The organism is Kitasatospora sp. NPDC114501, from assembly GCF_055633695.1.
Genome location: NZ_JBVKDS010000009.1, coordinates 176,343 through 374,650 on the forward strand (window position 1 = coordinate 176,343; position 198,308 = coordinate 374,650).

Below are 198,308 nucleotides of genomic sequence, written 5' to 3' on the forward strand. Positions count from 1 at the left end.
GTCCTGACGTAGACCGTGCCCTGCTCGCCCGCACGGCCCCGGGGTCGGTCAACCCTTCGCCACCGTAACGGAGTTGAAGGTGACGTCGGCCATCGGGTGGCCGTCCGGCGAGCCCTCCAGGGTGCCCGCGGCGGCGATCTTCTGGACCGCGTCCAGGCCGCCGGTGACCTTCCCGAACGGGGTGTAGTTCGGCGGCAGCTTGGTGTCCTTGTAGACCAGGAAGAACTGGCTGCCGTTGGTGCCCGGGCCGGAGTTGGCCATCGCCACGGTGCCGGCCGGGTAGGTCGCGCCGGTCAGGTTCTCGTCCGCGAACTTGTAGCCGGGGCCGCCGGTGCCGCCGGGAACGGTCGCGCTGGCGGTCGGGTCGCCGCACTGGAGCACGAAGATGCCGTCGGTGGTGAGGCGGTGGCACTTGGTGTGGTCGAAGTACTGCTCGCCGGCCAGGAACGCGAAGGAGTTCACGGTGTGCGGGGCCTTGGCGGCGTCCAGCGCGACCGTCACCTTGCCGCAGTTGCTGTCCAGCGTCATCGTGTACGAGCCGCTCGGGTCGATCGTCATGGGCGGCTCGGCCTGCCACTGCTTGCCGTTGGGCGCGCCCGGCGCCGGGGCCGCGCAGCCCTCGACCGGCTTGCGGGTCGGGGTGGTCGGCTCGTCGGTACCGGTCGGCGCGGCCTGGGGCCGGTCCGCGGCCGAGGTCTTCTTGTCGCCCTTGTCGTCCGAGCTGAACGCGCCGGTGGCGATCAGGGTGCCACCGCCGGCCAGCACCACGACGGCGAGCGAGGCGCCCAGGATCGTGTTGCGCCGCCTGCGCGCGGCCGCCGCCGCGACCCGGCGCTCCAACTGGCGCTCGTACTTCTCTCGGGCGAGCTGCCGCCGCCGCTGTTCGCTGCTGACCACCGGCCGTGTCTCCTACGGATGTGCGGGAAAAGTGGATGGATTCCGGAGCGGATCATCGCATCCCTCGGCGGCCAAGTGTAGGGACCCGGCCCGTAAGAACGCGGTGAACCTGTCAGGCCGCCGCGCCCCGTCACCCCTATCTGGTTCGCAACCGGACCCGCGGCGCCGGTAGGCTGCACCTACATCATCACTGGCTGCATCAAGACTGGTAGGTGCCGCAGCCGACCGCCGCACACACCCGAAGGACGCGCGTGTTCATCGCCGGATTCCCCGCAGGAGCCTGGGGCACCAACTGCTACCTGGTCGCTCCGGCGGCGGGCGAGGAGTGCGTCATCGTCGATCCCGGCCACCAGGCGGCCCGCGGCGTCGAGGAGATGGTCCGCGAGCACCGGCTGAAGCCCGTCGCCGTGCTGCTCACCCACGGCCACATCGACCACGTGGCCTCGGTGGTCCCGGTCTGCGGCGCCCGCGGCGTCCCGGCCTGGATCCACCCCGAGGACCGGTACATGATGTCCGACCCGGAGAAGGCGCTCGGCCGCTCCCTGGGCACCCAGCTGATGGGCGAGCTCACCGTCGGCGAGCCCGACGACGTGCGCGAGCTCACCGACGGCGGCGTGCTGGAGCTGGCCGGCCTGAAGCTCACCGTGGACCACGCCCCGGGCCATACCGGGGGGTCGGTGACCTTCCGGACGCCCGGTGCCGAGGACCTCCCCCCGGTGCTGTTCTCGGGCGACCTGCTGTTCGCCGGCTCCATCGGGCGTACCGACCTCCCGGGCGGGGACAGCGAGGCGATCATGGACTCGCTGGCCCGGGTGTGCCTGCCCCTCGACGACTCCACCGTGGTCCTCTCCGGCCACGGCGGTCAGACCACCATCGGCCGCGAGCGCGCCACCAACCCCTACCTCCGACAGGCAGCGGGGGCGGCCGGCGCCCCGGCTTTCCCGCGACGAGGAATGTGACGGAAGAGAAGTTGAGCACCTTCACCGCCCCCAAGGGCACCTACGACCTGCTGCCCCCCAGCTCCGCGACGTTCCTGGCGATCCGCGAGCGCATCGCCGCGCCCGCCCGCCGGGCCGGCTACGGCTACGTCGAGACCCCGGTCTTCGAGGACGTGAAGCTGTTCTCCCGCGGTGTCGGCGAGTCCACCGACATCGTCACCAAGGAGATGTACACCCTCACCACCAAGGGCGGCGACGAGCTTGCGCTGCGCCCCGAGGGCACCGCGTCGGTGCTGCGCGCCGCGCTCCAGGCCAACCTGCACAAGCAGGGCAACCTGCCGGTCAAGCTCTGGTACTCCGGCTCGTACTACCGCTACGAGCGCGCCCAGAAGGGCCGCTACCGCCAGTTCTCCCAGGTCGGCGCCGAGGCGATCGGCGCCGAGGACCCGGCGCTGGACGCCGAGCTGATCATCCTGGCCGACGACGCCTTCCGCTCGCTGGGCCTGCGCGACTACTCGCTGCTGCTCAACAGCCTCGGCGACAAGGAGTGCCGCCCGGTCTACCGCGCCGCGCTGATCGAGTTCCTCTCCGGGCTGGACCTGGACGAGGACACCCGCCGCCGCGCCGAGATCAACCCGCTGCGCGTCCTCGACGACAAGCGCGAGTCGGTGCAGGCCCAGCTGGCCGACGCGCCGATGCTGCGCGACTACCTGTGCGAGGCCTGCAAGGCGTACGACGAGAAGGTCCGCGAGCTGCTCACCGCGGCGGGCGTGGCCTTCGTGGACGACCCCAAGCTGGTGCGCGGCCTGGACTACTACACCCGCACCACCTTCGAGTTCGTGCACAACGGCCTCGGCGCGCAGTCCGCGATCGGCGGCGGCGGCCGCTACGACGGCCTGTCCGAGATGATCGGCGGCCCGGCGCTGCCGTCCGTCGGCTGGGCGCTCGGTGTCGACCGCAGCTACCTCGCGCTGGAGGCCGAGGGCGTCACCCTCGACCTGCCGGCCGCCACCTCCGTCTACGCCGTCGCGCTCGGCGAGGAGGCCAAGAACGTCCTGTTCGCCAAGGTGGTCGAGCTGCGCCGGGCCGGCGTCGCCACCGACCTCGCCTTCGGCGTCAAGAGCATCAAGAACGCCATGAAGTCCGCCGACCGGTCCGGCGCCCGCTTCGCCCTGATCGCCGGGGACCGGGACCTCGCCGAGGGTGTCGTCCAGCTCAAGGACCTCACCACCGGCGAGCAGACCCCCGTCGCCCTCGACGCACTCGTCACCACCCTGAAGGAGAAGCAGCTGTGATCCGCACGCACGACGCGGGCACGCTCCGCCCGGAGCACGCAGGCACCACCGTCACCCTGGCCGGCTGGGTCGCCCGCCGCCGCGACCACGGCGGCGTCGCCTTCATCGACCTGCGCGACGCCTCCGGCACCGTGCAGATCGTGGTCCGCGACCTCGACTCGGTGCACGGCCTGCGCGCCGAGTACTGCGTCAAGGTCGTCGGCGACGTCCGGGTCCGCCCCGAGGGCAACGAGAACCCGGACATCCCGACCGGCGCCGTCGAGGTCGTCGTCAGCGGGATCGAGGTGCTCTCCGAGGCCGCCCCGCTGCCGTTCCCGGTCGCCGAGTACGAGCCCGGCACGGTCAACGAGGAGGTCCGGCTGCGCTACCGCTACCTGGACCTGCGCCGTGAGGGCCCGGCCAAGGGCCTGCGCCTGCGCTCCAAGGTCAACAACATCATCCGCCGGGTGATGGAGGAGAACGACTACCTCGACATCGAGACGCCGTACCTCACCCGCTCCACCCCCGAGGGCGCCCGCGACTTCCTGGTCCCGGTCCGCCTCCAGCCCGGCCACTGGTACGCCCTGCCGCAGTCGCCCCAGCTGTTCAAGCAGCTGCTGATGGTGGCCGGCATGGAGCGCTACTACCAGATCGCCCGCTGCTTCCGCGACGAGGACTTCCGCGCCGACCGGCAGCCGGAGTTCACCCAGCTGGACATCGAGGCCTCGTTCGTCGACCAGGAGGACATCCTGGCCCTCGGCGAGAAGATCATCGGTGCCGTCTGGCGCGAGGTGCACGGCTACGAGATCCCCAACCCGCTGCCGCGGATGACCTACGCGGACGCCATGGGCCGCTACGGCTCGGACAAGCCGGACGTCCGCTTCGGCCAGGAACTCACCGACCTGACCGAGTACTTCAAGGGCACCGACTTCCGCGTCTTCCAGGCCCCGTACGTCGGTGCCGTGGTCATGCCCGGCGGCGCCTCGCAGCCGCGCAAGCAGCTGGACGCCTGGCAGGACTGGGCCAAGGCGCGCGGCGCCCGCGGCCTGGCGTACGTCCTCATCGACGCCGAGACCGGCGAGCTGCGCGGCCCGGTCGCCAAGAACCTCTCCGAGGAGCACCTGGCCGGTCTCGCCGCCGCCGCGGGCGCCAAGAACGGTGACGCGATCTTCTTCGCGGCCGGCAAGGAGCGCGCCTCGCAGGAGCTGCTGGGCGCCGCCCGTCTGGAGATCGGCCGCCGCTGCGGGCTGATCGACGAGTCCCAGTGGGCCTTCCTCTGGGTCGTCGACTTCCCGATGTTCGAGCCGATCGAGGACGACAAGGGCCAGTTCCAGGGCTGGCACGCGGTGCACCACCCGTTCACCGCCCCGACCGCGGAGTCGCTGGCCACCTTCGACACCGACCCGGGCTCGGCGCTCTCCAACGCCTACGACCTGGTCCTCAACGGCTCGGAGCTGGGCGGCGGTTCGATCCGTATCCACCAGCGCGACGTGCAGAAGCGGGCGTTCGACGCGATCGGCCTCTCCGAGGAGGAGGCGGCCTCGCAGTTCGGCTTCCTGCTGGACGCCTTCAACTACGGCCCGCCGCCGCACGGTGGTGTCGCCTTCGGCCTGGACCGCATCGTCACGCTGCTGGGCGGGTACGACACCATCCGCGACGTCATCGCCTTCCCGAAGACGTCCACCGGCGGCGACCCGCTGACCGGCGCCCCGACCCCGATCACCCCGGCGCAGCGCCGCGAGGCCGGCGTGGACGCCCAGCCGAAGGTCCGCGAGGACGCCAAGGGCGAGGCCCAGCCCAAGGCCTGACGTCGCGTCATCCGCTAACCTGCAACGGCCCCGGACGGCCCAGCCGCCGTCCGGGGCCGGTCCACAACGGTGTGTGACACAGGGAGGGTTGACCCGATGCAGGTCACAACGAGAGTCGAATGTCCGGAGGACGCCCCGGCCACCAGACGCGTCCACATGGCCGCGTTCCCCGGCCCGGACGAGGCGGACCTGGTGGACGCGCTGCGCCGCGACCCGGCCTGGCTGCCCGGGCTGTCCGTGGTGGCGGTCGACGAGACCGGGCTGGTGATCGGGCACGCGCTGCTGACCCGGCTGCGGGTCGGCGACGGCAGGGCACTGGCGCTCGCGCCGGTCGCGGTGGCGCCCGAGTGGCAGCGCCGGGGCGTCGGCGAGCTGGTCGTCCGGGCCGCGCTGACGGCGGCCGAGAAGGCGGGCGAGAAGCTCGTGGTCGTCCTCGGCGATCCGGGGTACTACGGGCGGTTCGGCTTCGCGCCGGCCGGCCGGCACCAGGTCACCGGCCCGTTCGAGGTGCCGGAGGCGTACTTCCAGGCGCTGCCGCTGGCGGCGTACGACGGCGGCCCGCGCGGGCTCTGCCGCTACCCCGAGCCGTTCGTCGCGGTCTGAGCCGTCCTGCGGAACCCACGGGCGCCGCTCCCTCGGGCCCCTCTCCCCAGGGCCGGTCCACGAGACCGGCCCCGGCCGCCACGGCCCCGCCGACCTGCGGATACGGCCGTCAGCGCCTACGGTGAGTGCGCATCAGCGTTCAGCCGGACGGAGGACCCGAGGGTGGCCGAGCAGCAGCGGACCGGGAAGCCGGGGAAACTGGCCAGGAAGCCGTACGAGCGGGAGCTGCTGCGGCTCCAGGAGGAGCTGGTGAAGCTCCAGGAGTGGGTGCGGGTCGAGGGCGCCCGGCTGGTGGTGGTCTTCGAGGGCCGCGACGCCGCCGGCAAGGGCGGAGCGATCAAGCGGGTGACGGAGTACCTGAACCCCCGCATCGCCCGGGTCGCGGCGCTGCCCACGCCGACCGAGCGGCAGAGGACCCAGTGGTACTTCCAGCGCTACGTCGAGCACCTCCCGGCCGCCGGGGAGATCGTGCTGTTCGACCGCAGCTGGTACAACCGCGCGGGCGTCGAGCGGGTGATGGGCTTCTGCACCGACGAGGAGTACTGGCAGTTCCTGCACCAGTGCCCGACCTTCGAGCGGATGCTGACCGAGTCGGGGATCCTGCTGCGCAAGTACTGGTTCTCGGTGAGCGACACCGAGCAGGAACGGCGCTTCCGGGACCGGCTGGAGGACCCGATGAAGCGCTGGAAGCTCTCCCCGATGGACGTCGAGTCGATCACCCGCTGGGAGGACTACTCGCGGGCCAAGGACGAGATGTTCATCCACACCGACACCCCGGACTCGCCCTGGCACGTGGTGGCGAGCGACGACAAGCGCCGGGCCCGGATCAACATGATCGCCCACCTGCTGTCCACCGTGCCGTACCGCGAGATCCGGGCGCCGAAGGTCGAGCTGCCGCCCCGCCCCGCGTCGCGCGGCTACGAACGGCCCCCGCGGGACCTCCAGAGGTACGTCCCGGACCACGCCGCCGGGCTCGACTAGCGGGCGCGTCGGGTCGTCCGAACGGACGCGTGGCGTTGCCGGTGCCCGGGCCGGGCCGTGCGATGGACGTGCCCACCACGGCGCGGGCGCCCGACGCGGCGCCCGCCGGACGTCAGGAGACCCGCCCATGTTCGTGCGCACCGGCTACTTCACCGGCGACCCGGCCCGCCTCGGCCGGACCCTCGACGGCTTCACCGCGGAGGCCGTCGGCCTGCTCTCCGCCGAGCACGGCTACCGGGGCTACGGGCTCTTCGCCAACCGCGAGCTGGGGGTCTTCACCATGGGCTCCTGGTGGGACACCGCGCAGGCCGAGCGGGACAGCGACGCGAAGCTGGGCGCGCGCCGAGGCGAGCTGCTGACCCCGTTCGCCGGTACGGCGGCCGTCGACGTCTGGGAGGCGGCGGCCTTCGCGCCGCCCGGGGAGGGCGGGCCGGGGGCCCGGTTCCGGCTGGTCCGGGTCGACTTCGACCCCGCCTCGGCGGACCGGCTGGTCGAGGCGTTCCGGGAGCAGGCCCTGCCCGGCCTGGAGCGGATGGACGGCTTCGTCGGCGGCGCCCTGCTGATCCAGCGGGACCGCGGCCGGGCCTCGGTCGGCACGATCTTCCAGGACCAGGCCACCTTCGCGGCCTCGCGCAGCCCGCAGGCCGAGGCGCGGTCCAGGGTCACCGCCGCGGTCGGCGTGACGGTGCGCTCGCTGGAGGAGTTCGAGGTCGTCCTGCTGGACCGCCGTCCGCCGCGGTAGCCGTGGACGGCGGCGGCCGTTCCGCGTCGCGGCGGCCGTCCGCCGCGGGACGGGCTCTGTCCGTGGGCTCGCATAGGCTTCCGGTGTGGACGAACCGGACCTCTTCACCGCCGCAGCCGAGGAACGCCAGACCAGGGAGCCCGGCCGGGCGCCGCTGGCCGTACGGATGCGTCCGCGCACCCTGGACGAGGTGGCCGGGCAGCGGCAGCTGCTGAAGCCCGGCTCGCCGCTGCGCCGGCTGGTCGCGGGCTCCCGCGGCCCGGCGGCGACCAGCTCGGTGATCCTCTGGGGCCCGCCCGGCACCGGCAAGACCACCCTGGCGCACGTGATCAGCCAGGCCGTCGAGGGCCGCTTCGTGGAGCTGTCCGCGATCACCGCCGGGGTCAAGGAGGTCCGGGCCGTCATCGACGGCGCCCGTCGGGCGGTCGGGATGTCCGGCCGGGAGACGGTGCTCTTCCTGGACGAGATCCACCGCTTCTCCAAGGCCCAGCAGGACTCGCTGCTGCCGGCCGTGGAGAACCGCTGGGTGACCCTGATCGCGGCGACGACGGAGAACCCGTACTTCTCGGTGATCTCCCCGCTGCTGTCCCGCTCGCTGCTGCTCACCCTGGAGTCGCTGACCGACGAGGACGTCCGGGCGCTGCTGCGCCGCGCGGTGGCCGACGAGCGCGGCCTGGAGGGCGCGCTGGAGCTGAGCGCGGAGGCCGAGGACCACCTGGTGCGGCTGGCCGGCGGGGACGCCCGGCGGGCGCTCACCACGCTGGAGGCGGCGGCCGGGGCGGCGCTGGAGAAGGGCGAGTCGAGCATCACCCTGGCCACCACCGAGACGGCGGTCAACCAGGCGGCGGTGCGCTACGACAAGGACGGCGACCAGCACTACGACGTGGCGAGCGCGCTGATCAAGTCGATCCGCGGCAGCGACGTGGACGCCACCCTGCACTACCTGGCCCGGATGATCGAAGCGGGGGAGGACCCGCGGTTCATCGCCCGCCGGCTGATGATCTCGGCCAGCGAGGACGTCGGCCTGGCGGACCCGACGGCCTTGCAGACGGCGGTGGCGGCGGCCCAGGCGGTGGCCCTGATCGGCTTCCCGGAGGCCCGGATCATCCTCTCCCAGGCGGCCATCGCGCTGGCCCTGGCGCCCAAGTCCAACGCCGCCTACCTGGCGATCGACGCGGCGCTGGCGGACGTCCGGCAGGGCCTGGCGAGCGCCGTCCCGTCCCACCTGCGGGACGCCCACTACGGTGGCGCGGGCAAGCTCGGCCACGGCAAGGGCTACCGGTACCCGCACGACCTGCCGGAGGGCATCGCGGCCCAGCAGTACGCGCCGGACGCGGTGCACGGCAAGGAGTACTACCAGCCGACCAGGCGCGGCGGCGAGGCCCGCTACGCGGACGTGGTGGAGTGGACGCGCGGGCGGCTGCGGGGGGAGCGCAGGGTGGAGAAGAAGGCCGGGAAGCCGGCCGGGAAGGCGCCGGAGCAGCCGGAGCGGAAGGCCGAGGAGCAGCCCGGGGAAAAGGGCGAGTGATCGACCGGTATACTTCGTCGGAGTGCCATGTCCCGGGACGGCGGCGGGGGAGACCCCACCGACCGGCCGCACCAGCGGGACATCGGCGGTAGGCCTCCTCCGGGAGGCCCGCACCAGGAGCGTCGCGCACCGTCATCGGTGTCGCGGGCGGCCCAGGATTCTGGGCCGGTCCGTGTGACCAGCACTTTCGTGCCCGGCTCCGGAGAGCGGCTGATCCCATCGCGCAGGCGGCGGGGTTTTCTCCGGGTCGCGACATGCGACCTCCGTCAACACCTGGTGAAGCCGTATTCGTAAGCAAGGAAGGTTTGGTTCATGGCGAACCAGAAGCGCCCCAAGGTCAAGATCGCGCGCGCCCTCGGTGTGCCGCTGACCCCGAAGTCCGTCAAGTACTTCGAGGCCCGCCCGTACCCGCCCGGCCAGCACGGCCGTGGTCGCAAGCAGAACTCGGACTACAAGGTCCGTCTGCTCGAGAAGCAGCGTCTGCGCGCCCAGTACGACCTGAGCGAGAAGCAGATGGCCCGCGCGTTCGACCGCGCGAAGAAGGCCGAGGGCAAGACCGGTGAGGCGCTCGTCGCCGACCTGGAGACCCGTCTGGACTCCCTGGTTCTGCGTTCGGGCATCGCCCGCACCATCTACCAGGCCCGCCAGATGGTCGTCCACGGCCACATCGAGGTCAACGGCGGCAAGGTCAACAAGCCGTCGTTCCAGATGAAGCCGGGCTACGTGGTGACCGTCCGCGAGCGCAGCAAGGAGAAGGTCCCCTTCCAGGTCGCCCGTGAGGGTGGCTACGCGGGTGAGGGCCAGACCCCGAAGTACCTCGAGGTCAACCTGAAGGCCCTGGCCTTCCGCCTGGACCGTGCGCCGCAGCGCAAGGAGGTCCCGGTGATCTGTGACGAGCAGCTGGTCGTCGAGTACTACTCGCGCTGACCCGGTTCCGCTCTTCGCGACACCGCGAGCGAGCCCCCGTCGCCTTTCGAGGCGGCGGGGGCTCGCCCCGTTTCGGCTGCCGTGTCAGATGTCCTCGCCGGTCATCGCGGCGGCCAGCCGCAGGTGCGGGCGGGCCTCCGCGGCGCGGCCCTGGCGCTCCAGGGTGCGGCCGAGCATCAGCCGGGCGTAGTCCTCGGCCGGGTCGGCCTCCAGGATCCGCAGCAGCTCGGCCTCGGCGCGGCGGAGCTGGGCGGAGTGGAAGTAGCTGCGGGCCAGCAGCATCCGGACGGAGAGGTTGGCGGGCTCCTCGGCCAGCACGCCTTCGAGCATGCGGGCCGCATCGGTGTACGCCTTGGAATCGAAGTAGAACTTCGCCATGCGGTACTCGTCGGCGGTGTTGTGGAGGGCCATGGTGTTCCTTCCGGACAGTTACTTGCCTCCTCAAGCAATCGGCAAGTTTCAACTATTCCGCACCGGCGAGGCGGCCGGTGCGGGCGGCACCGCGCGGGGGCCCGGCGCCGGTTCCGGGCCCTCCGCCCGACCCCCGCCGCCGAGCGCCCGGGTGACCGCCGCGTCCAGGTCCAGCAGGGCGCCGGCCTGGTAGCAGTCCTCGTACTCCTGGGCGGTCAGCCCGGCCAGGGCCCGCTCGGCGCACTCCTGGTGCGGGCCGAAGAAGTTCCGCGAGCCCAGGAACGGGTTGCCGACCGTGCGCCAGATCCGGTGCGCCGCCCCCTGGAGCACCCGGGCCTCGCGCAGGTCGCCCACCGTGCCCGGGCCGGTCGGCTCGGTCTCCAGCAGCGCCAGCAGGTCGATGCCCAGCACGATGCCCAGCAGGTCGTGGAAGAGGTGGTTCAGCCGCACGCACTCCCGGGCCAGCGCGCGGGCGGGCTGCACCGCGCCGTCCAGCCAGTGCGAGTACGCCATCGCGTAGAGCACGTACGCGTAGGCCCACTGCTCGCCGTGCTCCTCGCACAGCTCGCGGGCCTGGCCGAACCAGAGCTCGCCGCTGTCGAGGTCGCCCTGGAAGAGGTGGGCCAGGCCCAGCTCCAGCATGGCCATCACCACGTTGCTGTTGAGCTCGCCGATCGTCCGGTAGTGCCAGAGCGCCTCCTCGAACAGCTCGGCGGCCCGGTCGGGGTCGTCGCCGACCAGGGCGACGCAGCCCTGGCGGTGGACGGCGTAGGCCAGCGCCCGGTCGTCGCCGGTGTTCAGGGCCTGGCGGCGGCACTCCTCCAACGCCGGGCGGGCGGTGCCGAGGTCGCCCTGGAGGGTGGCCATGTAGCCGGTCACCCAGAGCGCCTTGGCCCGGGCCTCGGTGGGTTCGCGGTCCAGAGCGAGCGCGCGGTCCAGCCAGTGCCGGCCCTCGCCGAGGTGGCCGCAGCCGACCCAGTAGAACCAGAGCGCCCCGGCCAGCAGCAGGGCGATCTGCTCCTCGCCGGGCTCGGCGAGGCAGAACTCCAGCGCGGCGCGGAGGTTGCTGTGGGCGAGCTCCGTGCGCTCGGCGGTCTCCGCCTGCCGGGGGCCGAACCACTCGACCTCGCCCCAGGTGGCGACGCCGAGGTACCAGTCCCGGTGGCGGCGCAGCAGCCGGGGCTCCTCGCCGGCGGCGCGCAGCCACTGGCCGCCGTACTCGCGCAGGGTGTCCAGCAGCCGGAAGCGCACGCCGAAGGGGCTGTCCTCGCGCAGCACCACGGACTTGGCGACCAGCTCGTCGAGCAGGTCGAGTGCCTCCTCGGGCTCGATGCCCTCGCCGGCGCAGACGTACTCGGCGGCCTCCAGGTCGAAGCCGCCGGCGAAGACCGACAGGCGGGCCCAGAGTAAACGTTCCTGCACGGTGCAGAGCTCATGGCTCCAGCCGATCGTCGTGCGCAGCGTCCGGTGCCGGGGCAGGGCCGTCCGGGAGCCGCCGGTCAGCAGCCGGAAGCGGTCGTCCAGCCGGGCGGTGACCTGCTCCACCGACAGCGCGCGCAGCCGGCCGGCGGCCAGTTCCACGGCCAGCGGGAGGCCGTCCAGCCGACGGCAGAGCAGCGCGACCGCCTCCGCATTGGCCTCCGTCACCTCGAAGGACGGCAGCACCGCCCGGGCCCGGTCGGCGAACAGCCGTACGGCGTCCGGCAGCGCGCCCGAGCGCAGCGGCCCGGTGGGAAGCGGGGCGAGGGTCAGCAGGTGCTCGCCCGAGGCCCGCAGGGCCGTGCGGCTGGTGGCCAGCAGCCGCAGGCCGGGCAGCGCCCGCAGCAGCGCGTCGGCCAGCTCGGCGCAGGCCTCCACCAGGTGCTCGCAGCCGTCCAGCACCAGCAGCGGGCGCAGGCCGTCCAGCCGCTCGATCAGGACGTCCAGCGGCGGACGGGCGGTGCCGTCCGAGAGCCGCAGCGCCTCCAGGACGGCGTGGCCGAGCAGCAGCGGATCCTGCACCGGGGCCACGTCCACCAGCCAGGTGCCGTCCGGGAACGCGCCGGCCGCCCGGGCCGCCGCGCGCAGGGCCAGCCGGCTCTTGCCCACGCCGCCCGGCCCGGTGACGGTCACCAGCCGGGCCGAGGCCAGCAGGTCCGCCAGTTCGGCCAGTTCGGCCTGCCGCCCGACGAAGCCGGTCACCTCGGCCGGCAGCCGGCCGGGCTCCGGCTCCCACGGCCCCGCCCCGGGCTCCCCGGGCTGTGCTCTCCAGTCCCCGGCCAAAGGCTGCTCCCCGTGCTCCAGGCCGGACCGTCGCGGTCCGGACGTGCGTCGGGCCGTACGGGCGACGGCCTGCCAGGCAGAACGAGGTGACCAGCCGGTAGGTTACGCGCGCGGATCGCACACCCGACCGGATCGCCGGGCGGACAACCCGGTCCGGAAACCGGGTGCGGGCGCGATAGGGTTCCGTTGGGTGTGACCGACGATCCGCGTCGGGCCAGGGCCGCGAAGCCGGCGGGAACCGTCGGACACACCCCGAGAAGAACCGCAAGGCGAGGGAGCGCGCAAAGGTGTCCGTGGGAGAGCTGGCCGGCTTGCTCGTCGCCGTGTTCTGGGCGGTCCTGGTCACCCTGCTCGCCGTGGTGCTGGTCCGCCTCTCGCGGGTGCTCAAGGAGGCTGCCGTCCTGGTCTCCGCGGTCACCGAGCAGGCCGTTCCGCTGCTGACCGACGCGGGCGCCGCCGTGCGCAGCGCCAACGAGCAGCTGGAGCGGGTGGACGAGATCACCGCCAACGTGCAGGACGCCGCCGCCAACGCCAACGCGCTCTCCTCCACCGTGGCCGCCACCCTGGGCGGACCGCTAGTGAAGGTCGCGGCGTTCAGCTACGGCGTGCGCAAGGCCGTCGCCCGGCAGCAGGGCGGCCTGCCGCCGGTGCCGGCCCAGGCGGGCGAGCGCGAGGAGCTGGCCCGGCTGATCCGGGCCGAGGTGCGCGCCGCGACGGCGCCCAGGAACGGCTTGTTCTCCCGGGTCCGGCGCGCGGTGAGGGGCTGACGGCATGGTGCGACGCATCTTCTGGATGGCGGTCGGCGCCGGCGCCACCGTCTGGGCCATGAACAAGGCCAACGAGGCCGTGCACCGGCTCACCCCGGACAGCCTCTCCGGCACCGCCGCCCGTGGCGCCCTGCACCTGGGCGACCTGGCCAAGCAGTTCGCCCAGGACGTGAAGGCCGGCATGGCCGAGCGCGAGGAGCAGCTGAAGGACGACCTCGGACTGCACGGCACCGCCGTGCTGGAGCCCCGCAGCGCCCGCCGGGTGCCGCGCGGCGAGCCGCAGTACCGAGCTATCTCGGCGGCGCCCGGTAGCCCGGCCGCCGCCCTGCCTCCGTCCCGCACCCGCTCGGTACCCGACGGTGCCAGCACCACCCCCCAGACCACTGAAGAAACGCCCCGCCGCGCTCTGCCGCCGCGGGGCGGCACCCCGAACCGGAAGGACCACTAATGGAGTCGGCTGAGATCCGCCGCCGCTGGCTGCGCTTCTTCGAGGAGCGCGGCCACACCGTCGTTCCGTCGGCGTCCCTGGTCGCCGACGACCCCACCCTGCTGCTCGTCAACGCCGGCATGGTGCCGTTCAAGCCCTACTTCCTGGGCGAGGTCAAGCCGCAGTTCTCGCGCGCCACCAGCGTCCAGAAGTGCGTGCGCACCCTGGACATCGAGGAGGTCGGGAAGACCACCCGGCACGGCTCCTTCTTCCAGATGTGCGGCAACTTCTCCTTCGGCGACTACTTCAAGGAAGGAGCCATCAAGTTCGCGTGGGAGCTGCTCACCACCCCCGTCGCGGACGGCGGCTACGGCCTGGAGAAGGAGAAGCTCTGGATCACCGTCTACAAGGACGACGACGAGGCCGAGCAGATCTGGCGTGACGTCATCGGCGTGCCCTCGGAGCGCATCCAGCGCCTGGGCATGAAGGACAACTTCTGGTCGATGGGCGTCCCCGGCCCGTGCGGCCCGTGCTCGGAGATCAACTACGACCGCGGCCCCGCGTACGGCGAGGAGGGCGGCCCGGCCGTCAACGGCGAGCGCTACCTGGAGATCTGGAACCTGGTCTTCATGCAGTACGAGCGCGGCCACGGCGACGGGAAGGACGGCTTCGAGATCCTCGGCGACCTGCCGAGCAAGAACATCGACACCGGCCTCGGCCTGGAGCGCCTCGCCGCCATCCTGCAGGGCGTCGACAACCTCTTCGAGATCGACACCAGCCGGATGATCCTCGACCGCGCCGCCGAGCTCACCGGCCACACCTACGGCGCCGACCACAAGTCGGACGTGTCGCTGCGCGTGGTCACCGACCACATCCGCACCGCGCTGATGCTGATCGGCGACGGCGTCACCCCGGGCAACGAGGGCCGCGGCTACGTGCTGCGCCGCATCCTGCGCCGCGCCATCCGCAACATGCGCCTGCTGGGCGCCACCGGCGTGGTCGCCAAGGACCTCACGGACATCGCGATCAAGGCGATGGCCCCGCAGTACCCGGAGCTGGAGACCGACCGCAAGCGCATCGAGACGGTCGTCGTCGGCGAGGAGGCGGCCTTCCTCCAGACGCTGAAGGCCGGCACCAGCCTGCTGGACGCCGCGGTCACCGAGACCAAGCAGGCCGGCGGCGCCGTCCTCTCCGGCGACCAGGCCTTCAAGCTGCACGACACGTACGGCTTCCCGATCGACCTCACCCTGGAGATGGCCGAGGAGCAGGGCCTCCAGGTCGACGAGGCCGGCTTCCGCCGCCTGATGCAGGAGCAGCGCGACCGCGCCAAGGCGGACGCCAAGGCCAAGAAGATGGGCCACGCCGACGTCGCCGCGTACCGCGAGGTCGCCGACAAGTCCGGCGCCAGCGTCTTCACCGGCTACAGCCTCACCGAGGGCGAGGCCACCGTGGTCGGCCTGCTGGTGGACGGCGTCCCGGCGCCGGCCGCCTCCGAGGGCGACGAGGTCGAGCTCATCCTCGACCGCACCCCGTTCTACGCCGAGGGCGGCGGCCAGCTCGCCGACCAGGGCCGGATCCGGCTGGAGTCCGGCGCGGTGGTGGAGATCCGCGACGTGCAGCAGCCCGTCCCGGGCGTCATCGTGCACTCCGGCGGGGTGCTGTTCGGCGAGGTCGTGCTGGGCGCCTCGGCGTACGCCACGATCGACACCGAGCGCCGCCGGGCGATCGCCCGCGCCCACTCGGCCACCCACCTGACCCACCAGGCGCTGCGCGACGCGCTCGGCCCGACGGCCGCCCAGGCCGGCTCCGAGAACGCCCCCGGCCGCTTCCGCTTCGACTTCGGCTCGCCCGCCGCCGTCCCCGGCACCGTGCTGGTCGACGTCGAGCAGAAGATCAACGACGTGCTGGGCCGCGAGCTGGAGGTCAGCGCCGAGGTCATGACGATGGACCAGGCCCGCAAGGCCGGCGCCATCGCGATGTTCGGCGAGAAGTACGGCGACGAGGTCCGGGTCGTCACCATCGGCGACTTCTCCAAGGAGCTGTGCGGTGGCACCCACGTCGGCAACACCGCCCAGCTGGGCCTGGTGAAGCTGCTCGGCGAGTCCTCGATCGGCTCCGGCGTGCGCCGCGTCGAGGCGCTGGTCGGCACCGACGCGTACCGCTTCCTGGCCCGTGAGCACACCGTGGTCTCCCAGCTGACCGAGCTGGTCAAGGGCCGCCCGGAGGAGCTGCCGGAGAAGATCTCGGGCATGCTCGCCAAGCTCAAGGACGCCGAGAAGGAGATCGAGCGCTTCCGCGTCGAGAAGGTGCTGGCCGCCGCGGCGGGCCTGGCCGACTCGGCCGAGGACGTGCACGGCATCGCCGTGGTCGCCGCGCAGGTCGCCGACGGCGTGGGCGCGGACGAGCTGCGCAAGCTGGTCCTGGACGTGCGCGGCCGCCTCGGCTCGCGCCCGGCCGTGGTCGCCGCCTTCACCGTGGCCAACGACCGTCCGCTGACCGTGATCGCCACCAACGAGGACGCCCGCGGCCGCGGCATCAAGGCCGGCGAGCTGGTCCGGACCGCCGCCAAGACCCTCGGCGGCGGCGGTGGCGGCAAGGACGACGTCGCCCAGGGCGGCGGCTCCAACCCGGCCGCGGTCGGCGAGGCCATCGCCGCGGTGCGCGGCCTGGTCGCGGAGCGCGCCAGCTGATGGAGCAGGAGGAGAGGCCCTTCCGGCGGGGGCGGCGGATCGCCGTCGACGTCGGGGACGCCCGGATCGGGGTCGCGTCCTGCGACCCCGACGGGGTGCTCGCCACGCCCGTGGAGACCGTCCCGGCCGGGGCGAAGTCGCAGGCCAGGATCGCCGCCATCGTCGACGAGTACGGCGCGATGGAGGTGATCGTCGGGCTGCCGCGCTCGCTCAGCGGCAAGGAGGGCCCGGCGGCGGAGAAGGTCCGGGCGTACGCGGCCCGGCTGGCCAACCGGCTCTACCCGGTGCCGGTGCGGCTGGTGGACGAGCGGATGTCGACCGTCACCGCGACCCACGGGCTGCGCGCCTCGGGGGTCAAGGCGAAGAAGGGCCGCTCGGTGGTCGACCAGGCCGCCGCGGTGGTGATCCTCCAGACCGCCCTTGAGTCCGAACGGGTGAGCGGACGGCCGCCCGGTGAGAGCGTCGAGGCGACCGGCTGACCGGTCTGATCTAACGTCCCGTTGAGGGGTCCGTGCGGACGCGTCCGCACGGACCCCTTCTTCGTTCGTTTCCATGTCCGTTTTGGATCGATTCGCGTCGGTCCAGGCTGATCCGGAAACGAACCGGACCGATCCGGGACCGCCGAGGGGGCGCGAGCCATGACCGACCAGGACTTCCACCCGGGGCTCACCCCCGGACACCTGGGTGCGCCGGTGCTGGAGCCGGAGGGCCGTCCGCCGTCCGCGCCCCGTCCGCGCCCCGATGCGCCGGATCCGCACCGACGGCGCAACGGACTGGCCTGCGGGCTCACCGCCTTCGCCCTGGTCGCGGTGTTCGGCGGGATCGGGCTGACCGGGTACACCTGGTTCCAGTCGCAGCGCAAACCCCCGGCCGCCGCCGACTTCGCGGGGCAGGGCACCGGCAGCGTGCAGGTCTCGGTGCCGGAGGGCGCCGGCCTCTCCCAGATCGCGTCGGCGCTGGTCCGCAACGGGGTGGTGGCCAGCTCGCTCGCCTTCACCCGGGCCGCGAAGGGCAGCGCGGCGGCGGCCGGGCGGATCCAGCCCGGGACGTACACGCTGAAGCAGAAGATGTCGGCCGTGGCGGCGCTGGCGATCCTGATCGACCCGGCCAACGCCAACGGCCTGACCATCCCCGAGGGCTGGCGCGGCTACCAGATCTACGCGGCCATCGACAAGAAGCTGAACCTGCCCGAGGGCACCACCCAGAAGACCGCCCAGGAGCAGGGCGCCGAGCTCGGCCTGCCGGACTTCACCAACGGCAGCCCGGAGGGCTACCTGTTCCCGGCGACGTACAGCGTCACCGACGGCACCACCGCCTTCGACCTGCTGAAGCAGATGGTGGACCGGGCGGGCAAGGAGTTCGGCCGGGACGACGCCAACGTCGTCGCGCAGAACCTCGGGCAGACCCTGTACGGGCTGGTCACCGTGGCCAGCATGGTCCAGGGCGAGGCCGACAACACCGCGGACATGGGCAAGGTGGCCCGGGTGATCTACAACCGGCTGGCCAAGGGCATGCCCCTGCAGCTGGACTCCACCATCAACTACGCGCTCGGCCGGTCGACCCTGAACACCTCGGTGACCGACACCCGGCTGGACTCCCCGTACAACACCTACCTGCACCCCGGGCTGCCGCCGAGCCCGATCTCCAACCCCGGGCGGCAGGCGATCATGGCGGCGCTGGACCCGACGCCGGGCGACTGGCTGTACTTCGTCACCGTGAAGCCCGGGGACACCCGGTTCACCGACAGCTTCGACGTGCAGCAACGCAACGTGGCGGAGTTCAACGCCAACCGGGCGGCGGCCAAGCAGAGCGCCCCGGCGTCCGGCCCGAGCTCCGGCCCGGCGGCCCCCGGGGCGGGGGCCGGTGCGCCTTCCGGCGCCGGTGGGGGGACGCCGTAGCGGTGTCGTGTGCCGTCGGTGAGATCGCTCACCGACGGTGCGTCCGCCCGGCCGGGGGTAAGGCTGCGGTACGGTAACGTCTCCCTCCAGGCGCTGCGCTAGCACGCCGGTTCGAGATTCAGCCGGGACCGCGTCGTCCCGGGGCGGCCGGTTCGATCCTCCGGTCGTCACCGTCGGTTAAGGGGATCGATGACCGATCTGGGTGGGGGCTACGGCCCCCAGGGCGAGCCGTGGCACCCCGGTGATCCCGGGTACGACGGCCGGCAGCCGGTCCCCGGCCAGCAGGACGGCCAGTGGCAGCAGCAGTACCCGCAGCAGGGCCAGCCGGCCCAGCAGCCGTACGGGGACGGGCAGCAGGGGTACGCGCAGCAGCAGATGACGCCGCAGATGCAGCAGCAGATGATGGCGCAGCAGCAGGGCTACCAACAGCAGGCCCCCCAGCAGCAGGGTTACGTCCAGCAGGGCTACCCGCAGCAGATGGCACAGCAGGGCTACTCCCAGCAGGGGTACGCGCAGCCGCAGCAGCAGGCTCAGCAGCCGATGCAGCAGGGCTACCCGCAGCAGCAGATGCCCCAGCAGCAGGCGCCGATGCAGCAACAGGGCTACCAGCAGCAGGGTTTCCCCGGGGACCAGCAGCAGGTCCAGCCGCAGCAGCAGGTTCAGGCCCCCCAGCAGCAGGCCCACCAGCAGCAGGCGCCGATGCAGCAGCAGGTGCCCCAGCAGCAGGAACCCCAGCCGCAGGCCCCGGGCCCGCGGAGCCGGCGCCGGAGGCCGGCCCCGGAGCCGCTGCCGGCCTCCGGCCCCGGCCCGGACGGGATCGACTGGGAGGCCGAGGCCGCCGCGCTGGAGGCCGGGGCCGACCCGGTCGGTGCCGCCCGCGAGGGCGCGAGGGACGAGTGGGACGGCCACGGGGACGGCCGCCACGAGGACGACGGCTACCACGACGAGCACGCCGAGGCCGGGGACGCCGGCTTCCTCGGGGAGCAGGACGACTCCCGCGAGGCGCAGAAGAAGCGCAAGGAGAAGGGCAAGAAGTCGGGCCGCCGCAACGGCGGTGCCTGCCTGCTGGTCGCGCTGGTGCTGCTCGGCGCCATGGGCGGGGCCGGCTGGTGGGGCTACGGCTTCTACCAGGATCACTTCGGCCCGGCGCCGGACTTCACCGGCGAGGGCACCGGCTCCGTCCAGGTCGAGGTCAAGAAGGGCGCGGTCGGCGGGCAGATCGGCCTGGCGCTGAAGACCGCCGGCGTGGTCAAGAGCGTCGACGCGTTCTCCGAGGCCTGCAAGGCCGAGCCCAAGTGCGGCACCATCCAGTACGGCTACTACGGGCTGAAGAAGGAGATGCCGGCCGCCGCCGCGCTCAAGGAGCTGCTCGCCCAGGCGGGCGGCGCCGCGATCGTGGTCCCGGAGGGCAAGAACTCCACCGAGATCTACACCCTGATCGACACCAAGCTGAAGCTGCAGCCGGGCACCACGGCGGGCGTCGCCAAGGCCCAGGTCAACGAGCTCGGCCTGCCGCCGTACGCGAACGGGAACGTCGAGGGCTTCCTCTGGCCGACCCGCTACAACATCGCCGAGGGCATGAAGCCCGAGGACCTGCTCAAGCAGATGGTCAAGAACGCCACCGAGAAGTACGCCGGCCTGGACTCCCAGGCCGCCTCGGTGGGGCTGAAGACCGGCTACGAGGTGCTCATCGAGGCGAGCATCCTCCAGCGCGAGGGCAACAACGCCGGCGACTTCGCCAAGATGGCCAAGACCATCCAGAACCGGCTGGCCGCCGGCGGCGAGATCAACCACCGGCTCGGCATGGACACCACGCTCCAGTACTCGTTGGGCCGCAAGGAGCTCAACAAGAAGGACATGGACGACGCGTCCAACAAGTACAACACCTACGTCAACCAGGGCCTGCCGCCCGGTCCGATCTCCAACCCCGGTGACGACGCGCTGAACGCGGTGCTGCACCCGGCGGACGGCAAGTGGCTGTACTTCATCGCGATGTCCCCGACGAACACCCGGTTCGCCGAGACGAGCAAGGAGCACTACGCCAACGTCAAGGAGTACTGCCAGTCGGCCGGGCAGGGCTTCGACGAGGCGCGCGGCCACTGCACCACCAAGTAGCCACGGCCGGAAGACAGTTCGCGGAGAGGCAGCGTTGACCAGCAAGCACCGGGCGGCCGTTCTCGGCTCGCCGATCGCCCACTCGCTCTCGCCGGACCTGCACCGGGCCGCCTTCGCGGCGCTCGGCCTGGACGGCTGGCGCTACGACCGCTTCGAGGTGGACGAGGCCGGGCTGCCCGGGTTCGTCGCCGCCCTGGACGAGGCCGAGTGGGCCGGGCTGTCGCTCACCATGCCGCTGAAGCGGGCGGTCATCCCGCTGCTCGACGAGGTCAGTGCGACGGCCCGCTCGGTGGACGCGGTGAACACCGTGGTGTTCACCGCCGACGGCCGGCGCACCGGGGACAACACCGACGTCCCCGGGCTGGTCAACGCGCTGCGCGAGCGCGGCATCACCGAGGTGCCCGAGGCGGCCGTGCTGGGCGCCGGGGCCACCGCCTCCTCGGCGCTGGCCGCGCTGGCCCAGGTCTGCACCGGTGAGGTGACGGTCTACGTCCGCAGCGCCGAGCGGGCCCGGGAGATGGCCGAGTTGGGCGACCGGCTGGGCGTGGCCGTCCGCACCGCGGACTGGGAGCGCGGTGCCGAGGCGCTGGCCCGGCCGCTGACCGTCTCCACCACGCCGGTCGGCGCGACCGACGGCTTCGCCGACGCGCTGCCCGCCGAGCCGGGCGCGCTGTTCGACGTGCTCTACCACCCGTGGCCGACGGCGCTGGCCGCCGCCTGCGCCGGGCGCGGGGCGACCGTCCTGGGCGGGCTGGACCTGCTGGTGCACCAGGCGGTGCTGCAGAGCGAGGCCTTCACCGGGCGCACGCCCGGGCCGCTGGCGGCGATGCGCGAGGCGGGGGAGAAGGCGCTCGCCGGGCACTGAGCCCCGGCACCCGGCCCGTCCTCCGGCTCCTCCCCGGCAGGTACCCGGCAGCTTCCCGGCCGGATCGTGGCCGGTTGCCGTCCGGCACGCGGACTGTGCCCCCAGGTGCCGCTGGGGCATGAAAGGATTCAGGCACAAGGCACGCCCGGGCGGGCCCCGGCGGTGCCGAGGTCCGGTCCGCTGATGAAGGAGCTCCGTTGGGTACGTTGCGCTGGCTGACGGCGGGGGAGTCGCACGGCCCCGCACTCGTCGCGACGCTGGAAGGCCTGCCCGCCGGTGTACCGGTCACCACCGACGTGGTGGCCGACGCGCTGGCGCGCCGCCGGCTCGGCTACGGCCGCGGGGCGCGGATGAAGTTCGAGCAGGACGAGGTGACCTTCCTCGGCGGCGTCCGGCACGGTCTGACCATGGGCAGCCCGGTCGCGATCATGGTCGGCAACACCGAGTGGCCGAAGTGGGAGCAGGTCATGTCGGCCGACCCGGTCGACGCCGAGGTGCTGGCGGGCCTGGCCCGCAACGAGGCGCTCACCCGCCCCCGGCCCGGCCACGCCGACCTGGCCGGCATGCAGAAGTACTCGATCGAGGAGGCCCGGCCGATCCTGGAGCGCGCCAGCGCCCGCGAGACGGCCGCCCGGGTCGCGCTGGGCGCCGTCGCCCGCGCGTACCTGCGCGAGGTGGCCGGGATCGAGATCGTCAGCCACGTGGTCGAGCTGGCCGCCGCCAAGGCACCGGCCGGCGTGCTGCCGCTGCCCTCGGACGAGGCCCGGCTGGACGAGGACCCGGTGCGCTGCCTGGACGCCGACGCCTCGAAGGCGATGGTCGCCGAGATCGACCAGGCCCACAAGGACGGCGACACCCTGGGCGGGGTGGTCGAGGTGCTGGCGTACGGCGTGCCGGTGGGCCTCGGCTCGCACGTGCACTGGGACCGCCGGCTGGACGCGCGGCTGGCCGCCGCGCTGATGGGCATCCAGGCGATCAAGGGCGTCGAGGTCGGCGACGGCTTCGACCTGGCCCGGGTGCCGGGCTCCAAGGCGCACGACGAGATCGTCCCGACCCCCGAGGGCGTCAAGCGCACCTCCGGCCGCTCCGGCGGCACCGAGGGCGGCCTGTCCACCGGCGAGGTGCTGCGGGTGCGCGCCGCGATGAAGCCGATCGCCACCGTGCCGCGGGCGCTCCAGACCCTGGACGTGCGCACCGGCGAGCCGGCCAAGGCGCACCACCAGCGCTCGGACGTCTGCGCGGTGCCGGCCGCCGGCATCGTCGCCGAGGCGATGGTCGCGCTGGTGCTGGCGGACGCGGTGACCGAGAAGTTCGGCGGGGACCACGTCTCCGAGACCCGCCGCAACGTGCAGGGCTACCTCGACCACCTGATCATCCGATGACGACCCCCGTCGTGGTGCTGGTCGGCCCGCCCGGCAGTGGCAAGTCCACCGTCGGGCGGGTCCTGGCCGAGCGCCTGGGCGTCGGCTTCCGGGACACCGATGCCGACGTCGAGGCGACGGCCGGCAAGCCCATCCCGGACATCTTCGTCGACGAGGGCGAGCCGCACTTCCGCGCGCTGGAGGCGGCGGCCGTCCGCGCGGCCGCCGAGGGGCACGACGGGGTGCTGGCGCTCGGCGGCGGCGCGGTGATGGCCGAGGCCACCCGCGCGCTGCTGCGCGAGCTGCCGGTGGTCCTCCTGGAGGTCCCGCTCGCCGACGCGGTCAAGCGGGTCGGCCTGGACGCCCCGCGCCCGCTGCTGGCCGTCAATCCGCGGGCCCGCTGGCGCGAGCTGATGGAGGCCCGCCGCCCCCTCTACCTGGAGGTGGCCACCGCCGTGGTCGACACCGCCGGGCGCAGCCCGGAGCAGGTCGCGGACGCCGTACTGGAAGCACTGGAGCTGAAGACCCCCCATGACTGACACCACCGTCAGGATCCACGTCGGCGGCAGCGCCGGCCACGACCCGTACGACGTGCTGATCGGGCACCAGCTGCTCGGTGAGCTGGCGCCGCTGATCGGCGGCCGGGCCAAGCGGGTCGCGATCATCCACCCGGAGGCGCTGGCCGCCACCGCCGACGCGATCCGCGAGGACCTGCTCGGCGAGGGCTACGAGGCCGTCGTGCTCCAGGTGCCCAACGCCGAGGACGCCAAGAGCGTCGAGGTCGCCGCGTACTGCTGGTCGGTGCTCGGGCAGACCGGCTTCACCCGCAGCGACGTCGTCGTCGGCCTCGGCGGCGGCGCCACCACCGACCTGGCCGGCTTCGTCGCCGCCACCTGGCTGCGCGGGGTCCGCTGGATCTCCATGCCCACCACGCTGCTCGGCATGGTGGACGCGGCCGTCGGCGGCAAGACCGGCATCAACATCGCCGAGGGCAAGAACATGGTCGGCGCCTTCCACCCGCCGGTGGGCGTGCTGGCCGACCTGGACACCCTGGAGACGGTGCCCCGGCACGACTACGTCTCCGGCCTGGCCGAGGTCGTCAAGTGCGGCTTCATCGCCGACCCGGCCATCCTCGACCTGATCGAGGCCGACCCGGAGGGCGCGAAGACGCCGGCCGGCCCGCACACCGTCGAGCTGATCCGCCGGGCCATCCAGGTCAAGGCCGACGTGGTCTCCGGGGACCTCAAGGAGTCCGGGCGGCGCGAGATCCTCAACTACGGCCACACCCTCGGCCACGCCATCGAGCGCAACGAGCGGTACAAGTGGCGGCACGGCGCCGCGATCTCCATCGGCATGGTCTTCGCCGCCGAACTCGGCCGCCTGGCCGGGCGGTTGGACGACGAGACGGCCGACCGGCACCGCACCGTGCTGGCCTCGGTCGGCCTGCCGCTGAGCTACCGGGCGGACGCCTGGCCGAAGCTGCTGGACGCGATGAAGATCGACAAGAAGTCGCGCGGCGACCTGCTCCGCTTCATCGTGCTGGACGGCCTCGGCAGGACCTCCGTACTGGAGGGCCCCGACCCGTCGCTGCTGGTCGCCGCGTACGCGGAGGTCTCGGCGTGACCAGGGTGATGGTGCTCAACGGCCCCAACCTGGGCCGGCTGGGCAGCCGCGAGCCGGACGTCTACGGCGCCACCTCGTACGCCGGACTGGTCGAGCGCTGCACCGCGCTGGGCCGGGAGTTCGGCTTCGAGGTGGAGGTGCACGAGACCAACTCCGAGCAGCGGATGGTGGAGTGGCTGCACGAGGCGGCCGACGGGCGGGTGCCGGTGGTGATCAACCCCGGTGCGTTCACGCACTACTCGTACGCGATGCGGGACGCGGCGGCCCAGCGCACCGCGCCGCTGATCGAGGTGCACATCTCCAACCCGTACGCCCGGGAGACCTTCCGGCACACCTCGGTGATCGCCGCGGTGGCCTCCGGCACCATCGCCGGTTTCGGGCTCGGCTCCTACGAGCTGGCGCTGCGCGCGCTGGCCGAGCAGCTCACCAGCCGCTGAGCGTACGGGCGGTGGCCCGGCGGCGGACTGTGCCCGCTGCCGGGCCGCCGTGTAGTGTCCCCGCTGAGAGGTGTCGGGAGGTGTCGTGACGCAGTACGCCGGAGGTGGGCAGGTCCCGCCGCGTCCTGTCGCCCCGCCGGTGCCGCCGGTGGGCGGTACCCGGGGGACGTCGTCGGGGGCGCCGGTCTCCCCGCCGTCTCCGCCGCCGGTCCGCCCGGCGCCCACCGCCCCCGCCGCTCCCGGGCCGGCCGCCCGTCCGGCTCCGGCGCCCGCGGTCGCTCCGGCCGGTCCGGTGCCGAGCGCACCGGTGCCCGCCGGGGGCACCGGGCACTTCGTGCTGCCGTCCGGCGCGCCCGTCCAGCTGCCCACCCACCCGCCGCAGCACCACGCGCCCGCCGGGCCGATCGCCGTCCTGCTGATCGGACCGGCCGGGGCGGGCAAGACCACCGTCGCCCGCCACTGGGCCGAGCGGCGGCCCGGCCCGACCGCGCACATCAGCCTGGACGACGTCCGCGAGTGGGTGCAGTCCGGCTTCGCCAACCCGCAGTCCGGCTGGAACAACGCCTCCGAGGCGCAGTACCGGCTGGCCCGCCGCACCTGCGGCTTCGCCTGCCGCAACTACCTGGCCAACGGCATCTCCTGCATCATCGACGACGCCGTCTTCCCGGACCGCCCGGCGATCGGCCTCGGCGGCTGGAAGCGCCACATCGGGCCCGGCATGATCCCGGTCGTGCTGCTGCCCAGCCTGGACTCGGTGCTGCGCCGCAACGCCCGGCGCAGCGGCAACCGCCGCCTCGGGGACGAGGAGGTGGCCCGGATCCACGGGCGGATGGCCGGCTGGTACAACTCCGGGCTGCCGATCATCGACAACTCCTACCTGGACGTCGCCGGGACGGCCGCCGAGCTGGACCGGGTCATCCTGGCCCGGCTGATGGGCGTCCCGGTCCGCTGACCTGCGGCGTCGCGGGGCTGTCGGTGCCGGCTGCGATGATGGACGGGTCCCTGTCGCCGCGTCCGGAGGAGCCGACGCCCGTGCCCGAAGGCCACATCATCCACCGCCTCGCCATCGAGAACCGGACGGCCTTCGGCGGCCGCCCGGTGCGGGTCTCCAGCCCGCAGGGCCGGTTCGCCGACGAGGCCAAGGTGATCGACGGGCAGCTGCTCACCGGTGCGGAGGCCGTCGGCAAGCACCTCTTCCTCGGCTTCGAGGAGGGCGGCTGGGTGCACATCCACCTCGGCCTCTACGGCGGGTTCACCTTCGGCACCGGTCCGGCGCCCGAGCCGGTCGGGCTGGTCCGGCTGCGGCTGGAGAACGAGGACGGCTACGCCGACCTGCGCGGTCCCAACACCTGCGCGCTCGTCACCGGGGAGCAGAAGGCCGCCGTCGCCGCCCGGCTGGGCCCCGACCCGCTGCGCGCCGACGCCGACCCGGACACCGCCTGGCGCCGGATATCGGGCAGCCGGACGACCGTCGCGGCGCTGCTGATGGACCAGAAGGTGCTGGCCGGGGTGGGCAACGTCTACCGGGCCGAGGTGCTGTTCCGGCACGGCATCGACCCGCACCGGGCCGGGCGCGACCTCACCCGCCGCGAGTGGGACGCGATCTGGGCCGACCTGGTCGCCCTGATGCGCGAGGGCGTCACGGCCGGCCGGATCGACACCGTCCGTCCCGAGCACACGCCCGAGGCGATGGGCCGCCCGCCGCGGGTGGACGACCACGGCGGCGAGGTGTACGTCTACCGGCGGGCCGCGATGCCCTGTCTGGTCTGCGGCACCGACGTGCGGACGGAGGAGCACGCCGCCCGCAACCTCTTCTGGTGCCCGGCCTGCCAGGCGGCCTGAGCGGGCCCGGCCGTGCAGTGGGGGCCCGTGTCGTGCGCGGACCCGTGTCGCACACGACCTTTCTGACCTGCGACGATGGTCGGCGTGCTCGCCGAGCAGCCTGCCCCTGACCGCACCACCACGTGTGAACGTGCAGCGAAAGGAAGTCCCATGATCTTCATCACCGTCAAGTTCCCGGTCCGCCCCGAGCGCGTCGACGGCTGGCTCGACCTGGTCGAGGAGTTCACCCGGGCCACCCGCGAGGAGCCGGGCAACATCTTCTTCGAGTGGTCCCGCAGCGTCGAAGACCCCAACGAGTTCGTCCTGGTCGAGGCCTTCCGCGACGGTGACGCGGGCAGGGAGCACGTGGAGTCCGCGCACTTCGCCAAGGCCATGGAGGACCTGTCCTACGCGGTGGCCGCCAAGCCGCGGATCGTGTCGACCGAGATCCCCGGCATGGACGGCTGGGCGGAGATGGGCGAGATCACCCCCCGGTGACATCCGAGTGCCCCTCCGGTGCGGCGCCCAGCCCGTAGGCTGGGGCCGACCGGCCGGAGGGAGCAGGCGGATGGAGCGGCACGAGGTGGCCAACACCGTGTCAGGCGCCACGGTGGGCGGCCACCTGGTGCAGGCCGGGACCATCGGAGCGGTGCACCTCCACCCGGCGCGGGAAGTGCCGAGGCCCCGTCAGGTGCGCGCACCGCACGGCCCGTTCGTCAACCGTGAGCCGGAGATCGCCGCACTGGCCGCCGCGCTGCGCCGGGTCGAGGAGGACGGCCTCGGGGTCGTGGTGTTCACCGGTCTCGGCGGGGTCGGGAAGACCGAACTGATCGCCAAGTTCACCAAGGACCACCGGGAGCACTTCCCGGGCGGGGACCTCTACGCCGACCTGAAGGCCTACCGGCACCAGGGCGGGGTGGACCTCCCCGAGCTGCTGGCCGGCTTCCTGCGCGCCCTCGGCACCGAGCCACCGGCCGTGGAGGCCGAGCGGTTCACGGCGTTCCGCACCGCCACCGCCGAGCGCCGGTGCCTGTTCTTCCTGGACAACGTCGAGCACGCCGCGGAGGTCCGCGCGCTGCTCCCGTCCGGCGGGCTGGTGGTGGTCGCGAGCCGGCGGCGGCTGCCCGCGCTGCGGGTGGACGGCGCCGAGGTGCGCCGGCTCGGGCCGCTGAGCGCGACGGCGGGCGCCGAGCTGGTGCGCGGCTGGGTCGGCTCCGGGCGGGGCACCGACGGGGAGCTGGCGGAACTGGTCGAGCTGTGCGGCGGGCTGCCGCTCGCGCTGAACGCGGTCGGCAGCCAGCTGCTGGACCGGGACAACCTGCCGGTCGGCCGGGTGGTGGCCGAACTGCACGGCCGGGAGGGCAGGTTGGCGATGCTGGAGGACGGGGAGAGCGATCTCGGCGCGACCTACGACCTGGTGTACGAGCGGCTGTCGGCGGAGGGCCGGGCGCTCTACCACCTGGTCGGCGTGCACCCCGGACCCTTCGTGTCCGCCGAACTGGCGCGGGCGGTCGGCGTCGAGCGGGCCGAGCGGGCGATCGGGGAGCTGCGCGGTGTCCACCTGCTGGACGAGGTGGTGGACGACGACCGCGAGGACCGCTTCCGGGCCCACGACGTGGTGCGGCTGCACGCCTACGGCCGGACCCGGGAGCTGCCGGACCGCGGGCCGCTCCTCGCCGGGGTCGTGGCGTACTACCGGGGCCGGGCGTCGGCTGCCGACCGCGCGACGGCCGGGAACCGGCTCCGCCTCCAGGACCCGAGCGGTGACGAGCTGCCCCGCTTCGCCTCCGGGGCCGCGGCCCTGGAGTGGCTGTACGCCGAACGGGCCAACTTCCGCGCGGTGGTGGAGGAGGCGGCCGAGCAGGGCTGGCACGGCGAGGTGTGGCGGCTCTGCGAGTCGCTCTGGCCGCTCTACCACGGCCGCAAGCTCTACCAGGACTGGATCGCCACCCACCGGCTCGGCGTCGAGTCGGCCCAGTGGGACAACCAGCCGGCCGCCGTGGTGCGGATGCGCAACCAGCTCGCCCGTGCCCACGTCGACCGCGGGGAGTACCGGCTCGCCGCCGAGCAGTTGGCGCTCGCCACGGAGCAGGTGCCGCTGGTGACCGAACGCCAGGTGGTGGGGGTGCTCTACGAGACGGACGGTCTGCTCTGCCTGGCCGACGGCCGCCCGGCCGACGCGGTGGAGCGGTTCACCCTGGCCCTGGCGGAGAACCGGGGCGACGACCACGGCGAGATCGTCCAGAACTACAACCTGGCGCAGGCGCTGATCGCCGACGGCCGTCCGGAGCAGGCGCTGGCCCTGCTGTCCGAAGCCACGGCTCACGCCGGGCGGACGGGGGACGACGACATGCTGATGAAGCTGCCGCTGGTCCGCGCCCGGGCCCACCGGGCGCTCGGGCAGCTGGACCTCGCCGTGGCCCACGCGGACGACTGCGCCCGGCAGGCCAGGCAGCGCAGCCAGTACGCCAAGGAGGCGCAGGCCCACACCCTGCTGGTCTCCCTCGCCGAGGAACTGGACGACGCGGAGCTGGCCGAGCGCAGCCGGGTGCGGCTGAGGGAGCTGTCGGACTAAGGCGTGTCTGACAATTCCCGCCGGGTGCGCGACGCCGGGGCACGCACCTCGCCGCGTTGTCGTCGGTCACCAATGGCCCCCAGCCTTCGGCCGGGAGGTGCCCCCACCGCAGTGGCTCCCTCCTCCGCCTTGCGATGCACGCACCCCAACGCCGCGCCCTGATCCGACGCGAATTGTCAGACACGCCTTAGGAGCCGGTGCGGAACGACACCCGGGTGCGGTGCTCGCCGGTGCGGACGGTGAGCCCGTGTGCGGGGAGCCCGGCCGGCTCGCCGCCGTCGGCGAGCCAGGAGGCGACGGCGGCGCCGAGCAGCAGCGGGTCGATGCCGGGGTCGGGGCTGTCCCAGTCCGGCTCGGCGCGGGCCTCCAGCAGCTGGCCGGTGCGCAGCCGCAGCAGGTGGCGGGCCGGGCCGAGGGCGGCCACCGCGACGGCCAGGCCGGGGAGTTCGGCGGCGGTGTCGGCGAGCCAGCGGGTGGCCGGGCGTTCGGCGTGGGCCTCGGTGCGGGCGAGGACCTCGGCGGTGTAGCGCAGGGCGTCGCCCGGGTGTTCGTCGGTGAGGGCGTGGAAGCCGCGCGGGGTGTGGCCGTCCGAGGCGATGGGGTAGCGCCGGAGGCTGACCTCGGTGCCCGCGCCGCTGCCCTCGACATCGTACGCGGTGGGCCCCTCGGTGGTCGTGGGGAGCGGCCTGGGGTAGGGCGGCAGGGCCGGCTCGTCGCCGGGTTCGTCCAGCCCGTCCAGGAAGGAGTAGAGCAGCGGGCGCAGCAGCCGGGCGGACTCGCCGCGGTGGGCGAGCGACCGGCCGGTGATGCCGCTCAGGCCGGCCGGGTCCTGGGCCAGGGCCAGTTCGAGCTGGGCGGCGAGGTCCCCGTCCGGGTCGAGGACGGGCGCGGCCTGGCCGAAGGCGTAGCCGGGGGAGCGCGGGTCGAGTTCGGCGGCGCCGGTGGCGACGAGCACGGTGGGGCGTTCCAGGGCGGCGCCGTAGACGGTGACCGAGCCGTGGTCGCCGATCACGCAGTCGGCGGCGACGAGAGCGGCCTGCCAGCCCTGGTGGGGCGGGATCAGGCGCAGGCCCATCCGGCGGGCGTCGTCGAGCAGCGCCTCGGGGTCGTGGCGGCTCCAGACGTTGGGGTGCAGCACGACGGCGACCGTGTACTCGTCGGCGGGGAGCCGGCGGACCAGCCGCTGGGGGAGGTCGGGGTGGCGGCCGAATAACGAGTGCTCGCTCCAGGTGGAGCTGACGACGACGAGCCGTCGGCCGCCGGTGGCGCCGAGCGCGGCGCGGTAGCCGTCGCGGGAGCGCCGGCTGCCGAGCATCCGGTCGAAGCACGGGTCGCCGACCACCCGGGCGACGTCCAGCGCCTCGGGGCAGGAGTCCCGCAGCCGGTCCAGCTGCTCGGGGTGGGAGAGGCCGAGGACGTCCACGAACACCCGTCCGCGGTGGGTGAGTTCGTTGCGGGACAGGCCGGCGGCGGTGACCGTGTCGCCGGTCGACTCGGTGACCAGGCGGTTGTAGCCGGCGCCGTGCGGGAGGACGACGAGGCGGGCGTCCAGGCGGTGCATGGAGGAGTGGACGGCGCAGGCGACGGCCAGGTCGAAGCGGCGGCGGACGGCGTCCTCCCAGTCCAGCACGGTGAAGCCGGGCAGGCCGTGCAGGTACTCGTCCAGGGCGCGGTCGGCGAAGGCGGAGCCGGGGTTGACGGTGAAGTACCGCTCGATGCCGTCCGGGCTCAGCAGGGTGAGGACGTCCAGGACCCGGGTGGCCGAGGTGAGGGTGCGGGCGACCGCCAGCACACGGGCCCTGACCGGTCGGGTGTTCCAGCGGTCGGCGGGCCAGGCGTGGGGGTGGGACGGCACATCATGATCGTACTGGTCGGGGCCGGTCCCGGCGGGGGTTTCCGGGTGTCAGCCCGCGGCCGCGGTGGGCTCGTGGTGCTCGGCGGCGGTGCACTCGTCGAGGAGGGGGCGCATGGCCTCGTCCACGAGCCGGTAGCGCACCACTCGTCCGTCCCGGTCGCCGGTCACCACGCCGGCGGTGCGGAGCAGCCGCAGGGCCTGGGAGACGGCGGGGTCGCGCATGCCGGTGGCGACCGCCAGGTCGGTGACGGCGAGCGGGCCGGCCCGGTGGAGCGCGAGCAGCAGGGCGAGCCGCCCGGGGTCGGCGAGCAGCGAGAACCGCTCGGCCCAGGACCGGACGTGCGCGGGCTCGCCGATCGCGGCGATGGCCTCGCAGACCCGGTGCCCGTCGATGGTGCGGTGGCCCGCGCGGTCGGCCGGTACGAGATGCATGCGGACATTCTTGCAGGCGGCGTCCTGTGATCCTGGACACCTGCGCAGGTGCGCAGCCTTGCACCCGTGGGGCCCGGCCCCTACGGTGTTCCCCGCCGTGGTGCTCGGGAAGACCGGTGACGGATCCTCAGGGATCCCAGCCCGGAGCGGCCCTCGCCACTGTGATCGGGTCGTTCCTCCGTCCACGGAGGAGCGTCGTCCGTACCCATGAAGCCACTGGGCGCCCCGCGCGCCTGGGAAGGCGGGTGCGGGCGTGTCCCGTCAGCCAGGAGACCGGCCACGGCATCTCACGAGGTTTTCCACGAGGTGCTGGAGCGTGATCCGCAGATGACCCTGCCCGAAACCGTCGCCCCCGGGGCGAAGGCGACCCCCTCCGCGCTGCCCGCCTTCAAGTGGCGGCGCGAGGACACCGTCCGTACGGCCGGGCTGATGGGGGTGATCCTGGCCATGCACGTGGTGGCCTTCGGGACGCTCGTCTTCCTGGTCGCACCCGAGCGGTACGCGGTCGGTACCCAGGTCTTCGGGGTGGGCCTGGGTATCACCGCGTACACCCTCGGCATGCGGCACGCCTTCGACGCCGACCACATCGCGGTGATCGACAACACCACCCGCAAGCTGATGGCGGACGGCAAGCGGCCGGTCTCGGTGGGCTTCTGGTTCGCCCTCGGGCACTCCTCGATGGTGGTCCTGATGGCCGCCCTGGTGGCGGGCGGCGCGCAGCTGGCGAACACGCTGATGGACGACGAGTCGACCACCCACCAGTGGCTCGGCATGATCGGGACGACCACCTCGGGCGTCTTCCTCTACCTGATCGGCGCGCTCAACCTGGCGGCACTGCTCGGCATCCTCAAGGTGTTCCGGGCGATGCGGGCGGGGCAGTTCGACGAGCGGGAGCTGGAGGCGCACCTCGACTCGCGCGGCTTCATGGCCCGGGTGCTGAACCGGGCGACCCGGTCGATCACCCGGCCGGGGCAGATGTTCCCGGTGGGCTTGGTGCTGGGACTGGGCTTCGACACCGCGACCGAGGTCACCCTGATGGTGATGGCCGGCTCGGGCGCGGCCTCCGGGCTGCCCTGGTACGCGATCGCCTGCCTGCCGCTGCTGTTCGCCGCCGGGATGAGCCTGTTCGACACCCTGGACGGGACGTTCATGAACTTCGCGTACCAGTGGGCCTTCGCCAACCCGGTCCGGAAGGTGTACTACAACCTGACCATCACCGGGCTGTCGATCGCGGTGGCCTTCGTCATCGGCACCATCGAGCTGGTCGGGGTGCTGCACGAGAAGCTCGACCTGACCGACCCGGTCTCCGGATTCGTCGCGGACATCTCGCTGGACAACGTCGGCTACGCCATCGCCGGGCTGTTCGTGGTGGTCTGGGCGATCGCGATCGGGTACTGGAAGCTCGCCCGGGTCGAGCAGCGCTGGACGCCTGGCCAGGACGCCTGAGCGCCCGTCCCGCCGGTCGCTCCGGGGCCGCGGCGCGACGCCGGCGGGGGCGGGGCGCACGGCGCGCGCCCGGGGGTGACGGCGCGGTGGCGCGGGGGGCGCGCAAGGGGCACCGGGGGTTCTGTCGGGGGTGCTCGGCGGGCGCTCCGGGCCGGGGGTTCGTAGGCTCGACGCATGGCGGATGCGTACGCGGGGCGGCGGGAGCGGGTGAGGGAGCACTGCGGTGCGGCCGGGGCCGATGCGGCGCTGATCACCCGGGCGGCGAACGTGCGGTACCTGACGGGCTGCGCGCCCTGCGGGGCGAGCCTGCTCCTGACCAGGGAGCGGGCCCTGCTCGCGCTGCCGGACGACCTGCCGCCGGACGACTCCGGGGAGCACCTGATCGCCCCGGACGTCACCCGGCTGCCGGTGGCGGCCGGTTCGGACACCGCGCTGGCGGCCGCGACCGCCGCCGCGCGGTCCGGGGTGTCGGGCCTGGCGGTGGAGGAGCACGACCTGACCGTCACCCGGCACCGGGCGGTGGCCGGCCTGACCGAGGGGGCCCGGCTGGTGGACCTCGGCCAGACGGTCGAGCGGCTGCGGGTGGTCAAGGACGAGCACGAGATCGCCGACCTGCGGATCGCCGCGGAGATCGCCGACCAGGCGCTGGGCGAGCTGCTGGAGTCGATCCTGGTCGGCCGCACCGAGCGGCACCTGGCGATGGAGCTGGAGCGCCGGATGATCGACCACGGCGCCGACCGGGCGGCCTTCCCGGTCTCGGTCGGCACCGGAAGCCACTCCGGCCAGGCCGCCCACCAGCCGACCGACCGCCGGGTGGAGGAGGGCGACTTCCTGACCGTGGTGATGGGCGCCCAGTACCGCGGCTACGGCGTCTCGACCGCCCGCACCTTCGTGATCGGCGCGGCCCCCGCGCCCTGGCAGGTGGAGCTGCACCGGCTGGTCTTCCGGGCCCAGCGGGCCGGGCGGGAGGCGCTCGGACCGGGGGTGGAGCAGTGCGTGCCCGACCGGGCGGCGCGGCAGGTCCTGGAGGCGGCCGGCCACACCGAGGCCTCCCCGCACCCGGTGGGCCACGGCATCGGGCTGGAGATGCGGGAGGCGCCGCGCCTCGGCCCGGCGGACATGGGTAAACTGGACAGCCGCGTGCCGGTCACCGTCGGCCCAGGGGTCCACCTCCCGGGCAAGGGCGGCGTCCGGATCGAGGACACGCTCGTCGTGCGCCCCCTCGAGGAGGGCGGGCCCGAGCTGCTCACCATCACCACCAAGGAGCTCCTCGCCCTGTGACCGCGGCCCCCGGGCTGTGGGCGGCAGGACGCAATCCCTTGGTTCCTTGACAGCTATACAGGAGTTAGTGCGCCCGTGGCTTCCACGAACGATCTCAAGAACGGCATGGTCCTCAAGCTGGAGGGCGGCAAGCTCTGGTCCGTCGTCGAGTTCCAGCACGTCAAGCCCGGCAAGGGCCCGGCCTTCGTGCGTACCAAGCTCAAGGAGGTCCTGACCGGCAAGGTCGTCGACAAGACCTTCAACGCGGGCACCAAGGTCGAGACCGCCAACGTCGACAAGCGCGGCATGCAGTTCTCGTACAAGGACGGCGAGAACTTCGTGTTCATGGACATGGACACCTACGACCAGCTGACCATCGAGCCGGCCGTCGTCGGCGACGCCGCCAAGTACCTGCTGGAGGGCTTCGAGGCCCTGGTCGCGCAGAACGAGGGCTCGGTGCTGTACATCGAGCTCCCGGCCGCCGTCGAGCTGACCATCGCCGAGACCGAGCCGGGCGTCCAGGGCGACCGCTCCACCGGTGGCACCAAGCCGGCCACCCTGGAGACCGGCGCCGAGATCCAGGTGCCGCTCTTCATCACCACCGGTGAGAAGGTCAAGGTCGACACCCGCGACGGCAGCTACCTCGGCCGGGTGAAGTAAGTCCGTGTCGGCCGCACGCAGCAAGGCCCGTACCCGGGCCTTCCAGATCCTCTTCGAGGCCGACCACCGCGGGGTCGACCCGCAGCAGGTCCTCGCCGACTGGGTGGCCCGCGCCCGCGAGCCCAAGCCCGACGAGGGCACCCCGCAGGTCGGTGAGTACACCATGGAGCTCATCGAGGGGTACGTCCAGCACGCTCGTCGCATCGACGACCTGATCGAGCAGTACTCCGTGGGCTGGTCGCTCGACCGGATGCCGATCGTGGACCGCAACGTCCTGCGGCTCGGTGCGTACGAGCTGATCTGGGAGGACGGCGTCCCGGACGCCGTCGTCCTGGACGAGGCCGTCGAGATCGCCAAGGAGTTCTCCACGGACGACTCCCCGGCCTTCGTCAACGGCATGCTCGCCCGCTTCCTGGAGCTGAAGCCGGGCATCCGCCGGTAGGCGGATCGACCTCGTGGACGGCCGTCGGACCCGAACAGGTGTCCGGCGGCCGTTCCGCGTTTCACCCGGTCGGCGTAGGGTGGGGCCTACTCGTCAGTAACTTGACGTCCGGAAGCACGCGCGAAGGGCAGGTCCCCCCACATGGCCACGGCGATCCGCAGCGAGTTCGACCAGGGCATCGCCCTGACCAGGCACCCCGAGGAGGCCGGCCGCTACGAGGCCGAGCTCGGCGCCGGCTGGCAGATCGGCGGCGGGGTGAACGGCGGACTGCTGCTCGCCGTGGCCGGACACGCGCTGTCGCTGGAGCACGGCACCCACCCGGACCCGGTGTCGATCAGTGGTTACTACCTGTCCGCCTCCACCCCCGGCCCGGCCACCGTCCGCACCGAGGTGCTGCGCACCGGCCGCGGCCTGTCCACCGGCACCGCCTCGCTCAGCCAGGACGGCGTCGAGCGGCTGCGTGTGGTCGCCAGCCACGGCGACCTCGCCGCCGCCGACGGCGAGGTGCGCACCAGCGCGCGGCCGCCGCAGCTGCCGCCGCCGGACCAGTGTGTCGGCGTCGAACACGCGCCCAAGGAGCTGATCGCCCAGGCCGCCCTGCTGGAGCGGTTCGACCTCCGGCTGGACCCGGCCACCATCGGCTGGGCGCTCGGGCAGCCCTCCGGCAACGGGCGGATCCAGGGCTGGTTCCGGCTCGCCGACGGCCGCGAGCCCGACCCGCTGCTGCTCCTGCTGGTCGCCGACGCGCTGCCGCCGGTCACCTTCGACCTCGGCCTGCCGGGTTGGGCCCCCACCGTCGAGCTGACCGTCCACCTGCGCGCCAGGCCGGTGCCCGGCTGGCTGCGGGTCACCCACGCGACCCGCAACCTGGCCGGCGGCTACTTCGAGGAGGACGCGGAGGTCTGGGACGAGTCCGGCCGCCTGGTCGCGCAGTCCCGTCAGCTGGCCCGGGCGCCCCGGCCGGCCTGACCCGGGGGCTCCGCATTACCGGTGGTTACATTCCTGTGACACGCCGTACGTGTGCGGCGCGCGCGGATGGGGAGGAAGACGGTCAGCGGCGATCCCGTCGCCGACCGTCAACCGTCACCCGACCGCCGAAGCCAGGAGCCACCGATGAGTCAAAAGGGTCGCGCCCGCCGTAACTCCGACTGCACCGCCGGCGGCTCGCGGCCCGTGGTGCGCGCGTCGCACCGGCCGCGGCGGGTGGAGGCCACCGAGCAGGCGTTCGTCATCGGGGTGCTCACCAACGCGGCGGACTTCGCCCGGGCCCGCGCCTGGGGGGTCACCGACGCCCCCGACCACGAGCGCTACCTGGCCGACACCGCCGAGCTGCTGGCCGAGGCGCTGGAGCGGTTCGACAGCGTCCGGGCCCGGATGTTCCACCCGCAGGACTTCGAGGAGTTCTGCGTGCTGCACGGGCTGGACCCGGCCGAGCCCGCCGCCCGTGACCGCTACCTGGCCAACCCGGCCCTGCAGACCCAGCTGCTCGCCTATCAGGGCGAGGAACTGGCCGGGGACTTCGTGCCCCGCCTGGTGCGCGCCCGGGAGAACGGGCTGACGCTCTGCCACGCCGACCTGCTGCTCGACGGGGGCCTGTACGGGGGCGCGGGCGCGCCCGACGAGGAGCACACCGCCTGGGTGCGCGCCGCCTACCAGCGCGGGGGCGAGGTGTTCCGGCGGATGCTGGTCGGTGCGGGCGCCGGCGTGTACGAGCTGCGCCTGCGGGTCGACGCGCCCGGCGGGACGCTGACCGCCGCGGCCCGGGTGCTCCAGTGGGAGGACGGAGTGGTCCGGATCAACGACGAGGACCTGGAGCTGGTCTGCGCGGTGCTCTGCACCGGGCTGGCCCTGGAGCTGCCGGGCGTCGCGGTGCTGCACGGCTCACAGGGCTCGGCGGCGTCCTGCGGGGAGTACCTCCAGGCCTCCTGGGCCTGGTCGAGCGGCGGGCAGGACTGGGCTCCGGCGGACCGCCCGGTCCGGCTGGACGGCGTGGCGGCGCGGCCCGGCTACAGCCTGGGCACGGTCTGCTGAGGCCGCCGCCCGGGACGGGCCGCCCGAACACCGCGGCGCGGCCCCCGGGACCGGGGGCCGCGCCGTGACGTTTCTGCTTGCCGGCACTACTGGAACGAGTGCTGGATCGTGCCTGGATCCGCTGGTGGGAGCCGGTGCGGGGAGCCTCAGCTCGCGTCCTCCTCGCGCACCGCACGGCGCGCGTCGGGGTTCAGCACGCCCCAGGAGATCAGCTGCTCGGTGAGGATCGACGGCGACTGGTCGTAGATGACGGCCAGGGTGCGCAGGTCGTCCTGACGGATCGACAGCACCTTTCCGTTGTAGTCACCGCGCTGGCTCTGGATGGTCGCCGCGTAGCGCTGCAACGGGCCGGCCTTCTCGGAAGGGACCTGGGTCAGTCTCTCCAGGTCGAGGACCAGGCGCGGCGGCGGCTCGGCCGCACCGCCCGGCGTGCCGCCGGGCAGCAGCTCCTGCACCGGGACGCCGTAGAACTCCGCCAGCTCGGCCAGACGCTGCACGGTGACCGCACGGTCACCACGCTCGTACGAGCCGACGACGACTGCCTTCCAGCGGCCCTGGGACTTCTCCTCGACACCGTGCAGGGAGAGACCCTGCTGGGTGCGGATCGCTCGGAGCTTGCCTCCGAGTTGCTTCGCGTAGTCGCTGGACATTGATCTCCCCGGACGAGATTGCTTCGCGTTCAGTGGTGGGTCACGGGCGATTGCCGACGCCGTTACCGGTGGGTCCGACGTCCGTCTCGTAACTCACTGTGAGGTTACGTAGAGTAAGGTAGTTGCGTCAAGCCGAATGGGGCAGTCGTGCGAATGGCCCGCATCGTCGGCGCGTCCGGAGTGTTAACCCCGGGAAGCGGAATGGTGGACGTCCGTTTGCGATCCGGCGCGCTGGTAGGATTGCCCGAAGCCCGCGCCAGGTCGGCGGGGGCTGTCCCAGACATCCTTTAAGACCCGTCCCGTGAGGCGGGGAAGGAGGTCCGCTTCGGCATGACCACACACCATGAACCGACGCCCAGGCCGCCGCACCAGGTGCTGGACGGCACGGACATCGCCCGGGTCGTCACCCGGATAGCGCACGAGATCGTCGAGCGCGCCAAGGGCGCCGAGGACGTCGTGCTGCTCGGCATCCACACCAGGGGCGTCCACCTCGCCCGCCGCCTGCACGGCCGGCTGGCCCAGATCACCGGACGCGGTATCCCGCTGGGCACCCTGGACATCACCATGTACCGGGACGACCTGCGGCTGAAGCCCGCCCGCGCCCTGGAGCACACCGAGATCCCGCCCGGCGGCATCGACGGCAAGCTCGTCATCCTGGTCGACGACGTGCTCTTCTCCGGCCGCACCATCCGCGCCGCGCTCGACGCCCTGAACGACATCGGCCGCCCGCGCGCCGTCCAGCTCGCCGTCCTGGTCGACCGCGGCCACCGCGAGCTGCCGATCCGCGCCGACTACGTGGGCAAGAACCTCCCCACCTCGCTGCGCGAGGCCGTGCAGGTGCGCCTGTCCGACAGCGACGGCGTGGACGCCGTCCTGGTCGGCGACCGCGACTTCACCGCGCGCTCGACCCAGGCCCTGGCCCCCCAGCCGTCCGAACCGCACCTCCCGGAGTAGCCGCGTGAAGCGCCACCTCGTCTCCGCCGCCGACCTCAGCCGCGACGACGCGCTGCTGATCCTGGACACCGCCGAGGAGCTGGCCCAGCTCTCCGGCCGGGCCGTCAAGAAGCTGCCCACGCTGCGCGGCCGTACCGTCGTCAACCTCTTCTTCGAGGACTCCACCCGGACGAAGACCTCCTTCGAGGTCGCCGAGAAGCGCCTCTCGGCCGACGTCATCAACTTCTCCGCCAAGGGCTCCTCGGTCTCCAAGGGCGAGAGCCTCAAGGACACCGCGCTGACCCTCCAGGCGATGGGCGCCGACGCGGTGGTCATCCGCCACCACGCCTCCGGCGCCCCGGCCCGGCTGGCCCAGTCCGACTGGCTGCACGGCAGTGTGATCAACGCCGGTGACGGCACCCACGAGCACCCCACCCAGGCGCTGCTCGACGCCTTCACCATGCGCCGCCACCTCAACCCGGGCGGCGGCAACGACCTGGCCGGACGCCGGGTGACCATCGTCGGCGACGTCCTGCACAGCCGGGTCGCCCGCTCCAACGTCCACCTGCTGAACACCCTCGGCGCGCAGGTCACCTTCGTCGCCCCGCCCACGCTGCTGCCGATCGGGGTCGAGAACTGGCCCTGCGAGATCAGCTACGACCTGGACCGGGTGCTGCCCAAGACGGACGCGCTGATGATGCTGCGGGTGCAGCGCGAGCGGATGAACGCCGCGTTCTTCCCGACCGAGCGCGAGTACAGCCGCCGCTACGGCATGAACGGCCGCCGGATGGCCCAGCTGCCGGACCACGCGATCGTGATGCACCCCGGCCCGATGGTCCGCGGCATGGAGATCACCGCCGAGGTCGCCGACTCGCCGCGCTGCACCGCGGTCGAGCAGGTCGCCAACGGCGTCTCCGTCCGGATGGCCGTCCTCTACCTGCTCCTCGGCGGCGCCGTCTTCGCCGACACCGCCGCCGACACCCCCCGTACCGACTCCGTGGAGACCGCCCAGTGAACGAGCGCAGCGAGCGAACCAGCGACACGGTCAGCTACCTGATCCGCAACGCCGGCATCCTGGGCGGCGACCCGCAGGACCTCCACCTCGCCGACGGCGTGATCAAGGAGATCGGCACCGGTCTGACGGTCGAGGCGGACATCGAGATCGACGCCACCGGCCTGATCGTCCTGCCCGGCCTGGTCGACCTGCACACCCACCTGCGCGAGCCCGGCCGCGAGGACGCCGAGACCGTGCTCACCGGCACCCAGGCCGCCGCGATGGGCGGCTTCACCGCCGTCCACGCGATGGCCAACACCACCCCGGTGGCCGACACCGCCGGCGTGGTCGAGCAGGTCTGGCGGCTCGGCCAGGAGGCCGGCTACTGCGACGTTCAGCCGGTCGGCGCCGTCACCGTCGGCCTGGAGGGCAAGAAGCTCGCCGAGCTCGGCGCGATGCACGAGTCCGCCGCCGGCGTCCGGGTCTTCTCCGACGACGGCAAGTGCGTGGACGACGCGGTGCTGATGCGCCGCGCCCTGGAGTACGTCAAGGCCTTCGACGGCGTCGTCGCCCAGCACGCCCAGGAGCCGCGGCTGACCGAGGGCGCCCAGATGAACGAGGGCCAGGTCTCCGGCGAGCTCGGGCTCGGCGGCTGGCCGGCCGTGGCCGAGGAGTCGATCATCGCCCGCGACGTGCTGCTCGCCGCGCACGTCGGCTCCCGGCTGCACGTCTGCCACCTCTCCACGGCCGGCTCGGTCGAGATCGTCCGCTGGGCCAAGTCCAAGGGCTGGGACGTCACCGCCGAGGTGACCCCGCACCACCTGCTGCTCACCGACGAGATGGTCCGCAGCTACGACCCGGTGTACAAGGTGAACCCGCCGCTGCGCACCGCCGAGGACGTCCGGGCGCTGCGCGAGGCGCTGGCCGACGGCACCATCGACGCCGTCGCCACCGACCACGCGCCGCACCCGGCCGAGGACAAGGACTGCGAGTGGGCCGTGGCCGCGATGGGCATGGTCGGCCTGGAGACCGCGCTGTCCGTCGTGCAGCAGACCATGGTGGACACCGGCCTGCTGAACTGGGAGGGCGTCGCGGACCGGATGTCGCACCGCCCGGCCCGGATCGGCCGTCTCACCGGCCAGGGCAGGCCGATCTCGGTGGGTGAGCCCGCCAACCTGGTGCTGTTCGATCCCGCGTACCGTGGTGCCGTGAACCCGGACAGCTTCGCCACCCGCAGCCGCAACACCCCCTACAAGGGCCTGGACCTGCCCGGACGGGTGCACGCCACCTTCCTGCGGGGCCGCGCCACCGTGCTGGCCGGTGAGCTCGCCGAGCAGGACGGCACGCGGTGATGGACCACGCCGTGCTCGCCCAGGAGCAGGCGAGGGTCACCAACTGGCCCGGTTACGTCGGCTGGTCCGTCGGCCTGCTGATCGTGATCGGCCTCGTCTACTGGCTGATGCGCCAGGGCTGGAACTGGCGGCGCACCCTGCAGTCCGGCATCCCGCCGCTGCCGGCCGTGCCGGCCCGTGCCGGGCGCACCCTCCTGGAGACCAGCGGCCGGTACCACGGCACGACCACCGCCGGGAACTGGCTCGACCGGGTCGTCGCCCACGGCCTGGGCACCCGCAGCCGCGCCGACCTCACCCTCGGCGAGGACGGCCTGCTGGTGCAGCGGCCCGGCGCCGACGACTTCTGGATCCCGGCCGGGCACCTGACCGGTGCCCGCACCGACTCCGGGATCGCCGGCAAGGTCGTCCCCTCCGGGCTGCTCGTCGTCACCTGGACGCACGAGGGCACCGAGCTGGACTCCGGGTTCCGGGCCGACCACCCCGATGAGCACGCCGCCTGGGTCGAGGCGGTCGCCCAACTCGCAACACGTACGAAGACGAAGACGGAAGAGGCCGCGCAATGACCGCACCTGCCCCCACCACGCAGCGCCAAAGGCGGGAACGAGTGCCTGCCGTGCTCGTCCTGGAGGACGGCCGGACCTTCCGCGGACAGGCCTACGGCGCCCTCGGCGAGACCTTCGGCGAGGCGGTCTTCAACACCGGCATGTCCGGCTACCAGGAGACCCTCACCGACCCGTCGTACCACCGCCAGGTGGTCGTGATGACCGCCCCGCAGATCGGCAACACCGGCTGGAACGACGAGGACGACGAGTCCAAGCGGATCTGGGTCGCCGGCTACGTGGTGCGCGACCCCGCCCGGGTCGCCTCCAACTGGCGCTCCCGCCGCTCGCTCGACGAGGAGCTGGTCGAGCAGGGCGTCGTCGGCATCAGCGGCATCGACACCCGCGCGCTGACCCGCCACCTGCGCGAGCGCGGCGCGATGCGCTGCGGCATCTTCTCCGGCGAGGCGCTGGCCGACCAGGCCGCCCTGCTCGCCCGGGTGCAGCAGTCGCCCGAGATGAAGGGCGCCGACCTGTGCGCCGAGGTCGCCACCACCGAGCCGTACGTGGTGCCGGCGATCGGTGAGAAGAGGTTCACCGTCGCGGCGCTCGACCTCGGCATCAAGGCGATGACCCCGCAGCGGATGGCCGAGCGCGGCATCGAGGTGCACGTGCTGCCGGCCGACGCCACCCTGGAGGACGTCTACGCCGTCGCCCCGGACGGCGTCTTCTTCTCCAACGGCCCGGGCGACCCGGCCACCGCCGACCACCAGGTCGCCGTCGCGCAGGGCGTGCTGGAGCGCGGGACCCCGTTCTTCGGGATCTGCTTCGGCAACCAGATCCTCGGCCGGGCCCTGGGCTTCGGCACCTACAAGCTCAAGTACGGCCACCGCGGCATCAACCAGCCGGTGCAGGACCGCACCACCGGCAAGGTCGAGGTGACCGCCCACAACCACGGCTTCGCCGTGGACGCCCCGCTGGACAAGGTGAGCGACACCCCCTACGGGCGGGTCGAGGTCTCCCACGTCTGCCTCAACGACGACGTGGTCGAGGGCCTCCAGGCGCTCGACGTCCCGGCCTTCAGCGTGCAGTACCACCCCGAAGCGGCCGCCGGTCCGCACGACGCCGCCTACCTGTTCGACCGCTTCGTGAAGCTCATGGAGGGCCAGCGTGCCTAAGCGCACTGACATCAAGTCCGTCCTGGTGATCGGCTCCGGCCCGATCGTGATCGGCCAGGCCGCCGAGTTCGACTACTCGGGTACGCAGGCCTGCCGGGTCCTCAAGGCCGAGGGTCTGCGGGTCGTGCTGGTCAACTCCAACCCGGCCACGATCATGACCGACCCGGAGATCGCCGACGCCACCTACGTCGAGCCGATCACCCCGGAGTTCGTCGAGAAGATCATCGCCAAGGAGCGCCCCGACGCGCTGCTGCCGACCCTGGGCGGCCAGACCGCGCTCAACACGGCGATCTCGCTGCACGCGGCGGGCACGCTGGAGAAGTACGGCGTCGAGCTGATCGGCGCCGACGTCGAGGCGATCAACAAGGGCGAGGACCGCGAACTGTTCAAGGGCGTGGTCGAGGCCGTCAACGCCAAGATCGGCCACGGCGAGTCCGCCCGCTCGGTCATCTGCCACACCATGGACGAGGTGCTGGCCGGCGTCGACACGCTCGGCGGCTACCCGGTCGTCGTGCGCCCCTCCTTCACCATGGGCGGCGCCGGCTCCGGCTTCGCCCACAACGAGGAGGACCTGCGCCGCATCGCCGGCCAGGGCCTGACCCTCTCGCCGACCACCGAGGTGCTCCTGGAGGAGTCCATCCTCGGCTGGAAGGAGTACGAGCTGGAGCTGATGCGCGACAAGCACGACAACGTCGTGGTCGTCTGCTCGATCGAGAACTTCGACCCGATGGGCGTGCACACCGGTGACTCGATCACCGTCGCGCCGGCGATGACCCTCACCGACCGCGAGTACCAGATCCTGCGCGACATCGGCATCGCCGTGATCCGCGAGGTCGGCGTCGACACCGGCGGCTGCAACATCCAGTTCGCGGTCAACCCCGAGGACGGCCGGGTCATCGTCATCGAGATGAACCCGCGCGTCTCCCGCTCCTCGGCGCTCGCCTCCAAGGCCACCGGCTTCCCGATCGCCAAGATCGCCGCCAAGCTGGCCGTCGGCTACACCCTGGACGAGATCCCCAACGACATCACCGAGGAGACCCCGGCCTCCTTCGAGCCGAGCCTCGACTACGTCGTGGTGAAGGTCCCGCGGTTCGCGTTCGAGAAGTTCCCGAGCGCCGACGCCACGCTGACCACCACCATGAAGTCGGTCGGCGAGGCGATGGCCCTCGGCCGCAACTTCCCCGAGGCGCTCCAGAAGGCCCTGCGCTCGCTGGAGAAGAAGGGCTCCCAGTTCTCCTGGAGCGGCCCGGTGGGCGACAAGGCCGAGCTGCTGGCCAAGGCGGTCGTGCCGACCGACGGCCGGATCAACACCGTGATGGAGGCCATCCGGGCCGGCGCCACCCCGGAGGAGGTGTTCGAGGCCACCAAGATCGACCCGTGGTTCGTCGACCAGCTCTTCCTGCTGGACGAGATCGCCGCCGAGCTGGTCGAGGCCGCCGAGCTCACCCCCGAGCTGCTGCGCCACGCCAAGCGGCACGGCTTCTCCGACCAGCAGATCGGTGAGATCCGCGGCCTGAGGCCGGACGTGGTCCGCGAGGTGCGCCACGCCCTCGGCATCCGCCCGGTGTTCAAGACCGTCGACACCTGCGCCGCCGAGTTCGCCGCCAAGACCCCGTACTTCTACTCGTCCTACGACGAGGAGAACGAGGTCGCCCCGCGCACCAAGCCCGCCGTGATCATCCTGGGCTCCGGCCCGAACCGCATCGGCCAGGGCATCGAGTTCGACTACTCCTGCGTGCACGCCTCCTTCGCGCTCGCCGACGCCGGGTACGAGACCGTCATGGTCAACTGCAACCCGGAGACCGTCTCCACCGACTACGACACCTCCGACCGGCTCTACTTCGAGCCGCTCACCCTGGAGGACGTGCTGGAGATCGTCCACGCCGAGCAGCAGGCCGGCCCGCTGGCCGGCGTGATCGTCCAGCTCGGCGGCCAGACGCCGCTGGGCCTGGCCCAGGCGCTCAAGGACAACGGGGTGCCGATCGTCGGCACCCAGCCCGAGGCGATCGACCTCGCCGAGGAGCGCGGCGCCTTCGGCCGCGTCCTGCGCGACGCCGGCCTGCCCGCGCCCAAGCACGGCACCGCCTTCTCCTTCGCGGAGGCCAAGGCGATCGCCGACGAGATCGGCTACCCGGTGCTCGCCCGCCCGTCCTACGTGCTCGGCGGCCGCGGCATGGAGATCGTCTACGACGAGGCCTCGCTCGCCTCCTACCTGGAGCGGCACGCCGGTCTGATCTCCGAGCACCCGGTGCTCATCGACCGCTTCCTGGACGACGCGGTGGAGATCGACGTCGACGCGCTCTACGACGGCACCGAGCTCTACCTCGGCGGCGTCATGGAGCACATCGAGGAGGCCGGCATCCACTCCGGCGACTCCGCCTGCGCGCTGCCCCCGATCACCCTCGGCGGCTTCGACATCAAGCGCCTGCGCACCTCCACCGAGGCCATCGCGCGCGGTGTCGGCGTCCGCGGTCTGATCAACATCCAGTTCGCGCTGGCCGGGGACATCCTCTACGTCCTGGAGGCCAACCCGCGCGCCTCCCGGACCGTCCCGTTCACCTCCAAGGCGACCGCCGTGCCGCTGGCCAAGGCCGCCGCCCGGATCTCGCTCGGCGCCACCATCGCCGAGCTGCGCGCCGAGGGCCTGCTCCCGGCCGAGGGCGACGGCGGCACGCTGCCCGCCGACGCGCCGATCGCGGTCAAGGAGGCCGTGATGCCGTGGAGCCGCTTCCGCGACATCCACGGCCGCGGGGTGGACACCGTGCTCGGCCCGGAGATGCGCTCGACCGGTGAGGTCATGGGCATCGACAAGGTCTTCGGCACCGCGTACGCGAAGGCGCAGACCGGTGCCTACGGCGCGCTGCCGACCAAGGGCAAGGTCTTCGTCTCGGTCGCCAACCGGGACAAGCGCAACCTGGTCTTCCCGGCCCGGGCGCTGGTCGGCCTCGGCTTCGAGCTGCTCGCCACCGCCGGCACCGCCGAGGTGCTCCAGCGCGGCGGCATCCCGTCCACGCTGGTGCGCAAGCACAGCGAGGGCGAGGGCCCGAACGGCGAGCGGACCATCGTCCAGCTGATCCACGACGGTGAGGTCGACCTCATCATCAACACGCCCTACGGCACCGGCGGCCGCCTCGACGGCTACGAGATCCGCACCGCGGCCGTGGCCCGCGCGGTGCCCTGCCTGACCACCGTCCAGGCGATGGGCGCGGCCGTCCAGGGCATCGACCGGCTGCTGCGCGACGAGGTCGGGGTGATGTCGCTCCAGGAGCACGCCGAGCGGATCAACGCCGGCCGCAAGTAGCACCACCGCAGTGGGGGGGCACCGAAGCCAGTCGGGTGCCCCCCACTTCCATGCCCCCGTACGTACGGTCTCCGCTCCGGGAGTTGAACCACCCTTGTACAAGCTTCTGTTCGACCTGGTCCTCAAGAAGATGGACCCCGAGAAGGCCCACCACCTCGCCTTCTTCTGGATCCGCCTGGCCTCCTCGGTGCCCGGCCTGCGCACCCTGGTGCGGCTGGTGCTCGCCCCGCGCGACCGGGCCCTGCGCACCCGCGCCCTGGGCCTCGACCTGCCCGGCCCGTTCGGCCTGGCGGCCGGCTTCGACAAGAACGGCGTCGGCATCGACGGCTTGTCGATGCTCGGCTTCGACTACGTCGAGATCGGCACCATCACCGGCGAGCCCCAGCCCGGCAACCCGGCGCCCCGGCTGTTCCGCCTGGTCGAGGACCGCGCGCTGATCAACCGGATGGGCTTCAACAACCAGGGCTCGGCCCGGGTCGCCGCCCGGCTGGCGGCCCGCCCGCACACCAGCTCCACCCCGGTGGTCGGCGTCAACATCGGCAAGACCAAGGTGGTCGAGGAGGCCGACGCCGTCGCCGACTACGTGAAGTCCACCGAGCGGCTGGCCAGGTACGCCGACTACCTGGTGGTCAACGTCAGCTCGCCGAACACCCCCGGGCTGCGCAACCTCCAGGCCGTGGACCACCTGCGGCCGCTGCTCGCCGCCGTCCGCGAGGCCGCCGACCGCGCCACCGCGCACCACGTGCCGCTACTGGTCAAGATCGCCCCCGACCTGGCCGACGAGGACGTCGACGCGGTCGCCGACCTCGCCCTGGAGCTGGGCCTGGACGGCATCATCGCCACCAACACCACGATCGGCCGCGAGGGCCTGCGCACCGACGCCGGGCGGGTCGAGGAGATCGGCATGGGCGGCCTGTCCGGTGCCCCGCTCAAGGCCCGCGCCCTGGAGGTGCTCCAGCGGCTGCGCGCCCGCACCGAGGGCCGGCTGACCCTGGTCTCGGTCGGCGGGATCGAGACCGCCGAGGACGCCTGGCAGCGGATCGTCCACGGCGCCGACCTGGTCCAGGGCTACAGCGCCTTCATCTACGAGGGACCGTTCTGGTGCCGGCGGATCCACCGGGGCCTGTCCGCCCGGGTCCGCGCGGGCGGCTTCCGCGGCCTCGCCGACGCCGTCGGCAGCGCCGTGCGCAGCTCGTGAACACCCTCATCGGTTCTGGAATCGGTTCTGGAAAGGACGACATGACTCTCGCCCCGTTCGGCGCCCGGCTGCGCCAGGCCCTCGACACCCGCGGCCAGCTCTGCGTCGGCATCGACCCGCACGCCTCCCTGCTCGCCGCCTGGGGGCTCGGCGACGACCTCGCCGGGCTGGAGGCCTTCAGCCGCACCGTGGTCGAGGCGCTGGCCGACCGGGTGGCCGTGCTCAAGCCGCAGGCCGCCTTCTTCGAGCGCTTCGGGAGCAAGGGCGTCGCGGTCCTGGAGCGGACCGTCGAGGAGGCCCGGGCGGCCGGTGCGCTGGTCCTGATGGACGCCAAGCGCGGGGACATCGGCTCCACCATGGCCGCGTACGCCGAGGCCTTCCTGTCGCCGGGCAGCCCGCTGTTCTCGGACGCGCTGACGGTCAGCCCGTACCTGGGCTTCGGCTCGCTGCGCCCGGCCCTGGACCTCGCGCGGGAGCAGGGCTGCGGCGTGTTCGCGCTGGCGCTCACCTCCAACCCGGAGGGCGCCGAGGTGCAGCGCGCGGTGGGCGCGGACGGCGAGCCGGTCGCGGCCTCGGTGCTGCGACAGCTGGCGGCGGAGAACGAGGGCGCGGCGCCGCTCGGCTCCTTCGGCGCGGTGGTCGGCGCGACGCTGGCCGACGCGGGCGTGGAGCTGGCCATCAACGGCCCGCTGCTGGCCCCCGGGATCGGCGCCCAGGGCGCGACCATGGCGGACCTGCCGCGGGTGTTCGGCGCCTCGGTGATCAACGTGGTGCCGAGCGTCAGCCGGGACGTGCTCAGGCACGGCCCCTCGGTGCCGGCGCTGCGGGCGGCGGCTGAGCGTTTCGTCGGGGAGTTCGCGGACGCCGTCAAGTAAGCGGAACCCGTCCTTCAGGTAGCCGGGCGGTGACCCTGCGGAGTGTCCGCAGCACCGCGCGGTGGCCGCGGAGCGGACGTGAGCGCCGTCACACCGGCCCCGCCAAAGTCTCGCAATCGCGGTCATTTTGCCCTGGAAAGTCCTGGTCGGCCTTGGCTGACCAGGACTTTTCGTGTTCTTTTCCTGACGTGGCGCCGCAATCCGGGTAGTGTCCGGCGATAGGTCATCGGCGAGCCGCGATTTCCGTGGCTCCCGCAGGTCAGGGCCTTGTGGTTCCCCCTTGCGGACGGTGTCCTCGGTACCGAACCAGTCCTAGCTCAATCCATCCATCCACACCCTGAGGTGAACGGCGTGGCTCTTCCGCCCCTTACCCCTGAACAGCGCACCGCCGCGCTCGCCAAGGCCGCCGAGGCTCGCCGGGAGCGCGCCGAGGTGAAGAACCGGCTCAAGCACTCCGGCGCCTCCCTGCACGAGGTGATCAAGGCCGGCAAGGCCGACAACGACGTCATCGGCAAGATGAAGGTCTCGGCACTGCTGGAGTCCCTTCCGGGCGTCGGCAAGGTCCGTGCCAAGCAGATCATGGAGCGCCTCGGCATCAGCGAGAGCCGGCGTGTCCGCGGCCTCGGTACGAACCAGATCGCTTCCCTGGAGCGGGAGTTCGGCGGTGGCGCCGCCTGACCGTGCCCCCGTGGTCCCAGGATCCCCCGCGATCCGGGATAATCGGTGCATGAGTGAGCGTCCGCGGCTGACCGTGCTCTCCGGCCCTTCGGGGGTCGGCAAGAGCACGGTCGTCGCTCATATGAGGAAGATGTACCCCGAGGTCTGGCTCTCGGTGTCGGCGACGACCCGCCACCCGAGGCCCGGCGAGAAGAACGGGGTCCAGTACCACTTCGTCGACAACGACGAGTTCGACAAGCTGGTCGCCAACGGCGAGCTGCTGGAGTGGGCCGAGTTCGCCGGGAACCGTTACGGGACCCCGCGCGCGGCCGTGCTGGAGAAGCTGGAGCGCGGCGAGCCGGTGCTGCTGGAGATCGACCTCCAGGGTGCTCGGCAGGTGCGCGAGTCGATGCCCGAGGCGCAGCTGGTCTTCCTGGCCCCGCCGAGCTGGGACGAGCTGGTCCGCCGGCTGACCGGCCGGGGCACCGAGTCGCCGGACGTGATCGAGAAGCGGCTGGAGGCGGCCAGGGTCGAGCTCGCGGCCGAGCCGGAGTTCGACGCGACCCTTGTCAATACCTCCGTCGAGCAGGTAGCGGCCGAACTGCTAGCCTTGCTCGGTGTAGCCTGACCTGTCTGTCTTTTCCATCCTTTCGGAAGGTTTTAGCGTGTCCTCTTCCATGACCGCGCCCGAGGGCATCATCAACCCGCCGATCGACGAGCTGCTCGAGGCCACCGACTCCAAGTACAGCCTCGTGATCTACGCCGCCAAGCGCGCGCGTCAGATCAACGCGTACTACTCCCAGCTCGGCGAGGGCCTGCTGGAGTACGTCGGCCCGCTGGTCGACACCCACGTGCACGAGAAGCCGCTGTCGATCGCGCTGCGCGAGATCAACGCGGGCATGCTGACCGCCGAGGCGATCGAGGCCGCCTGAGGCGGTTGCCAGTCTTCGGAAGGGCCCGGCGGAATCGTTTCCGCCGGGCCCTTCGGCTTTCTCGTCGCGGGACCGGTCGCGGGGCCCCTCGTGGGCGTGGGGGAGGGCGCCGCGCGGGTGGCGGCCGGGGGGCCGTAGGGTGGGCGCGTTCCCGATGCGGACACCCGATGCGGAGAAAGGCCGGTTGATGGCTGTGAGTGCGGACGCCCCCCGCGTGGTCCTCGGCGTGAGCGGCGGGATCGCCGCGTACAAGGCGTGCGAGCTGCTGCGCCGCTTCACCGAGTCCGGCCACCAGGTCACCGTGGTGCCCACCGCGGCCGCGCTGCACTTCGTCGGCGAGGCGACCTGGGCGGCGCTGTCCGGGCGCCCGGCCGCCACCGAGACCTGGGAGCGCGTGCACGAGGTGCCGCACGTGCGGATCGGGCAGCAGGCCGACCTGGTCGTGGTCGCCCCGGCCACCGCCGACCTGATCGCCAAGGCCGCCCACGGCCTCGCCGACGACCTGCTGACGAACACCCTGCTCACCGCCCGCTGCCCGGTCGTGGTGGCGCCCGCGATGCACACCGAGATGTGGGAGCACCCGGCCACCCGGGACAACGTGGCCACGCTGCGCCGCCGGGGCGTCATCGTGCTGGAGCCGGCCGTCGGACGGCTGACCGGCAAGGACACCGGCAAGGGCCGGCTGCCCGAGCCCTCGGCCGTCTTCGACGCCTGCCGGGCCGTGCTGCGCCGCGGCGGGGCGGTGCCGACCGACCTGGCCGGCCGGCACGTGGTGGTCTCGGCCGGCGGCACCCGGGAGCCGCTGGACCCGGTGCGCTACCTGGGCAACCGCTCCTCCGGCAAGCAGGGCTACGCGCTCGCCGTGACGGCCGCCGCGCGCGGGGCCCGGGTGACGTTGCTCTCGGCCAACGCCGAGCTGCCGGACCCGGCCGGGGTGGACGTGGTGCACGTCTCGACCGCGCTGGAGCTGCGCGAGGCGGCACTGAAGGCGGTCCGGGACGCGGACGCCGTGGTGATGGCCGCGGCGGTGGCGGACTTCCGGCCCGCCGAGTACGCCACCGGCAAGATCAAGAAGGTCGAGGGGGTCGAGCAGGCGCCGGTCGCCCTGGTCCGCAATCCCGACATCCTGGCCGAACTGGCGGCCCACCGGGCCCGTTCGGGTCAACTCGTGGTGGGTTTCGCGGCGGAGACCGACGACGTGCTCGCCAACGGCCGCGCCAAGCTCGCCCGCAAGGGCTGCGACCTGCTCGTCGTGAACGAGGTGGGCAACGGCAAGGCCTTCGGCACGGACGTCAACGAGGCCGTGGTTCTGGGCTCGGACGGCAGTGAGACGGCCGTTCCGGTGGGCCCGAAGGAGGCACTCGCGGACGTGGTCTGGGACCTGGTCGCAAAGCGGCTGGAAACGGGCGGCAACTGATCGGAACCGCTCACGCGGCGATCGGGAATTCCTGAAGCGGGTGACGTTCGGCGGAACCAGACCGTTAGACTCCAGGAATCAAGTCTTTCCGGAGTTCCCCGGTTCACCCGGGGACCTTCAGTCAGCAGCCGCTGCAACCCCAGGGAGCGCTGTGTCTCGCCGCCTGTTCACCTCGGAGTCCGTCACCGAGGGACACCCCGACAAGATCGCTGACCAGATCAGCGACACCATCCTTGACGCTCTCCTGCGGGAGGACCCGACGTCCCGGGTCGCCGTGGAGACGCTCATCACCACCGGCCAGGTGCACGTGGCCGGCGAGGTGACCACCAAGGCGTACGCGCCGATCGCCCAGCTCGTCCGGGACAAGATCCTGGAGATCGGGTACGACAGCTCCAAGAAGGGCTTCGACGGCGCCTCCTGCGGCGTGTCGGTGTCCATCGGGGCCCAGTCGCCCGACATCGCGCAGGGTGTCGACACCGCGTACGAGGCCCGTGTCGAGGGCGACGAGGACGACCTGGACAAGCAGGGCGCCGGTGACCAGGGCCTGATGTTCGGCTACGCGTCCGACGAGACGCCCGAGCTCATGCCGCTGCCGATCACCCTGGCGCACCGCCTCTCCCGCCGCCTGACCGAGGTGCGCAAGAACGGGACCATCCCCTACCTGCGCCCCGACGGCAAGACCCAGGTCACCATCGAGTACGACGGCGACAAGGCCGTCCGCCTCGACACCGTGGTCGTCTCCACCCAGCACGCCAGCGACATCGACCTGGAGTCGCTGCTCACCCCGGACATCCGCGAGTTCGTGGTCGAGCCGGAGCTGAAGGCGCTGGCCGAGCAGGGCATCAAGCTGACCACCGAGGGCTACCGCCTGCTGGTCAACCCGACCGGCCGCTTCGAGATCGGCGGCCCGATGGGCGACGCCGGCCTCACCGGCCGCAAGATCATCATCGACACCTACGGCGGCATGGCCCGCCACGGCGGCGGCGCCTTCTCCGGCAAGGACCCGTCCAAGGTGGACCGCTCGGCCGCGTACGCGATGCGCTGGGTGGCGAAGAACATCGTCGCCGCCGGCCTCGCCCGCCGCGCCGAGGTGCAGGTCGCGTACGCGATCGGCAAGGCCGAGCCGGTCGGCCTGTTCGTGGAGACCTTCGGCACCGAGACCGTGCCGGTCCTCAGCATCCAGAAGGCCGTCTCCGAGGTCTTCGACCTGCGTCCGGCCGCGATCATCCGCGACCTGGACCTGCTGCGCCCGATCTACTCCCAGACCGCCGCGTACGGCCACTTCGGCCGTGAGCTGCCGGACTTCACCTGGGAGCGCACCGACCGGGTCGAGCAGCTGAAGGCCGCCGTCCAGGACTGACGTCCCGAAGCGCCCCGAGCGGCGCCCGCCTCCGTACGGGGGCGGGCGCCGCTTCGTGCATTGTCGGTGTGACCTGGTAGTACTTGGTGGCGATGAGCAGCACAGGGGAGAACGGGGCCGCCGAGCCGGAGCAGCTGGCGTTCATCCGGGAGACGGTCAAGCGGGCCAAGCCGCGCACCTGGCACGGGGCCAAGCGGGCCGAGCACCTGCCGGTGGCCCGGGTCGTGGTGGACAAGGGCGTGCTCACCATCGACAAGTTCTTCGACTACGAGGTGCCGGCCGGCATGGCCGAGGAGGCCCAGCCCGGCGTCCGGGTCCGGGTGCGGTTCGGGGCGCGGGTGGTCAGGGGCCAGCGCGAGGGCGGGGAACTGCACGACGGGTTCATCGTCGCCCGGCTGGAGAAGAGCGACTTCGCCGGACCGCTCGCCCCGCTGGCCCAGGTGCTGTCGCCCGAGCCGGTGCTCAGCCCGCAGCTGCTGCGGCTGTGCCGGACCGTCGCCGACCGCTACGCCGGGACGCTCGCCGACGTGCTCCAGCTGGCCGTCCCGCCCCGGCACGCCAAGGCCGAGGCCGAACCCTCCCCGCCGCCGCTGCCGCGCCCGGCCGCCCCGGCCCCCGGCGGCTGGCAGCGCTACCCGGCCGGGCCCGACTTCCTCGCCTCGCTCGCCGGGGGCGGCTCGCCGCGCGCCGTCTGGGCGGCGCTGCCCGGTCCCGGCTGGCCGTACGAGATCGCGCGGGCGGTGGCCGCGACGCTGGCGAGCGGGCGCGGGGCGCTGGTCGTGCTCCCGGAGGGGCGCTCGGTGGCCCGGGTCGACCAGGCGCTGACCGAACTGCTCGGCGCCGGGATGCACGTGGCGCTGGAGGCCGACCTCGGCCCGCGCGAGCGCTACCGGCGCTGGCTCGCGGTGAGCCGGGGCTCGGTGCACGCCGTGATCGGGACCAGGGCCACCATGTTCGCGCCGGTCCGGGACCTCGGGCTGGTCGTCGTCTGGTCGGACGGGGACGGCAGCCACAGCGACCCGCGCGCCCCGCACCCGCACGTGCGCGAGGTGGCGCTGCTGCGCGCCGCCGAGGAGGGCGCGGCGGTGCTGCTCGGCGGGCACGCGGTGACAGTGGAGGGCGCGCAGCTGGTCAGCACCGGCTGGGCGCGCCCGCTGGTCGCGGACCGCGAGACGGTGCGGCAGGTCGCGCCCAGGGTGCGCACCGTCACCGACCAGGACCAGCACCGGGACGCCGCCGCCCATGCCGCCCGGCTGCCCTCGGTGGCCTGGGAGGCCGCCAGGGAGTCGCTGGCCGCCGGGCACCCGGTGCTCATCCAGGTGCCCCGGCGCGGCTACGTGCCCCGGCTGGCCTGCGGGCGCTGCCGCACCCCCGCCCGCTGCCGGCGCTGCGAGGGGCCGCTGGAGGCGCCCTCGGCGGGCGGCTCGCTCTGCTGCGGCTGGTGCGGGGAGCCGGAGAACGACTGGCACTGCCCCGAGTGCGGGTCCTTCCGGCTGCGGGCCCAGGTGGTCGGGGCCCGGCGGACGGCGGAGGAGCTGGGCAAGGCGTTCCCGCGCATCCCGGTGCGGACCTCGGGCCGGGATGCGGTGCTCACCACCGTGCCGGACGAGCCCTCCCTGGTGATCTCCACACCCGGTGCGGAGCCGGTGGTCGAGGGGGGCGGCGGGTACGGGGCCGCGCTGCTGCTGGACGGCTGGGCGCTGCTCAGCCGGCCCGACCTGCGGGCGGGGGAGGAGACGCTGCGGCTCTGGCTCGCGGCGGCCGCGCTGGTGCGGCCCTCGACGGAGGGCGGGACGGTGGTCGTGGTCGCCGAGCCCTCGGCCCGCCCGGTGCAGGCGCTGGTGCGCTGGGACCCGCTGGGGCACGCCGGGACGGAGCGGGACGAACGGGCGCAGCTGCACTTCCCGCCGGTGTCCCGGATGGCCTCGGTGAGCGGGAGCCCGGCGGCGGTCGCGGACCTGCTGAACCTGATCCGGCTGCCGGAGGGGGCGGACGTGCTCGGACCGGTGCCGGTGCCGGCGTTGCGGGGGGAGGAGCAGGAGCGCGCGCTGCTGCGGGTGGCGCCCGGGCAGGGGGCCGCGCTGGCGGCGGCGCTCAAGGCGGCGCAGATCGCGCGGATCGCGCTGCGGACGCCGGAGGCGGTGCGGGTGAGGATGGATCCGACGGACATCGGATAGAGCCGGGGCCTGGTGGGGTGGCGGCCCGGAAGCCTGCTGGCCCAGCGGCCTGGGCCCCGGGGGCCGGTGGGGCGGGGTGAGTGGGCCACCCCGCCCCGGACGGCCCGGCTGCGGCGGCTCGGTCAGCCGCGCAGCGGGATGCCGGGTCGGTCCGCCTGGGGGCGGTCGGCGGTCGTGCCGCGGTCGGTCGTGGGGTGGTCGACGGAGGTGCGGTCCAGGGGGGTGCGGTCGATCGTCGTGCGGTCCATCGCGGTGCGGTCCATCACGGTGCGGTCCAGCGTGGTCCGGTCCATCGTGGTGCGCTCCAGGGCGCTGCGGTCCAGGCCGCCCTGGCGGGCCGCCGGGACGGTCGTGGCCAGACCGGTGCGCTCGGAGCCGGGGAGCAGCTCCTCGGAGCGGTCCGGGCGGCTCTGGCCCGGGACGGCACCGCTCGCGGCGAGGAGCTCGCTGGTCGGGCGGCGCATGCCGTAGCGCCGGTGCACCGCCTGCTTGGTGACCCCGAGGGCGGAGCCCACCGAGTCCCAGGAGAAGCCCAGCGCCCGGTCGAACTCGACCGCCGCCGCCACCAGCGTCTCCACGCTCTCCCGCAGCTCCTGCGCCAGGCGCACGGTCGGCGCAGGCGCCCGCCCGTACACCACGAAGCCGGCCGAGGTGCTCGGTCGGCGCGGACGGTAGACGTTGCCCAGTTGGGCGGTGAGCGTCCGCAGCGCGTCGACCTGCCGCCTCACCCGCTCGATGTCCCGCACCAGCAGGTGCAGGCTCGCCCGCGCCCGGGCGTCGTGGTTGATCTGCTCGGCCATGGCCTACGTGCCACCTTCCGTACGGTTCAGCTCGGCCGGGACTCGGTGTCCCGTGCGCCCGGCCCCGGTCAATCTCTCTTGACCAACGCCGAAGCGGGGGCCGGGGTAACGCGGCTCGGCACAGTCGGGCCGTACCGGCCGCGGATCCGGGCCCCGGGAAGCCCTCGGCGGGCGGCCGCGCGGGTTGCATAGACTGGCGGGTGAACCAGCGGCCGACCGCAGCCCGCGCCCCTACGGACAGGAGCCCGTACCCCGTGGCGATCCAGCCGATCCGTCTCTTCGGAGACCCCGTCCTGCGGTCCACCGCCAAGCCGGTGACCACCTTCGACAAGGAACTGCGCAGGCTGGTCGCCGACCTCACCGACACCATGCTGGACGCCCCCGGCGCAGGCCTCGCCGCGCCCCAACTCGGCGTTTCCCTGCGGGTGTTCACGTACCACGTGGACGGCGTCACCGGGCACCTGATCAATCCGGACCTGTCGCTGAGCGAGGAGGAGCAGGACGGCCCCGAGGGCTGCCTGTCGCTGCCCGGCCTGCGTTACGACACCAGGCGCGCGTACGGCGTGGTGGCCAAGGGCTTCAACATGTACGGCGATCCGGTGACCCTGGAGGGCACCCAGCTGCTCGCCCGGTGCATCCAGCACGAGACCGACCACCTGGACGGCATCATCTTCATCGACCGGCTCGACCGCGAGCAGCGCAAGGCCGCGCTGAAGGCGATCCGGGACACGGACTGGGGCGGCGGACCGGCCCCGGTGGTCAAGGTCTCGCCGCACAGCACCTTCGGCTCCGCCCGCTGACTCCCGCTGGTTTCCTGAACTCACGTCTGTAGAAAGGCACTTGATGCGTCTCGTCTTCGCCGGCACCCCCGAGGTCGCCGTTCCCGCCCTGGACGCCCTGCTCGCCTCGGACCGGCACGAGGTCGTCGCGGTGGTCACCCGCCCCGACGCCCCGGCCGGGCGCGGGCGCAAGCTGGTCGCCAGCCCCGTCGCCCAGCGCGCCGAGGAGGCCGGGATCGAGGTCCTCAAGCCGGCGAAGCCCAGTGACCCGGACTTCGTCGCCCGGCTCACCGAACTCGCCCCCGACTGCTGCCCGGTGGTCGCCTACGGTGCCCTGCTGCGCCCCGGCGCCCTGGAGATCCCCAAGCACGGCTGGGTCAACCTGCACTTCTCGCTGCTGCCCGCCTGGCGCGGCGCGGCCCCGGTCCAGCACGCGGTGCTGGCCGGCGACGAGGTCACCGGCGCGTCCACCTTCCTGATCGAGCAGGGCCTGGACTCCGGCCCGGTCTACGGCGTGATCACCGAGGAGATCCGCCCGACCGACACCAGCGGCGAGCTGCTCACCAGGCTCTCGGTCTCCGGTGCCCGGCTGCTCGCGGCCACCATGGACGGCATCGAGGACGGCTCGCTGCACGCCGTGCCGCAGCCGGCCGAGGGCGTCACGCTCGCCCCGAAGATCACCGTCGAGGACGCGCGGATCGACTGGAGCCACCCCGCGCTGCGGATCGACCGGGTGGTGCGCGGCTGCGCGCCGGCCCCGGGGGCCTGGACGGAGTTCCGGGGCGAGCGGCTGAAGGTCACCGGGCCGGTCAAGCTGCTGCCGGACTCCGCCGAGCTGGCGCCCGGCGAGGTCGCGATGGTGGGCAAGAACAGCGTCCGGGTCGGCACCGGCAGCCACGACGTCGAGCTGGGGGAGGTGCGTCCGCAGGGGAAGAAGGAGATGCGGGCCGCCGACTGGGCCCGGGGCGCGCGGCTGGAGGCGGGGGAGCGCCTCGGGGGCTGACGCTCCGGTTTGGCGCTACTGTTCGTTTGAGATCGTTCGAGATCGTCAGTGTTCGTTGATAACCACCGCAGCACCTTGAGGCACCTGTGACCACCCCCGGCAGTACCCCCGGCGCCAAGCGCGCTCCCCGCCCGCACCGCCGCCCGAAGAAGGACCCGGCCCGGATCGTCGCGTTCCGCGCGCTGCGCGCCGTCGACGAGCGCGACGCGTACGCCAACCTGATCCTGCCCTCCCTGCTCCGCGAGGCCGAGCAGAAGGGCATGGACCGGCGCGACGCCGCCCTCGCCACCGAGCTGGTCTACGGCACCCTGCGCCTGCAGGGCACCTACGACGCGATCATCGCCGCCTGCATCGACCGGCCGCTCGGCAAGGTCGACCCGCCGGTGTTGGACGTGCTCTCGCTCGGCGCGCACCAGCTGCTCACCACCCGCATCCCCAGCCACGCCGCCGTCTCGGCGACCGTCGAACTGGCCCGGGTGGTGCTCGGCGACGGCAAGGCCAAGTTCGTCAACGCCGTGCTGCGCCGGATCAGCGCCCACGACCTGGACGCCTGGATCGAGAAGGTCGCCCCGCCGTACGACAAGGACGCCGAGGACCACCTGGCGGTCGTGCACTCGCACCCGCGCTGGGTGGTCTCCGCGCTCTGGGACTCGCTCGGCCGCTGGCAGCCGGACGCCTCCGGGCGCACCGCGGTGGAGGAACTGCTGCGGGCCGACAACGAGCGGCCCGAGGTGACCCTGGTCGCCCGGCCCGGCCGGGTCACCGTCGGCGAGCTGGCCGAAGCGCTGCCGGAAGCCGAACCGGGCCGCTGGTCCCCGTTCGCGCTGCGGCTCGCCGAGGGCGGCGATCCGGGCTCGGTCGCGGCGGTGCGGGAGAACCGGGCGGGCGTGCAGGACGAGGGCAGCCAGCTGGTCGCGCTGGCGCTGGCCGCGGCGCCGCTGGACGGGCCGGACCGGCTCTGGCTGGACGGCTGCGCCGGCCCGGGCGGCAAGGCCGCGCTGCTCGGCGCGCTGGCCGCCGAGCGGGGCGCGGCGCTGGTCGCGAGCGAGAAGCAGCCGCACCGGGCCCGGCTGGTGGCGCGGGCGCTGGAGGGCAATCCAGGCCCGTACACCGTCATCGCGGCCGACGGGACGCGCCCGGCCTGGCGCTCCGGCGGCTTCGACCGGGTGCTGGTCGACGTGCCGTGCTCCGGCCTCGGCGCGCTGCGCCGCCGCCCGGAGGCGCGCTGGCGGCGCCGGCCGGCCGACGTGGCGGCCTTCGGCCCGCTCCAGCGGGACCTGCTGCGCTCGGCGGTCGAGGCCACCCGGATCGGCGGCGTGGTCGGCTACGCGACCTGCTCTCCGCACCTCGCGGAGACCCGCGCGGTGGTGGACGACGTGCTGCGCGGCGAGGGCGGCCGGGTCGAGTGGATCGACGCCCGGCCGCTGCTGCCCGGCGTCCCGGCGCTCGGCGACGGGCCGGACGTGCAGCTCTGGCCGCACCTGCACGGGACGGACGCGATGTACCTGGCGCTGCTGCGGCGTACCGCCTGACCCGGGGCGTCGCTCTGTCGTCGCTTCCCCCGGCCGGTGACGCCGTCCCGGCCGGGGGACCGCGGCCTGTCCGGGCGGTGTTGACGCCGCGCCAGGAGTCGGTTTCCATGGTTGTCGTGTAGCCGCTCGGCTGCATGATCTTTGGGGGGCAGGTCCTCGCCGCGTCCAGCGGCGGGGGCGGGGAAGCAACCCCACAAGACATGCGGCGCGACGCGGCTGTTTCGTTGTGCGGGATGCGATCCCGGGCGGCTGCCCCTCCCGACCGTGGGAGACGAGCAGTGTCATCGGAGATTCGACGATCGCAGGACGACCCCGCCGGTTCGCCGGGTGCCGCACCCGCCGGTTCGCGGGGCGCCGCGCCGGAGCCCCGGGCCCGAGGGGCCGAGGCGGACGGCCGCCGGCTCGACCTGATCGCCCTGATGGCGATCCTGGCGGTGTGCGCCCTGGTCTGTCTGCTGGCCGGTACGGGGGCGCTGCAGGCGGTCATCGGTGCGGCGGGCGTCCTGTTCGCCGCCTGGCGGACGCCGCGGCGGTCCGAGCGGGAGGAGCGCCGACGGCGCGGGCCCCGGGGATGAGGCGGTCGCGGCCGCGACCGGGGCTTGCATCTCCCGTAGGGGGAGGTAGCAGGGTGGTGGCCATGAACGGCGACACGACGTACACCATCGGTGAGCTGGCCCGGCGGACGGGGCTGACGGTCAAGACCGTCCGCTTCTACTCGGACCAGGGGATCGTGTCGCCGGCCGACCGCAACCCGGCCGGCCACCGGCGGTACGGTGCCGACGCCGTCGCGCGCCTGGAACTGGTCCGCACCCTGCGGGAGCTCGGGCTCGGACTGCCCGCGATCCGGCGGGTGGTGGAGCGTGAGCTGACGCCGGCCGACGTCGCCGCCGCGCAGGCGGAGGCGATCGACGTCCGGATCCGGGTGCTGCGGCTGCGGCGTGCGGTGCTCGGGATGGTGGCCAGGCTCGGGTCGACGCCTGAGGAGTTGACGCTCGTGCACCAGTTGGCCCGGCTCACGGAGGACGAACGGGGGCGCCTGATCGGGGAGTTCCTGGCGGGGGTGTTCGACGGGATCGCCGGTGGCGGGCGGTTCGCCGCCGCGGCGCGCTCGTTGACGCCGGAGCTGCCGGAGGAACCGTCGGCCGAACAGGTCGAGGCCTGGGTGGAGTTGGCGCGGCTGACGGGGGACGCCGGGTTCCGGGCGCTGTTGCGGGGGCTCGTGGCGGCGGAGGCCACGGAGGCGGTGGGCGTGGAGACGGCGGATGCGGAAGTGGATCCGGAGGCCGGGGCGGTGCGGGCCGGGGTGGGTCTGCCGAGGCCCGGACTGGCGGTGGCGGTGCGGGAGTTGGCCGGACCGGCGGTCGCGGCCGGGGTGGAGCCGGGGTCGGCGGAGGGGGCGGCCGTCGTCGCGGCGCTGGTGGAGCGGTACGGGCGGTGGTGCGTGGGGGCGGTGCCGGGGGATGCCGGGGCGGTGCGGGACCGGTTGGCGGAGCGGCTGGGGGCGATGGCCGATCCGCGGCGGGAGCGGTACCTGGAGCTGTTGGCGGTGGTCAACGGTTGGGCCGCGCCGGAGAGTTGGGCGGCGGAGGTGGAGTGGGCGGTGCGCGCCGTGGCGTGAGCGTGAGCGTGAGCAGGGGCAGGGGCAGTGGGTGTGACGGTGGGCGGTGCCGGGCGGGCGGCTACCGGCGGGTGGCTACCGGCGGGCGGAGCCGGGGAAGGTGGTGAGGAAGGCGTGGGCCTGGGCGCGGAGGTGGTCGACCGGCGGGTCCTCGCAGATCACCTCCAGGCCGAGTCCGGTCGCCTGGCCCAGGTCGTAGTAGGACTGGTAGGCGAGGTACGGGCGGTGGTCGTCGGTGGGGTCGAGGCCGACGGCGAAGGTCGCGAAGTGGGGCTGGGGCTCGTCGTCGTCCTGGTCCGGGGCCGGGTCGTCCGGGGCCGAGGTGGCCGAGTCGGGTCCTGCCGAGGGCGAGCCGGGCGAGCCGGGCGATCCGGCCGGACCGGTGCGGGAGAGCTGCCATTCGAACTCGTAGGGCTCGGGTTCGGCGGGAAGGTCCAGCAGGGCCTGGGCGAGCCGGCGGACCTCGTCCGGGTTCGCGAAGGGGATCGACTCCGACCAGTACGGGGTCGAGGCGAGCAGTTCCCAGTCGTCGCCGCTGTGGCCGACGGTCAGGGCCCACTCGCCGGTCCGGTCCTGCCAGCGGCAGCTGATGATCGGGTTCACGGTGGTCAACCTCCGTGTGGCGCTGGGGCGTTCGTACCTCCTCATCGTGGCACACCGGGCGGGCCGGGGGCGTCGGCCGTGAGCTGTCCTCGGGCCCGCCGCCAGGCTTCCTGGAGCGTGCGGTAGCCGAGGACGGTGATGCCGTGCTCGGTGAGGAGCCGACGGGCCTCGGGGGAGACGAGGAACGCGTGGTCGGTGAGACGGACACGCCAACCGTCGTCCGGGTCAGGGGGGTTCGAGTCGCTGGTGTTCGGGCCGCTGGTGTTTGGGCCGCTGGTGTTCGGGCCGGCCAGGGCGGGATGCAGCGCCCACTCGGTGAGGCCCGGTGGGAGGGCGGCGAGCAGGCGGGTGTAGTGGGCGGGCTTGTCGTCCAGGGGGACGGTGAAGCTGTCGAGGAAGCCGTGGTCCACCACCGGCAGGCCGCGCTCGCGCATCCGGGTCAGCGCGGGCGGCAGCCAGACCCGGACCGCCAGGCCGTACTCGGCGCCGAGGGCGAGGGTGAGGTCGAGGATGTCCTCGCGGCCGCCGTCGGCCAGGCAGTGGAAGTCGAGGTGGGTTGGGGCGAGACCGGCCGCCGCCACCGCGTCGATCTGGGCGCGGAACTCGCGCTCGACCTCGTCGAGTCGGGCCCGGGCGAGTAGTTCGGCACGTCCTGCCGGGGTGGGGGCGAAGAGCTCTCCGGAGGCGTCGAGGAGGGAGGGCACCCGGTCGCGGCTGCTGAGCGGGCCCCAGCGGCGGACCGGGGACTCGCAGACCAGCGTGAGGTGGACGCCGAACGGGACCTCCGGGTGCCGGCGCAGCAGCCGGAGCGCGTGCGGCGCGGCGGCGCAGGGCGTCATCAGGCTGCAGGAGGCGGCGATGCCGTTCCGGACGGCGTCGATGACGGCGAGGTTGACGGCCTCGTCCAGGCCGAGGTCGTCGCAGTTGAGCAGCAGGAGGCGGGCGTCGGGCGGGTGGCCGAGGAGGTGGTTGGCGGTGGGGGGTGGGGGCGGCTCGGTGGGCGGGCTCGTGCACGGGGCGTCGGCTGCGGGCATGGACGCAGTCTGGCCCGGCGGTGGGGGCGGGCGCGCGGGGATTTCCGGGGCTGTGGGTCCCGAGCGAGCGGCGGCCTGGGAGGACGGTCAGTCGGTGTCGGTGCCGGTGCCGGTCTGGGTGTCGGTTTCGGGGGCCGGGTGCCAGGGGCGGTCGGGGCGGGTCGGGACCGGGGCGGAGGTGAGGCGCAGCGCGTACACCTCGCGGTCGGTGGCCTCGTACGGGACCTGGCCGAGGTACTCGTGGCCGGTCAGGTGGCACCACGCGGGGAGGTCGAGCGGGGCGGCGGGGTCTGTGGTGTGGATGTGGACCACCGCTCCGGCGGGGAGGTGGGCGATCCGGGCGCGCAGCTTGAGCAGGAGCTGGACGCAGAGCAGACCGGTGCCGTCGATGGTGAGGTCGGCGGACGCCGCCCTGGCGGTGCCGGGGGTGGCGGCCTTGGAGGTGGCGGTCCTGGGGGTGGCGGTCCTGGGGGTGGTGGCGTCGGGTGCGGTCATCGAGGTGTCTCCTGGATGGTGCGCCAGGGGCGGCGGGGCAGTTCGCCCTGGAGGGGCAGCGGCTCGCGGACGTCGTGGGCGAGGACCGGGAGCCGGTCGGCCGGGCCCTGCTCCGTGGCGGCGGCGCCCAACCGGTGCAGGCCGGTCGGAGGGAAGTCGGCGGCCAGCAGGCGGAAGCCGGCCCGGGCGAAGTGCAGGGCGTCCCGGCCGTGGCCGGTGCCGGGTTCCAGCACGTCCCGGGCTCCGGCGGCGGCGAACGCCTCGGCGGCGTACTCGGCGGGAGCGGAGGGCCGCTCGCCGTACATCCCCGGGTTGGCTGTGTTGGTCCGCTGCCAGCGCGCACGTTGGACGTCGGTGAGGGTGCGCCGCAGGCCGGGCCCGGTGCCGGGGGTGTCGGTCATGGTGCTGCCCTTCGCGGGGTTGTGCGTGGTGCGGTGGTGCCAGTGGTGCGGGATCAGCCTAGGACGTGGGGCCGGGCGGCAGGTGTGGCGGGGGTGGTGGGGTGGGCGCGGGGAGAACGGCGCGGGGAGAACGGCGCGGGGAGGGCGGCGCGGGGCCGGCGGATCAGCCGAGGCGCTGACCGGGGGCGGTGCCGCCGAGGCGGGTGAGGAGGGTGGACAGCAGCCCGAGGTCCTCGGTGCTCCACCGCTCGGCCGCGAAGTGGTCGGCGGCGACCTGGCGGGCGGTGTGCAGCATCTCGGCGAGCCGCTCGTGGCCGGTCGGGGTGAGGGCGGCGTAGGCGACCCGGGCGTCGCGGGCCGCGGCCTCGCGGGCGACCAGGCCGATCCGCTCCAGCGGCGCGAGGCCGCGGGTCACGCCGGAGGCGGTCAGCCCGAGGGCTTCGGCGAGGTCGACCCGGCGCATCCGGGCTCCGGGGGCCTGGGAGAGGTGGAGCAGCATGGTGAAGTCGGCCAGGCTGACGCCGTGCAGGCCGCTGAGGCTCGCGTCGAAGCGCTTGACCACGGCGGTCTGGGCGCGGACCAGCCGCAGGGCGGTGTCCAGTGGGTCGGGGCTCGGGCCCGTGGCGGTCGGCGCGAATCCGGGCCGCTCGTCCTGCGCCTCCGGTGCCGGCTGCGTGGGCTGTGTCTGCTGGTCTGTCATTGCCACCTCCTTGACTGCTCAAGTGTATCCGAACGGGGAGCCGTCAAGGAGGTGGCGGAGGGGAGGGGGTCGGGTCAGTGCGCGGCGTTGGCGGCGCGGCGCTGACGCTTGCCGAGCGGCGCCTGCGAGAGGTCCTCGGCCTGGGAACGGAGGTTCTTGTAGCCGTAGCCGCGATCGGCGAGCCAGTTCCGCGCCGACTGCTCGGCCCGTTCGGTGGCCTCCAGGATGTCCTCCTCGGCCTCGCCCTCGTCGAGGAAGCGGAAGGTGAAGGCGGCCCGCGCGGAGAGGTCGTAGCTGAGGTGGCCCTCGCGGGTGAAGGCGGCGTGCAGCACGTCGTGCTCGGGTGCGGTGGCGAGCAGGTCGGCACGCTGATCGGCGGTCAGGCCGTCGAAGACGCCGCGCACCATGATGCGGAAGGTTCGAGTGGTCATCCCCCGACCATAGGCAGCACGGGCCGCCGACCGCCAACGCGATTTCGGTGCCGCGGTGCGGTGGTACGACTGCGGTGGTGTCGGATCGTGCTCCTTTCGCGACGGGGCGGGTGTGTCTCGGCGCCCGTAGGCGATCGGGTGCGCCGGTCAGGCGGGGGTGAGTGCTTCGGCGAGCCCGTCCGTGTAGCGGGTGAGCCGGTCGAGTTCGGGGCCTCCTCGGGCGCGCCGGAAGCCGTGCCGTCGTCCCCAGAAGGCGGCCTGGACGGCGTGGAGTCGGGCCCAGCGACGGATGCCGTCCGCGGTCCAGCTCGGCGGCCTCGGTGAAGACGTCGAGCGCGCGGAGGAGGGCGCGGCGCACGTCCGTTGCGCCGAGCAGGGCCCCGCGGGGCTGCGGTGCGGAGGTGGAGGGCTTGGTCACGGAGCACGGTGGAGACTCCCTTCCACGGCGGCCCGGGTGGCCGCCGTCGCGGTGACTCCAAGACTGATCGCCAGGACCCTGTTCGCGCATGTGCCGATCGGCAGGAATCCCACGGGAAAGCGGCCGGGCCTCCCCTGCCGATCGGCAGGGGAGGCCCGGGGGGCGGGAGGCGCGGCGGGGGCGGCTACACCCGCGCCGGGAGCCGGGTGCAGACCGCCCCCGCCACCAGCGGAGCGGGTTCGGCGCCCAGGGCTGCCAGGGTGAAGGCCGTGGTCAGCGCGCTGATGTCGCGGGACTCGCGGATCAGGAGGTGGTTGGCGCCCGGGGCCTCGTAGCGCGCGAGGTCCGGGACGACCCGCCGGGCGCGCAGCGCGTACTCCAGGGACTGGGTGGCACTGGCCGAGCTGTGGTCCCCGGTGCCGTGCACGATCAGGACCCGCCGCCCCGCCAACTGGTCGACCGGGTCTCCGCTCGGCAGCCAGGGCGCGATCCCGGCCACGCCGGCCACCGACGGGTGCCCGGCGCACCAGAAGGCGGCCCGCCCGCCCAGCGAGTTGCCGATCAGCACGACGGGCGTGCCCGGGTACAGCCGGGCGAGCTCGTCGAGCGCCCAGCGGGTGTCGACGGCGGTGTCCGCGTCGGCGCCGTTCCACCCGCCGTGGCGGTAACGCAGCAGGTGCACCGCGAGGCCGTGCGGCCGGCCGCGGTCGGTGAGCTCGGCGGCCAGGTCCCGCAGGCCCAGCTCGGCGACCCTCAGCGGTGCGCGCCGGCTGCGGAGGAATCCGCCCGGCAGCAGCAGGGCGACGCCGTTGACCGGCCCCTCTCCCTGCCACGGGGTCAGCTCTGCGGTGCGCGGACGCTGCGCTCGGAACACGCGAAATCCCTCCTGATGTGTACAGGCGGATTCTACGGTTCCGACGACGAGTCGCGGTGCGCCAGTAAGGACCACAGCACCCAGCCGGACACCCGGGTGGGCGCCACCATGACCTTCGCCCAGCGGGCGCCGAGCGGTGAGGTCCAGGTGTCCACCACCTCGACCCGGTCACCCGAACGAGCTAGCCCGATGACGGTTTCCTCGCCGAAGTGGTCGACCCGTACGTTGGCGGCATTGGCCGACACCTCCCACCAGCCCGCGCCGAGCTCGGGCGGCAGGTCGGTGCCCGCCGAGACGGCCGCCGGCACGAGCAGGATGCCCAGCGCGACCACGGTGGCCGTCGCGCGGCCGATCACAGCCACGGGAACCTCCTCGCGGGGTCGTGCGCGGGCAACGGGAACGGCGTCGAGAGTGGGGGAGGCATGTACAGCAGAACGAGCAGACCGGGCGTATGCGTACTGTCCGGTGTCGATGTTGACCCGGTCGGCTCAGCACGATGCGGAGATCGGGTGCGTCGACGGCTCGGGGCAAACCTTGGTCCCGCGCCAACTGGCGCTCCATGGCGGAGGGTTGGCGCGTTCCTGGCGTACGACTGGCGCCCCGGCCCCGGAGCGCCAGCCGGGACGGCTCATCAAGGAATTGACGTTCGCGCGGCTCAAAGCCAGCATGCCTTCTGCTGCGGTACCGAGAACTCGCATGGTTGCAATGATTATCGCGATCGCTGAAAACTTCGCATAGGTTCTGCGCATCCCGCCGGGCCCAGCCTCATCGGTGCTGGGGATGCACGGCACACGTGCGGTCCGTAGCGTAGGAAGGGCAATGTCAACCTTGTCGGGGAGGCCATTGTCACACACGGAACCGTGTCGCTCAAACCCTGAGAACGGCCCGGTCCACATCGAATCACTCGCCGATCTCAGCCTGTCCCGCCGTTCCCAACGCCGAACCAGGCGGACAGCCACGGAACGGCCTTCAGGTGTAGACCTCTACAGAACTCGACTTCGGCGCCTCTCTTCATTCTCAGTTTTCCGGGCGCGACAGGGGGTTGCGAAAATGCCGGATTGTGGAGCCCTCAAGAAGGAGCATGAAAAAGCCGTCAAGGTAGTCCGGAGCAAAGAGAGCGGCCTCGCAAGACTTGTGGCCGAGCTGGAGGATCTGAAGCGTCAGGCGAGCCCGGACCAGGCGAAAATCGATAAGGTGCAGCAGATGGTGGATTCGGAATCCGATCAATTAACCACTGCGTTGAATGAGGCTGATAAAATAGCGAATGAACTTCGTCGGTGCGAGCAAGGCCACCCCATAAAGGACCCTCGCTGACGTCTGACTGTCTGGCAAGGCCGATCCAAAGCGGTGTGGGCCGTCCGCAAACGCAGTACGCGCGTCGTCCGCTCCTTCGAGAGTTCACGCGGCCGCCGTCGAGTTCTACGCGCGCCGGCCGGTCCCGGGGACGACCGGCCGGACGAGGGCTTCAGCAACGCCCTGCTCAAGCACGACCTGAGCCGGGGGACCGTCGAGGCCCGGACCCGTCGCGTCGGGACCCGACGCGACCCGACGCGACGTGACGGCGTCACCGGGGCCGGGTGGCCCGGAGGGAGTAGGACTGCGGGGCGGGGGAGCCGGCCGGGACGCGGAAGTGGGCGTGGGCGTGCTCGTGGAGGAAGTCCAGGCGGAGGCCGGCGTCGGCCAGGGCGGTGACGACCTCGCCGAGCCCGTGCTGCCACTGGACGGTGACGGTGGCGTCGAGCCTGGCGTCCGGATCGGCGTAGGTGCCGGGGTGGTCGACGACGATCGGGGTGCGCTCGAAGTAGTCCTCCTCGAAGCTGCGCCCGTCGTCGGAGAGGACGTCGGCCACCGGGTGGTGCTCGGCGAGGTAGAGGAAGCCGCCGGGGGTGAGGAGCGCGGCGACCGTTCGGGCCCAGCGGGGCAGGTCGGGGAGCCAGCAGAGCGCGCCGAAGCCGGTGTAGACGATGTCGTACGTCCGTCCGTCGAGCGCCTCGGTGGCCTCGTAGACGTCGGAGGTGACGAACCGGGCGTCGTCGGCGCCGATCCGCGCGGCGAGATCGGCGGCGGCCGCGACGGCCGGTGCGGAGAAGTCGAGCCCGGTGACGACGGCCCCGCGGCGGGCCCAGGAGAGGGTGTCGAGCCCGAGGTGGCACTGGAGGTGGAGCAGCGTGCGGCCGGTGACGTCGCCGACCTCGGCGGGCTCGTAGTCCTGGAGGGTGTCGCGGCCCGCGACGAAGCCGGGCAGGTCGTAGAACCGGCCGGCGGCGTGGACGGGTACGCGCTCGTCCCAGTTCGCACGGTTGGCGGTGCGCCAGTCGGGGGTGGCGGGAGTCGCGGTCATGCCGGGCAACGCTAGTCAGCGGCCCCGGGGACGGGCAATCGGTTTCCCCGGCGATCGGATTGCCGGGCGATCGGTTTCCCGGGCGATCGGATTGCCGGGCCGACGGGTCTCCCGGGCCTGGTATGTGCGGGTCATGGCCGGGGTTTTCCCTGCTCTTTGTTTCGGATCACGGCGCGCTCTGCGACGATCCGATGATCGTCGCCCCGTCGCGGGTGGGCGGCGCGTCGCAGGGGAGAGACCGGCATGGCCGTTCGGCCCGAGGACAGTGTCGTCCGGGCGAGGTGGGGAGCCGGGTTCGCCTGGGACAGGGCGACCTGGCTGGTGGTCTCGGGCGGGGTCCTGGGGGCGATGTTCGCGAGCATGGGGCTGGCGGTGCTGTTCGGCCCGGCGAACGGGTTCGGCGGCGACAGCCTCGCCTACCTGGGGGTCGTCAGCATCCTCGGGCTGATGCCGTGCGGGGCGGGCTTCGTCTGGGCGTTGATCCACCCGAGGGCCGGGCTCCCGTCGGCCGCCGTCGGGGCGCTGCTGGGGCTCGGGATCTTCGTCGGCTTCGCCGGGGACGGGCTCAACGACTCCTGGAAGGCGCCGCTGGACCGGCCGTCCACGATCCGCGCGGTGGGCAGCTGGACCAGCGGGGACCTGGTGGTGCGGGTCCGCCCGGACCTGGTGGTGGCGTACCGCAGCGCCACCGGGGCCGTCGCCTGGCGCTGGACCCCGCCCGGGGCGGACTCGGTGTGCGCGATGAGCCGGGGCACCGGGCCGGACGGGACGGACCGCGGCGGGGCCGTCGGCCTGATCGGGCACTCGCCGAACGGCAGGCCCTGCTCCGCCGTCACCGCGCTCGACCTCGCCGACGGCGGGGAGGGCTGGACCGCCACCGTGGACGCACCCGCCCGGGACGGCGACGACGCGACGCCGGACGTGCTCGCGGTGGCCGGGCCGCAGGCCCTCCTCCAGGAGAGGGCCGGCTGGCGCGCGGTCCGGCTGGCGGACGGCCGGGACGTCTGGCGCAGCGCGGCCGACCCCGGCTGCGCCCCGCTGGAGGTCGCGGGCGGGCCCGGGGACGCCGTTACGGTCGCGCGGTGCGGCGACGCGCCGCCCGTGCTGCGCTCGCTGGCGCCGGCGGACGGGCGGGAGCGGCAGCGGATCGCGCTGCCCGCGGCGGGCGGGCTGAGGAACCTCGCGGTGGTGTCGGTCGACCCGCTCGCGGTGTGGGTGGACGCCGAGGCGGAGCGCGGCACCCACGCGGTGCTCAGCTACGACCGGACCGGGCGGCAGCGGGCGGCGATACCGGTCGCCGGGGACGAGTACGACCTGGACGTGATGCTGGGCGGGCTGCACGCTTTCGACGAGTTCAGCGCCCGGCCGCTGTTCGGCGGGGTGGTGGTGGGGGACCTGTTCGTCGTGCCGGGCGAGCGGCCCGGCGACATCGGCATCAGCGGCGGCAGGCACCCGGGCCGGACCGCCACCGGCCGGCTGCTGGCGTACTCGCTCACGGACGGCGGCAAGCGGTGGACGGCGGGGCTGGACGACCAGGTGACCGGCCTGGTGGTGGACGGCGGCTCGGTGTGGGCGATGACCCGCGGCCGGGTCACCCGGGTGGAGGCGGCGACCGGACGGCAGAGCGCCGTGCTGGACGTCAACGACACCGCGTCGCTCTATCCGGTGGACCTGTCGGTGTCTGGGCCGGAGCGGTTCACGGTGGTGGCGGAGGACGGGACGCGGGACGAGCCGCCGGTGCGGGTGATGAGCTGACGGTGCGCGTGAGGAGCCGACGGGGACGCCCGGAACCCCGGGTAGCCGAGGACGAGGATCCGCTCCGCCGGGCGCAGGACGTACGGGACCACCTTCCCCGTCGGCTCGAAGCCGAGCCGGCGGTAGAACGCCTGGGCGCGTTCGTTTTCCTCGTGCACGCCCAGGGTCAGCGCCCCCACGGCGGTGTGCTCCCGGGCGTGCCGGATCACCGCGTGCACCAGTTCGGCGGCCGGGCCGGCGGCGCCGCGGTGCGCCGGGGTGACGTAGACCGAGTGGATGTGCACGTGGTCGGGGACGTCCGGCAGCGGCTCGACACCGGCGATCCCGACCCAGGCGCCGTTCCCGTCACGGGCCGTGAAGGTGGCGCTCTCCCGCGCGGTGGCCTGGTGGGCGGCCCGCTGCCGCCAGTGGTCGTCGGGGCGGGCGGCGGTGTCGGAGTAGGAGGAGCTGAAGGCGTTCGGGGAGTCCCGCAGCGCCTCCAGGGTGATCCCGCGCAGTTCCCGCCACTCCCCGGTGGCCGTCCGGCGTACGTCGTAGTGCATGCGTCGAGCTTGGCACGGGCCGTACGGCGGCCGGATCGCGCCCGGGGATGACCTTCGTCACCGGGGCTCCCCCGGGAAGGGGACCCGCCGCCGGCGGATCTGAGCGTTCCGGGCGGTTGTGTCAGTCTGGTGGGGGAGCACCGCCGAGATCGGGAGGCTCGTGATGACCGAGATCAGGGTGAACGGGGTGGCGCTGCACTACGAGGCCCGTGGAGAGGGCCCCGGCGTCGTCCTCGTCCACGGTTCCTGGAGCGACGCGGACTCCTGGGCACGGGTGCTGCCGGGCCTGGCCGAGTCCACCACCGCGGTCGCCTACGACCGCCGGGGGCACAGTCGCAGCGAGGACCTGCTCACCCAGGGTTCGGTGCACGAGGACGCGGCCGATCTGGCCGGGCTGATCCAGGGGCTGGGCCTCGCGCCCGCCTTCGCCTACGGCGACTCCTACGGCGCGCTGGTCACCCTCCGGCTCGCCGCCGCCCGGCCCGACCTGCTGCGCGGGATCGCCGTGCACGAGCCGCCGGGCACCGGCATCCTGCTCGCCGACCCGGACCTGCGCCCGATCGGCACCGCCTTCGCCGACCGGATCGCCGCCGTCCGGGAGCTGCTGGAGCAGGCCGAGTCCGCCGCGGCCGCCGAACTGTACGTGGACAGCCTCGCCTTCGGCCCCGGCGCCTGGGAGCAGCTGCCCGCCCCGGTCCGGCACACCTACATCCGCAACGCGCCCACCTACCTGGACGAGCTGCGCGACCCGGACGCGCTCGACCTCGACCTCACCGGGCTCTCCCGGTTCGGCGAACCCGCGCTGCTCACCCAGAGCGACGACAGCGCGCCGATGTTCGGCGAGGTGCTGGACCTCATCGACCTCGCCCTGCCGAAGGCGGAACGCCACCTGTACGGGGGCGCCGGGCACGCTCCGCACCTGTCGCAGCCGGAGGAGTGGGTGCGGGTGGTGCTGCCGCGGGCGCTGGGCTGAGCCGGCCGCCGCGGTACCGGGTCTGCCGCGTACACCGGTCGGCCGTGCCCCGGCCGTTGTCACCGGTCAGCGGCGCCCCAGCCGTTGCTACCGCTCTGCCGCACCCCAGCCGTCGTCCGGCAGGGCCGCGTCCGGCTCGGGGCAGTCGACGTGCTCGTAGCCCCACAGCACCGCCTTGTACAGCACGAACTCCCCCAGCGGCGGCTCGTCGTAGGCGGGCCGGTCGGAGAGGACCAGCTCCACCCGGACCTCCTCGGCCGGCGAGAAGACCAGGTTCCGCTGGTCCGGGAGGTTCTCGTAGGTGACCGTCTCCCAGGTGCGACCGGTGGCGGCCAGCGCGGCCATCAGCTCGGTCTCGGTGACGCGGGTGTCGAGCATCACCGACCCGCCTCCCGGCTCGGGGAGTTCGAGCTCTCCCTGCCAGGCCGACAGGGACAGCGAGTGGAGTCGCCGGCAGCGGCAGAACACCGTCTGCGCGTCGCCCCAGCCGAAGGCGTGCGGCCAGCGGTCGCCGCGGTGGATGCCGCCGCCGTCCCACGGATCGCCGTAGCGGGCGGCGAGTTCGGGCAGCGAGGCACCGTAGCGCAGCGCGCCGAGGCCGCCGGTGGTGGCCAGGCCGGTGACGAGCGGGAGGAAGCCCGTCAGCCCAGGCACCCGCGCACCGCCTCGATCAGCCGGTTCGCCCGGGCGTCGCCGTGACCGATCATCCGGTTGGCGACGTAGCCGAAGCCGACGCCGAACTCGTCGTCCCCGAAGGCGAGCTGGCCGCCGGCGCCGTCGTTGCCGAAGCTGCGGGCGCCGAGCAGCGGGCGGAAGGCGGGGGAGTCCAGCAGCAGGCCGGAGCCCCAGCGGGCGCCCATGTCGAAGCCCAGGAAGCCCGCGCCGGAGGAGACTTCGCGCACCGCGTCGGTGACGGTGTCGTGCGAGAGCAGGCGGGGTGCACCGTCCAGGCCGGTGGCCGCCGCCGCGTAGAGGCCCGCCAGGCCGGTGGCCGAGGCGACGGCGCCCGCGCCGGGCAGCTCGATGGCGTGCAGGTCCGGGTCGTTCCAGCCGTGCGGCACGTCCAGGCCGGGGAAGACCAGGGCGCCGTTCATGGTGACGATCCGGGTGAGCAGGTGCTCCGGGCCGGGCATCGGGCGGCGGCCATCGGCCTCCACCAGCCGGGCCAGGCGCGGGAGTTCGCTCTCCGGCAGGCCGATCCAGACCGGCAGGCCGAGCGGCTCGGCAATCTCCTTGCGCAGGAACGCGCCCGGGGTCAGCCCGGTGATCCGGCGGATCACCTCGCCGACCGCGAAGCCCAGCACGTGGCCGTGGTACTCGTAGGTGGTGCCCGGCTCCCAGAGCGGTTGCTGCGCCTCGATCGCCCGGATCACCGGATCCCAGGCGGCGACCTCCTCGAAGGAGAGCACCGCGTCCAGGGCCGGGATCCCGGCGCGGTGGCCGAGGACCATCCGGGTCGTGACGGCCTGCTTGCCGCCCCGCGCGAACTCCGGCCAGTAGCGGGCGACCGGCGCGTCCAGGTCGAGCCGGCCCTGCTGGGCGAGCAGGTGCGCGGAGATGCTCACCGGGCCCTTGGCGCAGGAGAACACGGGGACGACGGTGTCCTGCGTCCAGGCCCGGCCGGTGCGCTCGTCGGCCGTGCCGCCCCACAGCTCGACCACCTTCCGGCCGCCGGCGAACACCGTGACGGCGGCGCCGAGTTCGGGGAACTCGGCGAAGTTGTCCGCGAAGACGTCCGCGACGGCGCCGAAGCGCTCGTCGGCCCAGCCCTGGTACTGCTGCATCTGTGGTGCCCCATTCTACCCTGTACTGCCGTCAAGATCGACCGAACCACGCTACGGGAGCCGGGCGGTCGTGACGAGGGGATTTCGCCAGGCCGGGGCCGGTGGGGCGGATGTGGCGGACTCGCCCGCCTACGCCGTGGCCGACGCCTCGTCGGCGCGGTCCTGGGCTTCCAGGACGCGATGGCCGTGTTCCGCCGACCACGCGCCCATCGCGCGGATCGGGACCAGGAAGCTGTGGCCCAGGTCGGTCAGCTCGTACTCGACGCGCGGGGGAGCTTCCGGGTAGGCCCGCCGCGTGACGAGCCCGTCGTACTCCAGGCGGCGCAGCGTCTCGTTGAGCACCTTGGCGCTGATCCCGCCGATGGCCGCGCGCAGTCGCCCGGGACGCATCGGGCCGTCCGCGAGGGCGAACACGACCACGCTGTTCCACCGATTGGTCAACAGGTCGAAGCCCACGCGCGCCCGACAGTCCGCCAGATACTCGCCGCCGCTCCCCGTCACGCCCCCGATTATGGGCCCCTGACGGGAACCGAACGGTTCCTCTCGGCCGGCCTAGATTCACTCCGACGAACGAACCGGCGGATCAGGCGAAGGGGAATCGACATGCGGATCGGAATCATGGGGGCGGGTGCCATGGCCGGGGCCCTCGGCGCGCACTGGGCGAAGGCCGGGCACGACATCGTGGTCGGAGCGCGCGACGCGGACAGGGCGGCGGGTCTCGCGGCCCGGCTCGGGGCCCGCGCGGGCACCTTCGCCGAGGCCGCCGCACACGGGGACGCGGTGCTCGCCGCGCTTCCCCACGCGGCGACGCTGGACGTGGTCGCGTCGCTGGCCGACACCCTCGCGGGGCGGGCCGTGATCGACTGCTCGAACCCGGTCGTGCCAGGGCCGGGCGGCCTCATGCTCACCACCGACGGCGGACCGTCCGCGGCCCGGCGGGTCGCGGACGCGGCGCCGGACGCGCACGTGGTGAAGGCGTTCAACGTGTGTGCCGCCGAGGTGTGGGCCCGGCACCCGGACGGTCTGGCGGTACCGCTGTGCGGGAACGACGCCGGCGCACTCGCCGTGGTACGCGCGCTGGTGACGGACGTGGGCGCGGTCCCGCTGGACGCGGGCGGCCTGGACCGGGCCGGCTACGTGGAAGCCACCGCCGCGTTCGTGATCGGGGTGTGGTTCGCGGGCGGTGACCCGCGCACGGTGTTGCCGCTCGTGGAGCACGCGCGGGGCTGATCGGCCGGGGCCGGGGGACGGACGTGGCAGACTCGCCGGTCGTCGAGGAGGAAGAGACCAGATGGACCGCGAGGCGCTGACGGCGCTCTGGGAGCGCCGGTGGCCCGGAACGGAGCCGGTCGGGTACGAGATCGACACCCGGGCGCGGGACGCCTGGGTGCGCTTCCACAGCCTGCCGGAGTCCAAGCGGTACCCCGACGACGAGCGCGAGTACGCGATCGTCCTGGAGCGCCACAACACCGTGCTGGACGAACTGTTCTCCGGCGCCGAGGTGTACGTCCTCACCCCGCGCTGGACGAGCCGGGCGAGCGTTCCCCGAATGCGCCGGGACGCGAAGCACTGGCGGACCTGGCTCCAGTCGGACGACCCCGAGCCGGAGTTCCGCACCTACTGCCACGTCTTCGTGGAGCGGCGGCAGTGGCAACGCGGCGGCCTGGACTGGCTGCTGCGCCGGGTCGCCGACGATCGGGAGGGCGGGGTGATCGTCACCGACACCGGCATGCGGCGGCTGTACCACCCGTACGACGGCGGCGCGGACGTCCACCTGACCACACCGGAGGAGCGCGACCGGCTGAAGGAGCGGCACGCCGACTGGCTGTCGCGCCACCCGGGCGGATGGTGAGCGGGGGGCACGCGAATTCGGATGACAGCTGTGGCCGGCTCCACGATCATGGGCCGGTGGCCATGGAACCGGACCGTCTCAGCCTGAACACCGTGTGCCCACCGAACGACAAGGGTGGCGTGCAGGTCCGCCCGGTCGTCAACGGCCGGGATCTCCTGGCCGAGGTGCTCCCCGGCGGCGTCGGAGGCTCGCGGTACATGGCAGCGGACCCCCGGTACCTGGTGGGCCGGGCCGGGTCCTTGCGCGCCACCGCGACGCCCCGCGAGGTCCGTCTCGCCTGGTCCGGGTGCGGGGTGGAGATGTGCTGTGGCGCCCTGTACGTGACGGTCAGGCGGGACGGGGAGCAGGTCGTCTGGGCGGACCTGCGCGACCGGGCGAACCAGGACTTCGGCCTGCCGGAACTCCGGTTCGACGCAGGCCAGTACGAGGCCGAGGTCCTGCGAGCCGGAGCGGACCGCAGGTGGCAGTGGCCGGGAGGATCGGTCGCGCAGCTGCTGGAGGACAGGCTGAGGGAACGCGAGGACTGGCTCGTCAGGTGGGACTGCGAGCTGGAAGCCGTCTGGGCCTCCCGCGACCGGCCCGATCGCATCCACCTCGTCCTGAGGCACCCCCGCGACCGGGCCGACACGGAGTTGCCCTACGTGCAGTTCGGGACGACCCTCTGGATCTCCGCAGACGCCCCGTCGGACCAGGCCGAGCAGCTCGCAGCGCGGCTGACCGCGGCAGATCCCCGGGCCACCGCCGAAGTCTGGGGCGGGTACGAGGTCGATCAACTGGGCTACCCGTGGCCGTCCGACCCGCTGTTCCTGTGAACGGCCGGTTCGCGTAGCGGCTTGCCGCCGCGCCCGTTCGCGCCGCAGAGTGTCCGGGGCGCGTCGACGATCACGCGCTCGGCAGCCCCCGGTTGTCGCGGTGAGTGAGGGAGTGGCCCGTGGCCGTCAGTCTGAGCAAGGTCGAGCAGAGCGCGCCCGCGCTGGTGAACCTCTACAAGACCGCGAGCGCCTCGGTGGAGCGGAGCGGGCTGAGCGGCCAGCGGTTGGCGGTGTACCTGGTGATCGACTACTCCGGCTCCATGAAGCCGTACTACAAGGACGGCAGCGTCCAGGCGCTCGCGGACCGGGTGCTGGGGCTGTCGGCCAACCTGGACGACGACGGGAGCGTGCCCGTCGTGTTCTTCTCCACCGAGGTGGACGCGGAGGAGGAGATCGCCCTGGCCGACCACGCGGGCTGGATCGACCGGATCGTCGCGCGCCTCGGCCACATGGGCCGGACCAGCTACCACCTGGCGATGGACGCCGTGGTCGAGCACTACCGGAAGAGCGGCACCACGGCGCCGGCCCTGGTGCTGTTCCAGACGGACGGTGGGCCGATCAACAAGGGCGCGGCGGAGGAACGGCTGTGCGAGGCCGCGAAGCTGCCGATCTTCTGGCAGTTCGTCGGGTTCGGTGACCCGGACAGCCGACAGTTCGACTTCCTTCGGAAGCTGGACGGGTTGGCGGTCCCGGCGCGACGGCCCATCGACAACGCGGGCTTCGTCCACCTGGGAAACGACCCCCGGAAGGTCTCCGACCAGAAGCTGTACGACCTGCTGCTCGCGGAGCTTCCGGTGTGGCTCGAGGCCGCCCGGGCCCAGGGCATCGCACCGCAGGGCCCGGAACTGCGGGTGCCCGTCGGCGCTGCGGCTGCTCCGGCTCCGGAGCAGCCGCACCGCAGGGGCCTCCGGGCCGCTCTGACCGCTTGGCTGGCCAGGAGGTAGCGCAGACGGGGGGCGCTCAGCCTCCGCGGCCGCCAACTCCTCTGCGTGCTCAGGCCTTGCGTGCCTCGATGAGGGTCCTGGAGGAATGGGCGACGAAGAGGCCCTCAGCCTGGATCTTCTCGTGCAGCTCGTGCAGTCGGCCGCGGTACTGCTCGACCGTGAAACCGGGCACCGTCCAGATCACCTTGCGCAGGAAGTAGATCACGGCGCCGACGTCGAAGAACTCCATCCTCAGCCGCTCGGTGCGCACATCGACGATCTCCAGGCCGGAGGCCTTCGCAGCCGCGGTCTCGTCGTCGGGGTGCCGCTTCCGGCGTGCCCCGGGCTGCGGCCCCAGGAAGTACTCCACCAGCTCCCACACGCTCGCAGGCCCGACGTGCTGGGCGAAGTACGTCCCACCCGGTCGCAGCACCCGCGCGATCTCGGACCACCACACCGTCGCGGGATGCCGACTGGTCACCAGGTCGAACGCCTCATCGGCGAACGGCAACGGCGGCTCGTCCGGGTCGGCCACGACCGCCGCCCCGCGCGGGTGCAGCAGCCTGGTGGCCTTGGCCACGTTCGGCGGCCAGGACTCCGTGGCGACCATGGTCGGCGGCAGCTTCTCCGCCCCGGCCAGAACCTCCCCGCCACCGGTCTGGATGTCGAGCGCCGCCGACACCACCGCGAGCCGCTGACTCATCGCCTGCTGGTAGCCCCACGACGGGCGCTCCTCGGTCGCCCGGCCGTCCAGCCAGGAGAAGTCCCAGCCTTCCACGGAAGCCGACTCGGCTTCGGCGACGAGTTCTTCGAAACTGCGAGACATACTCGAATTATTACGCCCTGACCCACCCAAACGCCCACAGTATTCCGCCATGGCCCCGGCGTGCTCCTCCCGTACGACGAGTCCACGGAGGGCGAGGAGCCGCCGTCCACCACGGTCGCTGGCCCGGCCACCGGGAGTGCGGCTGCTTCGGGCCGTTGATCCGACCACCGGTCACCTTCCGCACACGGCCGTCCCGACGGGTCAGGCGCGGCGTCGCCACCGTCTACCGAGCCCCTGGCCTGGGCAGGCTCGGGCTGAGACAGTGCTAGCGAAAGGGGCCGACCATGGCCGCAGTTCACGAATCCGTCCTCGACGCGATCGGCGGGACGCCGCTGATCCGCCTGGCCCGGCTCGGCGCCGGGATCGCCGCGCCGATCTACGCCAAGGCCGAGTTCCTCAACATCGGCGGCAGTGTCAAGGACCGGGCCGCGCTGTCCATGGTCCTCGCCGCCGAGCGGGACGGCCTGCTGAAGCCCGGCGGGACGATCGTCGAGGCGACCTCCGGCAACACCGGCATCGGCCTGACCATCGTCGGACGGCAGCGCGGGTACCGGGTGATCGCCGGGGTGGCCGACAGGTCGTCGGCCGAGAAGTCCGACATCCTGCGGGCGTACGGCGCGGAGGTGGTGCTCGCGCCGACCTCGGTGCCGCAGGAGGATCCGAGGCACCTGTTCAACGTGGTCCGGCGGCTGGCCGAGGAGATCCCGGGCGCCTGGCTCGCCAACCAGTACGACAACCTGGCCAACCCCGACGCCCACATCCGGACCACCGGCCCCGAGATCTGGGAGCAGACCGGCGGCCGGGTGACCCACTTCGTCGCGGGCGTCGGCACCGGCGGCACCATCACCGGTACGGGGACCTCCCTGAAGGAGGCCTCCGGCGGCGCGGTCACCGTGGTCGGCGCGGACCCGGAGTCCTCCTCCTACGGCGGCGGCGACGGCAGCCCGTGGTACGTCGAGAGCATCGGGCACTACCTCCACCCCGACACCGTCGAGGACCGCTGGCCGCAGGCGCTGCGGTCGGAGGTGATCGACTCCTACGAGCGGATCCCGGACCGCGAGTCGCTGCTGACCGCCCGCCGGCTCTCGCGGGAGGAGGGCCTGCTGGCCGGTCCTTCCTCGGGTACGGCCGTCGCGGCGGCCCTGCGGGTGGCGCGCCGGCTGGGGCCGGACGACCTCGTCGTGGTGGTGCTGCCGGACTCGGGGCGCTCCTACCTGTCCAAGGTGCACAGCGACGCGTGGATGCGGGCGTGGGGCTTCCTGGAGGAAGACGGGGGCGGCCTGCGGCCGCTGCTGGAAGCCGCCCGCCCGCTGGTGTCGGTGCCCGTCGACTCGACCGTGGGCGATGCGCTGGAGGCGCTGCGCACCGTACCCGGTGGCGTCGCCCCGGCCGTGCTGGCGCGGGCGGCGCGCCCCTTCGGGGTGGCCGCGGCGGAGGTGGTCGGCTCGGTGTCCCGGGCCGCGCTGGCGGCGGCGCTCGCGGACGGCGCGGCCAAGCCGGGCGACCCGCTGGGCGCACTGGTCGGACCGGTGCTGCCGACGGTCGGGGTCGGGCAGTCGGCGGCCGAGGCGCGGGCGGTGCTCGGGCAGACGCACCGGGCGGCGATGGTCCTGGTGGACGGGCGGGTGGCCGGGGTGCTGCCCGGGGAGGCGCTGCGCTAACTCCCGTCCGCCGGTGCCAGGATGGCGGTGATCACCCGGTCCAGGGTGCGGTCGAACGCGCGGTCCGGGTCGGCGGGCGGGCCTGCGGTGGCGAACGCCTGGGCCAGGTGCGGGAATTCACCGCTCGCCGCCGCCCGGCCGAGGTAACCGATCAGCTCCGCCTGCCACTTGGCGCCCGCGGCCGCCGTGTGCTCGTACTGCGCGAACTGGCCGACGAAGCCGTTGAACAGCGCCATCGCCTCCATCCGGTCGCCGCCGCCGAGGCCGGTGGGGGCGGTGGCGGCGAGGAAGTGGTCGGTGTAGCGCAGGGCGTTGGGACCGATGCTCGGGCGGGCCAGTACCAGGGCGGGCAGCCAGGGGTGGCGGCGGAAGATGGCCAGCTGCTGGTGGGCGAGGTCGGTGAGGTCGGCCCGGACGTCGCCGCTGGGCGCCGGCGGGAGCCGGTACTCGGCGGCGGCCGCGTCGAGCATCAGGTCGAGCAGGTGCTCCTTCTTCGGCACGTAGTTGTAGAGCGACATGGTGCCCGCGCCGAGCGCCGCCGCGACCCGCCGCATGGAGACCGCGTCCAGGCCCTCGGCGTCGGCGATCCCGATGGCCGCGGCGGCGATCGAGTCGCGGCTGTGGGCCGGGCGCGGGCCGCGGCCGGTGCGCTCGGGGCGCAGCCAGATCACTTCGGGGGCCTCGGGGGGCGTGGGTCTGCCGGACGCCGGTGCGGGCCCGGCCGGGGCGGGCGCGCTGGACGGCGTGGGCTTGCTGGGCGGAGTCGGTTCGCTGGACGGGATCGGTTCGCTGGGCGGAGTCGGTTCGCTGGACGGCACTGGAAGATCACCTCGCTCTCCTCATCGTAGATACGTACGGCGTACGTAGTACGATGCGCTTGCGCGCGCTTCTACGTACGCTGTACCTAGAGAAGGGGCAGAGCCATGTCCGACACCACCCGGGCCGCCATCGAGATGGCGGGCGTGGAGAAACGCTTCGGAGCCACCGAGGCCCTGCGCGGCCTCGACCTCACCGTCCCGGCCGGCACCGTCTGCGGCCTGCTCGGCCCCAACGGCGCAGGCAAGACCACCGCCGTCCGTGTCCTCGCCACCCTGGTCGCCCCCGACCGCGGCACCGCCAGGGTCGCCGGGCACGACGTCGTCCGGGACGCCGAGGACGTCCGGCGCGCCATCGGCCTCGCCGGGCAGCACGCCGCCGTCGACGAGGGCGTCACCGGCCGCGACAACCTGCGGCTGCTCGGCCGGTTGCACCACCTCGGCGCCCGCCGGGCCCGGGAGCGCGCCGACGAACTGCTCACCCGCTTCGACCTCACCGAGGCCGCCGACCGGCTCGTGCGCACCTACTCCGGCGGCATGCGCCGACGCCTCGACCTCGTCGCCAGCCTGGTCACCAGCCCGCCGGTGCTCTTCCTGGACGAACCCACCACCGGGCTCGACCCGCGCAGCCGACAGGCGATCTGGGACACCGTCAAGGAACTGGCGGACGGCGGCACCACCGTGCTGCTCACCACCCAGTACCTGGAGGAGGCCGACCGCCTCGCCGACGACATCGTGGTGGTCGACCACGGCGCCGCCATCGCCACCGGACCACCGCACCGGCTCAAGGAGGCGATCGGCAGCCAGGTCTCCGTCACCCTGGCCGACGCCGCGCAACTCGCCGCCACCGCCGTGGTGCTGTCCTCGATGACCGGCGGCGACGCGCAGGTGGACGTCGCCGAGCGGACCGTCACGGTGCTGACCGTCCCGGGCGTGTCCGTCCTGCTGCCCTCGCTGGTGCGCGAGTTGGACGGCGCCGGGGTCGTCGCCGAGGACGTCGCGGTGCGGGCGCCCTCGCTGGACGACGTGTTCCTCGCCCTCACCCAGGAGCCCGCCGACACCGGGAGGGCCGCCTGATGGCCATTGCCGTTCACGCCGCTCCACGACCGTCCGCGGCCGGCCGGCTGGTGTCCGACACCTGGACCTCGACGCTCCGCGTGCTGCTCAACTACCGCCACTCGCCGGGCCTGTTGGCCGCCTCGCTGGCCGTGCCCGTGGTGATGGTGGTGGTCTTCGGGTACGTCTTCGGCAGCGCCATGCGGGTGCCCGGCGGCGGTGACTACCGGGAGTTCCTGATGCCCGGCATGTTCGCCATGGTCGCCACCAACGGGATCATGCCCACCATGGTCGGCGCCGCCCGCGACGTCGGGCGCGGGGTCACCGACCGGCTGCGCTCCATGCCGGTCTCCCGCACCGGACTGCTGCTCGGACAGACCCTCGCCGACCTGCTGGTCAGCGTGGTCGTCCTGGCACTGCTGGCCCTGGTCGGCCTCGCCGTCGGCTGGCGCGCCCGGCACGGACTCGCCGACGCGGCCGGGGCGTTCGCCCTGCTGCTGCTCTTCCGCTTCGTGATGACCTGGGTCGGCACCCTGCTCGGCCTGGCCGTCGGCAAGGAGGAGGCGGCCGGTCAGCTGTCCGTCGCGGTCTTCCCGCTGGCGATGATCACCAACGCCTACGTGCCGACCGGCGGCATGCCCGGCTGGCTGCGCCTCCTCGCCGACTGGAACCCGGTCAGCTCCGTCGTCCAGGCCTGCCGGGAGCTGTTCGGCAACCCCTCGGCGGCCGGCACCGCCTGGCCGACGCAGCACGCCGTCCCCGCCGCACTGCTCTGGAGCGCCGCGCTGCTCGCGACCTGCGTGCCGCTCGCCGTACGGAAGTTCGCCAGCCACGGGCGGTGATCGGCCGGGTCCGGCGAAATGGGCTGGACACCGGGACCGGTGCGACCGAAGGTGGGCGCCATGGAGTACACCCACCTCGGCCGCACCGGCCTGACCGTCTCCCGCCTCTGCCTCGGCACCATGAACTTCGGCCCCCACACCGAGGAGGCCGAGGCCCACCGCCTCATGGACACCGCCCACGAGCGCGGCATCAACTTCTTCGACACGGCGAACAGTTACGGCCGCGACAGCACGGGCGGCCAGCGGGGCCGTACCGAGGAGATCATCGGGCGCTGGTTCGCCAAGGGCGGCGGCCGCCGCGAGCGCACCGTGCTCGCCACCAAGGTCTACGCCGACATGGGCGACTGGCCCAACGAGAGCAGGCTCTCCGCGCTCGCCATCCGCAAGGCCGTCGAGGCCAGCCTGCGCCGCCTGCAGACCGACCACATCGACCTGTACCAGATGCACCACATCGACCGGGCCACGCCCTGGGAGGAGATCTGGCAGGCGATGGAGGTCCTGGTCGCCCAGGGCAAGATCGTCTACGTCGGATCCAGCAACTTCGCCGGCTGGCACATCGCCCAGGCCCAGGAGACCGCCCGGGCCCGCCGCTTCCTCGGCCTGGTCAGCGAGCAGTCCCTCTACAACCTGCTCGACCGCGCCGTCGAGCTGGAGGTCGTCCCCGCCCTCCAGCACTACGGCCTCGGGCTGATCCCGTGGTCCCCGCTGCGCAGCGGACTGCTCGGCGGCATCCTGCGCAAGGAACGCGAGGGCACCCGCGAGCGCAGTGCGATGCCCCACGCGAGCGAACTCCTCGGCAGGCACCGCGACCGCATCCAGGCCTACGAGGACTTCGCCGCCGAACTCGGCGCCGACCCCGCCGACCTCGCCCTCGCCTGGCTGCTCTCCCGCCCCGCCGTCACCGCTCCGATCATCGGCCCCCGCACCCCGGCCCACCTCGACGCCGCGCTCGGCGCGCTCGACCTCAAGCTCGACCAGGAGACCCTCGACCGCCTCGACGAGCTCTTCCCGGGCCACCGGACCGCTCCGGAGGACTACGCCTGGTAGGCCGCGTCCGGTGGGGCCGCCCGCTGCCCCGGGCGGGTGGGCGGCCCACGGTCGGCGTGCCGCCAACCGTCCTTCTCCGTAGCCGAATCGTGCCCGTGGCGAGCCTTGACCGGGGCGCCCGGCGCTGATGTAGTCACGGCCTACATGGGCAAGGTACGGGGGAGGCGGATTTGTCCCTGTTCGCCAGACCGCAGCCGGGTTTCACCACCGCCGCCGCCACCGGCGACACGGTGGTGCTGCTGATCGGCATGCGGATCAACCGGTTCTGGGCCGTGCACCACTGGGCCCCGGTGATGTACGCGATGCTCCGGATGCTGTACGAGCTGCGCCGCGCCCCCGAGCGCGGCCTGCGCGGCCGCATCCTGCTGACCGCCTCGCCGCGCACCTACTACGTCGTCCAGTACTGGGAGTCGAAGGAGAAGCTGTACGGCTACGCGCACGCGCCGGACGGCTTCCACCACACCGTGTGGGGCATCGCCAACCGCAAGCAGCGGGAGGGCAAGGTGCGCGGGCACGTCGGGCTCTGGCACGAGACGTACATCGTGCCGCCGGGCGGGTACGAGTCGATCTACTTCGACATGCCGCCGTTCGGCCTGGCCGCCGCCACCGGGTCGCTGCCGGTGGAGGCGCGGGGGCGGAACGCGGCGCAGCGGCTGGCGTACCGGGAGCCGGCGGCCGGCGGGGCGGGCGCGCCCGGCGGGGTCGGCGGGGCTGGAGGGACCGGCGGCGCCTGAGCGCGGCCGCGCCGGGAGTGTCGCCGGTCGTCCGGCCGCCGTGCCGTGAGAGCGTCGGGGGATGGTGGATCTGGGTGACGCGCGGCCGCAGGCGCCGGCGCGGCCGTTGCGGGTGGTGCACGACGTGCCGTACCACGCGCAGTGGGAGTCGGCGGAGCTGGTGCGGGAGATCGTCGACGGGCGGCTGGACGCGTCCGCCGACCCGCGCTGGGGGCAGTCCGGCGCGGCCACCTCGGAGGAGTACGCCTGGTGGTCCTGGCGGCTGTGCGGGGTGGCCTGCCTGCGGATGGCGCTGGCGCACTGGTGGGGCGTGAGCCCGGCGGCGATGGCGCTCGCGGGCGAGTGCGTGGCGGCCGGCGCGTACCGGCGCGACGGCGAGAGCCTGCACGGGCTGATCCACGCGCCGTTCGCCGACTACGTCGAGCGGCGCTGGTGGCTGACCGCGCGAGCAAGGGAGTTGACGGAGCGTCAAGTAGCGGCGGAGGTGGCCGACGGCCGACTGGTGATGGTGTCGGTGCACCCGTCGATCCGGGAGCCGCACGGGCCGGAGCCGGTGCGGCGCGGCGGGCACCTGGTGCTGGCGGTGGGCGCCACGGACACGGCGCTGCTCATCCACAACCCCTCCGGGTTCCCGGGGGAGTCGCAGGCCTTCGCGCGCGTGCCGTGGCGGTCGTTCGGGCGGTTCTACGCCGGGCGGGGGATCGTGCTGGGCCCGCCCGGGCCGTCCTCGTCCGGACGCAACGGACCGGCCGTCACTGGTTGTTGTCCGGCAGTCCCATCGGGTTGATCGGCAGCCGGCCGCGACAGAGCGCCGAGATCGGCTTCAACGCGGCGGCCAGCCGGTCGAGTTCGGTACGCGGGTAGCCGTCCCAGACCCGGGCGGCGGCCAGGTCGGTGGCGGCCTCCAGGCTCTGGTGGCGGATCCGGCCGAGCTCGGTGAGCGCCCCCTCGGCGGTCAGCCAGCCGCGCTCGACCAGGCGCTCGGCGGCCGCCTCCCACTCGGCGTCCGTCCATCCGCGGAGCGGCTGGATCATCTCGCGCCGCATGTCCATCGCGCAGCGGACCACCAGCGCCTCGCAGCCGTCCAGCCCGGCCGCCACCAGGGCGGCCACGTGGCCGTCGCCGCGGTGCTCGCGCATCACGGTGGCGGCCTGCCAGAGCCGCTCGTACAGGCCGCTCGGGCGGGGGAGCGCGGCGTTGGCGGCGGCCAGCACCCGGCCGGCGCAGTCCAGCCGGGTGGCGGCCTGCTCCAGGCTCTCGGCGACCAGCTCGACCTGGTCCCGGTCCACGTGCTCCAGCAGCCCGCCCAGGATCGTCGCCGAGGCCTTCAGCCGGGCGGTCAGCGCCTCCTCGGGGCTCGTGCGGGTCCACACCTCCGGCAGGGCGCGCTCGACCATCGCCGGGGCGAAGGTGAAGAACGCGGCGGTCACCGGCGGGGCGTCCACCGCGCCCAGCGGGGCCGCGCGGGTGCCGAAGTAGCCGTGCAGGCGGCCGCGCAGACCCGCCTCCTCGAAGGCGGTGCCGCCCTCGGGCAGGAAGTAGGTGACGGCGTGCACCGGCTCGAAGAGCCACCACAGTGCGCGGGCGGGGTGGACGGGATCGGTCATCGGGAGACCTTCCTCGGACGTGTCAGGACTGTGGGCCGTTCCGGGACCGCGGGCCGTTCCGGGACTGCGGGCCGTTTCCAGGACTGCGGACCCTTCCAGGGCTGATGACCACGGCGAGGGCCCCGGTAACCCCGGAGCGGGTGTGATGACGGTCACGCGGAGGTCGCCGAGTGCGGTCGGCGGCGGTGGCGCGCGGGATGATGGGATGAGGTGCCCGCTCCGGGGGCGCCCAGCCCTCGCAAGCCCTCGTACGAAGGTAGTCGGTCATGGCCCAGATCAACCCCAGCATCCTGTCCGCGGACTTCGCCCGGCTCGCCGACGAGGCCGAGGCCGTCCGGGGTTCCGACTGGCTGCACGTGGACGTCATGGACAACCACTTCGTGCCCAACCTGACCCTCGGCGTGCCGGTGGTCGAGTCGCTCGCCCGCGCCACCGACATCCCGCTCGACCTCCACCTGATGATCGAGGACCCCGACCGCTGGGCCCCGCAGTACGTCGAGGCCGGCGCCGGCTCGGTCACCTTCCACGTCGAGGCCGCCGCCGCGCCCGTCCGGCTCGCCCGCGAGATCCGCGCCAAGGGCGCCCGCGCCTCGATGGCGCTCAAGCCGGGCACCCCGATCGAGCCGTACGAGGACCTGCTGCCCGAGCTCGACATGGTGCTGATCATGACCGTCGAGCCCGGCTTCGGCGGCCAGGCCTTCCTGGACATCATGCTGCCGAAGATCCGCCGCACCCGGGAGCTGATCGCCAAGCACGACCTGGAACTGTGGCTCCAGGTGGACGGCGGCGTCGCGGCCGACACGGTCGAGCGCTGCGCGGAGGCGGGCGCGGACGTGTTCGTGGCCGGCTCGGCGGTGTACGGCGCCGAGGACCCGGCCGAGGCGGTCCGCAACCTGCGGGAGCTGGCCGGCAAGGCGTCGGCCGACGCCTGGTGGGCCTGCGGGCACTGAGGCCCGCCCGCTCACCGCTCACCGCTCGCCGTTCCGACGGCCGGACGGCCGGGCGCGGGTGGAGGAATGCCGCACCGTGGCGGATGATCGGTGACGGCGTCCCCGAGAACCCCGCCCGGCCCGTCCACCCCGTACGGCGCCGGCCCCTCTCCGTCTCCCCGTACGGTGGTGGAACCGCGATGAGCAACCTCGACACCAGGCCCGCCCCGACCAGCTGCGGCCGCGAGGCCGGCACCGGCCCCGTGAAGGACCTGCTGACGGCCCGTCAGTTCCCGCTCGGCGAAAGCACGGTGGTCCGCCGGCTGCTGCCCAACCTGGGCCGCCGGATGGTCGGCGCCTGGTGCTTCGTGGACCACTACGGGCCCGACGACATCGCCGACGAGCCCGGCATGCAGGTCCCGCCGCACCCGCACATGGGGCTGCAGACGGTCAGCTGGCTCCACCAGGGCGAGGTGCTGCACCGCGACAGCCTCGGCAGCCTCCGGACAGTCCGGCCGTACGAGCTGGGCCTGATGACGTCAGGCCGGGCGATCTCGCACTCCGAGGAGTCCCCGCGTCCGCACGCCCGCCACCTGCACGGCGCCCAGCTCTGGGTCGCCCTCCCGGACGCCAGCCGGCGCGTCGCCCCCTCCTTCGAGCACCACCCCGACCTGCCCGTGGTCACCGCCCCGGGCCTGCGCGCCACCGTCATCCTCGGCACCCTCGACACCGCCACCTCGCCCGGCACCACCCACACCCCGCTGGTCGGCGCCGACCTCGCCCTCACCGACGGCACGGACCTCCGCCTGCCGCTCGTCCCCGACTTCGAGTACGCCGTCCTCGCCATGTCCGGCCGCACCGACGTCGACGGCGTCCCGGTCGAGCCCGGCTCCATGCTCTACCTCGGCTGCGGCCGCCCCGACCTCCCGCTCCGCGCCCACGGCGACGCGGCCGTCCTCCTCCTCGGCGGCCAGCCCTTCGACGAGAGGATCGTCATGTGGTGGAACTTCATCGGCCGCTCGGGTGACGAGATCGCGCAGGCGCGGAACGACTGGGAGAACGGCTCGCGGTTCGGCGAGGTGCACGGCTACGCGGGCGCCCGCCTGCCCGCCCCGGAGCTGCCCGGCATCCCGCTGAAGTCGCGCGGACGGGCGCGCTGACCTGGGGAAACGTCGGACTGGACGGGCTGTTCCCCTGCCGGCGGCCACTGTGCCGCGACGGCCGGGGCCCGGTGGTGGGCGGTGGGTCGCTGGTTCGGGTGCCGGATGAGGTCGACTCACACGGCGCGGTACAGGCCGCGGCCGGTGCGGCGGACGCGGGAGGAGGCGACCAGGCGGTCGAGGGTGCTGCGGACGGCGTTGATGCTGCCGCTGTCGGTGGCGCGGCCGAGCGCCTCGGCGACGTCGCGGGCGCGCACGTCGGCGTCGCCGGCGTCGTCGAAGTAGGCCAGGATCCGTTCGGTGAGCCTGCCGTACTGCTTCGGGGCGCCCTCCTCGCCAACCGGCTCCGGCATGGCGCCGCGGCCCTCGCGCCCGGCAGCGGCGGGGGCGTCGGCGGTGACGGAGGCGTCGTCCGGGCCCGCCGCGGGCCGGGACGGCCGGGGCGCGGAGGCTCCGGCGCCACCCGGACCCGAGGACCCAGGCCCGGCGGAGGACATCAGGGCCTGGAGGGCGTCGAGCGCCCGCTTGACGGAACCGAGATGGGCGACGACCGCGGCCAACTCCCGCTCCAGGGCCTGCTTCTGTACCTCCAGCCGGGCCAGGTCCTCCTGGAGGCCCTCGGCCGTGACCTCGATGTGATGTGCCGTGTGGGTGACAGACACCTTGTGTTCCTCTCGTCCTCGACCCCGGTGGTCGCGTCCGCGCCCGGCCCGCCCCGGCCGGCCGTCCGGCTCCCCGCAGGGACCGCGTCACACCCTAGCGAGGAGCCCCGCGCACCCCCGGCGCCGACAGCCGCTCAGCGCCGGGGCGCGGGACGCACGGTGTCGGTCCTCGACCGCGCCCGGGGACGGCCCGGTTCCAGGAGCACGGCTTGTCGGGATCGGTGACGACCCGGCTCCGGGCGATGCGAGGGCCCGCGAGGTCGAGGCCGAGGACCGCCGCGGCCCGCCGGTCGTACCGCACGCCGCCTGCCCCGCGCACCGCCGCGTTCGTCGACCGGCCCCCCGATCGGCGGCGCCTCGCCGGCGGACTCCACGGGCCCGCCCTCCCGCTCCCGCGGCTCGTCGTCACCGGCCGGGCGATCGGAGGGAGCCGACCGCCCGGGGGCGCTCAGGACCCGGGGGAGGACGGTGCGGGCACCTGTCCCGCACCGGCGCCCCGGAGCCGCTGCAGGGAGTCGGACACGGACCGCATCCGGAGGTCGAGCAGGGCGAGCGTGCCGCGCAGTTCGGCGGCGCGGGCCTGGAGCGCGGCGGCCTCCGCGGCGAGGGACCGCGCGGCGGCCGCGAGTGCGGGCGGGGTTCCCGGGATGGTGGTCATCACGCGTCCTGTGTCGGCGGGGCAGGAAGGGACGGAGGGCAGCGGGCAGGGGCGGGGGATGCTCACGGCCGGGGCCGGGCGAGCCAGTCGGCGAAGCGGGCCCCGGCGATGTGCGCGCCGGGGCCGGGCAGCAGTGTGGTCTCCCGCAGCTCGCTGCCGAAGTACCCGGCGTGCGGGTCGGTCACCACGGTGCGCGGGTCGCCGTCGGCGGCCAGGGTCTCGCGGACGAGTTCGTCCAGCCGGAAGGTGTCGGGACCGGCCACCTCGACCACGCCGTTGACGGGGGAGCCGACGGCCGTACGGCCCACGACGGCGGCCACGTCGTCCGAGAGGACGGGACGGATCCCGACCGGGGCGAGGCGCACGGTGTCGCCGTCGGTGGCCGCGGCGGCGATGCCCCGCACGAACTCGAAGAACTGGGTGGCGTGCACGATGGAGTAGGGCAGCCCGGACGCCTCGATCAGCTCCTCCTGCGCCTGCTTGGCCCGGAAGTAGCCGCTCGCCTGGAGGCGTTCGGTGCCGACCACCGACAGGGCGACGTGGTGGGCGACACCGGCCTCGGCCCCGGCCTTGAGGAGGTTGGCCGTCGAGGTGCGGAAGAACTCCATCACCGCGTCGTCCGCGAACGAGGGGGAGTTGGACACGTCGACGACGACCCGGGCGTCGTGGAGCACCTCGGCGAGGCCCGCACCGGTGAGCGTGTCGACGCCGGTGCTCGGCGCGGCCGCCACCGCCTCGTGGCCCTGTTCGCCGAGGCCGGCGACCAGCTTCGATCCGATCAGTCCGGTGCCGCCGATGACTACGACCTTCATGGGGGATCCTCTCGGGATGTTCGGGTTCCGGGTCCTCACCAGGTAAAGACCGGGCTGACGCGACGGTTGTGACGGCAGGCCGGAAGAATCCCGAACTCCGTCCGTCCTCGCCCGGACGGCCTACGGGGCGAGCGTGACGGCCGTCGGCATCCCGGTGCTGTGACACCCGCGACGCTCCCCACGTGTCACACATCCCCACCGTGCCCGGTCAACACTGCCGAAGGGCGGGGGAGAAGCACCCCGCCCGGAACCAGGCGACGGACGGAAGGTGCACGACAGTGTCGGACCACCACGCAGGACACCCGCACCCGGCCGGCGACCCGGCGTCGTCGGCGAGCTGGACGACCGCGGCCCGGATGCTGCAGGACGCCGGGCCGCTGACCATCCCCGAGGGCGCCTCCGCGATGACCGTGCGGATCGAGTGGGAGCCGGGCGACCCGGGCACCCCGCCGCACCGCCACTCCGGGCCCGCCTTCGGGTACGTGGTCGAGGGCGCGGTCCGCTTCGAGCTGGAGGGCGAGCCCGAGCGGGTGGTGGAGGCCGGCGGCACCTTCTGGGAGCCGGGCGGCGACGCCATCCACTACCAGGACGGCAACGCGCTCGCCGACGCGCGGACCCGGTTCGTGGTGACCATGCTCTGCGCCCCCGGCAGGCCCATGCTCGAACTCGTCTCCGAGGAGGAGCTCGAGCAACGCGCCCACCTCCGCGCCCCGCGCCCCGCCGGGTGAGGACGCCGCCGGGTGGGGCGCCCCACCCGGCGGCGGGAGTCCGTCTTCCCGTCACCGTCCGGGAGTCGATCCGGGGGTGCGCGACCCCGGCTGCCCGGTCGGGTCCGGCGAGAGGCCGGCGACCTCGCCGCGGGCCCCCGGGATCCTGCGGATCGACCACGACCACTGGACGCCGCTGCAGAAGCCGGCCGAGGTCGCGCAGCCGTCGAGCCACACCGGGCGGCGCACCCGGATCGGGCGAGTGAGCCCCCGGCGCCGGACGCCGCAGTGCGGTGACGGAGCCTCACCGTGGCGGTCCCGCAAGGGAACCGGCGCACCGTTTGTTCGTCCACGCGAGCTGATGCATGATGAGGACGGCCTGAGCCGATCAGGGCCGAACCTTGAACTGCATGGTGGTGGTGGATGGCGGGCGGCGCCCCTCGGCGCGGGTCGCGCGGCCCGCGCGGGCTACCCGCGCTGCGCGGCCGGCGGGGCGAATGCGGAGCGCTGGACCAGGTGATCGCCGGTGCCCGGACGGGCCGGGGCCAGGTGCTGGTGCTGCGCGGCGAGCCCGGAGTCGGCAAGTCCGCCCTGCTGGAGTACCTGGTGGACGGCGCGACGGGCTGCCGGATCCTGCGGGCCGTCGGCGTCGAGTCCGAGATGGAGCTGCCCTTCGCCGGACTGCACCAGCTGTGCGTGTCCCTGATGGACCGCCTCGACCGCATCCCCGGCCCGCAACGCGACGCCCTGTCCGTCGCGTTCGGACTGAGCGCGGGCAGCGCGCCGGACCGCTTCCTGGTGGGCCTGGCGGTGCTCAGCCTGCTGGCCGAGGCCGCGGAGGAGGAGCCGCTGGTCTGCGTCGTGGACGACGCCCAGTGGCTCGACCGGGTCTCCGCCCAGACCCTGGCCTTCGTCGCCCGTCGGCTGCTCGCCGAGCGGGTGGCGCTGGTGTTCGCGGTGCGCGCCTCGGCGCCCGCCGCGGACGGCGACCCCTTCCGCGGGCTGCCCGAGACCGTCGTCCGGGGGCTGCGCGAGGACGACGCACGGGCGCTGCTGGAGTCGCTGGTCCCCGGCCGGCTGGACGAGCGGGTCAGGGACCGCATCGTCGCCGAGACCAGCGGCAACCCGCTGGCCCTGCTGGAGCTGACCAGGGGACTGACCGCCGCCGAACTGGCCGGCGGCTTCGGGCGCCCGGACGCCCGCCCGCTGGCCGGCCAGATCGAGCAGACCTACCTGCGGCGCATCGGATCGCTGCCGGCCGCCGCCCAGCGGCTGCTGCTGGCGGCGGCCGCGGAACCGGTGGGCGACGTGCCGCTGCTGCGCCGGGTCGCCGAGCGGCTCGACATCGACGCGGACGCCGCGGGAGCCGTCGAGGCGGCCGGACTCGTCGAGTTCGGCACCCGGGTGCGCTTCCGCCACCCGCTGGTGCGCTCGGCGGCCTACCGCGCCGCCGACCCCACCGTGCGCCGGGACGTCCACCGCGCACTGGCCGAGGCGACCGACCCCGACGTCGACTCCGACCGCCGGGCCTGGCACCGCGCCCACGCGGCCCTCGAACCCGACGAGGCCCTGGCGGGCGAGCTGGAGCGCTCGGCCGGCCGGGCCCAGGCCCGCGGCGGGATCGCCGCGGCGGCGGCGTTCCTGAGACGGGCCACCGAGCTGACGCCCGACCCGGTCCGCCGCGGAGCCCGGGCCGAGGCCGCCGCCCGGGCCGCGTTCGACGCCGGTTCCCCCGACGCGGCGCTCGAACTCCTCGCCGCCGCCGAGCTGAGCCGGCCGGACGAGGCACAGCACGCCCGACTGACCCGGCTGCGCGCCCAGTTGGTGCTGGCCCGCAGGCGCGGCGGCGAGGCGCTGCCCCTGCTGCTCGACGCGGCCGGCCGACTGGCCCGGACCGGCGACGCGCACGCCCGCGAGGCCTACCTCGACGCCATCGGATCGGCGGTCTACGCCGGACGCCTGGCGGACCGCACCGGCGTGCGGGAGGTCGCCGAGGCCGCCCGCACGGCACCGCCCGCACCACACCCGGCGCGGCCCACCGACCTGCTCCTGGACGGCCTGGTGGCCTGGTTCGCCGACGGCTGCGCCGCCGGGGGACCGCTGCTGAGGTCGGCGCTGGGGGCGTTCCGGCAGGCCGCCGCGCACGAGGGCGGCGACGCCATGCGCTGGCTCTGGCTGACCTGGCTGGTCGCCGGAGAGGTCTGGGACGACGAGACGTGGCACCGGCTGACCGAGCGGGCGGTCAGGTCGGCCCGCGAGAGCGGCGCCCTCAACTTCCTGCCGCTGGCGCTCGGATACCGGGCCGTCCTGTCCGTGCACACCGGCGACTTCGACCTCGCCGCGGCGCTCGTCGAGGAGGCCGGAACCCTCGCGGAGGCGGCCGGCCACTCGCCGATGGGCTACCCCTCGATCCTGCTCACGGCCTGGCGCGGCGAGGGCGAGCAGGCCGCGGAGACGATCCGCAGCGGCGTCGCGGAAGCGACCTCGTGGGGCGAGGGGCGGGCGATCGGCGCCGAGCACTATCTCCTCGCGGTCCTGTACAACGGCCTCGGCCACTACCGGGAGGCCCTGGAGCAGGCCGAACAGGCCGTGGCGTACGAGGACCTGGCGCTCGTCGGGTCCGCCCTGGCCGAGCACGTCGAGGCGGCCGTACGGGCCGGTGCCCCCGAGGCGGCCGGTGCGTCGCTGCGCCGGCTGGAGGAACGCGCCGAGGCCGGCGGTACGGACTGGGCCCTGGGCGTGCTGGCCCGCTCCAGGGCCCTGGCGAGCGAGGGCCCGGCCGCCGAACGGCTGCACCGGGAGGCCGTCGAGCGCCTCGGGCGCGGCCGGATCGCCGTCGACCTCGCCCGCGCCCACCTGGTGTACGGCGAGTGGTTGCGCCGTGAGAACCGGCGGACGGACGCGCGCGAGTACCTGCGCACCGCCCACGGGATGCTGCAGCGCTTCGGCGCCCGCGCCTTCGCCGAGCGCGCGCGGCGCGAACTCCTGGCCACCGGCGAGACGGTACGGCACCGCCCGGCCGAGGCGGGCGACCTCCGCGAGGCGCTCACCGCCCAGGAGGGGCAGATCGCCCGGCTGGCCGCCGACGGCATGACGAACGCGGAGATAGCCGCCGAACTGTTCATCAGCCCGCGCACCGTGGAGTGGCACCTGGGCAAGGTCTTCACCAAGCTCGACGTCACCTCGCGCAACAAGCTCCGCACGGTGCTGGCCGGTCCCTGACGGCCGGGGCGCCGAAGGCCCGGGGGGACACCCGGGGGTGGACCGGGGATCTCCCCGGCGCCCCGGGACGGGTCCGGACGGCAGCGTGTCCACCAGGGCATCGACGGATGCCGGGTGTCGAACGGAGCCGTGGTGACCGAGTGCGAAGAACAGTCCGCAGAGTGGTCGGGGACGTGGACGGCCCCCCGGCCGGCCGCCGGGGACGGCGCCCTGGAGGAGGCCGCGGCCGTCTTCGAGGGCCTGCGGCCGCACCTCTTCGGCATCGCGTACCGGATGCTGGGCAGTGCGGTCGAGGCGGAGGACGTGGTCCAGGACGTGTGGCTGCGCTGGCAGAAGACCGACCGCACGGCCGTGATCAGCCCGGTGGCCTTCCTGTCGCGCGCCACCACCCGGCTGGCCATCAACGTGGCCCAGTCCGCCCGCTCGCGCCGCCAGAGCTACGTCGGCGCCTGGCCGCCCGACCGCGTCGACACCACGGCCGACCCCGAGGCCGGCGTGCAGCAGGCCGAGGAGCTCGAACTCGCCCTGCTGCTGGTCCTGGAGACGCTGACGCCTGCGGAGCGGGCGGTGTACCTCCTGCGGGAGGCCTTCGAGTACACCTACACCGACATCGCCGGCATGCTGCGCCTCAGCGCCGTCAACGTCCGCCAGATCGCCAGCCGGGCCCGCCGCCGCCTCGCGGCCGGCCGGCGGGAGAGGGCGGACGCGGGGGAGCACCGGCGGCTGCTGGAGGTCTTCCTCGCGGCGGCCAGGACCGGCGACGTCGGCTCCCTGGAGGAGTTCCTGGCCCCGGCCGCCGCCCGGTAGCCCGCCGGGCGCCCCCGCGCGGCCCGCCACCCGGCGCGGTCAGGAGGCCAGCCGGGCGACCTGCGAGCCGGCCAGCAGGAAGGCGCCGACCCCGAAGTCGGCGGTGCTCTCGTAGGTGATCGGCCGGCTCGACTCGGGGCGGTCCCCGGTGCCCTGGACCCAGCCCAGCCTCCCGTCCGGGTGCACGGCGTCCCGCACGAGCGCGTTCCAGCCCCTGGCGAGGACGGGCAGGTAGGTGGCCCGGTCGACCACGCCGGTGCGGATGGCGTGGGCCAGGCCGAAGCAGAACAGGGCGGTCCCGCTCGACTCCCGGCCGGGCAGGTGCCCGGGGTCGGCCAGGGACGGGTTCCAGAAGCCGTCCGGGCGCTGCCGGGCCAGCAGGGCGCGGCTCATCCCCTGCATGTTCCACCGGTACTCGGGCGCCCGCCGGTCGGTGGACGGCAGGACGGCCAGCACCTTGGCGTGGGCGGCGTAGGCCCACCCGTTGCCCCGGGACCAGAACACCGGCCTGCCGTCCGGCGACAGCCGCCCGGCGCCGCCGGGGGACCAGGTGTCGTCGCGGTACCAGAGCTCGTGGGTGTAGTCGTACAGGCCGCCGCCCCGGACCCGCTTGGTGTGGTCGTACAGCGCGTACATCTTCGCCCAGTACGCGCTGTCGCCGCGCAGCGCGCCGAGCCGGGCCATCGGCGGCATCGCCATGTGCAGGGCGTCCACCCACCACCAGTCGTCGTCCTTCTCGGGCCGGTCGGTGTGGACCATCCGGTGCAGGGACGTCTCGATGGCCGCGATCCGCTCCTCCCCGCCGCGCACCTCGTGGATGTCCAGGTACACCTGGCCGGCGTTGTGGTTGTCGGCGTGCCGGGTGGTCACCCCGCCGGCGAGGCCGTAGTCGTGCTTCTCCGCCCAGGACTCGGCGTAGGCGAGGTAGCGCGGCTCGCCGGTCAGCCGGTAGGCGGCCATGGTGCCGCCGAAGTAGGTGGCCCTGGCCCAGAGGTTGTCGCCGGGATCGCCGTGGCCGTTGATCCAGTGGTCGTTGACCCGGCGCACGCTCTCCACGACCGCGGCCCGGCCGGGCAGCACGTCGGCCGGGGCCGCCTGCGCGCGGCCGGCCGCCGTGACGGGGCCGGCCGCCGTGACGGGGCCGGCGAGGGACAGGGCGGCGGAAAGCCGCAGAAAGTTCCGGCGTCGCATGGTGGTGCCTCCTGCTGGAAGGGCCCCGCCGCCGGGGCGGCAGGGCCGGGTCGTGGTCAACTCGGCGGCAGACCATCGAAGTTGGGGATGATGCGGAGCAGCCGCTGGTAGTCGGCCGGGGTGTTCAGCGCCCCGTTGCGGGGGCCGATGGTGATGCGGTCCGCGGCGGGATAGGCGGTGGTGGAGCTCGGGGCCTGGGGGAAGGTGCCGCCGCCCGGCGCCCGCGCGGCCCGGTAGCGGTCGGCGATCTCGCCGGCCACCGCGTAGGTGCGGGACCGCAGCTCCCTGGTCCGGTCGTCGATGACGACCTCGCTCGACACCCCGTTCGCCAGGGCTGCCCCCATCCGGTCGCGGAACGGCGCCCAGCGCGCCGCGTCCGCGTAGGCCGGGCTGACCGTCAGCAGGGCGGCGGCGATCTGCGGGAGGTACCGGCCGACCTGGTCGGGCCCGGGCAGGCCGCCGAGGCTGGCGGCGGCGGCCAGGAAGCCCACCGTGCTGATCCTGGTCGGGGCGTCCAGCCCGCCGGAGACCACCAGGTCGTACCAGCGGTCGAAGGACCCGGAGATGCCCAGGCGCACCGCCCGGCGGGACGTCCCCGGCGTGTCCGCGAAGGCCCGCAGCTCCGCGACCACGTCCGCGTTGGCGTCGTCGAAGTAGTAGACGGTCCCGGCCCCGGTGAGGAACCCCGCGAGGTAGCCGGTGCGCGGGTTCAGGAACAGCACCACCTGGCGGGCCGACAGGTGGTTGCGGACGTCGACCCCGATCACCCCGTCCTGGTAGGACTGGGTGAACCTGACCCCCGGCAGGAAGGCCGGCCCTCCCGCCTCGTAGTCGCGGATCCGGGTGAGCGCGGAGTAGTACCGCGCCGTGCCGTCGTCCGTGTCCGGTCCCTGCCCGTCCGCCAGCATGTGGACCGCCCACGACACCTCCCCGCCCGGCACGCTCGCCCCGGCCGGCTGGACACCGGCCCCCACGGCCGTCAGGACGGCGGACAACCCCACCACCGCGGAACGCAGGGCACGGCGGACGGAAAGTGTGGATGACACGGTGTTTCAGCTCCCTGATTCGCACGGCGGACGCGGTCACGGGCGGCCGGCCACCGGAAGCACCGGCCACGGCGACCACACAGATGACCGGGCAGAACCGCCCGGTGTGACAGACCGGGGCCCCGGCACCCGCGCCCGCACCGCCGGCAGCCGTCACAATCACACGCCCTGGGCTGTCAGTTGGGTGTGAAACCGAAACCCACCATGCGACGGACCGTACGCCCGGCGATCGCGGCCCTCACCGCCGCCCTCGCCCTCACCGCCCTCGGCACCCCGCCGGCCGCCTCGGCCGTACCCCCCGACAAGGTGACCTGGGTCATCCACAAACTGGACGACGACCCCGCCCACCCCGGCGGAGGCGCCGGCCGGGACCAGTACTTCTCCGTGGTCACCCAGATCCGCAACTGGATGGCCGGCCCCACCGTCCGCGGCGACGTCCGGCTCAGTCAGGCGGACACCGACGGCATCATCGGGATCGACATCCGCAACCACACGGGCGCCCGGCTCGTCACCCTGTTCCTCAACCCCCACAGCGGGTACCTCACCGGCTTCCACGCCCGCAACGAGGTCGTCTTCTACTTCAGCGACGCCAACCCCGCCATGGTCGAGGAGATGAAGAGGTACGCCAGGAACATCGGGGCGCGCACCTACCAGACACACCTCTCCGGATCCTTCGACGCCTGGTACACCGCGGCCACCAGCGGCGGCCTGACCGCCCCCACCGGCATCGGCACCCGGTCGTTCCGCGACGCGGCCTCCTCGCTGGGCGGCTCGCCCGAGCCGGAGTACATCGACCGCTTCCTCCCGCAGACCGCCCAGTACCTGCTCACCCTCAGCCCGGCCTACGCGCAGGCGTCCCACTACACCCTCTTCCGCGACCGCATGGGCGACGCCCTCGCCAACGACACCTCCTCGGCGGTCGTCATGGACAACCGCACCAGGGAACTGCGTGCCAACTGGGAGAAGATCAGCAACGACACCCTGCCCAACATCCCCTTCCTGGCGAACGACCGCACCGCAGGCGGCGACGCCCTGCCCTTCCCCGTCACCCTGGGGCCCGCGAACGGCACGCTGCGCACCGTCTCCGACGTGGCTTCCGCGCTGCGCATCCTGACGAACACCCAGGGGCGGGAGTAGCGGCGGCGCGTCGCGGCGTCCCCGCGGAGCAACGGAGCCCGGCCGGAGGCGAGTCCGCCTCCGGCCGGGCTCCGTCTCCGGCGCCTCAGTGGGCCCCCTTGAGGTACACCGTCATCCGGACCTCCCGGTGGACGTCGCCCACGGTGTTCAGCGTCCCGTTGATCGGGCCGATGTCGATGCCCTCCGGGAGCGGGGTGGAAGCCTGCGCGGCCCGGTGGTTGCGCCACCAGACCGCGTACCGCTCGGCCCAGTTGACCCACCGCGTCCAGGCCCGGCGGACCTCGAAGGCCCTCTCGTCGTAGACCGGGACCCTCGTCTGGTACGTCGTGCGCCCCATGGCCTGGGCGACGTCGTCACGGAAGCTGGTCCACCGCACGCCGAGCTCGTAGGCGGCGGACAGGGTCCGCATGGACTCCGCGATCGACGGGATGTCGAGGTTCCGCACCGGCCCGGGCGGGAACCGCCAGAGCTGCCAGCCGGCACTGCCGAAGTCCGCGGCGTTGAAGTTCCGTTGCAGCCCGACGCCCGACTCGGCGATCCGCTGCTCCCAATCGTTCCACGAGCCGTTCATGGGCAGCTCGACGGCATGGCCGTGCTGCGACACGGCCAGGGCCCGGATCTCCTGGATGACGGTGGGGGCCGCGTCCCTGAAGTAGTAGTAGTAGTTGTGGGCGGTCGCGAAGCCCGCGATGTAGAGCGAGTGCGGGTTGATGAGCAGCGTGCCCCGGTGCTCGTTCAGGTCGCCCTCCAGTTCGAGGACGATGAGCCCGCCCGCGTGCTCCTGGATCTCCTGGATGTCACCGTCGAACGGGTGCCCCGCCGCCCGGCGGATGAGGTCGACGACCTCCTTGTACTCGCGCTCGCCGGAGATGTCCGACGAGGCGTCCGCGATGATCTTGGTGTGCAGGTACCTCCAGAAGCCGGGCCCGGTGTCCGCCTCGGCGGGTTGCGCCCCGACCCCGGTGGCGGCGACGGTGAGAACGGCGATCACGAACACCAGCAAAGGGTTCATGATCCCGCTCCAGCGGGTTCTTGTCAGCACGACGTCCAGACCTCCGGTGCCCTCGGCGATGTGACAACGTGGCACACTCTCCACGTTCCACCGGACTGACCGGACAGGGCGGTGATGTGTGACAGCAAGTCAGGAGCCTTGTGGCCGACGGCCTTGCGGTGACGAAGGGCCTTGCGGTGGAGGCGGCCGGCGGATCACACTGAGCGCGACCGAGCAGAACGGAATGGTGTCGTGTTGTCACATGTCCCGGGAATCAGGGCCGTCCGCCGGCTGACGGCCCTCACTCTGGCCGCCTCGGCCGCGCTGCTGGGGCCGGCCGCCGGTGCGGCCCGGGCGGACACGCCGAACGGCACGACCAGGGAGGTCGTCCTGAGGATCGACACGGTCGACGAGCGGAACAACGTCGCCCGCTACCACCAGGCCGTGCTGGACCTGCGCCAGGCGGCCGGCCACGTGTTCCGCGACGGCGACGTGTACGTCACCCAGTCGACGAGCCCGGGACTCATCGCCCTGCGCATCCGCGACCACCGGAACGTGGAGCAGGTCACCCTCTACCTGAACCCCGCGACCCTGTACGTCGGCGGCTTCCGCACCAGGAACGGGACGCTGTACGCCTTCAAGGACGTGTCGGCCAACGTGCGCGACGAGATGGCGCGCGGCGGAACGGTGCACCTCCTGGATCTCGCGGGCAGCTACGCGGCCCTGCGGGAGGCCTACGGCCTGGGCGGCCGGGAGCCGTCCGTCGCCTCGCTCGACGACATGCTGAACGGCGCCACCCGGCTCGGCGGCGTCGCCGACGGCAGCGAACGCGCCGTCATCGCCGGGACGATGATGTGCTACATGGGCGCCTTCTCGGAGGCCGCCCGGTTCCCGGCGTTCCGGGACGCGTGGGACGCCGTCTTCGACGGCACCGTCCGCAACTACCACACCATCCTCAACGGCTACCTCTTCGGGCTCCGGACGGAATGGGCCGCCATCTCCGCCTTCGCCCGCAACACCACCGCCGACCCCGCCACCCCGCCCCTGGTGGTCCCCGGCGTCGGCACCTACCGGAGCTGGCAGGACGTGCGGGAGGTCGTGCGGACGATCCTGGCGGCCAACCCGGGCACCTGAGGCGGCCGTCCGCGCGGCCGCCGCCACAGCCGCCGCCGCGCCCTCGCGGTCACCACTCCGTCCGGCAGGCTTGCCGGAATGGCAAGCCCGATCGCGTCGGCCGGGTTCCCCACCGCATGATCGACGGGTAGCCGCGCCCGCCGCGAACCGAGGAGACGCCCGTGCCGCCCGCGCCGACCGGCGAGTTCCGCCACCGCGCCGTCGAGGTCGTCGAGCAGGGCACCGGCCTGCCGGCGCCGCTCGTGCACGTCCCCCATCACCGGCACACCGCGCCGGTCACGGGCCGTCAGCCCCCGGCGGCATCGCGCTTCAGCGATAGGTAGCGCCAAATTGCGTCGCATTCAAGCGAGTTCGACATTTCCGCTGTCCGCCCACGAGCCCCTGAGGATGCCCCGGTGACCGACACGACCATGGACAGAGTGAGCCGCTTCCGGGCCGAGGCGGCATCCCTGGGCCTGCCGTCGGAGGAGGTGGAGGAATGGATCCGTGTCGCCCGTCCGGCGGTGTACCTGGCGGAGGGCGGTGACGGCCCCGTCGCGGCCCGGATCGGCGGCCACCCCCCGCTGCCGCAGGGCGTGCCGAGGCCGTCCGACCCCTTCGTGGCCTCCGTCGACCTCGCCGCCCTCCCGCCGGGCGCCACCGGCCTCCCGCTGCCCGCCGACGGCCACCTGCTCCTCTTCTCCGGCGTCGAGGTGCACGACGTCGGGGGGCAGGTGTCCGACGCGGTGCTGTACCTCCCCGCCGGGTCCCCGACAGCCCCGAGCCCCCTCGGACCCGGCCCCCTCGGACGCGGCGGGCGCGGGCCGTACCGGCCGCGTGAACTCCGCACCGTGTGGCACCAGCCGAGCGCGCCGATGCCGGAGAGCTTCGCCCTCGACCGATGGGGCGACTTCCCCGAGGACGAGCAGTTCGAACTCGCCGACGAACTCGCCGACGCCTGGGCCCACGGGGGCGGCCACCGGCCTTCCTGGGACCTGCAGATAGGCGGCCATCCGGTCTCGCCCCAGAACGACCCCGTCCACTACGCCCGTGATCCCCAGGAGGCCGACCCCTCCGAGGAGGGCGGTACGGCCCACGGAGACGGCGCCGACGACTGGGCCCTCCTGGCCACCTGGAGGTGCGGCGACGATGTCACGGAACTGGACTCGGGCGTGGCCCACTGGGTGATCCGCCGCCAGGACGCGGCGGCCGGGCGCTTCGACCGGGTCCACCGCTACGTCGAAATGGCCTGACCGCGCGGGCGGGGACGGCCGGCCTCGGCGCTCATCGGCCGCCCCGCCCCGCCCCGCTGCACCTCCGCTCCGCCCCCGCGCCCGCCGCCCGGTCGTTGCGGTCACGGTGACGAGCGGCTCGGCCGCCGTCCCCCCCGGCCCGGGCGGACGGTTCAGCGGAGCAGCAGGTCCCGGATCACCTCCGTGATCTGGTCGAGCGCCTCCTCGGCCATGAAGTGCCCCGCCCCGGTCAGCCGGTGGTCGAGGTCCGGCGCCCACGCCCGCCACACCGCGGCGGCGTCGTAGCCCAGCCGGTCTCCCCAGTCCTGCTGGACCACGGTCACGGGCATCGCCAGCTGCGACCCGGCGTCCAGGTCCGCCTGGTCGTGCAGGACGTCGATGCCCGCCGAGGCCCGGTAGTCCGCGACGATCGACGGCACCGCCGCGGCGCTCGCCCGCAGGTACTCGGCGCGCACCTCCGGCGGCAGCGCGGCCGGGTCGTTCGCCCAGGCGTCGAGGAACGAGCCGAAGAACGCGTCCGCGCTGTTGGCGATCATCGTCTCCGGCAGCCCCGGCGGCTGCGCCATCAGGTACAGGTGGTAGCCGACCGCCGCCGGGACGCCGTGGAGCACGTTCCACATGTCGAGCGTCGGCACGACGTCGAGGATGCCCAGGTGGGTGAGGGTCTCCGGGTGGTCCAGGCCCGCCCGGAAGGCGACCAGGGCGCCGCGGTCGTGGCCGACGAGGGCGAAGCGCTCGTGGCCGAGCGCCGCCGCCGAGGCCACCACGTCGGCGGCCATGGTGCGCTTGGAGTACACCTCGGGTCCGGTGGCCTCCGGCTTGTCGCTGGCGCCGTAGCCGCGCAGGTCGGGGCAGATCACCGTGTGCCGGTCGGCGAGCCGCCCGGCGACGTGCCGCCACATCAGGTGGGTCTGGGGGAAGCCGTGCAGCAGCACGACCGGGCTGCCGTCGCCACCGACGGAGGCGGCGAGCTCCACACCGTCCGCACCGGGCAGGCGGAGGCGGTCGAAGCCGGGAATGGCGAGCGTCATGAGAGGTCCCTTCCTGGGGTCGGCGGACCGGCGGGAGCCCCGGTCCGTGGACTGACGGGACGAGCATGGGCGCCGGCGATCAGCAGCCGATCAGTACGCCTCGACGTCGCGGTCCCGTGAGCCGGAAGATGGAGGGCATGCGAATCGACGTACTCGGTGCCGTGCGGGCCTTCCTGGACGACGGCACCCCGGTCGACCTGGGCGGACCCCGCCACCGCGAGGTGCTCGCCCGGCTCGTCGCCGCCGAGGGACGGATGGTCGCCACCGACACCCTCGTCGACGACCTGTGGGCCGAGCCGCCGGACCGCGCCGTCGGGGCGTTGCGCACGTTCGTCGCCGCGCTGCGTCGCGCCCTCGAACCCGAGCGGCCACCCCGCACCCCGCCGCGCGTCCTCGTCACGGAAGGCCCCGGCTACGCGCTGCGCCTGCCCCGCGACCACGTGGACGCCCACCGGTTCGAGGACGCCCTGGCCCGCGCCAGGCGCGCACCCGACGCGCTGACCGAACTCGAAGCGGCCCTCGCGGCCTGGCGCGGCCCCGCCTACGCCGACGTGACCGGCTCCGCCTGGGCCCGGCGCGAGCGGAGCCGGTTGGAGGAGCTGAGGCTGGAAGGGACGGAAGTGCGCGCCCGCATCCTGCTCGACGCGGGTTCGGGTGCCGGGCTCGTCGCCGAACTGGGCGCCCACGTCACCGAACACCTCTGGCGCGAGCCGGCCTGGGGACTGCTGGCCCGCGCACTGCACCAGGCGGGCCGTCAGGCGGACGCGCTGGCCACCCTCCGCCGCGCCCGCACCATGCTGGTGGACCAGCTCGGGCTCGACCCCGGTCCCGACCTGCGGCGGCTGGAGACGGACATCCTCCACGGCGCCACGATGCTCCAGCCGCCGCGCACCGTGTGGACCACCGACGCCCGCTTCGGCCCGCGCACCACCGTCGAGCTGGCCCGCACCCTGGCCCTGGCGGGCGGTGACGCCCTCGTCCACTCGCGGCGCGACCGCCTCGCCGCCGTCCGGGCGGCGGAGCGCACCGGAGACATCGCCCTGACCGCCCGTGTCATCGGCGCCTACGACGTGCCCGCCCTCTGGAGCCGGGCCGACGATCCCGAGCAGTCCCGCGCCGTCGTCGAGGCGGCCGAGCGCACGCTCACCGCGCTCGGCCCCGACGGCCCCGCCGACCTGCGCGCCCGACTGTCGGCCACCGTCGCGGTCGAGAGCCGCAGCGCCGACCTGTCCGGCACCGCGCTCGCGCGCGCCGCCCAGGCGGCGCACGAAGCGGAGGCGCTGGCCCGGGAACTGGGCGACCCCGCCCTGCTGGTGTTCGCCCTCAACGGCGTGTTCCTCCAGTCCTTCACCCGGCCCGGGCTCGCGGCGGCCCGCGACGTGATCGGCGCCGAGATCCTCGACCTGGCCACCGAGCACGGACTGCCGAACTTCGCCGTGCTCGGCCGGCTCATCCGCCTGCAGTCCGCCTCCGCCCTCGGCGACCTCGACGCCGCGACCGCACACGCCGAGGCCGCCGAGCAGCTCGCCGTCAGCACCGAGGCGTCCCTCGTCCCCGTCCTCACCGCCTGGTTCCGGGCCCGGGCGACGGCCGCGCGCAGTACCGAACCGGGCGGACCGACCGCCGCCACCGCCGCGGCGCACTACCGTTCCGCCGAGGACGCCCTCGCCGCGACGGCGGGCATGCCGGGACTGCACCGCGGCCTGTTCGCCCTCGCCCTCCTGGGCCTTCGCCTCCTGCACGGCCGTCCCGCACCCACCGACCCCGCTCTCGACTGGGGCCCCTACCGCCCCTGGACCCAGCCCCTGGTGCTGCTCGCCCGCAACCGAGCCGAGGAGGCCCGGACCGCCCTGACCACGGCGCCCGAACCACCCCTCGATCACATGCAGGAGGCACTCTGGTGCCTGACCGCCCACGCCGCCGCGGCCCTCGGCGAGCGCCCGGTCGCCGCCCGCGCGGCGACAGCCCTGCGCGCCGCCCGCGCCGAACACGCGGGCGGCGCGAGCGGGCTGCTGACGCTGGGGCCGGTGGCACGGTACCTGGCGCAGGCGCAGGCCTGTGCCGACGGGGGATGACCGACACCGTCCACGGGCCGGCTCCCCACCCGTCCCCCCGCCCTGACCGGGCACGGTGCCCCGGACCGTCCTGCGGTCGTTGACGCCGACGAGGGGAACACCTCCTCCCGCACGACGGCGGGAGCGGGAGCGGCGGCGGTCGGAGGCACCAGCTGCCGACGGTGCACGGGAGCCGCGCCTCCTGAGGCCGGGCCGTCAGGTGGTGAGGCCGTTCAGTTCGGTGGTCCAGTCGATCAGGGTGCCCTCCGAGCCCGGGGGCACCAGGGGGAAGGCCTCCCGGCGGAGCCAGCGGCGGACCTGGCGGCAGGGGAGGTCGACCAGGCAGACGCTGTCGACGCCGCGCAGCATGATGCGCAGGGAGGCGCGGCCGTGGCAGGTGCAGGGCGGCCAGATGCGGACGTCGCCGAGGCCGGCGGGCTTCTGCAGGCCCTCCCACAGGAGGTCGCGGGAGAACCGCCAGGTGCCCGCGTCCGCCGCGGGCCCGAGGAACTCCAGGGCGACGGCGAGCGGGTCGTCGCTGCGGTAGCCGAGGCGCACCCGGATGTCGACGGACTCGCGCTCGCCGAGGACCAGCCGGGCGTCGAGGACGACGTCGGTGCCGGTGGCCTCCGGGCGTGGCTGGGGGCTGGGGAGCGGGTGGTGGGCGGGCACGGGTTTCTCCTGGGGCGGTGTCGGGGCGGGGGTCGAGAGCCGGGCTGGGGCCGCGTGGGGGCGTCCGGTCGGGAGGGGGCGCGCCGGACGGCCGGGGGCCGGCGGCGGCGCGCGACGCTCTCGCCTCGGGCCCTGGGAGCTGCCGAGGAGCAGGGGGAGGCGGAATCCCTCCCCAGGCTAGGAAGCGGTGTCGGCCCGGATGTTCCGGCCGTGCACCGCGAGCTGACGATCCGCGCACCGTTCGCCCGGTGCGGAGGGCCGGGTGCGGGCTCCTCGTTGTGACGTCCGCGCGGTCCGGCGACCGGAGGGTAGCCCGGCCGGTGGCCGTCCTGTCGTACCGCTTGCGCTCAACGAGCTTGCCTCGCACGGCACTTGGTGGATCACGGCCTTCCAGGGGTGGCGCGGGCGGGGCCTCGTCCGGCCGTGGCCGCAGAGCGAGGGACCGCCCGGGGGCCGCCGATTCCTCGCTTTGTTGAACGTTTGTCCATCCGGTTTCGCTCCTTGTATGAAGGGCGCCGGAGGTTTTGATCATGCAGAAGTGGATCCAGCGCGCGCGTTCGGGCGGCGAGGCGCTGCAGACGTTGGTGGACGGCCTGGCCGGGGAGCTGGGGCGGTCCGTCGTCCTCGACGACCCGTTGGTGCGGATGATCTGCACCAGCCGGCACTTCGGCGACGAGGACCGGGTGCGCGTGCGCACCCTGCTGCAGGGCATCGCGGACGACGAGACCATCCGCTACGTGCTGTCGCAGGGCGTCGCCCAGTGGACGCGGCCCGGGATCCTGCCGGGCCGCGACGACCTGGGGCTGCGACCGCGCTACTGCGTCCCGATCCGCGAGCGGGGCCACATGCTCGGCATCCTCATGGTCGTGGCGGTCGGGGAGCCCCTCACCGAGGCCGAGACCGCCGCCATCGACCGGGCCGCCCGCGCCGTGGCGGTCGAGATGTACGCCGAGCAACTGGCCTCGGACGAGGACGAGGAGCACATCCGGCGGCTGGTGAACCGGCTGGTCGGCTCCGACTCGGCGCAGCGCTGCGCGGCGCACCAGCGCCTGCTGGACGACGGGCTCCTGCCGGCCGGCCCGCACGTCGTGGTGACCAGCGTGGCCGTCTCCGACCGGCGGGGGCCGTCCGGGCAGGTCGCGCTGGCCCTGCGCGGTGCGCTGGAGCCGTTCCGGCAGACCCGAACGGCCCGCGGCCTGGCGGCGATCGAGCAGGACCGGGCGGTCCTGGTGCAGGTCTTCGACCGGGAACCGGCGGAGGAGGACCTGGAACAGCAGAGCCGCGCGATCCTCCGCTCGCTGACCACCTTCCTGGGCCCGGGGCCCGCCACGGTGGTGGGCGTGGGCGGGCGCCGGACGGCACTCGCCGACGCGTGGATCTCCCACGACCAGGCCAGGGTGGGGGTGCGCGCGGCCCGCCGGCTGGCCCGACTGGAGGGCGTCGGCGACTGGGAGCGGCTCGGGGAGTACGCGGTCTTCCTCCAACTGCCCGACAGCGCGCTCAACGTCTCCCTCCTCCCGAAGCCGCTGCGGCGTCTGCTGGACGGCGGCGGCAACTCCCGGCTGGAGGAGACCCTGCGCTGCTACCTGGAGAACGCCGGCTCGGTTCCCAAGACCGCGGAGGCCCTGGAGCTCCACCGCACCTCGCTGTACTACCGCCTGCGCCAGATCCAGGAGATCACGGGTCTGGACCTGGACAACGGCGCGCACCGCCTGGTGCTGCACACGGGGCTGCGGCTGTGGGAGCTGCTGGAGGCACCTCCGGACGCGGCGGCGAAGCACGCCGTTGCTACAGAGTGATGAAGCTCTGTCGGGCAATCCCTACGTCGGGCGGTGGCCAACGGGTTCAGCGCACCGCGAGAATCGTCACCACGAGCTGCCGCTCATCCCCGGCGACCTGCGGGTTCCGGACTCCCCGACCCGCGAGCCGAAACGAACGGACAAGAACGAGCACCATGCACGAACTGATCACGAACGACGGTGTGCGCCTGGCCTACCGCGACAGCGGCGGCGACGGAGTCCCGCTGGTGATGCTCCACGGCTGGGGGCAGACGCAGGAGATGTTCCGCCACCAGGTCGAGGGGCTGGCACCGGGCCGGCGCGTGGTGACGGTGGACCTCCGCGGCCACGGCCGCTCCGGCAAGCCGCGCCACGGCTACCGCATCGCGCGGCTGGCCCGCGACGTCCTCGGCCTGGTCGACCACCTGGGCCTGAACGCCTTCGACGCGCTCGGGTGGTCGATGGGCGCCTCGGTGTGGTGGAGCTTCGCCGACCAGTACGGCACCGGCCGGATCCGCCGGCTCGTCCTGGTGGACCAGCCGGCCGCGGTGGCGGCGGTGCCCTGGATGACGGAGACGGAGCAGCGCGAGTCCGGCGCCATCTTCGACGTCGCCGGGCTCCTGGAGCTGGGCGCCGCGCTGGCCGGCCCGGACGGGGAGAAGGTCCGCGAGGACTTCGTCCGCTCGATGTTCAGCGGCGACACCGACCCGGACCTGCTGGCCTTCGTGACCGAGCAGATCCGCGCCACCCCGGCGTACGCGGGCGTCCCGCTGCTCTTCGACCACTGCGCCCAGGACTGGCGCGACGTCCTCGAGTGCATCGACGTCCCGACCCTGGTGGTCGGCTGCGAGGGAAGCCACGTCGACCCGGCCTCCCAGCGCTTCATCGCCGAGCGGATCCCCGGCGCCCGCCTCCACGTCTTCCCGAAGAGCGTCGCGAGCTCGCACTTCCCGTTCCTGGAGAACCCCGGCGAGTTCAACGCCGTCGTGGAGAAGTTCCTCTCCTGAACGCCCCGCCCGCGCGTCCGAACGCCCCGCCCGCGCGGCTGAACGCCCTGCCCACGCGCCCGAACGCCGCGCCCGCGCGTCGGCCCGGCGGGCCACCTCCCCTGCACCTGAACGATTCGAACCGGTCGGAGCCTCCCGTGATCCCGTCGGGTCCCTCACCCATGCCCGAAACCCCCGCGCCCGAAGGCCGGGTCCACCAGCCCGGCCGAACCGCCTCCGACGGCGGCAGCGGCTGCATCGACATCCTCTCCCCGCCGCCCGGGACCGACCCCGAGGACTGCCTCTACGTCGCCCTGCACGTCCACGGCGCGGCCTCCGTCCGGCGCCACGGCGTCAGCACCGCGCTCGCCCCGGGGGACCTGCTGATCGGCACCACCGTGCACCCGGCGGGCCTGTTGCAGGACGCCGAGTGCCGGATGATCCACTTCCGCGTCCCCTGCTTCTACCTGGGCGTCCGGCACGGAGACGTCCGGCGCACGGGCGGCCTGCTGGCGCGCGGGAACGAGGGCGTCGGTTCGCTCGCCTCCCAGTTCCTGCGGACCCTCGCCACCCAGGCCCGGGCCCACCGCGCCCGGCCGGGCAACCACCTCGCCCGCAGCGTCTCCGACATCGTCGCCATCCTGGTGACCGAACTGCTCGAACGGGAGAGCCCGGAGCACCCGAGCGGCTCGGCCGAACTGCTGGCGCGGATCCGCGCCCACATCGAGGAGAACCTCGCCGATCCGGAGCTCTCGCCCGAAGCGATCGCCCGCTCGCAGCACATCTCGGTGCGCTACCTGCACAAGCTCTTCCAGCAGGACGGGATGACCGTCGGCCAGTGGGTGCGGCAGCGGCGGCTGGACGCCTGCCGCCGGGAGCTGGAGCGCCCGTCCCGCCGGCAGACCAGCGTCGCCGCCGTCGCCCACCGGTGGGGCTTCGTCAGCCACTCCCACTTCAGCCGGGCGTTCCGCGACGCCTACGGGGTCTCGCCCCGCGAATGGCAGGCCTACGCCGCGCAGAGCGACGGCCGCAGCCCGGCCTCCTGACCCCTCCGTCCCGGCGCCGTCGACGCCACCTCCCGCCGGCCGGTGACACGGCCTGCCCGTCGGCCGGCGGGACGTGGCGCCGGCGCCCTCCGAAAGGCAGCCATGCACCCCACCCGGCCCACCGTCGTGCTCGTCCACGACGGCTGCTCCGACGCGACCACCTGGTTCGGCGTCATCGCCGAACTCCACAGACGCGGCCTGACGGTCCTCGCCGCCGCGAACCCGCTGCGCGGACTGGCCCACGACGCCGCCTACCTGGCCTCCGTCGTCACGGGCATAGAGGGCCCCGTCGTCCTGGTCGGCCACTCCTACGGCGGCATGGTGATCACGGAGGCCGGGGGCGCCCCGAACGTCGTCGCGCTGGTCTACGTGGCCGCCTACCTCCCCGACGTCGGCGAGAGCTACGAGGTGCTCGCGAGTCGCTTCGATCCCTCGCCGCTCATCCCGCGGCTGCGGCGGTCGGAGTTCACCGTCGGGGGCACCGGCCGGGCGACGGAGCTCACCGTGCCCGCGGACTGCTTCCGGCCGCTGGTGGCCGCCGACCTCGACGCGGAGGTGGCGCAGGTGCTGGCCGCGCTCCAACGTCCGGCAGCGGAACGGGTGTTGACCGACGCGCCGACGGTGGCGGCCTGGCGCGGCACACCCTCCTGGGCCCTGGTGACGGGGGCCGACCAGGCGCTGCCGCCGTCGGTCCAGCGCTTCACCGCGCAGCGGGCCGGCGCCACCGTGCTCGAACTGCCGGACGCCTCCCACGCGGTGGCGGTGTCCCGGCCGAGTACGGTCGCGGAACTCATCCACGACGCCGCCAGGTCGGCTTCGGCCCGGCCGGGGAGGAGCGCGAGCGCGGGGGACGGCACCCGCTCGTCCGCGTAACGCCGGTCACCGAGCGGTGTGGATCTCCGCGACGTAGCCGCCCGGGAACCGCACCATCGCGCTGTCCCGGCCGCCCGCGCGGACCGGCCCCGACAGCACCGAGGCGCCGGCGGCCTTCGCCCGCTCCAGGGTGGCGGCGAGGTCCGGCACGCCGTAGCCGGTGAGCTCCCGGCCGAACGGGTGGGGCAGGTGGCCGTCGGTCACCGCGACCGTGGTGGTGCCGAATCCGGAGGTGAGACGGATCAGCCGGTAGGTCGTGCCGGGCAGGCCGAGGGCGGCGCCGTCGGCCCTCCGGTCGTCGGAGACGATCCGGCCGCCGGTGAAGGAGAGGTAGCTGTGCAGGAAGGCGCCGACCGCGTCCGGTGAGAGGTAGAGCCGGTTCTCCGGCACGCTCGCCAGGGCGGGGTAGGACGGCGGCGTGGTGTGCACGTAGAGCTGGGCGCTGATCCCGCCGGGGAACTGGACGACGGCGTCGCGGCCGATCGGGTCGGCGAACGGCGCCACGGTGACGGTCGCGCCGTCGGCCCGGGCGGCGCGGACGGCCTGGTCGAGGTCGGTCACCAGCCAGCCGGTGCGTTCGGTGCCGAAGGGGTACGGGACGGGCGTGGTGAAGTCGAACACCGACAGCGTGCCGACCGGGGACAGCACCAGCTCCGACAGGGTCCGGCTGGGCGTGGGGGTCACCTGGGTGGAGACCGGGCCGATCGTGGTGCCGCCGAAGGTGGACGTCCAGCTGGCCACGAAGGCCTGCTCGGTGCCGGGTTCGACGTAGACGTGGGTGGAGTCGTACTGCGGGCCGACGGCGAACTGCCGGTGGGGGACCGACGGTTGCGCGGCGGGGGCGTTGCCGGCCGCCGAGGCGGCGGGGACGGCCGTCAGGGCGGCGAGCGCCGCCACCAGCGGGACCAGACGACGGGCTAAGCGGGGCTTCACGGGGGACCTCCTGGTCGTGGCGCACGCCCGGCGTCCGCTGGGAGCGGTGCCGGGCGCGGGTCGGGGTGGGTCGGGGTGGGTCGGGTGGTCGGTACCGCCGTCGCCGACCGGGGCGGGGCGGCGACGGCGGTACCGACGGGGTGCGGACGGCCGCCGTCGGGGGTGTGGCGGCCGTCCGGGCTCCTTGGCCTACGGCCTACTCGGCCTACTTGGCGAGGAAGGCGAGCAGCGCGGCGTTGACCTCTTCGGCGTGGGTCCAGATCAGACCGTGCGGGGCGCCCTCGATCTCGACGTAGTCGGCGGAGGGGAGCGCCTTGTGGAAGACGCGGGCGGTGTTCTCGATGGGCAGGGTGCGGTCGCCGGTGCCGTGCAGGATCAGGGCGGGCACGTCGATGCGGGCGACGTCGGCGCGGAAGTCGGTGTACCAGGTGCTCGGCGCGGCGGAGGCGGCGAAGGCGCCGCCGCTCGCGGCGACGTTCCAGCTGTTGCGGACGGCCTCCTCGCTGATCCGGGTGCCGAGGTTCTCGTCCAGGTTGTAGAAGTCCTTGAAGAAGTCGGTGTAGAAGGCGAAGCGGTCGGCCTTCACCGCCGCGACGATGCCGTCGAAGAACTCCTTCGGGGCGGCGCCCTCCGGGTTGTCGTCGGTCTTCAGCAGGAACGGCTCCAGCGAGGCCAGGAAGGCGACCTTGGCGATCCGCTCGGAGCCGTACGTGGCGACGTACCGGGCGGTCTCGCCGGTGCCCATCGAGAAGCCGACCAGGACGGCGTCGCGCAGGTCGAGGGTCTCCAGCACGGTGTGGAGGTCGGCGCTGAAGGTGTCGTAGTCGTAGCCGGTGGTCGGCTGCGAGGACCGGCCGAAGCCGCGGCGGTCGTAGGTGATGACCCGGTAGCCGGCGTCCAGCAGGGCGGCGCTCTGGCGCTCCCAGGAGGCGCCGTTCAGCGGGAAGCCGTGGATGAGCACGACCGGCTGGCCGGTGCCGTGGTCCTCGTAGTAGAGGTCGATGGAGGTGGAGTTCTCCTGGCCAACGGTGATGTACGGCATGGTGTTGTTCCTTTCCTTGCGGCAGCGTCCGGCTGCGACGGGACCCACGCTAGGGTCGGCCGACGCCGGCCGGTTGCCTCGGAGAGCACCCCGAATCGTCCGAGAGCGCTGAGGTCGGGCGCACCGGCGGCGCGGCCCCGGCCCCGGTGCCCGGTGCGCTGGCCGACCGCAGGCAGTGCGCCGTCGGAACAGGGACCGGGCCCGGGCGTTCCTAGCCTGAGGGCGACAGCCGCCAGTGATCCGGAGGCCTCGCCGAGGCCCCAGTGAGGACCCCTTCATGACGACGAACGACACGCCCACCGTCGTGCTGGTGCACGGCGCCTTCGCCGACGCCTCCAGCTTCGCCAAGGTCATCCCCGAGCTGCTGGCCGACGGGCTGGAGGTGGTGGCGCCGGCGGTGCCCAACCGCAGCCTGACCGGGGACGCCGCGTACATCGCGTCGGTGGTCCGGCGGATCCCCGGGCCGGTGGTGCTGGTCGGCCACTCCTACGGCGGCGCCGTGATCACCGTCGCGGGCGCCGAGGAGAACGTCAAGGCGCTGGTGTACCTGGCGGGTTACGCGCTGGAGGAGGGCGAGAGCCTGGGCGGGCTGCAGGGCGGCTTCCCGGACTCCGAGCTCGCCTCCGCCCTGGTGTACGCCCCCTTCCCGCTGGAGGACGGGAGCGGCGAGGGCACCGACGTGTCGGTGGAGGTCGACCGGCTTCCGGCGATCTTCGCGGCCGACGTCGACCCCGACCTCGCCCGGGTCCTGGCCGTCTCCCAGCGCCCGCTCGCCGCCGCCGCCTTCGGTGAGGCCGCGCCCACCGCCGCGTGGCGGACCAAGCCGTCCTGGGGGATCGTCGCCGGCGCCGACCGGACCCTCAACCCGGATGTCCAGCGGTTCGGGTACCAGCGGGCCGGCATGACCACCGTCGAGGTGGACTCCTCGCACCTGGTGATGCTCTCCCGGCCCGAGCGTGTCGCCGACGTGATCCGCGAGGCCGTCCGGTCCACCGCCAACTGACCGCCCCCACCCACCCAGTCCCAGGAGCACCATGACCAGCCAGCAGCCGCGCCTCCACCAGCACGGTCCCGAGATCCAGGAGTTCGGCACCGTCACCCAGCTGCCGATCGCGCTCTCCCACGACGCCCGGCAGTACTCCTGCCAGCGGCTCAACCGGGTCCTCGCGGACACCCAGTTCCTGTACGCGCTGTACAAGAAGTACCACTGGGGCATGCGCGGGCCGACCGCCTACCAGCTGCACCTGCTCTTCGACAAGCACGCCCAGGAGCAGCTGGAGCTGGTCGACGCGCTCGCCGAGCGGGTGCAGAGCCTCGGCGGCGTCGCGGTGGGCGACCCCCGCCACGCCGCTCAGATCACCGGCGTGCCGCGTCCGCCGGACGGCGTCGAGGGCGTGCAGTCGATGCTCTCGCGTCTCCTCGACGCGCACGAGACCATCCTCGCCGACGTCCGCGACGCCGCCGCCCGCACGGCGAAGCTCGGCGACGACGGGACCCAGGACCTCCTGGTCTCCCAGATCATCCGCACCGGCGAGACCCAGGTCTGGTTCCTCGCCGAGCACCTGGTCGTCACCTCCGGCACCGGGGAGTGACCGCGCCGGGCCTGTTCGTCGGCAGGCCCGGCTCCGCACAGTGCCGGGCCCGTTCGTCGGCGGGCCCGGCACTTCCTCGTTTCCGCTCCTCGTCCCCGGAGGCACCGGGCCCGGACGCCGGCCGTTCCCCGACCAGGGCCCCACGCCTTAGAGAGCTTCGCCCTCGTGCCGCGCGGTCGCGAGGCCGAACTGATCGACTGGGACGCCGAGTCGAGGCTCCTGGTGGGCGGCCGCCGAGACCGGGGCCGGCGGGGGAACGTACGTCGGCCCCATGGAGGAGGGAGCACCCGCGGGTGCTCCCTCCTCCATGGGGCCGAAACCGCATGCCCAACGGGCTCGGGCCCCCTGGAAGGTGTCCCTTCCGAGGGGGCCCGAGCCCGTTGGCGTTCCGTCCCGCCTCAGCTGCGGTGCAGCGCGAGCCGGGTGGCCAGGCCGCCGCCCACACCGGCGACCACGGCTGCCGGCAGGCACCACAGCGGCCAGTCGGCGAGCCCGAGGGCCCCGTCGACCGACCACTGGCCGGGGCCGGTGGCGGTCAGGGCCGCGCCGATGACGATCAGGACGAACGGGAACTCGTACCCGTCGTGCTGGACCCACAGCCCGTGGGGCCACTTGACCGTCAGGGCGACGGTCATCACGCCCATGACGCCCGCGCCGGCCAGCGGGGTGAGCAGGCCGGCGGCCAGCATCAGCCCGGCCCCGATCTGGGAGCCGCCGGCGGTGATCGCGGTGAGCTTGCCGCCGCGGAAGCCGTCGCCCCGGAACTCGGCGCTGCCGCCCTCCAGTCCGCCGCCACCGAGGTGGAAGCTGACCTTCTGGACGCCGTGGCCCGCGATCAGCAGGCCGGCGACCAGGCGCAGCAGGAGTAGACCCGTGTTCATGATGGGAGACTCCGTCAGCCGGCGGCGTGCGGGTTGATCATCGACTGGGCGTAGAAGACGCCCAGGCCGTAGGCGCCGGCGTGCTCCTTGACCAGGTCCGTCACGGCCACGTAGGTCTCGGTGCGGGCCCAGTCGCGCTGGAGCTCCAGCAGGACCTGCACCCAGGTGACCGGCACGGCGCCGGCGGCGGTCATCCGCTGCAGGGCGTGCTCGTGGGCCAGCGGGCTGACCCCGCCGGAGGCGTCGGCGACGACGTAGACCTCGTAGCCCTGGTCCAGCGCGGACAGCGCCGGCAGGACGAGGCAGACCTCGGTCCACAGGCCGGACAGGATGATCTTCTTGCGGCCGGTGGCCTTGACGGCCTCGACCAGGGCCTCGTCCTCCCAGGCGTTCATGCTGGTGCGGTCGATGACCTCCTGGTCGGGGAAGACGGCCTTCAGCTGCGGCAGGATCGGGCCGGAGAAGGACTCGGCGGCGACGGTCGACAGGACCACCGGCACGTCGAAGATCTTCGCGGCCTTGGCCAGGCCGACGGTGGAGTTGATGATGGCGGTGCGGTCGCCGCTGCCGGTGCCGAAGAACATCTGCGGCTGGTGGTCAACGAACAGCATCATCGCGTTGTCCGGGGTGAGCAGGTCCGGGCTCGGCGCGGCGTGGACGTTGGCGAAGTCGACCATGACGGTTCTCTTTCCTTGGGAATGCAGGGAGTTGACACTGCGTCAGACGGCGGCCCGATCGGCTCGGCGTCACGTTGACGACATTAGTCCGCGCTGCTCCGGCGGTTCTGCCCGCTGGGTGCCCGGGACTGTCCCGACAACGCACCACCGGCCCACCCCGGCCCCCCCGGTCACCGGAGTGCACTGCCGGGCAACCGGTCATGCGCTGCCACGTCCCTTCCGCGCCACCCGCTGCCTAGGTTCGATGCGCGGCCGGAACGCCCCCCGCGGCCCCGCGCCGGGGCGCTCCTGCGGCCCCGCGCCGGAGCGCCCCCGGCGGCCCGCGCCGAAACAGCACCGAACGAAGGGACCCCCCTTGTCCACCATGCCCGTCGCCGGAATCCGCCCCGGGACCCCCGACCAGCCCGCCGACCTGGTCGTGCGCAACGCCAAGGTGTACACCAACGACCCGCGCCGCCCGCAGGCCACCGCCGTGGCCGTCCGGGACGGACTGATCCAGGCGGTCGGCGACGACGCCGACGTCGTCCCGCTGGTCGGCCCCGGCACCCGGGTGGTGGACGCGCTCGGCCGCCGGGCCGTCCCCGGGCTCAACGACGCGCACCTGCACGTCATCCGCGGCGGCCTCAACTACGTGCTGGAACTGCGCTGGGACGGCGTCCCGACGCTGCGCGAGGCCCTGGCCATGCTCCGGCTTCAGGCCGAGCGCACCCCGCCCGGCCAGTGGGTGCGGGTGGTCGGCGGCTGGTCCGCCGACCAGTTCGCCGAGCGGCGCCTGCCCACCCTGGCCGAGCTCAACGCCGCGGCGCCCGACACCCCGGTCTTCGTGCTGCACCTCTACCAGTCGGCGCTGCTCAACAAGGCCGCGCTGCGCGCCGCGGGCTTCACCCGGGACACCCCCGACCCGGCCGGCGGCCAGATCGTGCGCGGGCACGACGGCGAGCCGACCGGCCTGCTGATCGCCGCCCCCGGCGCCCTGCTGCTCTACTCCACCCTGGCCAAGGCGCCAACCCTGGACGAGGCCGACCGGATCGGCTCCACCCGGCACTTCCTGCGCGAGCTGAACCGCTTCGGCCTCACCTCCGCGATCGACGCCGCCGGCGGCTTCCAGAGCTTCCCCGAGAACTACGGCACCGTGATGGAACTCGCCCGCCGCGGCGAGCTGAGCCTGCGCATCGCCTACCACCTCTTCCCACAGACCGCCGGGCAGGAACTCGACGACCTCACCCGCTGGGTGAACACCGTGCGCCCCGGGGAGGGCGACGCATGGCTGCGCCTCAACGGCGCGGGGGAGAACCTCACCTGGGCCGCCGCCGACTTCGAGAACTTCACCGAACCCAGGCCGCAACTCGGCGCCTACGAGAGCGAGTTCGAGAAGGCCGTCCGCCTGCTGACGGAGAACGGCTGGGGCTTCCGGCTGCACGCCACCTACGACGAGACCATCCGCCGCGACCTCGCCGTCTTCGAGAAGCTCGCCGCCGAGGGCCTCTTCCCACAGGGCAACCGCTGGCTCTTCGACCACGCCGAGACCGTCAGCCCGGACAGCCTCGACCGGATCGCGGCCCTGGGCGGCGCCGTCTCCGTGCAGAACCGCCTCTCCTTCCAGGGCGAGGCGTTCGTCTCGCGCTACGGCGCCCCGGCCGCCGCCGAGGCTCCGCCGCTGCGCGCGATGCTGGACCGCGGCCTGACCGTCGCGGCGGGCACCGACGCCACCCGGGTCTCCTCCTACAACCCCTGGGTCGCCCTGCACTGGCTGGTCTCCGGCCGCGCCGTCAGCGGCCGGCGCCTGGCGGCCGAGCACAACCGGCTCGACCGCGCCCAGGCCCTGGAGCTCTACACCCTGGGCGGCGCCCGGCTCACCGGCGAGGAGGAGGTCAAGGGCCGTCTGACCGTGGGCAGTTACGCGGACCTGGCGCTGCTCAGCGCCGACTACTTCACCGTGCCGGAGGCCGACATCCCGCACATCGAGTCCGTGCTGACCGTCGTCGGCGGACGCATCGTCCACGCCGTCCAGGAGCACCAGGGGCTGGCGCCCGAGCTGCCCGAGGTGTCCCCGTCCTGGAGCCCGGTCACCCGCTTCGGCGGCTACCACGCCACCCCCGCCCCCGGCCTGGCCGGCGTGCACCAGGCCGAAGGCGTGCTGGAGGCCGTGGCGGCCTCCGGCGAGCAGCACGCCTGGCGCGCGGCCCGCGGCCTCGCCCTGCCCGGGCAGCCCCAGGTGCCGATGGACCCCTGCTTCTTCTGACGCACCCGCCGGTTCCGTCACGGGGCACCGCCCGGACCGGGCGGTGCCCCACCCGCATCCCCTTCGCCCGCACGAGGAGCCGTCGTGACCACCCCACCGCCGCCGCAGCAGCCGTCCGGACCGCAGATCCACGACCGCCACCCGCTGGCCCTGGCCCTGTTCGGCCTCACCCTGGTCAGCGGCCTGATCGACGCCATCAGCTACCTCGGCCTCGGCCACGTCTTCACCGCGAACATGACCGGCAACGTCGTCGTCATCGCCTTCGCCCTCGCCGGGGCGCCCGGCTTCTCCGTCGCCGGGTCGCTGACCTCCCTCGCCGCCTTCCTGCTAGGCGCCGCGGTGGCCGGGCGGATCGCGACCCGGCAGAGCGCGGGCCGCCGCCCCGCGCGGCTGCGCGCGGCCTTCGTCCTGGAGGCCGTGCTGCACGCCGGGGCCGCCGCCGTCCTCTTCGTCCACAGCCCCGAGGGGGCCGCGCAGTACCCGGTGATCGCCCTGCTCGCCCTGGCCATGGGCATCCGCAACGCCACCGTGCGGGGTCTGGGCGTACCGGACCTCACCACCACCGTGCTCACCCTCACCCTGACCGGCCTGGCCGCCGACTCCCGCCTGGCCGGCGGCACCGCCCCCCGCCGGCGGCGCAAGATCCTCTCCGTCGTCACCATGCTCGCCGGCGCGCTTCCGGGCGCCGCCCTCGTGCTGCACGGGCAGATCGCCTGGGCCCTGGTGGCCAGCGCCGTCCTGGCCGGCGCCTCCGTCCTGCTCTACCGCGAGTGACACGTCGTATGCGACCTGCTCGGGGACATACCCGCAGGTGGGAGCGGTGGTTCAGGCGGCGGTAGCCTTGGGTGCCCGGCGAGCGGACCGGCCGGCCCGAGGGAGAGAAGCAGTGGCGGAGGACAGTGGGTTTCCGACCCTGGTCGGTCGTCAGCGGCAGACGGAACTGCTGACCGCGGCACTGGTCCAGGCCGTGGACGGCGCGAGCGGGTCCACCGTGCTGCTGCGCGGTGACGCCGGTGCCGGCAAGAGCACGCTGGTGGCCTGGGTGGAGCGGGCGGCGCGCGAGCGCGGGTTCACCGTCCTGCGCGCGGTCGGCACCGAGGCGGAGACCGACCTCGCGTTCGGCGCCCTCCACCAGGCCTTCTGGTCGCTGCTCCAGCGTTCCGACGCGCTGTCCGGGCACCAGCGGGAGGCGCTGGAGAGCGCCTTCGGCGTCCGCTCCGGAACCCCGAGCGGCTTCGCCGTCGGCGCCGCCACCCTCGCCCTGCTGGAACAGGCGGTGCGGACCGCCCCGGTGCTGCTGGTCCTGGACGACCTGCACTGGATCGACTCGTCGAGCGCGACCGTCTTCGCCTTCCTGCACCGGCGGTGCGCCGAGCTGCCGGTGGTGATCGTCGGAGCCACCCGCTCGGACGGACCGGCCGTCCAGACCTGGTCGGCCGAGGCCGTCGACGTCCCGGCCCTGCCCCAGGAGGACGCGGCCCTGCTGCTGGGCACCTGCTACCCCGACCTCGCGGCGCCCGCCAAGGAACGCGTCCTGGCCGAGGCGGCCGGGAACCCGCTGGCACTGGTGGAACTGCCGCGCCAGCTGGCGGCCGCCCAGCAGCGGGGCACCGCTCCGCTGCCCGAACGGCTGCCGCTCGGACGGAAGCTGGAGCGGATGTTCACCGAACGGCTGGGGACGGTGACGCCGGAGGTCGGCCGGATCCTCCTGCTCGGCGCCCTGGCCGCCGGCCCGGACTACGGCACCGCCGAGTGGCTGCGCGCCCTCGCGGACGAGAACGCGCGGGAGATCCTGGAACGGATCGAGGCGGACGGCCTGGCCCGGCTCGACCCGGCCGGACAGCTCGTGTTCCGCCACCCGCTGGTCCGCACCGCCGTCGTCTCCGCCGCCTCCGACACCGCCCGCCGGGAGGCGCACCGCGCGCTGTCCGAAGCCCTGGCACCGGACGACCCCCGCCGGCTGGTGCACGAGGCGGCCGCCGCGCTGCTGCCCGACGAGGACCTCGCGCACCGCCTCCAGGAGGCCGGCCGGGACCTCGCCCGCCGGGGCGGCGAGGCGGAGGGCACGCTGCTGCTGGAACGCGCCGCCGCCCTCAGCCCCAGCCCCGCCGACCGCGTCCGCAGGCTCACCGGCGCCGCGGTGATGTCGGCCCGCGGCGGACAGCTGCGCCACGCCGCGGCCCTGGTGGCGGAGCTGAAGGGCAGCACCGTCCCGCCGGACGTCGCCCCGCTGTTCTCGTACGCGGTGGTCTACGCCGACCAGAGCCACCACGTCGACTTCGAGTCCTCGGCCGCGCTGCTGCCCGCGGCGCTGGACACCCTGACCGCACCGGGCGCCGAGCCCTTCGGCGGGCTGGTCGACCAGGTCTACTTCAAACTCCTGCTGGCCGCCACGTACACGGACGACCCCTGGGCCTGGCGCGCCCTGGAACGGCACCGGGACAACGTCTCCGAGGCGGGCCGGCTGTGCCTGCGGGCCTGGACCGACCCGGGCCCCGACGCGGCCGCCGCCCTGCTGGCCACGGCCGAGGGCATGACGGAGGAGCAGGAGGCCGGCGCGGCCTGGCTCCTGCTGTGGACGGCCTCGGCGCTCGACTGCCCGGTGGGCGACCTCTGGCAGCTCTTCGCCGGAGGGTACGGCTACGCCACCCAGGGCTCGGTGGCCAAGGCCAAGGCCCACCAGGACTACCTGCGCGGCCACTGGGACCGCGCCGCCGTCTGCCTGCGGGAGGCCGAGATCGCGGACGAGCTCGGCTACCACACCAACGCCCTGATGTTCCGCCAGTACTACGCCCACTTCCTGGCCGGCCGGGGGGACGAGGACGGACTGCGGGAGATCGAGCGGAGCGTCCGGCCGACCGCCACCCGCGCCCGGATGCGGTACGTCCTCGACCGCCTGGCCCACCTGCGCGGCCTGGCCGCGCTCGCCCACCGGCGCTACGAGGAGGCGTACGCCCACTTCTGCGAGCTCACCCCGCCCGGGCGGCTGCCCGGCGGCCCGCCCTGGCACCACGCGCTGGTCCTCGACCTCGTCACGGCCGCCGTGCACACCGGCCGGCACGAGGAGGCCCGGGCCCACCTCGCGGCCGGGGCCGCCGCGCGCTCGGCGGAGATCTCCGGCCGGCACGCCTTCCTGTGGGCGGCCGCCACCGCCCTGGCCGCGGACGACGAGGAGGCCGACGCCGCCTACCGCGCCGCGTACGCCGTGCCGGGGGCCGAGCAGTGGGTGTTCGACCTCGCGCGGCTGCGGCTGGCCCACGGCGCGTGGCTGCGCCGCCGCCACCGGCCCGGGGCCAGGGAGGCGCTGCGCGCGGCCCACCACGTGTTCGGCCGGTTGCGGGCCACCCCCTGGGCGGCGCAGTGCGAGGAGGAGCTCCGGGCCGCGGGCGACTCGGTGGCGCTGCCGCAGGCCGGGGACGGACCGGCCACCGACCCGTCCGGGCTGACCGGCCAGGAGCTGCGCATCGCCCGGCTGGCCGCGACCGGCCTGACCAACAAGGAGATCGGCCGCCAGCTCCAGCTGTCGCCGCGCACCGTCGGGGCCCACCTCTACAAGATCTTCCCGAAGCTCGGCATCACCACCCGGGCCGCCCTCGCCCACGCCCTGGACGGCAGCTGACCTGGGGGGACGCCCGCCCGGCCCGGTCCGCCCGGGGTCGGCCCGGCCACCTCGCCGACCCCCCTGACGTACCGCCCGAACACGACAGTCAGATGACCTACCGGCCAGCCTCGCGAACGGTCCACGCTGAAGTGCGCAGGACCAGGACGGAAGGACGGTCAGATGGGCGTGCGGATGACGACGGCGTCGGTCGCGGACGGTGACAAGGCGGCCTTCTGGAGCGGAGCGGTGTCGCGGTCGCTGGTGCCGATGGAGGTGCACCCCCACACCGGGCGGCCGTTCGACGGGCTCCTGGAGTCGCACCGCCTCGGGTACGTGCGGATCTCCACCCTGGAGGCGGACGCGGCCCGGCTCTCCCGCACGGCGGCGCTGATCGCGCGCACGCCGCGCGGCGAGCCGCAGGTCGGGGTCGGCGTGCAGGTGACCGGCCGGGCCGTCCTGGAGCAGGACGGGCGCCGCGCGGAGGTGCCGCCGGGCGGGCTGGTGCTGTACGACACGGCGCGCCCGTACGCGGTGGACTACCCGGAGCGGTTCCGCACCCACCTGTTCCACGTGCCGCGCCGGCTGCTCGGGGTGCCGGAGCGCGACCTGCGGCACGCCTCGGCGACGGCCGTCGGCCCCACCGAGGGGTGCGGGCCGGTGCTGCTGCCCTTCCTGGGCGTCCTCGCCGCCTCCGCCCACTCCTACCCCGCCCCGGTCGGGGACCGGCTGGCCGGCAGCGTCGCCGACCTGTTCGGCACGCTCATCGCCCAGCTGGCACCCGCCCGGGACGCGGACGAGCCGGCCGCCCAGAACGCGCACCTGGTCCACCGGGTGCGCGAGTACATCGACCGCCACCTGGGCGACCCGGAGCTGTCGCCCGAGCGGATCGCCCAGGCCCACCACATCTCCGTGCGCTACCTCCACCGGCTGTTCGAGGGCGAGGGCGTGACGGTGAGCCGCCTCGTCCAGCAGCTCCGCCTGGACGCCTGCGCCCGCGAACTGGCCCGGCGGGACCGCACCGCGCCCACGGTCTCGGCGGTCGCCCAGCGGTGGGGCTTCGTCAACCCGGCGCACTTCAGCCGGACCTTCCGTGCCGCGTACGGCGTCTCGCCGCGAGAGTGGCGCTCGCACCCGCACGGCGAATCCGGCTGAGGAGGAGCCGCCGGCCCGCCCGCAGCCGGCCCGCCCGCCCGCCGCAGGGCACGACCAGGCCGCCACGCAGGCCGCCACGGCCGGGGCACCCACGGAGCCACCGTGCCCGCCGACCGAAGCCAGGAGCGAGAGTTGTCCGACCCCACCCCCCAGCCCGACCGGCGCCCGGTGCTCGACCGGGCGCTCCAGGAGTTCCTGGACGCCCGAGCCGGCCGGTCCGCGACGGAACTGCCGGACCTCTCCTTCCTCGCCCCGGCCGACCGTCCGGACGGCGTCCCGGAACGGGCCCTGGCCGGGCACCAGGACCAGGACGACCCGTACGCCACCACGACGGAGTGGCTCGCCCTGCCCTGCGGCCCGACCGGACGGGTGCACGTCCAGGTCACCAGGCCCGCCGGCGCCACCGGGCCCAGCCCCGTCGTGCTGTTCCTGCCCGGCCTCGGCTGGTCGCTCGGTGACGCCGCCTGCTACGCCCGGCTGATCCGGGAGTTCGCCCTCGGCACCGACGCCGCCGTGGTCTACGTGGACTACGCCCGGGCGCCCGCCGCCCGCTACCCGGTGGCCGTCGAGCAGTGCTACGCCGTGGCCCGCTGGATCCACGCGCACGGCCACGAGATCGGACTGGCGGGGCGGCGGATGGCCGCCGTCGGCGACTCCGCCGGGGCCAACCTGGTGGCGGCGCTGACCCTGCTGGCCCGGGAGCGCGGCGACGCGCCACTGGTCCACCAGGTCCTGCTCTGCCCGGTCACCGACGCCGACTTCGACACGCCGTCCTACCGGCGCTTCGCGACCGGGTACTTCCTGCACCGGGACCACATGCGCCGCTTCTGGGACGACTACCTGCCCGAGGCGGACCGACGGACGGAGGCCACCGCCGCGCCGCTCCGGGCCTCCCTGGAACAGCTCGCCGGGCTGCCGCCGGCCCTGGTGGTCACCGCCGAGGCCGACGTGCTGCGGGACGAGGGCGAGGCCTACGCGGCCAGGCTCCGGGCGGCCGGGATCCCGGTGGTGGCGATGCGCTACCAGGGGGCCGTCCACGGCTTCCTGCTGCTCGCCGCGGACTGCCCCACCAGCACCGCCCGGGCCGCGCTGATCCAGGCGGTCGACACCGTGCACGTCGCCCTGCACGGCCGCTCCTGGTGACCCGCCCGCTCCGCCCCGACGCGGGCCCGCGCCCACCCGACACCGCGACACCGGACCGGTCGGTCCGGCCGACAGCCGTTCGAGGAGTACCGATGTCCGTCGTCATCGACACCGCCCTGGTACCGCCCGCCGACCGCGCCGAGTACTGGCACGAAGCCGTCTCCCGCACCTTCATCCCGGTGGACATGACCCTGCGCGACGGAACGCCCGGCCCCGCGACGATCACCAGTCACGACCTGGGCACCGCCCGGATCTCCCTGGCGCAGGCCGGCCCGCAGCGGGTCGAGCGCAGCCCGGGGCTGATCGCCCGCGGCGGGGAGGACCACCTCACCCTGGTGCTCCAGCACCGTGGGACCGCCCGGCTGGACCAGGACGACCACCGGGTGGAACTGCTCCCGGGTACCTTCGCGATCTCCGACGCGGGCAGGCCGTTCAGCAAGGAGTATCCGGAGCCCTTCCTCGTCACCGCCCTGCACTGGCCGCGGTCGGCCGCGAGCGTCTCCGAGGAGGACCTGCGGGCGCTGACCGGGACGGCCTTCGACGCCGGCGAGGGCACCGGCCGGCTGGTCGCCGCCTACGTGGAGTGCCTCTCCCGGTCGGCCGACTCGATGGAACCGCAGCTCGCCTCCTGGCTCGCCGCCACGGCGCTCGACCTGCTCGCGGTGCTCGCCCACGAGCGCCGCGGCCGGTCCGTCCCGGAGGCGCCCGAGGCCGCGCTCGCCACCCTGGCCCGGGTGAAGGACCACATCCTGCGGCACCTGGGGGACCCGGACCTCTCGCCCGAGCGGATCGCGGCGGCCCACCACGTGTCGGTGCGCCACCTGCACAAGCTGTTCCGCTTCGAGGGGGTGACGGTGGCCCGCTGGATCCAGCGCCAGCGGCTGGACATGGCCCGCCGGGACCTGTCCCGCCGGACCTCCGGCCAGGTGAGCGTGGCGGCGGTCGCCGGCCGCTGGGGCTTCGTGAGCGCCAGTCACTTCAGCCGGGCGTTCCGCGCCGCCTACGGGGTCTCCCCGCGCGAGTGGCAGGCCGGCCCGGGCGCCGTGGGAGCGCCGGGCCTGTCGTCCGGGTACGGCGTCGCGGTGTGAACCCGGATCCGGTCCTCAGACGATCGAGGAGGGTGCGGGCTCGGGGTCCGTGGCCGCTTGGAGGGCCCAGATGGGCACCCAGGCCTGAGTGGTCGATGACGGCGCCGGCTTGTGCGACTCGCGGAGCGTGGGAACGGGCAGGACGGCCAGGCCTATGGTCAGAACGGTCGCCGCGTACAAGAGAACTGCTCTCATGTGAGTTCTTTCCAATGATCGCGTGAACATATGATCACCGGAACTAATACACCATGGCAGCCTGGTGCATCAAATCGAATCCAGAGTCGGGCGGAATGGCGAGTTCCATTCGATCGGTTGAGCTAATTGTCCGCGAAGATTGCGTATTGTTTTCGATTCCGGCAGGTGGGCCGACTCGGAGAGTTCCACGGCTCGCCTGAGTGTTCTGCGGGCCGCGTCCAGCTGTCCGGTCCGAAGTTGCAATTCGGCCAGTACCTCGCAGGCGTGGGCCTCCTCCTCCGTCGCCTCGATCTGCCGGGAGAGGGCGACGGCCTGGTGGAGGTGGTCGAGCGCGTCGGACGTCCGGCCGAGGGCGCGCTCGGCGCGGCCCAGGCCGCGCAGTGCACCGGCAGCCTCCCGCTGGGCGCCGATCGATCGGGCGAGTCCGAGGGCATGCGCGTACTGGTCGAGAGCGTCGTCGTACTGCCCCGTCTCCAGGTACACGGCTCCCAGTCCGTTGACCGCGTCGGCCTCGAGCTGTCGGTTGCCGATCTGACGGAAGGTGTGGAGGGCGGCCCGGTAGAGCTCTACGGCGTGGTCGGCCTCGGTGGGGAGCAGTAGGGATTCCACGAGATTCATGCGGATGGTCGCCAGGTCATTCGGTGGAAGAATGTTTTCCCCATTGGTCAGGATGTGCTCGAAAATGTCACGGGCGGCCTTCGGATTTCCCGCGTTGAGGTGCATTCCGCCCAGGTTTCCGAGGATCTGGAGCCGGAGCCGTGAATCGCCCAAGGATTCGGCCAGGGGTAGGGCCTTGGTGAACGCTTCGAGCGCCGCCCGATTGTCGCCGAGGTACGTGAGGATCGCGCCGAGGTTGTTCAGGCAGCGAATCCTGTTCCATTCGTCCCCCGAGTTCCGGTGGATCTCCACGACCTCGCGCTGGATCGACAGCGCGGCTGTCAGATCGCTCTGACTCCACCGGATCTTCGCGAGCCGCTCCAGCGCCTCCGCGGTGCACCCGGCGTCGCCCGCCGTCCGGGCGATGGCGAGGGCGCGTTCCGCGGTCCGCTCGGCGAGGGCGTATCGGGCGGTGCGGATCCGGACCGAGGCCAGTGCCAGGAGGGCGTGGCTCTCGGCCAGGTCCTCGCCGCGGCCGTGCCAGTGGTCGACCGCGGCGCGGTGCATCCCGTCGGCCTCGCGCCACAGCCCCTCGGACTCCAGGTGGTCGGCGAGGGCGTGGGCGAGCCACGCCGCCTCCTCGGCCATGCCGTTGGTCCGGGCGTGGGCCTCCACCGCCACCAGCCCGGGGAGCTCCGCGCTCAGCCATCCCCTGATCGCCCTGTCGTCGGGCCAGTCGAGTTCGTCCAGCAGGGCGTCCGCGGGGGAGAGCCGCGGGAGTTCGGGGACGGCCAGCCGGAAGCGCCGCGGGTTCAGGCAGCGGTCGGTCCGATCGGCGGCCCGCACGGCGAAACCGACGAGCCGTCGATCGGCCTGCCGCCGTTCCTCGGCCGTGACGAGATCGACGGCGAACTCGCGCAGGAGGTCGTGCAGGACGTACCGTTCCGGCGAGTTCTCCTGGAGCATGTGCAGGTCGTGCAGGCTCTCCAGGATCCGATCGGTCTCCCGCAGCGGCCGTCCGACCAGGGCCGCGGCGGTGTCGGGGCCGAAGTCGGGTGCGGGGTGCAGGCCGAGCAGGCGGAACGCCTCCTGCTGCGGGCGCGGAAGCGACCGGTAGGAGACGTCGAAGGCCAGGGCCACGCTCTCGAGTCCGTGGCGGAGCTCGTCCAGCCGGCCGCTTCTGCGGGACAGCCGTCGGACGAAGTGGTCCAGCGACCAGGTGGGGTGGGCCTTGAGCCGGCTCGCCGCCAGGTCGATGGCGAGCGGGAGCCGGCCGCACAGCTCGACGAGGGCCTCGGCCCCGGCGGCATCGTCGGCCCGTTCCTTCCCGACCAGCATGGTGAAGAGCTCCACCGCGTCCTCGGGCGTCATGACGTCCAGGAAGAGCGGACTGCACGGGAGTTCGACCAGCCGGTGCCGACTGGTGATGAGCACGAAGGAGGCGGGGTTGCCCGGGAGCAGGGGGCGGATCTGCTCGGGCCCCCGGGCGTCGTCGAGCACGACGACGGCCCGGCGTTCGGCGAGCAGGCCGCGGCACCGGGCCGACAGCTCCTCCCGGTCGGTCGGGATCGAGGCGGCCGGGATCCCGAACTGCCTGAGCAGCAACGTCGCCACCGTCTCGGTCTCCAACGGCTGTTGGGCGCCGCCGTTCGCGCGGAGGTCGACGTAGTACTGGCCGTCCAGGTAGCGGTCCTGGAGGAGGTGTGCCGCGGTGACGACGAGGCGGGTCTTCCCGGTGCCGGCCATGCCGGAGACCGCTCCGATGTAGCCGCCCGTGGACGCTGAGAGGAGGCGTCGGAGTTCCGCGTCGCGGCCCACCATCCGGTGCAGTACCGGGAGGTAGTTGCTGCGTGCGGGGCCGGCATCGGTCGTGGCGCGGGGAACCGGAGCGGCCGGGGCGGAGGGGGCGGGGGGAGCGGGGGGAGCGGCCGGGGCGGTGGCACCCGCCGGACGGGTCAGGATTTCGCCGATCGGGGCGCGGCGGAGGACGCGCTGCTGAAGGAGTCTGAGCTGTTCCCCGGGTTCGGTGCCGAGGCATTCGCGCAGTTCCCGCCGGGTCCGCCGGAACACGTCCAGCGCGTCGGCGAACCTGTCGCAGCCGTAGAGCGCGGTGATCAGGTGGCGCGCCACCCGCTCGTCGGTCGGGCGCTGTTCCGCCAGCGCGGACAGTTCGGGCACCAGGTCGGCGAAGTGCCCGAGTCTGAGCTCGACTTCGAAGCGGATCAGCGTGGTGGCGAGCCACTGGTCGCGCATGGTGCTCCTGGCGGCCTGCGCCCACTGGCCGGGCAGGCCGGCGAGGGGCTCGCCCCGCCACGTGTCGTCCGCGTGCCGCAGGACCTCGAGTGCCTGGCGGTCGTGGCCGGCGTCGGCGAGTGACCGTGCGCGTCGCCCGAGTCGGACGTACCGCGCCCAGTCGACCCGCTGCGGATCGGTGGCCAGGGTGTAGGCATGCGCGCTGCGGTTGATCACCGCGGGCGGCGCGTCGTCGTCCGGGTGCTGGGCCAGCCGGAGCGCGGTGCGCAGCCGGGAGATGTACGAGTGCGCGGCCGCCCGGGCCTTGGCGGGAGGCTCGGTCCCCCAGAGCCGAGAGATCAGGGTGTCCACCGGGACGGGCCGGCCGACGTCGAGTGCCAGTGCCGCTGCCAGACAGCGCAGTTTGTTGGTCCGGAGGGTCACCGGCCTTTCACCGACGGAGAGTTCGACTGTCCCGAGAACATGGAACTCCACGGTGTACCCCCGCCGGTCGGTCCCGTCCGTCGCCTTGGAGAGCATGGCACGAGCGGGGCCCGTCGGCCATAGCACGTCCTGGCCTCCGGCCGGTTCACGTTTGGCATGTTCTTTATCCTTCCGCTCGCCCTGTGCTAGGCGGCGTCGACCGCCATGAAAATGCGTCACCGCCTTGACTGGTGACGAGACGGGTTGCCATTATTGCGTCACCGGCCGAACAGGTGACGGCGCAGAGGACGTGGGCGCATCGCCGGGAGTGGCCGGACACCGATTCCATCCAGATGGGGAGCACCAGTCATGGCAGTCAGCTACACCGCCGTTGTCGACGTCGACGGTGAGGGCCGCAACGGCGGCCGGGTCCGTTCCTCCGACGGTCTGCTGGAGACCGGGCTCGCCATTCCGAAGGAGCTCGGTGGCGGCGGCACCGCGACCAACCCGGAGCAGCTGCTCGCGGCCGGGTGGGCCGCGTGCTTCCTCGGGGCCCTCCGCCGAGCGGCCGGCGCCCGCGAGATCCGGCTGACCAGCACCTCCATCACCGCGGAGATCACGCTGACCCACGGCGACGACGGCGAGTTCTCGCTCTCCGCGGTCCTGCGCCCCGTGCTCGGCGGCGTGGACCAGGACACCGCCGAGGAGCTGGCGCGCGCCGCGCACCGGATCTGCCCGTACTCCAAGGCCACGCGCGACAACATCCCGGTCGTCATCCACGCCGGCGTCGCCGCCTGACCCGTCCCCTCCCTGGACGGCGGGTCCCGTGCCTGCTCCCCCGTCGGGCACGGGACCCGCCCACACCCCCCGATCCGAGAGCGAGGCAGGACATGGCAAGCTCGGCGCACACGTTTCTGCGGGCGGCCAGGTGCCGCCGTCACGCCCCGGACCGGTGGTCCACCGGTCCGGGGGAACGGCCCTGGCCGAACGGCGCGCAGCTGTGGGGCTGGGCGCAGACCGTCATGCGGCTGGGGTACGGTCCGGCGGCCTCGTTCTTCGTCTGAGGGCGGGACCGGTCAGTCGGTGCCGGCCCGGGCGTACCAGGTGTGCCGGGCCCGGGGTGAGGTTCCTTCGCGCCGGCCGTCGGTGTGGCGGCCGGCGCGCGGTTATCGGGTGGCCGGGGCGGGCGGGGTCCTCCTGCGCGCGCGGTAGGCGGCGGCCTTGATCCTGTTGCCGCAGGACTCCATGCCGCACCACTGGCGGCGCCTGCCCCGGGAGCGGTCGATGTAGACCCGGGTGCACTCCGGGTTGCCGCACTCCTTCATCAGCGGGACGTCCGGTCCGCCGAGGAGTTCGACCGCCCGGCGCGCGACGGTCGCCAGCGCCTGCCCGGGGGTCGCCTCGGTGTGCCGCCCGGTCATGGTGAGCTGCGGCGTCACGGGCGGTCTGCGCGCGGCGGCGTTCAGCACGGCGAGGGCCTCCCGGTCGAAGGCCTCGCCGAGCCGGCGGTCGGTGACGAGCCGGTACACGGCCTCGCGGACCCTCCTCGCCTCGCGGAGGTCGTGCTCGTCACCGGGCGTGATCGAGTCCACGAGCCCGCCGTCCAGGTACCAGGCGTTCAGGCGCTCCGGCGTCACGAACATCTCGAACCGCACCGTGCGCCGGGCGCGGAGCGTGGCCGCGAAGTCCAGGGCCGGGTGCCCGCAGACGAAGACGTGGTCAAGGTTCACATCACCATGCTGACAGGTGACTATGCGGGGGAGCAATACGGCGTGGCCCCGGCCGGCTCCAGCCGCAGCTCGCGGCCCTGCCAGCGGCGGCGCAGCCAGCGGTCGTGGCTGGCGAGGACGATCGCGCCGGGACCGGTGCCGAGGGCTTCCTCCAGTTCGTCGCAGAGACGTGGGGAGAGGTGGTTGGTGGGTTCGTCGAGCAGCAGCAGCCGGGGCGGGTCGGCCACCAGGAGCGCCAGCGCGAGCCGTCGGCGCTGCCCGACGGACAGCCGGCCGACGGGCTTGTCCAGGTCCGCCGGGTGCAGCAGGCCGAGTGACCCGAGCGGCACCCGCTCGGCGCGCGCCGCGCCCAGCGCCAGCCGGTAGGTGTCGCGGACGGTGCGGTCGGGCCGGTCGAACACGGTGTCCTGGGTGAGCAGCCCGACCGTCAGTCCGGGGCGCCGGTGCACCGTGCCCTCGGCGGGGAGGTGCCCGGCGAGTACGGCGAGCAGGGTCGACTTGCCCGTCCCGTTGCCGCCCGTGACCAGCAGCCGGTCGGTGGCCGCCAGCTCCAGGGCGTCCAGCGCGAGCCGGCCGGGCACCCGGACGTTCCGGAGCGACACCAGGGGGCGCGGATCCTCCCCGGTGTCCACGGCCGAGGCCCCGGCGTCCACCGGCAGTGCGTCCGTGTCCACCGGCAGCCCGTCGGTGTCCGCCGCCAGCGTGTCGACGGCGAACCGCAGCGGGCGCGGCGGCTCGGGGACCCGCGCGCGCTCCAGCTCCTCCAGCCGCCGGGTGGCGTTGCGCACCCGGCGGGAGACCTGGTTCTGCACCCGGCCCGCCCGGTGGCCGTAGCCCATCTTCTCGTTGTCGCGCGGCCCCCGGTCCGGCGCGACCAGGTGCGCGGTCACCCCGGCCGAGTGCCGCAGTCGCGCCGACTCCTGCTGCTCCTCGGCGTACCGCCGCTCCCAGCGCTCCCGTTCGGCGCGCCGCTCGCCCAGGTAGGCGCTGTAGTTGCCGCCGTAGCGGACCGGGCCGTCCACCGCCGGGTCGAGGTCGATCACGTGGGTGCAGACGGCGTCGAGGAACGCCCGGTCGTGGGCGGCGACGACCACGGTGCCGGGCAGCGCGCGGAGCTGCTCCTCCAGGAAGGCGGCGGCGCCGTCGTCGAGGTGGTTGGTCGGCTCATCCAGCAGCAGCGCGGACGGCCGTCGGACGAGCAGCGCGGCGAGGGCCAGCCGACCGCGCTGCCCGCCGGACAGCGAGCCGAGCGTGCGGTCGTGGCCGAGCGCGCCGAGGCCCAGCCCGTCGAGGACCAGGGCGGCTCGGCGGTCGGCGTCCCAGGACTCCCGGTCCCGGGCCTGTTCCAGCCGCCGGCCGTAGGCGTCCAGGAGTTCCGGGTGACCGGGGGCGGACTCCGGGACCCGGGCGATCTCCGCGCCGAGCCGGTCCAGTTCCGCGAGGTCCTCGCGGGCCTCGCGCAGCGCGTCGTCCAGGACGGAGGCGACGGTGGCACCGGCCTCGAACGGCAGCTCCTGGTGCAGGAAGCCGAGGTCCGCGGGGCGCGAGACGCTTCCCGCGTCGGGTTCGTCCACGCCGGCGAGCACCCGCAGCAGGGTGGACTTGCCGGCGCCGTTCTCCCCGATCAGGCCGATCCGTTGGCCGGGGGCGGCGGTCAGGCCGACGCCGTCGAGGACGCGTCGGCCGCCGAGGTCGCGGACGAGGTCGTGGGCGAGCAGGGCGTGTTGGAGCACGGGGAACCTTCCGACGTGAGGGGTGGTGGGCCTGCCGGGACCCGGGCCGCGCTCGCGGCCCGGGTCACACGTCGGCGGGTCACACCCCGGGCGCCCCGGTCTCCTTCAGCGTGCCGTCGGCCAGCCGGAGCCAGCGGTTCACCCCGATCTCCGCGAGGAAGCGCTCGTCGTGACTGACCACCAGGAAGGCGCCCTGGTAGGAGTTCAGGGCGCTCTCCAGCTGGCCGGCGCTGACCAGGTCGAGGTTGTTGGTCGGCTCGTCCAGCAGCAGCAGGTGCGGGGCCGGCTCCGCGCACAGCACGCAGGCCAGGGTGGCGCGCAGCCGCTCGCCGCCGGAGAGCACCCCGACCGGCAGGTGGGCCCGGGCGCCGCGGAAGAGGAAGCGGGCGAGCAGGTTCATCCGCTCGGTCTCGGGGCGCTCGGGGGCGAAGGCGGCGAAGTTCTCCGCCACGGTGCGGTCGAGGTCCAGCAGGTCCAGGCGCTGCGAGAGGTAGGCGATCCGCCCGTCGTTGCGCTTGATCTCCCCTTCGTCCGGGGTGAGTTCGCCGGTGACCAGGCGCAGCAGGGTGCTCTTGCCCGCGCCGTTGGGCCCGGTCAGCGCGATGCGCTCGGGGCCGCGCACGCTCAGGTCGACGCCGCCGTCGGCGAACACCGGCCGACCGGCGTGGCGGACCTGAAGGCCCTCACCGAGGAAGAGGTTGCGTCCGGCGGGGACCTGGGTGTCGGGCAGCTCCAGGGAGAGGCGCTGCTCCTCGCGCAGGGCGCGTCCGGCCTCGTCCAGCCGGGCCTTGGCCTCGGTGACCCGGGCCGCGTGCATCTGGCCGGCCCGGCCCGCGGACTCCTGGGCGCCGCGCTTCATGTTCCCGGCGAAGATCCGGGGCAGGCCGGCGCTCTTGAGGTTGCGGGCGGCGTTGCTCTGGCGGCGCTCGGCGCGTTCGCGGGCCTGCTGCATCTCGCGCTTCTCGCGCTTCAGCTCCTGCTCGGCGTTGCGGACGTTCTTCTCGGCGACCTCCTGCTCGGCCCGGACGGCCTCCTCGTAGGCGGTGAAGTTGCCTCCGTAGAAACGCAGTTCACCGTTGCCGAGCTCGGCGATGTGCTGCATCCGGTCGAGCAGCGCGCGGTCGTGGCTGACCAGCAGCAGGCAGCCGTTGAAGTCCGCGAGCACGTCGTAGAGCTTGTGCCGGGCCTGCGCGTCGAGGTTGTTGGTGGGCTCGTCGAGCAGCAGGACGTCGGGGCGCTTGAGCAGTTGGGCGGCGAGGCCGAGGGAGACGATCTGGCCGCCGCTGAGCGTGCTCAGGCCGCGGTCCAGGGTGAGGTCGGTCAGGCCGAGGCGGTCGAGCTGGGCGCGGGTGCGCTCCTCGATGTCCCAGTCGTCGCCGATGGTGGTGAAGTGCCGTTCGTCGACGTCGCCGGACTCCACGGCGTCGATGGCCCGGATGATCCCGGCGACGTCGAGCACCTCGGCGACGGTGAGGTCGGAGGTCAGCGGCAGGCTCTGGCGGAGGTGGCCGAGCCGTCCGGTGACCGTCACCGAGCCGGTGGTGGGCCGGAGTTCGCCGGCGATCAGCTTGAGCAGGGTGCTCTTGCCGGCGCCGTTGGGGGCGACCAGGCCGGTCCGGCCGGCGGGCACGGTGAAGGACAGGTCGTGGAAGACCGGGGTGTCGTCGGGCCAGGCGAAGGAGACGTTCGAGCAGACGACGGCGGCGTCGGGCATGGGGATGACCTCGAAGGGAATGAGGGCAGGGAGACGGACCTCTGCCCTGGGCAGACGTATGGGAAAAGGGGTCGACGAAACGGACCACCTCGGCGGCGCTCCTGAAGCACCGGCCGGTGGCCGTCAGATCCGGATCTCACCCGGAGATGTCGTCGTCACCCGCCACGTCTGCCACTCCTCGATCACACGACTACAGGTCACTGCCACTGTAGCAGGGGCCTCGGGTGGCCGGGAGGTCGGACGGGGGTGCGCCGCCGCAGGCGCCGTCCGGCAACTGCCCTCCGTCGCAGCCCCTTTCGTCCGGACCGTTCCTTCGGGCCCGCGCCCTGCGGCCCGCCGGCGCTCCCGTTGACAGGCCGAGCGCGGCCGTGCCAGCATCGTCACCAGTTGAACAGGTGACGCGGACGGGGGTGCTCGACCGTGGTCACACATGCGGACCCGCCCGCGACCGGGCCGGCCGGAGGGCCGGCCGCCCGCCGGGACCGTCGCCACCCCGAAGGAGCACACTGACCATGGCGGGAAAACCGAAGCGGAGGGCCGAGGGCGCACCCGTGGGGCGGCGCGCGGTACTCGGCATGCTCGGCGCGGGCGTCGCGGGGATCGCCGCGGCGCCGTACCTCCAGAGCGGCTGGGAGGGGTTCCTGGCCGCCGCCTCCGAGCGGGACGCGACCGGACTGACCGGCCTGCTGCCCAACCCCGGCGGCTTCCGGTACTACAGCGTCGTCGGCTCGGTGCCGCACAAGGACGAGACGACCTACGAGCTGCGCGTCGGCGGACTGGTGGAGCGTCAGAGGACGTACAGCCTGGCGGAGTTGCGTGCCCTGCCGCAGACCCGGGTCGTCCACGACGTGCTGTGCACGGACGGCTGGCGGGTGGACCGGACGCCCTTCGAGGGGGTGCGGCTGGCGGACCTCCTCGACGCCGCCGGAGTGCGCTCCCCGGGCGCGGCCGTCCGGTTCACCTGCTTCGACGGCGAGTACACCGAGAGCCTCACCCTGGAACAGGCCCGCCGCTCGGACGTCCTGGTGGCACTGAACATGCAGGACCAGCCCATCACCCACGCGCACGGCGGACCGGTCCGCCTCTACGTGGCACCCATGTACTTCTACAAGTCGGCCAAGTGGCTGTCCGGCATCGAGGTCACCGACCGGGTCGTACCCGGCTACTGGGAGGAGCGCGGCTATGACATCGACGGTTGGCTCGACGGCGCCGACCGGCGCGGCGAAGCGGCCTGAACACCCGGGCCGGGTCCGGCGGTTCAGCACCGCGGAGCGCCTGGTCCACCGGGCCACCGGTGTCCTGATGCTGCTCTGCCTGGCCTCGGCCGCCTGCCTCTACCTGGGGCCGCTGGCCCAACTCGTCGGGCGGCGCCACCTGGTGGCCACCGTCCACGAGTGGTCGGGCGTGCTGCTGCCGCTGCCGCTCCTGCTCGGGCTGCTCTCCGCCGAGTTCCGCGCGGACCTGCGCCGGCTCAACCGCTTCGCGCCGTACGACCGGGAGTGGCTGCGGGCCGTCCGCCACCGCCGGGCCGGGCCCGAGGCTCGGCCCGCCGGGAAGTTCAACGCCGGACAGAAGCTCTACGCGGGCTGGATCGCCGGTGCGGTCCTGGTGATGGCGTCCACCGGCCTGCTGATGTGGTTCACCCACCTGCTGCCGTTCGTCTCCCGCACCAGCGCGATCTTCGTGCACGACGTCCTGGCCTGGGCGATCGCCTTCGTGGTCCTCGGCCACCTGCGCAAGGCGCTCCAGGACCCGGAGGCGCGGCGCGGCATGCGCACCGGGTACGTCAGCCGCTCCTGGGCGGCGCGGCACCACCCGCGGTGGCTGCCCGGGGACCGGACGGACGCCTGAGCCCGCGCGGCCGGGTCCGGCCGCTTTCGCCACACCTTTTCGACCATCCCGCCCGGCCGTCGGACACACGTGTCCGCGCGGCCGGGCGCACACCCACGTTTTCCTGGACGGGACACCCATGAAGAGATTCCTGATCGTGCTCGCGACCGGCGCCGCGCTGGCCGCCGTGAACCTGCCGGCGGCGACGGCGGAGACCCCGTACGGCTCCGTTCCCGCGGCGTCCGGCTGCTCCGCGCCGGCCGTGCGGGCCCCCGCCGGCACGGTGGTGGAGTCCGTGACGGCGGACCGCCGGGAGGGCGGCACGATCGACGGGACCGGGGTGGTGGGCGGCACCGTCACCGGTGTCCCCGCCTTCTGCGAGGTGGTGGTCACCCTCACCCACCCCGGTGACGACGACCACGCGAAGGTGCGGACCTGGCTCCCCGTCAGCGGCTGGAACGGCCGCTTCCAGGCGCTCGGCGGAAGCGCCTTCGCGGCCGGGGACAACGGGGTCGGGACGGGCACCGCGGTAAGGAACGGGTACGCCGCGACCACCACCGACGGCGGGCTCGCCGACGCCGTCGACGTCACCTGGGCGCTGAACGCGAAGGGCGAGGTCAACGCCGCGCTGCTGGAGAACCTCGCCTCCCGCTCCCAGCACGAGGCGGCAGTGGTCGGCAAGCAGGTGGTCGCCGCGCACTACGGCCGGCCGGCCTCCTACTCGTACTTCAACGGGTGCTCCACCGGCGGGCGCCAGGGCTACCTTGAGGCCCAGCGCCACCCCGACGACTTCGACGGCATCCTGGCCGACGCGCCCGCCGTCAACTGGGACGAGTTCGAGGTCGCCACCCTGTGGCCGCAGGTCGTCATGAACAACGAGAGGACCTATCCGTCCGCCTGCGAGTTCAAGGCCTTCACCGACGCCGCCGTCGCGGCCTGCGACCCGCTCGACGGCGCCAGGGACAACCTGGTCAACGACGCGTCGCGGTGCGACTTCGACCCGCGCCGGCTGATCGGCACCACGGTGGTCTGCGACGGGAAGGAGCTGACCGTCACGGCCGCCGACGCCGCCGTGGTGCGCAAGATCTGGGACGGTCCGCGCACCGCGTCGGGCCGGAAGCTGTGGTCCGGCGTCCCGCTCGGTGCCGACCTGGCGGGACTGGCCGGCACCGACCGGGACGCCAACGGCCAGGTGAAGGGCGCGCCGTTCCCGGTCCCCCGGCTCTGGGTGACGACCTGGCTGAAGAAGCAGCCGTCGTTCGACGTCTCGACGATCACCTACGACGGGTTCACCCGTCTTTTCGAGCAGTCCCAGGCCGAGTACGACCGGATCATCGGTTCCGACGACCCCGACCTGTCCGCCTTCCGCGACTCCGGCGGCAAGCTGCTGAGCTGGCACGGCCAGGCCGACCAGTTCATCCCCACCCAGGGCACCGTCGACTACCGTCGCCAGGTCGAGCGGAAGATGGGCGGCACCAAGCGGGTCGACGACTTCTACCGCCTCTTCCTCGTCCCGGGTGCGGCCCACTGCGGCCTCAACAAGGGCGCCGGCACGATCGACGACCTCGCCGCCCTGACGGCCTGGGTCGAGCAGGGCAAGGCTCCCCGGACGCTGCCCGCCACGCTGATCGACGCCTCCGGGCGCGGCGTCCAGCGCGAGGTCTGCCGCTACCCCGAGGTGTCCCGCTACCGGGGCCACGGTGACCCGGCCGCCGCCGCGAGCTTCCGCTGCGTCCTCCCGTCCCGGCACTGATCTCCTCCGGTGCCGCCCCGGCCCGGCTCGCGCCCGATGGCGCGGGCCGGGCCTTTCCGGTGTCGGCGGGGTGGTCGACGGACCATCACGCGGCCGTGTGGTGGGCGTTGCCCGGGCATGGCGAGGGGGCCGACAGCCGGTGCTGTCGGCCCCCTCCGGGGTGGGCGGGTCTCAGCCGGTCCGCAGCGGCCCCGCGAAGGACTTGCGCAGGGCCGGGGGAGCGGCGACGGGGAGCAGCGCGGCGAGCATCCGGCCCTTGAGGGTGGTCGGCCGGCGGGTCAGCTGGACGTCGACCAGGGTGCCGTCGCCCTCGGGGGTCAGCCGGAACACCCAGCCGCCGCCGGGGCCGAAGAGCTTGGAGTCGAGGGTGGTGACGGTGACGGTGTCGCCGCCCGGCTTCCACTCGTAGTGGGCGCGCTCCCAGGCGGCGGCGGTTCCCTCGGTGACCTCGGCCCAGGTGTCGCCGAGCGCGTGGACCTCGAAGTGCTCGGCGTCGATCGTCGGCCAGGCCTCGGCGCGGGCGGGGCTGAAGTCGGTCAGCACCGCCAGGACGTCCTCCGGGCCGAGCGTGGAGAGGAGCTGGAACCGTACGACTGCCATGGTGGGTGTCCTCATTGGGAAGTAACTGTTCTGATAGGTGACGGTAGAGTTCCATGAAGCTTCGTCACCTGTCAATACGGTGACGATGGATGGGGTGTCGGGCCTGCCCGCCGGTCGGGTGCGAGGGGCATCCGGCGGAGGGCGTCGCGCAGGGCGGCGAGGTGACCGCACCACTACGGGCCGGGTGAGGGCGCCGGGTTGGGCGTCACCCGGGTCGATGGCGGGGACAGCGGCAGGGGGGCGGGGTGGGTACCGGGGGCGTCGCGAGCCGGGACGGCGCCTGCTGTGCGTGCGCGCGGCCGGCCGGTTCCACCGTGCCTCCGCGTCCCCTTCCGTCGAACCGTCCGAGGCGATCGGGCCCGTCTCGGCCGGCCCGGCGCACGCCTGCGCCCGGCACCGCCGTGTGGCGGCACCGGGCGGGCGTGCGGGGCGGTCCGTCAGTGGGCGGTGGCGCGGGCGGCCCGCTCGATGACGTCGGCGACGAGCCGGGGGTGCGAGACGGCGACCGAGTGGGAGGCGGCGACCTCGGTGGTCTCGGCGTGGGCGCGCTCGGCCATGAAGCGCTGCGCCGCCGCGGGGATGTTGAGGTCGCGGGTGGTGACGACGGCCCAGCTGGGCTTGGTCAGCCAGGCGGCGGAGGTGGCCTTCTCGGTCAGGGCGGCCTGCGCGACGGGGCGCTGCCCGGCGGCCATCTGGGCGGCCTGGCCGGCGGGGACGTCGGCGGCGAACTGGTGGCGGAACGCGTCCTGGCGGATGTACAGGTCGGTGGCGGTGCTGCCGTCGGCCTGCTGGTAGCTGACCGGGTCCAGGGCGTCGGGCAGGGTCGAGCCCGGGTACTTGTTCGTCAGTTCGAGGGCGCTCTCGCCGGGGGCCGGCAGGAAGGCGGCGACGTAGACGAGGGCCTTGACCTCGGGGTCGTCGGTGGCGGCCTGGCTGATGACGTTGCCGCCGTAGGAGTGGCCGGCCAGGATCTTGGGGCCCTTGACGTGGTCCAGGACGGTGCGCAGCGCGGCGGCGTCGGAGGCGGGGCCGCGCAGCGGGTTGGCGGCGGCGACCACCGGGTAGCCGTCGGCGCGCAGCGCGGCGACGACGCCGTTCCAGCTGGAGCCGTCGGCGAAGGCGCCGTGCTCCAGGACGATGGTCGGCCTCGTCCGGCCGTTGGCGAAGGCCTCGGCCGCGGTCGCGCCGTCGGCGGTGCCGGCGAGGGCGAAGGCGCCGAGCGCCAGGCCCGCCGTGAGCGCCGAGACCACGCTCGCCGCCAGCCGCCCGCGTCCACCCTTGATGCTCACCACGACAGATTCCTCCCGGATTTCGGCATGGGCGGGTGGCATCACCGATGCCGCCACCGCCCTGACAGGTGATGAGGATGCCGCTCCTTTTCATCACCTGTCAAGGTGGTGACGCTCAAGAGGCGTGCGACGTCCGCCGGGGGTGCCGGACGGCTGTCGTTACGCCGGAACCACCCGGTAGCTCAGGGCCGCCAGTGGCAGGTTGGACCGCGCCAGCGAGCCGGTGGCCCACGCGCGGGCGTCGGCGCACCCGGCGTCGGGGTACAGCACCACCGACGCCGCCCCGTCGGCGATCTGCACCGAGCGGGCGGGTGTCGCCAGCGTGTGGCAGGTGCCCAGGTCGGCGAGGTCGACGGCGGTCACCGCCCCCTGTCCGTCGGCGGCCGAGTAGAGGCGCGCGCCCAGCTCCAGCGGCGGCCAGCCGGCGGCGCCCGCCGCCCCGGCGCCGAGGGCGACCAGGGCGGCGGCCATGGCGGTGGTCACGGCTGTGCTGCGGAGCTTCGCCTGGGGTGTGAACATGCGACCCACCTTCTTCTTCTGCGTGGCGGAACTGCTGCGGAACCGGCCCGCGGCCCGTGGTCCGGGCCCGGCCGGGAGGCAGATCCTTGCAGCTTCAACAAAGCGCCCGGGAGTGCGGAACCGGCCAAACACGTGTGAGCCACGGGGTGTGGCTCCCCTCTCGACATCACCGTCTTGACAGGTGACAATCCGGAGTCGCACCCTGAAAGCCGTCATCCGTGATCGCCGATCAGGAGAGTGGCCATGAGCAACCAGCCCGCAGGCGACCCCGCCGCCGAGACCCGCCACGCCCGCTACGGCGCCCTCCCCGAGCGCATCCGCTTCGAGGACATGACCGAACAGGCGGCGACCGGCCCCGGCGGGGCGGCGAACACCGCCTACAACCCCGAAAGCGCCTGGAACTTCTACTCCTGCCTGGCCGTCGACCTGGGTCTGTAACCCGACGCCCCGCGCCCGCCCGCCGCGCCGGACGTGCCCCGCGGGACGCGGTCGCCGCGCGAGGATGGGACCTCGGAGCCCCGGGGTGCGGGGCCGGTACGGACGAGGGGGAGAGGGACCATGGCCCAGCGGGAGCGCGTCGAGCCGGTACGTGTCGGGCTGGTGGGTCTCGGCGTCATCGCCGAGACCCACCTCGCCGTCCTCGCCGAACGGCCGGACGTGGAACTGGAGTTCACGGTCGACCCGCGGCCGGTGGGGCCGGTCGGGTTCCGGGGTCGGCGGCCGCCGCACTACGCCGGACTGGGCGAGGCGCTCGACGGACACCGGCCCGACCTGCTGGTCCTCGCCACCCCGACGGAGACCCACGCCGAGCTGTTGACCACCGCCCTGCTGCGCTCCACGGCCAGGATCCTGGTGGAGAAGCCGCTCGTCCACGACCGCGCCTCCCTCGCCGCGCTGCGCGCGCTGGACGGGAAGGCCGACCTGCGGGGCCGGGTGTTCACCGCGCACCACTTCGCCTTCTCCCCGGAGGTCGACTGGGCGGCGGACCTGCTCGCCGCCCACCCGGACTGGGGGCCGGTCACGACCGTCACCTCCGCTTTCCACGACCCGTACGTCCTTCGCGGCCCGCAGGCCTTCGCCTCGTACGTCTCCAGCTGGACGGACTCCGGGGTGAACCAGCTCAGCATGCTCACCCGCTTCGTGGACCTCGTCGGAGTCAGGTCGTTCCGGCAGACGGACGGCGGTGCGAGCGCGTGGTGCGCGGTGGACTTCCGCTCCCGGGGCGAGGCGGGCACGGCCCGGCTGCGTAGCAGCTGGCTGACCGGTGCCAGCAGCAAGGGGAGCAGCCTGGCGTTCGGCCGTTCCGGCGTGGAGGTGTGGATCGACCACACCGCCATGACGGGGTTCGCCGCCCGGGACGGCGAGTTGCTGGCGGCCTTCGGGAACGACGGCAGGACCGAACGGAAGGTCGCCCACTACCGTCCGCTCTACGCCGGCCTGCTCTCCGGCCGGCCCGATCCGGTGCTCGGCTTCGAGGCCGCGGAGCGGATCACCGCGATCCACCGGGCGGGGCCCGACCCGGAGTAGTCAGGGGGTGGGACGGCCGGTGAGGTGGGCGAAGACGTCGTCGAGGGTGGGGCGGCGCATGGTGAAGTCGGCGACGGGGATGCCGGTGCGGCGGAGGACGGCGGCGACGGTGGCGATGTCGTTGAGGCCGTCGTCCAGGGGGATGGAGAGGCGGCCCTTCTGGGGGTCGACGGTGGGTTCGGTGGTGAGGGCGGGGCGCAGGGCGGCGAGGGCGGGGGCGAGGTCGGCGGGGGAGCGGACGGTCAGCTCCAGCCACTCGCTGCCGACCTTGCGCTTCAGTTCGTCGGGAGTTCCGTCGGCGATGACGCGGCCGGAGTCGATGACCACGATCTGGTCGGCCAGGTAGTCGGCCTCCTCCAGGTACTGGGTGGTGAGGAGCACCGTGGTGCCGGCGTCGACGAGTTCGCGGACCCGGCCCCAGAGTTCCATCCGGCTCACCGGGTCGAGGCCGGTGGTGGGCTCGTCGAGGAAGAGCACCGGGGGTGCGGTGACCAGGCAGCTGGCGAGGTCGAGGCGGCGGCGCATCCCGCCGGAGTAGGCGCGGGCGGGGCGGTCGGCGGCTTCCGACAGGCGGAAGCGCTCCAGGAGTTCGTCGGCGCGGCGGCGGGCCTCGCGGCGGCCGAGGTGGAGCAGGGTGCCGAGCAGGACGAGGTTCTCGCGGCCGGTGAGGACCTCGTCCACGGCGGTGTACTGGCCGGCCAGGCCGATCCGGCGCCGGACCTCCTGCGGTTGGCGGACGACGTCGTAGCCGGCCACCTCGGCGCGGCCGCCGTCCGGGGCGACCAGGGTGGTGAGGATCTGCACGGTGGTCGTCTTGCCGGCGCCGTTCGGGCCGAGCAGGCCGAGCACCGTTCCGGTCCGGACGCCGAGGTGGATGTCGGCGACCGCCACGACGTCCCGGTGGCGCTTGTGCAGGCCCTCGGCGCGGATGGCCATGTCCATGTGGGGCTCCCGGTCGGTGGCGCGGAGAAGGGGGGAGGGAGGGGGAAATCGGCGGTCAGGCGGTGAGGCGGACCGGGAGGCCGGTGTAGCCGTGGACGAAGTTGGAGTAGAGCCGGACCGGCTCGCCGAGCAGCTCGATCCGGCCGACCCGGTCGCGCAGGGCGGCGAGCATCGCCTCGACGTGGGTCCGGCCGAGGAAGGCGCCCAGGCAGAAGTGCGGGCCGTAGCCGAAGGCGACGTGCTTGTTCGGGGTGCGGGCCAGGTCGAAGCGGTTCGGGTCGGCGAAGACCGTCCCGTCGAAGTTGGCGGCGCTGTTCCACAGGGTGACGACGTCGCCGGCCCGGATCGTGCGCCCGCCGAGCTCCACGTCGGTCAGGGCGCGCCGGCCGAAGTGCATGGCCGGGGTGGTCCAGCGCATGACCTCCTCCACGGCGGTCTCCAGGCCGACCGAGCCGTCCTTCAGCGCCCGCCACTGCTCGGGGTGCCCGGAGAGGGCGATGAGCGCGCCGATGGAGGACATCCGACTGGACTCGTCGCCGCCGAGGATCAGGCTGTAGCAGTTGAAGACGACCTCGTCCTGGCTCAGCGGCTCGCCGTCGACGGTGCCGGTCGCCAGGGCGCTGATCACGTCGTCCCCGGGGTGCCTGCGCCGTTTCGCGGCGAGTTCGGAGAAGTAGAGCAGGATCTCGTTGCGGGCCAGCCACTCCTCGGTCGCGGTGTGCTCGGCGCTGGTGCGGGAGAGGGTCTGGGTGTTCCAGTGGACCAGCCGCTCGCGGTCCTCGACCGGGACGTCCATCAGGTCGCCGATGGTGTTGATCGGGATGTGGTCGGCGAGGTCGGTGACGAAGTCGAAGGAGCCGCGGTCGAGGCCCTCGTCCAGCAGCGCGGCGGTCCGCTCGTGCACGCCGGCCACCACCGGGGCCAGCACCCGCGGGGAGAAGGACCTGAGCATCAGATTGCGGATCTCCCGGTGCCGCGGCCCGTCGGTGACGGCGAGCATCCTGCGGGAGGCGGAGTCCTTGCCCTGCAACAGGGTGGTGAGCACGTTCCCGCGTTCGGAGGTGAACCGCTTGTTGTCCCGGTAGACGGCGAGCACGTCGGCGTGGCGGGAGACGGCCCAGAACGGCGGGCCCTGGTCGGTGGCCGGGTGCAGGTGCACCGGCCGTTCGGCTCGGAAGCGGGCCCACATCGCCCGGACGTCGAGGTCGAGGTAGGTGTGGGGGTCGGTGAGGTCGATGGCGTCGAGGTCGAGGCCGGAGACGTCCGCGGGGGCGGCGGGGCCGTCGACCGTCGGGTGGTCCAGGTTCTCCAGGGGCATGGTCGGCCGTTTCTGTGACGGGGTCAGGAGACCGCGGTCCGGTAGCGGCGCAGGCTCAGCAGGACGGTGAGGACGAACACGGCGCCGAGCGAGGCGGCGATGGTGAGCGTGAGGTTCGGGGTGGCGGCGCTGCCGGCGGCGTCCGGGTTGCCCCACAGCCGCCGCAGGGCCGTCACCACGGCGCTGACCGGGTTCCACTCGGCGACCGGCCGCAACCAGCCCGGCAGCCGGTCGACGGACTGGAAGGCGTTGGACAGGAAGGTCAGCAGGACGGTGACCAGCCCGGCGACGACGTTGATGGTCTCCATGTTCCGGGAGAACATCCCGAGCATCAGGCCGACCCAGAGCATCGCGTACATGAAGGCGGCGAGGAGGGCGAGGCCGGCGAGGACGGCCAGCGGGCCGTGGTGCGGGCGCCAGCCGAACAGCAGGCCGGCCACCGTGACCACGGCCAGGCCGATCAGCCCGACCACCAGGTCGCCGAGGGTGTGGCCGAGCAGCACGGCCGGTCTGGAGATCGGCATGCTGCGGAACCGGTCGACCAGGCCGCCGCGCAGGTCCGCCGCGACGGCGACCGCGGTCGGGCCGATCCCGGCCAGGCCGACCTGGGCCGCCACGCCCGCGAAGATGTACTCCTGGTAGCTGCCGCTGCCGGAGAAGGACAGCGAGCCCTGGAAGAGGAAGCCGAGCACGATCATCGAGACGAGCGGGTTCATCACGATGCCGATCAGCCGGCCGGGCGCCCGGCGCAGCCGCCGCAGCCGCCGTCCGGCGACGGCGACGGACTCCACGAGCAGGGCCAGCGGCGCCGAGCGGGGGCGGGGGGTGACGGCGGTCAGCATTCCCGGCCCCCGTCCGTGCCCTTGCGCGGATCCCGGTCCGTGTCCGTACCCGTGCCCAAGCTCTCGTCCAGGCGGCGCAGCTCGCCGTCGACCAGCCGGCCGATGACGGCCTGCGGCCCGGGGTGCATCAGGTACTCGTGGCCCGCGGCGATCCGGTGGACGACCACCCGTCCGTTCACGTGCGGCTCCCATCGGTCGGTCTGGTCGGCGAGTTGGTCCGCGGTCCACTCCTCGGCGGCCGCGAAGAGGTGGAGGTCCCCGGTGAACCGGCCGGCGGTGAAGCGTTCCATCAGCGCGCCGTGGTGGCGCGACAGCCGCAGCAGCCGCAGCAGCGACTGCTCGTCGAGGTCGGCCAGCGGGCCGGCCTCGCGCCGGAGCAGGTCGAGCAGCGCGTCGCGGGTACGGCCGGGACCGGCCAGTTCGCCGCGCCGGTGGCCGAGCGACTCCAGGGCGCGGAGCAGGAGTTCGCGGTCGTCCTGCCCGCTCTCGTCGCGGCCGGTGCGGCCGACGTACCCGTCCAGGTTGGCCAGGAAGTCGACCCGTTCGCCCGCCTCCTGGAGCCGGACGGCGATCTCGTGGGCGAGCACGCCGCCGTAGGACCAGCCGAACAGCCGGTACGGGCCGTGCGGCCGCAGCCGCCGGATGGTCCGCAGGTACTGCGCTGCCACGTCGCGGATGTCGGTGGGCAGCGGGGCGGCGGCGTCCAGCGCGGGCGACTGGAGGCCGTACAGCGGGTAGCGCGGATCGACGTACCGGGCCAGGCCCAGGTAGGGCAGGCTGAAGCCGAGTCCGCTGTGCACCAGGAACAGCGGCGGCGCGTCGCCGTCCGGCCGGATCGGCAGGACCGGGGAGAACGCGTCCGCGGACTGTTCGGCGGAGACGGTCGGCCGGGCCCGCTCGGCCAGGGCCGCGACGGTGCGGTGCAGGACGACGTCCGCCACCGCCAGCCGGAGGCCGGCCGACTGCGCCCGGCCGACCAGTCGGACCGCCAGCAGGGAGTGGCCGCCGAGGTCGAAGAAGCTGTCGTCGATGCCGACCCGGGGCAGGCCGAGGACCTCGGCGTAGAGCGCGGCGAGGGTCTCCTCGACGGGGTTGCGGGGGCGGCGTGCGGCGCCGGCGGGCGTGAGGTCGGGGGCGGGCAGCCGGTTGCGGTCGATCTTGCCGTTGGGGCTGAGGGGCAGCTCGTCGAGGACGACGACGGCGCCGGGGACCATGTACGCGGGCAGGTGGTCGGCGGTGTGGTCGCGCAGGGTGGCGGGGTCGGGGGCACTGCCGGGGGTGGGGGTGACGTAGGCGACGAGGGTGGGGCCGGTGGGGGTGTCGGTGCGGGCGATGGCGACGGCGTTGCGGACGGTGGGGTGGGTGGCGAGGACGGCTTCGATCTCGCCGGGTTCGACGCGGAAGCCGCGGATCTTGACCTGGGTGTCGGCGCGGCCGAGGTAGGCGAGTCGGCCGTCGGTGGTCCAGCGGACGAGGTCGCCGGTGCGGTACATCCGCTCGCCGGGGGCGAACGGGCAGGCGAGGAAGCGGGCGGCGGTCAGGCCGGGGCGGCCGGTGTAGCCGCGGGCGAGTCCGGCGCCGGCGAGGTACAGCTCCCCGACCACGCCCGGGGGCACCGGCCGCAGGCCGTCGTCCAGCACGTACGCCCGGGTGTTGCGGATCGGGCGGCCCAGCGTCACGACGCCGTCGCCCGCCAGTTCGGCGGCCGTGGACCAGATGGTGGTCTCGGTCGGCCCGTACAGGTTGGTGACCTCCTCGGCCCGGGCGGCCAGGGCGTCGGCCAGGGCGGGCGGTACCGCCTCGCCGCCGATCAGGACGCGCAGACCGCGCACCGACTCGGGCCGGTGCAGCACGAGTTCGTGCCAGAGCGCCGGGGTCGCCTGCATGATCGTGATGCCGTCGCGTTCGAGGGAGGCGGCCAGCGCGGCCGGGTCCAGGGCGACGCCCTCCGCGCCGACCACCAGGCCGGCCCCGGACAGCAGCGGCAGGTACACCTCCAGGCCGGCGATGTCGAAGGACCAGGTGGTGACCGCCAGCAGCCGGTCGTGGGCCTCCAGCGGGAAGCGGTCCCGGACGGAGCGCAGCAGGTTCATCAGCGACCGGTGCTCGACCATGACGCCCTTGGGCCGCCCGGTGGAACCGGAGGTGAAGAGCAGGTAGGCCAGCCGGGAACCGTGCAGCGGGGCGGCCCGGTCGGGGTCGGCCAGGGGCCGGTCGTCCAGGGCGGCCAGCGCGGCGTCGACCTCGGGGTCGTCCAGGGCGACCGTGGGCACGCCGGTGCGTGGAAGCCGTGCGGCGATGGCGAGTTCGGTCACCAGGAGGACGGGTGCGGCGTCGTCCAGCATCAGCCGGACGCGGTCGTCCGGGAGCGCCGGATCGACCGGCAGGTAACCGGCGCCGCTCTTCAGGACGGCCAGCTGCGCCACCACCATCTCCGCCGTCCGGGGCAGTGACAGGGCCACCGGCCGGTCCGGGGCGACCCCGAGGCCGACCAGGTGGCGGGCCAGGCGGTTGGCCCGGGCGTCGAGTTCGGCGTAGGTGAGGGCGGTGGTGTCGGTGACGACGGCGACGGCGTCGGGGGTGCGGGCGGCCTGGGCCTCGAAGGCGGTGACCACCGTGCTGTCCGGATCGTCGTGGACGGCGGTGTCGTTCCACTCGGTGAGGACCTGCCGCCGCTCCTCCTCGGTGAGGACGTCCAGTCGGCCGAGCGGGGTCCGGGGCTCGCGGGCGACCTGGTCGAGCAGTCGGACCAGCCGGGTGGCCAGGGCCTCGGCGGTGGCCGGCTCGAACACGTCGGCGTTGTACTCCAGGGTGCCGACCAGTCCGTCCGCGGAGTCGTCCTCGTGGCGGCGCTCGGCGACGGCGAGGGACAGGTCGAACTTGGCGCTGTCCCCGCCGAACGGCTCCTCGGTGACCGTCAACCCCGGGAGGGAGAGCGTCGGTTGGGCGTTGTTCTGGAGTACCAGCATGACCTGGAAGAGGGGGTTGCGGCCCATGGAGCGGGCGGGGTCGAGGACTTCGACGAGGCGTTCGAAGGGGATGTCCTGGTGTTCGTAGGCTTTGAGGGCGGTTTCCCGTGCGCGGTCGAGGAGTTGGGTGAAGGTGGGGTTTCCGCTGGTGTCGGTGCGCAGGACGAGGGTGTTCATGAAGCAGCCGACGAGGTCCTCCATGGCGTCGTCGGTGCGTCCGGCGATGGGGGAGCCGATGGGGATGTCCTGGCCGGCGCCGAGGCGGGTGAGCAGGGCGGCGAGGGCGGCTTGGAGGACCATGAAGAGGGAGGCGCCGTGGTCGCGGGCGAGTTCGGCGAGCCGTCGGTGGGTGTCGGGGTCGACGTGGAAGGGGACGGTGCCGCCACGGTGGGTGGCCGTCCTGGGGCGGGGGCGGTCGAAGGGCAGAGCCAGTTCCTCGGGCAGACCGGCGAGTTGCTCCGTCCAGTACGCCGACTGGCGTGCGGCCAGGGAGTTCCGGTCACGGTCCTCGCCGAGGAGCCGCTGTTGCCAGAGGGTGTAGTCCGCGTACTGCACCGGGAGGGCGTCCCAGCCGGGCGCGGTGCCGGTGGACCGGGCCGCGTAGGCGCGGGAGAGGTCCCGGGCCAGGGGGGTGGCGGACCAGCCGTCGGCCACGATGTGGTGGACCACCAGCAGGAGCAGGTGTTCCGTGGGGCCGGTGCGCAGCAGGGTCGCGCGGAGGGGCAGCTGCGTCGCGAGGTCGAAGCCGCGGGCCGCCTCGCGGGCCGCCTCCCCGGCGGCCTCGGCGGGGGTGGTCTCCCGGATCGTCAGGCCGTTCCAGGCCTCCGCTTCCAGGACCTGCTGGCGCGGTTCGCCGTCGGTCTCCGGGAAGACGGTGCGCAGCACCTCGTGCCGCCCGAGCAGGTCGGCCAGCGCGGCGTCCAGCGCGGCCGGGTCCAGCGCCCCCGAGAGCCGGACCGCGAAGGCCATGTTGTAGGCCGCCGAGCCGGGCTCCAGGTGGTTCAGGAACCACAACCGCCGCTGGGCGAAGGACAGCGGCAGGGCCGGGGGGCGCGGTCCGGGCCGCAGCGCGGGCCGCGCGGAGCGGTCCTGGCGGAGGCGACCGACCAGCCTGGCCACGGTCGGCGCCTCGAAGACGTCCCGGATCGAGACGGTCGAGCCCAGGGCCGTACGGATGCGGCTGACCAGCCTGGTCGCCAGCAGGGAGTGGCCGCCGAGGTCGAAGAAGCTGTCGTCGATGCCGACCCGGGGCAGGGCGAGGACCTCGGCGTAGAGCGCGCAGAGGCTCTCCTCGGCCGGCGTGCGGGGCGGCCGGGTGGCGACGGGGGTGAGGTCGGGGGCGGGCAGCCGGTTGCGGTCGACCTTTCCGCTCGGGGTGAGCGGGAGGTCGTCGAGGACGACGACGGCGGCCGGGACCATGTGGTCGGGCAGGTGGTCGGCGGTGTGGTCGCGTAGGGCGGCGGGGTCGGGGGCGCTGTCGGGGGTGGGGGTGACGTAGGCGACGAGGGTGGGGCCGGTGGGGGTGTCGGTGCGGGCGATGGCGACGGCGTTGCGGACGGTGGGGTGGGTGGCGAGGACGGCTTCGATCTCGCCGGGTTCGACGCGGAAGCCGCGGATCTTGACCTGGGTGTCGGCGCGGCCGAGGTAGGCGAGTCGGCCGTCGGTGGTCCAGCGGACGAGGTCGCCGGTGCGGTACATCCGCTCGCCGGCGGCGAACGGGCAGGCGAGGAAGCGGGCGGCGGTCAGGCCCGGGCGGCCGGTGTAGCCGCGGGCGAGTCCGGCGCCGGCCAGGTACAGCTCCCCGACCACGCCCGGGGGCACCGGCCGCAGGCCGTCGTCCAGCACGTACGCCCGCATGTTCCAGATCGGGCGGCCGATCAGGGTGTCGGCGCCGTCCGGCCCGGCCAGGACCTCGCCCCGGGTCGCCACGGCACCGGCCTCCGAGGCGCCGTAGAAGTTGAGCAGCCGGGCCTGGGGCAGCGCCTGCCGGAACGCGCGGACGGTGGCGGCGGGCAGCTGCTCCCCGCTGCAGATCCAGACCGCGCAGCCCGCCGCGTCGGACAGTCCCTCATCGAGGAAGCCGTCCAGGAAGGCGTTCAGCAGGCTGGGGACGACGGTGAGCCGGGCGATGCCGTGCCTGGCCACGGCCGCCGCCAGCTCGGGCACGCTGCGGGCCGTGTCGGCGTCGACCAGGACGGTGGAGCCGCCGGACAGCAGCGGCGCCAGCAGCTCGGTGATCCCGTCGATCACGCTGACCGGCGACTTCGCCAGGATCGCGGCCTCCCGCTGCCCGGGCAGCTCCTCGGCGAACCAGGTCAGCCGGTTGACCAGGGCGCGGTGCAGTCCGAGCACGCCCTTGGGCCGGCCGGTGGAGCCCGAGGTGTAGATGACGTACGCCGGGTGGTCGGGCAGCAGCGGGCGGCCGCGGTCCGCGTCGGTGGGGGCGGTGTCGGCGAGCGCCGCCGTGGCGCGGTCCAGCGCGGGGTCGTCCAGCAGCAGCCGGGGCAGGCCGGTCTCCGGCAGCCGTCCGGCGGTCGCCGTGTCGGTGAGCAGCAGGACGGGTGCGGCGTCGTCGAGCATCAGCCGGACGCGGTCGGCCGGGTACGCCAGGTCGACGGGCAGGTGCGCGCCGCCGGCCTTGAGCACGGCCAGCAGGGCGACGACCATCTCCGGCGACCGGGGCACCGCGAGCGCCACCGGGCACTCCGGTCCGACCCCCAGGCCGATCAGGTGGCGGGCCAGGCGGTTGGCCCGGGCGTCGAGTTCGGCGTAGGTGAGGGCGGTGGTGTCGGTGCGGACGGCGACGGCGTCGGGGGTGCGGGCGGCCTGGGCCTCGAAGAGGGCGACCACGGTGGTGGCGGGGCGGCCGCCTGCGGTGTCGTTCCACTCGGTGAGGACCTGCCGCCGCTCCGCCGCGGAGAGCAGGTCCAGCCGGCCGAGCGGGGTCCGGGGCTCGCGGGCGACCTGGTCGAGCAGTCGGACCAGCCGGGTGGCCAGGGCCTCGGCGGTGGCCGGCTCGAACACGTCGGCGCTGTACTCCAGGAAGCCGTCGATCCCGGTCGGGGCGGCGTGCGCGTCCTGCTGTTCGGCCAGGAAGAAGTTCAGGTCGAACTTGACCGAGTCGGCGGCCGGCGGCTCGAAGGCGGCCCGGACGCCCGGCAGCGACAGCTCGGGGCGGGTGTTGTTCTGGAGTACCAGCATGACCTGGAAGAGGGGGTTGCGGCCCATGGAGCGGGCGGGGTCGAGGACTTCGACGAGGCGTTCGAAGGGGATGTCCTGGTGTTCGTAGGCTTTGAGGGCGGTTTCCCGTGCGCGGTCGAGGAGTTGGGTGAAGGTGGGGTTTCCGCTGGTGTCGGTGCGCAGGACGAGGGTGTTCATGAAGCAGCCGACGAGGTCCTCCATGGCGTCGTCGGTGCGTCCGGCGATGGGGGAGCCGATGGGGATGTCCTGGCCGGCGCCGAGGCGGGTGAGCAGGGCGGCGAGGGCGGCTTGGAGGACCATGAAGAGGGAGGCGCCGTGGTCGCGGGCGAGTTCGGCGAGCCGTCGGTGGGTGTCGGGGTCGACGTGGAAGGGGACGGTGCCGCCGCGGTGGGTGGCCGTCCTGGGGCGGGGGCGGTCGAAGGGCAGAGCCAGTTCCTCGGGCAGACCGGCGAGTTGCTCCGTCCAGTACGCCGACTGGCGTGCGGCCAGGGAGTTCCGGTCACGGTCCTCGCCGAGCAGTTCCCGCTGCCAGCGGCTGTAGTCCGCGTACTGCACCGGCAGCGGCTCCCAGGAGGGCGCCGTTCCGCGTGCCCGCGCCGTGTACGCCCGCGTCAGGTCCCGGGTCAGCGGGGCGGCGGACCAGCCGTCCCAGGCGATGTGGTGGACGATCAGCAGCAGCAGGTGCTCGGCCGGGCCGGTGCGCAGCAGGGTGGCCCGCAGCGGGATCTCGGTCGACAGGTCGAAGCCGCGGGCCGCCTCGCGGGCCGCCTCCCCGGCGGCCTCGCCGGGGGTGGTCTCCCGGATCGTCAGGCCGTTCCAGGCCTCCGCTTCCAGGACCTGCTGGCGGGGTTCGCCGTCGGTCTCCGGGAAGACGGTGCGCAGCACCTCGTGCCGCCCGACCAGGTCGGCCAGCGCCGCGTCCAGCGCGGCCGGGTCCAGCGCCCCGGAGAGCCGGACCGCGAAGGTCACGTTGTAGGCCGCCGAGCCGGGCTCCAGGTGGTTCAGGAACCACAACCGCCGCTGGGCGAAGGAGAGTCGGCCGTCGGACTGGCCCTGGGCGGCGCGCCGCAGCGGTGGCCGCACCTCGCCGCCGCCCGCGAGCTCCCGGGCGACGCCGGCCACCGTCCGCTGCTCGAAGAGCGTACGGATCGGCACCTCGGTGCCCAGCGCGGAGCGGACCCGGCTGATCACCTGGGTGGCCAGCAGCGAGTGGCCGCCGAGGTCGAAGAAGTCGCCGTCGATGCCGACGGCGGTCCGGCCGAGCGCGTCGGCGAAGATCCCGCCGAGGATCTCCTCGACCGGGGTGCGCGGCAGCCGGCCCGCCGGGGCGGGGGCGCTGTCGGGGGCGGGCAGCGCCCGGCGGTCCAGCTTGCCCTGCGGGGTCAGCGGCAGCTCGTCGAGCACGACGACGGCCGCCGGGACCATGTACTCGGGCAGCGCCTCGGCGACCCGCTCCCGCAGCGCGCCGGGGTCCGGTACGGCCGGGGGCCGGGCGACCACGTAGGCCACCAGCCGGTCCTCGCCGTCGTCGGTGCGGACCACGACGGCGGCCTGCGCCACCTCGGGCCGGCCGGTCAGCACGGACTCGATCTCGCCCAGTTCGATCCGGAAGCCGCGCAGCTGCACCTGGTCGTCGGCCCGTCCGGCGTAGTCGAGTCGGCCGTCGGGGCGCCAGCTCGCCAGGTCGCCGGTGCGGTACATCCGCTCGCCGGCGGGGCCGAAGGGGTCGGCGACGAAGCGTTCGGAGGTGAGGCCGGGCCGGTCCAGGTAGCCGCGGGCCAGGTTGCCGCCGACGTAGAGTTCGCCGACCACCCCGGCCGGGACCGGCCGCAGCGCGGAGTCCAGCACGTAGACCCGGTGGGCCCGGGTGGGCCGGCCGATCGGGGGCCGGCCCGCGCCGCTGAGCCGGTCGCTCACCGTCGAAGCGAGCACGGCCTCGGTGGGGCCGTAGCCGTTGATCATCCGCAGCTGCCCGGACCAGCGGGCCACCACGTGCGGGGGGCAGGCCTCACCGGCGACGACCATGGTCAGGTCGGCGGGCAGCCGGGTGTCCTCCGGGAGCGCGGCGGCGACCACCGGCGGCAGCCCGGCGAGGTTCACCCGGTGGCGGTGGATCAGGTCGACCAGCGGCCGGCCGGGGACCCGGCACTCCTCGTCGGCGACCACCAGGGTGCCGCCGCCGAGCAGCGACAGGCTAAGCTCCCAGACCGAGGCGTCGAAGCTGAACGAGGCGAACTTCAGCACCCGGGTGTCCGGGCCGACGCCGAAGCGCTCGATCAGGCTCGCCACCATGGCGGCGAAGCCGGAGTGGTCGACGGTCACGCCCTTGGGCCGGCCGGTGGAGCCGGAGGTGTAGATGACGTACGCCGGGTGCCGGGGCAGCAGCGGGGCGGTCCGCTCCGCGTCCTGCGGGGCGTGCGCCGGCAGGCCGGCCAGCTCCGCCCCGGTGGCCGGGTCGTCGAGCAGCACCGCGGCGCAGCCGCCGTCCGCGAGCCGCGGGGCGAGGGCGCGGGTGGTGAGCAGCACGGCGGGCCGGCTGTCGGCCAGCATGAAGGCGATCCGGTCGGCCGGGTACTTGGGGTCGATCGGCAGGTACGCCGCGCCGGTCTTGAGCGCCGCCAGGACGGCGCAGGTCATCTCGACCGGGTCCGGTACGGCCAGGGCGATGATTCGCTCCGGTCCGACGCCGCGGGCGATCAGCAGGCGGGCCAGCCGGTTCGAGCGCTCGTCCAGTTCGCGGTAGGTCGTCTCGCGGCCTTCGAAGACCACGGCCACCGCCTCGGGCGCCCGGTCGACCCTGGCGGCGAACAGCGCCGGGATCACGGTCTGCGGGGCGGCGTCGGCCCGGCCGGCCCAGTCGCCGAGGATCCGCCGCCGCTCCTCGTCGGTGAGCAGGGGCAGCCGGCGGACCGGGACGTCCGGGGCGTCCAGGACGCTCTCCACCACGTGGGCGAAGCGGTCCAGGATGCGCACGACCTCCCGGCGGTCGTAGCGGTCGGGCCGGAACTGCGCGCTCAGCGTCAGCCGGGTGTCGGGGTACGCGAGCACCGCGAGGCCGCGCTCGCCGGCCAGCCGGGTCCGCGCGTCGCTCAGCCGCAGCTCGGGCACCAGCGCGTTGAGCCGGCCGACGTCGGCCCGCGGCTGGTTCTGGTAGCTGAACACGGTGTCGAACAGCTCGCCGGCGCCGGCGAGTCGCTGCACCTCGGCCAGGCCGAGGTGCCGGTGGTCGAGCAGGGCGGTCTGCTGCTCGTCGATCCGGTGGAAGAGTTCGGCGACGGGCAGGTCCGGATCGAGCCGCACCCGCACCGGGAGCATGTTCAGGAAGAGGCCGACCAGTGACTCGATGCCCGGAAGCTCCGGCGGCCGCACCGAGTTGACCGCGCCGAACACCACGTCGGAGGCGTCGGTGAGGCGGCCGAGCAGCAGCGCCCAGCAGCCCTGGAGGACGGTGTTGAGGGTGAGGTTCTCGGCGCGCGCCCAGGCGACCAGCCGGGCGGTGAGTTCCTCGGGGAGGGCGAGGTCCACGGCCTGGGGCAGCCCCGGGTCGCCCGGCCGGTCGGCCGTCCCCAGCCGCAGCGGCTCGCCCAGCCCGTCCAGCGCCTGCCGCCAGGCCGCGCGGGCGGCCTCGGTGTCCTGGGCGGCGAGCCAGTCGAAGTACGCCCGGTAGGAGGGCGCCGGGGGCAGGACGGACGGGTCGCCGCCGGTGGCGTACAGGGTGAACAGCTCCTGGGCTATCACGCCCATCGACCAGCCGTCCACCAGCAGGTGGTGCAGGGTCCAGAGCAGCCGGACCCGGTCGGGGGCCAGCCGGATCACGGTGAAGCGCAGCAGCGGGGGCCGGGCCAGGTCGAAGCCGCGGGTCCAGTCGGCGTCGGTCAGCCGCTGGGCCTCGGCCGCCTGCTCGGGCCCGGCCGGGAGGCCGGACAGGTCGACCTCCTCCCAGGGCACCGGCACCGCGGCGGCCACGACCTGCCGGGCGTCCTCGGTGGACCGCTCGGGGAAGTGCACCCGCAGGCCGCAGTGGCGGGCCAGCAGGGCGGCGGCCGCGGCCCGCAGCGCGGCCGGGTCGAAGGGCCCCTCGATGTCGAGGACGGCCTGCATCAGGTAGGAGTTCATGCCCTGCTTGTCGAACTCCGTCTGGAAGATCAGGCCCTTCTGGAGCGGTGACAGCTCCAGGGCCTCGCCGTCCGTCGCCGGGTCCTGGTCCTGCTGGGCCCCGGAGGCGAGGTCGGCGTGGGCGGCCAGGGCCTCGAGCGCGCGGAACCAGGCGTGGGCGATGTGTTCGGCGTCCTCGTCGGCCAGCGCCGCCGGGGCCCAGAGCCAGTCCGCGACCAGGTGCGGCCCGTCCGGCCGGTCCTCGGTGACCGGGGTGGCGGCGAGCACGTGCCGCAGCGGCATCCGCGGGTGCACCCCGGTGCCGACGACGGCGTGCCGGGAGTCCGGCAGCCAGTCCCCGGCGCTCTCGCCCCGGTCGGTCCGGAACCGGCCGAGGTAGTTGAAGCCGAGTTCCGGTACGCCGTGCCGGGCCAGCGCGGCGACGGTCTGCGGGTTGAGGTGGCGCAGCAGCCCGTAGCCGAGCCCGTGGTCGGGCAGCCGGCCGAGCTGCCGGCGCACCCGGCGCACCGCGGCGTCGAGCGGCTCCCCGGCGGCGTCGCCGGGGTCCAGCCGCACCGGGAAGACGCTGGTGAACCAGCCGACGGTACGGGAGAGTTCGGCCTCCTCGGTGAACGGCTCGCGGCCGTGGCCCTCCAGTTCGACCGTGACGGCGCAGGCCGGGCGGCCGCGGTGCCGGCGCCAGTCGGCGACGGCGAGCGCGAGGCCGGTCAGCAGCAGGTCGTTGATCTCCCCGTGGTAGCCCCGGCGGGCGGCGGCGAGCAGGGCCGCGGTGGTGTCCGCGGGCAGCTCCAGCCGGAGCCGGTGCGCGGAGCCGTACACGTCGCGCTCCGGGTCCAGCGGGCGGGTCCCGAGCGGCTCCCGGGCCGCCGACTGCTCGGCCCAGAGCGGGAATTCGCGCACCCGCTCGGCGGTGCGGGCCTGTTCGCCGAGCAGCTGCGACCAGCGGCGGTAGGAGGTGCCGACCGGGTCCGGGTCCAGGCCCCGGCAGGCGGCGGCGAGGTCGTCGACCAGGACGCGCCAGGAGATCCCGTCCACGCACAGGTGGTGGGTCAGCCACACCAGTCGGCCCGGGCGGCCGGGACCGGCGTCGAGCAGGACGAGCTGGGTCACCGTGCCGGCCTCCGGGGCCAGCCGGGCGCGGGCCGCGTCGAGCTGCCCGTCGACGGCGGCGGCCAGCGCGGCCGGGTCGTCGGCGAGCGCCGAGACGTCGACCCGGCGGACCGCGTCGGCGGCCCGGACGGCGCCCTCGGGCAGCGCCTCCAGGGACCACAGGCCGTCGGCCACCACGGTCAGCCGCGACCGCAGCGCGGCGTGGTGGTCCAGCAGGACGGCGACGGCCGCGGTCAGCCGGTCCAGGTCCAGGCCGGCCGGGGTGGTGAGCACCTGGTACTGGCTGTACTGCCGGGTGCGCTCGTCCAGGACGGCCAGGTCCTCGCGCAACTGGTGGGCGATCGGCAGGAGTTCGACTTCGCCGGTGTCGTCCGGCGCGGCGGCCGGGCGGGTCGGCGCACCCGGGGAGCCCGGTGCGGCGAGCGCCGCGACGGCTGCGGGGGTGTGGTGGGTGCGGATCTGGAGCGGGGTGACGGTCAGTCCGGCCCGGCGGGCGTGGCCGACCGCCAGGATGGCGCTGATGCTGTCCCCGCCCAGCTCGAAGAAGTTGTCGGTGGGGCGGACCTCCGGCACGCCGAGGACCTCGGCGAACGCGGCGCAGACGATCTCCTCGGCCCGGCTGCGCGGGGTGTCCGGCCGGGCCGGGGCCTCGGCGGCGGCGGGCTCCGGGTCGGGCAGCGCCCGGCGGTCGACCTTGCCGTGCGCGGTCAGCGGCAGGGCGTCCAGGACCAGGACGCCGCGCGGCACCAGGTGGTCCGGCAGGACGGCGGCCAGGCGCTCGCGGACCTCGGCCGGGCGCAGCACGGCCCCGGCGCGCGGGACGCAGTAGCCGACCAGCTGCCTACCGCCGCCGGTGCCGTCGACCGCCCGCACCACGGCGTCCGAGACGTCCGGCAGCGCGCGCAGCGCCGCCTCGATCTCGCCGAGCTCGATCCGGTGGCCGCGCACCTTCACCTGGTTGTCCCGGCGGTCCAGGAAGACCAGCTGCCCGTGCCCGTCCCACACCACGCGGTCGCCGGTGCGGTACATCCGGCCGCCCGCCGGGCCGTACGGGTCGGGCACGAACGCGGCGGCGGAGCGGGCCGGGTCCGCCAGGTAGCCGCGGCCGACGCCGGCGCCGCCGACGTACAGTTCGCCGGGCGTGCCCTGGGGCGCCGGGAGCAGGGCGTCGTCGAGCACGTAGAGCCGGGTGTTGCGGACCGGGCGGCCGATCGGGACGGAGCCGTGCGCCGGGCCGCCTGGCCCGAGGTGGGCGTGGGTGACGTCGTCCGAGCACTCGGTGGGCCCGTACGCGTTGACCAGCCCGACCAGCGGGTAGCGGTCGGTCCAGCGCCGGCACAGGTCGGCCGGCAGCGCCTCGCCGGTCGCCACCAGGTGGCGCAGCGCGGCCAGCCGGGGGGCTCCGGCGGTCAGGTCCCAGGCGTCCAGGGCCGCCCGCAGCAGCGAGGGGACGACCTCCAGGACGGTGACGCCCTCGGTGTCGGCGAGGGCGAACAGCAGGTCGGGGTCGGCCGCGGTCTCCCGGGGCACCACCCGCACCCGGCCGCCGACCACCAGCGGCGCGAGCATCTGCCAGACCGACACGTCGAAGGTGACCGGGGCGTTCTGCACCACGGTGTCGGACCGGTCGAGCGCCAGGTCGTCGACCTTCGCCAGCAGGTGGTTGACCATCCCCGCGCGGTGCACCATGGCGCCCTTGGGCGCCCCGGTGGACCCGGAGGTGAAGATCACGTACGCCAGGTCCAGCGGGGCGCCGAGGACGGGCGCGAGGTCGTCGGCGGCGTCCCGGTCCCGCGCGGAGACCTCCAGCACCCGGATCGGCCGGCCGGCGGCGGCCACCGCCCGCTCGGCGAGCGGGCGGTGGGCGGCGTCCGCGATCACGGTGCCGATCCCGTTGTCGACGAGCAGGGCGACGGTCCTGGCCTCGGGCGCGTGCGGGTCCAGCGGGACGTAGGCCGCGCCGGCGCCGATCACGCCGAGCACCGAGGCGACGAAGTCGGCGCCCGGGGCGACCAGCAGGGCGACCGGGCCGGTGCCGTCCACCCGGCGGGACAGGGCGCTCGCCCGGCCGACCAGTTCGGCGTAGCCGGTCGTGCCGCCGTCCTCGACGACCGCGACCGCCTCGGGGTGCCGGGCGGCGAGTTCGCGGATCCGGGCCACCGGGCAGTCGAACTCCGCCGGGCGCCGCGGCCCGCTCGCCTGCCGCAGCCAGTCGGCGCGGTCCCCGGTGGCCACGGCCAGGCCGCCGACCCGGGCGTCGTCCCCGGCCTCGGCGAACCGGTCCAGGAAGTCCACCAGCCGGGCGAGGTGCCCGTCGACCTCCGCCCCGGTGTAGCGGTCCGGGTTCCCGTTGAGGTGCAGTTCGATGCCGGCCCCGGCGGTCTCGACCACGGTGACCATCAGGTCGTCGATCAGCCCGGTCGACAGGTTGACCACCCGGGCGGTGCACGGGCCGAGGGCCAGCTCGGTCTGCTGCGGCAGCAGGTTGACGAACGGTCCGAACGGCCGCCGGTCGTCGCTGCGCAGCCCCATGGCGCGGCGGATCGCGCTGACCCGGTGGCGCTGGTGGCGGAGCACCTGGGCGAGTTCCCGGGAGGTCCGCCGCAGCAGGCCGGCCTTGGTCAGGGCGGGGCGGACGGGCACCCGCAGCGGCAGGTAGTTGGCCAGCATCCCGGGGATCGACCGCTCGTGGGCGGTCAGCCGGGCGGTCACCGGCAGGGTCAGCAGGACGTCCTCGACGCCGGTCATCCGCTGGGTGTACACCGCGACGGCGGCCATCACCGCGGTCGGCCAGGTGACGTCCGCGCGGCCGGCGGTGGCGCGCAGGCGGGCGCAGGCGGCGGGGGACAGGGCTGCGGTGCGGCGCAGGAAGGCGCGCGGCGGGGCCGCCGGGGGCTCCCGGTGGGAGAGGTCGGACGGCTCCGGCGGCTCGGGGAACCGGCGCTGCCAGAACTCGGCGTCCCGCCGGGCCCGTTCGGAGCCGCGGTGGGCCGCCTCGGCGGCGAGCAGGTCGGCCAGCGGGGGCAGCGCCGGGCCGGCGTCGTCGCCGTCGGCCCCGTACAGTTCGGCCAGCCGGCGCCAGAGGACCACCTGGCTGAAGCCGTCGCACAGCAGGTGGTGGACGGAGAGGTGGAAGAACGCCCGGTCCGGGCCGAGGGTGAGCAGGGCGAGCCGGAACAGCGGGAACCCGGCGGGGTCGTAGGGCTTCGCCAGGTCCGCGGCCATCCAGTCGGCGGCCGCCGCCGACGGGTCGGCCTCGGCGCTGAAGTCGACCTCTTCGAGCGGTAGTTCGGCGACCTCGCGGAGGCGCTGGCGGGGCTCGCCGTCGACGTCGAGGAACTGCGCGCGCAGGCACTGCGCCTCCTCGACCAGCCGGCCCAGCGCGGTGCGGAACCGGGCCCGGTCCAGCGGACCGCGGACGTCCAGGTAGCCGGCCGAGTTGTACGCGTTGTTCCCGTCCGCCCCCTGGACGTCCAGCCAGATCTCGGTCTGGCCGGCCGTCAGCGGCAGCGTGGTCCCCAGGACCGATGTCATCACAGGCTCCCCACGGAGGTCGGGCCGATCGAGGCGAGGCCGGTGCCGGGCGGCGGCGCCGCGCCGTCCAGGGCGTCCGGGCCGAAGGACTCCAGCACCCAGGCGTCGTCGTAGACGGTGTCCAGGTAGCGTTCGCCGAGGTCGGGTGCGATGGCCACCGCCGTCAGCTCCTCGTCCGGCCGGTTGGCGCGCAGCCAGCGGGCGGCCCCGCTGAGGACGGTGCCGGTCGAGCCGCCGAGCAGGAAGCCCTCGCGCAGCAGGGCGCGGCAGGCCCGGACGGTGTCGGTCTCCGGGACCAGCACGGTGTCGTCCACGTAGGAGTCGTCGAGGATCGGTGGCCGGACGCTGGTGCCGATGCCCGGGATCAGCCGGCCGCGCGGTTCGTGGCCGAAGTTGACCGAGCCGACGGCGTCGACCGCGACGATGGTCACCCCGGGGCTGTTCTCCCGGAAGTACCGGGCGCAGCCCATCAGGGTGCCGGTGGTCCCGGCGCCGACGAACAGCACGTCCAGCTCCGGGAAGGCCTTGGCGATCTGCGGCCCGGTGCTGCGGTAGTGGGCGGTCCAGTTGCCCGGGTTGGCGTACTGGTTCAGCCAGTGGAAGTCCCGGTGCTCGGCGCACAGCCGGGTGACCAGGTCGAGCCGGGCGCCGAGTAGGCCGCGCTGCGGGTCGGGCTCGGTCACCACCCGCACGTCGGCGCCCAGGCGCTGCATCAGCCGCCGGGAGACGGAGGTGCAGCGGGAGTCGGTGACGCAGACGAAGGCGAGCCCCCGGCTGGCCGCGACGAGGCTGAGCGCCACGCCGAGGTTGCCGGAGGAGCTCTCCACGACGGTCATCCCCGGCCGCAGCTGCCCGGACCGGAGGGCGGAGTCCACCATCTCGCTCGCCGCCCGCAGCTTGACCGAGCCGGCGAAGTTGAACCCCTCGCACTTGAGGTACAGCGGACGGCCGACCATCCGTCGGAGGTCGACGTACAGGTCCTCGACGTCGAATTCCTGCGGTGTCGTGATAACTGGCATGCGTCTACTCCCACCCGGTCGTTCCGTGGTAGCGGGTGCCCAATCGGTCCGAAGCGATGGCCCCATGGTTTCCGAACGCGCTGACGTCGCACTGATCCGCAGCTGATGGGGCGAAAGCCCTGGTCCGGGCCTCAGGGCCGGTCGTCGGCCGCGCCCGGGGCGCGCCCGACCTTTCCGGTGAGCAGCCCCTGGAAGAGGTTCAGTCTGTGGATGTTGGCGGCGCCCTCGAGGAACTCCATCGCCCGGGCGTCGCGGGCGAGTTTGTCCAGCACCGGGTGCGCCAGCCGGGCGCCGGGCCCGAAGAACCCGCAGGCCGCCAGGGTGACGTCCTCCGCGAGCCGGGCGGCGCGCAGCTTGGCGGCCGAGGCGAGGTGCCCGTCGGCCGGCCGGGCGTCGACCGCCGCGGCGGCCTGGAGCACCAGGTGGCGAACGGCGTCGATCCGGCGGCCGAGTGCGTCTAGCCGCTCCCGCTCGGCGGTGCGCAGCGGACCGCGGTGCTCGGCCACGTAGTCGTGGGCCGCGCGGGCGATGCCCACCGCGATCGCCGCGACGCCGGGGCGCAGCAGGTTGAAGGTCTGGACGAACGCCCAGACCCCGCGCCGGCTGGCCGGGAGGTGGCGGCCGAGGAACCGTTCCTCGGGAACGGCCACCGAGTCCAGCCGGATCGAGCTGATCCGGGCGCCGCGCAGCCCCAGCATGTCCAGCGGTTCGGCGTGGAACCCGGGGGTCCGGGTGTCGACCAGCACGGCGGTGATGCCGAGCGGCCCGGGCCGGGTGCGGGCGAAGACCACCGCGAGCCGGGCCCGCGAGGCGTTTCCGACGTAGCGCTTCTCGCCGTCGAGCAGCGCCCCGCCGCCCGGGGCGGGGGTCAGCGCGGTGGTCAGGGCCGTCGCGTCCGAGCCGCGGTCCGGTTCGGTCAGCGCGAAGCAGGTCCACAGCGGTTCGCTCAGCATCCGGCCGTAGAACCACTGCTTCTGCCGCTCGTCGGCGCACAGGCCGACCGCGACGCCGGCCAGGAACGGCCCCGGTGAGGCGACCATCGAGCCGACGTCGGCGCGGGCGAGTTCCTCCATGACGACCGCGCGCTCCAGCGCGGAGTCGCCGCAGTGGCGGTGCCCGTCGATCTTCTCCGGCTCGTTCCCGTACTCGGCCGGGATGCCCATCGTCGCCAGGTAGCGGACGGCCGGGAGGTCCAGGTGGTGCCGGATGGCCTCCGGGTCGCGGTCGATCTCCAGCGCGAGCGGGCGCAGGTCGGCGCCCCACTCGCGCACCCGGACGCGCAGCGCGGCCAGGTGCCCGTCCGGCCCGGTCACCGCGGCTCCTCCCCGGTCACGAAGACCTCCGCCGCCAGCTCCGACAGGTAGCAGGGCATCCCGGGGCCGTCCCGCAGGTAGCCGCTGGCGCCCAGCAGCCGGACCTGCTCGCGGTCGGCCCCGGTGATCCGGGCGTGCACGTCCGCCAGCACCGCGGCGGACAGGTCGCCGGGGCCGGCGCCGGACAGCACCGCCCGGACCTCCAGGTGGTCGGCCACCGCCTCGGCGACGGTGCCCTTCACCAGCTGCTGCTGCAAGAGGTACGTGTCGCCGCTGCGGCGCCGGCCCAGGTACTCCAGGCACGCCGAGCGCAGCGACTCGGACAGCCCGAGCCGCACCCAGGCCAGGCCCAGCACGAAGGCGGAGCCGGCGTCCCGTTCGGCCGCGCTGCGCCCGGCCGTCGGCGGGGCGGGCGTGACGGCGGCGGCGACCACCTCGCCGCCGGGCAGCGGGGTGCGCGACAGCACGGTCTCGTCGGCGGGGCGGCGCGGCCGGGTGGTGCCGTCGACCCAGAGCCAGTCGGCCCCGGCGAAGGTCGCGGCGTCGGCGACGGTCTGGCCGCCGGGCCCGCAGGGCAGCAGGCCGGGCGTCAGGGAGGAGCCGAGCAGTCGCAGCGCCGGGGCGAGGCCCCGGTGCCGGGCGGCGTCCCGGCAGCGGGGCCACAGGCCCGCGTCCTGCCGCGTCACGGTGGTCATCGACCGCCCCGTTCGATCAGGCAGACGGCGAGGTCCCCGGTGTCGGGCTCGTGGTCGACCAGGACGATCCGCCGCTCCCGGCCGGCCGACCAGGCGGGGTCGGCGGCGAGGGCGGTGAGCGCGCCGGAGGCCGGGTGGCCCGGCGGGGTGCGGACGATCCGGCCGGGGTGGCCGGGCAGGTCGCGCGCGGGGTCGACGGCGGCGCCGGCGACCACCGGGCAGCCGGTGGCGTCCAGGTCGGCGAGGGCGGTGCGGACGGCCGCCGCCACGTCGTCCGGGCCGGTGTCGGTGCGCTGGCACAGGGTGAGCCGGCCGAGGGAGCCGGTGTCGGTCAGCAGCAGCGCGAGGCCGGCGTCGCCGGCGAGGTCCCGTCCGCTCTCGTACGGGAGGGTGGCCTGGTCGAGCACGAACAGGGCGACCCTGCGGTGGCCGTGCCGCCGGGCGTAGGCGGCGGCCAGCCGCAGCGCGGCGAAGGGGGCGTGGGAGCCGCACTCGGAGACGGTGAAGGACAGCGGGCCGCCGGGGATGCGTTCGGACAGGGCGGTGACGGCGGCGAGCCGGCAGTCCAGGTCCGGCGTGGCGTGGGCGACCACCGCCAGGTCGATCGGCGCGCCCGAGGCCTCTCGCGGGGCCGACGGGTCCGACGGGTCCGACGGCTCTGACGGTTCGAGGTCGGCGAGCAGTTCCCCGGCCATCGCGGCGAAGGTGTTCCCGGCCGCGTCCTGGACCAGGTCCGGCCGGTGGTCGACGCCGTAGGCCGCCGTCAGGTCGGCGAAGTGGCGCCGCGAGAAGGCGTCGTCGATCCGGGCCGGGCCCGGGGGGAACCTCCGGTGGGTGATCGCGGCGAGCCCGAGCGGGAAGACGGCGGGCGCCTCCCAGGGCCCCTTCGTCGGGGCGGTCCGGACCGGCATCCTCAGCCGTCCAGTTCCGTGGCCACGAAGTCGGCCAGCGAGCGCACGCTCGCGAAGTGGGCCATCTCCAGGGAGTCGGTGTCGAACTCGACGTCCAGTGACTCCTCCAGCCGCATCAGCAGCTCGAAGACGCCGGTCGAGTCGAGGCCGAGCTCGTCGAAGAGCCGGGACTCCTCGGTGAGTTCGGGCAGGTCGTAGTCGAGCACCTCGCCGAGGGCGGCGGAGATCTCGGTGACGATCCGCGCGCGGTCCGTGCCGGTCGCTCCGGTCATGGTCAGCACTCCTTCCGGTGGGTGGACGGGGGATTCTCAGGCGCGCCCGAGGAGTTCGGGGGCGATCGGGCGCTGGTGGCGCAGCAGGTCCTCGGGCCGGTCGGGCTCGCGGACCAGGTGTGCCTCGCCGTCGAGCACCAGGACCTCGGCCGGGTAGCCGTGGCTGAGGAAGTGCACGGGGGAGGCGGTCGGCCCGTACGCGCCGGAGCGCAGCACTCCGAGCAGGTCGCCCGGGCGCACCGGCGGCAGCTCGGCCTTCCTGGCCAGCGTGTCGTTGGGCGTGCAGAGCGGGCCGGTGACGTTCCAGACCTCGGTGGCGGGCTCGTCGATCCGGTTGAGCAGCCGCATCGGGAAGTTGCGCTTGACGAAGGAGCCGATGCCGACCGCCGCCATGTGGTGGTGGGTGCCGCCGTCGGCGACCGCGAAGCGCTCGCCGAGCGACTCCTTCACGTACCGGACCCGGGTGACGTAGGTGCCGGCCAGCGCGGTGAGGTAGCGGCCGAGTTCCATCACCAGCCGGGTGCGGGGGTGGCGTTCGGCGAACCCGGCGACCAGCGGGTTGATCCCGGCGGCGAGCTTCGGCAGGTCGAGGTCCCGCTCGCCGTCGAAGTAGGCGACGCCGAGCCCGCCGCCGACGTCCACCAGCTCCAGCGGGAAGTCCAGGGCGGCGGAGAGGCGTTCGGCGAGGGCGAAGATCCGCTCGGTGTTCTCGACGACGGTGTCCTCGATCAGGATGCGGGTGCCCATGTAGACCTGCACGCCCATCACCCGCACCGCTCGGTGGCGGGCCACCAGCCCGGGGTCGGCGAGCAGTTGGGCCTCGTCGATGCCGAACTGGCGGGGCTTGCCGCCCATGGTGAGGCCGGAGCCCTTGACCGAGAAGCTCGGGTTGACCCGCAGCGCGACCGGGGCCACCACCCCGCGCCCGCGGGCGAGTTCGTCGATCAGCGCCAGTTCCTGGAAGGACTCGCAGACGATCGCCGCGATCCGCTCGTCCAGGCAGGCGAGCAGCTCCTCCCGGCTCTTGCCGGGCCCGAGGAAGATGATGTCCGGGCCGGCCACGCCGGCCTGCCGGGCGGTGCGCAGCTCGGTGAGCGAGGAGACCTCGGCGCGGGCGCCGTGGGCGTGGAGCAGGGCGCAGACCGCCAGGTTGGGGTTGGACTTGAGGGAGAAGAACACCTGGAGGCGCGGGTCCAGCTGTTCGCGCAGTTCGCGCATCCGCCCGGTCAGGGCGTCCCCGTCGTAGAGGAAGAGCGGGGTGCCGTACCGCTGGGCGATCTCGGTGACGGGTGTGCCCTGGATCTCGAAGACTCCGCTCATGGCCGGTCTCCTCTCTCCCGTCCGTCGAGCCGGACGGCGATCTGTGCGTCGATGGTGGTCAGTTCCTCCGCCGAGTCGGCGACGACGATCCCGTACAGCCGGCCGTCGACGGGGGCGTCGCCGCCGGTGAACGCCGCGTTGACGGTGGCGAAGTTGTTCACCAGCAGGCCCCGGCCGCCGGCCGGGCCGAGCAGCAGGCCGTCGAGCAGCCGGCGCAGCTCGTCGAAGGCCAGGGGTTCGGTCAGCCGCAGCGGGTAGTGGCGGGCGACGGCGACCTGTCCCGGCTTGACGAACCGTTCCTGCAAACGGACCTGGTAGGTGGACATGTTGTTGCGGGCGTTGATCTCCACGACCGGGTAGAGCCCGCCGTCCGGGTCCACCATGGCGTCCACGCCCACCACGCCGTGGAAGCCGTCGGCGGCCAGCCGCTCGCCGAGCCGGTCCGCGGCGGTGCGCAGCTCGTCGACCTGGGCGGCGGAGAGCCGGGCGGGCATCCGGTGGCCCTTGTGGACGCCGTCCTCGGTCAGCTGCTCCTTGACGAAGTCGAACGCCACCGAGCCGTCCAGGCCCACGGTGAACTGGTAGTTGAGGTCGGCGGCCTTGTCGACCCACTCCTCGACGACCATGGCGATCCGCTCCCGGCCGGAGCCCTCGACCTGCTTGGCGATCAGCCCGAGGACGCGCTCGCCGCGGCGCCGGCTGGTCAGCCGGGCGATGCCCTTGCCGGAGACGCCGAACGCCTCCTTCACCACGGCCCGGCCGTCACCGAGTTCGGCGTCCACCGCCGCGAACGCGGCGGCGAGTTCGGCGAGCGTCTCGCAGGCCCAGCCCCTCGGCTGGCGCAGGCCGAGCTCGTCGGCGATCCGGCGGCTGTACACCTTGCTGTTGACGGCCTTGCAGGTGGCCGCGTCCGGTCCGGCGAGCGGCAGCCCGGTGGCCGCGGCGAGGCGCTCCTCCGGTCCGGACACGCCGTGGACGGCGATCCGGCAGCCTTCGGCGGCCAGGCCGGCCAGTGCGGCGAGCAGCGCCGGGTCGGCCAGGGCGTCCTCGGTGACGGTGCGCTGCGGGTCCTGGACGGCCGGGACGTGGATGCGCGGCAGCTCCAGGCCGAGGCCGGCCAGGTACGCGAGGTAGTCCCGGTCCGGGTGGGTCTTGAGCACCACGTGGTCGCGGCCGCCGGCCAGCAGCAGGGCGAACTCGTCCATCCGGTTGACCACGGCGCTGGACGCGGCGGCGGACAGCCGGGGCAGGGTGTGCTCGCCGAGCGCCCACTGCTGCTCCACCTCGAAGTTGCCCAGGAAGAGGAAGCGGGCGTCCGGCGATCCGGTCAGGGCGAGCGACAGCCGGCCGGCGAAGTCCGGGGCCGGGAGCCCCGCGCGGGCGCCCATCAGTGCCTCACGACCATCGCGGCGAAGGACTGGCCGAGCCCCGCGGAGGTCATCAGATAGGTGTCCCCGGGCCGCAGCAGGCCGAGTTCGAGCGCCGACCGGTAGTTGATGAAGGGGTCGGCGCAGAAGCAGTGGCCGGTCCGGGCGATGTTCTCCAGGAAGATCCGGTCCCGGTCGATGCCGAGCGCGTTCGCGGCGACCGTCCAGGAGACCCGGTTGACGTTGTGCGGCAGCACCAGGTCGAGGTCGCCGACGGCCAGGCCGGCCGCGGCCAGGGCGCCGTCGATGACCTCGGCCATCGCGTCCTGGTAGATCCGCTTGGCCTCGCGGGCGCCCTCGGCGTCGAGGTCGATGACGCCGTCCTCGCGGCCGTGGACGCGGGCGTGGTAGCCGAGCACCCGGTCGCGGTCGCCGCCGGCGGCCACCAGCAGGGCGGTGACGCCCTCGCCCATGATCGACACGTCCTCGACCCACTGGGAGAACGGGGTGAGCGTCTTGTCACCGGCCAGGACCAGCGCGAGCGCGTCCGGGTCCCCGTCCCCTGCCAGCAGGGTGCCGGCCGCGTCCACCGCGAGCAGGCCGGTCGCGCACCCGTGGTCGGCCACCGAGAACACCTTCGCCCGGCGCAGCCCGAGCGACTCGCAGACCGTCCGCAGCGGGCTGACCGGGTACGGCGCGGTGGTGCGCAGCCCCTTGGCGCGCACCACGTACCGGATCCGGTCCTCCTGCCCGGCGAGGGCGTCCAGCTTGCCCGCAGCGGTGGTCAGCAGCTCCGCCTCGGACTGGTCGGGGGCCTGGCAGATCCGGTCCAGGCCGTACAGCCTGGTGAACCGGCGCACCTGCTGGTCGGTCAGCCCCAGCGGCTCCCGCAGCTGTTCGACCGAGACCGTCGGTGGCAGGTAGCTCGATACCGCTTCTATCGACGTCATGCGACGGGGCCTCCTCGCGACAAGGATCGGAGCCCCACCAGAGTCGCCGGGAACGCTGACAGGCTGCTGACGCCCGGCTGATCGCCGGACGGCAGGCAGCCGGTGGTCTCGTCAGGCAGCCGGTGGTCTCATCAGGCCTGCTTGACCGAGATGCGTCCGTTGCTGGTGCTCAGGGTGAGCTGGTACCGGCCGGACGGGTCGTCGGAGACCCCGATGTCCTTGTGGCCGTTGCCGGTCTTCGCGGACACCTTGTACGTGGCGGCCGGCACGACCAGGGTGATGGCGCCGTTGGAGGTCGACGCGGAGACGTCCTGCGGCTTGGTCGAGATGATGTCGATCGCGCCGTTGTGGGTCTCGGCCTGGATCCGGTCGCCGTTCAGCCCGCGCCCGTTGATGGCGCCGTTGGTGGTCTTGACCTCCGTGCTGCCGTTCACCCCGTCCAGGTTGACCCCCCCGGAGTGGGTGGAGACCTGCACGCTGCCGACCTGGGAGAGGCTGACCGAGCCGGAGGAGGTCTGGCCGGTGACCGGCAGCCCGGCGGGGACCTCGACGGTGTAGGTGACCGAGCAGTACTGGCCGCAGCCGCCGAGCACCAGGACGCCGTTCTCGACCCGGCTCGTCACGCCCGGCTTGTCGTTCTTGTAGCTGACCGACCGGTGCACGGAGATCTTGTCGAGGCCCTCCTTGCCGCGCAGGGTCACCCCGCCGGAGGTGGTGTCGAGCTTCACCGCGGTGATCCTGTCGCCCACCGTGGCGTCGTCGTCGAAGGTGTTGTCGGGAGCTAAGCCGCAGGCGCTCAGACCGCCCACGGCGGCCGCGAGGACGACGAAGGACGCGAGACGGCCGGACTGCTGGCGCATGTCATTCCCCAGATCTGGAAGGCGTTGCCGGAAAGGCCCCGTCGCGGGGCGTACCCCACGAAGCTAGCGCGCCGGAAAACCGGCGGGCCATGGGGCTAACCCCCCTGTCCGGATGGGGAGTTCCCCCAAACGGCGGACGTCAGGCGAATGTCAGTTCCGGGTCAGCGCAGCCGTCCAGAGTCGAGGGATGACAGCGCTGACGGCACGGGCCCCCGAGCGGACCCTGGGCGTACTGGGCGGCATGGGCCCGGCGGCGACCGCGGAGTTCCTGCGGCTGCTCGCCGCCGACGCGCCGGCCGCCCGGGACCAGCAGCACCCCCGGTTGCTGCTGCTGTCGGAGCCGGGCATCCCGGACCGCACCGCCGCGATCCTCGGCGGCGACGAGGAGCCGGCGCGGCGGGTGCGGGAGTGCCTGCGCACGCTGGTCGGCTGGGGCGCGGACCTGCTGGCGGTGCCCTGCAACACGGCGCACGTCTTCCTGGACGGCTTCGCCGCCACCTCCCCGGTCCCGGTGGTCGACATCGTCGACGCCACCCTGGACGAGGCCGTCCGGCTGAGCCCGGACGGCGGCTGGCTCACGGCGACCACCGGGACCGTGCTGAGCGGCCTCTACCAGCGGCGGGCCGCGGCCCGGGGCTACCGGCTGCTGCTGCCGGACGGCGGGACGCAGGAGGCGGTCCACGGGGCCGCCGAACGGGTGAAGGCCGGACGGGTCGAGGAGGCCGGCGCCGCCTTCCGGGCGGCCGTCGGAGGGCTGTGGCGGCGCCGGCGGCTGCCGGTGGTGGCCGCCTGCACCGAGCTCCCGCTCGCCTACCGCAGCGCGGGCCTGCCGGCGGAGCTGATGGTCTCCAGCCTGGCCGCGCTCTCCCGGGCCTGCATCGCCGAGCTCTACCGGAGCGTCCCGGTCCGCACGTAGGCGGCCTTCGGACACGGAACGGCCCCGGCGCGCAGCAGCGCCGGGGCCGTTCGCCGTTGCGGGCCGGTCAGCCGCAGCCGCCGGCGTGGCCGTCGTCGACGGACCGGGCGCCGAGCCCGACCGCCGGGGCGGCCGGCGGCGGCAGCGCCCCGGCGGGTACCGCCCGGGCCCGCAGGTGGGCGACGAAGTCCGGCAGCCGGTCCAGCCCCCAGAAGCGGCTGAAGCCCTGGACGAAGAACGGCACGCCGAACACCCCGTCGTCGCAGATGTCCTTGAGCAGCCGCGCCCCCTGCCGGCGCAGCTCCGGGTCGTCGCTCGCCCCGGCCGCCTCCACCGGGTCGAGGCCCAGTCCGGCCGCGATCCCGGCGACGACCGTACGGTCGCAGATGTCCCGCCCCTCCTCCCAGCGGGCCCGGTAGGCGGCCGCGACGAAATGCGGGCCGCGACCCCCGCGCACGGCCAGCAGATAGGCCAGGTGGGGCACTTCCCACACCGGGTCGCGGTCCACCGGCCAGCGGAGGCCGACCCCCCGCGCGGCGGTGAGCCGCCGCACGTCCTGGAGGACGTACAGGTGCTTGGCGCGGGACATCGCGGTGTACGGGAACGAGCCGCCGAGCTCGGCCAGCAGCCGCTCGCTGGTGCGGTCCGGCTCGAAGAACGGCCGCCACTCCACCGCCTCGGCCACGTCCGGGTGCCGCTCCAGCAGTTCCCGGTAGGCGAGCCAGGAGTACGGGCTGCGCAGCGAGAAGTAGAACCTGGGAGCCTTGCCGGTGCCGCTCACAGCACCAGCCCGCCGTCGACCCCGAAGACCTGCCCGGTGATGTACGAGGCGCGGTCCGACAGCAGGAAGGCCACCAGGTCGGCGACCTCATCCGGGCGGCCGAAGCGGCCCAGCGGAATGCGCCCGGTGAGGCCGCCGCCGACGTCCTCGGACAGGCCGGAGGTCATGTCGGTCTCGATGAAGCCGGGCGCCACGGCGTTGACCCGGATGCCGCGCGGCGCGACCTCCTTGGCCAGCGCCTTGGAGAACCCGATGATCCCGGCCTTGGACGCCGAGTAGTTGGTCTGGGTGGCGTTGCCGTACACGCCCGCCACCGAGGACATCGTCACCAGCGCACCGGCGCGGCGCTTCATCATGGCGAACACCGCCGCCCGGCAGACGTGGTAGGTGCCGTCCAGGTTGACCCGCATGACGTCCTGCCAGGCCTGCTCGGTGAGCAGCACCAGCGGGTTGTCCCGGACGATGCCGGCCGAGGAGACCACCGCGTGGAGCGGCCCGAGCTCCTGTTCGGCCGCCCGGACGAAGGCCTCGGCCTCCGCGCGGTCGGCCACGTCGACCCGGCGGGCCAGCACCCGGGCGCCGGCCGCCTCGGCCTCCTTCGCGGTCTCCGCCGCGGCCTCCTCCCGGGACTGGTAGCAGAACGCCACGTCGTAGCCGTCGGCGGCGAGGCGCGCCACCACGCTGCGCCCGATGCCCCGGGACCCGCCGGTCACCAGGGCGACCCGTCGTGCGGACATCACGGCCTCCCGCCGGTTGTGGTTCCAGGGGCCCGGAGCACCTCGGCCGGGCGCAGCGCCAGGGTCAACTGGCCGACCTCCAGCACCGGTCGGCCGTCCACGGTGCTGCGGCCGCCGGTGATGAAGGTGTCGCCGAGGTCGCGGACCATGGTGACCTCGTGCACCATGACCGAGCCGGGGCGGACCGGGCCGAGCACCCGGACGTCGCGGGTCCTGGCCAGCAGCACGACCTGTCCGGTCAGCACGTCGGCGTTCGGCTTCTCCCAGCAGGCGAGCAGCACCGCGCACTGCGCCCAGGACTCCAGCATCTGGCCCAGCGGGTAGTCGTACTCCTCGTTGGGGGCGTCGTCGGGCACGTCCTGGTAGGCGGGCTCGGCGAGGGTGACCGCCTTGTACGCGACCAGCCGGCGGCCCGGTTCGATCCGGGCGATCCGGTCGACCAGCAGCGCGGGGTGGCGGTGCGGGACGACCGACTTGATGGCGGCGGTGTCCTTCACAGGACCTCCCGGGGGTAGAACAGGGCGATCTCGGCGGCGGGGCGGTCGTCGGCGGAGACCTGGGCGCAGACCCGCACGCCGTCGTGGTCGCGCTGGATCCGGGCGTCGACGGCGACCTCCTCGCCGGGCCGCACCGGGCTCAGGAACCGGGCCCGGGTGAGCTCGGCCCGGCCGGGGCAGGGCACGGCGGCCGCGGCCGCCAGCTCGTGGACGTACTGCACCAGGCCGAAGCCGGGGACCACCGGCAGGCCGGGGTAGTGCCCGCGCAGGAACGGTTCGTCCGCGCTCAGCACGACGGTGCCCCGGATGTGCCGCGCCACCGGCTCGCCGGCCGCGCCGCCGGGCTCGGGGCGGCTCTCCGGCTCCACCACGGTCAACGCTCTGAGCATCATGGTCTGTCCCTCCTCTGGTCACATGGACGGCCCCCACGGGGACGGCCGCCGGTTCAGCCGCCCAGGAGCGCGCAGCCGACCGTGCCGTCCCGGTCGACGCAGGTCACCAGCGCCAGCCCGGCCGCGGGCAGCCGGCCCTCGTGGGCCGCGGCCAGCACCGCCGCCAGCTGGAGGCCGGTCGCGGCCGCCGAGGCGTCGCCGAGCAGCGGCCGGCACCGGATCCACTCCGGGTCCGCGCCGGCCGGCAGGGCCGCGCGCACCGCCTCCTCCTCGCCGGGGGCCCCGAGCGGGGCCGCCAGGCGTACGTCCCGGCCGTCCGCGCCGGCCTCGGCGAGCACCGCGCGCACGCACTCGGTCAGCGTTCCGGCGGCCGCTTCGGGCCGGTGGTAGGCGCGGAAGCGGGTGCCGAGCAGCCGCGCCGGCACCGGGCGGCCGGCCGCCCGGGCCTGTTCGGCGGACTCCAGCAGCCAGGCCACGCCGCCCTCGCCGAGCGGGGGCCGGGCGCCCTCGTCCGCGCTGTGCCACTCCAGCCAGGCGCGCTGGACCGAGTACTCCTCGGCGGCGCCGCACAGCACCCGGTCGCAGTGCCCGCCGCGGAACAGCCGGGCGGCGTAGCCGAGGGCGAGCAGGCCGGCCGACCAGCCGCCCGCGATCGTGCTGTTGGGGCCCTTGATGCCGTGCCAGATCGCGCACTGGCCGGCGGCCCGGTTCATCACGGTGTTCGGGAACCTGGCCGGGTCGACCAGGTAGGGGCGGTCGCCGGTCAGCGAGTCCCTGGTGAAGTCCATGATGCTCTGCACGCTGCCCGAGCCGGTGCCCAGCACCAGCCCGACCCGCTCGGGGCGTTCCAGCAGGCCGGGCCCGCAGGCGTCGAGCAGGGTGCCGAAGGTGTGCACGGCGAGCGCGGTGACCCGGTCCATGGTCCTGGTGCCCTTGCGGCCCAGCGCGCCGGCGGCGCTGAAGTCCGGTACCAGGGCGGCCCGTTCGTAGGGCCCCGGGTACGCGGCGCGGTCCAGGGCGGTGACGGCTCCGGTGCCCGACCGCAGCCCGGCGCCGAAGGCCCGGGCGCCGACCCCGAACGGGGAGACCGCCGACCAGGCGGAGAACACCGGCTCGCGCACCCCGGGCGGCCCGTCGGCCGGCCGGGCCCGGGCCGGGCTGTCGGTGGCCGTCATACCCGGCCCCGGCCCAGCGCCCTGCCCGCCTTGCCGGTCAGGGCGTCGGTCAGCCGGTCGTCGAAGTCGACCAGGCTCCAGTCGCGGCGGTTCTCGATCACCGCCCAGCCGTGGGTGATCCGGCCGGTGGCGGTCGGCACCAGGACGCCGTCGCGCAGCACGTAGGCGTCCATCCGGGCGGTGTAGGTCAGCCGCTTGAAGACGCTCTCGACGGTGTAGACGGTGTAGAGGGTCTCCTCCATCAGCGCCTCATCCAGGACGGTGATCCGGGAGTGCGGGACGACCGGGATCCAGTCCTGCTCGTCCAGCAGGGTCTTGATGGAGACGCCGCGGTCGGCCAGGAAGAGGTCGACGACCTCCTCCATCTGCCGCAGGTAGCCGGACATCTGGACCCGCTCGGTGAAGTGGCAGTAGAAGTACGGCATCCGCCACGCCCAGCCGAAGGCGTTGCGCCCCGCGGTCAGCTGTTCGAGCGGGTCGGCGCCGGCCACCAGCGGGACGGGCGCGGCGCCCGCGCCCAGCCGGTCGACGGTCAGGGCGACGAGCTCGGCGGGCGGCTCGGCGACGGCGTGGCCGCGCGGGTCGGACCGCAGGTGGAGGGTGGCCTTGGCGGCGACGGCCTTCACGGTCTCGCCGGAGCGCTCCACGGTCAGTTCCACACCCAGGCGCAGTCCGTCGTCCTGGGCGGGCAGCCGGCGCACGGTGGCCGTCACGACGTCGTCGATGTGCAGCGCGGTGAGGATCTTGGTGTCGAGGTCGGTGAGGTCGACGCCCAGGCCGTACCGCTCGAACAGCTCCCCGGGCGGGAACCCGTGCTGCCGGGCGTGGTCGTAGACGGCCTCCTCCACCAGGTAGTTGACGTGCTTGAACCCGATCCAGGTGCAGATGTTCGAGCCCTCGTAGCGCGGGCGGAGGTCGACCCGGGTGGTCGGGTCGGCGGCCGGGGCACTGCTGGTCATGGCGACTCCAGGGGTGAGAGGGTGGTGGCGTCGGCGGGCGGCGCCCCGGGCCCGGCGGTGCGCAGGAAGTCGCACACCAGCCGGGCGACCAGGTCGGGCCGCTCGACCATCGGGAAGTGCCGGCAGCCCGGCAGCGGTTCGTACCGCGCCCGGGGCACCCGGGCGGCGAGCGCCCGGCCGTCCTCGGGCGGAGCGGCGGTGTCCTGCTGCCCGGAGAGCACGAGCAGCGGCGAGCGGACCGCGCCGAGGTCGAGCGTGGGGGAGCGCAGGTAGGCCTCGAAGAACCGCATCCAGCCGTACGGGCCGACCTGGTCGCGCAGTCGGCGCGCCATCCAGTCGCGGTGGGAGCGGGCGAAGCGCGCGGTCTCGCCGACCTCCAGCGCCTCCTCGAAGACGCGGTGGAAGTCGTTGAGGTAGTACGAGATCACCGACCAGTCGAAGTCCTTGGGGCTGGGCCGGTAGAACGGGCTGATCAGGACGGTGGGCCGGGGTGCGGTCCGGCCGGCCGCGGTCGCCTCGACGACCAGGTTCGCCGCGTACGAGTGGGCCACGACGGCGTCGAACCGCTCGTCCAGCAGTTCGACCAGGAAGCGGCCGGGATCGGGCCGGGCGCCCCAGCCGTCGCCCTCGGACTGGGCGCGCCAAGGCAGTTCGACGTCCCACAGCTCGAAGGCGGCCCCGGCCCGCCGCACCAGCGGGCTCCACACCGAGGGCTTGCCGCCCAGGCCGTGCAGCAGCAGCACCCGGATCGGGTCGGGGCCCTCGGCGGCCCTGCGCAGCCGAGGGGTCGGCGTGCTCATGCGTCCGGCTGCCCCGGGTCCGCCGGCCCCGCCTCCGGGTCCGCCGGCCCCGCCTCCGGGTGCCCCCGGTACGCGCCGAGGATGAGCACCGCGTTGTTGCCGGCGAAGGCCAGCGCGTTGTTCTGCACGACGCGCACCTCGGCGGTGCGGGCCCGGTTGGGGACGGGGTCCAGGCCGCACTCCGGGTCGGTCCGCCGGTGGTTGATCGTCGGCGGGATGAAGCCCTCCCTGATCGCCAGGGCGCAGGCGGCGGAGGCGAGCGCGCTGGCCGCGCCCATGGTGTGGCCGAGCATGGACTTGATGGAGACGGTCGGCGGCGGGTCGGCGAACACCTGCCGGATCGCGCCGGCCTCCGTCACGTCGTTGGCCCTGGTGCCGGTGCCGTGGGCGGAGATGAAGTCGATGTCCTCCGGCTTCACCCCGGCGTTGCGGTGGGCCAGTTCGATGCAGGCGGCCAGGCTGTCCTGGTCCGGGGCGACCGGGTGGTGGGCGTCGCAGTTCAGCCCGTACCCGAGCACCTCGGCGTAGATGTGCGCGCCGCGGGCGAGCGCCGACTCCAGGCTCTCCATCAGCAGGATGCCGGCGCCCTCGCCGGTGAGGATGCCCTTGCGGTCGACGTCGAAGGGCTGGCTCAGCTCCGGGGCGATGGTGCCGAGCCGGTAGAAGCCGGTGAAGGTCTTGCGGCAGACCGCGTCGGCGCCGCCGGACAGGGCGACGTCCGCCTCGCCCGAGCGGATGGCGTCGAAGCCGGAACCGATGGCGTAGTTGCCCGCGGCGCAGGCGGTGGCGATGGTGACGGCCTCCACGTCGACCAGCTCCAGCTCGCGCACCACGCTGCTGGACAGCAGGCCGGCCGAGGTGCGGCGGGCCACCACGGCGGGCAGGTCCTCGGGCCCCTGGTGGAGCTGGAGTTCGGTCAGGGTGTCGAGGTCGCGGGACTCGCCGTCGGTGGTGCCGACCGAGACCAGGACCCGCCGGGCGCGGAGCTCCGTCAGGGCGAGCCCCGCGTCGGCCACCGCCATCCTCGCCGCCGCGACGGAGAACTGGCTGGCCCGGCCCAGCTCTTCGGGATCTCCGTGCTCGATCCACCGGGCCGGGTCGAAGTCGTCGATCTCGCAGCCGTTCGCGTGCGCGTAGCCCGTCGTGTCGAAGGACGTGATCGGTTTGACGCCGCTGCGGCCGCTGCGGAGTCCGTCGAGGAACTCGGCCGCCCCGGTGCCGATGCTGGTGACCGCTCCCAGCCCGGTGATGACGACCCGGCGCGGTGTCCGGTGCCCGCTGCTCACCATCGCTGACTCCGTTCTTGTCGACTCGGCGCTGTGGCGGGCTACTTGGACAGGCTCTCCTGGACGACGGCGACGACGCCGTCCAGGTTGACCATCCGGACCAGCTCGGCCTGGTCGATCTCGATCCCGAAGGTGCGCTCCAGCGAGGAGAGGATCTCGATGGCGCCCAGCGAGTCGGCGTTGTGGTCCTCCTTGAAGCGGCTGGTGTCGGTGACCTCCTCGGCTTCCAGTTCGAGGATGTCGCAGACGATGTCCTTGATCTGGGCGCGCTGTTCGGCGGTGACGACCGCGGTGCTGGGCATTTCGCCTCCCGGTGAGGGTGGGTGCGACAGATTGATGATCTGAATTCTTCTCGGCCGCGCTGACGGACAACTGACGTGCAACTGACGGGCGTTGGTCGGCTTGACAGTGCTTGCTCACACCTGTCAGTCTCAACTTTCAGGTAGGAGGAAGAGGGTGGGGGTGCTCACAAGCGCGGAGCTACTGGCCCTGCTGGCCGCCGTCGGGCACACCCAGCGCCTGCGGATCATCGGCGAACTGGCGCAGGGCCGGGTCCACGTCAGCGAACTGGCCCGACGGCTCGGCATGTCCAGGCCGCTGCTCTACATGCACCTGGAGCGGCTCGAACACGCCGGCCTGGTGGCCGGTGCGCTGGAGCTCTCCGGCGACGGGAAGGCCATGAAGTTCTTCGAACTCACCCCGTTCGACATCCACGTCACGGTCGACACCGTCATCGCCGCCCTCCGGGAGGACCGGGCGCAGGTCGAACGGACCCAGCACGACGCCTGAAGGACACCCGGCGTCGGAAGGCGGCACGGCGCGCGAAGGAACAGAAGGGACCCTCATGAGTGGCGGCGTGATCGCCATCGTCATCACACTGATCGTCATCGGCGGGATCAGCGTCAGCATCGTCTCGTACTTCACCCTCCAGCGGCACCGCGCGGACGCCGCGGCGATGGCCGCCTACCGCCGGCTGGCCGAGGACACACTGGCCGGACAGAAGCTGCTCCGGGGTGAACTGCGGGCGCTGACCGCCCGGTTGGCGTCGGTGGAGGACCTGCTGCGAAGCGTCGACGAACACTGATATCCGGCCTGGTCACTCAGGAGATGCCCATGACCACCGCAACCGTGCACGGCATCGCCGATGCCGTGCGACTGAGGAACGTCTGCCGCGGCTACGGCAACGAGCGCAACCGGGTCGTCGCCCTCGACGACGTGTCGGTGGGCTTCGGCCGCAGCACCTTCACCGCCGTGATGGGACCGTCCGGATCGGGCAAGACCACGCTGCTGCAGTGCGCCGCCGGGCTGGACCGGCCGGACTCCGGCTCGGTCTCGCTGGACGGCCTGGAGCTCGCCGGGCTCGGCGAGAAGGAGCTCACCAGGCTCCGCCGGGACCGGATCGGCTTCATCTTCCAGGCCTTCAACCTGCTGCCCGCGCTGAGCGTGGCCGACAACGTGGCCCTGCCGCTGCGGCTGGCCGGGCGCCGGCCCACCCGGGACGGCGTCGAGCGGGTGCTGGAGCAGGTCGGCCTCGCCGCCCGCAGCGACCACCGGCCCGGCGAACTGTCCGGCGGCCAGCAGCAGCGGGTCGCCATCGCCCGGGCCCTGATCACCCGGCCCGCGGTGCTCTTCGGCGACGAGCCGACCGGCGCGCTGGACACCCGCACCGCGGTGGAGATCCTGCGGCTGCTGCGCCAGGCCGTCCACGGCGACGGGCAGACCGCCGTCATGGTCACCCACGACCCGGTCGCCGCCTCCTACGCCGACCGGGTGCTGTTCCTGGCCGACGGGCGGATCGTCGACGAGCTGAGCGGCGCCTCGGCCGACACCATCGCCGAGCGGATGACCCGGCTCGGCGCCTGGGGCGACAGCCCCGGCCCCGACATCCCCACCCGCGTCACCCGCGGCGGAGAGGCGGCCCGCTGATGTTCACCCTGGCCCTGCAGACCCTGCGGTTCCGCCGGACGAGCTTCGTCGCCTCCACCGTCGCGCTGTTCTTCGGCGCGGTGATCCTCACCGCCTGCGGCGGCCTGATGGAGACCGGCATCCGCCACCGGGTGCCGCCGTTCGCGGCCGTCCCGCCCGGCACCCAGCAGGCGGCCAGCCGGCTGATCTCGATGTCCGCGGTGTTCGGCGGCATCGCCGCGATGGTCACCGTCTTCATCGTCGGCTCCACGCTGGCCCTGGTGGTCCAGCAGCGGCTCGGCGAGATGGCGCTGCTGCGCGCCATCGGCACCCTGCCGGGACAGCTCCGCCGGATGATCGTGGTGGAGACCCTGGTGGTCGCGGTGGCAGCCGTCGCCCTCGCCCTGGTGCCGGGCTACCTCGCCGGTGAGTGGATGCTGGAGCAGATCGCGGCCAGCGGGGTGGTCCCCAAGGGGATCGACTACACCGCCGGCTGGATCCCGATGGTCACCGCGGGCGGCACCTCGCTGCTCGCCGCGCTGAGCGCGGCCTTCATCGCCTCCCGCCGGGCGGCGCTCTCCCGGCCCGCCGACGCGCTCGCGGAGTCCCGCCTCCAGCACCGCTGGCTGAGCGGCCCGCGGCTGGTCTTCGCGGTGTTCTGCCTGGCCGGCGGCACCGCCCTGGCCGTGATCACCGGGACGGTGATGAACGGCGAGGTCGCTGCCAGCACCGCCGGCCCCTCGGCGATGCTCTGGGCCGGCGGGATCGCCCTGCTCAGCCCCGGGCTGACCAAGGCGCTCACCGCGGTGTTCCACCGCCCGCTGCGCGCGCTGTTCGGGCTGACCGGCGAGCTGGCGATGGACAACGCCCGGGCCCGGCGGATCCGGATCGCGGGCGCGGTCAGCCCCGTGATGCTGGCCACCGGGCTGTCCACCGCGCTGATCTACCTCCAGACCACGCTGTCCGCCGCGCAGGGCGGCGACGGGGTCGGCGCCTGGGTGGACTACCTGCTGGCCGGCAGCATCATCGCGTACGCGGTGATCTCGCTGGTCAACACCCTGGTGGTGGCGGCCTCCGAGCGCCGCCGGGAGTTCGCCCTGCAACGGCTCGTCGGCGCCACCCCCGGCCAGATCCTGGCGATGACCGGCATCGAGTCGGTGCTGGTCGCCACCGTCGGCACGGTGCTCGGCACCTTCGTCGCCGGGGCGACGCTCGCGCCCTTCGGGATGGCGCTGGACGGCTCCTGGATGCCCCGCGGACCGATCTGGATCTACCTCTCGATCGTCGGGTTCGTCGGGGCGCTGACCGCCCTGGCCAGTGTCTCGGCCACCGGGGCGGCCCTGCGGACGCCTCCGGCCGAGGCGCTCGCCACCCTGTGACCGGCCCCGGCCCCGGGCCCGGACCGCTCCGGGCTCGGCCGGCCGGTCGGGCCGACCTGCGCCCGGGGCGGCAGGAAGCACTCCAACTCCGTGAACTCTTCGGGGTGTTGGGTGACCCACGACCAGTACCAGGGGATCGTGCGGGCGTACTCGCAGTAGTAGCGGCGGAGCGTGTTCAGGAGTCTTCGCTGGATGTCGCAGGTCACCGAGTCGCTGCGCCACACCAGCAGCATGTCGGTGCCCTCGGCGACCGAGACCGGGACCAGCCGCACCTCGCGGGTGGCGCCGGTGGGAGGCGTCAGCGCGGCGGCCCGGGCGTCCCGGACCCAGTTCATCGCCTCGTGGTGGCCGTCGACGTAGTGGAGCACCTCCAGATCGGCGTGGTCGACGGAGGCGAACAGCTGCTTCTCGATCGGATGGAACCAGTGGTCGCGGGTGTAGCGGACCCACCGCAGCGAGGCGAGCTGCGCCGGGCTCACGACGTCCTGGCCGACCAGGCAGTGGTCGTGCGGGAGCGCCACCCAGACGGGCTCCCGCACGATCACCGTACTGGCCAGGGCGAGTTCCTCCGCCTCGGTCGAGGTGGCCAGCGCGACCCCGGGCACCATCGCGGCGTGCAGGGCGCCGCGGGACACCTGGGCGATGGCCGCCTCGGGGCTGAGCGTCTCGGTCTGCACCTCCTTGACCGGCAGGGCGGACTTGAGCGTGCTGCGCAGCGAGGGCGGCGTCCACTCGGCGTTCCCGAACCGGAACACCTCCGTGAAGTGCGCGGTCGCCACGGCGATCACCCGGTCGGCGTGCTGGACGAGTTCGGCCAGCATCGGGATGATCCGTTCTCCCAGGGCGGTCGGAATGATTCCGGTCCTGGTCCGTACGAACAGCTCGCCGCCCACCGCTCTTTCGATCCGCTTCAATTGCGCGGTGAGACTCGATTGCGGGAGGCCCAATTGGGCGGCGGCTCTGGAAATGCTGCCCAGTCGGTCGATGGTGGTGACGATCTTGGCGTGCCTCAACTCGACGTCCACTGGGCCCCCGTCCGCGATTTCCTCTTCCTCGCGCAGCCACCAGGAAAATTCCAAGGCCGTCGCCACGCTAACAGAGCGATCCTGGAGCGTCCACAGCCGGACAGGTGCGAACGGGGTGAAATCGGGCGGTGGTTGCGGCCCCGAAAACGGCACGATCGGTGATCGTCGTTCCGGGGATTCCGGGCCGGGGCGGAGGCCGAAGGGAGTCAGGCCGGTACGGGTCCGGCGAAGTCCAGCACCCGCCGCGGCTCGCCGAGCAGGTCGGCCTGCCGCAGGATCGCCTGGTAGGCGTGGTGCAGCGCCCGGCCGGGCTCCAGCCCCAGGTCGTCGGCGAGGCGCCGGCGGGTGCTGTGGAAGACCTCCAGTGCCTCGGCCTGCCGGCCGTCGCGGTAGAGCGCCAGCATCAACAGCTCGCTCAGGCGCTCCCGTTCGGAGTGCTCGTCGGCGAGCTGCCGCAGTTCGGACACCGGGACGCGGGCCGAGTCCACGGCGAGCTTGGCGGCGGTCAGGTCCTCGTACGCGCTGATCCTGCGCTCCTCCAGGTGGTCCGCCCGGATCCGGCAGCGCAGCCCGTCGCAGGAGTCCATCAGCGCTCCGCCGCGCCACAGGCCGAGCGCCTGCTCCAGGGCGGCGATGGCCCGGGCCGGGTCCCGGCGGACGAGGTCGCCGCCCTCGTCGGAGAGCCGCAGGAAGCGGTGGGCGTCGATCGCGTCCGGCGGGACGTCGAGGAGATAGCCGCCGTTGGCGGTGCGGAGGGTTTCGTCGCCCTTGCGGCCGGTCACGGATTCCAGCAGCCGGCGCAGTCGGCCGACATTCGCCTGGAGGGCGTTGCGGGCGTTGGCCATCGGTTGGTCGCCCCATAACTCGTCCACGATCTCGTCGAACGGGACGGGTATCCCCGGGGAGGTCGCCAGCAGGGCCAGCACGACGCTGGTCCGCTTCGACGCCATGGTGTAGTGCGCGTTCTCGTACGACAGGAGCAGTGGGCCGAGAAGCTTGATTTCCAAAACAGCATCCCCCAATTTCCGGGCCGTCCAGGCGAGTCTGCGCGACGCCGGTGCGGACCGGGAGATACCAGCTGGGCGGGGGAGCCGGGGACGGGTGGTATGACACGCGCTGTCCATGACACCCCGGGGGGCGCCGGATCGACGGGGGAGCGATCCGGCGCCCTGCTCGGAGGCGGGGGCGCGGCCTCGCCGCACCACCCGGGACGGGACGACGGGGACGCACCGTGACGGCGGGTCCCGATCTGTCGACCTGTCAGAAGAATGCTACAGGTGACGACTTGAGCTGTCCATGGGGAGTCCGGGCGGCGGCTACGACTGCCGGGTGTTCCGGCCGTAGCGGTCCAGCTCGTGGAAGAAGCCGTCCACGACGGCGAGTTCGCCCCGCGCCGCCAGTTCATCGTAGACGAACCTGCCGACCGCGAGGTCCAGTACGCCGAGCCCGAACGGCGAGAACACCACCGGGCGGTCGGTCGGCACCGCCACCCGCCCGGTCATCACGTCGTGGAGCGTGCCGTCGACGAAGTCCCGGTTGCCGGTGAGCTGTTCGGTCAGGTGCGGGGAGGTACCGGCCTTCAGGCAGTGCTCGACGTCGTCCAGCACGTTGGCCGAGGCGAGCAGCACCTCGGGCGCCAGGTCGCGCAGCGAGACGTTGAGCACCACCGGGTTGTGGGCGAACCACGAGGGCTCGGTGAGGTGCGGTGCGGCGGCGACGGTCGCCAGGACCACCAGGTCCGAGGCGCGGACCAGTTCCTCGGCGCTCCCGTGCACGGTGATCCGCGGCGCCGGGCCTTCGGTGTCCTCCTCGTCCGCGCGTTCCAGGTAGGCGCGGAAGCCGGCCGCGTGCTCGGCGGACAGGTCGTGCACCCCGACCTCGTCGAACTCCCAGCCGGTGCGGGCGAGGTAGGTGTGGATGTGCCGGGCGATCAGGCCGGTGCCGACGAAGCCGACCCGCCGCGGCCGGGGCCGGCCGGCGTGGAGCAGGTCGGCCGCCAGCGCGGCCGAGGCGGCGGTGCGGGCGGCGCTGATGATCGAGCTCTCCAGGCAGGCGATCGGGTAGCCGGTCGCGGGGTCGTTGAGCACCAGCACCGCGGAGGCCCGGGGGAGGCCCGCGGCCACGTTCTCCGGGAAGCTGGAGATCCACTTGATCCCGTCGACCGGGGTGGCGCCGCCCACCGAGGCCGGCAGCGCGATGATGCGCGAGGAGGGCCGGTCCGGGAAGCGCAGGAAGTACGAGGGCGGGTTGACCGTGGCGCCCTCGCCGTGCAGCCGGTAGGTCGCCGCTACCAGGTCGACGGTGTGCTTCTCGTTGCCGGACAGCACGTTGTGCACCTGCGCGCCGGGGATCACGGCGAACTGCGGGATCGGCCTCTGCTGGGACATGGCTGGCTCCGTCTCGGGGGGAGATCTGGCCACAGCAGTGTCGCTGACCTGCGCTGACACCGCGCTGACGGACCGTCAGGTGTTCGATTCGTCGACAGGTGCGGATCAACCCGACCTGCGACTTTCGGCCAGTGCCAAATGACCTGGTCGGACCTTACGCCGTTGCCTAGAGTCACTCTCTGGTGGCGCCGCCCTCAGCTTCTTCCAGCGGGGTGACGACCGACGGCGCCACCGCTGCCGGTATCCGGCACCACCCCTGCCGGAACACGTGGACCACCGAAGAGGAGTCACCAGTGCTCGACCGGGTTGTGATCGTAGGCGGCGGAACAGCGGGATGGATGACGGCCTCGTACCTGAAGGCCGCGTTCGAGGACCGGGTGGACATCACCCTCGTGGAGTCCGGCAACGTCTCCACCGTGGGCGTCGGCGAGGCCACCTTCAGCGACATCCGCCACTTCTTCGAGTTCCTCGGACTCAAGGAGAAGGACTGGATGCCGGCCTGCAACGCCACGTACAAGCTCGCCGTGCGGTTCGAGAACTGGCGCGAGCCCGGCCACTACTTCTACCACCCGTTCGAGCAGATGCGCTCGGTCAACGGCTTCCCGCTCACCGACTGGTGGCTCAAGCAGCGCCCCACCGGCCGGTTCGACAAGGACTGCTTCGTGATGGCCTCCGTCATCGACGCCGGCCTCAGCCCGCGCCACCTCGACGGCACCCTCATCGACCAGCCCTTCGACGAGGGCGCGGACGAGATGCAGGGCCTCACCATGTCCGAGCACCAGGGCAAGACCCAGTTCCCGTACGCCTACCAGTTCGAGGCCGCGCTGCTCGCCAAGTACCTGACGCAGTACGCGACCGACAGAGGGGTCAGGCGCATCGTCGACGACGTCCAGGAGGTGAGGCTCGACGAACGCGGCTGGATCAGCGGGCTGCGCACCGCCGAGCACGGCGAGCTCACCGGCGACCTCTTCGTCGACTGCACCGGCTTCCGCGGGGTGCTGCTCAACCAGGCGCTGGAGGAGCCGTTCATCTCCTACCAGGACACCCTGCCCAACGACAGCGCGGTCGCCCTCCAGGTGCCGATGGACATGGAGAAGCGCGGCATGCTGCCGTGCACCACCGCGACCGCCCAGGACGCCGGCTGGATCTGGACGATCCCGCTGATGGGCCGGGTCGGCACCGGGTACGTCTACGCGAAGGACTACCTCTCCCCGGAGGAGGCCGAACGCACCCTGCGGTCCTTCGTCGGCCCCGCCGCCGCCGATGTCGAGGCCAACCACATCAGGATGCGGATCGGCCGCAGCCGCAACTCCTGGTCCCGCAACTGCGTGGCCATCGGCCTCGCCAGCGGCTTCGTCGAGCCGCTGGAGTCGACCGGGATCTTCTTCATCCACCACGCCATCGAGCAACTGGTCAAGTACTTCCCGGCGGAGGACTGGAACCCGGTCCCGCGCGACCTCTACAACCGGGCCGTCGCCCACGTCATGGACGGGGTACGGGAGTTCCTGGTGCTGCACTACGTCGCCGCCAAACGCACCGACACCCAGTACTGGCGGGACACCAAGACCCGGAGCATCCCCGACGCGCTGGCCGAGCGGCTCGAACTCTGGAAGTCCCGGCTCCCGGACTCCGAAACGGTCTTCCCCTACTACCACGGCCTGCCGCCGTACTCCTACATGTGCGTCCTGCTGGGCATGGGCGGCATCGAGGTGGCCCACTCGCCGGCCCTGGACCTGTCCGACGGCGCCGCCGCGGAACGGGAGTTCGCCCAGATCCGGGAGAAGACCGAGCGGCTCGTCGCGACCCTGCCCAGGGCGTACGACTACTTCGCCCGGATGCGCTGACCACGATCCCCGGGAAGGGGCCCGTTCATCATGGACGTCCTCCAGTTCCTGATCCACGTCGCGCACGCGGCCGCCGTCCTCGGCGTCGTGCTGCTGATCGCCGTGGCGGGGAGGAGAGTCGCGCGCCGTCTGCGGCAGCCGGAGGTGATCGGGGAGATCACGGGGGGCCTGCTGGCCGGGCCCGCCGTGATCGCCCTGGTCGGCCGGCCCGCCTTCGACGACGTGCTGCCGGGGCCGGTCTTCGACCTCGTCAGGAACGTCGCCCAGGCCGCCCTGGTGCTCTTCCTGGTCGGCCTCGCCCACAAACTGCGCCGGGGCCGGGACCGGCTGCCCCGGCGCGCCACCACCTGGATCACCGTCGGCGCCCTGGTGCCGCCGCTCGCCACCGGCTGCGTGCTGGTCGGACTGGTCGCGCTCACCGCCGACCGGGCGGCCCGGGGCAGCGCCCCGCTGCCGGCCTACCTCCTGATGGTCGCCGTCACCATGTCCATCACCGCCGTTCCGGTGATGGCCCGCATCCTGGCCGACCGCGGGACGGGCGACACCGTGCCGGGCCGGCTCTCGCTGGCCTCGGCCGTCGTCATCGACGCGTTCGGCTGGCTGCTGCTCTCGGTGGCGATCAGCCTCGGCGCCGGGGACCTGGCGCGCTCGCTGCACTCGCTGCGCGCCCTCGCCGTCGGCGTGCTCTGCGCCCTGGCCATCCGCTACGCGCTGGGCACCCGCGCCGCCTCCCGGCTGTGCGGCCGCTCGCCCCGGGGGATGGCCGTCCTGGTCGGCGCGGCCGCCCTCGCGGTGGCCTTCGCCATGGAGCACCTCGGCATGACGTCGATCCTCGGCGCCGCACTGGCCGGGCTGGCGATCCCGCACGACGACGGCGGACCGTGGACCCGCGTGGTGTCCACGGTCTCCCGGTCCGGGCAGTTCCTGACCCCGGCCTTCTTCGTGGTCACCGGGATCACCGTGCTCACCCGCGCCTTCTCCGCCACCTCCGGGGTGCTGATCGCGGCCACGGTCCTGCTCGGCTTCCTCGGCAAGGGCCTCGGCGGCTACCTCGGGGCCCGGCTGGGCGGCCAGCGGCCGCGCGCCGCCCGGCGGATCGGCGCGCTGATGAACACCCGCGGCCTCACCGAGCTGATCGTCCTCCAGGCCGGCTACGCCTCCGGGGTGCTGCCCGCGCCGATGGTCCTGGCACTGGTGGTGATGGCGCTGGCCACCACGGCGGCCACCGGGCCGCTGCTGGAGCTGTTCGACCGGATGGAGGGCCGCCCGGCGGCCGTGGAGGCGGAGGCGATCAGCGCGACGGCCGTGGCGCCGAGGGAGTCCGTCGAGACAGAAAGCGGTGCGAGATGACCGAGTACGCCGGTGAACCGGTCCGCGCGCGGGCCGGGGCGGTGGGGACGGCCGGAGCGGTGAAGACGGCCGGGGCCACCCCCGAGGAGTTCCGGACCATGATGAGCGGGTTCCCCACGGGCGTGAGCGTGGTGTCCGCCACCGACCTCGACGGCCTTCCGAGGGGCATGACCTGCTCCGCCGTGTGCAGCGTCTCACTCGACCCGCCGACCCTCCTGGTCTGCCTGCGCGACGGCAGCCCCACGCTCGACGCGGTCACCGACAGCGGCCTGTTCGCCGTCAACCTGCTGCACGAGGAGGCCCAGGGGACCGCCGAACTGTTCGCCTCCGGCGACCCGGACCGCTTCCAGCTGCTCCCCTGGGAGCAGACCCCGGACGCGGGCGGGCCGCACCTGGTGCGCGACGCCCACACGGTGGCCGACTGCGACGTGGTGCTGACCCAGCGGGTGGGCGACCACGTCACCGTGTACGGCGAGATCCGCCGGGTCGTCCGGCGCCACCACCAGCGTCCGCTGCTGTACGGGCTGCGCCAGTTCCGGGCCTGGCCGCGGAGCTGATCCCGGCGGGCCGGGACGGTCAGGACCCCCGGCACCGGACGGGTGCCGGGGGTCCACGCCCGTCTCGACCCGCCGGCCGGTTAGGACGCGAGGAGGCGCGAGGCGCTCCGGGGCCGGACGCCGCGACCCGGACGGTCGGCCCGGTCGGCCCGGTCGCAGGCCCCGACCGCGGGCGCCGGCCGCACCGGGCCGCCGTCCAGCAGCGCCATGCCGAGCGGCGTCACCGAGTGCAGCACGGTGTTGCGCACCCGGCGGGTGGTGATCAGCCCGGTCTGCCGCAGCACCGCCGCGTGCTGGCTGGCACTGGCCGCCGAGATGCCCAGCCGGTCGGCGAGCTGACTGGTCGTACAACTCGCCCGCAGGGTCCGGAGCGCGGCCGCCCGGGTCTGGCCGACCAGGGCGCCGAGCGGCCGGGGGCTGCGGTCGCGCTCCTGCCACAGCTGCGCGCCCTTGAGGGCGTGCGGCGGGGCCGCGAAGACCAGCACCACCTGCTCCTCCGGCCCCTCGGCGTCGATCGCCAGACCCGGCCGGTGGTTGAGGAACACCGAGGGCGTGAGCACCAGGCCCCGGCCGCCCAGCCGGATGTCCTGCTCCGGCCCGCCGGGGATCTCCAGCACCGGCGCCCGCCAGGTCATCCGGGGGTGCGCGGTGGACAGCAGCAGCTCCACCCCGCCGGCCATCACGATCCGGCCGCGCGCCTCGCACTCGGCCACCAGGTAGGCGTGCAGGTGCTGCCAGAACGGCGCCACGGCCAGCTGCCAGGCCTCCCGCAGGCAGGCGTCCACGCCCGCCCCCGGGTGCGCCGGCACCTCGGCCGGGCCGGGCGGCACGTCGGGCTCCCCGGCGTACCGCAGCGCCTGCCGGAGCAGCGACTCCACGTCGTGCTCCGGCCGGCCGTACGGGCGGGCCGCCGGCCGGCGGGGCAGGCGCTCGTTCACCTGTTTTCGCCACCGGGCGTACGGCGCGCCCACGCCGCGGTCGAGCAGGTCGCAGGCGAAGGCCGACTCCACGAGCGGGCCCAGGGTGGTCTTCAGACGGGTTCTGGCGAGGTCGGCGGCGGTGAAGTGGATCCTCTGCACGATGAAGGTCCCCGTTCCGTGTCGATGAGGGGGAAATCGACCGGGCCCGGCCGTACCCGCGCGGGTGGACCGGGCCCTTCCTCGGGTGGGATCGGCGGGGCCTACGAGGCGGTGGAGGCCTCGCGCAGGCTGCGCGGGCGCATGTCCGTCCAGTTGGCCTCGACGTAGGCCAGCGCGTCCTCGCGCGGCCCCTCGGCCAGGGCCACCGTCCAGCCGTCCGGCCGTTCGGCGAACGCGGGCCACAGGGAGTGCTGGCCCTCGTCGTTCACCAGCACCAGGAAGGTCCCGTCCGCGTCGTCAAAGGGGTTCGACATGTCGCACACTCCGTTCCGGGTCGGGCGCGGGGACACCGGGCACACCCGCTCCGCACATGCTCCCTCGGCTCGCTGACATGGTGCTGACCGCGCCCTGATGGGGCCCCGGCGGGTCCGCCGGGACTCGGCAGTTCACTGAACTGCTCTTATTTATAGACGATTTGGCGTCGGCAGCTGCTTCGTTCCCGATGTTCCGCGCCGTTCCGGCCGGCGATGCGGAGCGCCGCGCTCGAGATGGCAATTGAACGCGTTCAGTATTCCTGGCATGATCTCCCGCGTCGGCCACCGCCGACCCGAGACGAAGGAGCCCTCCCGTGGACCCGAGCACGCCGTGGCGGAACCTGGGGTTCATCGGGCTGCGGCTCGCCGACCTCGTGGTCCGCTACGCCCTCACCCTCGCGGGCGTGCTCCTGGTGGCGTCGGCGGCGGGCGGCGCCGCGTTCGCGGCGAGCGACGCGCTGGGTCTGGTGGCCCTCGTCGGGATCCCGTCCGTGGCGATCTGCGTCCTCTACTCGCTGTTCAGCACCCGTACGGGCACGGCGTTCCGAAGGCCGCTGGCCGGGCTGCTACTCCTGCCGCTCTGGTTCCTGCTGTTCTTCCCGCCGCTCCTGTTCCTCCCGCTCCTGGGCCAGCTCCTCTTCGCCCTGTGCGTGGTCCGGGCGCCGCTGCTGGGCCCGCCCCGGATCCGGCCGCTGGTGCGCGGCCTGCTCGACGCGGCCCCCGGCCGGCGCCGCGGGCCGGCGTGAGGAGTCGGCCCCGCCGACTTCCGGTGCGGGATCCGCGCGGCGATCCCTGGCTCGGCGTCAGGCGCCGTGGGTGATGATCTCCCTGACACCGTCCGCGACGGCCCTGCTCGTCCGCCACCGCCGCAGGAGGCGGTCCGCCGCCAGCTGTTCGACGACCGAGGTCAGCCAGGCGTCGTCGCCGAGCCGGTGGACCCGGCCGAGGTCGACGATGTTCCCGAGCAGTTGGCGCAGCACGGTGATCTCGGGCATCGGGTACCAGCGGCGGTGGTGGACGAACCGGGGCCGCCACACGTCGTAGGGGTGCCGGACCATGGTGTCCAGCCAGGAGCCGTGGGCGCCGATCCCGTCGTGCCTGGTCAGCAGGCCGCCGGACGGGGTGCTGAAGAACCGGCCGCTGGTGACGCCGAGTTCCAGGCTCATCAGGCGGTCCCACGGCACCAGGAACGGCTCCTGGCCGGTGACGCGGTGCTCGAACCCCTCGGGGAGGACGGCGAGGTGGGCCCTGCTCTCGTGGTCGCCGATGAACCAGCCGCCGTCGGTGCGCACCAGCGGGCCGAGGCCGAGCGGCGGCACGTGGACGTCGGGGGCGTCGGCGGCGGTCGACCGGTCCGCGGGGGTGGGGTGGTTGGCGTTCACGGCTCTCCTCGGGGAATGCGGCAGCTGTTCGCCGGTCGGACGCACCGGCCCACCCCGTGGGTCACCATACCGGCCGGTAGGGGCCGTTGAGCGGGAGGACGCGAAAGGCCGCTCCGACGGATGGCTACTCGGAGTCCTGCGTGGCGGCGGCCGGGGAGGTCTCCATCGCGGTCATCCGCGGGAGCAGGAGCAGCACCGCGACCAGCAGGGCCAGCAGCAGGGCGCCGCCGACCAGGAGCGGGGTGCGGATGCCGGCGGCGGAGGCGATCCAGCCGCTTAGGGCGGCACCGGCCATGATGCCGAGCCGGCTCAGCAGCATGTAGCAGCTGTTGACCCGGCCGAGCAGTTCCTTCGGCACGGCCTGCTGGCGCAGCGAGATCGCCTGGATGTTCCAGGTGACGATCCCGAAGCCGATCACGCCGAACAGGGCGGCCACTTCGGCCACCGTGGTGCTCAGGCCGATCAGGATCAGCGAGACGCCCATCAGCAGGAAGGCGAGGGCGATCCGGGCGCCCCGGCCGAGCACCCGGCTGAGCCGGCCGGCCAGGGTGCTGGCGGCGGTGCCGCCGATGGCGCCGGCCGCGAGGACGATGCCGTAGGCGGCGGCGGGGGCGTGGATGACCTTGGTGACCATCAGGACCATCATGGTGGTGCCCATGAAGCAGGCCAGCGCGCCGAGGGTGGAGAGCACGGCGAGCATCCGCACGTCGCGGTGGTGCAGCAGCCAGTCGACGCCCTCGCGGATCTCGGTGAGCACCGGGCGGCGGTCGGCCCGGGCGCTCGGGGCGGTGGAGCGGCCGGTCGCGGCGACCAGGACGGCGGCGAGCGCGAAGGATATGCCGTCCACCGTGAAGGGCGAGGCGACGGCCACGGCGAACAGCGCGGAGCCGACCAGCGGACCTATCAGGTTGCCGCCGACCAGCATGTTGGCCTGCAACCGGCCGTTGGCGGCGTCGAGTTGGTCGGGGCGGACCAGCTCGGGGACGGCGGAGGTGGCGGCGTTGGAGAAGACCGTCTCGCCGCAGCCGAGCAGGAAGGCCAGCGCGGCGAGTACCACCAGCGGCGGGTCGGCGACCAGCACCCAGCCGGCGAAGCCCAGGACGACGGCGGCGCGGGCCGCGTCGATCGTCCACATCAGCCGCCGCCGGTCGGCCCGGTCGGCGAGCACCCCGCCGTACAGGGACATCACCAGGAAGGGCAGCGACGCGGCGACGGAGACCACGGAGACCGCGCTGGGGGAGTCGGAGACGGCCACCGCCAGCAGCGGCAGGGCGGAGTCCCGCATGCCGTCGCCGACCGAGGAGATCGCCGACGCGGACCACAGCAGATTGAACTTCCGGCCCAGTCGGGGACGGCTCTTGGACGGCTTCGCGGCCAGGTCAGCTGAGGTCACCGAGGCAGTATGTCATGTCCGCGGAGGACTTCCCGGGTGGTTTCCGAACTGCCGGAGGTGTCCCGAACTGTCCGTGTCGGTACGGGTGTCGGGCTCATCCTGAGGTGTCCGAAGTTTCCGCCGGGGCGGCCCTGGGCGGGCTGCCCCGCCCGACCGCGCTGTCCGCCCGCCCCCGGCCGGCGGGCGCGGGCCCGGGGGCGGGCGCGCGCCCGGACCGGGGCGGGGGTCAGTGCTTCGGGACGGCGTCCGCGGACTCCGGCAGCGGGTAGGCGCCGGGGTCGACCGGGCCCGGGAGGCCGGTGGCCGGGCGGCCGGGCGCGGTCGGGTCGGGCAGCGAGGGCTGGGCGGGCGGCGCTGGCACCTGGCTGAACGGGATGCCGGGCGGCGCCTGGACCGGGGTGGTGCGGCCGAACGGCGGTGCGGTGCGGCCCTGGACGGCGCAGCCCGCCAGCGTCTCCAGGCCGTCCGGGCTCTGCACGGCCGGCTGGTTGCCGCTGAAGCAGTTGGCCGGGTCGACGGAGGCCAGGACGAGGTCGGTGCCGTTGCCGGTGGCCCGGTTGTCCTCGACCCGGTTGCCGCTCGCGGGGTGCCCGGGCGGGTCGGTGATCACGATGCCGGCCGCGCGGTTGCCCCGGACCAGGTTGCGCTGCACCTGGTTGGCTGTGCCGCCGCCGATCCCGATGCCGATCCCCCAGGCGCCGTCGGCCTGTTGGGGGGTGTCGGAGGCGTTGTTGTCGGTGACGACGTTGCCCGCGATCACCGCGCCGTGCTGCGGGGCGAGGGCTTCGAGGTCGTTGGAGTTGACGGTGACGCCGACCCGGTTGGCGTTGATCCGGTTGCCGACGATGGTGACCCCGTCGGAGGCGTTGGTGAGCTCGATGCCGACGGCGTTGCGCTCGACGGTGTTGCCGCGCACCAGGGTGTCGCAGGGCTTGCACTGGCCGACGTAGATGCCGGAGTCGGCCTGCCCGGAGGCGTACGAGTCCTCGATGACGCCGCCGCGGGCGTCGAAGGCGTAGATGCCGTACAGGCCGTTGTTGTACGAGGTGACGTTGGTCGCCCGGAAGCCCTGGACGACCGGGAAGCGGGCGGTGTCCAGCGGGTCGTAGGCGGAGCCGCCGGCGCCGCGCTGCTGGAGCTTCTCGTCGGTCACGCCGGTGAACAGCACGCCGTTGGCGAGGTAGCCGTGGACGGTGAGGTTCTCCACCACCGAGCCGGCGCCGGTGGCCGTGATGCCGTTGACCAGCCGCAGCCCGCCGTCCAGGACCACGGTGCCGCGGTCGGCGCCGCGCAGCACGATCCGCGGTTTGGTCAGGCGCACGCTCTCCCGGTAGGTCCCCGGGTCGACCAGCACGGTGTCCCCTTCCCTGGCGACGTCCACGGCCTGCTGGATGGTCGGGAAGTGCTGCGGGACCCGGACGACCGTGCCCTCCGGGTGCTTGGCGTCGGAGGAGGACGAGCCGCCCGAGGAGCAGCCGGCGAGGGCGAGGGGAAGGGCGAGGGCGGCGGCGAGCAGTGCGGGCAGACGCCCGGCGGCCCGGGCCCCGGGTGAGGGTGTTGTGCCCGAGCGCAGGTGACGTGTGGTCAAAAGTTGCATACGGGGTGTTCTATCGTCTCCAATGTCGCCCATGCATGCCGAAACCGGAAAGGCGCAGGACCAGCCACCGACCGTCAGGGGCGGCGGCGTGGATCGAAGGGGTCTGCTGGCGGGCGGGGCGGTGGTGGCCGCCGGGCTCGGCGCGGGGGTCACGGCGCTGGCACTGGGCGGCGGGAACGCCCGGGACGGCCACGGCCGGACGGCGGCGCCGCCGGAGCCGTCGGCGGTGCCCTTCCACGGCGAGCGGCAGTCCGGGGTGACGGCCCCGCAGCAGCCGGCCACCGAACTGCTGGCCCTCGACCTGGCGCCCGCCGCGACCTCGGACGGCCGGGCCGCCCTGCGCGGCCTGCTCGCCGGGTTGACCCGGGTACTGGCCGAGGCGGCGGGCGACGAACCGGCGGACGCGCGGTTGCGGGACGGCCGACCGGCCCGGCTCAGCAGCCTGGTGGGGGTCGGGCCTGACCTCGCCGCCCGGCTGGGGCTGAACGTTCCGCCCGCCCTGCTGGGCGGGCTGCCCGACTTCCCCGGGGACCGGCTCGACCCGGCGCGCGGCGGCGGCGACCTGGTGGTCCAGCTGTGCGCTGACGACCGCTGGCCGCTGTCCGTGGTCGCCGAGCAGGTGGGCGCGGCGGCCCGGGCGGCCGGTGCCACGGTGCGTTGGACGCAGTCCGGCTTCCTGGCCCGGACGGCTGCGGGCGCGACGCCGCGCAACCTGTTCGGCTTCAAGGACGGCACGGCGAACCCGGACGGTACGGACGCCGGGCAGTGGGTCTGGGGCCCGCCGGGGCCGTACGAGCACGGGACGGTGCTGGTCTACCGCCGGATCCGGATGGACACCGCCGCCTTCGCCGCCCTCCCCGGGGACCGCCAGGAGCAGGTGATGGGCCGCCGGGCCGGCGACGGCGCCCCGCTCACCGGCACGGCGGAGCACGACGAGCCGGACATCTACGCCAAGAATCCGGACGGCTCGTACGTCATCCCCGCCACCGCGCACGTCAGGCTCTCCAGCCCCCGGCTGGACGGCGGCGCCCGGATGCTGCGCCGGGGCTACAGCTACGACGACGGCCCGGGCGACCGGGGTCTGCTGTTCTGCGCCTTCGTGCGCGACCCGGCCCAGTTCACCCGGGTCCAGAACCGGCTGGCCGCGCGCGACGCCCTCAACGCCTTCGTCGAGCACACGGCCTCCGCGGTGGCCTACGTGCTGCCGGGCGCACCGGCGGGCGGGACGCTGGGGGACGGGCTGTTCGGGTAGGTCGGGTGGAGGAGCGGCCGCCGTCCGGCGGGACCACGGGCGGGGGCGTGGTCCGCGACGGGGACGCCGTACGGCGCCCGGCCGGGCCGTGGACGCCCGCGGCGAGCGGTGCTCGGGCGCCCTGCCCGACGGGTGACGCCGAGCGGGGCGCCGACCGCCGCGGTGCCCCGGGACCTGCCGGTGCCCCGGGCGGCTACCAGTCCACCGGGAGGCGGGCCGGGCTCCGGGTGGTGCCGCCGAGCTGCCAGGCGAGCTCCGCGACCGGGACGGTGAGGCGCAGGCCCGGCAGGGCGGTGGCGAGGCGGTGCAGGGACTCGCGCATCTCCAGGCGGACCCGCCAGGCGCCGATGCAGTAGTGCGGGCCGGCGCTGAAGGCGAGGGTGGGGGCGGGCAGCGGCAGGCCGAGGTCGGCGTCGAGGCCGTCGGGGTAGACGGCCGGGTCGCGGTTGGCGCTGCCGAGGCTGACGGCGACCACCGCGTCGGCCGGGACGGTGACGCCGCCGACCTCGATCGGTGCGGTGGTGCGGCGGATGGTGGCCTCGTCGTCGCCGAGCGGGATGTAGTGGAGCAGCCGTTCGGCGGTGCGCTCGGCGACGTCCGGGTCGGCGAGGCGCGGCCAGTGCTCGGGGCGTTCGCCGAGCACGTAGACGAGGGCGTTGGCGAGCGCACCGGCGACGCTCTCGTTGCCGCTGGCGGTGAGTCCGGCGACCAGGAAGACGAGTGACTCCTCGGGGACGCCGCCGTCCTGGTCGGCGGCCCGGACCAGCCGGCTGACCAGGTCGTCGCCGGGCTCGCGGCGCCGGCGGGCGACCAACTCGCCCATGAAGGCGCCGAATTCGGCGAGGGTGTCGCCGTGGTCGGCCCCGCCGCCCCCGGCCGGCCCGCCGCCCTGCTCGCCCTGCTCCTCGCCCTGTTCGTCTCCCTGGGCGAGCAGGGCGAGGGTCCAGCGGTGCAGCCGCTCCTCGTCCAGGTGGTCCGGCCCGTCCCCGTCGAGCCCCATCAGCCGGGTGGTGACGGCGAACGGCACCGGCCGGGCGAACGCGGGGACCAGGTCGGCCGGCGGGCCGGCGGCGACCAGCCGGTCCACGGACTGCTGGACGGCGGCGGCGACCCACGGCTGCCAGCCGGCGATGGCACGCGGGGTGAAGGCCCGTTGGACGGTGCCGCGCAGCCGGCGGTGGGCGGGCCCGTCCTGGTTGAACAGGGACGCCGGGTTGGCGGCCACGTCGGCGGTGGCGCCCGCGGTGCCGACGTCGTGCAGATCGGCCCGGGTGACCCGGGGGTCGCCGAGGACCTGCCGGACGTCGTGGTAGCGGGTGATCAGCCACGCGGGGGTGCCGTCCGGGAGGGTGGTGGGGTGGGGCGGCTGGGCGGGGGTGGTGGGGAGCCGGTGGAGTGGGGGGAGGGTGGTCCGGGTGTCGGCTGCGGCGGAGTCCATGGGTCCCTTCGCGGAGTTCTGGGGTCCGGCTGGTCGGGGCGGTCAGCGCATCCAATTGTCGTATCTTCATAGGGAATTGGACGCTTGTGGCGCTTCTCCCGTTACGCCCCGATGGTATGCCCTCGCCGCTCCCAGTCGGGTGCCGGATCGACGGGCAGCAGCGGCCGGAGCGCGCCCAGTACGGCGCCGATGCAGGCGTCCCGCAGCTCGGTGCGGGTGCAGGTCTCCTCGGTCAGCCAGTCGATGACCAGCACCCGGACGAACACCAGCCAGCTGCGCAGGACCTGGGACACCGCCTGCCGCGCCCGCTCGTCCGCGAGCGGGAGGACGCCGAGCAGCCGGCCGCGCAGGGCGTCGAGCTCCTCGGTGATGACGGTCTGGATCACCTGGTCCCCGGCCAGCACGCGGTTGGCCGCGAGCACGGCGTGCCGGTTGGCGACGAAGTAGTCCAGGTGGGCGTCCATGCCCTCGACCAGCTGCTCGACCAGGGTGTCGGCCGGGTCGAACCGGCTCCTGGCGAGCAGGTCGTCGGCGGCCTCCCGGTAGACCGCGGCGAAGAGCTCGTGCTTGCTCGCGAAGTGCCGGTAGAGCAGCGCGCGGGAGACCCCGGCCTGCTCGGCGACCTGCTCCATCAGCACCTCCTCGTACGGCCGTTCGGCGAACAGCCGGGCACCGACGGAGAGCAGCTGGGCGCGTCGCTCGGCGGGGGCGAGCCGGCGGCGGCGTTCGTGGACTGGCATGCGGGCCAGGTTACTTGACACGTGTCTACTTGGCGGCGCTAGCCTGGTGCCGCCCGGTTGGTAGACACGTGTCAACCGTGTCGACCGGGCCTCGGTGACGGGCGGGTGGGTCATGGCCAGGGCGTTACGGGTGCTCGCGTGGACGATGGGGGTCGCCTGTGTGGCGATCGGCTTCCTCCACATCCTGCTGGGGAACGCCGCGATGCCCGGAGTCGCGGACGCCGGCCCGACGGTCGGCAGCTTCGGCCGCTTCATGGGCGCGGTCTTCGCCGGGTACGGCGCGGCCTGGATCCAGGCCGCCCGGCAGACGCCGGTACCCGCCCGGGCGGTGCGGTGGCTGGCGGCGGTGATGCTGCTGGGCGGCCTCGCCCGGGTCCTGTCGATCCTGGCGGACGGTCGGCCGCACTGGTTCCAGCTGGTGCTGACGGCCGTCGAACTCGGGCTCCCGCCGGTCTACTTGTGGCTCGCCGACGCGGACGAGCGGGCGCGCGGCGCGGCCCGGGCCGCCGGGGCGAACGGCGGTGGGCTGGCCGCAGCGGGCGACTATGCTTCCGCATCGACCGAACGCCCGTCCGAGAGGGAGCCCGGAAGATGAGCGGCACCGTGGTGGCAGTCAGCAGCAACGCCGAGTACGCGTTCACCAAACCGAACCGGGACGGCATCACGCTGCTCGCCGGACTGGGCGTCGAGGGGGACGTGCACGCCGGAGTGACGGTCAAGCACCGCTCCCGGATGGCCCAGGACCCGACCGCTCCCAACCTGCGCCAGGTCCACCTGATCCACCGCGAACTGCTCGCCGAACTCGGTGAGTCGGGCTTCGACGTGGCACCGGGCGCGCTCGGCGAGAACATCACCACCGAGGGCGTCGACCTGCTCGGCCTGCCGGTCGGCGCGGTGCTGCGGATCGGCCCGGAGGCCGAGGTGGAGATCACCGGCCTGCGCAACCCGTGCGCCCAGATCGACGGCTACCGGCCCGGTCTGCTCAAGCAGGTCGTCGGCCGCGCCGCGGACGGCACCGTCGTGCGTCGCGCCGGAGTCATGGGCATCGTCCGCACCGGCGGCCCCGTCCGGCCCGGCGACACCATCGCGGTCGACCTCCCCGACGGCCCGCACCGCCCGCTCGACCGGGTCTGAGGACGGTCAGGCAGTGGTCGCCTCCCCGTCGACGTGGCGCAGGTCGTAGAGGTACGACCGGCCCTCCTTCCAGCTGCGCCACGGTCCGGCGGGCGGAAGCGCCCGGTGCCGGTCCTCGCCCAGCAGCGGGCCGGAGTTGGGCACCCCCTCGGCGTCGACCACGCACCAGCCCCGCTCCGGCAGCCACCGGCACCACAGGTCCAGGTCCAGCCGCCGGTACGACGGCCTGCCGTTGAAGACGCCGTCCGGGGCGAAGCGGTAGACCAGGCCGTCCAGCCGACGGACGAACTCGATGGACACGGGCGTCCCCCCTCCGTTCGACCGCGCTGCGGCGGGTGTGGGCCGGCGCGTCGCAGCGTCCGGGTCATCCGGAGCTAAACGCTCGGCGGCTCGTGGGCCGGGGGAGTCACCGGGCCCCGGAGACCCGGCTGCCCGAGCCGCCCCCCGGCGGCTCGGGCAGTGGCCCGGCGGTCCTGCGGCTCGTCACCGGCGGGCGCTTCTACCCGGCCTGCCAAGGCACCGGCCGTGCTCGGTCTGCTCATCTGCCGGCTGGTCGGTTCGCCGACCGGACGGCGAGGGATACCCCTACCCCGTACCGGCGCAACAGGACGCCCTCCGGCCGGCATCTGCCGCCGGAGGGCGTCCGTGTGCTGTGCGTCCGTGTGCTGTGGTTCGTGCGGTCCGTCCGTCGGTCCGTCCGTGCGGTCCCTCAGGAGCGGACGAGACGGGCGATGGCCTGGTTGGCCTCGCGGATCTTGGTGCTCGCCTCCTGGCCGCCCTCGGCGATGGCGTCGCGGACGCAGCATTCGATGTGCTCGTCCAGGAGTTGGAGGGCGAAGGACTGGAGCGCGCGACTGGCGGCGGACACCTGGGTGAGGACGTCGATGCAGTAGGTGTCCTGTTCGACCATGCGCTGGAGGCCACGGATCTGGCCCTCGACACGGCGGAGCCGCTTGAGGAAGTCGTCCTTGTGGGAGCTGTAGCTGGCCATGGCCGTCTCCGGTTCCTGTGCGGTGAGGAGCGGTCTCACTCTACCGGGGGCCGCGGGGGGTGGAGCCGGCCCGGACGGGCGGGGTGGTGCCCGCCCGGGCCGACGACGGTGGGTCAGCCCTCGACGCGGCCGACCAGCTCGTAACCCGCCTCGTCGACGGCGGCGGCCACGTCGGAGTCGGCGAGCGGCTTGGTGCTGCCGACGGTGACCCGGCCGGTGGCGAGGTCCACGGCGACGTCCTCGACGCCGTCGAGCTTCTTCAACTCGGCGGTCACGGAGGAGACGCAGTGACCACAGGTCATGCCCGTGACCTGGAAGACCGACGTCCGGGCGGACTCGGCGGCCGGTGCCGCGCCGGTGCCGCACGACCCGCAGCAGGAGGAGGTCTCGGTGGCGGCGGACTCGACGGTGACGGTGGTCTCGCTCATGGGTGTGCTCCTGTCGTGGATGCCCGGCGCCGACCGGACTGCCCGGGCGGCTGCTTCATTTCGAAAGTACCATACCCCCCTAGGGTAATGAAAGGGAGCCGCCGGGGGCCCGCTCCGCCCGCCCTTGTCGTCAACTACTGTTACAGAAGCCCCTGTTGCTCGATGTCGCGTCCGGGAACAGGCCCGCGGTCAGGGCGCAGGATCCCGACCAGCGGGCCTTCGTGGCGATCAGCGATCAGCGATCTGCCGGCCGGGGCCTGGGCTCCGCCGCAGGTCGGCGCCACGCTCTACCGGGCCGCCGAGCGGATCCCGGGCGGGCGTGGTGCTCGGCGCCTTCGCGGTCCTCGCCGGGGGTGCGGTCGACCGCGTCGGGGAACTCCCCTGCACCCACCGCTGGGAGGCCCGATCCCCTCACCGGCTTCTGTTGACTGGAAGGTACCCCCCTAGGGTATGTTCTGGCACGTCCTCGCCGAGGCCGTCGGCCGGCGTCCTGCCGCGTCTGTCCCGGGAGTTGACGACCACGACCATCGCCTGGGGCACACCCGTCCTCGGCCGATACCCCTTACGGGTAGGGAGTAAATGATGGCAACCGACAACACCGGGCCGAACCCCCGGCGGTGGCGCGCACTGGCGCTGATCGCCGCCGCACAGTTCGTCGTGATCATGGACACCTCGATCATCGGGGTGGCCCTGCCGAAGATGAAGGACGACCTCGGCTTCGGCCAGGAGGACCTGTCCTGGGTGTTCAACGCGTACGTGGTCGCCTTCGGCGGCCTGCTCCTGCTCGGCGGACGGCTCTCCGACCTGCTCGGCGCCCGCCGCCTGTTCAGCGCCGGCTGGGCAGTCCTCGGGGCCGGCTCGCTGCTCGCCGGGCTCGCCCAGAACGTCCCGACCGAGCTGGCCGGCCGCGGCGTCCAGGGCCTCGGCGCCGCCCTGATCGCCCCCTCGGCGCTCACCCTGCTGATGATGCTCTTCGGCGGCAACCCGAAGGAACTCACCAAGGCCTTCGCCCTGTACGGCGCGGCGGCCCCGGCCGGCGGCACCGCGGGCGTCTTCCTCGGCGGCCTGATCACCCAGTACATCAGCTGGCCGTGGGTGTTCTACGTCAACATCCCGGTGGCCCTGGTCGCGCTGCTCGCCACCCCCGCGCTGATGCCCTTCGCACCCCGGCGCAGCGGCGGCATCGACGTCCTCGGCGCGCTCACCGTCACCGGCGGCCTGGCCGCCGCGGTGTACGCGGTCGTCCGTGCCCCGGAGGCGGGTTGGGCCTCGGCGTCCACCCTGCTGACGCTGGCCGGCGCGGCCGTCCTGCTGATCGCCTTCCTGGTCATCCAGGGCAGGCGCCGCGAGCCGCTGATGCGGCTGAGCATCTTCCGGGTGCCGAACCTCGGCGCCGCCAACCTCGCCCAGTTCCTGCTGGCCGCGGCCTGGGTGCCGATGTGGTTCTTCCTCAACCTCTACCTCCAGCAGGTGCTCCACCTCGGTGCCTTCGCCAGCGGCGCGGCCCTGCTGCCGATGACCGTCGCCATCATGGCCATCATGATCACCGCGGCGCCCAGGCTCATCGCCCGCTTCGGCCCCAAGGCGCTGGTCGTCACCGGCATGCTGGCCCTCGGCGCCGGCCTGTTCGGGCTCTCGCTGGCCCGCCCGGACGGCAACTTCTGGACCGACGTGCTGCCCGCCTCGCTGCTCGCCGCGGTCGGCATGGCGCTCGCCTTCATCCCCTCCCTCGGCACCGCGATCTCCAGCGCGCCCCCGCAGGACGGCGGCCTCGCCTCCGGCATCGTCAACACCGGCTACCAGGTCGGTTCGGCGCTCGGTCTGGCCGCGATGACCGCGCTGGCCGGCGCCCGGACCCCGGACGCCACCGTCGAGGGCCTGACCTCGGGCTTCTCCGCCGCCTTCATCGGCGCCGCGGCGATCGCGGTGGTCGGCGGCCTGCTCGCGGTGGTCACCCTGCGCACTCCGCGCCCCGAGGGCGCGGCCCGCGAGGCGCGGTCGGCGACGGCCGCGTGAGGCCGTCCACCAGCCCGCCCACCCCGCCGGGGGCCGCGTCGACCGACGTGGCCCCCGGCGGGCTTACTCCTCCACGAAGGAGCACCCGATGAAGCGCCGTGAAACGCCCGTCACCCTGCCGCCCGCACTGCTGCGGGCCGTACGCCACCCCGTCACCCGGTGCCTGATCGCCTGCCTGGCCAGGGCCGCCGCGGACCACGTCGCGCCGGCCGTGGGGGGAGGGGGGGGGGGGGGAGGGTGTGGCTCGAGTGCCCACTGTCCCCAGCCCGCGTACCGCCGCGTACCGTCAATGGCGCC

177 protein-coding genes, 1 pseudogene and 1 riboswitch are annotated in these 198,308 nt (G+C 73.9%); of the genes and pseudogenes, 101 read left to right on the forward strand and 77 right to left on the reverse strand.

Annotation, left to right across the window (positions count from 1 at the left end; translation table 11 throughout):
* Positions 1-48: 48 nt before the first annotated feature.
* Positions 49-897: a peptidylprolyl isomerase gene (locus ACZ7RU_RS18690; RefSeq protein WP_470342009.1), complete on the reverse strand. Its 849-nt coding sequence runs from the start codon at positions 895-897 to the stop codon at positions 49-51.
* 251 nt (positions 898-1,148) lie between these two features.
* Between ACZ7RU_RS18690 and ACZ7RU_RS18695 the strand changes: the two genes are divergently transcribed.
* The 8 genes from ACZ7RU_RS18695 to rpsD all read left to right on the forward strand — a co-directional run bounded on the left by ACZ7RU_RS18695 (position 1,149) and on the right by rpsD (position 9,698).
* Positions 1,149-1,856, forward strand: coding sequence for an MBL fold metallo-hydrolase (locus ACZ7RU_RS18695; RefSeq protein WP_470342010.1), 708 nt, complete (start codon positions 1,149-1,151; stop codon positions 1,854-1,856).
* 11 nt (positions 1,857-1,867) lie between these two features.
* On the forward strand, positions 1,868-3,130 hold the full coding sequence (gene hisS / locus ACZ7RU_RS18700) for a histidine--tRNA ligase (protein ID WP_470342011.1): 1,263 nt from the start codon (positions 1,868-1,870) through the stop codon (positions 3,128-3,130).
* Positions 3,127-4,917: an aspartate--tRNA ligase gene (gene aspS, locus ACZ7RU_RS18705; RefSeq protein WP_470342012.1), complete on the forward strand. Its 1,791-nt coding sequence runs from the start codon at positions 3,127-3,129 to the stop codon at positions 4,915-4,917. Before hisS ends, aspS begins: the two co-directional genes overlap by 4 nt.
* A 96-nt stretch (positions 4,918-5,013) precedes the next feature.
* Positions 5,014-5,520, forward strand: a complete 507-nt coding sequence (locus ACZ7RU_RS18710) for a GNAT family N-acetyltransferase (protein ID WP_470342013.1) — start codon at positions 5,014-5,016, stop codon at positions 5,518-5,520.
* A gap of 162 nt (positions 5,521-5,682) precedes the next feature.
* On the forward strand, positions 5,683-6,501 hold the full coding sequence (ppk2, locus tag ACZ7RU_RS18715) for a polyphosphate kinase 2 (RefSeq protein ID WP_470342014.1): 819 nt from the start codon (positions 5,683-5,685) through the stop codon (positions 6,499-6,501).
* A gap of 127 nt (positions 6,502-6,628) precedes the next feature.
* Positions 6,629-7,243, forward strand: a complete 615-nt coding sequence (locus ACZ7RU_RS18720; protein WP_470342015.1) for a hypothetical protein — start codon at positions 6,629-6,631, stop codon at positions 7,241-7,243.
* An 85-nt stretch (positions 7,244-7,328) separates the two neighbouring features.
* Positions 7,329-8,771, forward strand: coding sequence for a replication-associated recombination protein A (locus tag ACZ7RU_RS18725; protein ID WP_470342016.1), 1,443 nt, complete (start codon positions 7,329-7,331; stop codon positions 8,769-8,771).
* Positions 8,772-9,083: 312 nt separating this feature from the next.
* Positions 9,084-9,698, forward strand: a complete 615-nt coding sequence (gene rpsD, locus ACZ7RU_RS18730; RefSeq protein WP_030056230.1) for a 30S ribosomal protein S4 — start codon at positions 9,084-9,086, stop codon at positions 9,696-9,698.
* Positions 9,699-9,782: 84 nt separating this feature from the next.
* Here rpsD and ACZ7RU_RS18735 read toward each other — a convergent pair whose 3' ends face one another.
* Positions 9,783-10,109, reverse strand: coding sequence for a tetratricopeptide repeat protein (locus ACZ7RU_RS18735; protein WP_470342017.1), 327 nt, complete (start codon positions 10,107-10,109; stop codon positions 9,783-9,785).
* Between the two features lie 48 nt (positions 10,110-10,157).
* On the reverse strand, positions 10,158-12,371 hold the full coding sequence (locus ACZ7RU_RS18740; protein WP_470342018.1) for an ATP-binding protein: 2,214 nt from the start codon (positions 12,369-12,371) through the stop codon (positions 10,158-10,160).
* A gap of 287 nt (positions 12,372-12,658) precedes the next feature.
* Here ACZ7RU_RS18740 and ACZ7RU_RS18745 point away from each other — a divergent pair, with 287 nt between their 5' ends.
* From ACZ7RU_RS18745 to ACZ7RU_RS18815, 15 genes are all read left to right on the forward strand, one after another.
* Positions 12,659-13,138, forward strand: a complete 480-nt coding sequence (locus tag ACZ7RU_RS18745) for a DUF948 domain-containing protein (protein WP_470342019.1) — start codon at positions 12,659-12,661, stop codon at positions 13,136-13,138.
* 4 nt (positions 13,139-13,142) lie between these two features.
* Positions 13,143-13,586 carry a DUF6167 family protein gene (locus ACZ7RU_RS18750; protein WP_470342020.1) on the forward strand — a complete coding sequence of 148 codons (444 nt, stop codon included), beginning with the start codon at positions 13,143-13,145 and terminating at the stop codon, positions 13,584-13,586.
* Positions 13,586-16,255, forward strand: a complete 2,670-nt coding sequence (gene alaS, locus ACZ7RU_RS18755; protein ID WP_470342021.1) for an alanine--tRNA ligase — start codon at positions 13,586-13,588, stop codon at positions 16,253-16,255. The genes ACZ7RU_RS18750 and alaS overlap by 1 nt, the downstream gene beginning before the upstream one ends.
* A complete protein-coding gene (ruvX, locus tag ACZ7RU_RS18760; RefSeq protein ID WP_470342022.1) occupies positions 16,255-16,734 on the forward strand; it encodes a Holliday junction resolvase RuvX in 480 nt (159 codons plus the stop codon). The genes alaS and ruvX overlap by 1 nt, the downstream gene beginning before the upstream one ends.
* A gap of 159 nt (positions 16,735-16,893) precedes the next feature.
* Positions 16,894-18,153, forward strand: coding sequence for an endolytic transglycosylase MltG (gene mltG, locus ACZ7RU_RS18765; protein ID WP_470342023.1), 1,260 nt, complete (start codon positions 16,894-16,896; stop codon positions 18,151-18,153).
* Positions 18,154-18,342: 189 nt separating this feature from the next.
* Entirely contained in the window at positions 18,343-20,268 is a 1,926-nt protein-coding gene (gene mltG / locus ACZ7RU_RS18770) for an endolytic transglycosylase MltG (protein ID WP_470342024.1), read from the forward strand.
* Between the two features lie 34 nt (positions 20,269-20,302).
* Entirely contained in the window at positions 20,303-21,133 is an 831-nt protein-coding gene (locus ACZ7RU_RS18775; protein ID WP_470342025.1) for a shikimate dehydrogenase, read from the forward strand.
* A gap of 197 nt (positions 21,134-21,330) precedes the next feature.
* Complete coding sequence (gene aroC, locus ACZ7RU_RS18780; RefSeq protein WP_470342026.1) at positions 21,331-22,515, forward strand: chorismate synthase; 1,185 nt, start codon at positions 21,331-21,333, stop codon at positions 22,513-22,515.
* Positions 22,512-23,033, forward strand: a complete 522-nt coding sequence (locus ACZ7RU_RS18785) for a shikimate kinase (RefSeq protein ID WP_470342027.1) — start codon at positions 22,512-22,514, stop codon at positions 23,031-23,033. Before aroC ends, ACZ7RU_RS18785 begins: the two co-directional genes overlap by 4 nt.
* A complete protein-coding gene (gene aroB / locus ACZ7RU_RS18790) occupies positions 23,026-24,117 on the forward strand; it encodes a 3-dehydroquinate synthase (RefSeq protein ID WP_470342028.1) in 1,092 nt (363 codons plus the stop codon). Before ACZ7RU_RS18785 ends, aroB begins: the two co-directional genes overlap by 8 nt.
* An 8-nt stretch (positions 24,118-24,125) precedes the next feature.
* A complete protein-coding gene (gene aroQ, locus ACZ7RU_RS18795; protein WP_470342180.1) occupies positions 24,126-24,554 on the forward strand; it encodes a type II 3-dehydroquinate dehydratase in 429 nt (142 codons plus the stop codon).
* 85 nt (positions 24,555-24,639) lie between these two features.
* Positions 24,640-25,506 carry an AAA family ATPase gene (locus ACZ7RU_RS18800; protein WP_470342029.1) on the forward strand — a complete coding sequence of 289 codons (867 nt, stop codon included), beginning with the start codon at positions 24,640-24,642 and terminating at the stop codon, positions 25,504-25,506.
* An 80-nt stretch (positions 25,507-25,586) separates the two neighbouring features.
* On the forward strand, positions 25,587-26,396 hold the full coding sequence (locus ACZ7RU_RS18805) for an Fpg/Nei family DNA glycosylase (protein WP_470342030.1): 810 nt from the start codon (positions 25,587-25,589) through the stop codon (positions 26,394-26,396).
* 150 nt (positions 26,397-26,546) lie between these two features.
* Positions 26,547-26,873, forward strand: coding sequence for a putative quinol monooxygenase (locus tag ACZ7RU_RS18810; RefSeq protein ID WP_470342031.1), 327 nt, complete (start codon positions 26,547-26,549; stop codon positions 26,871-26,873).
* A gap of 70 nt (positions 26,874-26,943) precedes the next feature.
* On the forward strand, positions 26,944-28,950 hold the full coding sequence (locus ACZ7RU_RS18815; protein WP_470342032.1) for an AAA family ATPase: 2,007 nt from the start codon (positions 26,944-26,946) through the stop codon (positions 28,948-28,950).
* Between the two features lie 187 nt (positions 28,951-29,137).
* Here ACZ7RU_RS18815 and ACZ7RU_RS18820 read toward each other — a convergent pair whose 3' ends face one another.
* Positions 29,138-30,805, reverse strand: coding sequence for a hypothetical protein (locus ACZ7RU_RS18820; protein ID WP_470342033.1), 1,668 nt, complete (start codon positions 30,803-30,805; stop codon positions 29,138-29,140).
* Positions 30,806-30,853: 48 nt separating this feature from the next.
* The gene (locus ACZ7RU_RS18825; RefSeq protein WP_387750920.1) at positions 30,854-31,237 is read right to left on the reverse strand and encodes an ArsR/SmtB family transcription factor; all 384 of its coding nucleotides are present in this window, start codon (positions 31,235-31,237) and stop codon (positions 30,854-30,856) included.
* Between the two features lie 81 nt (positions 31,238-31,318).
* Positions 31,319-31,533: riboswitch (cobalamin riboswitch) on the forward strand.
* Between the two features lie 31 nt (positions 31,534-31,564).
* Between ACZ7RU_RS18825 and nicT the strand changes: the two genes are divergently transcribed.
* The 6 genes from nicT (at position 31,565) to ACZ7RU_RS18855 (ending at position 37,076) form a co-directional block, all read left to right on the forward strand.
* Positions 31,565-32,683, forward strand: coding sequence for a Nickel transporter NicT (nicT, locus tag ACZ7RU_RS18830; RefSeq protein ID WP_470342034.1), 1,119 nt, complete (start codon positions 31,565-31,567; stop codon positions 32,681-32,683).
* Positions 32,684-32,857: 174 nt separating this feature from the next.
* Positions 32,858-33,964 (forward strand): M24 family metallopeptidase, encoded by a 1,107-nt coding sequence (locus ACZ7RU_RS18835; RefSeq protein WP_470342035.1) that lies wholly within the window; start codon positions 32,858-32,860, stop codon positions 33,962-33,964.
* 75 nt (positions 33,965-34,039) lie between these two features.
* Complete coding sequence (gene efp / locus ACZ7RU_RS18840) at positions 34,040-34,603, forward strand: elongation factor P (protein ID WP_470342036.1); 564 nt, start codon at positions 34,040-34,042, stop codon at positions 34,601-34,603.
* Between the two features lie 4 nt (positions 34,604-34,607).
* Complete coding sequence (gene nusB, locus ACZ7RU_RS18845; protein ID WP_470342037.1) at positions 34,608-35,045, forward strand: transcription antitermination factor NusB; 438 nt, start codon at positions 34,608-34,610, stop codon at positions 35,043-35,045.
* Positions 35,046-35,186: 141 nt separating this feature from the next.
* Positions 35,187-36,014 (forward strand): thioesterase family protein, encoded by an 828-nt coding sequence (locus ACZ7RU_RS18850; RefSeq protein WP_470342038.1) that lies wholly within the window; start codon positions 35,187-35,189, stop codon positions 36,012-36,014.
* Positions 36,015-36,158: 144 nt separating this feature from the next.
* Positions 36,159-37,076, forward strand: a complete 918-nt coding sequence (locus ACZ7RU_RS18855; RefSeq protein ID WP_470342039.1) for a hypothetical protein — start codon at positions 36,159-36,161, stop codon at positions 37,074-37,076.
* Positions 37,077-37,222: 146 nt separating this feature from the next.
* Here ACZ7RU_RS18855 and bldD read toward each other — a convergent pair whose 3' ends face one another.
* Complete coding sequence (bldD, locus tag ACZ7RU_RS18860) at positions 37,223-37,726, reverse strand: transcriptional regulator BldD (RefSeq protein WP_030056198.1); 504 nt, start codon at positions 37,724-37,726, stop codon at positions 37,223-37,225.
* 330 nt (positions 37,727-38,056) lie between these two features.
* Between bldD and pyrR the strand changes: the two genes are divergently transcribed.
* The 14 genes from pyrR (at position 38,057) to ACZ7RU_RS18930 (ending at position 54,639) form a co-directional block, all read left to right on the forward strand.
* A complete protein-coding gene (pyrR, locus tag ACZ7RU_RS18865; RefSeq protein ID WP_470342040.1) occupies positions 38,057-38,680 on the forward strand; it encodes a bifunctional pyr operon transcriptional regulator/uracil phosphoribosyltransferase PyrR in 624 nt (207 codons plus the stop codon).
* A gap of 4 nt (positions 38,681-38,684) precedes the next feature.
* The gene (locus ACZ7RU_RS18870; protein ID WP_470342041.1) at positions 38,685-39,674 is read left to right on the forward strand and encodes an aspartate carbamoyltransferase catalytic subunit; all 990 of its coding nucleotides are present in this window, start codon (positions 38,685-38,687) and stop codon (positions 39,672-39,674) included.
* A gap of 38 nt (positions 39,675-39,712) precedes the next feature.
* Positions 39,713-41,005: a dihydroorotase gene (locus ACZ7RU_RS18875; protein WP_470342181.1), complete on the forward strand. Its 1,293-nt coding sequence runs from the start codon at positions 39,713-39,715 to the stop codon at positions 41,003-41,005.
* A complete protein-coding gene (locus ACZ7RU_RS18880) occupies positions 41,005-41,568 on the forward strand; it encodes a PH-like domain-containing protein (RefSeq protein WP_470342182.1) in 564 nt (187 codons plus the stop codon). Before ACZ7RU_RS18875 ends, ACZ7RU_RS18880 begins: the two co-directional genes overlap by 1 nt.
* Positions 41,565-42,722, forward strand: coding sequence for a glutamine-hydrolyzing carbamoyl-phosphate synthase small subunit (gene carA / locus ACZ7RU_RS18885; protein WP_470342042.1), 1,158 nt, complete (start codon positions 41,565-41,567; stop codon positions 42,720-42,722). The genes ACZ7RU_RS18880 and carA overlap by 4 nt, the downstream gene beginning before the upstream one ends.
* The gene (carB, locus tag ACZ7RU_RS18890) at positions 42,715-46,023 is read left to right on the forward strand and encodes a carbamoyl-phosphate synthase large subunit (protein WP_470342043.1); all 3,309 of its coding nucleotides are present in this window, start codon (positions 42,715-42,717) and stop codon (positions 46,021-46,023) included. Before carA ends, carB begins: the two co-directional genes overlap by 8 nt.
* A gap of 94 nt (positions 46,024-46,117) precedes the next feature.
* Positions 46,118-47,221: a quinone-dependent dihydroorotate dehydrogenase gene (locus ACZ7RU_RS18895; RefSeq protein WP_470342044.1), complete on the forward strand. Its 1,104-nt coding sequence runs from the start codon at positions 46,118-46,120 to the stop codon at positions 47,219-47,221.
* Between the two features lie 41 nt (positions 47,222-47,262).
* Positions 47,263-48,096: an orotidine-5'-phosphate decarboxylase gene (pyrF, locus tag ACZ7RU_RS18900; protein WP_470342045.1), complete on the forward strand. Its 834-nt coding sequence runs from the start codon at positions 47,263-47,265 to the stop codon at positions 48,094-48,096.
* Positions 48,097-48,447: 351 nt separating this feature from the next.
* Positions 48,448-48,774 carry an integration host factor, actinobacterial type gene (gene mihF / locus ACZ7RU_RS18905; protein WP_030056187.1) on the forward strand — a complete coding sequence of 109 codons (327 nt, stop codon included), beginning with the start codon at positions 48,448-48,450 and terminating at the stop codon, positions 48,772-48,774.
* Between the two features lie 49 nt (positions 48,775-48,823).
* Positions 48,824-49,381, forward strand: a complete 558-nt coding sequence (gene gmk, locus ACZ7RU_RS18910) for a guanylate kinase (protein ID WP_470342046.1) — start codon at positions 48,824-48,826, stop codon at positions 49,379-49,381.
* Between the two features lie 37 nt (positions 49,382-49,418).
* Positions 49,419-49,685: a DNA-directed RNA polymerase subunit omega gene (rpoZ, locus tag ACZ7RU_RS18915; protein ID WP_030240625.1), complete on the forward strand. Its 267-nt coding sequence runs from the start codon at positions 49,419-49,421 to the stop codon at positions 49,683-49,685.
* A gap of 187 nt (positions 49,686-49,872) precedes the next feature.
* Complete coding sequence (gene coaBC, locus ACZ7RU_RS18920; protein ID WP_470342047.1) at positions 49,873-51,102, forward strand: bifunctional phosphopantothenoylcysteine decarboxylase/phosphopantothenate--cysteine ligase CoaBC; 1,230 nt, start codon at positions 49,873-49,875, stop codon at positions 51,100-51,102.
* A 151-nt stretch (positions 51,103-51,253) separates the two neighbouring features.
* Positions 51,254-52,462 (forward strand): methionine adenosyltransferase, encoded by a 1,209-nt coding sequence (metK, locus tag ACZ7RU_RS18925; RefSeq protein ID WP_387750966.1) that lies wholly within the window; start codon positions 51,254-51,256, stop codon positions 52,460-52,462.
* 92 nt (positions 52,463-52,554) lie between these two features.
* Complete coding sequence (locus ACZ7RU_RS18930) at positions 52,555-54,639, forward strand: primosomal protein N' (RefSeq protein WP_470342048.1); 2,085 nt, start codon at positions 52,555-52,557, stop codon at positions 54,637-54,639.
* Positions 54,640-54,761: 122 nt separating this feature from the next.
* Here ACZ7RU_RS18930 and ACZ7RU_RS18935 read toward each other — a convergent pair whose 3' ends face one another.
* Complete coding sequence (locus ACZ7RU_RS18935) at positions 54,762-55,439, reverse strand: hypothetical protein (protein WP_470342049.1); 678 nt, start codon at positions 55,437-55,439, stop codon at positions 54,762-54,764.
* A 254-nt stretch (positions 55,440-55,693) separates the two neighbouring features.
* Between ACZ7RU_RS18935 and def the strand changes: the two genes are divergently transcribed.
* The 5 genes from def (at position 55,694) to ACZ7RU_RS18960 (ending at position 60,371) form a co-directional block, all read left to right on the forward strand.
* Positions 55,694-56,239: a peptide deformylase gene (def, locus tag ACZ7RU_RS18940; RefSeq protein WP_470342050.1), complete on the forward strand. Its 546-nt coding sequence runs from the start codon at positions 55,694-55,696 to the stop codon at positions 56,237-56,239.
* A gap of 43 nt (positions 56,240-56,282) precedes the next feature.
* Entirely contained in the window at positions 56,283-57,221 is a 939-nt protein-coding gene (fmt, locus tag ACZ7RU_RS18945) for a methionyl-tRNA formyltransferase (RefSeq protein ID WP_470342051.1), read from the forward strand.
* 86 nt (positions 57,222-57,307) lie between these two features.
* The gene (locus ACZ7RU_RS18950) at positions 57,308-58,753 is read left to right on the forward strand and encodes an RsmB/NOP family class I SAM-dependent RNA methyltransferase (RefSeq protein WP_470342052.1); all 1,446 of its coding nucleotides are present in this window, start codon (positions 57,308-57,310) and stop codon (positions 58,751-58,753) included.
* 278 nt (positions 58,754-59,031) lie between these two features.
* On the forward strand, positions 59,032-59,328 hold the full coding sequence (locus ACZ7RU_RS18955; protein WP_470342053.1) for a hypothetical protein: 297 nt from the start codon (positions 59,032-59,034) through the stop codon (positions 59,326-59,328).
* A gap of 62 nt (positions 59,329-59,390) precedes the next feature.
* Positions 59,391-60,371 carry a MerR family transcriptional regulator gene (locus ACZ7RU_RS18960; RefSeq protein ID WP_470342054.1) on the forward strand — a complete coding sequence of 327 codons (981 nt, stop codon included), beginning with the start codon at positions 59,391-59,393 and terminating at the stop codon, positions 60,369-60,371.
* Between the two features lie 75 nt (positions 60,372-60,446).
* Here ACZ7RU_RS18960 and ACZ7RU_RS18965 read toward each other — a convergent pair whose 3' ends face one another.
* The 8 genes from ACZ7RU_RS18965 to ACZ7RU_RS19000 all read right to left on the reverse strand — a co-directional run bounded on the left by ACZ7RU_RS18965 (position 60,447) and on the right by ACZ7RU_RS19000 (position 65,689).
* Positions 60,447-60,974 (reverse strand): hypothetical protein, encoded by a 528-nt coding sequence (locus ACZ7RU_RS18965; RefSeq protein ID WP_470342055.1) that lies wholly within the window; start codon positions 60,972-60,974, stop codon positions 60,447-60,449.
* Positions 60,975-61,015: 41 nt separating this feature from the next.
* Positions 61,016-62,008, reverse strand: a complete 993-nt coding sequence (locus ACZ7RU_RS18970) for a polysaccharide deacetylase family protein (RefSeq protein WP_470342056.1) — start codon at positions 62,006-62,008, stop codon at positions 61,016-61,018.
* Between the two features lie 87 nt (positions 62,009-62,095).
* Positions 62,096-62,503 (reverse strand): sulfurtransferase TusA family protein, encoded by a 408-nt coding sequence (locus tag ACZ7RU_RS18975; RefSeq protein WP_470342057.1) that lies wholly within the window; start codon positions 62,501-62,503, stop codon positions 62,096-62,098.
* A complete protein-coding gene (locus tag ACZ7RU_RS18980) occupies positions 62,500-62,904 on the reverse strand; it encodes a methyltransferase domain-containing protein (protein WP_470342058.1) in 405 nt (134 codons plus the stop codon). The genes ACZ7RU_RS18975 and ACZ7RU_RS18980 overlap by 4 nt, the downstream gene beginning before the upstream one ends.
* A gap of 163 nt (positions 62,905-63,067) precedes the next feature.
* Positions 63,068-63,604 (reverse strand): MarR family winged helix-turn-helix transcriptional regulator, encoded by a 537-nt coding sequence (locus tag ACZ7RU_RS18985; RefSeq protein ID WP_470342059.1) that lies wholly within the window; start codon positions 63,602-63,604, stop codon positions 63,068-63,070.
* Between the two features lie 74 nt (positions 63,605-63,678).
* Positions 63,679-64,035 (reverse strand): DUF6204 family protein, encoded by a 357-nt coding sequence (locus ACZ7RU_RS18990; protein ID WP_470342060.1) that lies wholly within the window; start codon positions 64,033-64,035, stop codon positions 63,679-63,681.
* 602 nt (positions 64,036-64,637) lie between these two features.
* Positions 64,638-65,327: an alpha/beta hydrolase gene (locus ACZ7RU_RS18995; protein WP_470342061.1), complete on the reverse strand. Its 690-nt coding sequence runs from the start codon at positions 65,325-65,327 to the stop codon at positions 64,638-64,640.
* A 32-nt stretch (positions 65,328-65,359) separates the two neighbouring features.
* Entirely contained in the window at positions 65,360-65,689 is a 330-nt protein-coding gene (locus ACZ7RU_RS19000; RefSeq protein WP_470342062.1) for a hypothetical protein, read from the reverse strand.
* A 772-nt stretch (positions 65,690-66,461) separates the two neighbouring features.
* On the opposite strand from ACZ7RU_RS19000, the gene ACZ7RU_RS19005 reads away from it, so the two are divergent.
* Positions 66,462-66,641, forward strand: a complete 180-nt coding sequence (locus ACZ7RU_RS19005; protein ID WP_470342063.1) for a hypothetical protein — start codon at positions 66,462-66,464, stop codon at positions 66,639-66,641.
* 250 nt (positions 66,642-66,891) lie between these two features.
* Here ACZ7RU_RS19005 and ACZ7RU_RS19010 read toward each other — a convergent pair whose 3' ends face one another.
* On the reverse strand, positions 66,892-67,668 hold the full coding sequence (locus tag ACZ7RU_RS19010) for a class I SAM-dependent methyltransferase (RefSeq protein WP_470342064.1): 777 nt from the start codon (positions 67,666-67,668) through the stop codon (positions 66,892-66,894).
* Positions 67,669-67,911: 243 nt separating this feature from the next.
* On the opposite strand from ACZ7RU_RS19010, the gene ACZ7RU_RS19015 reads away from it, so the two are divergent.
* Complete coding sequence (locus ACZ7RU_RS19015; protein ID WP_470342065.1) at positions 67,912-69,423, forward strand: PQQ-binding-like beta-propeller repeat protein; 1,512 nt, start codon at positions 67,912-67,914, stop codon at positions 69,421-69,423.
* Here the strand turns inward: ACZ7RU_RS19015 and ACZ7RU_RS19020 are convergent.
* Positions 69,327-69,965 (reverse strand): GNAT family N-acetyltransferase, encoded by a 639-nt coding sequence (locus ACZ7RU_RS19020; protein ID WP_470342066.1) that lies wholly within the window; start codon positions 69,963-69,965, stop codon positions 69,327-69,329. The two genes, ACZ7RU_RS19015 and ACZ7RU_RS19020, sit on opposite strands and share 97 nt — an antisense overlap.
* Before the next feature lie 163 nt (positions 69,966-70,128).
* Here ACZ7RU_RS19020 and ACZ7RU_RS19025 point away from each other — a divergent pair, with 163 nt between their 5' ends.
* On the forward strand, positions 70,129-70,938 hold the full coding sequence (locus tag ACZ7RU_RS19025) for an alpha/beta fold hydrolase (protein ID WP_470342067.1): 810 nt from the start codon (positions 70,129-70,131) through the stop codon (positions 70,936-70,938).
* An 87-nt stretch (positions 70,939-71,025) separates the two neighbouring features.
* Here the strand turns inward: ACZ7RU_RS19025 and ACZ7RU_RS19030 are convergent, their stop codons facing one another.
* The 3 genes from ACZ7RU_RS19030 to ACZ7RU_RS19040 all read right to left on the reverse strand — a co-directional run bounded on the left by ACZ7RU_RS19030 (position 71,026) and on the right by ACZ7RU_RS19040 (position 73,223).
* Positions 71,026-71,592 (reverse strand): hypothetical protein, encoded by a 567-nt coding sequence (locus ACZ7RU_RS19030; RefSeq protein WP_470342068.1) that lies wholly within the window; start codon positions 71,590-71,592, stop codon positions 71,026-71,028.
* On the reverse strand, positions 71,580-72,722 hold the full coding sequence (locus ACZ7RU_RS19035; protein ID WP_470342069.1) for a serine hydrolase domain-containing protein: 1,143 nt from the start codon (positions 72,720-72,722) through the stop codon (positions 71,580-71,582). The genes ACZ7RU_RS19030 and ACZ7RU_RS19035 overlap by 13 nt, the downstream gene beginning before the upstream one ends.
* A gap of 129 nt (positions 72,723-72,851) precedes the next feature.
* Positions 72,852-73,223, reverse strand: a complete 372-nt coding sequence (locus tag ACZ7RU_RS19040) for a winged helix-turn-helix transcriptional regulator (RefSeq protein ID WP_470342070.1) — start codon at positions 73,221-73,223, stop codon at positions 72,852-72,854.
* Positions 73,224-73,325: 102 nt separating this feature from the next.
* On the opposite strand from ACZ7RU_RS19040, the gene ACZ7RU_RS19045 reads away from it, so the two are divergent.
* The 4 genes from ACZ7RU_RS19045 to ACZ7RU_RS19060 all read left to right on the forward strand — a co-directional run bounded on the left by ACZ7RU_RS19045 (position 73,326) and on the right by ACZ7RU_RS19060 (position 76,330).
* A complete protein-coding gene (locus ACZ7RU_RS19045; protein WP_470342071.1) occupies positions 73,326-73,952 on the forward strand; it encodes an NADPH-dependent F420 reductase in 627 nt (208 codons plus the stop codon).
* 61 nt (positions 73,953-74,013) lie between these two features.
* On the forward strand, positions 74,014-74,574 hold the full coding sequence (locus tag ACZ7RU_RS19050) for a DUF3885 domain-containing protein (RefSeq protein ID WP_470342072.1): 561 nt from the start codon (positions 74,014-74,016) through the stop codon (positions 74,572-74,574).
* 62 nt (positions 74,575-74,636) lie between these two features.
* Positions 74,637-75,386: a hypothetical protein gene (locus ACZ7RU_RS19055; RefSeq protein WP_470342183.1), complete on the forward strand. Its 750-nt coding sequence runs from the start codon at positions 74,637-74,639 to the stop codon at positions 75,384-75,386.
* 119 nt (positions 75,387-75,505) lie between these two features.
* Positions 75,506-76,330: a VWA domain-containing protein gene (locus ACZ7RU_RS19060; RefSeq protein ID WP_470342073.1), complete on the forward strand. Its 825-nt coding sequence runs from the start codon at positions 75,506-75,508 to the stop codon at positions 76,328-76,330.
* A gap of 49 nt (positions 76,331-76,379) precedes the next feature.
* Here ACZ7RU_RS19060 and ACZ7RU_RS19065 read toward each other — a convergent pair whose 3' ends face one another.
* Complete coding sequence (locus tag ACZ7RU_RS19065) at positions 76,380-77,135, reverse strand: class I SAM-dependent methyltransferase (protein WP_470342074.1); 756 nt, start codon at positions 77,133-77,135, stop codon at positions 76,380-76,382.
* Positions 77,136-77,419: 284 nt separating this feature from the next.
* Between ACZ7RU_RS19065 and ACZ7RU_RS19070 the strand changes: the two genes are divergently transcribed.
* Positions 77,420-78,796, forward strand: coding sequence for a pyridoxal-phosphate dependent enzyme (locus ACZ7RU_RS19070; RefSeq protein WP_470342075.1), 1,377 nt, complete (start codon positions 77,420-77,422; stop codon positions 78,794-78,796).
* Here ACZ7RU_RS19070 and ACZ7RU_RS19075 read toward each other — a convergent pair.
* A complete protein-coding gene (locus tag ACZ7RU_RS19075) occupies positions 78,793-79,467 on the reverse strand; it encodes a TetR/AcrR family transcriptional regulator (protein WP_470342076.1) in 675 nt (224 codons plus the stop codon). The genes ACZ7RU_RS19070 and ACZ7RU_RS19075 overlap by 4 nt on opposite strands.
* Positions 79,468-79,719: 252 nt before the next feature.
* Between ACZ7RU_RS19075 and ACZ7RU_RS19080 the strand changes: the two genes are divergently transcribed.
* The 5 genes from ACZ7RU_RS19080 (at position 79,720) to ACZ7RU_RS19100 (ending at position 84,077) form a co-directional block, all read left to right on the forward strand.
* Positions 79,720-80,688 carry an ATP-binding cassette domain-containing protein gene (locus ACZ7RU_RS19080; protein ID WP_470342077.1) on the forward strand — a complete coding sequence of 323 codons (969 nt, stop codon included), beginning with the start codon at positions 79,720-79,722 and terminating at the stop codon, positions 80,686-80,688.
* Positions 80,688-81,509 carry an ABC transporter permease gene (locus ACZ7RU_RS19085; protein ID WP_470342078.1) on the forward strand — a complete coding sequence of 274 codons (822 nt, stop codon included), beginning with the start codon at positions 80,688-80,690 and terminating at the stop codon, positions 81,507-81,509. The genes ACZ7RU_RS19080 and ACZ7RU_RS19085 overlap by 1 nt, the downstream gene beginning before the upstream one ends.
* Before the next feature lie 60 nt (positions 81,510-81,569).
* Positions 81,570-82,556, forward strand: coding sequence for an aldo/keto reductase (locus tag ACZ7RU_RS19090; RefSeq protein ID WP_470342079.1), 987 nt, complete (start codon positions 81,570-81,572; stop codon positions 82,554-82,556).
* A gap of 176 nt (positions 82,557-82,732) precedes the next feature.
* On the forward strand, positions 82,733-83,290 hold the full coding sequence (locus tag ACZ7RU_RS19095; RefSeq protein WP_470342184.1) for a DUF4188 domain-containing protein: 558 nt from the start codon (positions 82,733-82,735) through the stop codon (positions 83,288-83,290).
* Between the two features lie 61 nt (positions 83,291-83,351).
* On the forward strand, positions 83,352-84,077 hold the full coding sequence (locus ACZ7RU_RS19100; RefSeq protein ID WP_470342080.1) for a C39 family peptidase: 726 nt from the start codon (positions 83,352-83,354) through the stop codon (positions 84,075-84,077).
* On the opposite strand, the gene ACZ7RU_RS19105 is transcribed toward ACZ7RU_RS19100, so the two are convergent.
* Positions 84,043-84,897 carry an SCO6745 family protein gene (locus ACZ7RU_RS19105; protein ID WP_470342081.1) on the reverse strand — a complete coding sequence of 285 codons (855 nt, stop codon included), beginning with the start codon at positions 84,895-84,897 and terminating at the stop codon, positions 84,043-84,045. The genes ACZ7RU_RS19100 and ACZ7RU_RS19105 overlap by 35 nt on opposite strands.
* A 266-nt stretch (positions 84,898-85,163) precedes the next feature.
* On the opposite strand from ACZ7RU_RS19105, the gene rpe reads away from it, so the two are divergent.
* A complete protein-coding gene (gene rpe, locus ACZ7RU_RS19110) occupies positions 85,164-85,847 on the forward strand; it encodes a ribulose-phosphate 3-epimerase (protein WP_387751062.1) in 684 nt (227 codons plus the stop codon).
* A gap of 179 nt (positions 85,848-86,026) precedes the next feature.
* Complete coding sequence (locus tag ACZ7RU_RS19115; RefSeq protein WP_470342082.1) at positions 86,027-86,986, forward strand: pirin family protein; 960 nt, start codon at positions 86,027-86,029, stop codon at positions 86,984-86,986.
* 116 nt (positions 86,987-87,102) lie between these two features.
* Here ACZ7RU_RS19115 and ACZ7RU_RS19120 read toward each other — a convergent pair whose 3' ends face one another.
* From ACZ7RU_RS19120 to ACZ7RU_RS19130, 3 genes are all read right to left on the reverse strand, one after another.
* Entirely contained in the window at positions 87,103-87,648 is a 546-nt protein-coding gene (locus ACZ7RU_RS19120) for a hypothetical protein (protein ID WP_470342083.1), read from the reverse strand.
* A gap of 448 nt (positions 87,649-88,096) precedes the next feature.
* Positions 88,097-88,306 carry a hypothetical protein gene (locus ACZ7RU_RS19125; RefSeq protein ID WP_470342084.1) on the reverse strand — a complete coding sequence of 70 codons (210 nt, stop codon included), beginning with the start codon at positions 88,304-88,306 and terminating at the stop codon, positions 88,097-88,099.
* A gap of 62 nt (positions 88,307-88,368) precedes the next feature.
* A complete protein-coding gene (locus ACZ7RU_RS19130; RefSeq protein WP_470342085.1) occupies positions 88,369-89,118 on the reverse strand; it encodes an SDR family oxidoreductase in 750 nt (249 codons plus the stop codon).
* Between the two features lie 356 nt (positions 89,119-89,474).
* On the opposite strand from ACZ7RU_RS19130, the gene ACZ7RU_RS19135 reads away from it, so the two are divergent.
* The 3 genes and pseudogenes from ACZ7RU_RS19135 to ACZ7RU_RS19145 all read left to right on the forward strand — a co-directional run.
* On the forward strand, positions 89,475-89,846 hold the full coding sequence (locus ACZ7RU_RS19135; RefSeq protein ID WP_470342185.1) for a cupin domain-containing protein: 372 nt from the start codon (positions 89,475-89,477) through the stop codon (positions 89,844-89,846).
* A gap of 402 nt (positions 89,847-90,248) precedes the next feature.
* The gene (locus ACZ7RU_RS19140) at positions 90,249-93,047 is read left to right on the forward strand and encodes an ATP-binding protein (RefSeq protein ID WP_470342086.1); all 2,799 of its coding nucleotides are present in this window, start codon (positions 90,249-90,251) and stop codon (positions 93,045-93,047) included.
* Between the two features lie 210 nt (positions 93,048-93,257).
* A pseudogene (locus ACZ7RU_RS19145) lies at positions 93,258-93,845 on the forward strand (sigma-70 family RNA polymerase sigma factor); the annotation flags it as partial.
* A gap of 48 nt (positions 93,846-93,893) precedes the next feature.
* On the opposite strand, the gene ACZ7RU_RS19150 reads toward ACZ7RU_RS19145, so the two are convergent.
* Both ACZ7RU_RS19150 and ACZ7RU_RS19155 read right to left on the reverse strand, forming a co-directional pair.
* Positions 93,894-95,045, reverse strand: coding sequence for a glycoside hydrolase family 88 protein (locus tag ACZ7RU_RS19150; RefSeq protein WP_470342087.1), 1,152 nt, complete (start codon positions 95,043-95,045; stop codon positions 93,894-93,896).
* A 56-nt stretch (positions 95,046-95,101) separates the two neighbouring features.
* Positions 95,102-96,091: a hypothetical protein gene (locus ACZ7RU_RS19155; protein ID WP_470342088.1), complete on the reverse strand. Its 990-nt coding sequence runs from the start codon at positions 96,089-96,091 to the stop codon at positions 95,102-95,104.
* Positions 96,092-96,295: 204 nt separating this feature from the next.
* Between ACZ7RU_RS19155 and ACZ7RU_RS19160 the strand changes: the two genes are divergently transcribed.
* Positions 96,296-97,228 carry a ribosome-inactivating family protein gene (locus ACZ7RU_RS19160; protein ID WP_470342089.1) on the forward strand — a complete coding sequence of 311 codons (933 nt, stop codon included), beginning with the start codon at positions 96,296-96,298 and terminating at the stop codon, positions 97,226-97,228.
* Between the two features lie 85 nt (positions 97,229-97,313).
* Here the strand turns inward: ACZ7RU_RS19160 and ACZ7RU_RS19165 are convergent, their stop codons facing one another.
* Positions 97,314-98,240, reverse strand: coding sequence for a ribosome-inactivating family protein (locus ACZ7RU_RS19165; RefSeq protein WP_470342090.1), 927 nt, complete (start codon positions 98,238-98,240; stop codon positions 97,314-97,316).
* Between the two features lie 231 nt (positions 98,241-98,471).
* Here ACZ7RU_RS19165 and ACZ7RU_RS19170 point away from each other — a divergent pair, with 231 nt between their 5' ends.
* Both ACZ7RU_RS19170 and ACZ7RU_RS19175 read left to right on the forward strand, forming a co-directional pair.
* Entirely contained in the window at positions 98,472-99,353 is an 882-nt protein-coding gene (locus ACZ7RU_RS19170; RefSeq protein ID WP_470342091.1) for a ribosome-inactivating family protein, read from the forward strand.
* Between the two features lie 395 nt (positions 99,354-99,748).
* On the forward strand, positions 99,749-100,585 hold the full coding sequence (locus tag ACZ7RU_RS19175) for a DUF1963 domain-containing protein (protein ID WP_470342092.1): 837 nt from the start codon (positions 99,749-99,751) through the stop codon (positions 100,583-100,585).
* A gap of 152 nt (positions 100,586-100,737) precedes the next feature.
* Here ACZ7RU_RS19175 and ACZ7RU_RS19180 read toward each other — a convergent pair whose 3' ends face one another.
* Entirely contained in the window at positions 100,738-101,616 is an 879-nt protein-coding gene (locus ACZ7RU_RS19180) for an alpha/beta fold hydrolase (RefSeq protein ID WP_470342093.1), read from the reverse strand.
* A 137-nt stretch (positions 101,617-101,753) separates the two neighbouring features.
* On the opposite strand from ACZ7RU_RS19180, the gene ACZ7RU_RS19185 reads away from it, so the two are divergent.
* Positions 101,754-103,691: a BTAD domain-containing putative transcriptional regulator gene (locus ACZ7RU_RS19185; protein WP_470342094.1), complete on the forward strand. Its 1,938-nt coding sequence runs from the start codon at positions 101,754-101,756 to the stop codon at positions 103,689-103,691.
* Between the two features lie 195 nt (positions 103,692-103,886).
* On the opposite strand, the gene ACZ7RU_RS19190 is transcribed toward ACZ7RU_RS19185, so the two are convergent.
* The gene (locus tag ACZ7RU_RS19190; RefSeq protein ID WP_470342095.1) at positions 103,887-104,342 is read right to left on the reverse strand and encodes an SsgA family sporulation/cell division regulator; all 456 of its coding nucleotides are present in this window, start codon (positions 104,340-104,342) and stop codon (positions 103,887-103,889) included.
* A gap of 530 nt (positions 104,343-104,872) precedes the next feature.
* On the opposite strand from ACZ7RU_RS19190, the gene ACZ7RU_RS19195 reads away from it, so the two are divergent.
* From ACZ7RU_RS19195 to ACZ7RU_RS19210, 4 genes are all read left to right on the forward strand, one after another.
* Complete coding sequence (locus ACZ7RU_RS19195) at positions 104,873-106,141, forward strand: PucR family transcriptional regulator (protein ID WP_470342096.1); 1,269 nt, start codon at positions 104,873-104,875, stop codon at positions 106,139-106,141.
* A gap of 155 nt (positions 106,142-106,296) precedes the next feature.
* Complete coding sequence (locus ACZ7RU_RS19200) at positions 106,297-107,127, forward strand: alpha/beta fold hydrolase (protein WP_470342097.1); 831 nt, start codon at positions 106,297-106,299, stop codon at positions 107,125-107,127.
* A 161-nt stretch (positions 107,128-107,288) separates the two neighbouring features.
* A complete protein-coding gene (locus ACZ7RU_RS19205) occupies positions 107,289-108,152 on the forward strand; it encodes a helix-turn-helix domain-containing protein (protein WP_470342098.1) in 864 nt (287 codons plus the stop codon).
* A gap of 102 nt (positions 108,153-108,254) precedes the next feature.
* The gene (locus ACZ7RU_RS19210; protein WP_470342099.1) at positions 108,255-109,025 is read left to right on the forward strand and encodes an alpha/beta fold hydrolase; all 771 of its coding nucleotides are present in this window, start codon (positions 108,255-108,257) and stop codon (positions 109,023-109,025) included.
* Positions 109,026-109,031: 6 nt separating this feature from the next.
* Here ACZ7RU_RS19210 and ACZ7RU_RS19215 read toward each other — a convergent pair whose 3' ends face one another.
* Both ACZ7RU_RS19215 and ACZ7RU_RS19220 read right to left on the reverse strand, forming a co-directional pair.
* A complete protein-coding gene (locus ACZ7RU_RS19215; RefSeq protein WP_470342100.1) occupies positions 109,032-109,958 on the reverse strand; it encodes a VOC family protein in 927 nt (308 codons plus the stop codon).
* Positions 109,959-110,163: 205 nt separating this feature from the next.
* A complete protein-coding gene (locus tag ACZ7RU_RS19220; RefSeq protein WP_470342101.1) occupies positions 110,164-111,000 on the reverse strand; it encodes an alpha/beta fold hydrolase in 837 nt (278 codons plus the stop codon).
* 277 nt (positions 111,001-111,277) lie between these two features.
* Between ACZ7RU_RS19220 and ACZ7RU_RS19225 the strand changes: the two genes are divergently transcribed.
* On the forward strand, positions 111,278-112,003 hold the full coding sequence (locus ACZ7RU_RS19225; RefSeq protein ID WP_470342102.1) for an alpha/beta fold hydrolase: 726 nt from the start codon (positions 111,278-111,280) through the stop codon (positions 112,001-112,003).
* 31 nt (positions 112,004-112,034) lie between these two features.
* Positions 112,035-112,592, forward strand: a complete 558-nt coding sequence (locus ACZ7RU_RS19230; protein ID WP_470342103.1) for a Dps family protein — start codon at positions 112,035-112,037, stop codon at positions 112,590-112,592.
* Between the two features lie 398 nt (positions 112,593-112,990).
* Here ACZ7RU_RS19230 and ACZ7RU_RS19235 read toward each other — a convergent pair whose 3' ends face one another.
* A complete protein-coding gene (locus ACZ7RU_RS19235; protein ID WP_470342104.1) occupies positions 112,991-113,473 on the reverse strand; it encodes a DoxX family protein in 483 nt (160 codons plus the stop codon).
* Between the two features lie 14 nt (positions 113,474-113,487).
* Entirely contained in the window at positions 113,488-114,150 is a 663-nt protein-coding gene (locus tag ACZ7RU_RS19240; protein WP_470342105.1) for a hydrolase, read from the reverse strand.
* 364 nt (positions 114,151-114,514) lie between these two features.
* Between ACZ7RU_RS19240 and ACZ7RU_RS19245 the strand changes: the two genes are divergently transcribed.
* The 6 genes from ACZ7RU_RS19245 (at position 114,515) to ACZ7RU_RS19270 (ending at position 123,376) form a co-directional block, all read left to right on the forward strand.
* Entirely contained in the window at positions 114,515-116,392 is a 1,878-nt protein-coding gene (locus tag ACZ7RU_RS19245; RefSeq protein ID WP_470342186.1) for an amidohydrolase, read from the forward strand.
* 84 nt (positions 116,393-116,476) lie between these two features.
* On the forward strand, positions 116,477-117,166 hold the full coding sequence (locus ACZ7RU_RS19250) for a YoaK family protein (protein ID WP_470342106.1): 690 nt from the start codon (positions 116,477-116,479) through the stop codon (positions 117,164-117,166).
* A 112-nt stretch (positions 117,167-117,278) separates the two neighbouring features.
* Positions 117,279-120,011 carry a BREX system ATP-binding domain-containing protein gene (locus ACZ7RU_RS19255; protein ID WP_470342107.1) on the forward strand — a complete coding sequence of 911 codons (2,733 nt, stop codon included), beginning with the start codon at positions 117,279-117,281 and terminating at the stop codon, positions 120,009-120,011.
* A 162-nt stretch (positions 120,012-120,173) separates the two neighbouring features.
* Complete coding sequence (locus tag ACZ7RU_RS19260; protein WP_470342108.1) at positions 120,174-121,145, forward strand: AraC-like ligand-binding domain-containing protein; 972 nt, start codon at positions 120,174-120,176, stop codon at positions 121,143-121,145.
* Between the two features lie 132 nt (positions 121,146-121,277).
* Complete coding sequence (locus ACZ7RU_RS19265) at positions 121,278-122,288, forward strand: alpha/beta hydrolase (RefSeq protein ID WP_470342109.1); 1,011 nt, start codon at positions 121,278-121,280, stop codon at positions 122,286-122,288.
* Positions 122,289-122,380: 92 nt separating this feature from the next.
* A complete protein-coding gene (locus ACZ7RU_RS19270; protein ID WP_470342110.1) occupies positions 122,381-123,376 on the forward strand; it encodes a helix-turn-helix domain-containing protein in 996 nt (331 codons plus the stop codon).
* 264 nt (positions 123,377-123,640) lie between these two features.
* Here ACZ7RU_RS19270 and ACZ7RU_RS19275 read toward each other — a convergent pair whose 3' ends face one another.
* Complete coding sequence (locus tag ACZ7RU_RS19275; RefSeq protein WP_470342111.1) at positions 123,641-126,844, reverse strand: AfsR/SARP family transcriptional regulator; 3,204 nt, start codon at positions 126,842-126,844, stop codon at positions 123,641-123,643.
* A 348-nt stretch (positions 126,845-127,192) separates the two neighbouring features.
* Here ACZ7RU_RS19275 and ACZ7RU_RS19280 point away from each other — a divergent pair, with 348 nt between their 5' ends.
* On the forward strand, positions 127,193-127,621 hold the full coding sequence (locus tag ACZ7RU_RS19280) for an Ohr family peroxiredoxin (protein WP_470342112.1): 429 nt from the start codon (positions 127,193-127,195) through the stop codon (positions 127,619-127,621).
* A gap of 368 nt (positions 127,622-127,989) precedes the next feature.
* Here the strand turns inward: ACZ7RU_RS19280 and ACZ7RU_RS19285 are convergent, their stop codons facing one another.
* The 3 genes from ACZ7RU_RS19285 to abc-f form a co-directional block, all read right to left on the reverse strand.
* Positions 127,990-128,553, reverse strand: coding sequence for a CGNR zinc finger domain-containing protein (locus tag ACZ7RU_RS19285; RefSeq protein WP_470342113.1), 564 nt, complete (start codon positions 128,551-128,553; stop codon positions 127,990-127,992).
* 20 nt (positions 128,554-128,573) lie between these two features.
* The gene (locus ACZ7RU_RS19290; protein WP_470342114.1) at positions 128,574-130,286 is read right to left on the reverse strand and encodes an ABC-F family ATP-binding cassette domain-containing protein; all 1,713 of its coding nucleotides are present in this window, start codon (positions 130,284-130,286) and stop codon (positions 128,574-128,576) included.
* A 79-nt stretch (positions 130,287-130,365) separates the two neighbouring features.
* Positions 130,366-132,000, reverse strand: coding sequence for a ribosomal protection-like ABC-F family protein (abc-f, locus tag ACZ7RU_RS19295; protein WP_470342115.1), 1,635 nt, complete (start codon positions 131,998-132,000; stop codon positions 130,366-130,368).
* A 512-nt stretch (positions 132,001-132,512) separates the two neighbouring features.
* Here abc-f and ACZ7RU_RS19300 point away from each other — a divergent pair.
* The 3 genes from ACZ7RU_RS19300 (at position 132,513) to ACZ7RU_RS19310 (ending at position 135,583) form a co-directional block, all read left to right on the forward strand.
* Positions 132,513-133,235, forward strand: a complete 723-nt coding sequence (locus ACZ7RU_RS19300) for a molybdopterin-dependent oxidoreductase (RefSeq protein WP_470342116.1) — start codon at positions 132,513-132,515, stop codon at positions 133,233-133,235.
* Positions 133,183-133,851: a cytochrome b/b6 domain-containing protein gene (locus ACZ7RU_RS19305; RefSeq protein WP_470342117.1), complete on the forward strand. Its 669-nt coding sequence runs from the start codon at positions 133,183-133,185 to the stop codon at positions 133,849-133,851. Before ACZ7RU_RS19300 ends, ACZ7RU_RS19305 begins: the two co-directional genes overlap by 53 nt.
* Positions 133,852-133,969: 118 nt before the next feature.
* The gene (locus ACZ7RU_RS19310; protein ID WP_470342118.1) at positions 133,970-135,583 is read left to right on the forward strand and encodes a tannase/feruloyl esterase family alpha/beta hydrolase; all 1,614 of its coding nucleotides are present in this window, start codon (positions 133,970-133,972) and stop codon (positions 135,581-135,583) included.
* A gap of 171 nt (positions 135,584-135,754) precedes the next feature.
* Here ACZ7RU_RS19310 and ACZ7RU_RS19315 read toward each other — a convergent pair whose 3' ends face one another.
* The 3 genes from ACZ7RU_RS19315 to ACZ7RU_RS19325 form a co-directional block, all read right to left on the reverse strand.
* Entirely contained in the window at positions 135,755-136,183 is a 429-nt protein-coding gene (locus ACZ7RU_RS19315; protein WP_470342119.1) for an SRPBCC family protein, read from the reverse strand.
* A gap of 437 nt (positions 136,184-136,620) precedes the next feature.
* The gene (locus ACZ7RU_RS19320; RefSeq protein ID WP_470342120.1) at positions 136,621-137,475 is read right to left on the reverse strand and encodes an alpha/beta fold hydrolase; all 855 of its coding nucleotides are present in this window, start codon (positions 137,473-137,475) and stop codon (positions 136,621-136,623) included.
* Between the two features lie 156 nt (positions 137,476-137,631).
* Positions 137,632-137,991, reverse strand: coding sequence for a hypothetical protein (locus tag ACZ7RU_RS19325; protein WP_470342121.1), 360 nt, complete (start codon positions 137,989-137,991; stop codon positions 137,632-137,634).
* Positions 137,992-138,234: 243 nt separating this feature from the next.
* On the opposite strand from ACZ7RU_RS19325, the gene ACZ7RU_RS19330 reads away from it, so the two are divergent.
* Positions 138,235-138,429 carry a hypothetical protein gene (locus tag ACZ7RU_RS19330; RefSeq protein WP_470342122.1) on the forward strand — a complete coding sequence of 65 codons (195 nt, stop codon included), beginning with the start codon at positions 138,235-138,237 and terminating at the stop codon, positions 138,427-138,429.
* Positions 138,430-138,549: 120 nt separating this feature from the next.
* Positions 138,550-139,518, forward strand: coding sequence for a Gfo/Idh/MocA family protein (locus ACZ7RU_RS19335; protein WP_470342123.1), 969 nt, complete (start codon positions 138,550-138,552; stop codon positions 139,516-139,518).
* Here ACZ7RU_RS19335 and ACZ7RU_RS19340 read toward each other — a convergent pair whose 3' ends face one another.
* The 13 genes from ACZ7RU_RS19340 to ACZ7RU_RS19400 all read right to left on the reverse strand — a co-directional run bounded on the left by ACZ7RU_RS19340 (position 139,519) and on the right by ACZ7RU_RS19400 (position 166,257).
* The gene (locus ACZ7RU_RS19340) at positions 139,519-140,460 is read right to left on the reverse strand and encodes an ATP-binding cassette domain-containing protein (protein WP_470342124.1); all 942 of its coding nucleotides are present in this window, start codon (positions 140,458-140,460) and stop codon (positions 139,519-139,521) included.
* A 55-nt stretch (positions 140,461-140,515) separates the two neighbouring features.
* On the reverse strand, positions 140,516-141,778 hold the full coding sequence (locus tag ACZ7RU_RS19345; RefSeq protein ID WP_470342125.1) for a cytochrome P450: 1,263 nt from the start codon (positions 141,776-141,778) through the stop codon (positions 140,516-140,518).
* Between the two features lie 23 nt (positions 141,779-141,801).
* Positions 141,802-142,620: an ABC transporter permease gene (locus tag ACZ7RU_RS19350; RefSeq protein ID WP_470342126.1), complete on the reverse strand. Its 819-nt coding sequence runs from the start codon at positions 142,618-142,620 to the stop codon at positions 141,802-141,804.
* Entirely contained in the window at positions 142,614-157,550 is a 14,937-nt protein-coding gene (locus ACZ7RU_RS19355; RefSeq protein WP_470342127.1) for a non-ribosomal peptide synthetase, read from the reverse strand. Before ACZ7RU_RS19355 ends, ACZ7RU_RS19350 begins: the two co-directional genes overlap by 7 nt.
* The gene (gene sbnA / locus ACZ7RU_RS19360) at positions 157,550-158,569 is read right to left on the reverse strand and encodes a 2,3-diaminopropionate biosynthesis protein SbnA (RefSeq protein WP_470342128.1); all 1,020 of its coding nucleotides are present in this window, start codon (positions 158,567-158,569) and stop codon (positions 157,550-157,552) included. Before sbnA ends, ACZ7RU_RS19355 begins: the two co-directional genes overlap by 1 nt.
* Positions 158,570-158,700: 131 nt before the next feature.
* Entirely contained in the window at positions 158,701-159,882 is a 1,182-nt protein-coding gene (locus ACZ7RU_RS19365) for an acyl-CoA dehydrogenase family protein (RefSeq protein ID WP_470342129.1), read from the reverse strand.
* Complete coding sequence (locus ACZ7RU_RS19370; protein WP_470342130.1) at positions 159,879-160,577, reverse strand: hypothetical protein; 699 nt, start codon at positions 160,575-160,577, stop codon at positions 159,879-159,881. The genes ACZ7RU_RS19365 and ACZ7RU_RS19370 overlap by 4 nt, the downstream gene beginning before the upstream one ends.
* The gene (locus ACZ7RU_RS19375; protein WP_470342131.1) at positions 160,574-161,488 is read right to left on the reverse strand and encodes a hypothetical protein; all 915 of its coding nucleotides are present in this window, start codon (positions 161,486-161,488) and stop codon (positions 160,574-160,576) included. The genes ACZ7RU_RS19370 and ACZ7RU_RS19375 overlap by 4 nt, the downstream gene beginning before the upstream one ends.
* A gap of 2 nt (positions 161,489-161,490) precedes the next feature.
* Positions 161,491-161,760: an acyl carrier protein gene (locus tag ACZ7RU_RS19380; protein ID WP_387751226.1), complete on the reverse strand. Its 270-nt coding sequence runs from the start codon at positions 161,758-161,760 to the stop codon at positions 161,491-161,493.
* A gap of 36 nt (positions 161,761-161,796) precedes the next feature.
* The gene (locus ACZ7RU_RS19385; RefSeq protein WP_470342132.1) at positions 161,797-163,080 is read right to left on the reverse strand and encodes a type III PLP-dependent enzyme; all 1,284 of its coding nucleotides are present in this window, start codon (positions 163,078-163,080) and stop codon (positions 161,797-161,799) included.
* Positions 163,077-164,468 carry a preATP grasp domain-containing protein gene (locus ACZ7RU_RS19390; protein WP_470342133.1) on the reverse strand — a complete coding sequence of 464 codons (1,392 nt, stop codon included), beginning with the start codon at positions 164,466-164,468 and terminating at the stop codon, positions 163,077-163,079. The genes ACZ7RU_RS19385 and ACZ7RU_RS19390 overlap by 4 nt, the downstream gene beginning before the upstream one ends.
* Entirely contained in the window at positions 164,468-165,397 is a 930-nt protein-coding gene (locus ACZ7RU_RS19395; RefSeq protein WP_470342134.1) for a 3-oxoacyl-[acyl-carrier-protein] synthase III C-terminal domain-containing protein, read from the reverse strand. Before ACZ7RU_RS19395 ends, ACZ7RU_RS19390 begins: the two co-directional genes overlap by 1 nt.
* A 131-nt stretch (positions 165,398-165,528) precedes the next feature.
* Positions 165,529-166,257 (reverse strand): DUF4097 family beta strand repeat-containing protein, encoded by a 729-nt coding sequence (locus ACZ7RU_RS19400; RefSeq protein WP_470342135.1) that lies wholly within the window; start codon positions 166,255-166,257, stop codon positions 165,529-165,531.
* 187 nt (positions 166,258-166,444) lie between these two features.
* On the opposite strand from ACZ7RU_RS19400, the gene ACZ7RU_RS19405 reads away from it, so the two are divergent.
* Positions 166,445-167,173: an aspartate/glutamate racemase family protein gene (locus ACZ7RU_RS19405; RefSeq protein ID WP_470342136.1), complete on the forward strand. Its 729-nt coding sequence runs from the start codon at positions 166,445-166,447 to the stop codon at positions 167,171-167,173.
* A gap of 67 nt (positions 167,174-167,240) precedes the next feature.
* Here the strand turns inward: ACZ7RU_RS19405 and ACZ7RU_RS19410 are convergent, their stop codons facing one another.
* Genes ACZ7RU_RS19410 through ACZ7RU_RS19450 form a run of 9 tightly spaced genes read right to left on the reverse strand, consistent with a single transcriptional unit; the run spans position 167,241 to position 174,102 of the window.
* Complete coding sequence (locus tag ACZ7RU_RS19410; RefSeq protein ID WP_470342137.1) at positions 167,241-167,954, reverse strand: DsbA family protein; 714 nt, start codon at positions 167,952-167,954, stop codon at positions 167,241-167,243.
* Complete coding sequence (gene fabG / locus ACZ7RU_RS19415; protein ID WP_470342138.1) at positions 167,951-168,691, reverse strand: 3-oxoacyl-[acyl-carrier-protein] reductase; 741 nt, start codon at positions 168,689-168,691, stop codon at positions 167,951-167,953. Before fabG ends, ACZ7RU_RS19410 begins: the two co-directional genes overlap by 4 nt.
* The gene (locus tag ACZ7RU_RS19420) at positions 168,691-169,188 is read right to left on the reverse strand and encodes a 3-hydroxyacyl-ACP dehydratase FabZ family protein (protein WP_470342139.1); all 498 of its coding nucleotides are present in this window, start codon (positions 169,186-169,188) and stop codon (positions 168,691-168,693) included. The genes fabG and ACZ7RU_RS19420 overlap by 1 nt, the downstream gene beginning before the upstream one ends.
* Positions 169,185-169,580, reverse strand: coding sequence for an ApeI family dehydratase (locus ACZ7RU_RS19425; protein WP_470342140.1), 396 nt, complete (start codon positions 169,578-169,580; stop codon positions 169,185-169,187). Before ACZ7RU_RS19425 ends, ACZ7RU_RS19420 begins: the two co-directional genes overlap by 4 nt.
* 53 nt (positions 169,581-169,633) lie before the next feature.
* Positions 169,634-170,755: a beta-ketoacyl synthase N-terminal-like domain-containing protein gene (locus tag ACZ7RU_RS19430; RefSeq protein ID WP_470342141.1), complete on the reverse strand. Its 1,122-nt coding sequence runs from the start codon at positions 170,753-170,755 to the stop codon at positions 169,634-169,636.
* A complete protein-coding gene (locus ACZ7RU_RS19435; RefSeq protein ID WP_470342142.1) occupies positions 170,752-171,714 on the reverse strand; it encodes a hypothetical protein in 963 nt (320 codons plus the stop codon). Before ACZ7RU_RS19435 ends, ACZ7RU_RS19430 begins: the two co-directional genes overlap by 4 nt.
* Positions 171,711-172,514 carry an alpha/beta fold hydrolase gene (locus ACZ7RU_RS19440; RefSeq protein ID WP_470342143.1) on the reverse strand — a complete coding sequence of 268 codons (804 nt, stop codon included), beginning with the start codon at positions 172,512-172,514 and terminating at the stop codon, positions 171,711-171,713. The genes ACZ7RU_RS19435 and ACZ7RU_RS19440 overlap by 4 nt, the downstream gene beginning before the upstream one ends.
* Positions 172,511-173,803, reverse strand: coding sequence for a beta-ketoacyl-[acyl-carrier-protein] synthase family protein (locus ACZ7RU_RS19445; RefSeq protein ID WP_470342144.1), 1,293 nt, complete (start codon positions 173,801-173,803; stop codon positions 172,511-172,513). The genes ACZ7RU_RS19440 and ACZ7RU_RS19445 overlap by 4 nt, the downstream gene beginning before the upstream one ends.
* A gap of 38 nt (positions 173,804-173,841) precedes the next feature.
* Positions 173,842-174,102, reverse strand: coding sequence for an acyl carrier protein (locus ACZ7RU_RS19450; RefSeq protein WP_470342145.1), 261 nt, complete (start codon positions 174,100-174,102; stop codon positions 173,842-173,844).
* Positions 174,103-174,256: 154 nt separating this feature from the next.
* On the opposite strand from ACZ7RU_RS19450, the gene ACZ7RU_RS19455 reads away from it, so the two are divergent.
* The 4 genes from ACZ7RU_RS19455 to ACZ7RU_RS19470 are packed head-to-tail and all read left to right on the forward strand — an operon-like array spanning position 174,257 to position 177,084.
* Positions 174,257-174,589 (forward strand): ArsR/SmtB family transcription factor, encoded by a 333-nt coding sequence (locus ACZ7RU_RS19455; protein WP_470342146.1) that lies wholly within the window; start codon positions 174,257-174,259, stop codon positions 174,587-174,589.
* 55 nt (positions 174,590-174,644) lie between these two features.
* Positions 174,645-174,884: a hypothetical protein gene (locus ACZ7RU_RS19460; RefSeq protein ID WP_387751265.1), complete on the forward strand. Its 240-nt coding sequence runs from the start codon at positions 174,645-174,647 to the stop codon at positions 174,882-174,884.
* Between the two features lie 29 nt (positions 174,885-174,913).
* The gene (locus ACZ7RU_RS19465; RefSeq protein WP_470342147.1) at positions 174,914-175,726 is read left to right on the forward strand and encodes an ABC transporter ATP-binding protein; all 813 of its coding nucleotides are present in this window, start codon (positions 174,914-174,916) and stop codon (positions 175,724-175,726) included.
* Positions 175,726-177,084, forward strand: coding sequence for an ABC transporter permease (locus tag ACZ7RU_RS19470; RefSeq protein ID WP_470342148.1), 1,359 nt, complete (start codon positions 175,726-175,728; stop codon positions 177,082-177,084). The genes ACZ7RU_RS19465 and ACZ7RU_RS19470 overlap by 1 nt, the downstream gene beginning before the upstream one ends.
* Here ACZ7RU_RS19470 and ACZ7RU_RS19475 read toward each other — a convergent pair.
* The 3 genes from ACZ7RU_RS19475 to sbnB all read right to left on the reverse strand — a co-directional run bounded on the left by ACZ7RU_RS19475 (position 176,976) and on the right by sbnB (position 180,496).
* Positions 176,976-178,163: a LysR family transcriptional regulator gene (locus ACZ7RU_RS19475; RefSeq protein WP_470342149.1), complete on the reverse strand. Its 1,188-nt coding sequence runs from the start codon at positions 178,161-178,163 to the stop codon at positions 176,976-176,978. The genes ACZ7RU_RS19470 and ACZ7RU_RS19475 overlap by 109 nt on opposite strands.
* 152 nt (positions 178,164-178,315) lie before the next feature.
* The gene (locus tag ACZ7RU_RS19480) at positions 178,316-179,116 is read right to left on the reverse strand and encodes an AfsR/SARP family transcriptional regulator (RefSeq protein WP_470342150.1); all 801 of its coding nucleotides are present in this window, start codon (positions 179,114-179,116) and stop codon (positions 178,316-178,318) included.
* Between the two features lie 309 nt (positions 179,117-179,425).
* Positions 179,426-180,496 (reverse strand): 2,3-diaminopropionate biosynthesis protein SbnB, encoded by a 1,071-nt coding sequence (gene sbnB, locus ACZ7RU_RS19485; RefSeq protein WP_470342151.1) that lies wholly within the window; start codon positions 180,494-180,496, stop codon positions 179,426-179,428.
* A gap of 293 nt (positions 180,497-180,789) precedes the next feature.
* Between sbnB and ACZ7RU_RS19490 the strand changes: the two genes are divergently transcribed.
* From ACZ7RU_RS19490 to ACZ7RU_RS19500, 3 genes are read left to right on the forward strand one after another with little or no spacing between them, the layout of a single operon-like run.
* Positions 180,790-182,340, forward strand: coding sequence for a tryptophan halogenase family protein (locus ACZ7RU_RS19490; protein WP_470342152.1), 1,551 nt, complete (start codon positions 180,790-180,792; stop codon positions 182,338-182,340).
* Positions 182,341-182,370: 30 nt separating this feature from the next.
* The gene (locus ACZ7RU_RS19495; protein ID WP_470342153.1) at positions 182,371-183,690 is read left to right on the forward strand and encodes a cation:proton antiporter; all 1,320 of its coding nucleotides are present in this window, start codon (positions 182,371-182,373) and stop codon (positions 183,688-183,690) included.
* Complete coding sequence (locus ACZ7RU_RS19500) at positions 183,687-184,247, forward strand: flavin reductase family protein (RefSeq protein WP_470342154.1); 561 nt, start codon at positions 183,687-183,689, stop codon at positions 184,245-184,247. The genes ACZ7RU_RS19495 and ACZ7RU_RS19500 overlap by 4 nt, the downstream gene beginning before the upstream one ends.
* A gap of 80 nt (positions 184,248-184,327) precedes the next feature.
* Here ACZ7RU_RS19500 and ACZ7RU_RS19505 read toward each other — a convergent pair whose 3' ends face one another.
* Both ACZ7RU_RS19505 and ACZ7RU_RS19510 read right to left on the reverse strand, forming a co-directional pair.
* Positions 184,328-185,326 carry an ArsR family transcriptional regulator gene (locus tag ACZ7RU_RS19505; protein WP_470342155.1) on the reverse strand — a complete coding sequence of 333 codons (999 nt, stop codon included), beginning with the start codon at positions 185,324-185,326 and terminating at the stop codon, positions 184,328-184,330.
* 101 nt (positions 185,327-185,427) lie between these two features.
* Positions 185,428-185,640 (reverse strand): MbtH family protein, encoded by a 213-nt coding sequence (locus ACZ7RU_RS19510; RefSeq protein ID WP_470342156.1) that lies wholly within the window; start codon positions 185,638-185,640, stop codon positions 185,428-185,430.
* A gap of 314 nt (positions 185,641-185,954) precedes the next feature.
* On the opposite strand from ACZ7RU_RS19510, the gene ACZ7RU_RS19515 reads away from it, so the two are divergent.
* Entirely contained in the window at positions 185,955-186,386 is a 432-nt protein-coding gene (locus ACZ7RU_RS19515) for a hypothetical protein (protein WP_470342157.1), read from the forward strand.
* Positions 186,387-186,443: 57 nt separating this feature from the next.
* Here the strand turns inward: ACZ7RU_RS19515 and ACZ7RU_RS19520 are convergent, their stop codons facing one another.
* The 3 genes from ACZ7RU_RS19520 to ACZ7RU_RS19530 form a co-directional block, all read right to left on the reverse strand.
* Complete coding sequence (locus tag ACZ7RU_RS19520; protein WP_470342158.1) at positions 186,444-187,022, reverse strand: hypothetical protein; 579 nt, start codon at positions 187,020-187,022, stop codon at positions 186,444-186,446.
* Positions 187,023-187,146: 124 nt separating this feature from the next.
* Entirely contained in the window at positions 187,147-188,415 is a 1,269-nt protein-coding gene (locus tag ACZ7RU_RS19525; RefSeq protein ID WP_470342159.1) for an MFS transporter, read from the reverse strand.
* Between the two features lie 226 nt (positions 188,416-188,641).
* On the reverse strand, positions 188,642-190,012 hold the full coding sequence (locus ACZ7RU_RS19530; RefSeq protein ID WP_470342160.1) for a right-handed parallel beta-helix repeat-containing protein: 1,371 nt from the start codon (positions 190,010-190,012) through the stop codon (positions 188,642-188,644).
* 88 nt (positions 190,013-190,100) lie between these two features.
* On the opposite strand from ACZ7RU_RS19530, the gene ACZ7RU_RS19535 reads away from it, so the two are divergent.
* Positions 190,101-191,264: a Dyp-type peroxidase gene (locus ACZ7RU_RS19535; RefSeq protein ID WP_470342161.1), complete on the forward strand. Its 1,164-nt coding sequence runs from the start codon at positions 190,101-190,103 to the stop codon at positions 191,262-191,264.
* 193 nt (positions 191,265-191,457) lie between these two features.
* Here the strand turns inward: ACZ7RU_RS19535 and ACZ7RU_RS19540 are convergent, their stop codons facing one another.
* A complete protein-coding gene (locus ACZ7RU_RS19540; RefSeq protein WP_470342162.1) occupies positions 191,458-192,702 on the reverse strand; it encodes a cytochrome P450 in 1,245 nt (414 codons plus the stop codon).
* A gap of 101 nt (positions 192,703-192,803) precedes the next feature.
* A complete protein-coding gene (locus ACZ7RU_RS19545) occupies positions 192,804-193,442 on the reverse strand; it encodes a TetR/AcrR family transcriptional regulator (RefSeq protein WP_470342163.1) in 639 nt (212 codons plus the stop codon).
* Positions 193,443-193,554: 112 nt separating this feature from the next.
* On the opposite strand from ACZ7RU_RS19545, the gene ACZ7RU_RS19550 reads away from it, so the two are divergent.
* Positions 193,555-194,037 carry a DUF4345 domain-containing protein gene (locus ACZ7RU_RS19550; RefSeq protein WP_470342164.1) on the forward strand — a complete coding sequence of 161 codons (483 nt, stop codon included), beginning with the start codon at positions 193,555-193,557 and terminating at the stop codon, positions 194,035-194,037.
* Entirely contained in the window at positions 194,034-194,576 is a 543-nt protein-coding gene (locus ACZ7RU_RS19555; protein WP_470342165.1) for an MOSC domain-containing protein, read from the forward strand. Before ACZ7RU_RS19550 ends, ACZ7RU_RS19555 begins: the two co-directional genes overlap by 4 nt.
* A 6-nt stretch (positions 194,577-194,582) precedes the next feature.
* Here ACZ7RU_RS19555 and ACZ7RU_RS19560 read toward each other — a convergent pair whose 3' ends face one another.
* The 3 genes from ACZ7RU_RS19560 to ACZ7RU_RS19570 all read right to left on the reverse strand — a co-directional run bounded on the left by ACZ7RU_RS19560 (position 194,583) and on the right by ACZ7RU_RS19570 (position 195,995).
* Positions 194,583-194,876 carry a hypothetical protein gene (locus tag ACZ7RU_RS19560; RefSeq protein WP_470342166.1) on the reverse strand — a complete coding sequence of 98 codons (294 nt, stop codon included), beginning with the start codon at positions 194,874-194,876 and terminating at the stop codon, positions 194,583-194,585.
* 409 nt (positions 194,877-195,285) lie between these two features.
* Entirely contained in the window at positions 195,286-195,606 is a 321-nt protein-coding gene (locus ACZ7RU_RS19565) for a metal-sensitive transcriptional regulator (RefSeq protein ID WP_464333646.1), read from the reverse strand.
* 74 nt (positions 195,607-195,680) lie between these two features.
* Positions 195,681-195,995, reverse strand: a complete 315-nt coding sequence (locus tag ACZ7RU_RS19570; RefSeq protein WP_470342167.1) for a heavy-metal-associated domain-containing protein — start codon at positions 195,993-195,995, stop codon at positions 195,681-195,683.
* 582 nt (positions 195,996-196,577) lie between these two features.
* Here ACZ7RU_RS19570 and ACZ7RU_RS19575 point away from each other — a divergent pair.
* On the forward strand, positions 196,578-198,011 hold the full coding sequence (locus ACZ7RU_RS19575; RefSeq protein ID WP_470342168.1) for an MFS transporter: 1,434 nt from the start codon (positions 196,578-196,580) through the stop codon (positions 198,009-198,011).
* Positions 198,012-198,308 lie beyond the last annotated feature (297 nt).

Coding starts and splice junctions, on each gene's coding strand:
- ACZ7RU_RS18710 (WP_470342013.1), top strand. CDS start 5,014: ATGCAGGTCACAACGAGAGTCGAATGTCCGGAGGACGCCCCGGCCACC.
- ACZ7RU_RS18720 (WP_470342015.1), top strand. CDS start 6,629: ATGTTCGTGCGCACCGGCTACTTCACCGGCGACCCGGCCCGCCTCGGC.
- rpsD (WP_030056230.1), top strand. CDS start 9,084: ATGGCGAACCAGAAGCGCCCCAAGGTCAAGATCGCGCGCGCCCTCGGT.
- ACZ7RU_RS18735 (WP_470342017.1), bottom strand. CDS start 10,109: ATGGCCCTCCACAACACCGCCGACGAGTACCGCATGGCGAAGTTCTAC.
- ACZ7RU_RS18750 (WP_470342020.1), top strand. CDS start 13,143: ATGGTGCGACGCATCTTCTGGATGGCGGTCGGCGCCGGCGCCACCGTC.
- alaS (WP_470342021.1), top strand. CDS start 13,586: ATGGAGTCGGCTGAGATCCGCCGCCGCTGGCTGCGCTTCTTCGAGGAG.
- ruvX (WP_470342022.1), top strand. CDS start 16,255: ATGGAGCAGGAGGAGAGGCCCTTCCGGCGGGGGCGGCGGATCGCCGTC.
- mltG (WP_470342023.1), top strand. CDS start 16,894: ATGACCGACCAGGACTTCCACCCGGGGCTCACCCCCGGACACCTGGGT.
- mltG (WP_470342024.1), top strand. CDS start 18,343: ATGACCGATCTGGGTGGGGGCTACGGCCCCCAGGGCGAGCCGTGGCAC.
- ACZ7RU_RS18785 (WP_470342027.1), top strand. CDS start 22,512: ATGACGACCCCCGTCGTGGTGCTGGTCGGCCCGCCCGGCAGTGGCAAG.
- aroB (WP_470342028.1), top strand. CDS start 23,026: ATGACTGACACCACCGTCAGGATCCACGTCGGCGGCAGCGCCGGCCAC.
- aroQ (WP_470342180.1), top strand. CDS start 24,126: ATGGTGCTCAACGGCCCCAACCTGGGCCGGCTGGGCAGCCGCGAGCCG.
- ACZ7RU_RS18810 (WP_470342031.1), top strand. CDS start 26,547: ATGATCTTCATCACCGTCAAGTTCCCGGTCCGCCCCGAGCGCGTCGAC.
- ACZ7RU_RS18815 (WP_470342032.1), top strand. CDS start 26,944: ATGGAGCGGCACGAGGTGGCCAACACCGTGTCAGGCGCCACGGTGGGC.
- ACZ7RU_RS18825 (WP_387750920.1), bottom strand. CDS start 31,237: ATGCATCTCGTACCGGCCGACCGCGCGGGCCACCGCACCATCGACGGG.
- nicT (WP_470342034.1), top strand. CDS start 31,565: ATGACCCTGCCCGAAACCGTCGCCCCCGGGGCGAAGGCGACCCCCTCC.
- ACZ7RU_RS18835 (WP_470342035.1), top strand. CDS start 32,858: ATGGCGGATGCGTACGCGGGGCGGCGGGAGCGGGTGAGGGAGCACTGC.
- ACZ7RU_RS18850 (WP_470342038.1), top strand. CDS start 35,187: ATGGCCACGGCGATCCGCAGCGAGTTCGACCAGGGCATCGCCCTGACC.
- ACZ7RU_RS18855 (WP_470342039.1), top strand. CDS start 36,159: ATGAGTCAAAAGGGTCGCGCCCGCCGTAACTCCGACTGCACCGCCGGC.
- bldD (WP_030056198.1), bottom strand. CDS start 37,726: ATGTCCAGCGACTACGCGAAGCAACTCGGAGGCAAGCTCCGAGCGATC.
- pyrR (WP_470342040.1), top strand. CDS start 38,057: ATGACCACACACCATGAACCGACGCCCAGGCCGCCGCACCAGGTGCTG.
- ACZ7RU_RS18880 (WP_470342182.1), top strand. CDS start 41,005: ATGGACCACGCCGTGCTCGCCCAGGAGCAGGCGAGGGTCACCAACTGG.
- carA (WP_470342042.1), top strand. CDS start 41,565: ATGACCGCACCTGCCCCCACCACGCAGCGCCAAAGGCGGGAACGAGTG.
- pyrF (WP_470342045.1), top strand. CDS start 47,263: ATGACTCTCGCCCCGTTCGGCGCCCGGCTGCGCCAGGCCCTCGACACC.
- gmk (WP_470342046.1), top strand. CDS start 48,824: ATGAGTGAGCGTCCGCGGCTGACCGTGCTCTCCGGCCCTTCGGGGGTC.
- coaBC (WP_470342047.1), top strand. CDS start 49,873: ATGGCTGTGAGTGCGGACGCCCCCCGCGTGGTCCTCGGCGTGAGCGGC.
- ACZ7RU_RS18930 (WP_470342048.1), top strand. CDS start 52,555: ATGAGCAGCACAGGGGAGAACGGGGCCGCCGAGCCGGAGCAGCTGGCG.
- ACZ7RU_RS18935 (WP_470342049.1), bottom strand. CDS start 55,439: ATGGCCGAGCAGATCAACCACGACGCCCGGGCGCGGGCGAGCCTGCAC.
- fmt (WP_470342051.1), top strand. CDS start 56,283: ATGCGTCTCGTCTTCGCCGGCACCCCCGAGGTCGCCGTTCCCGCCCTG.
- ACZ7RU_RS18960 (WP_470342054.1), top strand. CDS start 59,391: ATGAACGGCGACACGACGTACACCATCGGTGAGCTGGCCCGGCGGACG.
- ACZ7RU_RS18970 (WP_470342056.1), bottom strand. CDS start 62,008: ATGCCCGCAGCCGACGCCCCGTGCACGAGCCCGCCCACCGAGCCGCCC.
- ACZ7RU_RS18975 (WP_470342057.1), bottom strand. CDS start 62,503: ATGACCGCACCCGACGCCACCACCCCCAGGACCGCCACCCCCAGGACC.
- ACZ7RU_RS18980 (WP_470342058.1), bottom strand. CDS start 62,904: ATGACCGACACCCCCGGCACCGGGCCCGGCCTGCGGCGCACCCTCACC.
- ACZ7RU_RS18985 (WP_470342059.1), bottom strand. CDS start 63,604: ATGACAGACCAGCAGACACAGCCCACGCAGCCGGCACCGGAGGCGCAG.
- ACZ7RU_RS18990 (WP_470342060.1), bottom strand. CDS start 64,035: ATGACCACTCGAACCTTCCGCATCATGGTGCGCGGCGTCTTCGACGGC.
- ACZ7RU_RS19010 (WP_470342064.1), bottom strand. CDS start 67,668: ATGACCGCGACTCCCGCCACCCCCGACTGGCGCACCGCCAACCGTGCG.
- ACZ7RU_RS19015 (WP_470342065.1), top strand. CDS start 67,912: ATGGCCGTTCGGCCCGAGGACAGTGTCGTCCGGGCGAGGTGGGGAGCC.
- ACZ7RU_RS19020 (WP_470342066.1), bottom strand. CDS start 69,965: ATGCACTACGACGTACGCCGGACGGCCACCGGGGAGTGGCGGGAACTG.
- ACZ7RU_RS19025 (WP_470342067.1), top strand. CDS start 70,129: ATGACCGAGATCAGGGTGAACGGGGTGGCGCTGCACTACGAGGCCCGT.
- ACZ7RU_RS19035 (WP_470342069.1), bottom strand. CDS start 72,722: ATGCAGCAGTACCAGGGCTGGGCCGACGAGCGCTTCGGCGCCGTCGCG.
- ACZ7RU_RS19045 (WP_470342071.1), top strand. CDS start 73,326: ATGCGGATCGGAATCATGGGGGCGGGTGCCATGGCCGGGGCCCTCGGC.
- ACZ7RU_RS19050 (WP_470342072.1), top strand. CDS start 74,014: ATGGACCGCGAGGCGCTGACGGCGCTCTGGGAGCGCCGGTGGCCCGGA.
- ACZ7RU_RS19055 (WP_470342183.1), top strand. CDS start 74,637: ATGGAACCGGACCGTCTCAGCCTGAACACCGTGTGCCCACCGAACGAC.
- ACZ7RU_RS19065 (WP_470342074.1), bottom strand. CDS start 77,135: ATGTCTCGCAGTTTCGAAGAACTCGTCGCCGAAGCCGAGTCGGCTTCC.
- ACZ7RU_RS19070 (WP_470342075.1), top strand. CDS start 77,420: ATGGCCGCAGTTCACGAATCCGTCCTCGACGCGATCGGCGGGACGCCG.
- ACZ7RU_RS19080 (WP_470342077.1), top strand. CDS start 79,720: ATGTCCGACACCACCCGGGCCGCCATCGAGATGGCGGGCGTGGAGAAA.
- ACZ7RU_RS19085 (WP_470342078.1), top strand. CDS start 80,688: ATGGCCATTGCCGTTCACGCCGCTCCACGACCGTCCGCGGCCGGCCGG.
- ACZ7RU_RS19090 (WP_470342079.1), top strand. CDS start 81,570: ATGGAGTACACCCACCTCGGCCGCACCGGCCTGACCGTCTCCCGCCTC.
- ACZ7RU_RS19100 (WP_470342080.1), top strand. CDS start 83,352: ATGGTGGATCTGGGTGACGCGCGGCCGCAGGCGCCGGCGCGGCCGTTG.
- ACZ7RU_RS19105 (WP_470342081.1), bottom strand. CDS start 84,897: ATGACCGATCCCGTCCACCCCGCCCGCGCACTGTGGTGGCTCTTCGAG.
- rpe (WP_387751062.1), top strand. CDS start 85,164: ATGGCCCAGATCAACCCCAGCATCCTGTCCGCGGACTTCGCCCGGCTC.
- ACZ7RU_RS19115 (WP_470342082.1), top strand. CDS start 86,027: ATGAGCAACCTCGACACCAGGCCCGCCCCGACCAGCTGCGGCCGCGAG.
- ACZ7RU_RS19125 (WP_470342084.1), bottom strand. CDS start 88,306: ATGACCACCATCCCGGGAACCCCGCCCGCACTCGCGGCCGCCGCGCGG.
- ACZ7RU_RS19130 (WP_470342085.1), bottom strand. CDS start 89,118: ATGAAGGTCGTAGTCATCGGCGGCACCGGACTGATCGGATCGAAGCTG.
- ACZ7RU_RS19135 (WP_470342185.1), top strand. CDS start 89,475: ATGCTGCAGGACGCCGGGCCGCTGACCATCCCCGAGGGCGCCTCCGCG.
- ACZ7RU_RS19140 (WP_470342086.1), top strand. CDS start 90,249: ATGGCGGGCGGCGCCCCTCGGCGCGGGTCGCGCGGCCCGCGCGGGCTA.
- ACZ7RU_RS19150 (WP_470342087.1), bottom strand. CDS start 95,045: ATGCGACGCCGGAACTTTCTGCGGCTTTCCGCCGCCCTGTCCCTCGCC.
- ACZ7RU_RS19160 (WP_470342089.1), top strand. CDS start 96,296: ATGCGACGGACCGTACGCCCGGCGATCGCGGCCCTCACCGCCGCCCTC.
- ACZ7RU_RS19165 (WP_470342090.1), bottom strand. CDS start 98,240: ATGAACCCTTTGCTGGTGTTCGTGATCGCCGTTCTCACCGTCGCCGCC.
- ACZ7RU_RS19180 (WP_470342093.1), bottom strand. CDS start 101,616: ATGACGCTCGCCATTCCCGGCTTCGACCGCCTCCGCCTGCCCGGTGCG.
- ACZ7RU_RS19185 (WP_470342094.1), top strand. CDS start 101,754: ATGCGAATCGACGTACTCGGTGCCGTGCGGGCCTTCCTGGACGACGGC.
- ACZ7RU_RS19195 (WP_470342096.1), top strand. CDS start 104,873: ATGCAGAAGTGGATCCAGCGCGCGCGTTCGGGCGGCGAGGCGCTGCAG.
- ACZ7RU_RS19200 (WP_470342097.1), top strand. CDS start 106,297: ATGCACGAACTGATCACGAACGACGGTGTGCGCCTGGCCTACCGCGAC.
- ACZ7RU_RS19205 (WP_470342098.1), top strand. CDS start 107,289: ATGCCCGAAACCCCCGCGCCCGAAGGCCGGGTCCACCAGCCCGGCCGA.
- ACZ7RU_RS19210 (WP_470342099.1), top strand. CDS start 108,255: ATGCACCCCACCCGGCCCACCGTCGTGCTCGTCCACGACGGCTGCTCC.
- ACZ7RU_RS19220 (WP_470342101.1), bottom strand. CDS start 111,000: ATGCCGTACATCACCGTTGGCCAGGAGAACTCCACCTCCATCGACCTC.
- ACZ7RU_RS19225 (WP_470342102.1), top strand. CDS start 111,278: ATGACGACGAACGACACGCCCACCGTCGTGCTGGTGCACGGCGCCTTC.
- ACZ7RU_RS19230 (WP_470342103.1), top strand. CDS start 112,035: ATGACCAGCCAGCAGCCGCGCCTCCACCAGCACGGTCCCGAGATCCAG.
- ACZ7RU_RS19235 (WP_470342104.1), bottom strand. CDS start 113,473: ATGAACACGGGTCTACTCCTGCTGCGCCTGGTCGCCGGCCTGCTGATC.
- ACZ7RU_RS19240 (WP_470342105.1), bottom strand. CDS start 114,150: ATGGTCGACTTCGCCAACGTCCACGCCGCGCCGAGCCCGGACCTGCTC.
- ACZ7RU_RS19245 (WP_470342186.1), top strand. CDS start 114,515: ATGCCCGTCGCCGGAATCCGCCCCGGGACCCCCGACCAGCCCGCCGAC.
- ACZ7RU_RS19260 (WP_470342108.1), top strand. CDS start 120,174: ATGGGCGTGCGGATGACGACGGCGTCGGTCGCGGACGGTGACAAGGCG.
- ACZ7RU_RS19270 (WP_470342110.1), top strand. CDS start 122,381: ATGTCCGTCGTCATCGACACCGCCCTGGTACCGCCCGCCGACCGCGCC.
- ACZ7RU_RS19280 (WP_470342112.1), top strand. CDS start 127,193: ATGGCAGTCAGCTACACCGCCGTTGTCGACGTCGACGGTGAGGGCCGC.
- abc-f (WP_470342115.1), bottom strand. CDS start 132,000: ATGCCCGACGCCGCCGTCGTCTGCTCGAACGTCTCCTTCGCCTGGCCC.
- ACZ7RU_RS19300 (WP_470342116.1), top strand. CDS start 132,513: ATGGCGGGAAAACCGAAGCGGAGGGCCGAGGGCGCACCCGTGGGGCGG.
- ACZ7RU_RS19305 (WP_470342117.1), top strand. CDS start 133,183: ATGACATCGACGGTTGGCTCGACGGCGCCGACCGGCGCGGCGAAGCGG.
- ACZ7RU_RS19310 (WP_470342118.1), top strand. CDS start 133,970: ATGAAGAGATTCCTGATCGTGCTCGCGACCGGCGCCGCGCTGGCCGCC.
- ACZ7RU_RS19315 (WP_470342119.1), bottom strand. CDS start 136,183: ATGGCAGTCGTACGGTTCCAGCTCCTCTCCACGCTCGGCCCGGAGGAC.
- ACZ7RU_RS19325 (WP_470342121.1), bottom strand. CDS start 137,991: ATGTTCACACCCCAGGCGAAGCTCCGCAGCACAGCCGTGACCACCGCC.
- ACZ7RU_RS19330 (WP_470342122.1), top strand. CDS start 138,235: ATGAGCAACCAGCCCGCAGGCGACCCCGCCGCCGAGACCCGCCACGCC.
- ACZ7RU_RS19335 (WP_470342123.1), top strand. CDS start 138,550: ATGGCCCAGCGGGAGCGCGTCGAGCCGGTACGTGTCGGGCTGGTGGGT.
- ACZ7RU_RS19340 (WP_470342124.1), bottom strand. CDS start 140,460: ATGGACATGGCCATCCGCGCCGAGGGCCTGCACAAGCGCCACCGGGAC.
- ACZ7RU_RS19345 (WP_470342125.1), bottom strand. CDS start 141,778: ATGCCCCTGGAGAACCTGGACCACCCGACGGTCGACGGCCCCGCCGCC.
- ACZ7RU_RS19350 (WP_470342126.1), bottom strand. CDS start 142,620: ATGCTGACCGCCGTCACCCCCCGCCCCCGCTCGGCGCCGCTGGCCCTG.
- ACZ7RU_RS19355 (WP_470342127.1), bottom strand. CDS start 157,550: ATGACATCGGTCCTGGGGACCACGCTGCCGCTGACGGCCGGCCAGACC.
- sbnA (WP_470342128.1), bottom strand. CDS start 158,569: ATGCCAGTTATCACGACACCGCAGGAATTCGACGTCGAGGACCTGTAC.
- ACZ7RU_RS19370 (WP_470342130.1), bottom strand. CDS start 160,577: ATGACCACCGTGACGCGGCAGGACGCGGGCCTGTGGCCCCGCTGCCGG.
- ACZ7RU_RS19375 (WP_470342131.1), bottom strand. CDS start 161,488: ATGCCGGTCCGGACCGCCCCGACGAAGGGGCCCTGGGAGGCGCCCGCC.
- ACZ7RU_RS19380 (WP_387751226.1), bottom strand. CDS start 161,760: ATGACCGGAGCGACCGGCACGGACCGCGCGCGGATCGTCACCGAGATC.
- ACZ7RU_RS19385 (WP_470342132.1), bottom strand. CDS start 163,080: ATGAGCGGAGTCTTCGAGATCCAGGGCACACCCGTCACCGAGATCGCC.
- ACZ7RU_RS19390 (WP_470342133.1), bottom strand. CDS start 164,468: ATGGGCGCCCGCGCGGGGCTCCCGGCCCCGGACTTCGCCGGCCGGCTG.
- ACZ7RU_RS19395 (WP_470342134.1), bottom strand. CDS start 165,397: ATGACGTCGATAGAAGCGGTATCGAGCTACCTGCCACCGACGGTCTCG.
- ACZ7RU_RS19400 (WP_470342135.1), bottom strand. CDS start 166,257: ATGCGCCAGCAGTCCGGCCGTCTCGCGTCCTTCGTCGTCCTCGCGGCC.
- ACZ7RU_RS19405 (WP_470342136.1), top strand. CDS start 166,445: ATGACAGCGCTGACGGCACGGGCCCCCGAGCGGACCCTGGGCGTACTG.
- fabG (WP_470342138.1), bottom strand. CDS start 168,691: ATGTCCGCACGACGGGTCGCCCTGGTGACCGGCGGGTCCCGGGGCATC.
- ACZ7RU_RS19425 (WP_470342140.1), bottom strand. CDS start 169,580: ATGATGCTCAGAGCGTTGACCGTGGTGGAGCCGGAGAGCCGCCCCGAG.
- ACZ7RU_RS19430 (WP_470342141.1), bottom strand. CDS start 170,755: ATGACGGCCACCGACAGCCCGGCCCGGGCCCGGCCGGCCGACGGGCCG.
- ACZ7RU_RS19435 (WP_470342142.1), bottom strand. CDS start 171,714: ATGACCAGCAGTGCCCCGGCCGCCGACCCGACCACCCGGGTCGACCTC.
- ACZ7RU_RS19440 (WP_470342143.1), bottom strand. CDS start 172,514: ATGAGCACGCCGACCCCTCGGCTGCGCAGGGCCGCCGAGGGCCCCGAC.
- ACZ7RU_RS19445 (WP_470342144.1), bottom strand. CDS start 173,803: ATGGTGAGCAGCGGGCACCGGACACCGCGCCGGGTCGTCATCACCGGG.
- ACZ7RU_RS19450 (WP_470342145.1), bottom strand. CDS start 174,102: ATGCCCAGCACCGCGGTCGTCACCGCCGAACAGCGCGCCCAGATCAAG.
- ACZ7RU_RS19460 (WP_387751265.1), top strand. CDS start 174,645: ATGAGTGGCGGCGTGATCGCCATCGTCATCACACTGATCGTCATCGGC.
- ACZ7RU_RS19465 (WP_470342147.1), top strand. CDS start 174,914: ATGACCACCGCAACCGTGCACGGCATCGCCGATGCCGTGCGACTGAGG.
- ACZ7RU_RS19470 (WP_470342148.1), top strand. CDS start 175,726: ATGTTCACCCTGGCCCTGCAGACCCTGCGGTTCCGCCGGACGAGCTTC.
- sbnB (WP_470342151.1), bottom strand. CDS start 180,496: ATGTCCCAGCAGAGGCCGATCCCGCAGTTCGCCGTGATCCCCGGCGCG.
- ACZ7RU_RS19495 (WP_470342153.1), top strand. CDS start 182,371: ATGGACGTCCTCCAGTTCCTGATCCACGTCGCGCACGCGGCCGCCGTC.
- ACZ7RU_RS19500 (WP_470342154.1), top strand. CDS start 183,687: ATGACCGAGTACGCCGGTGAACCGGTCCGCGCGCGGGCCGGGGCGGTG.
- ACZ7RU_RS19510 (WP_470342156.1), bottom strand. CDS start 185,640: ATGTCGAACCCCTTTGACGACGCGGACGGGACCTTCCTGGTGCTGGTG.
- ACZ7RU_RS19530 (WP_470342160.1), bottom strand. CDS start 190,012: ATGCAACTTTTGACCACACGTCACCTGCGCTCGGGCACAACACCCTCA.
- ACZ7RU_RS19540 (WP_470342162.1), bottom strand. CDS start 192,702: ATGGACTCCGCCGCAGCCGACACCCGGACCACCCTCCCCCCACTCCAC.
- ACZ7RU_RS19545 (WP_470342163.1), bottom strand. CDS start 193,442: ATGCCAGTCCACGAACGCCGCCGCCGGCTCGCCCCCGCCGAGCGACGC.
- ACZ7RU_RS19550 (WP_470342164.1), top strand. CDS start 193,555: ATGGCCAGGGCGTTACGGGTGCTCGCGTGGACGATGGGGGTCGCCTGT.
- ACZ7RU_RS19555 (WP_470342165.1), top strand. CDS start 194,034: ATGAGCGGCACCGTGGTGGCAGTCAGCAGCAACGCCGAGTACGCGTTC.
- ACZ7RU_RS19570 (WP_470342167.1), bottom strand. CDS start 195,995: ATGAGCGAGACCACCGTCACCGTCGAGTCCGCCGCCACCGAGACCTCC.
- ACZ7RU_RS19575 (WP_470342168.1), top strand. CDS start 196,578: ATGGCAACCGACAACACCGGGCCGAACCCCCGGCGGTGGCGCGCACTG.